217 protein-coding genes, 1 tRNA gene, 2 pseudogenes and 2 riboswitches (1 of these 222 only partly in view) are annotated in these 225456 nt (G+C 71.8%); of the genes and pseudogenes, 132 read left to right on the top strand and 88 right to left on the bottom strand.

All coding sequences use genetic code 11. The features are described from left to right. Positions 1-15 precede the first annotated feature (15 nt). The 4 genes from ACIBD9_RS01630 to ACIBD9_RS01615 are packed head-to-tail and all read left to right on the top strand — an operon-like array spanning position 16 to position 2791. Positions 16-501, top strand: a complete 486-nt coding sequence (locus ACIBD9_RS01630; protein WP_007073334.1) for a CarD family transcriptional regulator — start codon at positions 16-18, stop codon at positions 499-501. Positions 502-557: 56 nt separating this feature from the next. Further along, complete coding sequence (gene ispD, locus ACIBD9_RS01625; protein WP_396713561.1) at positions 558-1253, top strand: 2-C-methyl-D-erythritol 4-phosphate cytidylyltransferase; 696 nt, start codon at positions 558-560, stop codon at positions 1251-1253. A 13-nt stretch (positions 1254-1266) separates the two neighbouring features. Beyond that, positions 1267-1752: a 2-C-methyl-D-erythritol 2,4-cyclodiphosphate synthase gene (ispF, locus tag ACIBD9_RS01620; RefSeq protein ID WP_396713823.1), complete on the top strand. Its 486-nt coding sequence runs from the start codon at positions 1267-1269 to the stop codon at positions 1750-1752. Positions 1753-1762: 10 nt separating this feature from the next. Continuing rightward, a complete protein-coding gene (locus ACIBD9_RS01615; RefSeq protein WP_396713559.1) occupies positions 1763-2791 on the top strand; it encodes a tetratricopeptide repeat protein in 1029 nt (342 codons plus the stop codon). Here the strand turns inward: ACIBD9_RS01615 and ACIBD9_RS01610 are convergent. Continuing rightward, on the bottom strand, positions 2788-3984 hold the full coding sequence (locus ACIBD9_RS01610) for a homogentisate 1,2-dioxygenase (protein WP_396713557.1): 1197 nt from the start codon (positions 3982-3984) through the stop codon (positions 2788-2790). The two genes, ACIBD9_RS01615 and ACIBD9_RS01610, sit on opposite strands and share 4 nt — an antisense overlap. Before the next feature lie 94 nt (positions 3985-4078). On the opposite strand from ACIBD9_RS01610, the gene ACIBD9_RS01605 reads away from it, so the two are divergent. The 6 genes from ACIBD9_RS01605 (at position 4079) to ACIBD9_RS01580 (ending at position 8992) form a co-directional block, all read left to right on the top strand. Then, entirely contained in the window at positions 4079-4948 is an 870-nt protein-coding gene (locus ACIBD9_RS01605) for a hypothetical protein (protein WP_396713555.1), read from the top strand. Further along, positions 4945-6141 (top strand): fumarylacetoacetase, encoded by a 1197-nt coding sequence (fahA, locus tag ACIBD9_RS01600; RefSeq protein WP_396713553.1) that lies wholly within the window; start codon positions 4945-4947, stop codon positions 6139-6141. The genes ACIBD9_RS01605 and fahA overlap by 4 nt, the downstream gene beginning before the upstream one ends. Positions 6142-6317: 176 nt before the next feature. Continuing rightward, positions 6318-6527, top strand: coding sequence for a DUF397 domain-containing protein (locus ACIBD9_RS01595; RefSeq protein ID WP_030327888.1), 210 nt, complete (start codon positions 6318-6320; stop codon positions 6525-6527). A 144-nt stretch (positions 6528-6671) separates the two neighbouring features. Further along, positions 6672-7154, top strand: coding sequence for an SRPBCC family protein (locus ACIBD9_RS01590; protein WP_396713551.1), 483 nt, complete (start codon positions 6672-6674; stop codon positions 7152-7154). Between the two features lie 80 nt (positions 7155-7234). Beyond that, complete coding sequence (locus ACIBD9_RS01585; RefSeq protein ID WP_396713549.1) at positions 7235-8491, top strand: PQQ-binding-like beta-propeller repeat protein; 1257 nt, start codon at positions 7235-7237, stop codon at positions 8489-8491. A 99-nt stretch (positions 8492-8590) separates the two neighbouring features. After that, the gene (locus ACIBD9_RS01580) at positions 8591-8992 is read left to right on the top strand and encodes an LPXTG cell wall anchor domain-containing protein (RefSeq protein ID WP_396713548.1); all 402 of its coding nucleotides are present in this window, start codon (positions 8591-8593) and stop codon (positions 8990-8992) included. A 68-nt stretch (positions 8993-9060) separates the two neighbouring features. On the opposite strand, the gene ACIBD9_RS01575 is transcribed toward ACIBD9_RS01580, so the two are convergent. From ACIBD9_RS01575 to hppD, 5 genes are all read right to left on the bottom strand, one after another. After that, complete coding sequence (locus ACIBD9_RS01575; protein WP_396713546.1) at positions 9061-9942, bottom strand: hypothetical protein; 882 nt, start codon at positions 9940-9942, stop codon at positions 9061-9063. Between the two features lie 160 nt (positions 9943-10102). Beyond that, the gene (locus ACIBD9_RS01570) at positions 10103-10657 is read right to left on the bottom strand and encodes a hypothetical protein (protein ID WP_396713544.1); all 555 of its coding nucleotides are present in this window, start codon (positions 10655-10657) and stop codon (positions 10103-10105) included. A gap of 140 nt (positions 10658-10797) precedes the next feature. Next, the gene (gene hisC, locus ACIBD9_RS01565; protein ID WP_396713542.1) at positions 10798-11901 is read right to left on the bottom strand and encodes a histidinol-phosphate transaminase; all 1104 of its coding nucleotides are present in this window, start codon (positions 11899-11901) and stop codon (positions 10798-10800) included. Beyond that, a complete protein-coding gene (locus ACIBD9_RS01560; protein WP_396713540.1) occupies positions 11898-12896 on the bottom strand; it encodes an RDD family protein in 999 nt (332 codons plus the stop codon). The genes hisC and ACIBD9_RS01560 overlap by 4 nt, the downstream gene beginning before the upstream one ends. 159 nt (positions 12897-13055) lie before the next feature. Beyond that, a complete protein-coding gene (gene hppD / locus ACIBD9_RS01555; protein ID WP_396713539.1) occupies positions 13056-14261 on the bottom strand; it encodes a 4-hydroxyphenylpyruvate dioxygenase in 1206 nt (401 codons plus the stop codon). Between the two features lie 139 nt (positions 14262-14400). Between hppD and ACIBD9_RS01550 the strand changes: the two genes are divergently transcribed. The 5 genes from ACIBD9_RS01550 to ACIBD9_RS01530 all read left to right on the top strand — a co-directional run bounded on the left by ACIBD9_RS01550 (position 14401) and on the right by ACIBD9_RS01530 (position 22901). Next, entirely contained in the window at positions 14401-14904 is a 504-nt protein-coding gene (locus ACIBD9_RS01550) for an Lrp/AsnC family transcriptional regulator (protein ID WP_396713537.1), read from the top strand. A gap of 72 nt (positions 14905-14976) precedes the next feature. Further along, the gene (locus ACIBD9_RS01545) at positions 14977-16422 is read left to right on the top strand and encodes a PQQ-binding-like beta-propeller repeat protein (protein ID WP_396713535.1); all 1446 of its coding nucleotides are present in this window, start codon (positions 14977-14979) and stop codon (positions 16420-16422) included. Positions 16423-16547: 125 nt separating this feature from the next. Next, positions 16548-18215 carry a fumarate hydratase gene (locus ACIBD9_RS01540; RefSeq protein ID WP_396713533.1) on the top strand — a complete coding sequence of 556 codons (1668 nt, stop codon included), beginning with the start codon at positions 16548-16550 and terminating at the stop codon, positions 18213-18215. A 259-nt stretch (positions 18216-18474) separates the two neighbouring features. Continuing rightward, complete coding sequence (locus ACIBD9_RS01535; protein ID WP_396713531.1) at positions 18475-21456, top strand: BTAD domain-containing putative transcriptional regulator; 2982 nt, start codon at positions 18475-18477, stop codon at positions 21454-21456. Between the two features lie 35 nt (positions 21457-21491). Then, on the top strand, positions 21492-22901 hold the full coding sequence (locus ACIBD9_RS01530) for a class II fumarate hydratase (RefSeq protein ID WP_396713529.1): 1410 nt from the start codon (positions 21492-21494) through the stop codon (positions 22899-22901). A gap of 35 nt (positions 22902-22936) precedes the next feature. Here ACIBD9_RS01530 and ACIBD9_RS01525 read toward each other — a convergent pair whose 3' ends face one another. After that, entirely contained in the window at positions 22937-23266 is a 330-nt protein-coding gene (locus tag ACIBD9_RS01525) for a hypothetical protein (protein ID WP_396713527.1), read from the bottom strand. Positions 23267-23624: 358 nt separating this feature from the next. Here ACIBD9_RS01525 and ACIBD9_RS01520 point away from each other — a divergent pair, with 358 nt between their 5' ends. Then, positions 23625-24224: a GNAT family N-acetyltransferase gene (locus ACIBD9_RS01520; RefSeq protein WP_396713525.1), complete on the top strand. Its 600-nt coding sequence runs from the start codon at positions 23625-23627 to the stop codon at positions 24222-24224. Here the strand turns inward: ACIBD9_RS01520 and ACIBD9_RS01515 are convergent. After that, the gene (locus ACIBD9_RS01515) at positions 24191-24751 is read right to left on the bottom strand and encodes a CGNR zinc finger domain-containing protein (protein ID WP_387173513.1); all 561 of its coding nucleotides are present in this window, start codon (positions 24749-24751) and stop codon (positions 24191-24193) included. The genes ACIBD9_RS01520 and ACIBD9_RS01515 overlap by 34 nt on opposite strands. Before the next feature lie 71 nt (positions 24752-24822). Here ACIBD9_RS01515 and ACIBD9_RS01510 point away from each other — a divergent pair, with 71 nt between their 5' ends. From ACIBD9_RS01510 to ACIBD9_RS01500, 3 genes are all read left to right on the top strand, one after another. Next, the gene (locus ACIBD9_RS01510) at positions 24823-25794 is read left to right on the top strand and encodes an EamA family transporter (RefSeq protein ID WP_396713523.1); all 972 of its coding nucleotides are present in this window, start codon (positions 24823-24825) and stop codon (positions 25792-25794) included. A 113-nt stretch (positions 25795-25907) separates the two neighbouring features. After that, a complete protein-coding gene (locus ACIBD9_RS01505) occupies positions 25908-26609 on the top strand; it encodes an HAD family hydrolase (protein ID WP_396713521.1) in 702 nt (233 codons plus the stop codon). A 56-nt stretch (positions 26610-26665) separates the two neighbouring features. Next, positions 26666-28378 (top strand): S8 family serine peptidase, encoded by a 1713-nt coding sequence (locus tag ACIBD9_RS01500; protein WP_396713519.1) that lies wholly within the window; start codon positions 26666-26668, stop codon positions 28376-28378. A gap of 274 nt (positions 28379-28652) precedes the next feature. Here ACIBD9_RS01500 and ACIBD9_RS01495 read toward each other — a convergent pair whose 3' ends face one another. Further along, on the bottom strand, positions 28653-29261 hold the full coding sequence (locus ACIBD9_RS01495; RefSeq protein WP_396713517.1) for an endonuclease domain-containing protein: 609 nt from the start codon (positions 29259-29261) through the stop codon (positions 28653-28655). 354 nt (positions 29262-29615) lie between these two features. On the opposite strand from ACIBD9_RS01495, the gene ACIBD9_RS01490 reads away from it, so the two are divergent. Then, positions 29616-29756 (top strand): hypothetical protein, encoded by a 141-nt coding sequence (locus tag ACIBD9_RS01490; protein ID WP_396713515.1) that lies wholly within the window; start codon positions 29616-29618, stop codon positions 29754-29756. Between the two features lie 102 nt (positions 29757-29858). After that, positions 29859-30113 carry a hypothetical protein gene (locus ACIBD9_RS01485; RefSeq protein WP_396713513.1) on the top strand — a complete coding sequence of 85 codons (255 nt, stop codon included), beginning with the start codon at positions 29859-29861 and terminating at the stop codon, positions 30111-30113. Positions 30114-30251: 138 nt separating this feature from the next. On the opposite strand, the gene ACIBD9_RS01480 is transcribed toward ACIBD9_RS01485, so the two are convergent. Continuing rightward, a complete protein-coding gene (locus ACIBD9_RS01480) occupies positions 30252-30911 on the bottom strand; it encodes an IclR family transcriptional regulator (protein ID WP_396713821.1) in 660 nt (219 codons plus the stop codon). Between the two features lie 315 nt (positions 30912-31226). Here ACIBD9_RS01480 and cysS point away from each other — a divergent pair, with 315 nt between their 5' ends. Together cysS and rlmB are read left to right on the top strand one after the other, a co-directional pair. After that, entirely contained in the window at positions 31227-32642 is a 1416-nt protein-coding gene (cysS, locus tag ACIBD9_RS01475) for a cysteine--tRNA ligase (protein WP_396713511.1), read from the top strand. Beyond that, positions 32642-33772 (top strand): 23S rRNA (guanosine(2251)-2'-O)-methyltransferase RlmB, encoded by a 1131-nt coding sequence (rlmB, locus tag ACIBD9_RS01470; RefSeq protein ID WP_396713509.1) that lies wholly within the window; start codon positions 32642-32644, stop codon positions 33770-33772. The genes cysS and rlmB overlap by 1 nt, the downstream gene beginning before the upstream one ends. A gap of 52 nt (positions 33773-33824) precedes the next feature. Here rlmB and ACIBD9_RS01465 read toward each other — a convergent pair whose 3' ends face one another. Beyond that, entirely contained in the window at positions 33825-34424 is a 600-nt protein-coding gene (locus ACIBD9_RS01465) for a hypothetical protein (protein WP_396713507.1), read from the bottom strand. Between the two features lie 168 nt (positions 34425-34592). Continuing rightward, the gene (locus ACIBD9_RS01460) at positions 34593-35684 is read right to left on the bottom strand and encodes an ABC transporter ATP-binding protein (RefSeq protein ID WP_196920052.1); all 1092 of its coding nucleotides are present in this window, start codon (positions 35682-35684) and stop codon (positions 34593-34595) included. A 341-nt stretch (positions 35685-36025) separates the two neighbouring features. Here ACIBD9_RS01460 and ACIBD9_RS01455 point away from each other — a divergent pair. The 6 genes from ACIBD9_RS01455 (at position 36026) to ACIBD9_RS01430 (ending at position 39541) form a co-directional block, all read left to right on the top strand. Further along, a tRNA-Thr gene (locus ACIBD9_RS01455) sits at positions 36026-36102 on the top strand. A 586-nt stretch (positions 36103-36688) separates the two neighbouring features. After that, positions 36689-37168, top strand: a complete 480-nt coding sequence (locus tag ACIBD9_RS01450; protein WP_396713505.1) for an SRPBCC family protein — start codon at positions 36689-36691, stop codon at positions 37166-37168. A 129-nt stretch (positions 37169-37297) separates the two neighbouring features. Then, positions 37298-37699: a helix-turn-helix domain-containing protein gene (locus tag ACIBD9_RS01445; protein ID WP_396713503.1), complete on the top strand. Its 402-nt coding sequence runs from the start codon at positions 37298-37300 to the stop codon at positions 37697-37699. A gap of 35 nt (positions 37700-37734) precedes the next feature. Further along, the gene (locus ACIBD9_RS01440) at positions 37735-38154 is read left to right on the top strand and encodes a VOC family protein (protein ID WP_396713501.1); all 420 of its coding nucleotides are present in this window, start codon (positions 37735-37737) and stop codon (positions 38152-38154) included. Between the two features lie 10 nt (positions 38155-38164). Then, on the top strand, positions 38165-38830 hold the full coding sequence (locus tag ACIBD9_RS01435; RefSeq protein WP_396713499.1) for a DUF998 domain-containing protein: 666 nt from the start codon (positions 38165-38167) through the stop codon (positions 38828-38830). Between the two features lie 66 nt (positions 38831-38896). Then, on the top strand, positions 38897-39541 hold the full coding sequence (locus ACIBD9_RS01430) for a histidine phosphatase family protein (protein WP_396713497.1): 645 nt from the start codon (positions 38897-38899) through the stop codon (positions 39539-39541). On the opposite strand, the gene ACIBD9_RS01425 is transcribed toward ACIBD9_RS01430, so the two are convergent. After that, positions 39538-40080 (bottom strand): hypothetical protein, encoded by a 543-nt coding sequence (locus ACIBD9_RS01425; protein WP_396713495.1) that lies wholly within the window; start codon positions 40078-40080, stop codon positions 39538-39540. The genes ACIBD9_RS01430 and ACIBD9_RS01425 overlap by 4 nt on opposite strands. 233 nt (positions 40081-40313) lie before the next feature. On the opposite strand from ACIBD9_RS01425, the gene ACIBD9_RS01420 reads away from it, so the two are divergent. The 3 genes from ACIBD9_RS01420 (at position 40314) to ACIBD9_RS01410 (ending at position 43366) form a co-directional block, all read left to right on the top strand. After that, positions 40314-41081 (top strand): enoyl-CoA hydratase/isomerase family protein, encoded by a 768-nt coding sequence (locus ACIBD9_RS01420; protein WP_396713493.1) that lies wholly within the window; start codon positions 40314-40316, stop codon positions 41079-41081. A 62-nt stretch (positions 41082-41143) separates the two neighbouring features. Then, positions 41144-41731, top strand: coding sequence for a hypothetical protein (locus ACIBD9_RS01415; RefSeq protein ID WP_396713491.1), 588 nt, complete (start codon positions 41144-41146; stop codon positions 41729-41731). 78 nt (positions 41732-41809) lie between these two features. After that, a complete protein-coding gene (locus ACIBD9_RS01410; protein ID WP_396713489.1) occupies positions 41810-43366 on the top strand; it encodes a serine/threonine-protein kinase in 1557 nt (518 codons plus the stop codon). Between the two features lie 70 nt (positions 43367-43436). On the opposite strand, the gene ACIBD9_RS01405 is transcribed toward ACIBD9_RS01410, so the two are convergent. The 4 genes from ACIBD9_RS01405 to ACIBD9_RS01390 all read right to left on the bottom strand — a co-directional run bounded on the left by ACIBD9_RS01405 (position 43437) and on the right by ACIBD9_RS01390 (position 47551). After that, positions 43437-43880, bottom strand: coding sequence for an HNH endonuclease (locus ACIBD9_RS01405; protein ID WP_396713488.1), 444 nt, complete (start codon positions 43878-43880; stop codon positions 43437-43439). Between the two features lie 307 nt (positions 43881-44187). Continuing rightward, positions 44188-45396, bottom strand: coding sequence for a hypothetical protein (locus ACIBD9_RS01400; protein WP_396713486.1), 1209 nt, complete (start codon positions 45394-45396; stop codon positions 44188-44190). A gap of 67 nt (positions 45397-45463) precedes the next feature. Continuing rightward, positions 45464-47017, bottom strand: coding sequence for an FAD-dependent oxidoreductase (locus ACIBD9_RS01395; RefSeq protein WP_396713484.1), 1554 nt, complete (start codon positions 47015-47017; stop codon positions 45464-45466). 45 nt (positions 47018-47062) lie between these two features. Next, a complete protein-coding gene (locus tag ACIBD9_RS01390) occupies positions 47063-47551 on the bottom strand; it encodes an MSMEG_6728 family protein (protein WP_396713482.1) in 489 nt (162 codons plus the stop codon). A gap of 95 nt (positions 47552-47646) precedes the next feature. Here ACIBD9_RS01390 and ACIBD9_RS01385 point away from each other — a divergent pair, with 95 nt between their 5' ends. From ACIBD9_RS01385 to ACIBD9_RS01370, 4 genes are read left to right on the top strand one after another with little or no spacing between them, the layout of a single operon-like run. After that, positions 47647-49632, top strand: a complete 1986-nt coding sequence (locus ACIBD9_RS01385; RefSeq protein ID WP_396713480.1) for an NAD-binding protein — start codon at positions 47647-47649, stop codon at positions 49630-49632. Between the two features lie 50 nt (positions 49633-49682). Next, the gene (locus tag ACIBD9_RS01380; protein WP_396713478.1) at positions 49683-52535 is read left to right on the top strand and encodes a BTAD domain-containing putative transcriptional regulator; all 2853 of its coding nucleotides are present in this window, start codon (positions 49683-49685) and stop codon (positions 52533-52535) included. A gap of 30 nt (positions 52536-52565) precedes the next feature. Beyond that, on the top strand, positions 52566-53555 hold the full coding sequence (locus ACIBD9_RS01375; protein WP_396713476.1) for an ATP-binding cassette domain-containing protein: 990 nt from the start codon (positions 52566-52568) through the stop codon (positions 53553-53555). Beyond that, positions 53552-54337: an ABC transporter permease gene (locus ACIBD9_RS01370; protein WP_396713474.1), complete on the top strand. Its 786-nt coding sequence runs from the start codon at positions 53552-53554 to the stop codon at positions 54335-54337. The genes ACIBD9_RS01375 and ACIBD9_RS01370 overlap by 4 nt, the downstream gene beginning before the upstream one ends. A 29-nt stretch (positions 54338-54366) precedes the next feature. On the opposite strand, the gene ACIBD9_RS01365 is transcribed toward ACIBD9_RS01370, so the two are convergent. Together ACIBD9_RS01365 and ACIBD9_RS01360 are read right to left on the bottom strand one after the other, a co-directional pair. Then, on the bottom strand, positions 54367-55605 hold the full coding sequence (locus tag ACIBD9_RS01365) for an APC family permease (RefSeq protein WP_396713472.1): 1239 nt from the start codon (positions 55603-55605) through the stop codon (positions 54367-54369). Positions 55606-55615: 10 nt separating this feature from the next. Further along, positions 55616-56353, bottom strand: coding sequence for a phosphatase PAP2 family protein (locus ACIBD9_RS01360; RefSeq protein WP_396713819.1), 738 nt, complete (start codon positions 56351-56353; stop codon positions 55616-55618). Positions 56354-56473: 120 nt separating this feature from the next. On the opposite strand from ACIBD9_RS01360, the gene ACIBD9_RS01355 reads away from it, so the two are divergent. Next, positions 56474-57697, top strand: coding sequence for a DUF4032 domain-containing protein (locus ACIBD9_RS01355; protein ID WP_396713470.1), 1224 nt, complete (start codon positions 56474-56476; stop codon positions 57695-57697). 36 nt (positions 57698-57733) lie between these two features. Here ACIBD9_RS01355 and nagA read toward each other — a convergent pair whose 3' ends face one another. The 3 genes from nagA to ACIBD9_RS01340 are packed head-to-tail and all read right to left on the bottom strand — an operon-like array spanning position 57734 to position 60787. After that, positions 57734-58843 carry an N-acetylglucosamine-6-phosphate deacetylase gene (gene nagA, locus ACIBD9_RS01350; RefSeq protein WP_396713468.1) on the bottom strand — a complete coding sequence of 370 codons (1110 nt, stop codon included), beginning with the start codon at positions 58841-58843 and terminating at the stop codon, positions 57734-57736. Beyond that, positions 58840-59802, bottom strand: a complete 963-nt coding sequence (locus ACIBD9_RS01345) for an ROK family protein (protein WP_396713466.1) — start codon at positions 59800-59802, stop codon at positions 58840-58842. The genes nagA and ACIBD9_RS01345 overlap by 4 nt, the downstream gene beginning before the upstream one ends. Before the next feature lie 55 nt (positions 59803-59857). Further along, entirely contained in the window at positions 59858-60787 is a 930-nt protein-coding gene (locus ACIBD9_RS01340; protein ID WP_396713464.1) for an SIS domain-containing protein, read from the bottom strand. Between the two features lie 201 nt (positions 60788-60988). On the opposite strand from ACIBD9_RS01340, the gene ACIBD9_RS01335 reads away from it, so the two are divergent. From ACIBD9_RS01335 to ACIBD9_RS01245, 19 genes and pseudogenes are all read left to right on the top strand, one after another. Continuing rightward, entirely contained in the window at positions 60989-61774 is a 786-nt protein-coding gene (locus tag ACIBD9_RS01335; protein ID WP_357494885.1) for a DeoR/GlpR family DNA-binding transcription regulator, read from the top strand. 121 nt (positions 61775-61895) lie between these two features. After that, positions 61896-62906 (top strand): ATP-binding cassette domain-containing protein, encoded by a 1011-nt coding sequence (locus ACIBD9_RS01330; RefSeq protein WP_396713462.1) that lies wholly within the window; start codon positions 61896-61898, stop codon positions 62904-62906. Then, positions 62903-63919 (top strand): ABC transporter permease subunit, encoded by a 1017-nt coding sequence (locus tag ACIBD9_RS01325; RefSeq protein ID WP_396713460.1) that lies wholly within the window; start codon positions 62903-62905, stop codon positions 63917-63919. Before ACIBD9_RS01330 ends, ACIBD9_RS01325 begins: the two co-directional genes overlap by 4 nt. A gap of 110 nt (positions 63920-64029) precedes the next feature. Then, a complete protein-coding gene (locus ACIBD9_RS01320) occupies positions 64030-64428 on the top strand; it encodes a DUF3263 domain-containing protein (protein ID WP_396713458.1) in 399 nt (132 codons plus the stop codon). 181 nt (positions 64429-64609) lie between these two features. Beyond that, positions 64610-65248: a hypothetical protein gene (locus ACIBD9_RS01315; RefSeq protein ID WP_396713456.1), complete on the top strand. Its 639-nt coding sequence runs from the start codon at positions 64610-64612 to the stop codon at positions 65246-65248. Continuing rightward, on the top strand, positions 65245-65640 hold the full coding sequence (locus tag ACIBD9_RS01310) for a phage holin family protein (RefSeq protein WP_396713454.1): 396 nt from the start codon (positions 65245-65247) through the stop codon (positions 65638-65640). The genes ACIBD9_RS01315 and ACIBD9_RS01310 overlap by 4 nt, the downstream gene beginning before the upstream one ends. Before the next feature lie 22 nt (positions 65641-65662). Then, positions 65663-66262 (top strand): DUF3618 domain-containing protein, encoded by a 600-nt coding sequence (locus tag ACIBD9_RS01305; protein ID WP_396713452.1) that lies wholly within the window; start codon positions 65663-65665, stop codon positions 66260-66262. Beyond that, positions 66231-67127, top strand: a complete 897-nt coding sequence (locus ACIBD9_RS01300; protein ID WP_396713451.1) for a hypothetical protein — start codon at positions 66231-66233, stop codon at positions 67125-67127. Before ACIBD9_RS01305 ends, ACIBD9_RS01300 begins: the two co-directional genes overlap by 32 nt. Positions 67128-67267: 140 nt before the next feature. After that, positions 67268-67777, top strand: a complete 510-nt coding sequence (locus ACIBD9_RS01295; RefSeq protein WP_396713449.1) for a GNAT family N-acetyltransferase — start codon at positions 67268-67270, stop codon at positions 67775-67777. Positions 67778-68054: 277 nt separating this feature from the next. Further along, positions 68055-68501 (top strand): hypothetical protein, encoded by a 447-nt coding sequence (locus ACIBD9_RS01290; protein WP_396713447.1) that lies wholly within the window; start codon positions 68055-68057, stop codon positions 68499-68501. A gap of 2 nt (positions 68502-68503) precedes the next feature. After that, entirely contained in the window at positions 68504-69700 is a 1197-nt protein-coding gene (locus ACIBD9_RS01285) for an SRPBCC family protein (RefSeq protein ID WP_396713445.1), read from the top strand. A 35-nt stretch (positions 69701-69735) separates the two neighbouring features. After that, a pseudogene (gene gvpJ, locus ACIBD9_RS01280) lies at positions 69736-69912 on the top strand (gas vesicle protein GvpJ); the annotation flags it as partial. Between the two features lie 163 nt (positions 69913-70075). Next, entirely contained in the window at positions 70076-70831 is a 756-nt protein-coding gene (locus ACIBD9_RS01275) for a GvpL/GvpF family gas vesicle protein (protein WP_396713443.1), read from the top strand. Positions 70832-70834: 3 nt separating this feature from the next. Beyond that, on the top strand, positions 70835-71155 hold the full coding sequence (locus ACIBD9_RS01270; RefSeq protein ID WP_396713441.1) for a gas vesicle protein GvpG: 321 nt from the start codon (positions 70835-70837) through the stop codon (positions 71153-71155). Further along, positions 71124-71453, top strand: a complete 330-nt coding sequence (locus ACIBD9_RS01265; protein ID WP_387176963.1) for a gas vesicle protein — start codon at positions 71124-71126, stop codon at positions 71451-71453. The genes ACIBD9_RS01270 and ACIBD9_RS01265 overlap by 32 nt, the downstream gene beginning before the upstream one ends. 1 nt (position 71454) lies before the next feature. Further along, positions 71455-71655 (top strand): annotated as a pseudogene (gvpJ, locus tag ACIBD9_RS01260) (gas vesicle protein GvpJ); the annotation flags it as partial. Between the two features lie 154 nt (positions 71656-71809). Next, entirely contained in the window at positions 71810-72637 is an 828-nt protein-coding gene (locus ACIBD9_RS01255; RefSeq protein WP_396713438.1) for a GvpL/GvpF family gas vesicle protein, read from the top strand. Further along, on the top strand, positions 72634-72846 hold the full coding sequence (locus ACIBD9_RS01250) for a gas vesicle protein (protein WP_238658293.1): 213 nt from the start codon (positions 72634-72636) through the stop codon (positions 72844-72846). Before ACIBD9_RS01255 ends, ACIBD9_RS01250 begins: the two co-directional genes overlap by 4 nt. After that, on the top strand, positions 72843-73196 hold the full coding sequence (locus tag ACIBD9_RS01245) for a gas vesicle protein K (protein ID WP_396713436.1): 354 nt from the start codon (positions 72843-72845) through the stop codon (positions 73194-73196). Before ACIBD9_RS01250 ends, ACIBD9_RS01245 begins: the two co-directional genes overlap by 4 nt. A gap of 61 nt (positions 73197-73257) precedes the next feature. Here the strand turns inward: ACIBD9_RS01245 and ACIBD9_RS01240 are convergent, their stop codons facing one another. The 8 genes from ACIBD9_RS01240 to ACIBD9_RS01205 all read right to left on the bottom strand — a co-directional run bounded on the left by ACIBD9_RS01240 (position 73258) and on the right by ACIBD9_RS01205 (position 82541). Beyond that, positions 73258-74190, bottom strand: coding sequence for an SMP-30/gluconolactonase/LRE family protein (locus ACIBD9_RS01240; protein WP_396713434.1), 933 nt, complete (start codon positions 74188-74190; stop codon positions 73258-73260). Positions 74191-74283: 93 nt separating this feature from the next. After that, positions 74284-76497: an AAA family ATPase gene (locus ACIBD9_RS01235; protein ID WP_396713432.1), complete on the bottom strand. Its 2214-nt coding sequence runs from the start codon at positions 76495-76497 to the stop codon at positions 74284-74286. Positions 76498-76533: 36 nt separating this feature from the next. After that, the gene (locus ACIBD9_RS01230) at positions 76534-77034 is read right to left on the bottom strand and encodes a hypothetical protein (RefSeq protein ID WP_396713430.1); all 501 of its coding nucleotides are present in this window, start codon (positions 77032-77034) and stop codon (positions 76534-76536) included. A gap of 38 nt (positions 77035-77072) precedes the next feature. Continuing rightward, a complete protein-coding gene (locus ACIBD9_RS01225; protein WP_396713428.1) occupies positions 77073-77831 on the bottom strand; it encodes a GTP-binding protein in 759 nt (252 codons plus the stop codon). Then, positions 77809-78291 (bottom strand): DUF742 domain-containing protein, encoded by a 483-nt coding sequence (locus ACIBD9_RS01220; protein WP_396713426.1) that lies wholly within the window; start codon positions 78289-78291, stop codon positions 77809-77811. The genes ACIBD9_RS01225 and ACIBD9_RS01220 overlap by 23 nt, the downstream gene beginning before the upstream one ends. Beyond that, positions 78288-78761, bottom strand: coding sequence for a roadblock/LC7 domain-containing protein (locus ACIBD9_RS01215; RefSeq protein WP_091402960.1), 474 nt, complete (start codon positions 78759-78761; stop codon positions 78288-78290). Before ACIBD9_RS01215 ends, ACIBD9_RS01220 begins: the two co-directional genes overlap by 4 nt. Continuing rightward, positions 78758-81376 carry a nitrate- and nitrite sensing domain-containing protein gene (locus ACIBD9_RS01210; RefSeq protein WP_396713424.1) on the bottom strand — a complete coding sequence of 873 codons (2619 nt, stop codon included), beginning with the start codon at positions 81374-81376 and terminating at the stop codon, positions 78758-78760. Before ACIBD9_RS01210 ends, ACIBD9_RS01215 begins: the two co-directional genes overlap by 4 nt. Then, positions 81363-82541 (bottom strand): hypothetical protein, encoded by a 1179-nt coding sequence (locus ACIBD9_RS01205; protein WP_396713422.1) that lies wholly within the window; start codon positions 82539-82541, stop codon positions 81363-81365. Before ACIBD9_RS01205 ends, ACIBD9_RS01210 begins: the two co-directional genes overlap by 14 nt. 373 nt (positions 82542-82914) lie before the next feature. Between ACIBD9_RS01205 and ACIBD9_RS01200 the strand changes: the two genes are divergently transcribed. Both ACIBD9_RS01200 and ACIBD9_RS01195 read left to right on the top strand, forming a co-directional pair. Then, positions 82915-85779: an alpha/beta fold hydrolase gene (locus ACIBD9_RS01200; RefSeq protein ID WP_396713420.1), complete on the top strand. Its 2865-nt coding sequence runs from the start codon at positions 82915-82917 to the stop codon at positions 85777-85779. Next, entirely contained in the window at positions 85779-86645 is an 867-nt protein-coding gene (locus tag ACIBD9_RS01195; protein ID WP_396713418.1) for an ABC transporter permease, read from the top strand. Before ACIBD9_RS01200 ends, ACIBD9_RS01195 begins: the two co-directional genes overlap by 1 nt. A 9-nt stretch (positions 86646-86654) precedes the next feature. Here ACIBD9_RS01195 and ACIBD9_RS01190 read toward each other — a convergent pair whose 3' ends face one another. Both ACIBD9_RS01190 and ACIBD9_RS01185 read right to left on the bottom strand, forming a co-directional pair. Next, complete coding sequence (locus ACIBD9_RS01190; RefSeq protein WP_396713817.1) at positions 86655-87299, bottom strand: DUF4232 domain-containing protein; 645 nt, start codon at positions 87297-87299, stop codon at positions 86655-86657. A gap of 481 nt (positions 87300-87780) precedes the next feature. Beyond that, a complete protein-coding gene (locus ACIBD9_RS01185) occupies positions 87781-88086 on the bottom strand; it encodes a helix-turn-helix transcriptional regulator (RefSeq protein ID WP_238660352.1) in 306 nt (101 codons plus the stop codon). A 91-nt stretch (positions 88087-88177) separates the two neighbouring features. On the opposite strand from ACIBD9_RS01185, the gene ACIBD9_RS01180 reads away from it, so the two are divergent. From ACIBD9_RS01180 to ACIBD9_RS01145, 8 genes are all read left to right on the top strand, one after another. Further along, a complete protein-coding gene (locus ACIBD9_RS01180; RefSeq protein WP_396713416.1) occupies positions 88178-89146 on the top strand; it encodes a DMT family transporter in 969 nt (322 codons plus the stop codon). Between the two features lie 37 nt (positions 89147-89183). Next, positions 89184-89561, top strand: coding sequence for a hypothetical protein (locus ACIBD9_RS01175; protein WP_396713414.1), 378 nt, complete (start codon positions 89184-89186; stop codon positions 89559-89561). A gap of 11 nt (positions 89562-89572) precedes the next feature. After that, on the top strand, positions 89573-90295 hold the full coding sequence (locus ACIBD9_RS01170; protein ID WP_396713412.1) for a hypothetical protein: 723 nt from the start codon (positions 89573-89575) through the stop codon (positions 90293-90295). Further along, positions 90292-90723, top strand: a complete 432-nt coding sequence (locus ACIBD9_RS01165; protein WP_396713410.1) for a YbaB/EbfC family nucleoid-associated protein — start codon at positions 90292-90294, stop codon at positions 90721-90723. Before ACIBD9_RS01170 ends, ACIBD9_RS01165 begins: the two co-directional genes overlap by 4 nt. Then, on the top strand, positions 90720-91091 hold the full coding sequence (locus ACIBD9_RS01160) for a YbaB/EbfC family nucleoid-associated protein (RefSeq protein ID WP_396713408.1): 372 nt from the start codon (positions 90720-90722) through the stop codon (positions 91089-91091). The genes ACIBD9_RS01165 and ACIBD9_RS01160 overlap by 4 nt, the downstream gene beginning before the upstream one ends. Then, positions 91088-91288 carry a hypothetical protein gene (locus ACIBD9_RS01155; RefSeq protein WP_387176982.1) on the top strand — a complete coding sequence of 67 codons (201 nt, stop codon included), beginning with the start codon at positions 91088-91090 and terminating at the stop codon, positions 91286-91288. Before ACIBD9_RS01160 ends, ACIBD9_RS01155 begins: the two co-directional genes overlap by 4 nt. 107 nt (positions 91289-91395) lie before the next feature. Continuing rightward, positions 91396-91531, top strand: a riboswitch (SAM riboswitch). A 10-nt stretch (positions 91532-91541) separates the two neighbouring features. Continuing rightward, a complete protein-coding gene (gene thrC, locus ACIBD9_RS01150; RefSeq protein WP_396713406.1) occupies positions 91542-92828 on the top strand; it encodes a threonine synthase in 1287 nt (428 codons plus the stop codon). Between the two features lie 253 nt (positions 92829-93081). Further along, positions 93082-94101, top strand: coding sequence for a GNAT family N-acetyltransferase (locus ACIBD9_RS01145; RefSeq protein ID WP_396713404.1), 1020 nt, complete (start codon positions 93082-93084; stop codon positions 94099-94101). Between the two features lie 9 nt (positions 94102-94110). Here the strand turns inward: ACIBD9_RS01145 and ACIBD9_RS01140 are convergent, their stop codons facing one another. After that, complete coding sequence (locus ACIBD9_RS01140) at positions 94111-96303, bottom strand: hypothetical protein (protein WP_396713402.1); 2193 nt, start codon at positions 96301-96303, stop codon at positions 94111-94113. A gap of 223 nt (positions 96304-96526) precedes the next feature. Here ACIBD9_RS01140 and paaN point away from each other — a divergent pair, with 223 nt between their 5' ends. Then, positions 96527-98200 carry a phenylacetic acid degradation protein PaaN gene (paaN, locus tag ACIBD9_RS01135; protein ID WP_396713400.1) on the top strand — a complete coding sequence of 558 codons (1674 nt, stop codon included), beginning with the start codon at positions 96527-96529 and terminating at the stop codon, positions 98198-98200. 87 nt (positions 98201-98287) lie between these two features. On the opposite strand, the gene ACIBD9_RS01130 is transcribed toward paaN, so the two are convergent. Continuing rightward, a complete protein-coding gene (locus tag ACIBD9_RS01130; RefSeq protein ID WP_396713398.1) occupies positions 98288-98818 on the bottom strand; it encodes a GNAT family N-acetyltransferase in 531 nt (176 codons plus the stop codon). A gap of 327 nt (positions 98819-99145) precedes the next feature. Between ACIBD9_RS01130 and ACIBD9_RS01125 the strand changes: the two genes are divergently transcribed. The 3 genes from ACIBD9_RS01125 (at position 99146) to groL (ending at position 102571) form a co-directional block, all read left to right on the top strand. Then, on the top strand, positions 99146-99349 hold the full coding sequence (locus ACIBD9_RS01125; RefSeq protein ID WP_196920002.1) for a cold-shock protein: 204 nt from the start codon (positions 99146-99148) through the stop codon (positions 99347-99349). Positions 99350-99626: 277 nt separating this feature from the next. After that, positions 99627-100676, top strand: coding sequence for a hypothetical protein (locus ACIBD9_RS01120; RefSeq protein WP_396713395.1), 1050 nt, complete (start codon positions 99627-99629; stop codon positions 100674-100676). A 272-nt stretch (positions 100677-100948) separates the two neighbouring features. After that, positions 100949-102571 carry a chaperonin GroEL gene (gene groL / locus ACIBD9_RS01115; protein WP_030490078.1) on the top strand — a complete coding sequence of 541 codons (1623 nt, stop codon included), beginning with the start codon at positions 100949-100951 and terminating at the stop codon, positions 102569-102571. 56 nt (positions 102572-102627) lie between these two features. Here groL and ACIBD9_RS01110 read toward each other — a convergent pair whose 3' ends face one another. The 3 genes from ACIBD9_RS01110 to ACIBD9_RS01100 all read right to left on the bottom strand — a co-directional run bounded on the left by ACIBD9_RS01110 (position 102628) and on the right by ACIBD9_RS01100 (position 106497). Then, positions 102628-102876, bottom strand: coding sequence for a hypothetical protein (locus ACIBD9_RS01110; RefSeq protein WP_387176989.1), 249 nt, complete (start codon positions 102874-102876; stop codon positions 102628-102630). Positions 102877-102954: 78 nt separating this feature from the next. Further along, positions 102955-103890: a GNAT family N-acetyltransferase gene (locus tag ACIBD9_RS01105; RefSeq protein WP_396713393.1), complete on the bottom strand. Its 936-nt coding sequence runs from the start codon at positions 103888-103890 to the stop codon at positions 102955-102957. 69 nt (positions 103891-103959) lie between these two features. Continuing rightward, positions 103960-106497 carry a S8 family serine peptidase gene (locus ACIBD9_RS01100; protein ID WP_396713391.1) on the bottom strand — a complete coding sequence of 846 codons (2538 nt, stop codon included), beginning with the start codon at positions 106495-106497 and terminating at the stop codon, positions 103960-103962. Between the two features lie 28 nt (positions 106498-106525). Here ACIBD9_RS01100 and ACIBD9_RS01095 point away from each other — a divergent pair, with 28 nt between their 5' ends. Beyond that, positions 106526-108391 carry a glycerol-3-phosphate dehydrogenase/oxidase gene (locus ACIBD9_RS01095; RefSeq protein ID WP_396713815.1) on the top strand — a complete coding sequence of 622 codons (1866 nt, stop codon included), beginning with the start codon at positions 106526-106528 and terminating at the stop codon, positions 108389-108391. Between the two features lie 88 nt (positions 108392-108479). Beyond that, positions 108480-109016, top strand: coding sequence for a hypothetical protein (locus tag ACIBD9_RS01090; RefSeq protein ID WP_396713389.1), 537 nt, complete (start codon positions 108480-108482; stop codon positions 109014-109016). Between the two features lie 10 nt (positions 109017-109026). On the opposite strand, the gene ACIBD9_RS01085 is transcribed toward ACIBD9_RS01090, so the two are convergent. Further along, positions 109027-110427, bottom strand: coding sequence for an FAD-binding oxidoreductase (locus ACIBD9_RS01085; RefSeq protein ID WP_396713387.1), 1401 nt, complete (start codon positions 110425-110427; stop codon positions 109027-109029). Positions 110428-110495: 68 nt separating this feature from the next. Between ACIBD9_RS01085 and ACIBD9_RS01080 the strand changes: the two genes are divergently transcribed. Then, positions 110496-110780, top strand: a complete 285-nt coding sequence (locus tag ACIBD9_RS01080; RefSeq protein ID WP_366629570.1) for a DUF4031 domain-containing protein — start codon at positions 110496-110498, stop codon at positions 110778-110780. Here ACIBD9_RS01080 and ACIBD9_RS01075 read toward each other — a convergent pair. Then, the gene (locus ACIBD9_RS01075) at positions 110752-111408 is read right to left on the bottom strand and encodes a metal-dependent phosphohydrolase (RefSeq protein ID WP_396713385.1); all 657 of its coding nucleotides are present in this window, start codon (positions 111406-111408) and stop codon (positions 110752-110754) included. The two genes, ACIBD9_RS01080 and ACIBD9_RS01075, sit on opposite strands and share 29 nt — an antisense overlap. A gap of 106 nt (positions 111409-111514) precedes the next feature. Between ACIBD9_RS01075 and ACIBD9_RS01070 the strand changes: the two genes are divergently transcribed. Next, positions 111515-112750 (top strand): aromatic acid exporter family protein, encoded by a 1236-nt coding sequence (locus ACIBD9_RS01070; protein WP_396713383.1) that lies wholly within the window; start codon positions 111515-111517, stop codon positions 112748-112750. Positions 112751-112763: 13 nt separating this feature from the next. Here ACIBD9_RS01070 and ACIBD9_RS01065 read toward each other — a convergent pair whose 3' ends face one another. Further along, complete coding sequence (locus ACIBD9_RS01065; protein WP_396713813.1) at positions 112764-114008, bottom strand: aminotransferase class V-fold PLP-dependent enzyme; 1245 nt, start codon at positions 114006-114008, stop codon at positions 112764-112766. Between the two features lie 70 nt (positions 114009-114078). Further along, positions 114079-114199, bottom strand: a riboswitch (SAM riboswitch). Positions 114200-114222: 23 nt separating this feature from the next. Between ACIBD9_RS01065 and ACIBD9_RS01060 the strand changes: the two genes are divergently transcribed. Beyond that, positions 114223-115713, top strand: coding sequence for a PrsW family intramembrane metalloprotease (locus ACIBD9_RS01060; protein ID WP_396713381.1), 1491 nt, complete (start codon positions 114223-114225; stop codon positions 115711-115713). A 57-nt stretch (positions 115714-115770) separates the two neighbouring features. Here ACIBD9_RS01060 and ACIBD9_RS01055 read toward each other — a convergent pair whose 3' ends face one another. Both ACIBD9_RS01055 and ACIBD9_RS01050 read right to left on the bottom strand, forming a co-directional pair. Continuing rightward, entirely contained in the window at positions 115771-115938 is a 168-nt protein-coding gene (locus tag ACIBD9_RS01055) for a hypothetical protein (protein ID WP_167362445.1), read from the bottom strand. Between the two features lie 93 nt (positions 115939-116031). Next, positions 116032-116370, bottom strand: coding sequence for a co-chaperone GroES (locus ACIBD9_RS01050; RefSeq protein WP_030327790.1), 339 nt, complete (start codon positions 116368-116370; stop codon positions 116032-116034). Between the two features lie 105 nt (positions 116371-116475). Between ACIBD9_RS01050 and ACIBD9_RS01045 the strand changes: the two genes are divergently transcribed. Next, positions 116476-117840 carry an AI-2E family transporter gene (locus ACIBD9_RS01045; RefSeq protein ID WP_396713379.1) on the top strand — a complete coding sequence of 455 codons (1365 nt, stop codon included), beginning with the start codon at positions 116476-116478 and terminating at the stop codon, positions 117838-117840. Positions 117841-118016: 176 nt separating this feature from the next. Here the strand turns inward: ACIBD9_RS01045 and ACIBD9_RS01040 are convergent, their stop codons facing one another. Further along, positions 118017-120221 carry an ATP-dependent DNA helicase gene (locus ACIBD9_RS01040; protein WP_396713377.1) on the bottom strand — a complete coding sequence of 735 codons (2205 nt, stop codon included), beginning with the start codon at positions 120219-120221 and terminating at the stop codon, positions 118017-118019. A 102-nt stretch (positions 120222-120323) separates the two neighbouring features. Here ACIBD9_RS01040 and ACIBD9_RS01035 point away from each other — a divergent pair, with 102 nt between their 5' ends. Then, positions 120324-120830 carry a DUF402 domain-containing protein gene (locus ACIBD9_RS01035; protein WP_112674113.1) on the top strand — a complete coding sequence of 169 codons (507 nt, stop codon included), beginning with the start codon at positions 120324-120326 and terminating at the stop codon, positions 120828-120830. A 24-nt stretch (positions 120831-120854) separates the two neighbouring features. Here ACIBD9_RS01035 and sigJ read toward each other — a convergent pair whose 3' ends face one another. Beyond that, on the bottom strand, positions 120855-121820 hold the full coding sequence (sigJ, locus tag ACIBD9_RS01030) for an RNA polymerase sigma factor SigJ (RefSeq protein ID WP_396713375.1): 966 nt from the start codon (positions 121818-121820) through the stop codon (positions 120855-120857). Positions 121821-122011: 191 nt separating this feature from the next. On the opposite strand from sigJ, the gene ACIBD9_RS01025 reads away from it, so the two are divergent. From ACIBD9_RS01025 to ACIBD9_RS01015, 3 genes are all read left to right on the top strand, one after another. After that, a complete protein-coding gene (locus tag ACIBD9_RS01025) occupies positions 122012-122953 on the top strand; it encodes a PPK2 family polyphosphate kinase (protein ID WP_396713373.1) in 942 nt (313 codons plus the stop codon). A 127-nt stretch (positions 122954-123080) separates the two neighbouring features. After that, positions 123081-123707, top strand: coding sequence for a DUF47 domain-containing protein (locus ACIBD9_RS01020; RefSeq protein WP_053655020.1), 627 nt, complete (start codon positions 123081-123083; stop codon positions 123705-123707). A 4-nt stretch (positions 123708-123711) separates the two neighbouring features. After that, on the top strand, positions 123712-124719 hold the full coding sequence (locus tag ACIBD9_RS01015; RefSeq protein ID WP_091402868.1) for an inorganic phosphate transporter: 1008 nt from the start codon (positions 123712-123714) through the stop codon (positions 124717-124719). A 56-nt stretch (positions 124720-124775) separates the two neighbouring features. Here ACIBD9_RS01015 and ACIBD9_RS01010 read toward each other — a convergent pair whose 3' ends face one another. Beyond that, positions 124776-125744 carry a Gfo/Idh/MocA family protein gene (locus ACIBD9_RS01010; protein ID WP_396713370.1) on the bottom strand — a complete coding sequence of 323 codons (969 nt, stop codon included), beginning with the start codon at positions 125742-125744 and terminating at the stop codon, positions 124776-124778. Between the two features lie 170 nt (positions 125745-125914). Here ACIBD9_RS01010 and ACIBD9_RS01005 point away from each other — a divergent pair, with 170 nt between their 5' ends. Further along, on the top strand, positions 125915-126748 hold the full coding sequence (locus ACIBD9_RS01005; RefSeq protein WP_396713368.1) for an NUDIX hydrolase: 834 nt from the start codon (positions 125915-125917) through the stop codon (positions 126746-126748). Positions 126749-126978: 230 nt separating this feature from the next. Here ACIBD9_RS01005 and pstB read toward each other — a convergent pair whose 3' ends face one another. The 7 genes from pstB to ACIBD9_RS00970 form a co-directional block, all read right to left on the bottom strand. Further along, the gene (gene pstB, locus ACIBD9_RS01000; protein ID WP_112584183.1) at positions 126979-127755 is read right to left on the bottom strand and encodes a phosphate ABC transporter ATP-binding protein PstB; all 777 of its coding nucleotides are present in this window, start codon (positions 127753-127755) and stop codon (positions 126979-126981) included. 17 nt (positions 127756-127772) lie between these two features. Continuing rightward, the gene (gene pstA, locus ACIBD9_RS00995; protein ID WP_387174161.1) at positions 127773-128861 is read right to left on the bottom strand and encodes a phosphate ABC transporter permease PstA; all 1089 of its coding nucleotides are present in this window, start codon (positions 128859-128861) and stop codon (positions 127773-127775) included. Continuing rightward, positions 128858-129949, bottom strand: coding sequence for a phosphate ABC transporter permease subunit PstC (gene pstC / locus ACIBD9_RS00990; RefSeq protein ID WP_396713365.1), 1092 nt, complete (start codon positions 129947-129949; stop codon positions 128858-128860). Before pstC ends, pstA begins: the two co-directional genes overlap by 4 nt. Positions 129950-129987: 38 nt before the next feature. Then, a complete protein-coding gene (gene pstS / locus ACIBD9_RS00985; protein ID WP_396713363.1) occupies positions 129988-131094 on the bottom strand; it encodes a phosphate ABC transporter substrate-binding protein PstS in 1107 nt (368 codons plus the stop codon). A gap of 291 nt (positions 131095-131385) precedes the next feature. Next, entirely contained in the window at positions 131386-132312 is a 927-nt protein-coding gene (gene mshD, locus ACIBD9_RS00980) for a mycothiol synthase (protein ID WP_396713361.1), read from the bottom strand. A 58-nt stretch (positions 132313-132370) separates the two neighbouring features. Beyond that, positions 132371-133255: a polysaccharide deacetylase family protein gene (locus ACIBD9_RS00975; protein ID WP_396713359.1), complete on the bottom strand. Its 885-nt coding sequence runs from the start codon at positions 133253-133255 to the stop codon at positions 132371-132373. 155 nt (positions 133256-133410) lie between these two features. Next, entirely contained in the window at positions 133411-134130 is a 720-nt protein-coding gene (locus ACIBD9_RS00970) for a response regulator transcription factor (RefSeq protein WP_181518701.1), read from the bottom strand. A 241-nt stretch (positions 134131-134371) separates the two neighbouring features. On the opposite strand from ACIBD9_RS00970, the gene ACIBD9_RS00965 reads away from it, so the two are divergent. The 7 genes from ACIBD9_RS00965 to ACIBD9_RS00935 all read left to right on the top strand — a co-directional run bounded on the left by ACIBD9_RS00965 (position 134372) and on the right by ACIBD9_RS00935 (position 139467). Beyond that, entirely contained in the window at positions 134372-135430 is a 1059-nt protein-coding gene (locus ACIBD9_RS00965; protein ID WP_396713357.1) for a hypothetical protein, read from the top strand. Positions 135431-135534: 104 nt separating this feature from the next. Continuing rightward, the gene (locus ACIBD9_RS00960) at positions 135535-136323 is read left to right on the top strand and encodes a DUF2993 domain-containing protein (protein ID WP_396713355.1); all 789 of its coding nucleotides are present in this window, start codon (positions 135535-135537) and stop codon (positions 136321-136323) included. A gap of 105 nt (positions 136324-136428) precedes the next feature. Beyond that, positions 136429-136506: an Ms5788A family Cys-rich leader peptide gene (locus ACIBD9_RS00955; protein ID WP_310503780.1), complete on the top strand. Its 78-nt coding sequence runs from the start codon at positions 136429-136431 to the stop codon at positions 136504-136506. Positions 136507-136712: 206 nt separating this feature from the next. Beyond that, positions 136713-137561, top strand: a complete 849-nt coding sequence (locus ACIBD9_RS00950) for a sulfurtransferase (protein ID WP_238661998.1) — start codon at positions 136713-136715, stop codon at positions 137559-137561. Between the two features lie 2 nt (positions 137562-137563). Further along, a complete protein-coding gene (locus ACIBD9_RS00945; protein ID WP_396713353.1) occupies positions 137564-137884 on the top strand; it encodes a DUF1416 domain-containing protein in 321 nt (106 codons plus the stop codon). A 195-nt stretch (positions 137885-138079) separates the two neighbouring features. Beyond that, positions 138080-138532, top strand: a complete 453-nt coding sequence (locus tag ACIBD9_RS00940) for a winged helix-turn-helix domain-containing protein (RefSeq protein ID WP_396713810.1) — start codon at positions 138080-138082, stop codon at positions 138530-138532. A gap of 167 nt (positions 138533-138699) precedes the next feature. Next, positions 138700-139467, top strand: a complete 768-nt coding sequence (locus ACIBD9_RS00935; protein WP_396713808.1) for a hypothetical protein — start codon at positions 138700-138702, stop codon at positions 139465-139467. Positions 139468-139486: 19 nt separating this feature from the next. On the opposite strand, the gene ACIBD9_RS00930 is transcribed toward ACIBD9_RS00935, so the two are convergent. The 3 genes from ACIBD9_RS00930 to ACIBD9_RS00920 all read right to left on the bottom strand — a co-directional run bounded on the left by ACIBD9_RS00930 (position 139487) and on the right by ACIBD9_RS00920 (position 142359). Further along, positions 139487-141541, bottom strand: coding sequence for a glycogen debranching N-terminal domain-containing protein (locus ACIBD9_RS00930; protein ID WP_396713351.1), 2055 nt, complete (start codon positions 141539-141541; stop codon positions 139487-139489). Continuing rightward, complete coding sequence (locus ACIBD9_RS00925) at positions 141538-141918, bottom strand: SCP2 sterol-binding domain-containing protein (protein WP_396713349.1); 381 nt, start codon at positions 141916-141918, stop codon at positions 141538-141540. The genes ACIBD9_RS00930 and ACIBD9_RS00925 overlap by 4 nt, the downstream gene beginning before the upstream one ends. A 78-nt stretch (positions 141919-141996) precedes the next feature. Next, positions 141997-142359, bottom strand: coding sequence for a DsrE family protein (locus tag ACIBD9_RS00920; RefSeq protein ID WP_387174179.1), 363 nt, complete (start codon positions 142357-142359; stop codon positions 141997-141999). A 23-nt stretch (positions 142360-142382) separates the two neighbouring features. On the opposite strand from ACIBD9_RS00920, the gene mtfM reads away from it, so the two are divergent. Both mtfM and ACIBD9_RS00910 read left to right on the top strand, forming a co-directional pair. Next, on the top strand, positions 142383-142487 hold the full coding sequence (mtfM, locus tag ACIBD9_RS00915) for a small membrane protein MtfM (RefSeq protein ID WP_030327764.1): 105 nt from the start codon (positions 142383-142385) through the stop codon (positions 142485-142487). Positions 142488-142548: 61 nt separating this feature from the next. Continuing rightward, positions 142549-143139, top strand: coding sequence for an FABP family protein (locus tag ACIBD9_RS00910; RefSeq protein ID WP_387174440.1), 591 nt, complete (start codon positions 142549-142551; stop codon positions 143137-143139). A gap of 20 nt (positions 143140-143159) precedes the next feature. Here ACIBD9_RS00910 and ACIBD9_RS00905 read toward each other — a convergent pair whose 3' ends face one another. After that, positions 143160-144038: an aminotransferase class IV gene (locus ACIBD9_RS00905; RefSeq protein WP_396713347.1), complete on the bottom strand. Its 879-nt coding sequence runs from the start codon at positions 144036-144038 to the stop codon at positions 143160-143162. A 69-nt stretch (positions 144039-144107) separates the two neighbouring features. On the opposite strand from ACIBD9_RS00905, the gene ACIBD9_RS00900 reads away from it, so the two are divergent. The 4 genes from ACIBD9_RS00900 to ACIBD9_RS00885 all read left to right on the top strand — a co-directional run bounded on the left by ACIBD9_RS00900 (position 144108) and on the right by ACIBD9_RS00885 (position 147550). Next, complete coding sequence (locus ACIBD9_RS00900) at positions 144108-144536, top strand: Fur family transcriptional regulator (RefSeq protein ID WP_238660121.1); 429 nt, start codon at positions 144108-144110, stop codon at positions 144534-144536. Further along, positions 144533-145645 carry a YgfZ/GcvT domain-containing protein gene (locus ACIBD9_RS00895; RefSeq protein ID WP_396713345.1) on the top strand — a complete coding sequence of 371 codons (1113 nt, stop codon included), beginning with the start codon at positions 144533-144535 and terminating at the stop codon, positions 145643-145645. The genes ACIBD9_RS00900 and ACIBD9_RS00895 overlap by 4 nt, the downstream gene beginning before the upstream one ends. Positions 145646-145668: 23 nt before the next feature. After that, a complete protein-coding gene (locus tag ACIBD9_RS00890) occupies positions 145669-146496 on the top strand; it encodes a 3-keto-5-aminohexanoate cleavage protein (protein WP_396713343.1) in 828 nt (275 codons plus the stop codon). A gap of 94 nt (positions 146497-146590) precedes the next feature. Next, the gene (locus ACIBD9_RS00885) at positions 146591-147550 is read left to right on the top strand and encodes an asparaginase (protein WP_396713341.1); all 960 of its coding nucleotides are present in this window, start codon (positions 146591-146593) and stop codon (positions 147548-147550) included. Between the two features lie 170 nt (positions 147551-147720). Here ACIBD9_RS00885 and ACIBD9_RS00880 read toward each other — a convergent pair whose 3' ends face one another. Beyond that, on the bottom strand, positions 147721-148518 hold the full coding sequence (locus tag ACIBD9_RS00880; protein WP_396713339.1) for an alpha/beta fold hydrolase: 798 nt from the start codon (positions 148516-148518) through the stop codon (positions 147721-147723). A 113-nt stretch (positions 148519-148631) separates the two neighbouring features. Between ACIBD9_RS00880 and ACIBD9_RS00875 the strand changes: the two genes are divergently transcribed. From ACIBD9_RS00875 to ACIBD9_RS00850, 6 genes are all read left to right on the top strand, one after another. Next, entirely contained in the window at positions 148632-149243 is a 612-nt protein-coding gene (locus tag ACIBD9_RS00875) for a helix-turn-helix domain-containing protein (protein ID WP_396713337.1), read from the top strand. Continuing rightward, positions 149240-149878, top strand: a complete 639-nt coding sequence (locus ACIBD9_RS00870; protein WP_396713335.1) for a hypothetical protein — start codon at positions 149240-149242, stop codon at positions 149876-149878. The genes ACIBD9_RS00875 and ACIBD9_RS00870 overlap by 4 nt, the downstream gene beginning before the upstream one ends. 71 nt (positions 149879-149949) lie before the next feature. Next, positions 149950-150264: a DUF2516 family protein gene (locus ACIBD9_RS00865; RefSeq protein ID WP_030327754.1), complete on the top strand. Its 315-nt coding sequence runs from the start codon at positions 149950-149952 to the stop codon at positions 150262-150264. Next, complete coding sequence (locus tag ACIBD9_RS00860) at positions 150261-151148, top strand: alpha/beta fold hydrolase (protein ID WP_396713333.1); 888 nt, start codon at positions 150261-150263, stop codon at positions 151146-151148. Before ACIBD9_RS00865 ends, ACIBD9_RS00860 begins: the two co-directional genes overlap by 4 nt. 11 nt (positions 151149-151159) lie before the next feature. Continuing rightward, complete coding sequence (locus ACIBD9_RS00855) at positions 151160-151897, top strand: alanyl-tRNA editing protein (RefSeq protein ID WP_204942278.1); 738 nt, start codon at positions 151160-151162, stop codon at positions 151895-151897. 55 nt (positions 151898-151952) lie between these two features. Continuing rightward, positions 151953-152867, top strand: coding sequence for an SDR family oxidoreductase (locus ACIBD9_RS00850; protein ID WP_396713331.1), 915 nt, complete (start codon positions 151953-151955; stop codon positions 152865-152867). Between the two features lie 11 nt (positions 152868-152878). On the opposite strand, the gene ACIBD9_RS00845 is transcribed toward ACIBD9_RS00850, so the two are convergent. From ACIBD9_RS00845 to ACIBD9_RS00825, 5 genes are read right to left on the bottom strand one after another with little or no spacing between them, the layout of a single operon-like run. Then, on the bottom strand, positions 152879-153847 hold the full coding sequence (locus tag ACIBD9_RS00845) for a helix-turn-helix transcriptional regulator (RefSeq protein ID WP_396713329.1): 969 nt from the start codon (positions 153845-153847) through the stop codon (positions 152879-152881). A 23-nt stretch (positions 153848-153870) separates the two neighbouring features. Further along, positions 153871-154512 (bottom strand): response regulator transcription factor, encoded by a 642-nt coding sequence (locus tag ACIBD9_RS00840; RefSeq protein ID WP_196919960.1) that lies wholly within the window; start codon positions 154510-154512, stop codon positions 153871-153873. Next, entirely contained in the window at positions 154509-155777 is a 1269-nt protein-coding gene (locus ACIBD9_RS00835) for a sensor histidine kinase (RefSeq protein WP_396713326.1), read from the bottom strand. The genes ACIBD9_RS00840 and ACIBD9_RS00835 overlap by 4 nt, the downstream gene beginning before the upstream one ends. A gap of 11 nt (positions 155778-155788) precedes the next feature. Then, complete coding sequence (locus ACIBD9_RS00830; protein WP_396713324.1) at positions 155789-156523, bottom strand: ABC transporter permease; 735 nt, start codon at positions 156521-156523, stop codon at positions 155789-155791. Positions 156524-156535: 12 nt separating this feature from the next. After that, positions 156536-157444, bottom strand: a complete 909-nt coding sequence (locus tag ACIBD9_RS00825) for an ABC transporter ATP-binding protein (RefSeq protein WP_396713323.1) — start codon at positions 157442-157444, stop codon at positions 156536-156538. Positions 157445-157641: 197 nt separating this feature from the next. On the opposite strand from ACIBD9_RS00825, the gene ACIBD9_RS00820 reads away from it, so the two are divergent. Next, entirely contained in the window at positions 157642-158433 is a 792-nt protein-coding gene (locus ACIBD9_RS00820; protein WP_387174207.1) for an EI24 domain-containing protein, read from the top strand. Position 158434: 1 nt separating this feature from the next. Further along, a complete protein-coding gene (locus ACIBD9_RS00815) occupies positions 158435-158947 on the top strand; it encodes an O-acetyl-ADP-ribose deacetylase (protein WP_396713320.1) in 513 nt (170 codons plus the stop codon). A 293-nt stretch (positions 158948-159240) separates the two neighbouring features. Here the strand turns inward: ACIBD9_RS00815 and ACIBD9_RS00810 are convergent, their stop codons facing one another. From ACIBD9_RS00810 to ACIBD9_RS00780, 7 genes are all read right to left on the bottom strand, one after another. Next, positions 159241-160137, bottom strand: a complete 897-nt coding sequence (locus tag ACIBD9_RS00810; protein WP_396713318.1) for a GNAT family N-acetyltransferase — start codon at positions 160135-160137, stop codon at positions 159241-159243. A gap of 283 nt (positions 160138-160420) precedes the next feature. Beyond that, positions 160421-161428: a LacI family DNA-binding transcriptional regulator gene (locus tag ACIBD9_RS00805; protein ID WP_387174214.1), complete on the bottom strand. Its 1008-nt coding sequence runs from the start codon at positions 161426-161428 to the stop codon at positions 160421-160423. A 19-nt stretch (positions 161429-161447) separates the two neighbouring features. Further along, positions 161448-162827, bottom strand: a complete 1380-nt coding sequence (locus ACIBD9_RS00800) for a GH1 family beta-glucosidase (RefSeq protein ID WP_396713316.1) — start codon at positions 162825-162827, stop codon at positions 161448-161450. Continuing rightward, positions 162824-163657 (bottom strand): carbohydrate ABC transporter permease, encoded by an 834-nt coding sequence (locus ACIBD9_RS00795; RefSeq protein WP_238660100.1) that lies wholly within the window; start codon positions 163655-163657, stop codon positions 162824-162826. Before ACIBD9_RS00795 ends, ACIBD9_RS00800 begins: the two co-directional genes overlap by 4 nt. After that, positions 163654-164637, bottom strand: a complete 984-nt coding sequence (locus tag ACIBD9_RS00790; protein WP_396713313.1) for a carbohydrate ABC transporter permease — start codon at positions 164635-164637, stop codon at positions 163654-163656. The genes ACIBD9_RS00795 and ACIBD9_RS00790 overlap by 4 nt, the downstream gene beginning before the upstream one ends. 69 nt (positions 164638-164706) lie before the next feature. Beyond that, on the bottom strand, positions 164707-166011 hold the full coding sequence (locus ACIBD9_RS00785) for an ABC transporter substrate-binding protein (RefSeq protein ID WP_396713311.1): 1305 nt from the start codon (positions 166009-166011) through the stop codon (positions 164707-164709). A gap of 227 nt (positions 166012-166238) precedes the next feature. Next, entirely contained in the window at positions 166239-166997 is a 759-nt protein-coding gene (locus tag ACIBD9_RS00780; RefSeq protein ID WP_387174222.1) for a maleylpyruvate isomerase family mycothiol-dependent enzyme, read from the bottom strand. Positions 166998-167111: 114 nt separating this feature from the next. Here ACIBD9_RS00780 and ACIBD9_RS00775 point away from each other — a divergent pair, with 114 nt between their 5' ends. Continuing rightward, complete coding sequence (locus ACIBD9_RS00775; RefSeq protein WP_396713806.1) at positions 167112-168149, top strand: UDP-N-acetylmuramate dehydrogenase; 1038 nt, start codon at positions 167112-167114, stop codon at positions 168147-168149. A gap of 187 nt (positions 168150-168336) precedes the next feature. On the opposite strand, the gene ACIBD9_RS00770 is transcribed toward ACIBD9_RS00775, so the two are convergent. Continuing rightward, complete coding sequence (locus ACIBD9_RS00770) at positions 168337-169125, bottom strand: class I SAM-dependent methyltransferase (protein ID WP_396713309.1); 789 nt, start codon at positions 169123-169125, stop codon at positions 168337-168339. 62 nt (positions 169126-169187) lie between these two features. Further along, positions 169188-169949 carry an SDR family oxidoreductase gene (locus ACIBD9_RS00765; RefSeq protein ID WP_396713307.1) on the bottom strand — a complete coding sequence of 254 codons (762 nt, stop codon included), beginning with the start codon at positions 169947-169949 and terminating at the stop codon, positions 169188-169190. Positions 169950-170154: 205 nt separating this feature from the next. Between ACIBD9_RS00765 and mshA the strand changes: the two genes are divergently transcribed. Continuing rightward, positions 170155-171519: a D-inositol-3-phosphate glycosyltransferase gene (gene mshA / locus ACIBD9_RS00760; protein WP_396713305.1), complete on the top strand. Its 1365-nt coding sequence runs from the start codon at positions 170155-170157 to the stop codon at positions 171517-171519. A gap of 57 nt (positions 171520-171576) precedes the next feature. Further along, on the top strand, positions 171577-172092 hold the full coding sequence (locus ACIBD9_RS00755; RefSeq protein ID WP_387174230.1) for a YbjN domain-containing protein: 516 nt from the start codon (positions 171577-171579) through the stop codon (positions 172090-172092). Positions 172093-172357: 265 nt separating this feature from the next. On the opposite strand, the gene ACIBD9_RS00750 is transcribed toward ACIBD9_RS00755, so the two are convergent. Beyond that, entirely contained in the window at positions 172358-173059 is a 702-nt protein-coding gene (locus ACIBD9_RS00750; protein WP_396713303.1) for a hypothetical protein, read from the bottom strand. A gap of 142 nt (positions 173060-173201) precedes the next feature. On the opposite strand from ACIBD9_RS00750, the gene ACIBD9_RS00745 reads away from it, so the two are divergent. Continuing rightward, on the top strand, positions 173202-173525 hold the full coding sequence (locus ACIBD9_RS00745; protein WP_258400293.1) for a hypothetical protein: 324 nt from the start codon (positions 173202-173204) through the stop codon (positions 173523-173525). A 365-nt stretch (positions 173526-173890) separates the two neighbouring features. On the opposite strand, the gene ACIBD9_RS00740 is transcribed toward ACIBD9_RS00745, so the two are convergent. Next, complete coding sequence (locus ACIBD9_RS00740; protein ID WP_396713301.1) at positions 173891-175186, bottom strand: MFS transporter; 1296 nt, start codon at positions 175184-175186, stop codon at positions 173891-173893. Positions 175187-175261: 75 nt separating this feature from the next. Beyond that, positions 175262-176542 (bottom strand): MDR family MFS transporter, encoded by a 1281-nt coding sequence (locus tag ACIBD9_RS00735; RefSeq protein ID WP_396713299.1) that lies wholly within the window; start codon positions 176540-176542, stop codon positions 175262-175264. Between the two features lie 152 nt (positions 176543-176694). Here ACIBD9_RS00735 and ACIBD9_RS00730 point away from each other — a divergent pair, with 152 nt between their 5' ends. Beyond that, the gene (locus ACIBD9_RS00730; protein WP_196919940.1) at positions 176695-177462 is read left to right on the top strand and encodes a phosphoglyceromutase; all 768 of its coding nucleotides are present in this window, start codon (positions 176695-176697) and stop codon (positions 177460-177462) included. Between the two features lie 63 nt (positions 177463-177525). On the opposite strand, the gene phoU is transcribed toward ACIBD9_RS00730, so the two are convergent. Continuing rightward, the gene (gene phoU / locus ACIBD9_RS00725; RefSeq protein WP_238658334.1) at positions 177526-178179 is read right to left on the bottom strand and encodes a phosphate signaling complex protein PhoU; all 654 of its coding nucleotides are present in this window, start codon (positions 178177-178179) and stop codon (positions 177526-177528) included. Positions 178180-178383: 204 nt separating this feature from the next. Here phoU and ACIBD9_RS00720 point away from each other — a divergent pair, with 204 nt between their 5' ends. Next, positions 178384-179667: a sensor histidine kinase gene (locus tag ACIBD9_RS00720; protein ID WP_396713296.1), complete on the top strand. Its 1284-nt coding sequence runs from the start codon at positions 178384-178386 to the stop codon at positions 179665-179667. Between the two features lie 24 nt (positions 179668-179691). Next, positions 179692-180375, top strand: coding sequence for a response regulator transcription factor (locus ACIBD9_RS00715; RefSeq protein ID WP_030329696.1), 684 nt, complete (start codon positions 179692-179694; stop codon positions 180373-180375). Positions 180376-180469: 94 nt separating this feature from the next. Here the strand turns inward: ACIBD9_RS00715 and ACIBD9_RS00710 are convergent, their stop codons facing one another. After that, positions 180470-181267 carry a hypothetical protein gene (locus ACIBD9_RS00710; RefSeq protein ID WP_396713804.1) on the bottom strand — a complete coding sequence of 266 codons (798 nt, stop codon included), beginning with the start codon at positions 181265-181267 and terminating at the stop codon, positions 180470-180472. Positions 181268-181347: 80 nt separating this feature from the next. On the opposite strand from ACIBD9_RS00710, the gene ACIBD9_RS00705 reads away from it, so the two are divergent. Both ACIBD9_RS00705 and ACIBD9_RS00700 read left to right on the top strand, forming a co-directional pair. Beyond that, positions 181348-182292, top strand: coding sequence for a Ppx/GppA phosphatase family protein (locus ACIBD9_RS00705; protein ID WP_396713294.1), 945 nt, complete (start codon positions 181348-181350; stop codon positions 182290-182292). 75 nt (positions 182293-182367) lie between these two features. Next, a complete protein-coding gene (locus tag ACIBD9_RS00700; RefSeq protein WP_091402756.1) occupies positions 182368-183174 on the top strand; it encodes a sugar phosphate isomerase/epimerase in 807 nt (268 codons plus the stop codon). 31 nt (positions 183175-183205) lie between these two features. On the opposite strand, the gene ACIBD9_RS00695 is transcribed toward ACIBD9_RS00700, so the two are convergent. From ACIBD9_RS00695 to ACIBD9_RS00685, 3 genes are read right to left on the bottom strand one after another with little or no spacing between them, the layout of a single operon-like run. Continuing rightward, a complete protein-coding gene (locus tag ACIBD9_RS00695) occupies positions 183206-183793 on the bottom strand; it encodes a CGNR zinc finger domain-containing protein (protein ID WP_387174246.1) in 588 nt (195 codons plus the stop codon). Positions 183794-183812: 19 nt separating this feature from the next. Then, positions 183813-184979: a glutathionylspermidine synthase family protein gene (locus ACIBD9_RS00690; protein WP_396713291.1), complete on the bottom strand. Its 1167-nt coding sequence runs from the start codon at positions 184977-184979 to the stop codon at positions 183813-183815. 1 nt (position 184980) lies between these two features. Next, the gene (locus tag ACIBD9_RS00685) at positions 184981-185253 is read right to left on the bottom strand and encodes a hypothetical protein (RefSeq protein WP_387174250.1); all 273 of its coding nucleotides are present in this window, start codon (positions 185251-185253) and stop codon (positions 184981-184983) included. Between the two features lie 106 nt (positions 185254-185359). On the opposite strand from ACIBD9_RS00685, the gene ACIBD9_RS00680 reads away from it, so the two are divergent. The 4 genes from ACIBD9_RS00680 to ACIBD9_RS00665 all read left to right on the top strand — a co-directional run bounded on the left by ACIBD9_RS00680 (position 185360) and on the right by ACIBD9_RS00665 (position 189114). After that, positions 185360-186280: a proline dehydrogenase family protein gene (locus ACIBD9_RS00680; protein WP_091402747.1), complete on the top strand. Its 921-nt coding sequence runs from the start codon at positions 185360-185362 to the stop codon at positions 186278-186280. Positions 186281-186386: 106 nt separating this feature from the next. Then, positions 186387-187187 (top strand): alpha/beta fold hydrolase, encoded by an 801-nt coding sequence (locus ACIBD9_RS00675; RefSeq protein ID WP_387174252.1) that lies wholly within the window; start codon positions 186387-186389, stop codon positions 187185-187187. Then, a complete protein-coding gene (locus tag ACIBD9_RS00670) occupies positions 187180-187755 on the top strand; it encodes a TetR/AcrR family transcriptional regulator (RefSeq protein WP_387174254.1) in 576 nt (191 codons plus the stop codon). The genes ACIBD9_RS00675 and ACIBD9_RS00670 overlap by 8 nt, the downstream gene beginning before the upstream one ends. Positions 187756-187824: 69 nt before the next feature. Continuing rightward, the gene (locus ACIBD9_RS00665; RefSeq protein WP_396713289.1) at positions 187825-189114 is read left to right on the top strand and encodes a hypothetical protein; all 1290 of its coding nucleotides are present in this window, start codon (positions 187825-187827) and stop codon (positions 189112-189114) included. Between the two features lie 70 nt (positions 189115-189184). Here ACIBD9_RS00665 and ACIBD9_RS00660 read toward each other — a convergent pair whose 3' ends face one another. Further along, a complete protein-coding gene (locus ACIBD9_RS00660) occupies positions 189185-193471 on the bottom strand; it encodes a LamG-like jellyroll fold domain-containing protein (protein WP_396713288.1) in 4287 nt (1428 codons plus the stop codon). A 514-nt stretch (positions 193472-193985) separates the two neighbouring features. Between ACIBD9_RS00660 and ACIBD9_RS00655 the strand changes: the two genes are divergently transcribed. From ACIBD9_RS00655 to ACIBD9_RS00615, 9 genes are all read left to right on the top strand, one after another. Beyond that, on the top strand, positions 193986-200864 hold the full coding sequence (locus tag ACIBD9_RS00655) for an RHS repeat-associated core domain-containing protein (RefSeq protein WP_396713286.1): 6879 nt from the start codon (positions 193986-193988) through the stop codon (positions 200862-200864). A 40-nt stretch (positions 200865-200904) separates the two neighbouring features. Next, entirely contained in the window at positions 200905-201471 is a 567-nt protein-coding gene (locus tag ACIBD9_RS00650; RefSeq protein ID WP_396713284.1) for a hypothetical protein, read from the top strand. A 186-nt stretch (positions 201472-201657) separates the two neighbouring features. Beyond that, a complete protein-coding gene (locus tag ACIBD9_RS00645) occupies positions 201658-203040 on the top strand; it encodes an efflux RND transporter periplasmic adaptor subunit (protein WP_396713282.1) in 1383 nt (460 codons plus the stop codon). After that, positions 203037-204068, top strand: a complete 1032-nt coding sequence (locus tag ACIBD9_RS00640; RefSeq protein WP_396713280.1) for an ABC transporter ATP-binding protein — start codon at positions 203037-203039, stop codon at positions 204066-204068. Before ACIBD9_RS00645 ends, ACIBD9_RS00640 begins: the two co-directional genes overlap by 4 nt. Continuing rightward, positions 204065-205249: an ABC transporter permease gene (locus ACIBD9_RS00635; protein ID WP_210817587.1), complete on the top strand. Its 1185-nt coding sequence runs from the start codon at positions 204065-204067 to the stop codon at positions 205247-205249. Before ACIBD9_RS00640 ends, ACIBD9_RS00635 begins: the two co-directional genes overlap by 4 nt. Positions 205250-205462: 213 nt before the next feature. Next, positions 205463-205672, top strand: a complete 210-nt coding sequence (locus ACIBD9_RS00630) for a helix-turn-helix domain-containing protein (RefSeq protein ID WP_007465625.1) — start codon at positions 205463-205465, stop codon at positions 205670-205672. A gap of 270 nt (positions 205673-205942) precedes the next feature. After that, complete coding sequence (locus ACIBD9_RS00625; protein WP_007465623.1) at positions 205943-206044, top strand: 30S ribosomal protein bS22; 102 nt, start codon at positions 205943-205945, stop codon at positions 206042-206044. 122 nt (positions 206045-206166) lie between these two features. After that, positions 206167-207243, top strand: coding sequence for an NAD-dependent epimerase/dehydratase family protein (locus ACIBD9_RS00620; protein WP_387174262.1), 1077 nt, complete (start codon positions 206167-206169; stop codon positions 207241-207243). Positions 207244-207562: 319 nt separating this feature from the next. Continuing rightward, the gene (locus ACIBD9_RS00615) at positions 207563-208420 is read left to right on the top strand and encodes a lysophospholipid acyltransferase family protein (RefSeq protein WP_396713802.1); all 858 of its coding nucleotides are present in this window, start codon (positions 207563-207565) and stop codon (positions 208418-208420) included. 44 nt (positions 208421-208464) lie between these two features. Here ACIBD9_RS00615 and ACIBD9_RS00610 read toward each other — a convergent pair whose 3' ends face one another. The 3 genes from ACIBD9_RS00610 to ACIBD9_RS00600 all read right to left on the bottom strand — a co-directional run bounded on the left by ACIBD9_RS00610 (position 208465) and on the right by ACIBD9_RS00600 (position 211577). After that, a complete protein-coding gene (locus ACIBD9_RS00610) occupies positions 208465-209334 on the bottom strand; it encodes an HAD family hydrolase (protein ID WP_396713277.1) in 870 nt (289 codons plus the stop codon). A gap of 127 nt (positions 209335-209461) precedes the next feature. Next, positions 209462-210331, bottom strand: coding sequence for a DUF5667 domain-containing protein (locus ACIBD9_RS00605; RefSeq protein WP_387174266.1), 870 nt, complete (start codon positions 210329-210331; stop codon positions 209462-209464). 289 nt (positions 210332-210620) lie between these two features. Further along, positions 210621-211577, bottom strand: coding sequence for an ECF subfamily RNA polymerase sigma factor, BldN family (locus ACIBD9_RS00600; RefSeq protein ID WP_396713275.1), 957 nt, complete (start codon positions 211575-211577; stop codon positions 210621-210623). Positions 211578-212164: 587 nt separating this feature from the next. Between ACIBD9_RS00600 and ACIBD9_RS00595 the strand changes: the two genes are divergently transcribed. Genes ACIBD9_RS00595 through ACIBD9_RS00585 form a run of 3 tightly spaced genes read left to right on the top strand, consistent with a single transcriptional unit; the run spans position 212165 to position 214699 of the window. Next, a complete protein-coding gene (locus tag ACIBD9_RS00595; RefSeq protein ID WP_396713273.1) occupies positions 212165-213772 on the top strand; it encodes an AMP-binding protein in 1608 nt (535 codons plus the stop codon). After that, entirely contained in the window at positions 213762-214016 is a 255-nt protein-coding gene (locus ACIBD9_RS00590; protein WP_030329740.1) for a glutaredoxin family protein, read from the top strand. Before ACIBD9_RS00595 ends, ACIBD9_RS00590 begins: the two co-directional genes overlap by 11 nt. A 20-nt stretch (positions 214017-214036) precedes the next feature. Then, positions 214037-214699 carry an HAD family hydrolase gene (locus tag ACIBD9_RS00585; protein WP_396713271.1) on the top strand — a complete coding sequence of 221 codons (663 nt, stop codon included), beginning with the start codon at positions 214037-214039 and terminating at the stop codon, positions 214697-214699. On the opposite strand, the gene ACIBD9_RS00580 is transcribed toward ACIBD9_RS00585, so the two are convergent. Together ACIBD9_RS00580 and ACIBD9_RS00575 are read right to left on the bottom strand one after the other, a co-directional pair. After that, a complete protein-coding gene (locus tag ACIBD9_RS00580; protein ID WP_030329744.1) occupies positions 214680-215333 on the bottom strand; it encodes a response regulator transcription factor in 654 nt (217 codons plus the stop codon). The two genes, ACIBD9_RS00585 and ACIBD9_RS00580, sit on opposite strands and share 20 nt — an antisense overlap. Before the next feature lie 117 nt (positions 215334-215450). Beyond that, positions 215451-216755: a sensor histidine kinase gene (locus tag ACIBD9_RS00575; RefSeq protein ID WP_396713269.1), complete on the bottom strand. Its 1305-nt coding sequence runs from the start codon at positions 216753-216755 to the stop codon at positions 215451-215453. Positions 216756-217125: 370 nt separating this feature from the next. On the opposite strand from ACIBD9_RS00575, the gene ACIBD9_RS00570 reads away from it, so the two are divergent. The 5 genes from ACIBD9_RS00570 to hemB are packed head-to-tail and all read left to right on the top strand — an operon-like array spanning position 217126 to position 222836. Beyond that, positions 217126-217896: a redox-sensing transcriptional repressor Rex gene (locus ACIBD9_RS00570; RefSeq protein WP_030329747.1), complete on the top strand. Its 771-nt coding sequence runs from the start codon at positions 217126-217128 to the stop codon at positions 217894-217896. Beyond that, positions 217893-219290, top strand: a complete 1398-nt coding sequence (locus ACIBD9_RS00565; protein ID WP_396713267.1) for a glutamyl-tRNA reductase — start codon at positions 217893-217895, stop codon at positions 219288-219290. Before ACIBD9_RS00570 ends, ACIBD9_RS00565 begins: the two co-directional genes overlap by 4 nt. Continuing rightward, on the top strand, positions 219287-220255 hold the full coding sequence (hemC, locus tag ACIBD9_RS00560; protein WP_396713265.1) for a hydroxymethylbilane synthase: 969 nt from the start codon (positions 219287-219289) through the stop codon (positions 220253-220255). Before ACIBD9_RS00565 ends, hemC begins: the two co-directional genes overlap by 4 nt. Beyond that, positions 220252-221832 (top strand): uroporphyrinogen-III synthase, encoded by a 1581-nt coding sequence (locus ACIBD9_RS00555; RefSeq protein WP_387174286.1) that lies wholly within the window; start codon positions 220252-220254, stop codon positions 221830-221832. The genes hemC and ACIBD9_RS00555 overlap by 4 nt, the downstream gene beginning before the upstream one ends. Before the next feature lie 20 nt (positions 221833-221852). Further along, the gene (gene hemB, locus ACIBD9_RS00550) at positions 221853-222836 is read left to right on the top strand and encodes a porphobilinogen synthase (RefSeq protein WP_396713263.1); all 984 of its coding nucleotides are present in this window, start codon (positions 221853-221855) and stop codon (positions 222834-222836) included. Between the two features lie 122 nt (positions 222837-222958). Here the strand turns inward: hemB and ACIBD9_RS00545 are convergent, their stop codons facing one another. From ACIBD9_RS00545 to ACIBD9_RS00535, 3 genes are all read right to left on the bottom strand, one after another. Next, complete coding sequence (locus ACIBD9_RS00545; RefSeq protein ID WP_396713261.1) at positions 222959-223888, bottom strand: CU044_5270 family protein; 930 nt, start codon at positions 223886-223888, stop codon at positions 222959-222961. A 17-nt stretch (positions 223889-223905) separates the two neighbouring features. After that, positions 223906-224475: an RNA polymerase sigma factor gene (locus tag ACIBD9_RS00540; RefSeq protein WP_396713259.1), complete on the bottom strand. Its 570-nt coding sequence runs from the start codon at positions 224473-224475 to the stop codon at positions 223906-223908. Positions 224476-224643: 168 nt separating this feature from the next. Beyond that, positions 224644-225456: the 3' portion of a lamin tail domain-containing protein gene (locus ACIBD9_RS00535; protein ID WP_396713257.1), read on the bottom strand. Its footprint extends 2466 nt past the window's final position; 813 of the gene's 3279 nt are visible here — the last part of the coding sequence; its start codon lies beyond the right edge, outside the window; its stop codon occupies positions 224644-224646.

Raw genomic sequence — 225456 nt, 5'->3', positions numbered from 1 at the left:
AGGGGTTTCGAACCTATGGTTTTCAGTGTCGGCGAGACCGTTGTTTACCCCCACCACGGGGCCGCACTCATCGAGGCAATCGAGACTCGGGTCATCAAGGGCGAGCCTAAGCAATACCTCGTCCTGAGGGTCGCGCAGGGTGACCTGACGGTCCGGGTGCCGGCCGAGAACGCCGAGATCGTGGGCGTCCGTGAGGTGGTCGGCGAAGAAGGCCTCGGTAAGGTCTTCGACGTTCTGCGGGCTCCACACACCGAGGAGCCGACCAACTGGTCGCGGCGTTACAAGGCGAATCTGGAAAAGCTGGCTTCCGGCAACCCGCTGAAGGTCGCCGAGGTCGTGCGTGACCTGTGGCGCCGGGAGCGGGAGCGGGGCCTCTCTGCGGGCGAGAAGCGGATGCTCGCCAAGGCCCGCGACATTCTCGTCGGCGAGGTCGCGCTGGCCGAGAAGAGCACCAAGGATGAGGCGGAGACGCTGCTCGACAAGGTCCTCACCGAGGCCTAGTCCGCACAGCATCGTCGTACCCACTCCGTAGTGAAGAAACCACCGAGGACCGCGACGTGACCGCGCAGCTCAATCCGCGCGGTGACGTCGCGGTCCTCGTGCCTGCGGCGGGTGCCGGTGTACGGCTCGGCCCCGGCCGACCCAAGGCGCTGCGCCTGCTCGCCGGTGAGCCGCTGTTGGTGCACGCCGTGCGTCGACTGGCCGCCGCGCCCTCGGTGCACACCATCGTGGTGGCCGCGCCGGCCGCCGAGGTGCAGGCCGTCCGCGAGTTGTTGGCTCCGGTCGCACCGGTGATCGTGGTGCCCGGCGGCGCGGAACGGCAGGCGTCGGTGGCCGCCGCGCTGGCTGCGGTGCCCGCCGGCCCGACGATCGTCCTGGTGCACGATGCCGCCCGCGCGCTCACCCCGCCTGAGCTGGTCGAATCCGTCGCGGCGGCGGTCCGTGGCGGGCGTGACGCGGTGATCCCGGTCCTGCCGGTCGTCGACACGATCAAGGAAGTCGGTGCCGACGAGGTGGTGCTCGGCACCGTCGACCGGTCCGCCCTGCGCGCGGTGCAGACCCCGCAGGGTTTCCGTCGGGCCGTGCTGAATGCCGCACACGCCGCCGCCGGTGACTCCCTCACTGACGACGCCGGGCTGGTCGAGAAGCAGGGCGTCGCGGTGAGTTGCGTGCCCGGCTCGGAGTACGCCCTGAAGATCACCCGACCGTTCGACCTGGCCTTGGCCGAGCACCTGCTTGCCGCGGCCGGTTGACGCGTACCCTCTGATCATGATCGTTCCCCGGGTGGCCATCGGCACCGACGTGCACGCGTTCGAGCCGGGCCGGCCCTGCTGGGTGGCCGGGCTGCTCTGGCCCGACCAGGACGGTCTCGCCGGGCACTCGGACGCCGACGTGGCCGCGCACGCCGCCTGCAACGCGCTGCTCTCCGCCGCCGGGCTCGGTGATCTGGGCTCCGCTTTCGGGGTGGGCCAGCCGGAGTGGGCCGGCGCGTCCGGGGTGGCGCTGCTGACCGAGACGGCCCGCCGGGTGCGGGCCGTCGGCCTGGAGATCGGCAACGTGTCCGTGCAGGTCATCGGCAACCGCCCCAAGATCGGCCGGCGTCGTGCGGAGGCCCAGGAGGTCCTCTCCGCCGCGGTCGGTGCCCCGGTCACCGTCTCGGCGGCGACCACCGACGGGCTCGGCTTCGCCGGCCGCGAGGAAGGGTTGGCCGGGGTCGCGGTGGCTCTGGTGTACGACGCGCCGGCCGCCTAAGCTCGCCGCGATGTCCAGCGACCCCGCCCCCGACCAGTCCGCCGCCGACGGCTACGTCCAGCGGGCCCAACTCCTCGCCGAACTTGGCCGCTACGACGAGGCGGCCGGTGAGCTGGCCTACGGGTTGGCCCTCCAACCGGATGACGTGGACGCGCTCACCATGCTGGCCCGGGTGCACCTGGCCGCCGACCGCCCGGCCGCGGCGCTCAGCGCCGCCGACACGGCCGTGGCCGCCGCGCCGGAGGCGCTGCCGCCGCTGGTCGCCCGGGGCATGGCCCTGTCCGACCTGGAGCGCTACACCGAGTCGGCGGCCACCGCCGACCGGATCATCGCCCTCGGCCCGACCGACGCGTACGCCCAGCGGAGCGCGGCGGCGATCCTGGCCGGCGCCCGCAACGGCCAGCCGGCGCTGAACGCGGCCTGGCGCGGTGTCGAGTTGGCCCCGCAGGAGCCGCAGGCGCACCTCGTGCTCAGCCTGGTCGCCGCCCGGCTGGACCTGTTCGACCTGGCCGAGCGGGCCTACCGGGAGGCGCTGCGGCTCGACCCGCGCATCGCCGAGGCCGGCCACGACGTGGGGGTCATGCGGCTGGAGCAGCGCCGCTGGTCGGAGGCGTTGGAGCACATCGCCGAGGCGGTGACGGTCAGCCCGAGCCGGATCGACTCGCCACGGACCCTCGCGTACGGGCTGCACCGCCTGGTGCTCTACGGCGCGGGCTGGTCGCTGGTGGCGGCGGTGCTGGTGGCGTTCGCGGCGTCGGCGAGCGACGGGTTCTCCCGCATCCTGGCGGTGCTCGCCGCGCTCACCGGCGGGATCGTCGTCTGGCAGCTCGCGGCCCGGCTGCCGGGGCTGACCCGGACCGTCCTGCCCGCCCTGCTGCACGCGGACCGCGCGATGGCCCTGGCGATCTACGCCGTGGCCGCCGCGCCGCTACTGCTGGTGGTGTACGCCATGGTCGGCTCCCCGTGGCCCCTGGTGCTGGCCATCGCCGTCACGGCGGTAGCCGAGTTCGCCGTCTTCACCAGGACCGCCATCCGCTAGCCGCGACGCGCCCAGGTCCAGGCGTACCCCTCGTCTTCGCAGGCGCTGGCGGCCTCGCAGAGATCCAGTGGGCGGAAGGTGTCGACCATGACGGCCAGCTCGTCGAAGTAGTCCGCGCCGATGGAACGCTCGGCTGCACCCGGCTGGGGGCCGTGGGTGAAGCCGGACGGGTGCAGCGAGATCGAGCCCTGCTCGATGCCGGAGCCGCGCCGGGCCTCGTAGTTGCCCCCGGTGTAGAAGAGCATCTCGTCGGAGTCGACGTTGTGGTGGTTGTACGGCACCGGGATCGACTGCGGGTGGTAGTCGACCTTGCGGGGCACGAACGAGCAGATGACGAAGTTGGGCCCCTGGAAGGTCTGGTGCACCGGCGGGGGCTGGTGGATGCGGCCGGTGATCGGCTCGAAGTCGTGGATGGAGAACGCCCACGGGTAGAGGTGCCCGTCCCAGCCGACCACGTCGAACGGGTGGTGGGCATAAGTATGACGAGTCCACGCGGTGCCGCTGCCACCGGAGCCTGCGGCCCGGGACCGGTGCCGGACCAGCACCTCGACCTCCTCGCCGTCGACGAGCAGCGGGGCGTCGGGGCCGCGGACGTCCCGCTCGCAGTACGGCGAGTGCTCCAGGAACTGGCCGCGTACGGAGAGGTAGCGCTTGGGCGGGCCGATGTGCCCGGACGCCTCGACGGCGAGCAGCCGGACGGGTTGGTCGCCGGTGGGCACCAGCCGGTGGATGGTCGAGGTGGGGATGACGACGTAGTCGCCGGCGACCGCGTCCAGCACCCCGAACGGGGACTCGACCCGCAGGGTGCCCGACTCGACGTAGAGGCACTGGTCGCCGGTGGCGTCGCGGAACAGCGGTGAGGGCTGGTCGGCGAGGACGTACCCGATCCGTACGTCGTCGTTGGCGAGCAGGTACTGCCGGCCGAGGATGGGGTCGGAGCCGCCGGTGTCCAGTTTGTGGGTGCGCAGGTGGCGGGGCTTGAGCGGCAGGTTCGGCGCCCGGGTGAACGCGGGCGGGGTGAACTCGTCGGCGGCCAGGATCGCGGTGGGCGCGTACCGGTGGTAGAGCAGGGACGAGTCGGAGGAGAAGCCCTCCTGGCCCATCAGCTCCTCGGCGTAGAGGCTGCCGTCGGGCTGCCGGAACTGGGTGTGGCGCTTGCGTGGCACCTCGCCGACGCTGCGGTAATACGGCATCTCGCCTCCCGATATGTCCCGTTCACCGGCCGAAGGCGTCCGATAGTCGGACGCTGTTGTCCGTTCCTCGTAGCGTCCCGTACATTCTTGTTCCGTGTCAACGCAGGTGCCCGCACTCCTCCACGGCCTGGTGGACGACGCCGCCGTCTTCCCGCCGGGCAGCGCCGCGCTGCACGACGCCCTGGCCGCCCACCGCCAGCACCGCGCCGCCTGGTACTCCGATCTGGTCGGCCCGCTGCTGATCCCCGCCTCGGACGTGGCCGCCGGTGAGCTGAGCGGTCTCGTCGACCCGGGCGAGGGCCTGGTGGTCGGCGTGATCGGTGACACCGGGGTCGCTAACCTGCCGTTCGCGCTGTCGTTCCTCGCCCCGGACGGCGTCACCGCGCGCCAGGTCGAGGTGGCGGTCGCCAAGCGCGGTGAGGACCCGCTGCCCGGCATCGCCGAGTTGCTGCGGCTGACCGACGCGCTACCGGGCGTGGAGGCCGTCTACGCCGAACTGCCGCTGACCTTCGGGCTGATGGGTGCGCTGGACGCGCTCGTCGCCGCGCGGGCCGACGGGGTGCCGATCGCGGCCAAGTTCCGCACCGGCGGCCTGGCCGCCGAACTCTTCCCCACTCCGACCGAGCTGGCCACGGTGATCTGCGCCTGCCGGGACCGGGGCCTGCCGTTCAAGCTCACCGCCGGGCTGCACCAGGCGGTCCGACACCTGGACCCGGAGACCGGGTTCACCCACCACGGCTACGCGAACGTGCTGGCCGCGACCCTGGCCGCCGCCGACGGTGACGCTGTGCGCTCGGTCGCCGAGCTGCTGACCGTGGTCGACCCGCGCCCCCTGGTGGAGCGCGCGACGGCCCGGCTGGACGCGCCTCGCCCCCTGTGGGTGGGCTTCGGCTCGTGCAGCATCCTGGAACCACTTACCGATCTGATCCGGCTTGGGCTGGTGAACGGGGGCTACGACGCATGACCTGGGTGACCGGCGCCGACGGTTCGCCGTACGGGGTGACGAACCTGCCGTACGGGGTGTTCCGGCAGAACGGGGGTCCGTCGCGGATCGGCGTACGGATCGGGTCCTGGGTCTTCGACCTCGCCGGGGCGGAGGCGGCTGAGCTGGTGCTGGCTGCCGGCACGCTGTGCCGGCCCGTGCTCAACGACTTCATGGCGCTGGGTCGTCCGCAGTGGACGGCGGTGCGGCAGCGGATCACCGAGCTGCTGACCGACCCGGCGCACCGGGCCGCGGTCGAGCCGCTGCTGGTGCCCCTCGACGACGTGGAACTGCTGCTCCCCATCGAGGTGGCCGACTACGTCGACTTCTACTCATCCGTTCACCACGCGTCGAACGTCGGGCAGATCTTCCGCCCCGGCCAGCCACCACTGCTGCCCAACTGGAAGCACCTGCCGATCGGCTACCACGGGCGGGCCGGCACGGTGGTCGTCTCCGGCACGCCGGTGACCCGGCCGACCGGGCAGCGGGCCTCCGCCGAGGGCCCGGTCACCGGCCCATCGGTACGCCTCGACATCGAGGCCGAGGTCGGCTTCGTGGTGGGCGTACCCAGCGCGCTTGGCGACCGGGTCTCCGTGGACGACTTCGCCGAGCACGTCTTCGGTGTGGTGCTGGTCAACGACTGGTCGGCCCGGGACATCCAGGCCTGGGAGTACCAGCCGCTCGGCCCGTTCCTCGGCAAGTCGTTCGCCACCTCGGTCTCGGCCTGGGTGACGCCGCTGGACGCGCTCGGTGACGCCTTCGTGCCGGCCCCCGACCAGGACCCGCCGGTGGTCGACTACCTGCGGGACGTGCCGCACCTGGGCCTGGACCTCCGCCTGTCGGTCGAGTGGAACGGCGAGCAGGTCAGCGAGCCCCCGTTCGCCACCATGTACTGGACTCCCGCACAGCAGTTGGCGCACCTCACCGTCAACGGCGCCTCGCTGCGTACCGGCGACCTGTACGCCTCCGGCACCGTCTCCGGCCCCGACCGGGGGCAGGTCGGGTCCTTCCTGGAACTGACCTGGGGAGGGGCCGAGCCGGTCAAGGTGGGCGGTGAGAGCCGCACCTTCCTCGACGACGGCGACACGGTGACCATCACGGCCACCGCCCCCGGCCCGGATGGCACCACCATCGCCCTCGGTGAGGTATCCGGGACGGTTCGTCCGGCCCGCTGAGCGGGCATCCGTCGCCCGTCTCGTGCACGGGACCCGTGATCGCACCGGCTGTGCGATCACCGGCCCTGGTTGATCCGTTGAGCGTCCGGATTCCGTTGCCACACCGCGCAATCCGAGCCGGGCTCTGCCCGGCCGTCAGCGGTGGGGCAATCCCGACGCACACGGAGGTAACGACGATGCACGATCTTGCGGGCGCGGTCTGGCGTACCAGCAGCCGCTCAAACGACCAGGGTCTCTGCGTGGAAGTGGCGGACAACCTGGTCGATGTCCATGGTCTGGTCGGGGTCCGCGACTCCAAGGACCAGGCCGGCCCCACGCTCGCGGTCAGCCCGCCGGGGTGGACAGCGTTCATCGGCGCGATTCGGGCCGGTCGCTTCGAACGCTGACCGGCGCTTCGGCACCGGTCGACGACGACCGGTGCCGAAGCGACCGTCCAATCGGACAGCGTGGCCTCCGGGTGGTGGAAATTCCGTCCCGGGGGCCCCGTCCGGCCCTCACTCCGCGTACCGTCGGGGACACGGGAGGGTGGCATGTCGACGGTGGCGATTACCGGAATCATCGAGGCGCACGCTGTCGACGTCTGGCGTCTGCTGACCGACCTGCCCGGCCGTGCGGCCCGGCTGACCGCAGCCGGCCCGATCGAGGTGCTCACTCCGGGTTCGTTCGGGCCGGGCACCTCCTGGCGTGAGGAGCGCGTCCAGCCGGGCGGCGGCACGCTGACCGAGGAGTTCCTGGTGGTCGAGGCGCTCGCGCCGCAGCGACTGGTGCTCTGTTCCTCCGGGGCCGGGGCTGACTACCGCATCACCTGGAGCCTGCGGCCAGTCCGCCGTCGCCGCCGAGGGTGCACAGCGGTCACCGTCACCCAGGAGGCGGTGCCGACAGCTCCGTACGGTCGGGTCGTGGCGCTGCTTCTCGGCGGGCTGGCCGCGCGGGCGGTCGAGGCGGCCCTCTGGCGTGATCTCGCCGACCTGGCCGTCGCGGCCGGCGCCACCGGCTCCGTCGAAGCCGCCTGAACGCAGCCAATCACCCCTCGCCGTGACCTGAACGGGGTCCGGCCCTCTCCGCTGGGTAGGGTGCCGGGCGGAGGTGCGGCATGAGGTTCCCGAGAGGCCGGCGACGGCTCGTGATCGCGGTCGCGGCGCTGCTCGCGACGGCGGCCGTCGCGGTCATCGTCCACCGGGTCCTCGCGCCGGCCGAGGTGACCACGGTGGCGCGGGCCGACTATCCGGCCCCGGCCCGACCGGCTGCCGGAGTGATCGGTCGGTTGCCGGTCGCCCCGTTGATCGTCGACGGGAGGCTGCGGGTGTACGCCGCACACCGCCAGGTCTACGCCGACCGGCCTGTCGACGGGCGGTACCGGACCAGCCCGTACTGGTCGTACCGGCGGTGGCCGGCGGAGCTGACCGCGGTGGCGGCCAGCGGCAGCACGGTGGTCAGCCGCTGGTCCGACGGACAACTCGTCGCACTGGACGCCCGGACCGGCGGAGTGCTCTGGCGCACCGACGGCCCGGAGCCCGCCGAGAGCGCCACGCTGGTGCGGCGTACCGGCGCGGCGACCGTCTGGGATGCACCCGGGCTCCAGCTCACCGACCTCCCCGACGGGCGGGTCGTGCTGGTGGTGAGCGGGGAAGCCCAGGCGCGTGGGGTCGAGCTGAGCGGCGGTCGGGAGCTGTGGCGGGTCGAGCTGCCGGGCAGGTGCCGCAGTGATGTCGGCACCACCGCTGCCGGGCAACTGATCGGTCTGGACACCTGCGCCGGGGCGGCCACTGTCGAGTTCCGGGACGCGGCGACGGGCGCGGTACGCGAGCGTTGGCGACCGCCGGACGGCCCGGACGCGTTGGTGGTGACGCCGCTCGGCTGCCGTACCGGTCGGTCGGACTGTCTGGGGCTGCGGACCGCCGGGCCGGGCGACGAGGGCGGTCGGGGTTGGCTGTTGGGCGCCGGCCCGCCGGTCCCCGCCCCGGCGCTGGACCCGGCCGGCACCGTGCTGGTCGGTGAGCAGTCCGTCGCGGTGCTCGACGGGGTCGCGGTGGGGCGATCGGCGCGTACGGGCGCGGAGCTGTGGCGGTCCGTGGGTCTGGGCGCGGCCCGGGTGTTGGCCGGGCAGCCGGGCCGGGTGCACCTGCTGACCGAGGCGAACGATCTGGTGACGCTTGATCCGGTGACCGGTAGGCAGTTGTCCCGCTTCGCACTCAACGTCGGCTCGGACGGGACCGGCTGGGCACCCGGGGCGGTGACGGCTGAGGACGGGTTCGTCGCGGTCGAGCGGCTCCGTAAGCCGGTCGACCCCGCCGGCGACGACCGGCGCTACTACTACACCGGAGAGACGGTGATCCTGGCCGCCACCTGATCGGGGCGTCTTCGACTTGGAGCACCGAACCTTCCATTCCCTTTGTCTGAAAAGGGTATGTTTTTCACGGTTCAGGTTTCCGGTAGAAGGGGTCGGCGCATGGGCAGAACAGCAGCCAACTACGTCGCGGGCGGCGCACTCGCTGCCGCCGCGAGCCTCGCCCTGGCGGTTCCGCCGGTGCTGCACGGGGACCCCGCGTCGGCGCGCGGGTCCAGCGCGGTCCGGGCCGCGCCGTCGGCGGACACCGGCGTCACCTTCGAGATCCTGCCGGCGACACCGACACCCACCCCGACGCAACCGGGGCCACCCACGCCCACGCCGACGCAGCCGGGGCCACCCACGCCCACGCAACCCACGCCGGCACCACCTCAGCCCACGCCCAGCCACGGTGGCCAGCTGCCGGTCACCGATTCGGGTGGGTCGACGTTGCTGCTCACCGGGCTGGGCGTGACCCTGCTGATCGTCGGCTGGCTCGCCGTCCGACGTCGGCGCCAGGTCTGACGACGCTCGCCGCCGGCGGCTGGTGGAAGCCCGCCGCCGGCGGCCGATCGGAGGCCCGGGGCGTGGTGTCAATGCCCGGCCGGGACCCGCTCCCGTGGTCTGCCGGTGGGGGGTCCGGGGGTCCGACGGGATCGGCGGGCCAACACCGCGAGGCCGGTGATGATCAGCAGGCCGGCGACGGCCGCCCCCACGGTCCAGACGGATGCCATCCGGGAGATGACGTTGCCCCGCTTTCCGACCTGACCCGGGTCGGGGAACTGGATCTGCGCCGTGACACTGCGCTTCACCATTCCACTTTCCAAATTGACCTCGACCTTCCAGGGCCCGTTCGGCAACTCGGCCGGTAGTCGGGCGACGACCTGCCCGGAACCACCCGGCGCCAGCGTGACGCCCTGCCCGACCGCGAATGGGCCGGCCCGGCTGTCGGCTGGCCCCTCGGTCAGGGTGACCGTGCCGGTCAGGTCGATGGCGCGACCGCCGGTGTTGGTGACCTGAGCGGTCAGCGATGGTTCGCCCTCAGGGCTGCGGGCCGGGCGAAGCTCACTGATCGAGAAGTCCGAGACCGGCTCGCCGCCGGGTCCGATGTCGAGGTACATCCGGACGCCGACCCGGTGGATCTGGGTGACCTCCCCGCCGGCCCGGGGCGCGGAGGTGGCGGACGCCCAGATCAAGCCGTACCGCTCGCCGCGTGAGGCGGCCGACGGCACCGTGATGGTCGCGAGGACCCGTGCCTCGCCCCACGCGTCCACCTTCACGGCGGATTTGTCGAGGGTGATCCATGAGGTCAGCTCGTTGGTCGCACGGCCTTCGCCGAACTTGAACTCCGAACCCTCCACGGCCGCCGCCGCCGGATACACGTCGATGCGACGGGCCTGGTCGGTGCGATTGGCGATCAGGAGTTGCCGCTTGATCGTGGTGCCCGGCGGAAGGTGGTCGACGATGTACCGCAACGCCCGGGGATCGTCGCGGCGGTTGCTCGGTGCCTCCAGCAGCCGGATTCCGAGGCGGTCGTCGGCGTCCGGCTCGGCCGCGCCGGCCCGGGTCGACAGACCCGGACCGGCGAGGCAGAGCAGCGCCAGTGCGACCGCGACGGTCGACCGGCCCCGGCGGCTAGGCCACCGAATGCGTCACCGTCCCGGTGTAGACGCCCGCGATGCTGTCCAGCGGCACGTTGACGATCAGGGTCGGGTTCCAGGTCGCGGTGTTACCACCGGTGCCGCCGGTGTGGGTGAACGCCGTGACCGGCGTGACGCTGTCCAGCGGCTCCGCGGCTGCGGCAGTGGCCTGGCCCGGCGTGAAGGTGCCGGTGCCGGTGGTCGCGGTGGCGGGGCCCGACCAGTAGTCGATCTCTCCCGGCAGGACCGTCTCGGCGGGAGTGCCGCCGCCGGTCTGGAAGACGGTGGCCGTCACCGTGGCGACCCAGGAGGCGTCCGCCGCACCCCGGGAGTCGGTGACCGTGACCGGGCCGAGTTGGCCGGTGATGGTGCCACCGGGTGCGCCGCTGCCCAGGTCGGCGGTGGCCGGCGCGTCGATGTCGAGGGTGCCGACGAGCACCTCGAAGGTGACGGTGGTGGTGTCGGTGGGCGCGGCGGCGGCCGGCGCGGCGAGGAAGCCCACCATGGCGGCGGCGGCCGCTCCGGCGAGACAGATCTTGGCAGTACGCACTGTTCGTTACCCCGTTCTCGAAGTGAGCCGGCGTGAGTCCTCGGCACAACCGGCTACTTCGGAAGATAGGGGCATTTAGCAGTCAAATAGGGACAAACAGAACTTATGGCCCGGACCGGGTCACCGGCTCGGCGCGGTGGTCACACCAACGCCGACTCCGCAGCCGCCAGGAACGCGTCGTTCTCGGCCGGGGTGCCGATGGTGACCCGGACCCCGTCCCCGGCGAACGGCCGCACGATCACCCCGCGCGACTCGCACGCCTTGCCGAACGCCACGGCCCGCTCGGCCAGCGGCAGCCAGACGAAGTTGGCCTGGCTCGTCGGCACCTCGGGCACGAACTTGCGCATCGCCTCGGTGACCCGGTCCCGCTCGGCGACGACCAGGGCGCAGCGACGTTCCATCTCGGTGGCCTGGGTCAGCGCGGCGAGCGCCCCGGCCTGGGCTGCCGTGCTGCTGGAGAACGGGGTCGCCACCTTGCGGATGGCGGCGGCCACCACCGGCTGGGCAACCAGCCAGCCCATCCGCAGCCCGGCGAGCCCCCACGCCTTCGACAGTGTGCGCAACACCGCCACGTTGGGCCGGTCCAGGTAGTCGAGACCGTCCGGCACCTCCGCGTCGGTGACGAACTCCCGGTACGCCTCGTCGATCACCACCAGCACGTCGTCCGGCACCGCGTCGAGGAACCGGCCCAGCTCGGCCCGGCGGACCGCCGTACCCGTGGGGTTGTTCGGGTTGCAGACGAAGATCACCCGAGTCCGGTCGGTCACCGCCGCGGCCATCGCCGCGAGGTCGTGCCCGTGCCCGGCGTCGTTGGGCACCCGCACGCTTGTCGCGCCGCTGGTCGCCACGATGATCGGGTACGCCTCGAAGGACCGCCACGAGTAGAGCACCTCGTCGCCGGGCAGGCAGGTGGCCCGCACCAGGTGCTCGGCGAGCGCCACCGAACCGCAGCCGGTGGCGATCCGGTCAGCGTCCACTCCGTACCGCTGGGCCAGCGCGTCCCGCAGCGCGACCACGCCCATGTCGGGGTAGCGGTGCGAGGTGGTGATCGCCTCGGTGACCGCCTCCACCACGCCGGGCAGCGGCCCGTACGGCACCTCGTTGCTGGCCAGCTTGATGGCCTCCGGCAGGCCCAACTCGCGGGCCAGGTCGGCGGGGCTGCGCCCCGGCACGTAGCTGGGCAGCGCGTCCAGGTCGACGCGGGTCAGCCGCAGCGCCGGCTGGTGACGTCCGGAGTCGGTCATGGGGTGTCTCCCGGGGGCTGGTTGCGGTCGTTCGAGGGGGCGGTATCGGTGCGGTAGGGGACTTCGACGACCACCGTCTGCGCGCGCTTGTCGTGCAGCGCCTGACGCAGCGGGTGATCGAAGAGGGGAGAGAGAGCATCGACCAGTTGCAGGATCAGGCCGAGCCCGACGCAGTACCAGAGCAGAGTTGGCAGGCCCAGCGTGCTCCACCGGCTCAGCGCCCGGCGGACGCCCAGCGGCTGGTCGGCGGCCATCGGCACAGCCCGGATCCGCATCACCCGCTTGCCGATGGTCTGCCCGCCGGAGGCCATGGTCGGCACCTCGTACGCCAGCCACAGCGCGGTGGCGATCAGCAGGATCGCCACCAGCAGGGAACCGGCCTGCTCACCGGGCATCGGCAGGCCCTCGGCGGAGGAGTCCCCCCGTGCCGCGCGCCGGAAGACCTCCTGCCAGTACGGCGCCCACTCCTGCGCCCAGCGCCAGACGAACCAGCCGTTGACGACCACGTTCAGTGCGAAGACGAGGCCGAAGTCGATCAGCCGGGCGACGAACCTCCGACCGTAGCCGGCCAGCCTGAGGCCGTGCGGTCGCGGCTCGGGGGGTCGTCCGGCCCAGCCGGGGTGACCGACCTGGGGGCCCCAACCGGGTGGAGCGCCCTGCGGGCCCCAACCCGGTGGGCCGGCCTGTGGTCCCCAGCCCGGGCCGTGTCCCGGTTGCGGGCCGTACCCCGGGGGTGGGCCGTACCCCGGCTGTTGGTCGTGCTGCGGCGCCCAGCCCGGCGCGGGGGGCGCCGAGGCGGGGGTTGCCGAGCCGGGGATTGTCGACGCCGCTGGCGCGGCCGGGGTGACCGGCGCGGGCGGTGGCTCGGCCGGCGGCGGGCCGTCCGGCGGGGTCACGTCGACGGGAATGGGCGCGCCGAGCCAACCCTCGCCGTCCCAGTAACGCCGGGTCTCGGTGTCGGCGGGGTCGACGTACCAACCAGGTTGCACGCTCACGCCGTCGCTCCGCTTCGCTCACTCACGGGGACACCTTAACGACGACTGGTCCCGCGAACTCGGCATGGCGGTACTGCGGGGCGACGCCGCCGGTGGTGGGTTGGGGCCCACCGGCCGGCGGCGTCGGGTACGACGGAGGTTGCGTCACGCTCGCAAGTGTTACAGGTTGCCGCGGGCTTCCTGCTCCCGCTCGATGGCCTGGAAGAGCGCCTTGAAGTTGCCCTTGCCGAAGCCCAGCGATCCGTGCCGCTCGATCAGCTCGAAGAAGACCGTGGGACGGTCCTGCACCGGCTTGGTGAAGATCTGGAGCAGGTAGCCGTCCTCGTCCCGGTCGACCAGGATCTTGCGGGCCTTCAGCTCCTCGATCGGCACCCGCACGTTGCCGATCCGCTCGCGCAGCTCCGGGTCGTCGTAGTACGAGTCCGGGGTGTCCAGGAACTCCAGACCGGCCGCGCGCATCGCGTCGACGCTGGCCAGGATGTCGTTGGTGGCGACGGCGATGTGCTGCGCGCCCGGGCCCTGGTAGAACTCCAGGTACTCGTCGATCTGGGACTTCTTGCGGGCGATCGCCGGCTCGTTGAGTGGGAACTTCACCTTCCGGGTGCCGTTCGCCACGACCTTGCTCATCAGTGCCGAGTAGTCGGTGGCGATGTCGTCGCCGACGAACTCCGCCATGTTGGAGAAGCCCATCACCCGCTTGTAGAACTCGACCCACTCGTCCATCCGGCCCAGCTCCACGTTGCCGACCACGTGGTCGACGGCCTGGAAGAAGCGCTTCGGCTGGATGCCGGCGTCGATCATCGGCCGCCGGTCCACGATCGGGCCCCGGGCCACGAAGCCGGGCAGGAACGGGCCGGTGTAGCGGGACCGGTCGACAAGCGTGTGCCGGGTGTCGCCGTACGCGGCGATGGCGGCCATCCGGACGGTGCCGTGCTCGTCGGTCACCTCGTGCGGCTCGACGACGCTGGCGGCGCCCTGCGCGATGGCGTGCGCGTACGCGGCGTCCACGTCCGGGACCTCCAGCGCGATGTCGCTGATCCCGTCGCTGTGCCGGGCCACGTGCTCGGCGCCGTCGGCATCCGGGCGCACCGCGCCGGTGAGCACGAACCGGGCCGAGCCGCTGGTCAGCACGTACTGGGCGTGGTCCCGGTAGCCCTGCTCGGGGCCGCGGTACGCCACGCAGGTCATGCCGAAGGCGGTGGAGTAGTAATGGGCGGCCTGCTTGGCGTTGCCGACCAGGAAGTGCACGTGGTCGAGGCCCCGGACCGGGAACGGGTCGTGGCTGATGTCGTGGTCGACAGCGCCGACGAGCCGGTCGACGTCGACGTCCTCGGTCGACTGGGGTCGGTCGATCGCCTGGGTCATGGTGGGCTCCCTCGCGTACCGGCCGGCCTTGTGGGCCGCCGTGGTCGGTTCTTGTGGCGAGGATCGCTGCCCCGGCCAGGGGTGGGCAACTGTTGCCAGAAATGCTGGTCAGGTTGCGCATTCGGTATGGTCGTCACTCATGAATGGTGAGCAGAATGTACAGCTCGACACGCTCGACGTGCGCTTGATCGAACTGCTCGCCGAGGAGCCGCGGATCGGGGTGTTGGAGTGCTCCCGGCGGCTCGGGGTGGCCCGGGGGACGGTGCAGGCGAGGCTGGACAAGCTGGTGGAGCGGCGGGTCATCGAGGGCTTCGGCCCGGAGATCTCACCGGTCGCGATCGGGTTCGGGGTGACCAGCTTCGTCACCCTGGAGATCAGTCAGCGGCACGGCCACGACCCGGTCACCGCCCACCTCGCCGCCATCCCCGAGGTCCTGGAGGCGCACACCATCACCGGCTCCAGCGACCTGCTCTGCCGGATCGTGGCCCGCTCCAACACCGACCTGCAACGGGTCATCGACCAGATCGTGTCGTCCGCGGGCATCACCCGGGCCTCGACGATCATCGCGCTGGCCGAGCAGATCCCCTACCGCACGCTTCCGCTGGTGCGCAGCGCTGTTCGGGCCGAGGGAAGGGCGCTGTAACACCTCCGAGCCCAGAAAGCGCGACGACACGGCGGCGCGGGCGTACGGAAGATCCGTGATCGTGGCTACGGTGTGCGGGTGGCGAAGGGGAGCGTGCGCGGTGGGCTGCTGCTCGGCCTCGCCGTGGTCGTCGCGCTCGCCGCGACCGGCGTGTGGAACCCGTTCCCCGGTCTCTGGGAGTGGGTGGACCGCAGCGAACCCATCTCCGAGCCCGACGTGGTCTGGCAGCAACGGGTCGGCGGCACTCCGCGCAGCGTGACCATCGCCGGCGACGCGGTCGTGGTCGAGCAGCGCACCCGGGTCGAGGCTCGCAGCCTGGCCACCGGCGCGCAGCTCTGGGAGCGCAAGGCGGACTGGGCGGCGGTCGCCGGTGGCGACCGCGACCCGGTCGTGGCGGTGGGCAAGCTCCTGGTCAAGGGGTACGAGCTGCTCGACCCGACGACCGGGGCGACCCGGCGACGTGACGATGACGCGGTGGCCGTCTGGACGTACCGCAACCTGCTCCTCGACGCCCGGTGCACGGAGGCCACCGACTGCACCCTGAGCGCCTGGGACCCGCGTGGCACCGCGCCGCTCTGGACGGCCTTCCTGCCCGGGGTGCACAGCGGCCTGCTCGCCGACAACCCCGGTCTGCGCGGCACCCGCCGGCTCACCGCCACCCGGATCGACGACGGCGTGGCCGGTGCGGAGGCCGCGCCACCGCTGCTCGGCTTCCCGGTCGACGGTCGGGTGCACGTGGTCGACACCGCCACCGGCCGGGTGTTGCAGAACGTCGAGCCCAGCCGGGACGAGCGGCTCTCCGTGGTGGGCGGCCGGCTGCTGCGGATCGCCGCCCGCTCCCAGGACGGCACCTGCTACTTCGCCATCTCCGCCCGGGACTCGGCGACCGGGCAGGAGGCCTGGCAGCGGGCCGGCATCAACCTGCGCACCGCCGACTCCGCCGGCTGCGTGCAACGCGAGGACCCGCAGGGTGCGCGGAACGTGCTGATCGGCGTCGCTCCGGACGGCCGTGAGGCGGTCATCGACGGGTACGACGGACGGCTGCTCTGGGTCGGTGAGCCAGGCACCAAGTTGATCGCGGTGGACGATCGTTTCGCGGTGTTCCGGGCCGCCGACAAGCGCTCGGTCATCGCCCGTGAGCTGGGCACCGAGAAGGTGCTCTGGACGCGACAGGCCAGTGGCAAGGCTGGGGCCGCGCTCACCCCGTACGCGGCGGTGGTGGCCGACGAGAAGCCGTCCCGGCTGGCGGCACTGGACCCGCGCACCGGCCGGGAGTTGGCCGCGCTGCGCACCTCGGCGAACGCCCTCGCCGTCGGGTCGCAGGGCATGATCATTGGCGAGGGGCGGGAGATCGGGTACGTCCGCTTCGGCGGCAGGTCCGGAAGCTCGCCCACCCGGCCGCCCGGCGACGGTGGGAATCCCGGCCCAGGCGGCCCCGGCCCCGGCGGTCCGAACAACGGCGACTGCGGGCCGAAGGGGGAACTCTGCCCCGACCCGGACGGCGGCAAGGACGGCTGAGCGGGCGGTTCGCCTGATGATCCGAACGGCGGGCGGGCCCGGCACGCCTGATGGATGAGAGCGGCGTCCCAGGACCCGCCCGGCGGGTGGGAGTGATCGACCGGTCTGCCCTAGGCTTGCCGCTCATGAGCAGTGCCGCCGCATTCTCGTACGCCCCTCTGCTGCCGACCGGCCCGGACCAGACGGACTACCGCCTCGTCACCGACGAGGGCGTGGACGTCGTACACGGCCCGGGAGGCCGTCGGTTCCTCACCGTGGAGCCGGCCGCGCTCACCGCGCTGACCGCCGAGGCGATGCACGACATCGCGCACTTCCTGCGCCCCGCGCACCTGGCGCAGCTCCGGTCGATCATCGACGACCCGGCCGCGTCGCCGAACGACCGGTTCGTCGCCCTGGACCTGCTGCGCAACGCCAACATCGCCGCCGGCGGTGTCCTGCCCATGTGTCAGGACACCGGCACCGCCATCGTGATGGGCAAACGCGGTCGGCACGTGCTGACCGACGGTGCCGACGCGGAGGCCATCTCCCGGGGCGTCTACCAGGCGTACACCAAGCTCAACCTGCGCTACTCCCAGCTCGCCCCGCTGACCATGTGGGACGAACGGAACACCGGCAGCAACCTGCCCGCCCAGGTGGACCTGTACGCCGAGGACCCGGACGGGCACCCCGACGCGTACAAGTTCCTGTTCATGGCCAAGGGCGGTGGCTCGGCCAACAAGTCGTACCTCTACCAGGAGACGAAGGCGCTGCTCAACCCGGTGCGGATGATGCAGTTCCTGGAGGAGAAGCTGCGGCTGATCGGCACCGCTGCCTGCCCGCCGTACCACCTGGCCATCGTCATCGGCGGCACCTCCGCCGAGTACGCACTGAAGACCGCGAAGTACGCCAGCGCCAAGTATCTTGACGCACTGCCGACCTCGGGTTCGATGAGCGCGCACGGCTTCCGCGACCTGGAGCTGGAGGCGGAGGTGCTGGAGCTGACCCGCAACTTCGGCATCGGCGCGCAGTTCGGTGGGCGGTACTTCTGCCACGACGTACGGGTGGTCCGGTTGCCCCGGCACGGCGCGTCCTGCCCGGTGGCGATCGCCGTCTCCTGCTCGGCGGACCGCCAGGCCGTCGCCAAGATCACCCCGTCGGGCGTGTGGCTGGAGCGGCTCGAAACCGACCCGGCGCGGTTCCTGCCCGACGTCACCGACGATTCGCTCGACGCCGAGCTGGTCGTCCGGGTCGACCTCAACCGGCCGATGGACGAGATCCGCGCCGAGCTGTCGAAGTACCCGGTGAAGACGCGCCTCTCGCTCTCCGGGCCGCTCGTCGTCGCCCGGGACATCGCGCACGCCAAGATCGCCGAGCGGTTGGACGCCGGTGAGCCGATGCCGCAGTACCTACGTGACCACGCCGTCTACTACGCCGGCCCGGCGAAGACCCCCGAGGGGTACGCGTCCGGCTCGTTCGGCCCGACCACCGCCGGCCGGATGGACGCCTACGTGGAGAAGTTCCAGGCCGCCGGCGGCTCGCAGGTGATGCTGGCCAAGGGCAACCGGTCGGGTCAGGTGACCCGCTCCTGCCAGCAGCACGGCGGCTTCTACCTCGGCTCGATCGGCGGCCCCGCGGCCCGCCTCGCCCAGGACTGCATCAAGCACGTCGAAGTGCTCGAATACGCGGAGCTGGGCATGGAGGCGGTCTGGAAGATCGAGGTGGAGGACTTCCCCGCCTTCATCGTGGTCGACGACAAGGGCAACGACTTTTTCGCCGAGGTCACCAAGCCGGTGCTCACCGTCGGCCGCCGCTGACCCGACAGCAACGGAAAGAGGGTGCCGGGCGGTTTCGCCCGGCACCCTCTTCGTCGCCTGTGCTCACCGACATCGGTACGCCCGCCCCGCTGGGGTGGGACGGGCGCACCGCCCCCGTCGGATGCCGTCACCGACAACCCGGACTGAGTCTCCGGTGGACCACCCTCGATCCGCTCTCAGATCACTATCACCGGAGCGCGGCTATCCGTGACCGTAGGGCTACGCTCCTGGAAGTTGCACGATCACAGCGGGAGAGCAGATGCGGTTCGGGATCCTGGGGCCTCTGCGCGTCGGCGGTGGCGAATCCACCGTCACCGCCGGTCGGGACCGGATCGTGCTCGCCATTCTGCTGCTGCGCTCCGGCCGTGTGGTCCCGGTCGAGGAGCTGATCGACGCGGTCTGGGAGGACGGCCCGCCGGCCACCGCCCGCGCTCAGCTCCAGACGTGCGTGTCCCGGCTGCGGCGCCGGTTCGTCGAACTCGGGCTGTCTCCCGAGATCATCGTGACCGACCCGGTCGGGTACGGCGTACGAATACTGCCGGCCGACCTCGACGCCGAGGTCTTCGCCCGGGCAGTGGAGGAAGCCCGGGCTGCCGTCGCCGCCGGCAGACCGAGTGAGGCGCGCAAGCGGTTCCGCGCCGGCCTGGCGCTATGGCGAGGGACGGCCCTCAGTGGAATACCCAGTCGCAGCGTCCGCCGGCGCGCGCAGACGCTGGACGAGCAACGCCTCACCGTGCTGGAGGAGTGCGTCGACGTCGAGTTGCGCCTCGGGCAGGCCGCCGATCTGCTCGACGAGCTGACCGAAAGCGTCGACCGGCATCCGTTGCGCGAGCGGCTCCGTGGTCAGTTGATGCTCGCCCTGTCCGCGGTCGGCCGACAGGCTGACGCGCTCGCCGTCTACCGGGAGGGTCGGCGAATCCACGCCGACGAGCTGGGCATCGAGCCCGGTGCCGCGTTGCACGAGCTCCACCAGCGAATACTCGCCGGCGACCTGGCACTGACCGGCCCGGACGAGCGGTCCTTCACCCCGGTCCGGGCGCTGCCCCGGGCCATCAGCGATTTCACCGGACGGCAGGAGACGGTCGCGCGGCTGGTGAAGGAGATCGAGGAGGACGACGCCCGGGTCCAACTCGTCGACGGCATGGCAGGCAGCGGGAAGACCACGCTGGCCGTGCACCTCGCCAACGCGCTCGCGGACCGCTACCCGGACGCGCACCTCTTCATCGACCTGCACGGGCACAGCGAACGTGAACCGGTACCGCCCACCGCTGCCCTTGCCTCGCTGCTCCGCCAGCTCGGTGTCCGCGGGGACCACATCCCTGCCGACATCGACGAACGCGCGGCCCTCTGGCGAAGCGAGCTGTCCGGACGGCGGGCGATCGTCGTGCTCGACAACGCCGCCAGCGCAGCGCAGGTCGCCCCGCTGCTGCCCAACGGGCAGGACAGCCTCACGTTGATCACCAGCCGTCGACGGCTCGCGGGGTTGGATGGTGGCAAGCCGTCGTCACTGGCTGTGCTGGACCCCGACGAGGCCGTGGAGTTGCTCGGCCGGGTGGCGGGCGTCGACCGGGTCGCCGCCGAGCCGGAGGCGGCTGTTGAGGTGACCGCGCGTTGCGGCCACCTGCCGCTGGCGATCCGACTGGCCGGGGCCCGGCTCGCCCACCGACCCCGATGGCGGGTCCGCGACCTGGCGGACCGGCTCGCCACCGGACGGGACACCCTGACCGAGCTGTCGGCCGGCGAACGCTCCGTCGGGCAGGCCTTCGCCCTGTCGTACGCACAGCTCGACCCCGACCAGCAGCAGATGTTCCGGCTGCTGGCGCTGCATCCGGGAGGTTTCCTCGACGATCGGCTGGCGGCGGCGGTCGTCGACCTGCCGCTGCCGGACGCCCAGGATCTGCTGGACAGTCTCGTCGACGCGCACCTCGTCGACGAGCCGGAACCCGGCCGCTTCCGGTACCACGACCTGATGCGCGAGTACGCCAGACAGTTGCTGGAAACGGTCGAGACCGCTGCGCAACGGACCGCCGCCACGGTACGGCTACTTGATCATCACCTGCATGTGGCCCACGCCATCGCGAGCCGGATGGAGCCGGCGGCCAGCCGATCCGTCCTGGTGCTGCCGGAGCCTCCCCGAGCCGATCTCGTGCGAGCATCCGCCTTGGACGGCACCGGCTGGTTCGACGCCAACCGGGCCGCGCTTCCGGCGCTGGTGCGGCTGGCCGCCGCCGAGGGGCATCTCGAACGTTGCTGGCAGTTGGCCCGCACGTCCTGGTTCTACCTGTTCTCCCACGGCCACCTGGACGAGCTGGTGGACACGCACACCGTCGCACTGCGCGCCGCCGAGCAGCTCGGCGACGCGGGGGCCGTCGCCACCGTGCAGAACTATCTCGCCTCCGCCTACTTCCGGTTGGGACGGTCTCCGGAGGCCATCGAGTTGATGGAGCTCGCGCTCCGGTTGCGTCAGCGGCTCGGCGACCGACGTGGTGAGACGACGGTCCGGCGGAACCTGACCGTGGCGTACGGAGCGAGCTGGCAATTGGCTCCCGCGATGGCCCACGCCACCGCGGCCCTGGCGCTCGTCTCCGCCGGCGATCAGCCGGTGGAAGTCATCGCGATCCTCAACAACCAGGCGTTGTTGCTGTTGGCGTGGGGTCGCTACCCGGAGTCGCGGGAGGTTTCGCGGCGCCAGTTGCGCCTGGCCCGCGAGATCGGGGACATGAACAACGTGTTCAACGCCCTCGGTCACCTGGGCACGGTGCGGGCCCGACTCGGCGACTACCCGGGTGCGCGCCGGTTCCTCCGGCTGGCCTTGCAGTTCAAGCGCCGGGAGAGCAACCGCTTCGGCGAGGGCGAGGTCCTCAACGAACTGGGCAGCATCGAGCGGATTCTCGGCCGGCCCGAGGAGGCCGCGATGCTGCACCGCTCGGCGCTCGCTGCGATGACCCAGTCGGGAGACCGCGTCGCCGCCTGCCTGTCGCGCAACCTGCTGGCCCGCGCGCTCCTCGACCAGGGGGATGTGGCCAGCGCGGTGGACCTGCACCGGCGGGTGCTCGCCGATGCCATCCGGATGGACGCCCGGCACGAGCAGGCCCACGCGCTGGACGGTATCGCTCACTGTCTGCGGGACACCGACCCCGCCATGGCCCGGTCACACTGGCTCCGAGCACTGGCACTGTTCACGCAGATCGACTCGCCGGAGCGGCACGAGGTGAAACGGCTGCTGGCCGAGTTGGGCTGACGGATCATCTGCGAGTCGGCCACGGGCGCGGCAGGATGGTACGCGTGACGACTCCAGAGGCGACCGGTTACCGCATCGAACGCGACTCGATGGGCGAGGTGGAGGTGCCCGCCGAGGCGCTGTGGCGGGCGCAGACCCAGCGTGCAGTGCAGAACTTCCCGATCTCCGGCCGGGGCCTCGAACCGGCCCAGATCAAGGCCCTCGCCCAGATCAAGGGCGCGGCAGCCGAGGTCAACGGCGAGCTGGGCGTGATCGACGCCAACGTGGCCGCCGCCATCGCCGCCGCCGCCGCGCACGTGGCCGACGGCGGTTACGACGACCAGTTCCCGGTGGACGTGTTCCAGACCGGATCGGGCACGTCGTCGAACATGAACACCAACGAGGTGATCGCCACCCTGGCGAGCCGTGAGCTGGGCTCACCGGTGCACCCGAACGACCACGTCAACGCCTCCCAGTCGAGCAACGACGTCTTCCCGTCCTCGATCCACCTGGCGGCCACCCAGTTCATCGTGGAGGACCTGCTGCCGTCGCTGGCCCACCTGGCGGCTGGGCTGGAGGCCAAGGCCGCGGAGTTCGAGACGGTGGTCAAGGCCGGGCGTACGCACCTGATGGACGCCACGCCGGTCACCCTCGGCCAGGAGTTCGGCGGGTACGCCGCCCAGGTCCGCTACGGGATCGAACGCCTGGAGGGCGCGCTGCCCCGACTGGCCGAGCTGCCGCTGGGCGGCACCGCCGTCGGCACCGGGATCAACACCCCGCTCGGCTTCGCCGCCGCCGTGATCGAGAAGCTGCGTGAGTCGACCGGGTTGCCGCTGAGCGAGGCGCGTAACCACTTCGAGGCGCAGGGCGCGCGGGACGCGTTGGTGGAGACCTCGGGGCAGTTGCGGACGGTGGCCATCGGCCTCTACAAGATCGCCAACGACATCCGCTGGATGGGTTCCGGCCCCCGCGCAGGTCTGCGTGAGCTGCGCATCCCCGACCTCCAGCCCGGCTCGTCGATCATGCCGGGCAAGGTCAACCCGGTGGTCGCCGAGGCGATGCGGCAGGTCTGCGCCCAGGTGATCGGCAACGACGCGGCGGTCGGGTTCGCCGGATCGCAGGGCGACTTCGAGCTGAACGTCATGCTCCCCGTGATGGGTCGCAACCTGCTGGAGTCGATCCGGCTGCTCTCCGCGGTGAGCCGGCTCTTCGCCGACCGCCTGGTGGCCGGCCTGGTCGCGGACGCCGAGGTCTGTCTGGCGTACGCCGAGGGTTCACCGTCGATCGTCACCCCACTCAACCGCTACCTGGGGTACGACGAGGCCGCGTCGATCGCCAAGGAGGCGCTGGCCAAGCAGACCTCGATCCGCGAGGTGGTGATCTCCCGGGGCCACGTCGACTCCGGCAAGCTCACCGAGACCCAGCTCGACGAGACGTTGGACCTACTCCGGATGACCCACCCCTGATCCGGCCTGGCCGCCCAGCCCTGCCTCGTTCGTGCTCAGCGCAGGTGCCGTGGTCTCGCCCAGCCGAGGAAGCGGGTGAAGAGCGCTGCGGGGTCCGGGCCGTCGTGCGGGTTGAGCCCGTAAAGGTCGGCAGCCGCCTCGTGCAGGGCCGTGCACAGGTAGATGCTCAACCCGATCTGGTCGTGCGCGAACCCCTGGCGGAGGGCGAGCCGGGCGACCGGGCACGGCCAGGGCGCGGCGCAGACCCGGCAGAGCCAGAGCGGACGCAGCGGCAGGTGCGGTCGACCGGGGTGTGGTCGCGCGATCGTCCAGGGTGGTCCGGGACATGGTGTTGCGGTCCTTTCGAGCTGACTCGTTCGTGGCATCACCCCGCGCCCCGGCGGCGTCACAGCGCCAAGACCGTGCTCGATCCGGGAAGTAGTGGTCTCCGCGCGGTAGGACCCCCACTACTTCCACGATCGAGCACGATCTTGTGTGGCCGGTCGGCTTGGTCCGGGGGCGGGACCGCCCGGCACGGGGGAGCGGGCGGTCCCGCGCGGCGTCGGCAGATCCCGGGGGACGGGGAGCGGCACCGCACGCGTACTCCTGGCGGCTCTTCGTTGGCGCGCCTCCGCGCTGACCCGACCACCTCGCCCGCGACGGCGGTCCGGGTTTCCCGCGTGGATCTTGGTGGCTCGGGTAAACGGCTCGACGGGGTCCTGAGCAGGACGGATGATCCGGGCTATGGGTGACGATGGCGCGGGTGTGCCGGCGGGGACCGAGCGGCTGCGTTTGCGGCGGCTGACCATGGCCGACGTGGACGCGCTGGTCGAGCTGGACAGCGATCCCGAGGTGATGCGGTTTCTCACCGGTGGCGTCGCGACCCCGCTGGCCACCGTGCGCGACGAGCAGTTGCCGAGGCTGCTGGCCCAGTACGACAGGCATCCCGGGTTGGGTCGGTGGGCGGCGCACGATCGGGAGTCCGGCGAGTTCCTGGGTTGGTTCGCGCTCGACCCGTCGGAGGACGGCGCCGAGGCCGAGTTGGGCTACCGGCTGCGCCGCTCGACGTGGGGGCGGGGGCTGGCCACCGAGGGGTCGCGGGCGTTGGTCCGGTACGCCTTCGACACCGTCGGGCTGCGTCGGGTCTGGGCCGAGACGATGAGTGTCAACGAACGCTCCCGGCGGGTGATGGTGAAGGCCGGGCTGCACTACGTGCGGACCTTCCACCTGCAGTGGGACGACCCGATTCCGGGCACCGAGCACGGCGAGGTGGAGTACGAGGTGCGGGCCGAGGAGTGGGCGACCGTCGGTCAGGAGCGGCCGGCGGCCCGGCGGGCGCGGTAGGCGGTCACTGCGGCGCGGTTGCCGCAGCCGGCCTCGCAGAACCGCCGGGACCGGTTGCGGGACAGGTCGACGACCACGTTGTCGCAGTCCGGGTACTCGCAGATCCGCAGCCGGCTCAGCTCGCCGGCGCGGACCAGATCGGCCATCGCCATGGCGGCCTCTACCGCGATCCGGGTGGCCAGCGGCGCGTCGCGGGGCACGGCGTGCAGGTGGTACGGCTCGTCGTCGTGCTCGATGAGCTGGGGCAGTGCCTTGTGTTCCAGCAGTAGACCGTTGACCACCGCGACGATCTCGGGTGGTTCGGCGTACCAGATGCGGCGCAGCTGGGGCCGCAGCTCGCGGACGGCCTGCAGCTCGGCGTCGGTGTGCTCGTGCCGACCGCTGTAGGAGTAGCGGACGAAGAACGCGTCCAGCGCCGCGATGTCGGGCAGCAACTCACCGTCCCGACCTGCGGTGTTGACCAACGCCGCGGCGGCGATCAGCGAACACTCGGTGTCATGAGCGAATAGCAACTTGACTCCTGTCATGGCTTCCGCCTAGCGTCATCAGCACAAGGATAGTTTGCTCATGACATGATGCCCATCCCGAGGAGCGCGACATGGACTCACGACCTGCTGCCGGCGTCGGGTTGGCGCTGCTCTCCGCAGTCACCTTCGCCACCTCCGGTACCTTCGCGCGATCGCTCATCGAGGCCGGGTGGTCAGCCGAGTCCGCTGTGATCGCCCGCGTCGGCGTGGCCGCCCTGGTGCTGGCGATCCCCGCCCTGCTGTCGTTGCGAGGTAAATGGCACGTGCTGCGGAGCAACGCCACGGCCATCGGGCTGTTCGGGCTCCTCGGGGTCGCCCTGGCCCAGGTGTGCTTCTTCAACGCCGTACGCTACCTGCCGGTCGGTGTCGCGCTACTGCTGGAATACCTGGGCATCATCCTCGTCGTGGTCTGGATGTGGCTACGGCACGGGCAACCGCCCCGCCGGCTCACCGTCGCCGGGTCGGTGGCCGCGCTGGCCGGGCTGGCATTCGTGCTCGACCTCGCCGGCACCGCCGACTTCCACCCGGTGGGTGTGCTCTGGGGACTGGGCGCGGCGTTCGGCCTGGCCGGGTACTTCGTGCTCGCCGGCCGGGTCGACCCCCGGCTACCCTCGGTCGCCATGGCCAGCGGCGGAATGGCCGTCGGCGCCGCCGTGCTGCTTCTCATCGGGCTGACCGGCCTGCTGCCACTGCACGCGACCTTCGGCGAGGTCACCTTCGCCGGACAGACCACCACCTGGTTGCTGCCCATCGCCGGGCTCTCGCTGGTGGCCGCCGTCATCGCGTACCTCGCCGGTATCGCCGGCACCCGGATCCTCGGCCCCCGACTGTCGTCGTTCGTCGGGCTGACCGAGGTGCTCTTCGCGGTGCTGATCGCCTGGCTCTTCCTGAACGAGTTGCCCACCGGCTGGCAGTTGTTCGGCGGCACGCTGATCGTTGCCGGCGTCGCCCTGGTACGCCTCGACGAGCTGCGTGGGTCACCAACGACGCCCGCGACGGCGGCGGCCTCGCCCGAGCCTGAGCTGGCGCTTGACGGCAGGTGAGGTTCGGCGGTCGGTGTGCTGCTGATGGTCGGCGCTTGTCGTTGGGCGGTGAGTTCGGCGGGCGGCGAGTTCGACGGGCGGTGAGTTCGACGGGCGGTGGGAGAGTGGGCGTCGTGCTGACCACTGTGGTGTTCGATGCTGACGAGACGCTGCTGGACCTGCGTCCAGCGGTCACGGGCGGGCTGGTGGCCGTCCTCGACGAGATGCGGCGACGCACATCGGCGGCGGCCGGGGTGACGCTCGCCGATCTGGAGTCGGACTGGGGCGCGGTCTTCGGCGAACTGAGCGCCGCCCCGGTGGCGGAGATCCGGCGCGCCGCACTGGCCCGGTCGCTGGCCCGCGCTGCGCTGGTCCACCACCTGGACGAGATCGCCGACCTCTTCTTCGCCCAGCGCTTCGCTCTCACCCGACCGTTTCCGGACGTACCACCGGCGCTGGCCACGCTGCGCGACCGGTACACGCTGGGCTTCGCCACCAACGGCAACAGCCGCGCCGAACGGTGCGGGCTCGCCGGCGAGTTCGCCTTCGAGCTGTACGCGCACGAGAACGGCCTGCTCAAGAAACCGGCCCCAGAGTTCTACGCCGCGGTGGTCGCGGCGGCCGGGGTGCCGGCCGAGCAGATCGTGTACGTCGGCGACTCGTGGGAGCACGACGTGGTGGCGCCTCGGCGGGCCGGTCTGCGATCGGTGTGGCTGAACCGGCTCGGCCTGCCTCGCCCACCCGGCTGCACGCCCGACGCCGAAGTCTCCGGCATGGCCGATCTGCCAGCCGCGCTGGCGGGATTCACGGCCATAACGGGCGCTCAACTGGCGTAATCCGGAACGGTGTTGTGTGATGGCTGCCACGTCCCTCAACGAGAGGATCCGATGTGGTGAGCAAGCGCTTCACCGCCCGCACGGTCGCGACCGCGGCAGTGCTGGCACTTACGGCTACGGGGTTGGGTGTGCCGGCCAACGCCGCGCCGAGCGAATCCCGCACCTTCACGGTCGTCGCCGAGGATGGCGTCGCCGCCGACACGGCCGTCGCCGCGATCCGGGCAGCTGGCGGCACTGTGGTGTCCCGGTCCGACGAGGTCGGCATGTTCCAGGTCAGCAGCGACCGCGCCGACTTCGCGGCCAGGGCGACCGCCGCGCCGACGCTGATCGGCGCCGCCGAGCAGAAGGCCATCGGGCGCAAGCCGAAGCTGGACCGGGTCGAGCAGGAGCACCTGACGGCTGGTGCCGGCGCTCGTGCTGGTGCCGGTGCCAAGAAGGGCGCCAAGCTCGATCCGCTTGATGACAAGCTGTGGGGCCTGGAGATGATCCAGGCCGACAAGGCCCGCAAGATCGAGCCGGGCGACCGTCGGGTGACCGTCGGCGTACTGGACACCGGTGTCGACGCGAGCAACCCGGACATCGCGCCGAACTTCAACTGGTCGCTGTCGCGTAACTTCGCCCCCGACCTGACCGACGTGGACGGCCCCTGCGAGGTGGCGAGCTGCCTCGACCCGGTCGGCACCGACGACGGCGGGCACGGCACCCACGTGGCCGGCACCATCGGCGCCGCAGCCAACGGCTTCGGCCTCTCCGGCGTCGCCCCGAACGTCTCGCTTGTCGAACTCAAGGGCGGCCAGGACTCCGGCTACTTCTTCCTCGACCCGGTGGTCAACGCCCTGGTCTACGCCGGCCGGTCCGGGATCGACGTGGTCAACATGTCGTTCTACGTCGACCCGTGGCTCTACAACTGCACCGCCAACCCGGCCGACTCGCCGGAGGACCAGGCCGAGCAGCGGGCCATCATCAAGGCGATGAATCGGGCGCTGATCTTCGCGCACAACAAGGGCGTCACCCTCGTCGGTGCGCTCGGCAACAACAACGAGGACCTGGGCGCGCCGCGGACCGACACCACGAGCCCCGACTACGGCGCCGACCCGTACGACCGACCGATCGACAACGAGAGCTGCTGGGACCTGCCCACCGAGGGTCCGCACGTGATCGGTGTGTCGTCGGTCGGCCCGTCCGGCAAGAAGTCGGACTTCTCCAACTACGGCACCGAGCAGATCTCGGTCGCCGCGCCCGGTGGATTCGCGAGGGACGGCTTCGGGACCCCGACGTACAACACCCCCGGCAACCGGATCCTCTCCAGCTACCCGTTGAAGGTGCTCCAGGAGGAGCCCATCTCCGCCACCATCCCGGACCCCAAGGTGGACGCGGACGGCAACATCGATCCGCGCGTCGCCACGAGCGTGTTCAAGCAGTGCAAGACCAACGGTGAGTGCGGGTACTACACCTACCTCCAGGGCACCTCGATGGCGTCCCCGCACGCCGCCGGTGTCGCCGCGCTGATCGTCAGCCGGTACGGCAAGGCGCAGGGTCGGACTGGCTTCGGGATGTCGCCGGACCAGGTCGAGCAGCACCTCTACCGCACGGCCGCCGAGCACGCCTGCCCGGAGCCGCGCCTCCAGCAGTACCGCAACGAGGGCCGGGACGAGACCTACGACGCGTACTGCGCCGGTGGGGTCAACTTCAACGGCTTCTACGGCTACGGGATCGTCGACGCCTACGCGGCGGTGAAGACCCCGCTCAAGCCGAACGCCCGCCCGTAACGCACATCGCACTGCGGAGGTGGCCCAACTGCCACCGCCCCCGGGGCCCGGTCGACACTCGTCGACCGGGCCCTGGGCCGTCCAGGGCCGCTGCCCGTCGTCGTCCGGGCCCGGCGGTCGTGGTCCGGGTCCGGGTCCGGTGCCCGCCGTCTCACGGCTCCGCCTTCCGGTACCCGCCGTTCGGGGTTCGGTCATGATCGACTCGGTTTCCCTGAAGGCGCGGTGTTGGTGCCTGAGGGATGGCGCGGTTTCCAGGAACCCGAGTTGATCCTGGTCATGTGGACGATCCCAGTCGCCACCCACGGCTGACCAGCGCGTCGCGTACCTCTCGAAGCACAGCCGGGAACTCGCCGTGCAACCGTCGCCTGGTCACGTGCAGGACCAGCCAACCCGCGGCGACCAGCTGATTCAGCCGACGGCGGTCGCGGTGCAGCTGCTCCGCGTCGGAGTGCCACTTCCCGTCGTACTCCACCGCCACCCGATATCGCGGCCAGGCCAGATCGGGGTGCAGAACGATGCCGGTGGGCAGGCGTACCGGATGGTGAACCGCCGGGCGCGGCAGCCCGCCCAGCACCAACCGCACGCGTAGGTGTGACTCCGGCGGAGACTCGGCTCCTCCGTCGGCCAGGTCGAACACCCACCGCGCTCGTCGCCCACCCGGCCGGTCAGCATTGCGGGCAGCCATGACTGCCAGGGTGTCGCGATCGGCCAGCCCCTGCCCGAGCAGCGAGTCGACGATGGCCACCGCCCGGATCGGGTCGAGCCAGACAGCCGTCTCCCAGGCGGCCCGCCCGGGGTCGGACCGCGGGATCGGCAGGTCCCGCCCCCTGGACCTGGGCGGGCTGGCCGCCACCCACCCATCGCCACTACCGGCCGCCACCATGCCCCCTGCTCCGACGGGCACGGCCACCGGGCGGGAGAGCTGCCGTGCTGGGCGTGGTGACGCTCCGCCGGCAGGTGGGCGCCCTACTCCCGTAGGTCGCGCTGCATCACGTGGACGCCCAGCGCTCGGCGGTCGTCCCGCGCCCGGCACTCGGCCTGCACCTGGCGGTTGGCCCGCGTCCGGCACTCGGCCTGCATCTGGCGGTTGGATTGCGGCTGACTGATGTCCTGCACCTGGCGGCCGGCCCGCGTCCGGTGGCTGGCCTGATGGTCGTCTTGTGCCTGCCGATCGCCGTGTGGTTGGCACGGCCGGCTCAGGGATCTCGCTCGCCGCGAGTGGGGTGATGGCGTTGACGTGCACGCGGAGGCCGCGCTGTGGGCCGATCCGCAGCGGCCGGGGCACGAGGACGTGCACATCGTCGGTGAAGCTCGCGGCGTGTGGGACGCCGTGCAGGTAGGCGGCCGACGGGCCACCGACCACCACTCCGGGCGGTAGCCGGAGGAGGGCGGCGCGACAGGCGAGGGCGTGGTCCCGGTCCAGCCGCGAATCGGCGTAGATGTCGTGGCGCAACCGCACCCAGGCGGAGTTGCGCAGCTGATGTTCGGTGAGCAGGCCGTCCCGGACAGCGTCGGAGCCGCGGAAGACCTGCCAGGCCAGGGCGTCGGGGCGATGCGGACGTGGTGGCATGCCGAGCAGCCTGCCGACGACCGACTGGCCACCGAAACCCCTGTGGACAACCTGGCCCACGCGTGCCGCCGGACCTGTGGACAACCACGAATCCGCCCGCCGATCGTGCTATGGCACGGCCAGAAGGCCGACCAATCCGGCATTGGGGCCGTCGACGGGCGGTGATCCACTCGCCTTCCTTGAACCCGAGTGGATCAAGCCACGGGGACCGCCGGGCGCGCGGCGCTGAGGTGACTCGCGGCGCTGAGGTGGCCCGCGCGGCAGTGAGGTGACGCGTGGGGGTGAGCGGGGCGGCGGGCGGGGTCAGCTGAGGGCGGTGGTGATGGCTCGGGCGGCGGCCAGCACCTGGGGGCCGATGGTGTCGACGTCCAGCGGGGCGAGCGCGACCACGCCGACGCTGGCCTCCAGGCCGGGTACGCCGAGCACCGGTGCGGCCACCCCGTACGCCCCGGCCTGTAACTCTCCGCTGCTACTCACCGGCTCTGTCATCCCGGCTCGACCGGCCAGGATCGCCCGGCCGGCCGCTCCTCGGTCCAGTGGGTGCCGTGCCCCGGCCCGGTATGCGACGTGGAACGACGTCCAGCTCGGCTCGACCACGGCCAGGGCGACGCCCTCTCCACCCTCGACGACGGTCAGATGCGCGGTCGCGCCGGCCTGCTCGGCGAGACGGCGTAGCGCGGGCAGCGCACCCTCGGCGAGCAGCGGCTGGGCGCGTCGGGCCAGGTGCAGTAACCCGGCCCCGAGGCGCAGCCGACCGTCTCCGTCGCGGCGCAGCATGCCGTGCCCGGTCAGCGCACTGACCAGCCGGTAAACGGCGGCCCGGCCGATACCGAGCCGATTCGCGGCCTCGGTGACGGTCAGACCGCCAGAGGCGTCGGCGACCAGGTGCAGCAGCCGCAGACCCCGGTCCAGCGTCTGCGACGTCTCCCCGCCCCGCCCGGCAACCGCGTCGGCCCGCCCCACGCCGGCGTCGGCCGCGGCGGCGGACCCGGAGGCCCGTCCGAAGGCCGCGTCGGCCCGCCCCACGCCAGCATCGGCCGGCCCGAAGGCCGCGTCGGCCCGCCTCACGCCAGCGTCGGCCGCGTCGGCGGACCCGGAGGCCCGTCCGAAGACCGCGTCGGCAGGCCCAGTGGCCCGTGCGGAGGCCGGGTCGGTGGGGGCGGTGGGGTCGGCTGGCGTGTCACCGGAGCCACCGGAGCGTGCGGTCGCATCCACGCCTGGCAGCGTACGACCCGGCACCGGCGGACCCGGACAGGCACGGACAGCTACCCTTGTACGGTGACGCTACGCCTGTATGACACCGCCACCCGATCGGTGCGGGACTTCGTCCCGCGGGAAGCCGGCAAGGTGGGGGTCTACCTGTGTGGTCTCACCCTCCAGGCCCCGCCGCACATCGGTCATCTTCGCTCCGGCGTCAACTATGACGTCCTGCGCCGTTGGCTGTTGGCCGCCGGCTTCGAGGTCACCTTCATTCGCAACCTGACCGACATCGACGACAAGATCCTGGTCAAGGCCGGCGAGCAGGGTCGTCCGTTCTGGTCGATCGCGTACGCCAACGAGTTGCTGCTCGCCGAGTCGTACCGGTCGCTGAACGTGCTGGCGCCCACGTATGAGCCGCGTGCCACGGGGCACATCCCCGAGATGCATGAGCTGATCACGAAGTTGATCGCCGACGGGCACGCGTACCCGGCGAGTGACGGCTCCGGCGACGTCTACTTCGACGTGGCGTCCTGGCCGGCGTACGGGTCGCTGTCGGGTCAGTCTCCGGACGCCATGCAGTCCGCCGGGGACGCCCCGGATCGGGGCAAGCGGGACCCGCGCGACTTCGCGCTGTGGAAGGGTGCCAAACCGGACGAGCCGGCGGACGCCTACTGGCCCTCGCCGTGGGGGTTGGGCCGTCCGGGCTGGCACATCGAGTGCTCGGCGATGTGCTGGCGCTACCTCGGCCCGGAGTTCGACATCCACGGTGGTGGGCTGGATCTGACGTTCCCGCACCACGAGAACGAGATCGCCCAGTCCCAGGCGGCCGGGTTGCCGTTCGCCCGCTACTGGGTGCACCACGGGCTGTTGAGCATCGGCGGGGCCAAGATGGGCAAGTCCGCCGGCAACGCACTGGACCTGGCGTACGTGGACTCGCTCGGGGCGCGGCCGGTGGAGCTGCGCTACTACTACGCCGCCGCGCACTACCGCTCGGTGATCGACTACTCGGAGGATTCGCTGCGCGACGCGGCCACCGCGTACCGGCGGATCGAGGGTTTCGTGCAGCGGGCCGTCGAGCGGGTCGGTGCCGGGCAGCTCGGTGAGCTGCCCGCCGGCTTCGTCGCGGCGATGAACGACGACCTCAACACGTCCGCCGCGCTGGCCGTGCTGCAACAGCACATTCGGGACGGCAACACCGCGCTGAGCGTCGGCGACGATGTGACCGTCCGCACCACGCTGGCCGTGGTGCGGGCAATGCTGGATATTCTCGGGATCGACCCCCTCGACCCGGCCTGGACCGGTGGCGGCCGATCGGACGACCTTCGTGCCGTGGTGGACTCCCTGATCGCGCTGGCCCTGGAGCAGCGTGCGCAGGCGCGGGGCCGCAAGGACTGGACCGCCGCGGACGCCGTGCGTGACCAGCTCAAGCTGGCCGGCGTGGTGGTCGAGGACACCCCCCAGGGCCCCCGTTGGACTATTGGAGAGCAGGACTGATGGCCGGCAACTCGCAGCGCCGTGGCCGGCGACTGACGTCGAAGGCAGGCGCCCCCAAGGGCACCGGCGGCAAGAACAAGGACTCGTTGGCCGGGCGGGGTCGCACCCTGCCCGCGGACGAGCGTCCCTGGCACAAGGGCTACTCGGGCACCGAGAAGCTGCCCCAGCGCACCGCCTGGAAGCAGGACAAGGAGCGCCGCGCGGCGGCCGAGGAGGGGCGCGCCCCCAAGATCGGTCAGCCCGGTAGCAAGGACACCACCTGGGGTCGGGGCGGCGGTCGGGGCGTACCCGTCGGTCGCGGTGCCACCGGCGGACGGGGCGGCAAGCCCACCGGGCGGTCCGGTCCGCGGGTCACGCCGGGGCGCAAGTCCAACCCGTCCAAGGACACCCCGGAGCTGCTGGTCGGTCGTAACCCGGTGCTGGAGGCGCTGCGCGCCAACGTGCCGGCGACGGCGCTCTACACCGCCCAGGGCATCGACATGGACGACCGGGTCAACGAGATCATCCGGACCGCCGCCGACCGGGGCATCGCCAACCTGGAGATCAGCCGCGCCGAGTTGGACCGGATGACCGGCGGCGTGCTGCACCAGGGCGTCGGCTTGCAGGTGCCGCCCTTCGCGTACCAGCCGTTCGAGGACATGGTCGCCGCTGCCCTGGAGCAGCAGGCTCCGCTGTTGGTCGCGCTGGACGGTGTCACCGACCCGCGCAACCTGGGCGCCGTGATCCGGTCGGCTGCCGCGTTCGGCGCGCAGGGTGTCTTCGTACCCGAGCGTCGTGCCGCCGGGATCACCGCGACCGCCTGGCGGACCAGCGCCGGCGCGGCCGCGCGGGTGCCCGTGGCCCAGGTGACCAACCTGACCCGGTCGCTGAAGGCGTGCCGGGACGCCGGCTTCATGGTCGTCGGCCTGGACGCCGACGGCGACACCGACCTCTACAACCTGGAGGCCGCGGTCGGTCCGCTGGTGGTGGTGGTCGGCTCCGAGGGGCGCGGTCTGTCCCGCCTGGTCGGGGAGACCTGCGACCTGACCGTCAGCATCCCGATGATCTCCGAGGTCGAGTCGCTCAACGCCAGTGTGGCCGCGGCGGTCGCCCTGGCCGAGGTCGCCCGCCGGCGCTCCGTCGAGCTGTAACGCACGTCGACGAAGGCCCCCTTCCGCCGAGTGCGGGAGGGGGCCTTCGTGGTCAGATCTGACGGGTCCACGCGACGAAGAGCAGCGCACCGGCAACCGCCATCAGCAGCACTGTCGGGAGCAACCAGAGTGGGCCGCGCTCGCCGTCCAGGCGTCGGGTCAGCCGCTGGTGCACGGCGGCGATGCCGATCAGGGCGGCCAGCCCGGCGGCGGCCAACGGCAGGCCGACGAGGAAGTGCGCCAGCCACGCGCCGGCCCGGGTCGGACCACCCCAGGAATGGTCGTACGGCCCCGGGTCCACCACGCCGTACAGCACGCCGCGCAGCACCATCAGCAGCTCGACGCCGAGTGGCAGCAGGGCCACCGCGCCCACGAGCAGGCTGAGCAGCGCGTGGCCGAGCACCGCGACCGTGCCGGGCCGTCGGCCGGGCACGGCCGTCGGTGGCATCCCGAGCAATGTGGTACGCAGGGCGCGCCAGCGTGCGACGGCGGCGCCGGCCCCGCCCAACGGGGCGGTCACCAGCGTGAGTACGGCGACCGGGACCAGCGTCGCGCAGTAGGCGAGGCTGCGGCCGGCCAGGCGGACCACCCGGAACGACCGGGAGCGGGCGGTCGGGTGATGGGCAGCGGACTGGGCGAGATCGGTGGGCACGGCGCCTCCTCCGGTTCGGGTCGCCGTGACGCTACGAGAACGGCCAGCCGTGCCGAGTCACCCCACAGAGCCACCTCCGCGCTGGCTCCACAGGGTGAAGAACCGCTTCGGGTACGACGAAGGGGCGGCCCGCCGAAGCGGACCGCCCCCTGTCGGTACGGCGTTACGTCAGATCCGGCCACCGGTGGAGGCGTGGAAGACGTGGCTGCGACCGGCGACCGGCTTGACGAACACGGTGTCACCCATGTTCGGCATGTTGCGCCGGTCGGTGCGGACGACGAAGCGCTCCGAGTTGCCACCCAGCGCGGCGTGGCCGTAGACGTTGGCGTCCGAGCCGAGGTCCTCGACCAGCTCGACCACGACCGGCATTCCGCCCTCGGTCGGGCTGACCAGCTCGCAGTCCTCCGGGCGGAAGCCCACGGTGACCTTGCCGTCGCCACCCTCGGCGCGGGCCGCCTCGACCTGCTCGCGGGTCAGCGGGATCTGCAGCTCGGCGAACTCGGCACCCCGCTCGTTGAGCGGAACGGTCTTGATGTTCATGGCGGGAGAGCCCATGAAGCCGGCGACGAACACGTTGGCCGGGGTGTCGTAGAGCGCCCGCGGGGTGTCCACCTGCTGGAGGACACCGTCGAGCAGCACCGCGACCCGGTGACCCATGGTCATGGCCTCAACCTGGTCGTGCGTGACGTAGACCGTGGTGACGCCCAGCTTGGCCTGGAGCGACGCGATCTGGGTACGGGTCTGCACACGGAGCTTGGCGTCGAGGTTCGACAGCGGCTCGTCCATGAGGAAGACCTGCGGCTCGCGGACGATCGCCCGGCCCATCGCGACACGCTGACGCTGACCACCGGAGAGCGCCTTCGGCTTACGGCTGAGGTACTCCTCCAGCTGGAGCAGCCCGGCCGCCTCCTTGACCCGCCGGTCGATCTCCGACTTGGAGGTCTTGCGCAGCTTGAGGGCGAACGCCATGTTCTCGTACACCGTCATGTGCGGGTAGAGGGCGTAGTTCTGGAAGACCATCGCGATGTCGCGGGCCTTCGGGGGAAGGTGGGTGACGTCGCGCTGGTCGATGTAGATCGAACCGGCGTCCACGTCCTCCAGGCCGGCGAGCATCCGCAGGCTGGTGGACTTACCGCAACCGGAGGGGCCGACCAGGACGAGGAACTCCCCGTCGCCGATCTCGAGGTCCAGCTCGTTGACGGCGGGACGCTCTTGGCCCGGGTAGACCCGGGACGCCTTGGAATAGGTGACCGTAGCCATGGTGAAGCGCTTCCTTTCACCGGCAGGAACGTGCCGGACGATCCGAGTGAAGGAGCAACCGGCACGTATCCGTGCCGGTCAGCGGACGGCGGCCCGGTCGCGGGGGCGCCCGGGTTGTCGTCCGTGTCAGTGAACCGTAAACGCGTTTACCCGTGCTGCCAAGGCGGGGGGCCGCCGAGCCCACCAGGCGGGCTACACATTCCGGTCACTCGGGCACGGTCAGACATCAATCGACGCCGAGTCAAACGGCCGTGCGTCGGGTTGTTGACGATTCCCATGCTCGGGAGGCCTCGCGATCGGGATATCCGGACGTCAGTCGCTATGCTGACCTCGACGCACGCGCCCCTGTAGCTCAGCTGGCCAGAGCACTCGCCTTGTAAGCGAGATGTCGCCGGTTCGATCCCGGCCGGGGGCTCCAATTCCATCAGACCTTTCCCGACGGGCACTGCCACGAGTCGACCAGTTGACAACAACGGCACTTGCGAGAGGGTCCCGTCGAGCATGGCTTCCGGTGGGTAGCCCGCGACGAGCTGGTGCCGCTCGACATCCAACCATTGCAACGGATCACGGCCGCGTCGTTCGAGCGTGCCCCTGCCGTAGCAGCAAGCCGTACCCGGCGCCGGCCGGTCGTAGTTGGGGTGCGCGGGTGCCAGGACCACGTCGAGGGTGAAGGTCAGTGGGCGAGTTCCGCGCACTGTGTTCCCACAGGCGTGGGTGGCGGTAGTGGTTGCGAGCACCAGCCGCCAGCGCCGCCCGTAGCGGGGACAAAGGTCCGCACTCGACTGTCACCCAGTCCCGCCAGCGTCCCTTACCGAGCGGCGTCACGCCCTGTTTGGCCAGCCAGCGCAGGGCGTCCTCCGCCTCCGGTTTGGGCACGGAGGAATTGTCGGTGATCGGAGACCGCCGCCCGCCAGCGCTGACCCGAGGGGAAAGACGGGCGGCGGGAGAGTCGACGACGGGGAGCCGGGTACGCGCCCGTCAACGAGAGGGATGGGGAGGACGCCATGCAGGAGAGCCCGGTCGACGCATGCGTGACGATCAACCGAAGCGTGGAGGACACCTTCCGGTTCTACCGAGACTTCACAAACATGCCGCGTTTCCTGGGAGACGTGATGAGCGTGGAGACGATCGGACCGAAGACCACTCGGTGGACGATTCAGGGCCCTTGGGGAATTCACGTCAAATGGACGATGAGGCTGACCGAGGAGCGCGCGAACGAGTTGATTCGCTACGAGACGGTGTCGCCTTCCGGCTTGAGCACCTGCTGGGAAGTCTCCTTCCGGCCGGCGCCCGGGGCCGGGCAGACAGAGGTTCTCGAGGTGATGAAGGCGCCGTTGGGGAGGCTGGGCCGCGTCGGTCTCACGCTGATGGGGAAGCCCCCGGCCGCCGAAGTGCGGTCCAATCTGCGACGGCTGAAGGAACTGCTGGAAGAGGGAAGGGTGCGACACCTCGAGCACGCCGTGGCCGGGAAGTTCCCGGCATAGGTGGTCGGACGGCTGGTGCCGGCAACGGCACACCTGACACACGTCGAGTTGCGCGCTACCCGGCCGGACGGCGCGGTGCCTGGCGGTAGCCTGGGCTGCGGCGGCGAGCGAAGTGAGACCGGGGGGTCGATGAGTCGCGCAGTGGAGGAGTCGAACCGGGCGATGCTGCGCGCCCGGGACGCGATGGACCGGGCGTACGCCGAGCCTCTGGACATTCCCGCGTTGGCCCGGATCGCGTACGTCTCGCAGGCGCACTTCATCCGCACCTTCCGGGCCACCTTCGGGGAGACCCCGCACCGCTATCTGCAACGCCGCCGGGTGGAGCGGGCGATGTCGTTTCTGGTGGAGACCGACCGGGACGTGACGGACATCTGCTACGCCGTCGGCTTCGCCAGTCTGGGCACGTTCAGTCGGACGTTCCGGCAGATCGTCGGGGAGTCGCCCTCGGATTTCCGGCGTCAGCGCGTCGCGCCGGCCAACGTGCCGTCGTGCTTCACCAAAGCCTGGACCCGACCAAGCAGTTTTGGATAAGCCGCAGGTCACGGCCTACCTCTAGCGTCATGGGCATGACGATGAACGCGATCAGCCGCTCCCAGATCTACGTCCTCGACCAGGACGCCGCGCTTGACTTCTACGTCAACAAGCTCGGCATGGAGGTCAACACCGACCAGGACCTCGGCTTCATGCGGTGGCTGACGGTCAACCTGCCCGGCGACCCGGAGCGGGAGATCCTGTTGGAGAAGCCGGGCCCGCCCGCGCTGGACCCGGCCACCGCCGAGCAGGTCCGGGAGCTGCTCACCAAGGGTGCCCTCGGGGGGTACCTCTTCATAACCACGGACGACGCCCGCAAGACGCACGAGGATCTTGTGGCGAAGGGCGTCGAGATCACCGACGAGCCGACCGAGCGCCCGTACGGGATCGACTTCGGCATCCGGGACCCGTTCGGCAACCGGATCCGCATCGGCCAGATGTTCCCCCAGGCGTAGGGGAGCGGTGATGAGCCAGGCCGCGGCGTTTCCCGTGGTACGACCGGCCGCCGTCGGTCGGGACCGCCTGCTGCTGATCGGCGGGGTGCTCGCCGGCCCGATCTTCGCCGGCTCGGCGATCGTGCAGGCGGCGACCCGGGACGGCTTCGACTTCCGTCGCCATCCGGTCAGCGTGTTGAGCACCGGCGAGCTGGGCTGGATCCAGATCGTCACGTTCCTCGTCACCGGGGTGCTCTGCGCGCTGGCCGCCGAGGCGCTGCGCCGCCGTACCCCCACGGGGTCGGTCTGGCTGCCCCGGCTGCTCGCGCTGTACGGCCTGGGCCTGGTCGGGGCGGCGATCTTCAGCGCCGACCCGGCCGACGGGTTCCCGGCCGGTACGCCGCGGGGCGCCGGTGAGATCAGTTGGCACGGGGGCCTGCACTTCCTGGTGGCGGCGGTGGCCTTCGTGTCGCTGATCGTGGCGACGGTGGTGGCGGCCCGTCGGGCCGCCCGACAGGGAGCGCGCGGTCGCGCCGCGTACAGCCTGGTGACCGGGATGTTCTTCGCGGTGGCCTGGGTGACGCTGATCGTCCGGCCGGCACCGACCGTGATGGTGGCGTTCGGCCTGGCGGTGGCGGCCGGCTGGCTGTGGGTCTCGGTCACCTTCGCGCGGGCGGCGTCCGGACGGGCCGACTGAGCCGACGGCCGCAGGACCGGGAGGTGCGGGTCGACCCGTACCTCCCGGTGTGTTGAGCTGGGAGCCATGGTGACCCGGTTGCTGTACCTGAGCCGACACGCCGAGCAGGACCTGTCCGAGCTGAGTGCGTCCGATGCCGGCGAACCGGATACCGGCCTGTCGGAGCGCGGCCGGCGGCAGGCCACCCTGCTGGGTGAACGCCTGCGAGCCCGGCGGTTCGCCGCCGTCCATCACGGGCCGCTGCGCCGGGCCGCGCAGACCGCCGAGCTGATCGCCAAGTCGCTGCCCGAGGTTCCGGTGTACGAGACGGAGCTGGCCGGCGACCACCTCCCACACGACACGGATCCGGCTGGCCTGCCGCCCGCGTACGCCGAATTCCTGACGCAGTTCTCGGCGGCCGAGCGGGCCGACGGGCCGCGAGTGACGGCGGACGCCGTGCGGCGGTTCGCCGGCCCGGTCGGTGCGGGGCCCGCCGGCGGTGAGCCGGTCCGCGAGCTGGTGGTGACGCACAGCTTCCTGATCGCCTGGCTGGTGCGGCACGCCCTCGACGCGCCGGAGTGGCGGTGGCTGGGCTTGAACTCGCACAACGCGGGGCTGACCGTCATCCGGTACAGCGCGGCCGGCCCGCCGAGTCTGGTCGCCGTCAACGACGTGGCCCATCTTCCGCCGGAGCTGCGGGGCACCGGCCTGCCCCCGGACTACCTGACCTAGGTGCCGGTGGCCCGCAGCAGCAGCTTGACCACCGCCTGGGTTGCCGGCGGTGGGGGCCCCTCGGCCGGGCAGTCGGCGTACCCGGTTTCGGTGCTGCCCACGGTGAGGCGGTAGTGCATGACGTCCGCGCAACTGGTCGCGGTGGTCGGCTGCCGTGCCTCGCCGGCGAGCCGGGGGTCGGCGGCCAGTCCCGCGAGAGTGCCCTGGTCGGCAGGGGTGAGCCGGCCGTTGCGCCGACTGCCGGCCCGGTCCGTCACGGTCCACTGACCGTCCGGCTCGACGACGATGGAGTCACCGCGCCCGGCGAAGCCGCCGGAGCCCCGCAACGTCACTCGGGGGGCCACCCCGCTGGCCTCGGCGCTGACGGTGGGGGCGGTGGTCGGCAGCAAGGTGCCGGTGGCCGGGGCGGCCGGGCCGGTAGCGGTGGTGGCCGAGGGCCGGGTAGAGGTGGTGGTGGGGGCTCGGTCGACGCTTGTGCAACCGGTCAGGAGCGCGGCCAGAAGCGCGACCGTGACGGCGGTCGTCGATGCGGGTCTCATTCCCGTCGGACGCGCGACCCCGACCGTCGGTTCCCCCATCCGACCGGAAGCGGTCTGCGCCGTTCTGGCAATCTTGGACAGTCTCCGTTCCGTGCTAACGGAAACTGTCCAAGATTGCTTCAGCAGTGCGTGTGCAGGGCTGAGCGATCGTCTTCGCTATGGTCGCGGCACCGGCGTGCGACGCCGGTGGGCAGATTGGCGGCGTCGCTTCAGGTGGCGCGGGAGGAGCGGACGTGTCGGACGCGGGATTGACCGTCGAGGTGGCCGGGCCGGTCGCCACCGTGGTGATGCGCAACCCGGCCCGGCGTAACGCGATGACCGCGGCCATGTGGCGTCAGCTCCCCGAACTGCTCGACCGGCTGGAGCCCGACCCCGACGTACGGGCGTTGGTGCTCACCGGCGCGGGCGACACCTTCTGCGCGGGTGCCGACCTCGGTGACCTGGCCGAACTGCTGGACGCCGGTGACGCCAGCATCGCGGTCGCCGCCGAGGAACGACTGGCCCGCTTCGCCAAGCCGACGGTCGCGGCCATCCGGGGCGCCTGCGTCGGCGGTGGTACCCAGCTCGCGGTCGCCTGCGACCTGCGGATCGCCGCGGACGACGCCCGATTCGGCGTACCGCCGGCCCGGCTCGGGTTGGTCTATCCGGCACCGACGACGCGCCGGCTGGCCCGGCTGGTCGGCCCGTCCGCCGCCAAACATCTGCTGTTTACCGCCGAGCTGATCGACGCCGAGCGGGCCCTGCGGATCGGCCTGGTCGACGAGGTGCTGCCGGCCGACCGGCTCGCCGCACGGGTGGACGAGCTGACCGCGACCATCGCCCAACGGTCGCCGCTGAGCATCACCGCCGCAAAGGAGATCATCGACGGGCGGGCCGAGCCCGCCCGGATCGCCTGGTGGCACCGGAAGGTGACGACCACCGGCGAGGCTCGGGAGGGGGTCGCGGCGATCGCCGAACGGCGTACGCCCCGCTTCGCCTGGCAGCCCCCGACCGGCGACTGACCGGTCTGAACCGTCGTGGTCGATGGGTAGTGCCCGCTTCACGCGGTGATCGGGGGGCCACTATGGACGCGGCAGCGACGAATCCGGACCGGACCGGGCGGGGACAACGGCGACTTCGTCTGATTCTGCTCCTGGTGCTGCTGGCCGCCGTGGTCGGCGCGCTCGCGGTCGGTGTCGCGATGGGTGGTCAGAACACCGGCATTTTCGACGGTGACCCGCCGCGCTGGGCCAGCAACCTTGGACTCGTCCTGGTGATTCTCGGAGTCGTCATCGAGGTGGCCGCAGCCGTCTGGGTGGTCGGTACCGGCCGCTACCGGTCGGGACGACAGTCGCCCCTGATCGGGCTCAGTTGGTCGCACCGTCGACGGCTGGATCGGCAGGTTCGACGCGACACACCCGAGGCCGATGAAGACCCGGCTCTGCTCGTGGAGACCGCCAAACAGTTCGTCAGTCAGCGCTATCTTGCGGTGCTGTGCGCTGGGCTGGTGATGACGAGCGTCGGTCAGGTCTTCGTGGGGTTCGCGCCGTTCCACGCGTTGATCGGCGGGTTGCTGCTGGTGATCTGGGTGGTGCTGATCGTGTCGGTCCTCCGAAACGCCCGTCGGGGTGAGACGTTCCTGCGCGCGCATCCGGATCTGAGCGGACGGTAGCCGCAACCCGCTCCCACCCATCGCAACACCTCGATCCCGGGTGCCCGGTTCTCAGGCCGGTACGGCAGGCTGTCCGTCGTGCAGCGTGATCAGTTGCTTGCGGGCCGCTACCGGCTCCTGGAGCGCCTCGGCAGTGGCGGCATGTCGGCGGTGCACCGGGCGTACGACGAGGTGCTCGAACGGGACGTCGCGGTGAAGGTGCTGGTCGACACGGACACCAACGCCCGACAACGGATCCGGGGCGAGGCCAAGGCCGCGGCCCGGCTGTCGCATCCGCACGTCACAAGCGTCTACGACTACGGCGAGTCGACGCTGGACGGCGTCGAGGTCCCGTTCGTGGTGATGGAGTTGCTCGGCGGTCACACCCTCGAACACCGCTTGGTGGTCGGGTCGTTGCCGCCGCGCGCCGGTCTGCGGGTGTGCGCCGAGGTGGCCTCGGCGCTCGCCGCCGCGCACGATCAGGGGTTGGTGCACCGCGACATCAAGCCGGGCAACGTCATGCTCACACCGACCGGTGCGAAGGTGCTCGACTTCGGCATCGCGGCAGCCGCCGGTGCGCCTGAGATCGACTTCGAGGGGCGGCTGCTGGGCACCCCGGCGTACCTGGCGCCGGAGCGGTTGCAGGCCGGTGAGGTGCTGCCGGCCAGCGACGTGTACGCCCTCGGCCTGCTGCTGTACCGGGTGCTCACCGGCGGGTTGCCGTGGCCCGCCGAGGCGCAGACCGGGATGCTCCGCGCTCACACGCACGTCGAGCCGGACCCGCTGCCCTCGATCGACGGCGTACCGCCCGAAGTGCACCGGCTCTACCGCTGGTGCCTGGCCGGCGACCCCGCCGACCGGCCGTCGGCCGCCGACGCGGCCCGCATCCTGCTCGCCGCCGGCGGGGCCGCACCCGAGGTCGCTGCCGTCGCCGCCGAACCGGCGGCAGACGTCCCCGGGCCGACCGGCACGGCGACCAGCACCGGGCCGACCGGCGCCGAGTCGAGCGGCATCGGGCCGACCGGCAGAGGACCAATCGGCAAAGGGGCGGCTGGCACCGGGCCGGCCGGCGATTCGGCTACGCCGACCCGGCGCGGGCCGTGGCGTCGGGGGCGGGCCATTCTGACGGTCGGCGGTGCCGTGATCGCCGCGGTCGCGCTGGCCGGTTCGCTCGGCGACTTCAGCAATCGCCGACAGGGACAGAACGCTGCGCCGATCGGAAGCGGCCCGGGCACCACCACGGTGGGGATGCCCCGCACCGAGGAGCCGACCGACGCGGTCCGCACCGGACCGTCCGCCGTGCCGCCGACCGGGAACACCGCGTCCGCTACCCGGACCAGCCCCCCGACCGGTCCGGGCGGAACAGCGGCCCCGACGACCACCACCGCAGGGCCGACCCCGACCGCGCCGACTCCCACCCCTGCCGCCGGCGTACCCGTGGATGCGCGCGGCGGGACGGTCACCGTTCGCTGCGTGGGAAGCTCGGTCGAGGTGCTCGCGGTGGTGCTCGCGCCCGATTTCCGGGCCGAGGCGTACGACCCGGGCCCGGCGAAGCAGATCGTGGTCGAGTTGACCTCCGCGGAGCACCTCAGCGAGATCCGAGTGCAGTGCCCCAATGGCCAGCTGAAGCCGAAGGTCAAGGAACGCGCCGCCTGATCGGGGGCCGGCGGGTGCCGCGCCCGGGACGTACCCGGGACGCGGCCCCCCGTTCCCGCCGGCCGGTCCGTCACCGCCCGGCCACGGCACCCCAGCCCGGGTTCACCGGCTCCCGGCGCAGCGGCATGCCCGCCTCCGCCGGCGTCCGGTCCCCCTTGCGCTGGTTGCAGGCGTAGCAGGCGGCGGTGGTGTTCCGCCAGGTGTTCCGGCCGCCGCGCGAGCGGGGCAGGATGTGGTCGATGGTGGAGGCCGGGCCACCGCAGTACGCGCAACACCGGTCGTCACGGCGCAGCACACCGGCGCGGGACCAGGCCGGCCCGGAGTTGAACCTCCACCGGGTGACGACGAAGCGGAGCAGCCGCACCACCCGGGGCATCGGGAAGACCCCGATCACCCGGTCCGGCTCGGCCTCGTGAATCTCGGCCACCCGGCGGCAGAGCATGCGGACGGCGTGTTGGACGGTGACCCGGTGCAGCGGGCCGAGGTCGGCGTTGATGACGAGGACGGCGTCCACCGGGATCTCCCTCCGTGCTGATGGCGAACAAGACGACGGCGAACAAGGCGATGGCGAACAGAGCGACGACGAACAGAGCGACGACGAACAGAGCGACGACGAACAGAGCGATGAGGGACGGACAGCAAGAAGCCGCCCGGTCCGGCTGTCGGACGGGGCGGCTCGGCGCGTACGGGTACGCGTCAGTCGGGCCGGCCCGCCCGGGGACCTTCCGCTCGGTAACCGTCACCGGGCAGCGTCGACGGCACGGTGGTGACGTGCGACATCGTCATGAGCTGCTCCCGCGGTGGTGGTTGACCTTGCGCGCTCACGGTAGGTCGACGCGGGAGGCACGGGCAACGTATTTCGATCGGCCGGCCTCCTCGGGCCGCCGCTGGCGGCGGGTGCGGGGAGCGGCCTTCGCCGAGACCTGGGCGGTGGTCAGCGGCCGGTTCAGCCGCAGGGCCATCCGGGCGGTGAGTTCGCTGTCCAGCAGGGGCCGGTTGACCTCACCGGCGACGGCCAGCGCGGGTCCGGAGACCGACCGCCAGATCGCGGCCAGCCCTGCGCCGAGGCCCACCAGGGCGACGGTGGCCCGGGTGGTCGGTGAGCCGGCGGCCGCGGCGGCACTCACCCCGACGACCGCGAAGAGTACCAACAGCAGGGGTACGAGCACCGGCCAGAAGATGCCCCGGGCCGCCTGCGCCACCAGTCGCCGGTCCCGGATGATCAGATTCCTGGCGATCACCGCGTAGTCCTCCTCGTCGAGCAGGTCGCGCGGGTGCAGGCCGCCGGTGAGCACGTCGCGCCAGAGGTCACCCTGGCCGCGCAGCGCCCGGCTCAGGGTGGCGGGTGTCGGCTCGGTCGGGTCCCCGTGGCCGGCGCGGTCGACCGCGCTCGCCCAGGCGGCCAGCGACCGGCGCACCACTGCGGCCGAGTACGGCGGCAGCACGCTGGCCAGCTCGTCCAACCACCTGCTGATCTGGACCTGCCGACCGCCGAACTGCCGCAGCAACTGCGTGACGTCGCCGGCTCGGACGGTGTCGGCCACCGACCGGCCCAGCCGGTAGGCCAGCCCGACCCGGTGGTTGGCGGCCATCGCCCAGCGCAGCACCTCCACGTTGAGGTCGTCGAGGGCGAGCAGTAGCGGCACCGGGTCGGCGGGGTCGGGCTGATTCAGGTCGGGGAGCAGGGCTCGGGCAGCCGACGTGTCGGGCACCGGCCCGGTGTGCCGGGTGAGGTCGGCGATCTGGGCCAGGGCGACGTCCACCCCGTCGAGGTACATCCGCATCCGCCGGTGGGCGGACATCTCGGTGAGGTTGGAGAGTTTGGCCGGCGGTACGGCCGGGCGGGCCTCGACGAAGGCGGTGGGCTCCGCCTGCTGCCCGTGGTGGTAGGCGTCGGCCATCCACCAACCGAGCCGGAGCGCGGTGACGATGCAGGCGCGCTCGTCGCGGATCAGCGGGTACGCGTCGTCGCGGCCGATCTCGTCGATCGACGAACCGTTCTCCGCGCCGGCGCGGTGCAGTGGTGACATCTCCCGCTGCCCTCCCGCCCGGCCGATCGACGGTTGATCATTCGAGCGTACGGCAGCGTACGGTGGCTTATGTTGTGTTTTGTCGATTTGGCCTGGTGCGACCGGCCAGCAGCCCGCGCGGTCGGATCGAGCGCACCGGCTCGGCCGCGCCACCCACGGCGCGCAGGATGTGGTTCGCGGCGATGATCCCGGTCGCGGCCGAGCGTTCCATCAACGCGCTCGGGAAGTCCGTGGCGATGCCGTCGCCGGCCAGGTAGAGGCCGTTGGCGTCGGTGCGTACCCCCGGTCGCCAGGCGTGGCTGCCCGGCGTGAACGCCGGCGCCTGCGCCTCCACCCGGGCGCGCACCTCGCGGACCCGCAGGTCGCCGGCCTCCGGCCACAGCGCGACCAGCTCGCGGCGCATCCGCTCGGCCAGCTCCTCGGCCGGTACGCCGGGCTCGCAGGCGTACGCGTGCAGCTCGATGACCGACCCGCCGGTCCGCCGCGCCCAGCGCCGCGGCTCGTTCTCCAGCCGGTGGTAGAGCGTCACCGAGTCCAGAGTGGGCTGGCGGGACACCCCGCTGAACACGGCCCGCTCGGCGGCCACGTCCCCGTCACACCAGTACCGTGCCACCGCGTACGGCGGGCCGGGGGTGCCGAAGGCCGGCATCCGTGCCGCCAACTCGGGGGCCTGCTCGCTCAGGTCAGGGGAGGCGGCGACCAGCGCGGCGAGCGCCGGCGGATCGACGGCGAGCACGACGTGACCCGCCGGATGGCTGCCGCCGTCGGTGGTCGTCACCCGCCAGCCATCGGCGTCGCGGTGCACCCCGGTAGCGGCGCAGCTGGTGAGGACCCGACCGCCGTGCTTCTCCACATGCCGGGTCAGCGGCTCCCAGATCGCCGTGGCGTAGTCCTCGTCGGGGCAGTCGAAGGCCAACCCCTCCGGGTTGCCGAGCAGGTAGAAGTGGAACTGCGCGACCATCTCGGCGGCCGACATCTCCGCCTCGTGGTTGAAGAACGAGTGCGAGAAGACCTCGAACAGCATCGCCCGCGCCCGGTCCGGCAGTCGCAGCGACGCCAGCAACTCGTCGGCGGTGGTGTCGTCCAGGTCGGCGTAGGTGCGCACCGGGTCGTAGCTGAGCAGCGGAAGCGCCGCGTCCCGGTCCATCAGTCGCAGGTCGGCCAGGCGCAGGCTGGGGCTGCGCAGCAGCAGCGCGAGCAGGTTCGCCGGCGGCGCGGGCGGCAACCTGCCGAACTCCTCGGTCGGCCACTGCGCGCTGAGAATCGGGTAGCCCGAAATGGGCTTGAGGAAGCCCAGGTCACTGTCGACCCGACGGAGGATGGACCGCCAGTTGTAGTACTGCCGGAAGAACGCGTGGAAGCCGTGCTCGTTCCGCTGGCTGCCGTCGGCGAGCGCCTCCGGCCAGGCGCCCAGTCGACCGCCGAGCGTCGGTGCCGCCTCCAGCACGGTGACCGCCACACCCCGTTCGGCCAGCACCACCGCCGCCGACATACCGGCGATGCCGCCACCCACCACCAGCGCCGTGGTCGGTCGCGGCACGCGGTCGGCGCCACCGCCGCCCGGGTCCACCTGGTGCTGCCGTACGCCCATCAGCCGACCCACCACTTGCGACAGCGCCATTGGCCCAGTCTGCCCCACCCGCGGCTCAAAGGCCTGTTCACAGCCCTAGTCGGCGGGTAGGCAACGGCGGGGGCGGTCGGAGGCCGGCCAGACGTACTCCAGATCCTCCGGCACGTCGTCGCCGAACAGCGGGCGGTAGTGCGCCGGGTCCTTGCGCAGCAACGACGAGCGGTGACTCAGGTGCAGGTCGTCGCGACCCAGCCACGGCGGCAGTTCACCGGCTCGGGCCAGCTCGTCCTGGGTCCGTACGACGCCGGCCCCGCAGGCGGCGGCGAGGTCGACGGTCATCGTGGCGGCGCAGGTGTCGGCCCGCCCCGGCTCGGTCCAGACCGCGCACATGTCCAGCCCGTAGCGGACGAGCGCCTCCTCGTACCCGGCCCACATCTTCACGGCCGGGTGGTTGCGCCAGCCGTACCCGGGTCGGGTGAGCCCGCGCAGCACCTGGATGGCCTCCACCCGCTGCTTGCCCAGCCGCTTCTGGTCCAGCGTGCGGGCGCTGGCCAGAAAGCCCGGGTACGGGAGGAACGTCTGCATGGCGCTGCTCTACCCGTCGCCGGGACGGACATACCTGGACACGGGATGATCCGGGCGGGGTCGCCCACCGTGGCCGTGCTGATTACGATCCGGGCATGGCGGAGCCGTGGCGGGACCGGGCGCGACGGGCGGTCGAGTGGAACTGGCGGCTGCGGTCCGTCGGTGATCCGCGCCCGCACTACGTGATCTGCGGGAAGGACGCGCTCGCCTACTACGTGGCCCGGGCGATGCTCGAATCCGAGTTGCCGACGGGTGGGGCACGGGTGACCGTCGTGGTGCCGGAGCGTTACCGCAGCAACGGGCCGGACGTGGCCGGGCTGCGCGGAGTCCGGGTGGTCCGCTCGGACCGGCTGGACGTGGCCACCTTCGAGGCCGCCGGCCTGGCCGGCGCGACCGGGCTGGCCCTGCTGCACCAGGACGACGTGGGCAACCTGTACGCCGCGCTCTGCGCCCAGGCTGTCGACCAGCGGGTCCGCCAGGTGCTGAGGATGTTCAACGGCACGCTCGCCGACGGCGTACGCAAGCTGCTCAAGGCCCCGGTCGAGGTGCTCTCGGACGCCGAGATGGCCGCGCCGGCCTTCGTGGCCGCCGCGCTCAACGAGGTCGACCCCAGTTCCTTCCAACATCGGGACAAGACGCTGCGGGTGGCGCGGCGGGCCGACGTCCGACCGCAGGACGTGGTCTGCGCGTTGGCGCACCTCAGCGAGGCGCAGGGGGTGGAGCTGCTGCCTGCCGATCAGGCCGGGGCCGACCTGGTGCTCGCCGAGGCGACCGGCCAGCCGCCGGGCACCGAGGTCGCCGCCCGTCGGCTGGTCCGCGCGCGGCGGCGGCGTCGCCCGGTCACGGTGGTGATGGGAGCGGTACGCGGCTTCGCCACCCGCAAGATCGGCATCGCGGTGATGGTGGTGCTCGCGCTGATCGCGGTGCTGGGAGCGCTGATCTCCCGTGCCGAGGACGTCTCTCCGCTGGAGGCGCTGTACCTGACGCTGGTCACCACCCTCAGCGGTGCCGACCCGGACACCACCAAGACGGCGGACGCCCAGATCATGCAGGTGGTGCTCAACCTGGCCGGGTTGGCGCTGATCCCGCTGATCACCGCCGTCGTGGTCGACGGCATCGTCAACGCCCGGCTGGCCCTGCACACCGGCCGGTTGCAACCCGCGCGGGTCGGGCACGTGGTGGTGATCGGCCTGGGCAACGTCGGCACCCGGGTGATGGCGCAACTGCGCGAGTACGACGTCGAGGTGGTGGCGATCGACAAGGACCCGGAGCCGCGCGGCGCGGCCCTGGCCCGCCAACTGGAGGTGCCGCTGATCGTCGGCGACGCCGCGTTGCCGGAGACGCTGGCCGCCGCCTCGGTGGCCGACTGCCAGGCGCTGGTGGTGGCGTCCACCGACGACGTGGCCAACCTGGAGGCGGCGCTCGCCGCCCGCGATCTCCGTGCCGACCTGCGTGTGGTGCTTCGGCTCTTCGACGGTGACTTCGCCGAACGGGTGGAGGAGACGTTCGCGCTCGGGGTGTCCCGGTCGGTCTCCTACCTGGCCGCCCCGGCCTTCATCGGGGCGCTCACCGAACGCGCAGTGATCAGCACCATCCCGGTCGACCGGCACGCGCTGCCGGTCGCCGAGGTGCCGGTCGCCCCCGGCTCCGAACTGGACGGCCGACCGCTGGACATGGTCAACCGGGACGGGCAGGTTCGGCTGATCGCCCGTACCCCGGCCGGCGGTGCTAAGACGATCTGGTGGAAGGACCTCGACCCCCGGCAGGTGATCTTCGCCGGTGACCGGCTGACCGTGGTCGCCCGGCGGCGGGGGCTGGACTGGCTGACGCGACAGTGCGCCCCGCCGGCCCACTCGGGGCCGGTGCCTCGGCCGGGCGGGCCGATGCACGGCGGGTTGAAGATCCCAGCGGCGGCGTCTCCTCCGGTGCCCGGCCCGACGGACTCCGGGGTCGCCGCGTCCGCGGCCGGCGCGGTGCATCCTGTTCCTCCCGCCGGAGGAGATTCCTCGACAACCACTGGCGGCCCAGCCGACGAATTCGAGCTGACCCGTCGGCATGACGGGACCGGTGAGGCGAGCTGACGCCACCCAGCGCGGCCGGAACCGGGCGGCATTGCGCGACAATCCAAGACATGCGTTTCCGCATCCTGGGGCCGACCCAGGTGGTGCTGGCCGACGGGCGAGAGGTTCCCGTGGGCGGTCCGCGGCTGCGCGCTCTGCTGGCGCTCCTCCTGCTCGACGCGGGGCGGGTGGTCTCCGCCGAGCGGCTGATCGACGGCCTGTACGGCGAGCATCCGCCCCGGGGCGCGGCCAACGCGCTCCAGTCCCAGGTGTCGCGGCTGCGTCAGGCCCTGCCCGCCGAGCATGATCCGGTCGAGTTCCACCCGGCCGGTTATCGCCTCGCCGTGAATCCCGACGATGTCGACGCGCACCGGTTCGAACGGCTCGCTGAGACGGGGCGTCGCGCGCTCGCCGACAGCGACTGGCCCCGGGCGGCGACCCTGTTGCGCGAGGCGCTGGAGTTGTGGCGGGGTCCCGCCCTGGCCGATGCGATCGGCGCAGCCGGCGCGTCCGCGCAGGCGGCCCGGCTGGACGAGCTGCGGCTGGCCGCCATCGAGGATCGGGTCGAGGCGGAGCTGGCGTTGGGCGCGCACGGCGCGCTGGTCGCGGAGCTACGCGAGTTGGTCGTCGCGCATCCGTTGCGGGAGCGGTCACGCGGTCAGCTCATGCGTGCCCTGGCGGCACTGGGTCGACCGGCGGAGGCGCTGGCCGAGTTCGAGGACGCCCGGCGCACCCTGGCCGAGCAACTCGGCGTCGACCCGTCGGCGGAGCTGGCTGCCGTCCACCTGGCGGTGCTGCGCGGTGAGGAACGCGGGTCGCCCGAACCGGCACTGCCGAATCAGCTCACCACGTTCGTCGGGCGGGAGGAGGAGCTCAAGCGTCTCGGCGGGCTGCTCGGTGAGCGCCGGCTGGTCACCCTCACCGGTCCCGGAGGCGCGGGCAAGACGCGCCTGGCGATCGAGGCCGGGGGCCGCGTCGACGGGGAGGTCCGCTTCGTCGAGCTGGCCGGGCTGGCCGACGGTTCGGACGTACCGCAGGCGGTGCTGAGCGCGCTCGGCCTGCGCGACGCGGGGCTGCGTGCCCCGGCCGAGTCGGGCTGGCAGACCACCGATCGGCTGGTCGAGGCGCTCGCCGAGCGACGACTGTTGCTGGTGCTCGACAACTGCGAGCACGTCCTCGTCGACGCGGCCCGGCTCGCGGCGCGGCTGCTGAGCGCGTGCCCGGCGTTGCGCGTCCTGGCCACGAGTCGGGAGCCGCTCGGGCTGGCCGGTGAGGCGCTATGCCCGCTGTCCGGGCTCACCCTGCCCCCGCTCGGCGCGTCCGCGCTGGACGCCGACGAGTACGCGGCGGTCGGGCTCTTCGCCCAGCGGGCCGTCGACGTCGCGCCCGACTTCACCGTCACGCCGGCCAACGTCGAGATGGTGCTGCGGATCTGCCGCAGCCTGGACGGCCTGCCGTTGGCGATCGAGTTGGCCGCCGCGCGACTGCGGGCGCTGTCCGTCGCCGAGGTGGCCGCCCGTCTCGACAATCGGTTCGGACTGCTGTCGACGGGCAGCCGGGCCGTGTCGCCGCGACACCGCACCCTCCGGGCCGTGGTCGAGTGGAGTTGGGACCTGCTCGACGACGCCGAACGGGAAGTGGCCCGACGGCTGACCATCTTCGCCGGTGGGGCCACGCTGGAGGCGGCCGGGCGGGTCTGTGGCCTGCCCACCTCCGAGTTCGTCGATGCGCTCACCGGTCTGGTTGACAAGTCCTTCGTGGAGATGGCCGGCGGCCGGTACCGGATGCTGGAGACGGTGCGGGCCTTCTGCGCCGAGCGTCTCGCCGAGGCCGGCGAGGCCGACCAGCTCCGTCGCGCGCACACCGCGTACTTCCTGGAGTTCGCCTGGACCGCCAGCGACCAGCTACGGTGCGCGGAACAACTGCACTGGCTACGACGGCTCGACGCGGAGCGGGACAACCTGCATGCGGCGTTGCGGCGGGCCACGGCCGCCGGCGACGCGTCCGACGCGGCCGGGATGGTCGCGGCCCTGTCGTTCTACTGGTGGCTGCGCGGCATGCGCGGGGAAGGGGCGCGGCTCGCCGCCGACGTCCTCGAACTGCTCGGCACCGAAGCGCCGCCGGGGCTGAGCGAGGAGTTCGCCCTCTGCGTCTACAACGCCTCGCTCGCTGGCTCCAGCCCTCTGCCGTCCCTCGGGACGCAGCGGTCCGTGATCCGCAGCCTCGACCGGGCGCCCCGACAGCCCTTCCTGCTGTACCTGTCGGGGATCTCGACCGGACCGCCGTCCGGCGGAGCCGATCACGTCGACGAGCTGATGGGGGAGCTGCGACGGCTCGTCGGCCCGGACCCGTGGATCAACGCGCTCGGCGCGATGGGCAGCGGCTCGGCGCTGATGTGGAGCGACCAATGGGACCGGGCCAGGGCGGCGCTGGCCACCGCGCTCGACGGCTTCCGCGGCACCGGGGACCGGTGGGGCACCATGATCACGCTCGGTGCGCTCGGTGAACTGGCCGCCTGGCAGGGCGATCCGGAGACGGCGGGCGCCCACATGGACGAGGCCATGGGATTGGTCGAGGCGCTCGGGTCGGCCGTCGACCAGGCCGACATGCTGCGTACCCGGGGCGAGATAAGGCTGCGCGCCGGTGACCTCGCGGCGGCGCACGACGACTTCGCAGGCGCGCTGGTCCTCGCGCAGCGCAGCGGCGCGCCCGAGTTCGTGGCCAGCGCCCGGCTCGGCCTCGCCCAGGTGGCCCGGGTACGCGGGGACCTGGCCGCCGCGAGGCGGTTTTGCGAGGAGGCGCTGACCGGCGGTCTCACCGGCTGGTACGTCGGCGAGGCCGCCCGTGCGGAGATCATCCTCGTCCTGAAGGAGATCACCGAGGCGGAGAAGCCCGGTGCGCCGCCGTCAGCGGACGGTGCGTGACCGGTAAGCGCCCCACCGCACCGTGGGGGCATGACGACATTCGAGGTGGTCGCCGAGGGTCTGGGCAAGCGGTACGGTCCGACCCGCGCGCTCGACGCGTTCGACCTGACCGTGCCGGCTGGCACGGTCCACGGACTGTTGGGACCGAACGGCGCGGGCAAGACGACGGCCGTACGGATCCTCACCACGCTGCTGCGCTTCGACACGGGAAGAGCCACCGTGGCCGGGTACGACGTGCTGCGCCGGCCGGACGAGGTGCGCGCCCGGATCGGGCTGACCGGGCAGTACGCCGCGGTCGACGAGATCCTCAGCGGCCGGCAGAACCTGGAGCTGTTCGGCCGGCTGTTCCGGCTCGGCCGACGGGAGGCTCGCCGACGCGCCGCTGAACTGCTGGAACGGTTCGGGCTCGACGAGGCGGCGAGTCGGTCCGCCGGTGAGTACTCGGGCGGGATGCGTCGCCGACTGGACCTCGCCGCCAGCCTGATCCGCACGCCGCGGGTGCTCTTCCTGGATGAGCCGACGACCGGCCTGGACCCGCGCAGTCGCAACCAGGTGTGGGACCTGGTCCGGGGTCTCGTGGCGGACGGGACGACGGTGCTGCTCACCACGCAGTACCTGGAGGAGGCCGATCAGCTCGCCGACCGGATCTCGGTGATCGACGCCGGTCGGGTGGTGGCCGAGGGCGCGCCGGACCAGTTGAAGGCGATGACCGGTGGCGACCGGATCGAGGTGGTGGTCCGCGAGGCGGACGAGCTGAGCGACGCTGCCCGCCTCGTCGCGTCGATCTGCGGTGCGGAGCCTGAACTCGACCCGGAGGTCCGACGGCTCAGCGTGCCGGTGGTCGATCGCGTCGCTGGCCTGGTCGACGTGGTACGCGCGCTGGACGACGCCGGGATCGCGGTCGAGGACATCGGCCTGCGGCGCGCGACGTTGGACGAGGCGTTTCTGCACCTGACCGGGCACCGGCCGGACGAGGCCCGCGAACCGGTCGCCGCCGGACGAAAGGCGGACGTGGCATGACCACCGCTATCGCTGACGGCTGGACGATGACCAGGCGGAACATGACCCACGTGATCCGCGCGCCGGAGGAGCTGATCCTCTACTTCTCGCTGCCGATCATGTTTGTCCTGGTCTTCGGGTACGTGTTCGGCAGCGGCATGCAGGTGTCCGGCGGTGGCAACTACCGCGAGTTCCTGCTGCCGGGGGTCTTCGTGATGACGATGCTGTACGGGCTGGGGGCCACCGCGACCGGCGTCGCGTTGGACCTCAGCCGGGGCGTGGTCGACCGGTTCCGGTCGATGCCGATGGCGCGGTCCGCCCTGATGACCGGTCGCAGCGCCGCCGACCTGCTGCGCGCCCTGCTGGAGATGTCCACCTTGTTGATCTGTGGCCTGCTCGTCGGGTGGCAGTGGCGCCAGGGGGTCGGCAAGGCGTTGCTCGCCGTCGGCCTTCTCCTGCTGCTGCGGATCGCGATCACCTGGGTCGGGATCTACCTGGCGTTGCTGGTCCGCAACCCGGACACAGTCGGTGTGATCGTCTTTCCGGCGGCGTTCCCGTTCACCGCGATCTCCAACGTCTTCGTGTCGCCCGAGCTGATGCCTTCTGTCATCGGGACGATCTCGGAGTGGAATCCGTTGTCGGCCACCGTCGCGGCAATCCGCGAACTGTTCGGCAACCCGGGCCTGGGTGGCGACTCCTGGCCGGCGGAGCACGCGATGCTGTTGGCGGTGCTGTGGCCGGTGCTGCTGATCGCGACGTTCGCCCCGCTGGCCGTGCGCCGCTACCGGCGGCTGAGCCGCTGAACCCCTCTCGCGCCGGTGGCCTCTCCGGGTCACCGGCGCGCGAGGCGGAGCGCGTACCAGGCGGCACCGGCCGCGAGCACACCGAACCCCGCCAGCACGCTGGTCACGGGCAGGTTGACCGCGAGCAGCAGACACCCGGCCAGCCCCAGGCCGGCGAGCACCTGCACCGGCAGCCGACGAGCAGACTCCCGGCCCAGGGTGAGCGCCGCCGCGTTGGTGATCGCGTAGTAGACGAGCACCGTGCAGCTGGAGAAGCCGATCGCGTCGCGGACGTCGCCGAGCAGCACCACCACGATCACCACGGCGGCGACCGCCAGCTCGGCGCGGTGCGGCACCTGGTGCACCTGGTGCACGGCGGCCAGCGCGCCGGGCAGGTCACGACGGCGGGCCATGGCGAGGGTTGTCCGGCCGACCCCGGCGACCAGGGACAGCAGCACCCCGACGACCGCGATGGTGGCACCGGCGCGGACCACCCACGCCAGGGCGGGCAGCCCGGCGGCGGTCACCACGTCGGCCAGGGGCGCTGCGGAATCGGCCAGCCGGTCGGCGCCGAGCACGCCGAGCGTGACCACGGCCAGCACCAGATAGATCACGAGCACCACGCCGAGCGCGAGCGGCACCGCGCGCGGGATGGTCCGCTGCGGATCGCGGACCTCCTCACCGAGGGTGGCGATCCGGGCGTACCCGGCGAAGGCGAAGAACAGCAACCCGGCGGCGGTGAGCACGCCCCGCGCCGAACCGCCGGGCTCGCCGAGCCGGTCCAGGTGCACCGGCCCACCCACCAGGCCGACGACCGTGACGAGGGCCAGCACCGCGAGCACCAGCCCGACCAACACCCTGGTCACGGCGGCGGTCTTGCCGATGCCACGCAGGTTCACGGCGGTCACCGCGAGCACCGCGCCGACGGCGACCAGCCGGGCCTGACCCGGCCAGAGGTACGCCCCGACGGTCAACGCCATCGCCGCGCAGCTCGCCGTCTTGCCGACGACGAAGCCCCAACCGGCCAGAAACCCGGCGAACGGCCCGAGGCGCTCCCGGCCGTAGACGTAGGTGCCGCCGGACTCCGGGTACCGGGCCGCGAGCCGCGCCGAACTGGTCGCGTTGCAGAAGGCGACGAAGCCGGCCAACACCAACGCGGGCAGCAGGCCGGCGCCGCCGGCCGCCGCCACGGCCGGACCGAAGACCACGAAGACGCCCGCGCCGAGCATCGAGCCCAACCCGATGACAACCGCATCGGGTACGCCCAGCCGCCGCGCCAGTTGATCCACGAAACAAACCCTAGGGGTACGAGGTGAACGGCCGATCCCGCCCGCGTAGCCGGCCGGGGAGCGGCACGCCGTCCCAGGGCACCCGGTGCAGCAGCCGGTCCAGGATCAGGCCCAGCAGCAGCCCGGCCACCGAGTCGGTCAGCCAGTGCCAGCCGAGGTAGGTGGTGGTGGTGAGGACGACAAGCGGCGGCACGATGCGGATCATGGTGACGAACCGGGCTGGTAGGTGGCGGCCGAAGCTGCGGGCCAGCGGGGCGAGCAGCAGCGCGATGACGCCGTACCAGACGATGGCGTTGGCGACGTGCCCCGACGGGTAGGACTGGGCGAATCGGACCGGCAGGTCGTCGTGGAACAGCGGCAGGGTCTGCTCGGGCGTCAGGAACGGCTCCTTGACGCTGGCGCTCGGTGCCGCCCGCGCCGTCCAGATCTTGAGCGGACCGATCGTCAGGTTGGTCAGCACGAACGCGACCACCGGCGGCAGGATCGGTCGCACCGACCGCAGCCGGACGGCCAGCAGCACGCCCAACCCGGCGGCGATCAACGTGAGCGGGGTGCCCTGGCCGAGGAAGTTCAGCACCCGAGCCACCCAGTACGCGGCGGCCGGCCGGTGCCCGTCGGCCCAGTCGGCGACCGCCCGGTCCAACCCGAAGAGTTGGTCGGCGGCGAGCGCCACCGTCAACCCGACCAAACCGACCAGCAGGAGCGCGTCGAACCACCAGCCGGCCGGGCGGACGGGCCGTAGCCGCAGGTCACGTCGTACCGCTGTGGTTTTGAGCACGCGACCACGCTACCGGCCCGGCGCGAGGCCCGGGTGTACGGCGCTGTGGGCCCAACCACGATCAGGGGCGGATGCGGGGGACGACCAGTCATGCTTGTGCCCGTGCGGATCACGTCTGCCCTCGTGGACCCGGCGCTGCTCGACCTGCCCTGGTCGACACCGCTGGAGGAGTGGCCTGCCCAACACCTGGTGGCGCTGCCGCAGGGCATCTCCCGGCACATCGTCCGGTTCGTCCGGTTGGGCGAGTACGTGTACGCGTTCAAGGAGACCCGCGAGCGGATTGCCGAACGCGAGTACGACCTGCTCCGGGCCCTGGAACGGATCGACTTCCCCTCGGTCGAGGCGGTGGCGGTAGTCGCCGACCGGCAGACCGAGGACGGGGAGCCGCTCGAATCGGTGCTGATCACACGGCACCTGCAGTTCTCGCTGCCGTACCGGGCGCTCTTCTCGCACACCCTGCGGCCGGAGACGATGAGCCGGCTGCTCGACGCGCTCGCCGCCCTGATCGTGCGGATGCACCTGACCGGCTTCTTCTGGGGCGACTGCTCCCTGTCGAACACGCTGTTCCGGCGGGACGCGGGCGCCTTCGCCGCCTACCTGGTCGACGCCGAGACGGGTGCCCTGCACAACGCGCTCTCCAACGGTCAGCGTGGTGAGGACCTGGAGATCGCCCGGGTGAACATCTTCGGTGAGGCGCTGGACCTGCAGGCCGCCGGCCTGCTGCACGAGTCCATCGACCCGGAGGTGGTGTGCGAGGAGGTCGTGCAGCGCTACGAGCGGCTCTGGCACGAGATCACCTATGAGCAGGCGATCGAACGGGAGGCCCGGCACGACATCGAGGGCCGGATCCGCCGCCTCAACGAGCTGGGCTTCGACGTCGCCGAGGTGGCCATGTCGTCCATCGACGACGGGCGCTTCCTGGTCCGACCGAAGGTCGTCGACGCCGGCTACCACACCCGGCGGCTGCTGCGGCTGACCGGGCTGGACGCCGAGGAGAACCAGGCCCGCAAGCTGCTCAACGACCTCGACGCCTACCGCGCGGAGAGCGACCTGATCGACGAGCAGCAGGCAGCCCACCGCTGGCTCACCGAGGTCTTCGAGCCGGTGGTCCGGGCCGTTCCCGCGCACCTGCGCCGCAAGCTGGAGCCGCAGGAGCTGTTCGCCCAGATCATCGAGCACAAGTGGCTGCTCTCCGAGCAGGCCGGTCGGGACGTCGGGATGCGCCACGCGGTCCAGTCGTACCTGTCCGACGTGCTGGTGCACCGCCCCGACGAGCAGGCAGTCCTCGGCGTCGAGGTCCCCGCCATCGGCTGAGCTGGGCCTCCGCCTGCTCGGCCTGACGTCGGGGCGTCACTCCACCCAGGAGCCTCCGCGCAGCACCCGCACCACGTTGAGGTCGTCGTCGAGCACCACCAGATCGGCGCGGAGACCCACCTGGAGCGCGCCGACTCGGTCACCCAGGCCGATGGCCCGCGCCGGCGTGGTGGCCACCATCCGTGCGGCGTCGGCGATCGGGATTCCGGCGTTCACCGCGTGGCGCAGCGCGGCGTCCATGGTCAGGGTGCTGCCGGCGATCGCGCCGTCGCGGGCGAGCCGGGCCACCCCGTCGGCGACGGTGACGGCTTGCCCGCCCAGTTCGTACTCGCCGTCGGGCATTCCGGCGGCGGCCATCGCGTCGGTGATCAGCGCGGCGCGGTCCGGGCCGGCGGTCGCCGTGACGAAGGTCAGCATGCCGTCGTGCAGGTGCACCCCGTCGGCGACCAGCTCGCAGATTACGGTGGGCGCGTCGAGCAGGGCCACCACCGGCCCCGGCTCGCGGTGATGCACCGGCCGCATCCCGTTGAACAGGTGGGTGCCGACACTCGCGCCGGCGGCGATCGCGGCGCGGGTCTGCTCGTACGTGGCGTCGGTGTGGCCCACGGCCGCCACCACCCGCTGCGCGGTGAGCAGCTTGATCGCCTCCAGCGCGCCGTCGCGCTCCGGGGCGAGGGTCACCATCCGGACCGCGCCCCGGCCCAGCTCGATCAGCTCGGTCAGCTCGTCGGTCGACGGATCGCGCAGGTACTCCGGGTTCTGCGCGCCGCAGCGGACGGCCGACAGGTAGGGCCCCTCGAAGTGGACCCCCGCCAACACGCCCTCGTCGACCAACGGCGCGAACGCCTCGGTGGCCGTACGCATCAGTGGGAAGGGTGCGCTGACCAGGCTGGCCAGCAGCGTGGTGGTGCCGTGTGAGAGGTGGAAGCCGGCCGCCGCGCGGGCCTCGTCGGCGTCACCTGTGGTGAAGGTGTGCCCGCCTCCGCCGTGCGTGTGCATGTCGACGAAGCCGGGCAGGATCCAGTGCCCGTCGCGCACCGACGGATACTCGGCCACCGCTGTGATCCGATCGCCGTCCCACTCGACGCAGCCCTGTCGGACGACTCCGGTCGGGGTCACCACTCGGCCGTTCACCCGTACGGTCATCGCTTCTCCTGATGGTCACGGACACCCACGGCGTCCAGGGCGAGCAGGGCGGCACCGAGGCAACCGGCCTCGTCGCCGAGGGCTGCCGCGACCAGCTGCGGCTCCCGGTGGAAGGTCATTCGTTCGTGCAACGCCGCCCGCAGCGGGGCCAGCAGCCGGTCCCCGGCCTGGGCCAGGCCGCCGCCGAGCACGATCGTCGCCACGTCGAACAGCGCCTGCCCGCTGGCGAGGCCATCGGCGAGCGCCTCGATCGCCTCCTGCCAGACCTGGCTGGCGAGCGGTTCGCCGGCCGCGGCCCGTTCGGCCACCTCGGCCGCCGTCACCGGCGCGTCCGGTGTCCCGCCGGCGAGTTCGGCGTAGCGGCGGCCGATCGCGGCGGCTGACGCGACCGCCTCCAGGCAGCCGGGCCGGCCGCAGCCGCAGCGCGGACCGTCGGGCCGGACCATGATGTGGCCGATCTCCCCGGCGGCGCCGTGGGCTCCCACGGCGGCCGTGCCGTCGACGACGTGCGCGGAGGCGATGCCGGTGCCGATCGCCACGAACAGCACGTGCCCGGTCCCGCGTCCGGCGCCGAGCCGGGCCTCGGCGAGACCACCGACCCGCACGTCGTGGCCGAGCGCCGCCGGCAGGCCGAGCCGCCGCACCGTCAGGTCCCGCAGGGGTACGTCCCGGAAGCCCACGTTCGCCGACCAGACCGCGACTCCGCGTGCCTCGTCCACCACCCCGGGCACGGCGATACCGACCGCGATCGGGGTGAGGCCGTCGGCGCGAGCCTTGTCGGCCAGCCCACCGGCCACGTCCAGGATGGTGCCGACCACGGCGGCGGGACCGCGGGCGGCACCGGTGGGGTGCCGCTCGGTGCGCACCACGACGCCGTCCGGTCGGACCAGGGCGCACTTCATGCCGGTGCCGCCAACGTCCAGCGCAACGACCACGCGGTCGCTCACGCGGTCGCTCACGGTGTTACCTCGGTTCGCGACTGCGGGGCTCGCAACCCCGGCTCACTCCTCGCGCTCACGCCAACACCACGGATCGGGTCAGGTGTCGGGGCGCGTCCGGGTCGAGGCCCCGGCTGGTCGCCAGCGCGACCGCGAAGCGTTGGGCCAGGATCAGGTCGGCCATCGGGTCGACCGGGGTACGGCCGGCGGACCAGCTGCCCAGCACCGTGCGCCAACCGTGCGTGCGGCTGTGCACGAAGGCCGCGCCGGTGGCGGCCACGTCCTCGGGCAGCCCGTCGGGCAGCTCACCGAACGCCCAGACCAGCCGGCCCGGCGCGGCGACCGAGATGGGGCCGTGCCGGTAGTCCATCGCGGGGTACGCCTCGGCCCAGAAGGTGGCCGCCTCGCGGCACTTCAATGCCGCTTCCTGGGCCAGCCCGACCGTCCAACCCCGACCGAGGAAGGTGGCCTGCTCGATGGTGGCCGGGTCGATCGGCAGCGGGGACCGCACCGCCACCTCGGCGTCGGCGGCGAGCGCGCTAACCAGGTCGCCGAGCTGGGCCCGGAGCAGGGCCAACGCGGTGGTCGCGAAGCGGGTCTGCACCACCGACCGTTCGTCGGCGAAGGGCATGGCCACGGTGGCGCTGGCCAGCTCGACCGCCGGGGAAGCGGGGTCACCGACGATGACAGTGGTGGGTGTCTGTCCGCGCAGCGCGGCGAGAAGTTCCAGTACCTCGGTGGTGGTGCCGGAACGGGTGATCGCGATCAGCCGGTCGTAGCGGCGGCCGGCGGGGAACTCGGACGCCTGGAACGCGTCGGTCTCACCCTGGCCGGCCTGCTCGCGGCGGGCCGCGTACGCCATCGCCATGAACCACGACGTGCCGCAACCGACGACGGCGACCCGCTCCCCGGGACGCGGCAGGTCACCGCGTACCACCTCGGCCAGCCTGGCCGCCTCCCGCCAGCAGTCGGGCTGGCTCGCGATCTCCGCGTCCACGTACGCCATGGGAAACTCCTCGCAGGGGCGATCGGTGCGCAATACGGCTCGTTAGGCCCGCATTTCGCGCGTTATTCTGCGCGAACGCGGGTGACCATGGCAACCGACCGGTCGATCGCGCAGGTCAGCTTTTTGCGCCAGCCTAGTTTCGCGCACTAGTGTGCACGCAATCAATCACCGTCCGTGCAAGTTGCTGGGAGGACCCCCGCAGTGGACCGGTACGCCAGATGGAACGCCCTGCTCGAAATGCTGACCGACAACGGCCGGGTCAGCGTCGAGGCGGCAGCCGAGCGGCTGGACGTCTCTCAGGCCACCATCCGGCGTGACTTCGACCAGCTCGCGCAGCAGCAGATGATCACGAGAACCCGGGGCGGCGCCGTCGCCAACGGCGTGTCGTACGACCTGCCCCTGCGCTACAAGACGGCCAAGCACTCGGCCGAGAAGCAGCGGATCGGGGCGGCCGCCGCGGCGCTGGTCACGCCGGGCACCGTGGTCGGCCTGAACGGCGGCACCACCAGCACCGAGGTGGCGAGGGCGCTCGCCGTGCGACCGGATCTGAACACCAGCGCCGAGGGTGCCCAGCTCACCGTGGTGACCAACGCGCTGAACATCGCCAACGAGCTACTGGTCCGATCCCGGATGAAGGTCGTGGTGGCCGGTGGCGTGGTGCGCCCGAAGTCGTTCGAGCTGGTCGGCCCGCTGGGCGGGGCGCTGCTGCGCGAGGTCACCCTGGACGTCGCCCTGCTCGGCGTGGACGCCATCGACCCGCAGCTCGGCGCCGCCGCCCACCACGAGGGGGAGGCGGCGATGAACAACCTGATGGTGGCCCGCGCCAAGCGAGTGGTGATCATCGCGGACTCGTCCAAGCTGGGGGGTCACGCCTTCGCCCGGATCTGCCCGGTCGAGCGGGTGGAGACGCTGGTGACCGACTCCGGTGCCGCTCCGGAGTTGGTGGACGCGTTCCGCGCCGCCGGCGTACAGGTCGTTTGCGCCTGAGCGGTCACGCTCCGTCGATGAATTAGCCTGATCGGCGCGTCGATGCATACCGGGTATTGCGCGCTCCTGCATACCGCGTATGGTGTCGGCTGTCACGCCCACCCATCGGGGGAGGTGCAGCTTGCCAGCTGTCCTGGAGATCGAAGGTCTACGTAAGACGTACAAGAGTCGTCGACGCGGCACCCGCAACGCGCTCGACGGCTTCGACATGCGGGTCGACGCGGGGCAGGTGCACGGCTTCCTCGGCCCCAACGGGTCCGGCAAGACCACCACGCTGCGTACCCTTCTCGGCCTGATCCGGCCCGACGGCGGCCGGATGGCGCTGCTCGGGCACGAGGTCCCCGACGCGCTGCCCACGGTCGCCGGCAAGGTCGGCGCGATCGTGGAGAGCCCACAGTTCTTCCCGCACTTCACGGCCCGGGACACGCTGTCCCTGCTCGCGGGGGCGGGGGAGGTGCCGGCCGTCCGGGTCGACGAGGTGCTGGAACTCGTCGGGCTACGCGACCGGTCCGGCGAGCGGGTCAAGACGTACTCGTTGGGCATGAAGCAGCGGCTCGCCGTGGCCTCGGCCCTGCTGAAGAACCCGCAGTTGCTCATCCTCGACGAGCCGGCCAACGGCCTCGACCCGGGCGGCATCCGGGAGATGCGCACGCTGATGCGCACCCTCGCCGAGTCCGGTATGACAGTGGTGCTGTCCAGCCACATCCTCGGTGAGATCCAGCTGATCTGCGACTCGGTCACCATCATCTCGCTGGGTCGGCGGGTCGCGTTCGGCCCGGTCGACGAGGTGCTCGCGCAGCACTCGTCCGGTGCGGTCCGGATCCGGCTGGAAGCGGTCAGCGACCTGCCGGTGGCCACCGAGGCGCTCACCCAGGCGGGGATCCGGGTCACCGGTCACCCGGACCACCTGATGCTGGCCGGCGTCGACAAGCCGGCGTCGGTGACCCGGCTGCTCGCCGAGAAGAACCTCTACGTCAGTGAGTTGGCGCCGATCGCCGTCGATCTGGAGAGCGTCTTCCTCGAACTGACCGCCACCGCACCGGTACCCGGTCAGCACCGGCAGGTCGACGAGTCCATGAAGGTCGGCGGAACGGGTCAGCCCGGTCCCGCCGGGGGAGGGTGGGGCGCGTGAGCCTCTTTCGTACCGAGCTGCGCCGGCTCAGCAAGCGGCGCTTCACCCGCTACATGACGCTGCTCGGCCTGCTGGTGCTGGCCGCGGTGGTGGTCGGGGTGTTCTTCACCAACCAGAAGATCGACGCCGGTCAGCTCGCCCAGGCCGAGCGTCAGGCCGACCAGCAGTACCAGGAGCAGGTGCGCTGGAGCGAGCAGGAGCGCGCCGCGTGTGAGCAGGCCAAGGCGGCCGGCACGGCGACCGACGGCCGCTACCCGGACGACTGCTCGATGATCACGGCCCCGTCCCGGGACCAGATCGAGGCGAAGTGGTTCCTGCCCTCGACGTTCGACTTCAAGGAGACGTTCGACGAGACACTGATCCCGTTCGCGGCGATCCTCGCCCTGGTCGGGTTCGTCATCGGTGCGTCCTTCGTCGGCGCCGAGTGGAGCACCGGCGGCATGATGAACCTGCTGCTCTGGCGGCCGAAGCGGCTCACCGTACTGCTCACCAAGCTGGCCGCGCTGCTCACCGGCATCCTGGCGGTGACGCTTCCGGCGGCGGTGCTGTGGTTCGCCGGGTTCTGGGCGGTCGCCAACTTCCGGGGCAGCACCGAGAAGATGACCTCGGGGGTCTGGCAGTCGTTCATGCTGACCGGCGTACGCGGCGTGGTGCTGGTGTTGGTGCTCACCACCATCGGCTTCGCCCTCGCCTCACTGGGTCGGCACACCGCAATGGCCCTCGGTGGCGTGGTGGCGGTGATGGTGGTCGGCCAGTTCGGCCTGGGCATCCTGCTGTCCATGGCGAGCGTGCGGTTCGCCGAGGCCTGGCTGCTGCCCACGTACGCGCTGGCCTGGATGACGAAGACCGTCACCCTGCAGGACTGGAACTCCTGCAACGCGACCTACTACGGGGAGTGCAAGCCGGCCACGATGGACATCACCTGGCAGCAGTCCTCCGTCCTGCTCTCGGTCGGGGTGGTGGTGATCCTCGGGGCGGCGCTCTGGGCGATGCGTCGCCGCGACATCTCCTGACCTGACCGAAGTGACGCGGCGCGGCCGACCCGGCCGTCGGGGTTCCCGGCGGTGCGGACCGGCCGCGCCGCTTGCTGCGTCCCTGGTCGCCGCTGGCTAGGCTGAGCGACATGTCCGCCGACACCACCCCGGCCACCCCCGAGCCGTCCACCGACGCTCGTCCGGGTGAGGCCGCGGGTGCTGCCGGGCCGACCGTCCCGAATCCCCGACCGGCGCCGCCCATCGAGAGCGCCGACGAGCCGGCGGCGGACGAGTCGGCGCCGTCCGCTGATCCCGCGCCGGGGCTGACCCAACGGGAGCGGGCCATCCTCGCCTTCGAGCAGCAGTGGTGGCGGCACGCCGGCGCCAAGGAGCAGGCCGTCCGGGACACCTTCGGGATCTCGTCGACCCGGTACTACCAGTTGCTCAACGGCCTGCTCGACAATCCGGCCGCACTCGCTGCCGACCCCGTGCTGATCAGCCGACTCCGCCGGTTGCGCTCGTCGCGCGCCCGCAACCGCCGCCGCTGACCGCTCCGTATCTCTCCCGCACCTCTGCGGCCCGAATCCGCCTGTTCCACCCGCTCACGACCGCGCTGCCGGCCTTTCCCGCCCAGGCCCGCCGGCCCAGCCGCATGCCGGCTGACCAGGCGGGTAGGCGGGAGGCGTTCCGGGGTCGCACGCGACCTCGGGCTCAGGAAGGGAGCGGGGTATGACGGCAACGAACCAGAGCGGCACGGGACAGCAGGCCCGACAGGAGGCCTCCCGGGTCGGCCAGCAGGCCACGCAGGCCGGGGGTCAGGTCGCCCACGCCGCCGCTGAACAGGGCGGGCAGGTAGCCGCGGAGGCGCGGCGACAGGCCCAGCAGTTGACCGGTGAGGCCACCGGGCAGCTTCGGGACCAGGCGCAGACGCAGCAGCGGCGGGCCGCTTCGGGCCTGCGCGACCTGGGTCAGAACCTCAGTTCGATGGCCGAACGGGATGGCGATTCCGGGCTGGCCGGTCAGGTGGTACGCAAGGCGGCCGACGCCGCCCAGCAGGCCGCCGGCTGGCTCGACCAGCGCGAACCCGGCGAGGTGCTCGACGAGGTCCGCACGTACGCGCGGCAGCATCCGGCGACGTTCCTCGCGGGCGCGGCGGTGGCCGGGCTGCTGGTCGGGCGGCTCACCCGTGGCCTGACCGCGCCGGCCTCGGGCAACGGCCAGGGTGGCAGCGCCTCCGGTGCTCCGTCACCCGCGCAGGGCGCACCGGCGGACGCCGGTCAGCAGCCGTACGTGGGGACGGCACGGGCGCAGAACGTCCCGGCCGCTAGTCGGCAGCAGTCGGACCTGCCCGGCGGGGTGGCGCCGTGAGCGCCCCGGAGAAGGAACGGACCCAGGCCTCGGTCGGCGAACTGCTGAGCGAGGTGACCCGGGACGTCTCCACTCTGGTGCGCAAGGAGGTCGAGCTGGCCAAGGCCGAGCTGCGCGAGGAGGTCAGTCAGGCGGGCAAGGCCGGCGGCATGTTCGGCGGTGCGGGGCTGGCCGGGTTCCTCGCGGTGCTCTTCGTGTCGTACGCCCTCTGGTGGGGGCTGTCCAACACGATGGACCAGGGGTGGGCGGCGCTGATCGTCGCGGTCCTCTGGGCCGCCGTGGCCGGTGGTCTCTTCATCAACGCCCGGACCCAGCTGAAGCGGGCTCGTGCGGTTCTGCCCCGGACGCAGCAGACTGCCCGGGAGCTGCCGGACGCCCTGCGGGGTCGGTGAACGAGTCGGGAGGGAACAGGTCATGTCCAGTGATCCGGATCGGATCCGGCGGGAGATCGAAACCACCCGCAACGAGTTGAGCAGTGACGTCGACGCGTTGACCGACAGGGTCAACCCGCGTCGGATCGCCGGTGACCGCGTCGGGCAGGCCCGCGGGGCGTTCACCCGAGCGAAGGAGAAGATGATGGGCAGCTCGAGTCACATGGGGCAGGAGACTGGCCAGCGGATGTCGCACGTGGCCGGTTCGGTCCGCGACGAAACCCGTTCACTCGGGCAGCAGTCCCGCGAGCAGGCTCAGGGCAACCCGATGGCCGCCGGTCTGGTCGCCTTCGGAGTCGGCCTGCTGGCCGCCTCCCTGATCCCGCCGAGCGGACGTGAGCGGCAACTCGCCGGGCGAGCGCGGAACATGGTGAGTGAGCACTCCGGTGAGCTGCGCGAGCAGGCGAGCCAGGTTGGCCACCAGATGCAGGACAACCTGCGGGAGCCCGCGCAGCAGGCGGCGCAGTCGGTCCGGTCCAGCGCCCAGCAGGGCGTGTCCGCGGTACGCGACCAGGGCCGTTCGGCCGCCGGTCAGGTGCAGGGAGAGACGCATGCGGCCGTTGACGACCTTCGGCAGCGCTGATCAATTTGGTGTGCCGGGGCCGGCGCCGGTGATGCGGGTACGCTCCGCGTCCGCGCCGGCCCCGGACCGGCCGGTCAACGAGGATCTGGTCTTCCGGTTCGGGCCGTTGGTCGGTGTCCTGGACGGCGCGACCGTGCCGGACGGCTTCGACACCGGTTGCGTGCACGGGCCCGAGTGGTACGTCCGGCACCTGGCGGCCCGGATCGGCGTCGCCGAGGCGGTACGCCCGGCCGCCCGGCTGACCAGCAACCTGGCTGCGGCCATCCTCGCGGTGCGTGCCGATCACGGCGAGCAGTGCGACCTCGATCATCCGGGCACCCCGTCGAGCACGGTCTGCCTCCTGCGGGACTGCGGCGACCAGGTGGACTACCTGGTGCTCTGCGACAGCCCACTGGTCCTCGACGTCGGCGGGCAGGTCAGCGTGGTCACCGACAACCGGCTGGACGCGGCGATGGCGGAGCTGCGGGAAACCGTGGCCATGGTGCCGGGCGGCGCGGCTGACCCGGTCACCCGGTTCCGGCACGCCGTGAGCGTGCAGCGGGAGCGGATGAACCGCACCCACGGCTACTGGGTGGCGGCCTCCGACCCGGACGCGGCCTTCCACGCGGTGACCGGGACCGCGCCCCGGAACGGTCCGCGGGCGCTACGGCGGGCGGCGCTGCTCAGTGACGGCGCGTCCAGCGCGGTGGAGCAGTTCGAGCTGACCGACTGGGCTGGTCTGCTGGACCTGCTGAGCGCCGACGGCCCGGGCGCGCTGATCGACCGGGTGCGGGACGCCGAACGTGACCACCCCGATCGACTGCGCCGGCACAAGTCCACCGACGACGCGTCGGTGGTGTTCTGCGAGTTCGGGTCGGCGGTTTGAGCGTGCGACACCCGGTCGGGTGACGACAGAGCGTGATGTGGAACACCCGGGCCGCCCGACCGGCCGGTACGCCTGTCCGGACCGCCAGTGGATGGCCAATGGGGTGGACTTCGGCCGATGAGGGCGGCAGACTGCGGCACGTGGCGGGTGCGGTCCGGCTGGAGCCGGTGGACGAGCGGAACCTGGAGCCGTTGCTCTCCGTAGCGGCTGCGGAGGCGGAACCCGGTGATGTGATGCCTCCGGTCGAGGCCCCCGCCGGCTGGTCGCTCGCCCGCCGCGAGGCGTTCCGCGAATTCCACCGGGCGAGCTTCGGCGGGCTGGATGGCCCGACCCGTTCGCAGATGTACGCCATCATCGTCGGTGGTGAGGTGCTCGGCATGGTGCGGATGACGCGTTGTGACGAGCCCGGCACGGTGGAGACCGGGATGTGGCTCGGCCGCTCGGCGCGGGGGCAGGGGATCGGCGCGGCCGCCCTGCGGGAGCTGCTGAACGCCGCTGCTCGGGTCGGCATGCGAGCGGTGGTCGCCGAGACGACCACGGACAACATCGGCGCGGTGGCCGTGTTGCGGAAGTGCGGCGCGAAACTGCACGAGAACGGCGGGAAGGTCCGCGCCGAAATCTGTCTCGATTCGACGCCCCCCGCTCTCTGAAGCTATTTGGGCTTTTCGCCTTCCTTTTGCAATCTGCCTGCTCATGACCGATTGAATGTCTGGTCTGGGCCGTGCCGTGCCGCATTCCCGGATCTCATTCGTGCGGCGTGGACGGAAATTGTCGTAGCGGTTTCGACATAACGCCGCCGGGTACTGCCGCCCGGGTCCGCAGAGGTGGACGCCTGATCGAAGGCAAGGTTCGCGCTATTCCCCGGTACCCCTTCTTTGGTCACGACCGGGCAGGCGTCCGGACCCTCGGGGAGCGAATGGAGACCTGATGAAGAACGGAACACGAATCGGACTGGCGGTGGGCTTCGGCTATCTGCTGGGCCGACGCCGCAAACTGCGTACCGCGCTCACCCTGGCCGCGGCGGTTGCCGCGGGCCGCGCCAGCCGGGACCCCGGCGGGCTGCTGAAGCGGGGCGGCGCGGTACTTCAGTCGTCCCCCCAACTGAGCAACCTCGGCCGGCTCGGCGTGCCGTTGGTCAACGCCGGCCGGGCGGCCGCGACCGCGGCGGCCGGCAGCGGCGTCGACGCGCTCACCGGCCGCCTTCGCGGCTCCGCTGATGCCCTGCGCCGGCGCTCCGGCGACCGGACCGGCGACGACAAGGGCCGCGACGCGACGAGCGACCAAAACGCGACGAACGACCGGGACACGACGAACGATCGAGACGCGTCGAACGACCGGGACAGCGCGGCGGCCGGGCAGCGGCGGGGGAGGTGACCATGGCGGGGAACACCAACGCGGGCGGCCTCGGCGACAAACTCCGTGGCCAGTTGGCCGACGAGGTGCGCAACCTCGCCGGGGCGATCGGCGATCGTGCGATGAGCGTGGTGACCGAGCGGATCACCGGCGCGACCGGCCGCCTCAGCGAGTACGCGCGCCAGGGCGGCGGTCCCGGCCTGATCGCCGCCGCCACCGGCGCGCAGAAGCTTGCCGAGGGCGGGTCGCCGGTGAAAGCGATGCTGCACGCCGGGGTGGCCGGCGGTAAGGAGAAGGTGATGTCGGCTCTCGGCCGCACTGGCGGCGGTAAGGGCGGCGGCAAGAAGAAGAAGGTCACCAACATCGTCGAGACGATCGAGGTCGGTGTGCCGGTACGGGCCGCGTACAACCAGTGGACGCAGTTTGGCGACTTTCCGAGCTTCATGAAGAAGGTCGAGCAGGCCGAGAACGACTCGGACGAGAAGATGACCTGGAAGGCGCAGGTCTTCTGGTCGCACCGGACGTGGGAGTCGACAATCGTCCGCCAGGTGCCGGACAAGCTCATCCACTGGCGGTCGAAGGGCGAGAAGGGCTCGGTCGACGGCACCGTCAGCTTCCACGAGGTCACCCCGGACCTGACCCGCATCCTGGTGGTGCTGGAATACCACCCGCAGGGGCTCTTCGAGCACACCGGCAACCTGTGGCGCGCCCAGGGCCGGCGGGTGCGGCTGGAGTTGAAGCACTTCGTCCGGCACGTCATGACCGAGGTGGCGCTCGACCCGGACCAGGTCGAGGGTTGGCGCGGCGAGATCCGCGACTCGCAGGTGGTCAAGGACCACGAGACCGGCCTGCGCGAGGAGCGGGAGCAGCGCGAACGGGGGCAGGAGCAGCGCGGTGGGGCGCCGACCGGTCCGGAGGACGACGAGTTCGCCGAGGAAGAACCGCGCCGGCCCGGCGGCCGACTGCGTCAGCGTCCGCAACGGCGACCGGCCGAACCGGAGTACGACGAGGAGTACGAGGCGTACGAGGACGGCTACGACGAGGGGTACGCGGACGAACCCGACGAGGAGCCTCCGCCGCCGCCCCGACGTCGGGCACCGGAGCGGGCCCGCCGGCCCCAGCCCCGCGAGGAGCCGCAGCGACCCCGTCCGCCGGTCCGACGTGGATCCGAGCCGCCGCGCCGGCCCGTGGTGCGCCGCCGCCGCGAGGAGGACGAGTGACGCTCGCCGCCGGCGATGCCGCCGCCGGGGGAACCCTGGAACGCGTGGGCTCCGCCGGCGGGCTCGCCGACGTGGTGGAGACGGTGCTCGACAAGGGCGTGGTCATCGACGCGCAGGTGACGGTCGGGGTCGTCGGCATCCCCCTGGTGGAGATCAACGCCCGGGTGGTGGTGGCGAGCATCGAGACGTACCTGCGGTTCGCCGAGGCGGTCGACCGGCTGGATCTCGACCCGGGCGAAGGGCTGGGTGAAGGGCTTACCGGTCTCGTCGGTGGCGTCACCGGCGCAGTCCGGGACGTGACCGGGTCGGTCCGGGACGTCACCGGCGCGGTCGGTGACGCCGCCGGCAACGTGCGGGACCTCGGGAGGGGCTGAGATGGCGGACGAGACGGGACTCTTCGTCTACGGGCTGGTGCCGGCGGACGTGGAGGTGACGCCCGACGCCGCCGGGGTCGGCGAGCCGCCTGGCGAGGTGACTGTGGTCCGGCACGGCGACCTCGGGGCTCTGGTCAGCGAGGTGCCGTTGGATGCGCCGCTGGGGCGGTCGGCCGACCTTCGGGCGTACCAGGAACTGCTGGACGGGACAGCGGTCGTGGCGCCGGTCCTGCCGGTGCGGTTCGGCACCGTGGTCACCGGCCCGGACGCGGTGCTCGACCTGCTGCGACCGCACCACGACCGGTTCGCCGCCGCGCTCGCCGAGTTGGAGGGCAGGGTGCAGTACGTCGTGCAGGGCCGTTTCGAGGAATCGGCGTTGCTGCGCGCCATCCTCGACGAGAACCCGGCCGCCGCCCGGCTCGCCGAGCAGGTGCGTGGCCGGACCGAGGCGGCCAGCCGGGAGCCCCGGATCCGGCTCGGGGAGCTGATCAGCCAGGCGGTGGAGCTGCGCCGCGAGGCGGAGAACCGACGGCTGCTCGACACGACTGCCGAGTACGTCGTCTCCACGCGGATGCGCCCGCCCGGCCACGAGATGGACGGCGCCCACGTGGCCCTCTTGGTGGACACCGACCAGGAGGACGCCCTGGTCGACGTGCTGGAGGAGTACGCGCGGGACCGCCGGGGCCTGCTGCGGATGCGGTTGCTCGGGCCGCTCGCCCCGTACGACTTCGTCGACGCGCACCAGCTGGCGGGCTGACCGGTGGACCTGCTCTGGGCGCTGCTGACCCTGCCGTACGCGCCGGTGCGCGGCCTGACCGCGGTGGTCGGGGTGGTGGCCCGGGAAGCGGAGGCGCGACAGCGGAACCCGGTGAACATCCGGCGCGAGCTGGAGGCGTTGGACGCGGCGGCGGCGGCCGGTGAGCTCAGCGCCGAGGAACGCGACCGGGCCGAGCAGCGGGTGCTGGACCGGCTCACCGGGGGCATGGGCCAGGCCGGTGAGCGGCCACGTCCGCGCCGGCAGGGCCCGGCCCGCCAGGAGGGAGTACGCCATGACCGACGGCGACCGCGCCCGGCGACGTGATCCGACCGCCGACGGTTACTCCGACGAGGAGTACGTCGAGCCGGTGTCGGCGGCAGAGGCTGCCCGGGCGGGGCTGCGGCAGCTCGTCGAGTTGACCGGTCGCGAGCCGTCGGTGACCACGTCGCTGGAGGCCACCGAGGACGGTTGGCTGGTCGGGGTGGAGGTGGTGGAGGCACGGCGGATCCCCAACTCGATCGACCTGCTCGGCCTGTACGAGGTGGAGCTGGACGTCGAGGGGAACCTGCTCGGCTATCGGCGGGTGCGGCGCTACCAGCGTGGGAAGAGTGAGGTGGACTGAGATGACCGCTGCGCAGCCGCCGTCGGTGGTACAGAACTCCGGCCAGGTCCTGCCCCCCGGCCACGAGCCGGCGAACCTGGGCGACATCCTGGAGCGGGTGCTCGACCGGGGGATCGTGATCGCTGGGGACATCCGGGTCAGCCTGCTCGACATCGAGCTGCTGACGTTGAAGCTGCGACTGGTCATCGCCTCGGTCGACACCGCACGTCAGATCGGCATCGACTGGTGGGAGCACGACCCGTGGCTCAGCTCGCGGGCCCGTCCGCCGGTGGAGTTGGCACCGCGGGAACCGGCGCAGGTCGAGGTGGAGCGGCGGTCCCGGGCGCGACGTCGCGACGCCGAAGTGGAGGAGTGGGATGAGTTCGACGGCTGAGGTGACCACCGAGCGGCCGGCCCCGGCCGCCGGGGCCTGGCTGCACGGCGTGGTTCGGGGCGTCGAGCCGGCGACGTTGGCGGCGATCGTCGGAATGGACGGCGGCGCCGTCCGCGCGGTGTCTGCCGGTGGGCTGATCGCCGTGGTCAGCGCCGCGCCGCTGGACGAGTACGGCGAGGAGTCGCTGCGCCGCAACCTGGAGGACCTGGTCTGGTTGGAGCGGGCGGCTCGGGCGCACCACGCCGTGGTCGAGACGTTGGCCCGCCACGGGCCGGTGGTGCCGGCCCGGCTCGCCACCGTGCACAGCGGCGACGACGGGGTGGCCGCGTCCCTCGCCGCCCGGCGTGCCGAACTGGTCGCCACCCTGGACCGGCTGACCGGGCGCGGCGAGTGGGGCGTGAAGGGTTACCTGGTTCCGGGGGCCGCCAGCGTGAACGCCGAGACGGCGAGCGCCGGCGGGGTGGGGACGGCGTATCTGCGTCGCAGACGCGCGCAGTTGACCGCCCGGGAGGAACACCAGCAGGTGGCGAGCGCCGCCGCGGACGCGGTGCACGCCGCCCTATGCGAGGTTGCCGTGGCGGGCCGCCGGCACGCCCCGCAGGACCGGCGGCTCTCGGGTGCGCCCACGCCGATGGTGCTCAACGGGGCGTACCTGGTCGACGTCTCGGCGTTGTCCCGCTTCACCGACCTGCTCGGATCGTTGGGTGGCCGGCACCCGGGGGTCCGGCTGGAGTTGACCGGCCCGTGGCCGGCGTACTCCTTCGTGGCCGAACGGCCGGATCTCGACCGCGCCGTCGGGGAGTCGCGGTGACCGCCGCCCTCGCGCCGAACAGCGCGGACGATCCGCTGGCCTACCGGCCGGTTGCCCTCGTCGATCTGCTCGACCGGGTGCTCGCCACCGGGGTGGTGATCAGCGGTGACATCACGCTGTCCATCGCCGAGGTCGACCTGGTCCGGATCTCGCTGCGCGCGTTGGTCGCCTCGGTCGGCGCGTTGGCCTCGCCGGAGAACACCGGATGACCGGGCGGGACGAGGCTGGGGAGCTGGTCGCTGCGTTGGGCGGCCAGTCGTGGCGGCCGCCGCGAGTCACCCCGCTGGACCGTCGGATCGAGGTGGACCGGGACTCGGTCGAGCGAGGCCTGGCCAGCCTGGTGCTCACCGTCGTCGAGCTGCTGCGGCAACTGATGGAGCGGCAGGCCCTCCGCCGGGTCGATCTTGGTGACCTCTCCGAGGAGCAGGTCGAGCGCATCGGGGTGACGCTGATGGCACTGGAGGAGCAGATGACGGGGCTGCGCGAGCACTTCGGCCTGGCCCCGGAGGACCTGAACCTGGACCTCGGCCCACTTGGCCCGCTGCTCCCCACCGACTGACCCGTGCCCGCACCGGACAGCCGGCGGCGACCCCGGTGCGGGCCGCCGCCGACCGCCTTGGTCAGGCCGGCAGCCGGACGATGTCGTAGTCGGTGCTCGGCGTCGACTCCACGTCGAACCGACCGTTGACCACGTACAACGCCGAGCCGAGCAGGTCGCCGGTGGCCGGCGAACGCAGCTGCGGGCCGGTGATCTCGCGCTGCACCACGCCGGCGGTGTACCCGGCGTTCATCCGGACCACCGCGACGACGTTGGTCAGGTTCCGGATCACGTAGAGGGTGCGTCCGCGCAGCACCAGCCCGTCGGCCCGCTCCACCGAGTAGCCGCCGAGGTCGACGAGGCGGCTGCCGCCGGTACGCGGGTCGACGCGCACCAACTGGCCGGACAGCATCTGCGCGACCAGCAGATCGCCGTCCGGTAGTGCCACGATCCCGTTGTGGTAGACGTCCGGAGTGGCGGCCGGGCCGCTGAGCTGCAGCACCCGGAAGGCGGTGGGGGCCGGAAGGCGGCCACCCGGGCCCAGGGGCACCACGTACAGCACCTGCCGCGCGGAGTCGGTGAAGTAGACCGCTCGCTCGGTGATCACGAGGTCGTTGACGTAGCTGCCCGGCACATCGGTGAACTGGTAGTGGGCCAGCTTGGTGCCGGTGTCCGCGTCGTACACGCTCGCGCCGCCACCGGAGAAGTCGGCGGTCCAGAGCCGGCCCTGCGGGTCGAGCTTGAGGCCCGCCTTGTCGGTGCCGGGTGTGCCGGGAATCAGCACCGAGCCACGGCCGGTGCGTAAGTCACCCCGCCACACGGCACCGTCCAAAATGGACCCCACGAACACGGTGGTGCCCCGGCCGATCGTCAACCCTTCCGGGGTGAACCCGTTCGGCAGAGCGATCCGGGTGGGGAACGGTTTCGCCGGGTGAGCCGTCGCCGGCCCGCCGATCGAGACCAGGGTCGCCGCCGCCACCAGGGGGACGAGGAGGAGAGAGAGCCGCTTGCGCAAGGAACACCACCTGACGTCGCAGTGGACTATTCCACTGAGGAATGTGACGTCTTAGGAACGTCCTGGGCGCGACAAAAGGTTGTGCGCTTGTGATCACTGGCGGTTCGCGGCGTACGCCGCCAGGCCGGCGACCTGGGCCGGGTCCAGCGACGGGCGTACCCGGGCCCGTGCCGTCGACACGTGCTCGGCGGTGACCGTGGCGGCGGCGAGCGACTCCCGCATCGCGGCCAGGGCCGCCTCGCGGACCAGCGCCGCGCAGTCCGCGGCGGAGAAGCCGGTCAGCTCCTCGCCGAGGGCGGACAGGTCGACGTCCGGTGCCAGCGGCACCTGCCGGGACGCGGCCCGCAGGATCTCCGCGCGGGCGGGTCCGTCCGGCGGCGGCACGTAGACCAGCCGCTCCAGCCGGCCCGGCCGCAGCAGCGCCGGGTCGACCAGGTCCGGCCGGTTCGTCGCGCCGACCACCACCACGTTGCGCAGGGTCTCGATCCCGTCCAGTTCGGTGAGCAGGGCGGCGACCACCCGGTCCGTGGTGCCCCCGTCGGTGGCCTGGCCGCGGACCGGTGCCAGCGCGTCCACCTCGTCCAGGAAGATCAGGGTGGGGGCCGCCTCCCGGGCCCGACGGAACAACTCGCGGACCGCGCGTTCGCTCTCACCGACCCACTTGGAGAGCAGTTCGGCGCCCTTGACCGACAGCACGTTGGCCCGCCCCGACCCGGCCAGCGCGGTGACCAGGTAGGTCTTGCCGCAGCCCGGCGGCCCGTAGAGCAGCACGCCGCGCGGCGGCTGCACGCCGAGCCGGGCGAAGGTGTCCGGGTAGGTCAGCGGCCACAGCACCGACTCGGTCAGCGTCTGCTTGACCTCGTCCAGCCCGCCCACGTCGTCCAGGGTCACCGAGGCCAGGTCCAACGTGGACGCGGCCATCGTGGTCGGCCGGACCACCTCCCGGGCGGCAGTGAAGTCGGCCATCGACACCGTCGGCGTCTCGGCGGACTTCTGTCGCAGCGCGGCGCGTACCCCGGCCTCCCGGACCAGCGCGGCCAGGTCCGCCGCGACGAACCCGGGGGTACGCGCGGCCACGTCGTCCAGCCGGACGTCGTCGGCCAACGGCACCTGTCGGGTCAGCACGGTGAGCTGTTCGCGGCGCAGCGCCTGATCCGGGAGCGGGACGCTGATCCGCAGCGACAGCAGGTCGGGCGCGCGCAGGGCGGGGTCGACCGCCTCCGGTCGGCCGGTGGTGCAGACCACTGCGACGCCGGCGCGGATGCTCTCCGCCAGCACCTGACGGAACACCGTCGCGACCGGGCCGGGATCGTCCGCGGGTGCGAGCGCCTCGACGTCGGTGACCAGCAGTACCGCCGGCCCGCCGGCTCGGGCCGCCGCCGCCGCGCCGCGCAACCGCTCGGCGGCGGCCTGACTCGCCAGCGCGGCCACCTCGGGTGCCCAGAGCGGGTGAACGCGGGCACCGACCCGAGCGGCCACGGCCCGGACCAGCGCCGACTTCCCGGAGCCCGCCGGACCGACGAGCAGCACCCCCAACGAGATGGTGGTGCCGAGCCGGCCCAACACCTCCCGGTGGTGGAAGCCGAGGTCCAGCAGCTCGGTCAGCTCCTCGGCCTGGGCCCGCAGCCCGGGCAGCTCGTCCACGTCAGGTGCGTCCTCACCCGGAACCGCGTCGGCGCTCGTACCCGGCCGGGTCGGCGCGGTGGCGACCGGGACGGGCCCACCATGGGTGGTCGCGCCGTGCTCCCAGGCGACCGATGTGCCCATGGTGACCAGTGCGCCGGCCGACGGCTCGACCGTGACCACGCTGAGCAGAGAGCTGGTCCAGGCGAAGCCGACGGTGTTGGCGAGGCTGCGTCGCGCCGCCTCGACCAGGCTGCGGACCGAGGCGTCCGGCAGCACGTCCTGCGGCAGCAGCGACACGTCATCCCCGGCGGTGAGCACCTTGCCCAGCAGGGCGAGCCGGAGCATCTCCGGGCTGACCGCCGCGACGACCCCCACCGGCCCGGCCAGGACGACCCGGCTCGCCGGCACCAGCGGCACCGGGCTCACCCGCACCTGGCCGCCGTCGCGCAGACCCAGGTTGCCCAAGGTCAGGTCGTCGGCGTACAGCAGGGCGCTGCTCGCGCCCGGCCCGGCCGCCGCGGCGATCCCGGCCGTCTCCCGGCGGCCGGTAAGGCGGACCGGGTCACCGGGGCGCAGCCCCAGCGCGGTCAGCGCCTCCGGGTGCAGGCGCACGATGCCCCGTCGGGCGTCCAGCGCCGCCGGCCGCAGGCTCGCCGTCAGGGTCAGGTCGGGTTGCGCCACTGCCCGACCGTAGCCGCCAGCAGCCGGCCCCGCCGGTCAGCGCCGCGGATCCAGCTCGTCCAACAACGTCGGGTCGCGTCGGATCAGCTCGGCCAACCGGGCCGCCGGGTCCGGGGTCAACCCGTCCGGGCCGGGCGCCCAGGCCGGCACCGTCCGGCCGGAGAGCGGCCAGGTCGGCGGGGGTTCCACCGGGGTCGGCGGGGGCACCGGTCCGACCGTGACGGTCGGCCCGTCCCAGGAGACCCGCATCGGGTACGTCCGCCCGGCGTGCTCCACCCGTACGGTCACCGCCAGCCCGGGGTAGGCCCCGACCACTTGGCGGACCGCCTCGGCCACCTCCTCGACCGGCCCCCATCCGGCCACCTCGCTCGGGGATTCCACCCCCGCGTGCCGGCCCGACCGGGCGTTGCGGGTGTCGCCACCGGGGCCAGGCGGCCTCGACGGTGCGGTGGTGTCGTCACGGTCGGTGGCCCGACGGCGCGACGCCTCCTCACGTCGGGCCAGCCGGGCCAGCGTCTCGTCCAGGTCGCCCCTCATCAGGTCACCTCTTCCCGCCACGGCCCGAGCTGGTCCGCTCAGGCCCTCCTGTCCCGGGTAGCGCGGTCCAGCGCGCGGTCCAGGACGACCAGTAGGGCGTCCCGCACCGAGAGCCGGTCGCGGGCATCGAACTGCACCAGGGGTACATGATCGCCGATGGCCAACGCCCAGCGGATCTCGCCGAGTTCCAGGGCCAGTCGCCCGTCGAAGGCGTTGACCCCGACGACGAACGGCAGCCCGGCCCGCTCGAAGAAGTCGACGGCCGGGAAGCAGTCGTCCAGCCGTGCGCTGTCCACCACCACCAACGCGCCGAGCGCTCCCCGGGCCAGGTCGTCCCACATGAAGCCGAACCGGGTCTGCCCCGGCGTGCCGAACAGGTAGAGCTTCAGGCTGCGGTCGATCGTCACGCAGCCGAAATCCATCGCCACCGTGGTGGTGGTCTTGGTGGACCGGGCACCCGGGTCGTCCACGCCGATCCCCGCGGTGGTCATCTCGGCCTCGGTGGTCAGGGGCGCGATCTCGGAGATCGCACCCACTGTGGTGGTCTTGCCCACCCCGAACCCGCCGGCCACCAGGATCTTGACCGGGATCGGCGGTGCGGCCGGCTTACCGGCCGGAGGTGGCACCGAACCCGTCTCGGACGAGGGCCGGTACGGCGGCGGCGCGGACACCGGTGGGCCGGCCCGCCCGACTATCGGCCCGGTGCCCGGGGACATGCCGTAACGGGCGGCGGCGCTGTTCGCGGCGACCCCGCCGAGCGGGGCGACCGGCCATTCAGGAGATCGCACGGAGTCCATCAATCACTCGCAGGATGAGATCGGGGTCGACAGCGTCGTCGGTGTCGGTGACGTGCACGTCCAGGTGCCCGGCGGCGCGTAGGTCGCCGACCAGGACCCGGGTCACGCCGAAGTGCAGTCGGGCGCGGGCCGAGATCTCGGCCACCGAGATCGGCTCCGCGCAGAGCGCGATGATCGTCTGAAGTTCCGGTGCCAGCAGGGCACCGGGCGGGCCGGCCCACCAGCCGCTGTCCATGCGGGCGGTCACCTGGGTCTCCAGCCCGATCGCCGGGTCGACGCCCGCCACCCGCCCGGAGGTGAGTACGAACGGACGGGGACCGGCCGGCTGGCCCCCGTCCGGCTCCGGCAGGGCCGGTGTCGCCGCCGCGCCGTCCCCGGTCGGGGGTTGCGTACGCAGGTACGGGCGGATCCGGACCCTCGGTTCCGGATCCGGATCCTCGCCGGCGACGTCGGGGGTCACTGCTGAACGGCGTTCTTCAACTCGACGATCAGTCGCGGGGTCAGGGCGCCACCGGCCCGCCCGGCGAAGAGCGTCATCTCGTACGCGACGGTGCCCAGGTTCGCCGAACGGTCGGCGACCACTCCGAGCACGGAACCGCTGCTGATGGCGCTGATCAGCAGGTAGCCGTCGGCCATGTCGACGATCACCCGGTTCAGGCCGCCGAGGGCGTACCAACTGGCGGCCCCACCGGCGAGGCTGGTCATCCCGGACACGACGGCGGCCAACCGCTCCGCGTTGGACCGATCCTTGATCGCCGACATGGCCATCAGCAGACCGTCCGAGGAGACCGCGATCGCCTCCAGGACCCCGGCGGTGCTGGAGGTGAAGGAGTCCAACAGCCAGTTGAACGTACGGGCCTCCGGGCTGAGGTCCCCATTGGCGCTGGGCTGGCTCTGGTCGACATTGTCGTGCAGGAAGGGGCTGGTCACCGTGATGATCCTTCTTCGTTCCGGTGGGCGGGGCTGACTTCGCGGAGAGCGCGGGCGACGCCCTCTTCGAACTCGTTGATGAGGTCGCGGACCTCGGCCGGGTCACCGAGGTGGGTGCTGGGCGGTTGGCAGGCCGGGATGGCGGTGAGGTTCGCTCCCGGCACCCGTCGGCTCAACCGGGGCCGGTCCGCTGCGGCATCGGTCGAGTCGCCGCCACGCGGAACCGTGGGGCCGGCGCCGCCCGGGGTGCTGGGCAGGTCGACGGTCGCGTCCCGGTCCACCACGGCCGCACCGGCGCTGGCCGACGGGTGGCCGGCCGTCCGCGCCGACGCGGCGTCGAGACTCGGTGTCACGTGCAGCTCGGCGCGGCGTACCCCGGCCTGGAAGGCCTCGACCAGCGCGCGGGCGGCGGCGGGGTCCGCGCCGGTGGCGTCCACCGGCCGGGTCGTCGCGGCGGTGGCGTGCAGAGTGGCCCCGGGCACCCGCTGCCGCACCCGTGGCCCGGTCGGCTTGCCCGCCGGTTCCGGGCTCGGGGGTTCGGGAACGGTCTGCTCCGGCTGGCCCCGACCGAACGCGTTCCACGATGGGCCGGTGTCCAGGCTGCGGGTGGCCCGGCTCAGCAGGTCCGAGTCGAAGCGGGTCGGTACGGCGACGGCCACCGCGCTGGGCCGCGTGTCGTGCTCGGGGTCGAGCATCGCCGTCGTACGCCGGTCCCGGTCCGGCACCGTGGCGCGGGCCACGGCGGCCCCGGCCCGGTCGGCGCGGCGCAGCACCAGCGACGCCGACGGGATCTCCAGCTGTGCGGTCACCCCACCGCCGCCGGTGGCGGCCAGGGCAACCTGCCAGCCGTGCCGACGGGCCAGCCGGCCCACCACGAAGAGACCGAGCACCTCGGTCGGGGCCAGGTCGAGCCGTTCCCGGCGGGTGAACCGGGCGTTCTCCTCAGCCAGCCGTTGCTCGCTCATGCCGATGCCGTGGTCCACCACGGTGAGCCGCGCGCCCAGGCCGGACGTCTCGGCGGCCACCAGCACCCGGGTGTGCGGTGGGGAGAAGACGGTGGCGTTCTCCATCAGCTCGGCCAACGCCAGGACGAGATCACCGACCACCGCCGGCGCGGCCGAGACGCCCCCCGGCACCTGCACCTCCACCCGGGTGTAGTCCTCGATCTCACCGAGCGCCAACCGGACCACGTCGGCCAGCGGCACCGGCGCGGTGTGCGCGTCGGCCCCGGCCGAGCCGGAGAGCACCACGAGGCTGCCGGCGTTGCGTCGCAACCGGCTGGAGATGTGGTCGAGTCGGTACAGGTGCTCCAGGCGGCCGGGGTCGGCCTCCTGCTGCTCCAGCCGGTCGATCAGCGCGATCTGCCGACCCACCAGGTTCTGGGTACGCCGCCCGACGTGGCCGAACATCTGCGCCACGTTGCGTCGGCCGGCGACCTGCCGCTCGACCAGCTGCGCCGCGGTGTTCTGCACCCGGTCGAAGGCCCGCGCCAGGTCGCCGATCTCGTCCTTGGCGCGGATGTCCACCGGCTCCAGCCGGACCGCTTGAGGTCTTTCCGCCTCGTCGTCGGTGACCCGGACCAGCTCCGCCTCGGCGACCCGGGCGACCCGGTCGGCCGAGCGGGTGAGTCGGGTCAGGGGTCGGGCCACCGTCCGCGCCACCGCCACGCTGAGCAGCACCACCAGCGTCAGGATCAACGCCGTCACGGCACCGACCAGGTACGCGGCGGTCAGCGCTCGCCGCTGCTCGGCCGTCACCTCGGCGAGCACGTCGGCGACCAGCTTCTTCTCGACGAACTGACCGAGCCGGATCATCGTGCGGACGGCCGGGAAGAGCGCCTCGATCGTCACGTCGCGGACCGCGGCGGCCGGATCGCGGGCGCTTCTGATCAGGAAGTCGGGCTTGGTACGAGCGGCCACGGCGGCGTCGTTGAGCTGGGCCACCGTGAGTTGCTCGGGTGTGATCAGGCTGCGGAAGCGCGAGTTGTCGACCATGAGCGCGGCGATGCACCCCACGTACCCGGCGGTGGTGTCCGGGGTGCCGATCGCCTTGACCAGGAGGCTCAGGGTGGCGCAGGCGCCCAGGCCCTCGTCGGCGCGGAGCAGCCCGTCGAGGGCGAGCACCTGCCGGCCCGCCAACGTGTCGGTGTCCACCCCGACCACCAGCCGCAGCGACTCGATGATCCCCTTGTTGACCGGGCCGAACGCGTCCATCACCTGACCCGGGTTGGCGGCCCTGGCCAGGACGGCCGTGCGCAGGTCGATGAGGCTGGACACGCCGTCGAGGGCGTGGTCGACCTGGTCGGTCAGCGCGTCGCTCCGCGCCGCCCGGAGGTCGGCCACCCGATCGTCCACGTCGGCGGACTTGCGAACCAGTTCACTGCGTTCGACCTGGCCGAGCAGGAAGCCGACGGAGAGGACCCGTTCCTGCTGGAGGTCCTGGACCAGGCTGCCGACCCGGCTGGCGAGCCGGACCCGTTCGGCGGTGTCGCCGGCCCGCTGTGCCGCGGCGACCCGGTCGAGCAGCACCGGCACGGCCAGGCCGACCATGCTGAGCAGCGGGATCACCACGAGCAGCGCGAGCTTGCCGCGGATCCGGAGCCTACCGAGCAGCATCGAATGCCCCCCACTGCGCGATCTCGGGGTCACGGGCCGCACCGGCCGGTTGCAGCGCGCGCGGCTCGTCGGTCGGCGGTTGCCAGGGGTCGCGGTGCGGTGGGGTGTCGGGGCTGTCCGCGTGGGTCGCGGCGAGGGCGGCCCGACGTCGGGCCCGGCGACCGGCGGCGACCAGCAACGCGGCGAGCCAGCTCAGCAACAGAACGGCGGTGACCCCCGCTCCGGCGGTCAGCCAGCGGTCCCGGTTGAGCCGGTCGATGCGCTCGACCAGCAGCGCGTCCAACTCGGCGAGGATGACCGGCTGAAGTTGGCGGGCCGAGCGGTGCGAGTTGAGCGCGGCGGCACTCAACTGGCTCGGGTTGACCACGCCGGTGTCCTTGCCCGGCACCGAGAACGCGGCAAGCGCCTCCACCGACCGCTGGTAGGTGTCCAGTGGGGTCAGCACGTTGGCACCGAGGTCGGTGCTCTCCGAACCGTCCACGGCCGAGCGCAGGTTGTCGACGAGGTCGGCGGCGGGCGCCAGGGCGGTCACCCGCAGCCCGGTCAGCTCCATCAGGCCGCGCGGTTGCTCGGCGGCCGGCCGGCGGGAGACCAGCGTGCCCAGGTCGGCGAGCCGGCCGGCGGCCACCACCGCCTCGGGCAGTTCCTGGCCGGCGCTGTCCTGGAGGAAGAACGAGTCGGCCTCGGGGTCGCGGACCAGCCCGGAACTCTCCCGGACCTTCCGGTGCAGGGCCAACAGCAGGTCGGAGACCTCGCCGTACGCGGTGTAGGCGGCCTCCGGGTCGGCCGCCCCCCGGCCGCGCAGCGCCTCCAACTTGGCCCGAACGCCGGCCCAACGTTCCTGGCTGAGCAGCTCTCCGCCGATGCGGGCATCCACCGCGGCGGCCTGCTCGACCGCCCCGTTCAATGCCTCCCGTGCGACGGGGCGACCGTTGATCGCGTTGGACTGGGCCTCCACGAGGGCGTCGGTGACCGCCGCCAGAGCGGTGAGGTACTGCACGCCGAGCCGTTCCCGGACGGCAAGGTCCCGGTCGTCGGTGGTCTGCCGCCAACTCGACGTGACGAGCAGGCCCAACGGCGCCAGCAGTGCTCCGATGAGCAGCAGGGGCAGCAGTCGGCCCAGCGTGGACGGCCGTCGACGGGCCCGCGGCGCGGGGACTGTCATGTGTGTCTCCTCCGGCGTGGGGCGCTGATCGGCGCGGCGTCGGGCTAGCCGACAGGTCCCGTCCACCGGACCGGAAAACTAATCGAACCCCCGACTGGTCAGACCTCACTGAGCGAGTCAGGTTCGCGTCACTTCGAGCCATGTCACCATTTGTCCGCGTTACCGGCACGCTCTGTGTCAGCTGTGGGTGTGACATGGAGGGATCGAGGTGGATATCCGCGGAAGATCGGAATTCACGGGATCCGAACTCAACTCGCTGTGCCGCGTCGGACGTTGCGCGCTCGCACCCCCACCGCGCACCGATCGGGGCAACCGGACGGACGTACGGCGGATCTCAGCCAACGCTCAGGCTGCGGGCCGTACCGTGTGCCGCATGACATCGCCGTCGCCGGCCGCGTGGTTCCGGCGTGCCCTGCCCACCCGCCGCCGCGCGACCGCCGCAGCGGTGGTCGTCGTGCTGTTGGCCGCCGCCGTGACCTGGGCGGTGTGGCCACAGGGGCCGGGCGTACGCACCGAGAGCGCGATGCTCACCGTCCGCTCCGGACCGTCCGGCGACCAGCCGGTGAACCTGGACACCACTCTCTACCTGCCGGACGACGCCTCGTCCGGTCGGAAGGTGCCGGCGGTGCTGTTGGCGCACGGGTTCGGCGGCACGAAGGAGTCGGTGCGCTCCGACGCGGAGGAGTTCGCCGGTCGCGGCTACGCGGTGCTCACCTGGACCGCGCGGGGTTTCGGCCGCAGCGGCGGGGAGATCCACCTGGACAACCCGGACTACGAGGTACGCGACGCTGAGCGGCTGCTGGACTGGCTGGCCGCTCGGCCGGAGGTGCGCACCGACGCTGCCGGCGACCCGAAGGTCGGTGTGGTCGGGGGCTCGTACGGCGGTGGATTGGCGTTGCTGCTGGCCGCCCAGGACCGCCGGGTCGACGCGATCGTGCCCATGATCACTTGGAATGACCTGTCCCGCGCGTTCCTGCCGGAGAGCACCGGCGGAGCGCCGACCGAGGGCGTGTTCAAGAAGGGCTGGGCCGGCCTCTTCTTCGGCGGCGGCGGCAACGTGGGCTCCGGCCCGGCCGGGCTCTCCGGCGGGACCGCCGCACAGCCGCAGGGCGCACCGGCGTCGGCCGGACCGCCCAGCCCCGGGCCGGGCGCCGGCCCCGGCAGCGGTCCCGGTGGCGCCCCGGCCGGTGCCGCCGACCCGTCCTGCGGTCGGTTCGCCGCCGACGTGTGCGCCGCGTACCTGCGGATCGCCACCACCGGCCGCGCCGACCAGGCCGCCGTGGACCTGCTGCGCCGCTCCAGCCCGGCGGGTGCGCTGGACCGGATCAAGGCCCCCACCCTGCTGGTGCAGGGCGAGGCGGACACGCTCTTCCCGCTCGGTGAGGCGGACGCGAACGCGCGCGGCATCGCCGCCACCGGCACCCCGGTACGGGTCGCCTGGTTCACCGGCGGGCACGACGGTGGCAGTGGACCCCGCTCCGACGAGGACCGGGTGAAGTTCCTGACCGTCCAGTGGCTCGACCACTACGTCAAGGGCGAGGGCGACGCGCCCGGCGACGACTTCACCTGGTCCCGGATCGCCGGCTTCGACGCGCTCGACCGGGGTCTCGTCGCCACCGGTTTCCGCCGCGCCGACTACCCAGGTCTGGCCGGCAACGCCCGCCGGGAGGTGACGGTCACCGGTCCGGCGCAGCCGATCGCGAACCCGCCGAACGGCAACCCGGCCGCCATCTCCTCGATCCCGTTCGCGGGCGGGCTCACCTCACTGCTGGACGGGGTGGCCGGCGACGTACCCGGCCAGCACGCCCGGTTCGAGTCGACCCCGCTGACCGAGGCGGTCGACGTGGCCGGTGCGCCCACCGTCACCCTGCGGGCCGCCTCGCCGACCGGCGAGGCGGTGCTCTTCGTCAAGCTCTACGACGTCGACCCGGACGGCGCGGCCACCCTGCCGAACGGCCTGGTCGCCCCGATCCGGCTCACCGGCCTACCGCAGCAGGTGCAGGACGCCCGCCCGGTCACCGTGACGCTGCCCGGGATCGTCCGCCGGGTGGAGGCCGGGCACCGGCTGCGACTGGTGGTGGCCACCTCCGACCAGGCGTACACCACGCCCGCCGAGCCGACCGTCTACACGGTGGCCGCGGACGGCGCGGTCAGCCTGCCCACGGTCAGCGGTGAGCCGATCCCCACCGCGGCGACGATCTGGCGCTGGGTGCTCGCCGGCCTGCTCGCCGCCATCGTGATCGGGCTCGTCGTGGTCGTCGCCCTGGTCCGCCGCCGGCACCGCCGCCAGGACCGGTCGGTGCATCCGGAGTACGCGGACACCCCGCTGGCCGTGCGCGCACTGCGCAAGGAGTACGCGGACGGCTTCGTCGCGGTGTCGAACGTGGACTTCGAGGTGCACCCCGGTCAGGTCGTGGGTCTGCTCGGGCCGAACGGCGCCGGCAAGACCACCACCCTGCGGGTGCTGATGGGGTTGACCCAGCCGACCGCCGGGGAGATCTACGTCTTCGGTCGTCGGCTGGTGCCCGGCTCGCCGGTGCTGTCCCGGATCGGGGCGCTGGTGGAGGGGCCGGGCTTCCTGCCGCACCTGTCGGGTCTGGACAACCTGAAGGCGTACTGGCGGGCCACCGGGCGGCCGTGGGAGGACGCCCAGTTCGACGCGGCGCTGGAGATCGCCGGGCTGGGTGACTCCGTGCACCGGAGGATCAAGAACTACAGCCACGGAATGCGCCAGCGTCTCGCCATCGCCCAGGCCATGCTCGGCCTTCCCGAACTGCTGGTGTTGGACGAGCCGACCGACGGGCTCGACCCGCCGCAGATCGCCGAGATGCGCCGGGTGCTCCAGCGGTACGCCACGGACGGCCGGGCGGTGCTGGTCTCCAGTCACCTGCTGGCCGAGGTGGAGCAGACGTGCACGCACGCGGTGGTGGTGAACAAGGGCCGGATCGTGGCGTCCGGGCCGGTGGAGGAGATCGTGGGGGAGTCGCCGAGCGTGCTCTTCGACGTCACCGATCCGGTGGCGGCGCGGGCGGTGCTGGATCGGCTGCACGGGGTCCGCGTGTTGCCGGAGAGCGACGGCCAACTGGTGGTCGACACCAACGGCACGGCCCGCAGCGAGGTGGTGGCGGAGTTGGTGCGCGCCGGCATCGGGGTTGACCGGGTGGTGCCTCGGCGGCGTCTGGAGGACGCGTTCCTCGCCCTGGTGGGCGAGAACTCTCGGGGAAGCGGTGACCGGTGATGGTTGTTTCTGACGCGGGTGAGGCCCGTGGCTACCGGCCGTCGGCCACCATGCCCTTCGTGGCGGAGTTCCGTCGGCAGGCGTCCCGCCGGCGGACCCAGTTGGCGCTCGGGTTCATGGTGCTGCTGCCGCTGATCATCCTGATCGCGTTCCAGTTCAACTCCGGTGGCGACGACGACAACGGCAACAACGAGTTCGCCAGCCTGGTCGACCTGGCCACCTCCGGCGGGCTCAACTTCACCCTGTTCTCGATCTTCGTGTCGGCGTCGTTCCTGCTGGTGGTGGTCGTCGCGCTGTTCTGCGGCGACACGGTGGCCAGCGAGGCGAGCTGGGGCAGCCTGCGCTATCTGCTGGCGATCCCGGTACCCCGGGCGCGGCTGCTGACGGTGAAGCTGGTGGTCGCGCTCGCGTACTCGGGACTGGCCCTGCTGCTGTTGGCCGGCACCGCGTTGCTGGCCGGGACCCTGCGCTACGGCTGGTCGCCGCTGCGCAGCACGGTCGCCGCCGAGCTGGAACCCACCGAAGGGCTGCTCCGGTTGCTGGCCGTGCTGGGCTACCTGGCTGTCGTACTGCTGGTGGTGGCCGGCCTGGCGTTCCTGCTGTCGGTGACCACGGACGCCGCGCTGGGCGCGGTGGGTGGCGCTGTGCTGCTCTGGATCCTGTCCAGCATCCTGGACCAGATCACCGCGCTGGGCGCGCTGCGCGACTTCCTGCCCACCCACTTCAGCACCGCCTGGCTGGGGTTGCTGTCGACTCCGGTGCAGACCGACGACGTGGTGCGCGGCTGCATCTCGGCGATCAGCTACGCGACGCTGTTCTGGGGGTTGGCGTTCTGGCGCTTCACCCGCAAGGACATCACGTCGTAGCGGGTCGGCTCACAGCCGGCTGTCGGGTGGGCTCACCGACGACGGCACCGCGCTCGGCGCCGGCGGCGGGGCCGGCTGGCTCGGCACCGGCGTGGACGGGTCGGCCTTCTTCCAGGCGCTGACGCCGATCCGGCCGGTGTTGCCGAGGTCGATCGGCCCGTCCGGGTCCACCTCTTCGGCCGGCTGCCCGGCGGCGGGCGCCACCGTCAGGAACTCGCCGTTGGTGGCCACCACGGTCGAGTCGGTGACCAGGTTGCGCCAGAGCACCACGGCGGTGGCCCGCTCCCCGGCGGCGAGGGTGACCTGCCGGGGTGGCTGGTCGAAACCCGAGGTGATCTCCTTGGCGCCGTTGACCACCCGCAGCATGATCGGCTCGCGCGCTTCGTCGAACACGTGCAGCACCGGGTACCCGTTGAGCTGGTAGGGGTGCTGGCCGCAGTTGACCAACTCCAGGCCGAGGGCGCGCAGGCCCATTGCGGCGTCCCCGCCGGTCGACCGGATCCGGACGCCGGTCGCCGGGCACTCGGCCAGCGGGTCGACGCTTCCCGACGGACTTGCGGCGGTGGTGGGCGCGGTGAGTGGTCGCGGGCCGTCAGGGCCGCCCTGGCCGCGATGGTCGCCAGGTATACACGCGCCGAGAGTGAGAGCCGCCATGAACGCCGTGACCGTCGCGGACGCCGTGCTGACCCGTCGCCGCGCTGCCGTCCCGCGAGAGATCATCAGTAGATCCTCGCCCACGAAGAACCCACACCGTCACCCCGCCCCCGCCGATCTTGCAGGTTCAGTCGCCGATTCGCGCGGAATGCCCGCTGTCTCACGACGACAAGTGCAAGATCGCCAAGAAGGGGCAGCCCACCTCGTCGATCATGGAGTTGTGGTGCCTGGCCTGGTCCCGGGTGGGCGTTTTGTCACCCACCACAACTCCTTGATCGACGGAGTGGTGTGTGGGCTGGTGGTGGGGGCCGTTCGGGTCGGGCGTTGCTGGGGACTCGACGGGGCGGCTTCGGCGGCGTGCCGGCCGAGGTGCCCATTGGGCGGCGGCTCTTTGCTGATGTCGTAGACGATTCAGCTCCAAAGCGAGCGCCTGGAGCAGGTCGCACCCGCCGCCGTGTGGGCCGTGGCCGGGCGGGCGGGGTCAGGCCGGCGGGCGCTGGGTGAGAACGGCGTCCAGTAGGCCGGGGTAGAGCTTGTCCAGTTCGTCCCGGCGGAGCCGGACCAGTCGGCTGGTGCCGGCGGCCCGGGTGCGGGTCAGGCCCGCCTCGCGCAGCACCCTGAGGTGGTGGCTCCGGGTTGCCTTGGAAACGCCGAAGTCGAAGCTGCCGCAGGCGGCCTCGCCGCCCTCGGCGAGCGCCCGGACGATCTGTAGCCGCACGTCGTCGGCGAGTGCGGCCAACACGTTGGTGACCGGTACGGCGGTCAGGTCGGGTTCGTGCGGCTCCATGTGACCAGTGTAACCCTTGTTCGACAATCATCGAACAACACCCTATGGTCGGTGTCGTTGGTTCGACGATACTCGAACATTGGAGTTGCCGATGCGATCCCGCGCCACCGCGTACCCACTGGTCGCCGTGCTCGGCTGGGGAGTGATGTTCCCGATCCTGGCCAGCGCGCTCGACCGGGTCGACCCGCTCAACCTGACCACCGCGCGCTACCTGCTGGCCGCCGTCGTCCTGGTCGCCATCCTGCTGCTCCGCGAGGGTGCCGGCGCGTTGCGGCACGGTGGGCGGGCGCTGGAGGTGGTGGTGCTCGGAGTGGTCGGCTTCGCGGGCTTCAACCTGCTCACCAACCTGGCGCTCGAACACGCCGCCCCGCAGCAGATCTCACTCTTCGTGGCCACCACTCCGGTGATCACCCAGCTCGTCCGCTGGGCTCGCGACGGCGTACGCCCGAAGCCGCTCCTGCTGGCCCTCTCCCTGGTGGCGCTCCTCGGCGTCGGCCTGGTGATCACGCGCGGGAGCCTGGCCGGGCTCGGCCAGTTCGGCCTCGGCGGGCTGATGATGATCGGCGCGGTGCTGGGCTGGGGCATCTACACCCACGGCGCCAGCCGGTTCGGCGAGTGGTCGCCGCTGCGCTTCACCACCCTGACCGCGCTCGCCGGCACGGCCGCCATGCTCGCCCTGAGCATCGGCGCCGACGCCGTCGGCTGGCAGCACGCGCCGGCCGCCGCCGACCTCGTGGCGGTCGCCCCGCAGTTGGCGTACGCCGTGTTCGTGGGCGCCGTGATCGCGGTGCTGGCCTGGAACACCGGGGTGCAGCGACTCGGTGCCGCCAACGCCGCGCTGTTCATGAACCTGGTCCCGGTGACCACCTTCGCGGTGCAGATCGCCCGCGGCTACCGCCCGGAGCCCGTCGAGTTGGTCGGGGCCGCCATCACGATCGCCGCCCTGATCGCCGCGAACCTCGCCGCCCGCCCCCGACCCCGGGCCACCTCGCTGCCCCGGCCGACCGCGGTCACGGATCCGATCGCGGTGACCGACCCGGTGGCCGTGAGCGCGCGCTGACCCGTCGACCCGAACGACGGCGGCAGGGACAGCCCAGGTGGTGCATCCGTGGCAGGATGAACCGCCAGGACCAGCCGTTTCCATCGATCGCTGGGTGTCTGGTGAGGGGGCCGTCGTGACGTCGCTCGAAACCGAGGCCATGCGCAAGGCCGGCCAGGCGATCAGCGCCGACGCGAAATCGTTCGCCGACACGGTGCTGCCCAGGATCGCCTCGCTGACACTGCCCCGGGATGCCTTTCCGATGTTCGCCTGGAACCTGCCTGACGACTACGAGCGTGTCCGGCAGGGCGTGGACGACGTCGCCGCGGCGCTGCAGAAGACGATGGACTCGATCGGCACCGCACTGACCACCATCGCCACCCACTACGAGGAGCAGGAGCGGGTGCGGGGCGAGAACTTCACATACCAGGATTGAACGGAGCCGCGATGTCCGACTCCTCGCTCTACTCCGACCGACTCGACGGCGACACCACCGAAAACCTGTGGGTGCTGGTCGGCATCCTCGGCACCGCGCTCGCCGCGGCCGTCTGGCCCACCGGCGGCGGCCCGGCGGTGGTGGCCAGCCTCACCGCACTCGTCGAGATCAACATCCGCACGCCGGACCCGTGGGACAAGGGTTCCGAGGCGTGGAACGACATGAGCGACGTGTTCGAGCAGTGCAAGGCGGGGCTGACCCGGGCGCGAGGTGACGTCGACACCTACTGGGCCGATCAGGGCGCCGAGGCGTTCAAGGCGTTCCTGGAAACGCGCATCGAGCCCGCACTCGACGCGATCGCGCAGGCGGCGAGCAACGTACGGAACATGTGCGACGACATGTGGTGGGGGCTGACGACGAACCTGGTCAGCTACGTCAGCGTCACGGGCGCGGCGCTGGTGGCGGCCGGTGTGGCCTACGCTTCCGGCCCCTACACGCCGGCCGTGCAGTGGGCGATCGTCGGAGCGTGGGCGGCGTTCGCCATCACGACGCTCACCGCGGTGCTGACCTTCGTGCAGCAGGTGTGGACGGCCGGGCGTGACGTCGGCGACGCCTTCAGCGTTCTGGAGAACATGTTCACAAGCGACAGTGACCGGATCGACACCACGAGCCTGCAACTGCCCGAGCAGGTCCGGGTTCGCATTGCCGAGCCGAAGGGGTGGGTGAAGGAGTGAGCGACGTACCAGGGTTCGAGCACGCGGCGCGCGAGGCGGAACGCGCGGCCCTGACCGGCGGGTCCCTGCGAGCGATGACCGATCAGCTCAACGGGGTCCTCGCCCGGGTCACCGAGGCGCAGGAGGCCGTCTACGAGGGCACGGACGACTCGGGCACCGTGGTGGTCAGGGCCACCGGGGCCGGCCGGGTCGAAGACGTCTACCTCAGCCCGCAGGCGGTCCGCGACCTCGACGCGCAGGCCCTCGGGGCAGCGTGCGTGACCGCCGTGGGTGACGCGAGGATGCGCGCCGCCCAGGCCCTGACCGCGACGATCGCCGAGGTCTCCGGGCAGCCCGCTCCGGTCGACGTTCCCGCGCCAACGCCACGGCCGTACGACCCGGCGTCGGCCGCCGAGGCACTGCGTACCGCCGCCCGGAGGGCTGGATGAACCCCGATGCCCTGTCGGCGATCCGTCGTGACATCGCCGCCGCGATGGAGTCGGCGGCGGATTTCGTCGAGCGGCCGACGGGCGACCACTATCAGGGTGCGGCCGGCGACGGCGCGGTGATCGCAACCGTCGGGATCGGCGGTCAGCTGCTCGACGTACGGATCACGTCGCAGGCTCGGCGTTCCGTCGACAACCTCACCCTCGGCGAGCACGTACGCGATGCGATTCGAGCCGCCGAGGCCGAAGCCGAGCAGGCCCGCAACGCCCTGCTCGGGTCGCTGACCATCGGCGGCCGCTCGGTCGCCGAGATCCTGGCCGACCCGGGCGCCGCGATGCCCGGCACCGTTCGACCGAGGCGGCAGCTATGACCCCCGCGCAGCGCGCCGTGGTCGTCATGGTGTCCGTGGTGGTCGCGCTTCTCGTCGTGTCGGGTGCGGTCTGGCTGCTCGCCGGCGGTGACCGGCCCACGGGTGGCGCCATCGCGACCGCGGGCTGGGTTCTCGTGGCCCTGCTGGCCGTCTTCGGGGCCGTCGCGGTCTACCTCGGGCGTCGACGCCGGCGCTGACCAGCAGCGCACGCCACCCGCCGGGATACCGGCGGTTCGCTCACACCGTGGGATCTGCGGTAGCAGCGGCCGACAGCGTTGTCCTAGACTCGACGGCACAACTGAATACCTCATCCAGAGGGGCTGAGGGATACGGCCCGACGACGCCCCGGCAACCACCCCGCGCGCTCACCGCTGAGCGACCCGCGGGGCAGGTGCCAATTCCGTCCCCGCCGCACCGTGCGATGCGGGGAAAGATGAGAGGACTCTCGACATGACGTCGACGCTCGTCACCTCCGGCATTGACACCTCTGCCAGCCCCGCCCGCGCCCTGGTCTGCCGTGCCTGTTCGGCCCGCTACCCGCTCGCCGCCCAGCACGCCTGTTACGAGTGTTTCGGCCCGCTGGAAGTCGACTACGACACCGCCGCACTGGCCACCGTCACCCGCGAGCAGATCGAGGCCGGCCCGAACAACATCTGGCGGTACGCCGCACTGCTCCCCGCCGGTCAGGATCCGGCCACCCGGGTCACGCTCGACCCGGGGCTGACCCCACTGGTGGCGGCCCCGCTCCTCGCCGCCGAGTTGGGCATCACCGCGCCGCTCTGGGTCAAGGACGACAGCGCCAACCCCACCCACTCGTTCAAGGACCGGGTCGTCTCGGTGGCGCTCACCGCCGCCAAGGCGCTCGGCTTCACCCGGTTCGCCTGCGCGTCGACCGGCAACCTGGCCAACTCGGTGGCCGCCCACGCCGCTCGCGCCGGGGTGCCCTCGGTGGTCTTCATCCCCAGCGACCTGGAGCAGGGCAAGGTCATCACCACCGCCGTGTACGGCGGCGAGCTGGTCGCCATCGACGGCTCGTACGACGATGTCAACCGGCTCTGCGGCGAACTGGTGGAGACCGACGAATTCGAGGACACCGCGTTCGTCAACGTGAACGTCCGGCCGTACTACGCGGAGGGCTCCAAGACCCTCGGCTACGAGGTGGCCGAGCAGCTCGGCTGGCGGATCCCCGCGCAGGTGGTCATCCCGATGGCCAGCGGCGAGCTGCTCACCAAGATTGACAAGGCGTTCTCCGAGCTGGTGGAGATCGGCCTGGTCGAGGCACCGGCCGGCGGCTGGAAGGTCTTCGGCGCGCAGTCCGCCGGCTGCAACCCGATCGCCGTCGCCCTGCACGCCGAGACCGACACGATCATCCCGGTCAAGCCCACCGGCATCGCCAAGTCACTCAACATCGGCGACCCGGCGGCCGGCCTCTACGCCCTGGAGGCGGTCCGCCGCACCGGCGGCTGGATGGAGTACGTCGACGACGACGAGATCCGTGCGGGCATCCGCGACCTGGCCCGGACCACCGGGGTCTTCGCGGAGACCGCGGGTGGGGTGACCGTGGCCGTGCTGCGCAAGCTGGCCGAGTCCGGTCGGCTCGACCCGACGGTCGAGACCGTCGTTTTCAACACCGGCGAGGGTCTGAAGACGATCGACGCGGTGGCCGGTCAGGTCGGGCCGACCCACCACATCAAGCCTTCGCTGCGCGCCGCCCGCGACGCCGGCCTCCTCGGCTGACCCCGAGGGCCGAGTGGATCAGTCGGTAACTGGGTTTTCGCTGTGAGTGTGGAAAACCCGCCGCTACGGACTTGACGGCAGGAACCGGACGGCGCAAGATGCTCCGTGCGGGAGGGCATTTCGCCGAAGACTTTTGAAGTTCTTGCGACCCAACGCCGGAGGCGTTGTGCGAGTGCCCCTCCCGACCACGTTCGATCGGGCCAGCGATTAATTCGCTGGCCCGATCGCTTTTCCGAGGTGCACGCTCACCGGCATGAGCATCACCATCGCGTCGTTCGACGGCGCCGACCGTACTTCCGTCGACGAGGCGTACCGGATCGGGGTGGCGGTCAACGACGCGGATCTGCCGGACCTACCGCCCTTCTGCCGGCGCCGCTTCGACGCGCTGTTCCACACGCCGTTGCCCGGCACCCGGACGCTCTGGGCGCTGGCCCGACTGGACGGCGTCCCGGCCGGCTTCCTGCAACTGGACCTGCCGCAGCTCGACAACACCGACAACGCCACCGTCGAGCTGAAGGTGCGCCCGGAGCTGCGGCGCCGGGGCGTCGGTCGGGCACTGCACGAGTACGGCGTACGGCTGCTGCGCGAGCACGGACGCAAGCGGGTCGTCGGGCTGACCGTCTCCGCGTTGCCCGACGGGCCGCCCCGGAGCGTGGCGGGCGACGCGTTCGCCGCGTCGACCGGCGCCCAGGCCGTGTTGGTCGAGGTGCGTCGCCGGCTGGAGATCGCCGAGATCGACCGGGTCGCGCTCCGCGCGGCACTCGCCGAGGCCCAGCCCCGGGCCGCGGGGTACCGATCGGTGTGCTGGCAGGGCGCCACCCCGCAGGAGTATCTGACGGACATCGCCTACCTCGACGGCCGGCTGATGATGGACGCGCCCCTTGGTGACATGCAGTGGGAGCCGGAGCAGGTGGACGCCGAGCGCATCCGCGGCACCGATCGGGCCCTGGAGGCCAAGGGCCGCCGGCGGTACCACCTCGGGATGCGGCACGAGGCGTCCGGCCGGCTGGTCGCCTGGACACTGCTGGAGGTGGGCGCCTCCGCCGACTGGCACGCGTTCCAGCAGATCACCATCGTCGACCCCGCACACCGTGGGCACCGGCTCGGCCTCATCGCCAAGGCGGAGAACCTGCACCACCTGCTCACCCACGAGCCGGCGGTGGGGAGCATCGACACCATCAACGCCGCCAGCAACAGCTACATGGTGGCGATCAACGAACAGCTGGGCTTCCGCCCGGTGGACTCCTGGACCGACTGGCAGCTCACCCTCTGAGGCAGCCGTTCACTCGTTCGTTTGTTCCAGGCGCCCGACCAGCTCGCGGATCGCGGCGTGGAAGTCGTCGTCCGGTGTGAACCGGTGGCCCTGCACCGGTGGGGGCACGGTGTCGGTCGGTGGGATGAGCAGTCCCTTCGGATCCCGTACCCGACGGTCGACCCGGGCGGCCGGGTCGTCGGATCCCTGAACGAACGGGACGAACACCGGTCCGCCCACCGCGTCGGTGTACCGCCACAGGTTGATCCACCGCCAGGCCAACCGGCTGCCGACCTCGCGCACCATCTCGTCGCTGACGTACGCCGGGAAGATCCGCCGGTACCGGTTGCCGAGCGGAGAGCCGTAGGTGAGCAGGACCACCCGCCGGCGGCAGTGGTCGGGGAGTTGGAGGACCGTCACGGCCGCGAGCACGCTGCCGTGACTCTGCCCGGACAGCACCACCCCGTTCCCGTCGGCGGTGAGCTGGCCGATCCGGCGGGTCAGCTCCGGTACCGCCCGCTCGACGTAGCAGGGCGGGGCGAGCGGATGCGCGGCACGCGGCCAGAAGGTGGCCAGCTCCCAGAGCACCCCGACCAGCCGGATCGCGCCGGACCGGTAGGCGACAAGTCCCATCACCGCGAGGACCGTGGCGAACAGCCCGATCAGCAGGGCGCCCAGATCGGTCACGAAGATCACCGGACGGGCCAGCGACTCGCCGCCGAGTCGCCGAGCGAGCGCACCCGGGCCGGGACCGATCACCGAGAGCCCGGCCGCCGCCAACGTGAGCAGTGCCAACACCACGTACGCGGTGGCCAGCAGCGGCCCGAGCCGATCCGTCAGCCGGGCTCGCACGATCGCGTCGCGGACGGCCCGGACCCGTTCCGGGGTCGCCCGGGAGGCCTCCGGATAGTCCCGCCGGACTAGTTCCTCGGCTTCCCGGCGGCGGCGATTCCGGCGAATCCGGGGTACGAGCAGGGCCGTCACGACCACCAAGAGCACGGCCACCGTGAAGCCGAGGGTGACCCAGCGGTAGGCGATCGGCGGCGACAGCGGCGGCGCCCCGGGCGGCAGCGGCCGGGCGGGCGTCGGGCTGGAACCACGGTCCAGATACTCGGCCAGGCCGTAGGTCAGCCCGGAGGAGTAGGCGACGCCCAGCCCGATCGCGACGGTTGTCAGCACCGGCGCGCCCAGGCCGGCCAGCAGGAAGAAGGGGCGAGGCAGGGCGCGGCGCTGCACCAACACCACAAGGCCGAGCATCGCGAGCAGCGCCACCTGCCCGGCGAACAACCCGGCGACCGCCATCCCGTACCCCGGCAACATCCCCTCGGCCGTCCACGGCGGCCGCGGCGCCGACGCGTACCCCAGGGTCAGTGCGGTGAGCGCGATGGCCGCCCAGCGGATCGTCCGCGAGCTGCGCTGGTCGGTTTCTCCGCGCCGCTCGATCGCCGGCCGGCAGAGCAGCACCACCGCGCCGGCGAGCAGCGCCACGTCCGCGCCCAGCAGCAGCCAGCCGGGCAGTGTGGCGTCGTGCGGTGCCAACGCCAGCAGCAGTGTGATGTCGAGCGTGCCCAACGCCACCGCGACGTGGACCGAGCGCAGTCGGCGCAGCAGCGAGCGGGTGTCCCAGAAGGCGGGCGCGTCGAGCCGGTCCGCACCCACCCCGGGCGGGTGGTCGCTGTCCTCGGGGAGTTGCCAGGTCCGGGCACCGAGCCGCCAGATCAGGACGATCGCGATGATCGGCGGTACGGCCAGCAGCGCGAGCCGCTGCCCGGGCGGCACGCCACCCAGCCAGGAGAGCTCCCGCCGCCCCTCCAGACACCTCGGGTAGGCCGCGCACTGCCAGGCGATCAGATCGAGGGACACCCCGACGGTGGAGAGCACGTACATCGCGGTCATCGTCGCGGCCAGCAGTCGGCACAGCGCCCGCGCGGCACGGCCGCCGCGACCGGTGACCGGCAGCATCCAGACCGCGATGTTGCTGAGCATGAACGGCAGGAGCAGGACCAGGGAGAACGTCCGGGTCGCCGTACCGCCGGTCAACCGACTCCAGCGGTACGCCTCAAGCGTCACCCCGTCGCGGTCGGCGGGGGCACCGTAGCCGGGCCGCGGCCGGTAGAAGGCGGCGTTGTCGTCTCCGGCGACCCGCGCGACGATCGGCCGGTCGAGGATCGCCTCGGGCCCCTTGTCGGCGACCCCGTGCACCCGGATCTCGGTGATCCTCACCCGCCGCCCTCCCCTGGCCGGCTTCTCCTGGCCGAAGGCCCGCGGTTACCCGCTGCCGTCACGAGCAACCCCGCGGCCCTTGGCGCTTCTGCTGCGGAACTCGACTGCGGCATGAGCCGCTGTCGGGCATTCGCGCTACTGCTCGCGGACCGGACTCAGGCATGAGCCGCTGTCGGGCATTCGCGCTACTGCTCGCGGACCGGACTCAGGCATGATGGCGGGCATGACGGAGACCCCGCATCCCCTGTACGACAGGCACGCCGACACCCTCAACCGTGCGCTGACCGCGATCACGGAGCGGGGGTACTGGTCCGCCTACCCCGAATCCCCCAGCCCCCGGGTGTACGGCGAGACCGCCGCCGCCGACGGCAAGGCCGCCTTCGAGGCGTACCTCGGTGGTGACTTTCCGCTCGACCAGCCCGGCGCGGGCGCCCGGGTCGCCACCGAGACGAGCCCGTTCGGGGTGGAGTTGGCGGTGCGGTACCCGCACGCCGGCCCCGGTGAACTGGTCAACGCCGCCTCCGCCGCGCTGCCGGCCTGGCGCGACGCCGGCCCGCAGGCCCGGGTGGGCGTCTGCCTGGAGATCCTCGACCGGCTGCACAAGCACATCTTCGAGCTGGCAAACGCGGTGCAGTTCACCAGCGGGCAGGCGTTCGTGATGGCCTTCCAGGCCGGCGGCGCACACGCGCTGGACCGGGCGCTGGAAGCGCTGGCGTACGCGTACGCCGAGATGACCCGGCACCCGGGCACGGCGGGCTGGGAGAAGGCCGCCGGCAAGGGTGACCCGCTGCGGATGACCAAGACGTTCCACGTGGTGCCGCGTGGGGTGGCGCTGGTGATCGGCTGCAACACCTTCCCGACCTGGAACTCGTACCCCGGGCTGTTCGCCTCGCTGGTCACCGGCAACCCGGTGATCGTCAAGCCGCACCCGCGCGCGGTGCTGCCGCTGGCCATCACCGTGAAGTACGCCCGGGAGGTGCTCGCCGAGGCCGGGTTCGACCCGAACCTGATCATGCTGGCGGCCGAGGCGCCCGGTGAGAAGCTCGCCAGCGACCTGGCCCTGCACCGCTCCGTCAAGATCGTCGACTTCACCGGCTCCACCGAGTACGGCGACTGGCTGGAGACGCACGCCCGGCAGGCATCGGTCTACACCGAGAAGGCCGGCCTCAACACCGTCGTCATCGACTCCACCGACGACTTCACCGGCATGTGCCGCAACCTCGGCTTTACGCTGACCCTCTACAGCGGTCAGATGTGCACCACCTCGCAGAACATCCTCATCCCGGCCGGGGGCATCGAGACCGACCAGGGGCACAAGAGCTTCGACGAGGTGGCCGGCGGGATCGCCGCCGCGGTCGGCAAGCTCACCGCCGACCCGGCCCGAGGCGTGGAACTGACCGGCGCCATCGTCAACGACGGGGTGCTGGAGCGACTGGCCGAAGTGACCAAGGTCGGCGAGCCGGTGCTGGAGTCGCGCGCCGTAACCCACCCGTCGTACGCCGACGCCGTGGTGCGCACCCCGACGATCGTGAAGCTGACCGCGGACGACGCGGAGACGTACGGCCGGGAATGGTTCGGGCCGATCTCGTTCGCCATCGCCACCGACTCCACCGCGCACAGCCTGGAACTGCTGCGCCGGACGGTCGGCGAGAAGGGCGCGCTCACCGCCGGGGTCTACTCGACCGACGAGGCGGTGCTGGACGCGACCGAGGCGGTAGCGGTCGAGGTCGGGGTGCACCTGTCCTGCAACCTCACCGGCGGCGTCTTCGTCAACCAGTCGGCGGCGTTCTCCGACTTCCACGGCAGTGGGGCCAACGCGGCGGCCAACTCGGCGCTGACGGACGGGGCGTACGTGGCCAACCGATTCCGGATCGTGCAGTCTCGGCGGCACGCCTGAGTTTCGGTAGCTACTCTCGGTGATCAAGAGGTTTGCGTCAGCGCCAACTCCGTTTCTGACGCAAACCTCTTGATCACCGGACCTGGGTCAGGCTGGGCGGCGCATTTGTAGTTCGGTGAGGGCTGGGATGGTGGGGTGGGGGACCCGTACCCCGGTGTCCTTGAAGCCCAGGCGCTGGTAGGCGCGGTAGGCGCGGTCATTGCCGACCACCACTTCCAGCAGCAGCTCCGGTCGGCCACAGGCTCGCGACCAGGCGGCCACCCCGTCGATCAGCTCGCCGAGCAGTCCGCTGCCGCGCCAGGTCGGCGTGACGTACACGGCGTAGATCACGGTCAGCCCGGGTTCGTTCGGGGCGGTCGTGCCACCGGCGTGCCCGACCAGCCGGCCGCCCGGGTCGGCGATGAACTGGGCGTTGCTGAGACCGGCCGAGGTGTACGCCACCCGGGCGGCGAACTCGTTGTGCGGTCGGGCCGCCGCGTCCGCCAGGGTCTCCAGGAAGGCCAACGGCGCGTCGGCCAGCATCTCCAGGCGCAGCGCCCGCATCCGGGCGGCGTCCTCCGGCCGGACCCGGCGGATCTCCGCGAGCCGCGGGGCCGGCGAGCCCATGTCGGTGGTCATGTCCGCATGCCTACCACAGCGGATGGACGCCGTTTCCGTGAGCTGTGCCCGGTTGCCGTCACCGTGAGGGCGGGCGGCAGCCCCTTTGGTCCACTCGTAATGACGCACGCGAATCTTGGTGGATCGGGAACCCGGCCGATCATTGCGTTTGGGAAGCCCCGAAGTGTGTCCGATTTGTGGCCGTGCGCGGCCGTCACTGCTCGTGTAACGTGCGATTTCGGTCACCTGGCTCAATGGCGGTCATCGATTGCTGAGTCGGTGGTCGGGGCGCCCGGCCGCGCCGTGCGCCGGGTCAGGCAAGACCGCGCAAAGTGAGGGAAGTGCACCGTGGCACAGGGCACCGTGAAGTGGTTCAACGCCGAAAAGGGCTACGGCTTCATCGCCGTCGACGGCGGTCAGGACGTGTTCGTCCACTTCTCCGCGATCGAGATGGACGGTTACAAGGCGCTGGACGACGGTCAGCGGGTCGAGTTCGAGGTCGCCCAGGGCCAGAAGGGTCCGCAGGCAGAGCACGTACGCGTCATCGGCTGAGCTTCCTGGCCGATCGGCCCGTGATTCGGGGCTGCGGCAGGGGCGCGTAGCCGGGAAGATCGTGAACCGTTCCAGCCGATGCCGAGGAGCGTTCATGACCGACCAGCCACCCCCGCCCACTCCGTCCCCCGGGTCGGGGGAGCCGGACCCGTCCGACCCGTCCTCACCCGCCGGCGACCCTGGCAGCGCCGGTCCGCCGCCTGGCTGGGGGCCGGGCGCCCATCCGGCTGGTCCGCCCGCCGGCGAGGCTGGCCCGCCGCCTGGTTGGGGGCCGGGCATGCCTCCGGCTGGTCCGCCCGCCGGTCAGGCCGGTCCGCCGCCCGGCTGGGATCCCGCGCAGGGCGCCTGGGGTGCGGCTCCGCCGCCGCAGGGCTGGGCGTTCCCGCCCACCGGGGGTTACCCGCCCGGGTCGGGCCCCTATGGCGGGCAGTCGTGGTACCCGGGGCCGCCGGTTGGCTGGTACCCGCCGGGTTACGGGTTCGACCCGAACGATGCCCTGGTCACCCCGCCCGGCGCAGGCATCGGCGGCTGGTTCGGCCGGTGCGGGGGAGCGCTGCGTCGGGGCTGGCGACAGTTGGTGCCGATCATGCTGCTCACCCAGGTGTTGCCGGCGGCGGTGCTCTCGGTGATCGCCCTCGGGGTGGACCCGTCGGCGAAGTGGGCCGCCCAGGCCGAGTCGAATCCGAGCCCCGTGCTGCCGGACAACTTCGCCGCCGAGCTGGGGAGCCTCCTTCTCGTGCTGGTCGGCGGCAGTCTGTTGGTGGGCGTGGTGCAGGCCGTCGGGTGGGCCTCGGGCAGCTGGGTGATCACCCGGCAGGCCGCCGGCCAGCCGGCCGGCCTGGAGTCGGCGCTGCGTTACGGCCTTCGTCGGGCGCTCGGGCTGTGGGGCTGGACCCTGTTGATCAGCCTGCTCATCGGCGTCGGTGTCTGTTTCTGCGTGCTGCCGGGCATCTATCTGGCGTTCGCGCTGAGCATGGCCGGCCCGGTCTACCTCTTCGAACGCCACAACCCGATCGGTCGCTCGTTCCGGATGTTCCACGACCGGCTGGGCCTGCTGCTCGGTCGGGTGGCCCTGGTGGCGCTGGCGGTGATCGTCGTCAGTGTGGTCTCCAGCTCGCTGGAGGGGGTGGGCACCTCGGCGTTCGGTACGGATCCGTTCGCGTCGCCGGGTACCGCGGCCGGGGCGGTGGTGGTGATCGGGATCACCGCCGTGTTGGCCCTGCCGGCCCACCTCGCCCAGTTGGTCGGTCTGTTGGTGACATACGCCGAGCAGCGCGCCCATGAGGCGCCGGTGAACGCTCCCGGACTGGCCGCGGAACTCGGCTGAGCGGCCCCATCGTGCTTGCACTCGGCAGGGGAGAGTGCTAAACAAGTCATTGGCACTCGCATACCGTGAGTGCCAACGGTCGGGACGGTGGGGCCAGGTTGCACCGGTGTGGAGACACCGGGGCAGCACATGGCCGGTCGTCGCGGGCTATCCGGCCCGGCCGAAGGACGTCGTCGTCGCCAGGTGGCGACGTCCCTAGGTGCGCACACCAGGCGGCCCATCCGGGGCACACATCTCGGGTGGCCCGTGAGTGTCCAGGAGGACAACGCCGTATGGCCAAGATGATCGCTTTCGACGAAGAGGCTCGCCGCGGCCTCGAGCGGGGCATGAACCAGCTCGCCGACGCCGTAAAGGTGACCCTCGGCCCCAAGGGCCGCAACGTCGTGCTCGAGAAGAAGTGGGGTGCCCCCACCATCACCAACGATGGTGTGAGCATCGCCAAGGAGATCGAGCTCGAGGACCCGTACGAGAAGATCGGCGCTGAGCTGGTCAAGGAGGTCGCCAAGAAGACCGACGACGTTGCCGGTGACGGCACGACGACGGCGACCGTCCTGGCCCAGGCCCTGGTTCGCGAGGGCCTGCGCAACGTGGCCGCTGGCGCCAACCCGATGGCCCTGAAGCGGGGCATCGAGGCTGCGGTCGCGAGCGTCTCGGAGGAGCTGTCCAAGCTCGCCAAGGACGTCGAGACCAAGGAGCAGATCGCCTCCACCGCCTCCATCTCCGCTGGCGACAGCACCGTCGGCGAGATCATCGCCGAGGCGATGGACAAGGTCGGCAAGGAAGGCGTCATCACCGTCGAGGAGAGCAACACCTTCGGGCTGGAGCTGGAGCTCACCGAGGGTATGCGCTTCGACAAGGGCTACATCTCGGCCTACTTCATGACCGACCCGGAGCGTATGGAGGCCGTCTTCGACGACCCGTACATCCTGATCGCCAACAGCAAGATCTCGTCGGTGAAGGACCTGCTCCCGATCCTGGAGAAGGTCATGCAGTCGGGCAAGCCGCTGCTGATCATCGCCGAGGACCTGGAGGGCGAGGCCCTCGCCACCCTGGTGGTCAACAAGGTCCGTGGCACCTTCAAGTCGGTCGCCGTCAAGGCGCCGGGCTTCGGTGACCGCCGCAAGGCCATGCTGACCGACATCGCCATCCTCGCCGGTGGTCAGGTCATCAGCGAGGAGGTCGGCCTCAAGCTCGACGCCGCCAGCCTCGACATGCTGGGCCGCGCCCGCAAGGTCGTGGTGACCAAGGACGAGACCACCATCGTCGACGGTGCCGGTGACGCCGAGCAGATCCAGGGCCGGGTCAACCAGATCCGGGCCGAGATCGACAAGAGCGACTCAGACTACGACCGGGAGAAGCTGCAGGAGCGGCTGGCCAAGCTGGCCGGCGGCGTTGCGGTGATCAAGGTCGGCGCGGCCACCGAGGTCGAGCTCAAGGAGCGCAAGCACCGCATCGAGGACGCCGTTCGCAACGCGAAGGCCGCCGTCGAGGAGGGCATCGTCCCGGGTGGTGGCGTCGCGCTGGTGCAGGCCGGCAAGACCGCCTTCGACAAGCTCGACCTGGTCGGCGACGAGGCGACCGGTGCGAACATCGTCAAGGTCGCGCTGGACGCCCCGCTGCGGCAGATCGCCGTCAACGCCGGCCTTGAGGGCGGCGTCGTGGTGGAGAAGGTCCGTAACCTCGAAGCGGGTCACGGTCTGAACGCCGCCAACGGCGAGTACGTCGACCTGCTGGCCGCGGGCATCATCGACCCGGCCAAGGTGACGCGCTCGGCGCTGCAGAACGCCGCTTCCATCGCGGCGCTCTTCCTCACCACCGAGGCCGTTGTCGCGGACAAGCCGGAGAAGACCCCGGCTGCCCCGGCTGGCCCGGGTGGCGGGGACATGGACTTCTGAGTCCAGTTCCGACACCGAACGGGGCGGGCCGCTGACGCGGTCCGCCCCGTTCGTCGTCAGGTCGGTAGTGGGCGCTGGTTGCGCCGTTTCTGTGCCCGGTTGTACGGCGGAAGCAGTTGGATCGGCGCGTCCACCATCTCCTGCGGCTCCTCGGCCACCGACGGCTCACCGTTGGTGGTCATCTCGGCCAGTTGCTCCGCGTCGCCGTAGTCCAGCCGGTCGAACGGCAGTTGGCCGGGGAGTTCACCCACCGGTTTCCAGGTGATCGGCGGGCCGTCCTCGGTCTGGTTGTCATCCGTGGTCATGGCTGCCTCCTCTACCGAAACGGTAGGGGGCGTCGATGGCCGATGCGGGCGAATGGATCTATGTCCTGTTTGCCCCGGTTACGCCATCGGTAGGGTTCGCCGGTACAAAAAGAACACCCGCTCGATCCGCGCACCCGCGCTGCCCGAGTAGAACGGCACCGGTCCCACCCAGCCGATCTGTGCCCGGTCCAGCCCCGCCGCCCGCTGGTCGCGCAGGCAGCGCCGCAACAGCACCCCGCCGATGCCCGACCCCTCCGCGGCCGGTGCGGTGCCCATCGGCCCGAACCAACTCGGCCGGGACGACCCGTACGCGGCGAAGCCCAGCACCTCGCCGTCTCGCTCCGCCAGGTGGCAACCGGCGTCGGCGCGCCCCACCGACCCGGCCAGCTCGCCATCCCACGCGCCCCCGAAGGTGGACCGGGCGAACGCCGTCAGCGCCGGCAGGTCCGCCGGCTCCGCCCGGCGTACGGTTACGCCCTGGTCGGCCAGCCGGCGCTCGGCCGCCTCGGTGGACCGCAGTGCCGGCGACCCGTCGTACGACAGGTCCGCGGTCATGTTCCAGCCGGTCCGGTCCTGCTGGTAGCCGAGCGCGAGGGCGGCGCAGACCGCCGGCGTGTAGCGGACGTCGATGCCCGGCCACGCGTAGTAGGGCGGGTTTCCGGCCAGCAGCACCTCGGTCGCCCCACGTTCGGCGAGCACTCGCTCGGCCCGCTGGAGCAGCGCCCGGCCGACGCCCCGACGCCGCTGATCCGGGAGGACCGCGACCAGGTCCACGTGCCCGATTCCCGGCTCGGTCGACGACACCGAGCAGATCAGCACCCCGATCAGGTCCGCACCCCGGTACGCGCCCAGCCCGACCACGGGCCGGTCGGCGGTGGCCCGGGGCCAGAGCACGTCCACGATGGCGGCCGCCTCGGCGGCGTCCTCGGGCAGGTCGAGGGCCTGCTGGCAGAGCTGTACGACGCTGGGGACCAGGTCGGCGGTCAGCTCGGTGACGGTGATCTCGGCGTCCATGGTCGCCGACCCTAGATCACCAGCTCAAGGGCCGCACACCCGGCTCAACGCCTCAGGAAGGAAACCTTCCTACTGCTGGGCGGCGCGAACGGCGGCGTAGGCGTCGACCTGGCCGGCGCCGGTGACGTTCGACGGAGCGCCGCAGGCGTCGGAGGGGCTGTCGGAGCGGTAGGTGGGCGTCGCCGCCGTCGCGGTTTCCCGGAGGATCTGCCGGGTGCGGGTCACGTCGCCGACCAGCGCCGGGTTCGCCGACCACATCAGCGCGACCACCCCGGCCACCTGCGGGGTCGCCATCGACGTGCCGTCCAGCGCGGCGTACGTGCCGCCCGGCATGGCCGACACCACGCCCACCCCCGGTGCCAGTACGTCCGGCTTACCCGAGCCGCCCGGCACCGGCCCGCGCGAGGAGAACTCGGCGACCCGTCGCTGGGCGTCCACCGCGCCCACGGTCAGCACGTCCGCGTACGGGGCTGGCGGATCGTCGATCGACGCGCACCACGGGCCGGTGTTGCCGGCCGCGGCGACCACGAAGATCCCGGCGGCGTCCAGGGCGGCGGTGGCCGGTCGCAGGACGCGCTGGTCACAACCCTCGATGGGCGGGCAGCCCCACGAGTTGGTCAGTACCTGCGGGGCGCGCTCCGGGCGGCCGTCGGTGAACGGGTCGCCGCCGGCCGGGAAGGGCGCCAACATGAACTGGAGACAGTCCAGGTAGTGCCCGGGGCTGCCGAGGTTGCGATCCAGGTTGACGCAGCCCACCCACTGCGCGTCCGGTGCCACCCCGATGCCGTCCCGCCCGACCGCGCTGCCCACCGTGTGGGTGCCGTGCCCGCCCTGGTCGGTCGGGCTCCGGGTGTCGTCCCACGGGTCGTACCAGGAGTCGTCCCCACCACGGAACCCGGCTCGTAGCGCCGGATGGGTGCCGTCCACCCCCGAGTCGGAGCTGCCGACCACGATGCCCGTGCCGGTGACCCGGAGTTGGGACCACACCCGGTCGGCGCCGATCTGGCGGATGTTCCACTCCGGGCCGGTGGGCTTGGGCGCGCTGCCCCGGCTCTGCCCGGCCGGGGCCGGCAGCGGGCGCAGGCGCTGGCTGACCAGCACCCGGGCCACCTCCGGTCGGCGGGCGAGCCAGGCCCGCACCGCCGGGCCGCCGTCCACCTCGACCGCGTTGACCAGGTAGTACGACACCGGGTCGAGGCGCAGCCGGTTCAACCCCCGCAGCAGGTCATCCTGACTCTGCTCGGCGGTCGTCACCAGCCGCCGGTAGACCTCCGCCGCGCGGGCGTCCCGCCCGGCCTGACCCGGCGCGCCGGCCGGGAGATCACTGAGGTCGGCCTGCGCGCGCAGCACCACGAACAGCCGCTCGCCGTACAGGCCCGGCTGACCGGGGCCGAGGTCGACCACGCCGAACGCCACCAGCAGCACCACGGCCGCCGCCGCGGCGACCCGCCTGTTCGGGGTACGTGCCGTCGGCCGGGCGAGCAGCACCGCGTACCCGATGGCGACCAGGACCGCGACGACGAGCCCGACACCGGCGGCGGCCGCCACCCAGAACGGAACGTCCCGGGTGCCGACCAGTAGCAGGGTGATCTCTTCCGGGTCGGTGAAGGCCAGCGGGCCGAGCGCGGCCAGGCCCACGAGCCAGCCGGTCGCCGTTCGGCCGGCACGCGCGGCCTCGGCCGGGTCGGCGGTGGGCCGCCAGGCCGCCGCCCAGAGCGAGGCCAGCGCGAAACCCACCGGCGGCAGGGTCAGCAGCGCGGGCAACTGCGCGCCGGACTGGCCGGTCCCGGCCGCGAGCAGCAGCAGTGCCACCCCGGCGACCAGGCCGCCGACCAGCACCAGCCGCGCCGGCCGGGGCGGTCGCCCTACCGCGAACGGTGACCAGAAGGGGGCGTCCAGCAGAGTCGCGGCCAGCACCCCGAGCGCGGCGGCCGCCAGCAGCGCGAGCGCGGTCTCCAGGAGGCCGCCGAGCGCACCCAGCCAGGCCCACGGCAGCAGCAGCGCCAACCCGGCGGCGACCGCGAGCAGCGGCACCGGGCCGAGCCGGCGCGGGCGTCGCTGGGGTTCGACCGGCTTCGGGCTCCCGGCAGCCTCGGGCCGTGTGGTGTCGCCGTCTCCGGCGGGTGCCGGGCCGCCGACCGAGCCAACCAGCCCGGGGTACGCCCACCGGCGCGCCGACCAGCGCACGGCGAGCGCGCTGAGCAACGCGGCGCCGGCCAGCGCGGCGAGGTACGCCTCGTGGTGCACCGGCGGGACGACCCGCAGCAGTGTGAGCACGCCGAGCGCGAGTGCCCCGATCAGCCAGGCCCGCCCAGTGGCCCGGACCGCGGTCGACCGGGGCAGCAGGGCCAGCAATAGGGCGGGCGTGCCGGCCAGCACGGCGCCGGCCAGGCCCAGCACCGGCCAGAGCCAGCCGAGCCGGTCGCGTCCGAAGCCCAGCAGCACCTGGTCGGTGAGCCAACCACCGGTCTGGGTGCCCACGGTGACCGCTACCGTCCAGCAGCCGACCAGCACGGCCGCGACCACCGGCCACGGGCTGGCCCTGCCTGCCGGCGGCGTTGGGGGAGGCGGCATGTGACCCGCGGGTGGCGGAGGCCCGACCTGCATGACTCGCACAGTACGGGGCGGGCGGCGAATGTCGACCCGGTGGCACGGCGGTTACGGTGGACGGGTGCGCGACCCCAATGTCTCCCGATCCGTCGCCGGTCAACTCTCACCGGTCCGCCGTGTGTCCGACCTGCGTCGACTGCGTGCCGAGCGCTTCGACGTGCTGGTCATCGGGGGCGGGGTGACCGGTGCCGGTGCCGCCCTGGACGCGGCGTCCCGGGGCCTGAAGGTGGCGCTGGTCGAGGCGCGTGACCTTGCCGCGGGCACCTCCAGTCGGTCCAGCAAACTCATCCACGGCGGCCTGCGCTACCTGGAGCAGTTGGAGTTCCACCTGGTCCACGAGGCGCTCACCGAGCGCGGCCTGCTCGCCACCCGGCTCGCGCCGCACCTGGTACGCCCGGTGCCGATCATGGTGCCGCTGCCGGCCGGGCGGGGCCTGCGGGACCTGCCGGCCCGGATCTTCCGCCGCTCGTACTACGGCGCCGGGGTGGCCGCGTACGACGTCTTCGCCGGGGTCTTCGGCGGTGGCCGGGGCATGCCCCTGCACCGGCACCTGACCCGGGAGGGTGCTCGGCGGATCTTCCCGAGTCTGCGGGCCGACGCGCTGGCCGGGGCGATCCGCTACTACGACGGTCAGGTCGACGACGCCCGGCTGGTGGTCACCCTGGCCCGCACCGCGGCCAGCCTCGGCGCCACGGTGGTGAGCAGTGCCCGCGCCGTCGGGCTGATCCGGCAGGCGCGCGAGGTGACCGGCGTCCGCGTCCGGGACCTGGAGGCCCCGCCGGGCTCGCCGGACGCGGAGTTCGAGGTGCAGGCCCGTACCGTCATCGCCGCCACCGGCGTGTGGAGCGACGACATGTCCCGGATGCTGAACGACGTGGGGCTGCGGCCCGGCGTCCGGGTGCGCGCCTCCAAGGGGGTGCACCTGGTGGTGCCCCGCTCGGCGATCACCGGCGAGACGGGCCTCATCCTGCGTACGGCGAGTTCGGTGCTCTTCGTCATTCCGTGGGGCGGACACTGGATCATCGGCACCACGGACACCGACTGGCGGCTGGACCGCTCCCACCCGGCCGCCTCGGCCCGCGACATCGACTACCTCCTCCAGCAGGTCAACACCGTGCTGGACCGGCCGCTGACCACCGCCGACATCGAGGGGGTGTACGCCGGGCTGCGGCCGCTGCTGGCCGGCGAGGCCGACTCGACCTCGAAGCTCTCCCGGGAGCACGCGGTCTTCGAGCCGATGCTCGGGCTGCTGCTGGTCGCCGGCGGCAAGTACACGACGTACCGGGTGATGGCGTCCGACGTGGTCGACCGGGCCGCTCGCCGGCTCGGTGGCGCCCGCTCGTCGCGCACCGCCGACCTGCCGCTGCTCGGCGCCGACGGCTACCCGGCGATGTGGCGGGACCGGGCCGACCTGGCTCGCCGGCACGGCGTGCCGGTGGGCGTGGTGGAGCACCTGCTGGAGCGGTACGGCACCCTCACCCTGGACCTGCTGGCGCTTGTCGACGCCGATCCTCTGCTCGCGTCCCCGCTGGCCGGTGCACCGGAGTACCTGGCGGCGGAGGTCGCCTACGCGGCGCGGGCCGAGGGCGCGCTGCACCTGGAGGACGTGCTGACCCGGCGGACCCGGATCTCGTTCGAGACCAGCCACCGGGGGCTGGAGTCGGCGGAGCACACCGCCGAGTTGATGGGCGCGGTGCTCGGTTGGGACGCGGCCACCCGGGCACGGGAGGTCGAGCACTACCGCGCCCGGGTGGAGGCGGAGCGGCAGTCCCAGTTGATGCCGGACGACGCGGCGGCGGACGCGGCCCGGCTCGGCGCCCCGGACGTCCGGGGTTACGCGGCCGACCGGGGTGGCGACGATCAGGCGGAGCTGCGCTCGTCCGCTCGGTGACGAATTGCGACGTTACCGATGGGTAACCATCGATACCGGCCCGGATGGTGGTTTCGAACGCTACCTACGGTGGGGTAGGTTTCCGCGCGTGCTACCCCGCGCGCGCCCTCGTCTGCTCGTATCCCTCGTCGCCGTCGCGCTCGTCGGTGCCCTGACCGGGTGCTCGCTCTTCGACCGGGACAAGCCGGACGGGCCGGTGGCGCAACCGACCGCAGGCACCGCGGGTGGCGGATCGCAACTGGAGATCCCCACCACGGTCGCCGCCGGTCAGGTCAGCCTGCTCCAGCGGCTCGGCGAGGACGGGCCGATGCGCACCCTGAGCGTCGAGCGGAACGGCGCGTGGCAGTGCATCGACTGCGCCGGCGACGGCGTGACCTCCCGGGGCACCCTCGCCCCGGAATTGACCGAACGGCTCCAGGTGCTGCTCGCCAACCCGAGGCTTGCCGACGAGACCGACCAGGCCCGGCGGTACCGGACCACCTGCATCGACGCGCTGACGTCGAGCCTCATCACCTCGACCGGCCTGATCACCTCGCAGGACTGCCCGGGTGAGGAGCTCACGCCGGTCGCCGGGGAGATCCTGCTGCTGCTCACCCAGGCGACCCCGGCCGAGGTCAAGGGCTGACCGCAGCCGGTCAAAGCACCTTGCCCGGGTTGAGCAGGCCGGCCGGGTCGAGCGCCGACTTGATCGCCTGATGCACCCGGACCCCGACCGGCCCGATCTCCCGGGCCAGCCAGTCCCGCTTGAGCAGCCCCACCCCGTGCTCGCCGGTGCACGTGCCGCCCAGGTCCAGGCCGAGCCGCATGATCTGGTCGAACGCCCGCCGGCCCCGCTCCACGCTCGCCGGGTCGGCCCGGTCGACCACGATGTTCGGGTGCATGTTGCCGTCCCCGGCGTGCCCCACCACGCCGATCGGCACCTCGCACTCGGCCGCGATCCGGGCCACCCCGTCCAGGAGCGCGGCGAGGGCGCCGCGCGGCACCGCCACATCGTCGATCACCAGACCGCCGTTGCCGCCGGGATAGGCGTCCGCCGCGAACTTCTCCATGGCCGGGTGGGCCAGCCGGCGAGCCTGGAGCAGCGCCGCCGCCTCCACCGCGTCGGTGGCCGCGTAGACCTCGTCGGCGCCGACGGCCTCGCACACCTCGGCCAGCATGGCCAGGTCGTCCGCCGCCCGGGTGCCGGTGTCGGCGGCGGCCAGCAACAGGGCCTGCGCGTCGGTCCGCAACCCCATCGGCTGGTACGCCTCGATCGCCCGCAGGTGGGTCTGGTCCAGCAGTTCCAACAGGCTCGGGGTGAGCCCACGGGCCGCGATCTCGGCCACCGCCGCGCCGGCCGCCGCGGTCGATCCGAAGACCGCCACCAGGGTCAGCGACTCGGCCGGGGCGGGCCGCAGCGCCACGGTCACCTCGGTGATCACGCCGAGAGTGCCCTCCGAACCGACGAACAGTCGGGTCAGGTCGTAGCCGGCCACCCCCTTGGCCGTACGCCGCCCGGTGCGCAGCACCTCGCCGGATGCGAGCACCACCTCCAGGCCGAGCACGTACTCGGTGGTCACGCCGTACTTCACGCAGCACATGCCGCCGGCGTTGGTGGCCACGTTGCCGCCGATGGTGGACGACTCCCACGAGCCGGGGTCCGGCGGGTACCAGAGGCCCTGTTTGGCCACCGCCCCGGCCAGCGCCGCGTTGACCACCCCCGGCTGGACCACCGCGATGCGGCTCACCGGGTCGATCTCCCGGATCTCGGTCATCGCGACGGTGCTGAGCACCACCGCGCCGTCCACCGCGTTCGCCGCGCCGGCCAGCCCGGTCCGCGCGCCCTGCGGCACCACCGGTACGCCGTGCCGCGCCGCGGCCCGGACCACGGCGACCACCTGCTCGGTGGTGCGCGGACGGGTCACCACCAGCGGGATGCCCGCGGCGCACAGGTCGGCCTCGTCCCGCTGGTGCATACGCAGCAGGTCCGGGTCGGTGAGCACGGCGTCGTCACCGAGCGCGGCGCGCAGGTCGTCGAGGAGCGCGGTGGGGGCCATGCAGCCGAGGCTAGGTCGCCGACCGGCGATCATCAACATGATCGACTGGGCGGGATAACTTGGACACCATGCTCTACCTGGACCGGCCGGCCTGGCCGTGGCGCGGTCGGCTCTGGTCGCACCTGATCAGTGATGTCTCGTACGCCGAGCTGCACGCCTTCGCCGAGGCACTCGGCGCGCCCCGGCGCGGCTTCGACCGGGACCACTACGACATTCCGGCCGACCGGTTCGCGGCGGCGGTGTGGCTCGGTGCCCAGGTGGTGCCGAGCCGGGAGCTGGTCCGGTTGCTCCGCGCCGCCGGTCTGCGGCGGCCGAAGCACCTGGTCAGCCCGCGTTCTCCGGCTCCCCGGTGAGGGTGGCCAGCTCGCGGCGCACGTTGTCCCGGGCGGGCTCCTCCCAACGGCTCGCCAGCGGTGGCAGTCGGAACAGCGCCGGCAGCGCCAGCAGACCGGTCAACACGGCGGCCCGCCCGGCCCGGAAGGCCGGCTCCGGCACGTGGGCGTACTCCCGGCGGATCGCCGCCGCGTACCGCTCGTAGCGGGCCGGCGGCGCGGCCAGCACGGCCAGGTCCGCGTCGCAGAGCAGCGCGCCGTCCCGGTCACCCGGCGTCACCGTGTGCCCGGCGGTGAGCAGCACCAACCGACGCACCTCGGCCACCGTGGGCGTCGGCACCCCGAGCCCGGCGAGCACGCTCTCGGCCAGTGCGGCGCTGTCCCGTTCGTTGGCGTCGCCAGCGGCCCGGGGGTCGTAGACCGCGTCGTGGAACCAGGCCGCCAGCCGGACCACGTCGGCCCGAGCGGCCAGGTCGGCGTGCTGGTCCACCACATCGAGCACCGCCGTCAGGTGGGCCAGCGTGTGATAGTGCCGGTGCGGCTCCCGCCACCGGTCGAGCAGCTTCTCACCGGCCCGGGTGGTATCCGGATCAGACTTCGCGCCGACGGCCCGGGCCGCCGCCCGCCACCGGTCCAGCAGTTCACCCACCGCCCGAGTCTGCCGCATCCGTCCGCGACGCGCCGGAAGGGAGGATTCAGCGGGCCCACCACGGGTAGTCGCGCCCATGGCCGTGGCCCGGGACAAGCGAGCTCCGATGGTGCGACGTACCGCGCTGCGCGACGGGCTGGTGGACATCGACGGCGCGCGGATCGCCGAGGCCACCGAACAGCTGCGCCATCGTGGCCGGGCCACCCTGCACGACCGGCTGCACCGGGTACGGATGGCCGGCGGACTCGCCGTGCAGGCCGGGTTGGCCGCCGGGCTCGCGTACCTGATCTCGCACAAGGTGCTCGGCAACCCGCAACCGGTCTTCGCGCCGATCTCCGCGGTCGGCACCCTGGCCGCGTCGGTCGGCCAGCGGTTCCGCCGGACCATCGAGTTGATCGTCGGGGTGGGGGTCGGGGTGTTCGTCGGCGACCTCCTGATCTACCTGCTCGGCACCGGGGCGTGGCAGCTCGGCCTGGTGGTCACGGTGGCGATCCTGCTCACCATCTTCGCCGGGGCGAGCGTGGCCATCGTCATCCAGGCGGCGGCGACGGCGGTGCTGATCGTGACGCTGAGCCCGTCGACCCAGAACCTGGAGATCCCCCGCTTCGTCGACGCGTTCCTCGGCGGTGGGATCGCGCTGCTGGTCACGGCCGTGCTGCTGCCGCTGAACCCACTCCGAGTGATCAACCGGGCGGCCCGACCCGCCCTGGACCTGCTCGCCGACCAACTCGACGCCACCGCCGACGGGCTACGCAACCGGGACCGCGCCGCCATCCAGCGCGCACTGGAGAGGCTGCGCAACAACAAGGATGAACTGGCCACGTTGGGCGAGGCGATCGAGGGAGCCAAGGAAACCGCGACCCTCTCCCCGGCCCGCTGGCACCGCCGCGACGAACTCACCCACTACGCGGAGGCGGCCGAACCGATCGACCGGGCGATGCGCAACAGCGGCACGCTGATCCGCCGGTCCGTCACGCTGGTCGAGGACGAGGAACCGGTGCCCGATCCGATGCCGGACGCGATCGGCCACCTCGCCGAGTCGGTCCGGCTGCTCAAGCACGAGTTCGCCGCCGGCGAGGAGCCACAGAAGGCCCGGGAACGGTCGCTGCGGGCGGTCAGCGAGGCCGGCCGGGCGTACGGCGCTGGGGTCGGCTTCTCCGGCAGCGTGGTGGTCGCCCAGATCCGCACCACCGCGAGCGACCTGCTGGTGGCCTCCGGGATCGAGCAGGAGGAGGCAAACCGGTGGATCCGCACCGCCTTCGGGGAGCAGGAGCGCCCGGTCGGTGAACCCGCCGAGGCCGGCGAGGCGCCCAAGCCACCCACCGCCCCGCCGGTCGGCTGAGCGCCGGCCGGGGTCAGCCCAGCTCGGCCAGCGCCGTGAGCAGCCGGTCCACCTCGGCTGCCGTACTGCCCAGCCCGATGCTGGCGCGGAGCGCGGTGGGCGGCAGGTCCCGCCGGCCGGTACGCCCCGCCGCCTCGCTGAGCAGACGCCGGGCCAGCGGGTGGGCGCAGAACAACCCGTCCCGTACGCCGATGTGGTGCTCGGCGGCCAGCCGGGCGGCCACCTCGGTGGAGTCCCAACCGGCGACCACGAACGAGATGATGCCGACGCGGGGCGCGTTCGGGCCGAAGGTGCGCAGCTCGACGACGTGCGGCAGGGAGGCGAGCCCGGTCCGCAGCCGGGCCAGCAGGGTCTGCTCGTGGGCGGCCAGCGCGGCCTGGTCCGCGTCGTCGAGCGCCGCGCACACCGCCGCCAGGGCAACCGCGCCGAGCAGGTTCGGGGTGCCGCCCTCGTGTCGGGCCGGGCCGGTCGCCCAGGTCACGTCGTGGGTGGCCGGCCCGACGTGGCTGGTGGCCCCACCACCGGCCAGGTACGGCGGGGCGGCGTCCAGCCAGTCCGCCCGGCCGATCAGCACGCCCGCGCCGAACGGCGCGTACAGCTTGTGGCCGGACACGGCCAGGTAGTCCACGTCGAGCGTGAGCAGGTCGATCGGGGCGTGCGGGGCGAGTTGCGCGGCGTCGAGCACGATCCGGGCACCGTGCCGGTGGGCCACCCGCGCCAGTTCGGCGACCGGCCACCGCTCACCTGTCACGTTGCTCGCACCGGTCACCGCGACCAGCACCGGCAGGGCCGGGCTGCTGCCCCGGCGCAGCTCGGTGAGGGCGGCGGCGAGGTCGCGTACCGCCCCGTCGGGGTCGGCGGGCACCGGCAGCCGTACCGACCCGCGCGGCCAGGGCAGCAGGTTGGCGTGGTGCTCGCCGGCGAACGTGACCACCGTGGTGCCGGCCGGCACGGCCCGCGCCAGCAGGTTGAGCGCGTCCGTCGTGTTGCGGGTGAAGATCACATGATCGTCGGCGCGAGCGCCGAAGAAGTCACCGATCGTCTGCCGCGCCTGCTCGTACGCGAGGGTGCAGCGGCGCGACAGCGCTCCCGCTCCGCGATGCACGCTGGCGTACCAGGGCAGCAGCTCGGCCACGGCGTCGGCGGCGGCCCGCGCGCACGGCGCACTGGCCGCGTAGTCCAGGTTGATCTCGCCGGGCACGCCGAGGACGTCGAGCGGCGCGGGCGGCGCCGACGGCACGGTGGGCAGGCTGGGCAGCGAGGGAACGAGAGTGACGGACACGCCGGAACCTCCGGGGTCAGGGACCCCGGGTGCGACATCGGGACGGGGTCCGCGCTTGCCCAGCACACCGATCGGGCTGGGCCCGGTCATCACCCGGGGCACCCCACCGCGAACTCGACGAGGGTTGCCGGCCAGCAAGCCGGGGCTTGACGCTGGCGCTCGTGACCTGTCGGCAGCATAGCGGCTACCGATGCGACCGAACCAGCCGGCGGGGGATGGCTACGCTGACCGCATGGCCGACACCCCGCCCGGTTCACCGCTGCCGCCGTCGCCCGCCGCCCCGCCCGCGCCCGCCGCCCCACCTGTGGGCGAGACGCCCCGGATGCCGCTGCGCCGACTGGGCTGGCGGCGGTTCCTGGTGCTGGCCGGGGTGGTGCTGTTCATCGCGGCGTGCGCGGTGTTCATGGTCTTCACCCTCGGCCAGTCGCTCGGTGCGCAGGCTCTGCTGATCGGGGTGGTCGCCGCCATCCTGCCGGTGCCGGTGCTGGTCGCCTGCTTCCTCTGGCTGGACCGGTACGAACCCGAGCCGCTGAAGTACCTGATCTTCTGCTTCGCCTGGGGAGCGTTCGTCTCCACCGCCGCCTCGCTCACCGTGAACGACTTCGCCGCCAACCGTTTCGCCGACTGGGGCCTGCCGTCCGCGCTCACCGGGGTGCTGGTGGCGCCGTTCATCGAGGAGCTGACCAAGGCGCTGGGCCCGATCCTGCTGCTGGTGTTCCGCCGCCGCGAGTGGTCCGGGATCACCGACGGCCTGGTCTACTGCGGGCTCGCCGCGGTCGGCTTCGCCATGGTGGAGAACATCCTCTACCTGGGCGGGTTGGGCTACGCGTCCGGCGCCGACCGCTACGGCCCGGCCACCGGCATCCAGCAGGTCATCGCGATCTTCATCCTGCGGATCCTGCTGTTCGGGTTCGCCCATCCCCTTTTCACCTCGATGACCGGTGTGGGGCTGGGCATCGCCTCCCGGACGGCCGACCGGCGCATCCGGGTGCTCGCCCCGATCGGCGGCCTGCTGCTGGCGATGATGCTGCACGGCACGTGGAACCTGCTGCCCACGCTGACCCAGGCCACCGGCGAGGCCATGATCATGCTGTACGGCTTCCTGGGCCTCATGGTGCCGGTCTTCTTCGGCACCGTGGGGCTGGCGCTGTGGCTGCGCGCCTGGGAGGGGCGGCTCACCGAGCGGGCCCTGCCGGACTACGTACGCGCCGGCTGGCTCAGCCCGCCCGAGGTGGCCGCCCTGAGCAGTCTCGGCCGGCGGCACGCCGCCCGCAGTTGGGCGCGGCGGGTGGCCGGCGACGCCGGGGTGCGGGCGATGAGGGGCTACCAGTCCGCCGCCACCCGGCTGGCCCTACTGCGCGACGGGACGCTGCGCGGCCTGGACCGCAAGCCCGCCGACCAGGAGCGGACCGCGCGCGAGGAGCGGGAGTTGCTGGACGCGATCACCGCGTACCGGTCGTTCTTCGTCGGTCGGGACCCGCAGGCCCCGGCGGGCGTCTGGGACGGCAGCCGCTACCACCTGCGCTTCCCGGACGGCACCGAGCGCCCGGTGGACGCGCCGGACGAGCCGGTGGTGCCGATCCCGGTGGTGCTGACTCCCGCCCCGGCTCCGGTGGGGTACGCCCCGCCCGGCTGGCCCGGCCTGCGCCCGGCGTCGCCCTGGCCGCCGACGCACCACTGACGGCTGCCGCCTGCCGGCCGGTGGTCGCCGGCCGGCGGCACAGGTCAGCAGAGCGGTTCAGGCCAGCAGCGAGGTGAGGAAATCACCGAGGCCCTGGAACATCGCGATGAGCGCCGCCCCGATCCCTCGGAACATCTGCGCGGCGCCGTCCGGCCGAAAGGCCATGAAGTAGATCAGGAACGCGACACTGCCCCAGGTCAACAGCTTCTTCACGAATACCGGCATCGTCCCTCCCCAGGGCCACGGTCGCCGGATGGCTTCCCGTCGTGCGGCTGGGCAAACGGCGCGCGGTGGGGCCTGGTGGCCGGGGGAGCTGCGTCAGAGGTAGAGGCCGGTCGAGTCGTTCTCGATCCGCTCGGCGGCCACGGCGTGCACGTCCCGCTCCCGCAGCAGCACGTAACCGCGGCCGTGCAGCTCGACCTCGGAGCGGTCGTCCGGGTCGAAGAGCACCCGGTCGCCGGAGACGATGGCGCGGACGTTCGGGCCCACCCCGACCGCGGTGGCCCAGGCGAGGCGCTTGCCGACCGCGGCGGTCGCCGGAATGACGATGCCGGCGGTGGAGCGGCGTTCGCCCTCGCTGCCCTCCATCCGCACCAGCACACGGTCGTGCAGCAGGCGGATCGGCAGGCCGGCGTCGAGATCGTTGTCGGCGGTCACGCCGCAGACGCTACCGTGTCGCCGACGGTGGCCTGCCGGTGGTTACGCCGGAGGTGGTCGGGGCATTGTGTGGCGGAACCGCCCTACGGTGTCGGGAACGGACGTATGCTGTCCGACCTGTCGCCGTTGGCGGGCCGGGTTTTCTGCCAGGAGGTGCGCTTGAGCCGCTTCGAGCGGGTACGCGGGCGGCTTCGCCGCGCCTACCAGTCACGACAGGAGTCGGCGCGCGCCGACGAGGGCGCGTCGAGTGAAGCCCTGAACGACGGGTCGGACTCGGCCCGGGTGGCGTCGCCGGCCGTGCCGGGGCCGACCGCGCCGCCGAGCGCCACGGTCTACGGCGCGGAAGCTCCGGTGGACCTGCACAGCTCCACCACCAGCCGGGACGACGCCGACGTTCCGCACGGGCTGCGGATCGCCGCCGCGTGGTGTTGGCGGCTGATCGTGATCGGCGTGGTGGCCTGGGCGCTGCTGCGGATCGTCGGCACGATCAAGATCGTGATCATTCCGCTGGCCATCGCGCTGCTGCTCTCCGCGCTGCTCGCACCGGCGGTGGGCTGGCTGCTGCGGGTCCGGTTCCCCCGGTCGCTGGCGACGGCGGTGGTGCTGGTCGGCGGCCTGGCCGCGGTGATCGGCACGCTGACGCTGGTGGTCAACGAGTTCATTCGTGGCGTACCGGAGCTGAGCGAGAAGTCGTCGGAGGGCGTCCGGCAGATCCAGAACTGGCTGAAGACCGGGCCGCTGCACCTCTCCGACACCCAACTCGACCGCTACATCGACGAGGCGCAGGCCTGGATCAACGACAACACCTCGAAGTTCACCAGCGGCGCGCTGAGCACCGCCGCGACACTGGCCGAGGTGCTGACCGGCACGCTGCTGGTGCTTTTCGCGACGTTCTTCTTCCTGCGCGACGGCAACCGGATCTGGCGCTTCCTGGTCCGGCTGCTGCCGGTGGCCGCCCGGTGGAAGGTCGACGACGCCGGCCGCGCCTCCTGGCACACGCTCGGCGCCTACGTCCGGGCGACCGTGCTGGTCGCCTTCATCGACGCGGTCGGCATCGGCATCTTCCTCGTCGTCTTCGACATCCCGTTCGCCTTCCCGCTGGCCGCGCTGGTCTTCCTCGGCGCGTTCATCCCGATCGTCGGTGCGGCGCTCTCCGGTGGCGTGGCGGTGCTGGTGGCCCTCGTCGACAGCGGCCCGGTCACCGCGTTGATCATCCTCGGAGCGGTGATCGGCGTGCAGCAGATCGAGGGGCACGTGCTCCAACCGCTGATCATGGGTCGGGCGGTCGCCCTCCACCCGCTCGCGGTGATCATCGGCATCGCCGCCGGTGTCGTACTCGCCGGCATCACCGGCGCCCTGGTCTCCGTGCCGCTGATCGCGGTGCTGAACACCGCCGTCCGCCGGCTCGCCGCCCGAAGGGTCCCGGACACCCCACCCGACGCCGTCGTCGTCGCCTCCCAGGCCCCCTAGACCAGCCCGGCCCGCGGCACCCCGGCCCGGGGCTCTCGCCCCCCGCGCGTCCCGCCGCCTTCAAGATCACGCACGATCCTGGAAAGAGTGGCCTCCCGCCAGCGGGAGACCACTCTTTCCATGTTGTAGCGCGATCTTGGGCTTGCCCATTCGGCGGCTCGCCTGCGGCGCGGGGGTCAGGACTTGGCCAGGCGTTCCAGGGCGCCCCGGGCCACCTCGGGGCGGGTCGTATACCAGAACGGGGGCAGCGAACGGCGCAGGAACGGCCCGTAGCCGCGGGCCGTCTCCAACCGGGAGTCGAGCACCGCGACCACGCCCCGGTCGCCGGTCGCCCGGATCAGCCGGCCCACGCCCTGAGCCAGCCGGACCGCCGCGATCGGCACGCTGACCGCCGCGAAGCCGGAGCCGCCGCCCGCGTCCACGGCCGCCGCGCGGGCAGCCGCCAACGGTTCGTCCGGCCGGGGGAAGGGCAGCCGGTCGATGACGACGAGCTGGCAGGCGTCACCCGGCACATCCACCCCCTGCCAGAGCGACATCACCCCGAACAGGCAACTGGCGCGCTCCTCGCGGAAGCGACGCACCAGCAGCGGCAGCGCCTCCTCGCCCTGGAGCAACACCGGCAGGTCGGTCCGCGCGCGCAACAGCTCCGCCGCCTGCTGCGCGGCCCGCCGGGAGGAGAACAGCCCGAGAGTACGACCACCGAGTGCCTCGACCAGCCCGAGCAGCTCCTCTCCGGCAGCCTCGGGCAGCCCGGAGACGCTGGGGCGGGGAAGGTGCGCGGCGACGTACAGGATGCCCTGCCGGGCGTAGTCGAACGGCGAACCGACGTCGAGTGACCGCCACCCGGGGCCCTCGGTGGCCGGTACGACGGCGTTCGGGGTGACCTCGCCGGCGAGGCGACGGCCCGGCGTCTCGGCGGCCGGCCGACCGGGGCCGGTGCGGGCAGCCAGCGCGGCCGCGGCGGGGGTCGGCGGGGCGGGCGGTGGCGCGTCCAGCCCGAGGGCGCGGGCGACCGTGTCGAACCGGCCGCCCAGCGCCAGGGTCGCCGAGGTGGCGACGACGGTGCGTTCGTCGTACAGGTGGGTGGCGAGGGTGCCGGCCACCGACAGCGGGGCGACGACCAGTGCCCGGCGGCTGCCGCTGTCGTTCTTCTCCACCCAGGCCACGTCGTGGTCGGCCTCTTCCAGCAGCCGCTGCGCGGTGGTGGAGAGCTCGTCCAGGGCGGCCTTGGCCTGCTGCTTGCGGACCGGGTCGGGGTCGTCGGCCTTGATGTCGCCGATCGCGTCCAGGGCGGAGCGGGTCGCCGCGTCGAGCAGCGTGCATGCCTCCCGCAGCGGCGTCGGCAACCCCGCGGTTATCCGCCCGGCCGGCGCCTCGGCCAGCCCGACCGCGAGGGCGTCGCCGGCGGCGGTGAGCGCCTCGGCGGTCTCCGGGCGCAGCAGCGTACGGGCGCGCCGGGTGGTCCGGTCGATCAGCTCCGGCACCAGCTCCGCCTGGGCCGCGGAGGAGACCCGATCGGCCAACTCGTGCGCCTCGTCGACGATGAGCAGCTTGTGTGGCGGCACGATGTGCCGGTCGGCGAGCATGTCGACCGCGAGCAGACTGTGGTTGGTCACCACGATGTCGGCCTCCCGGGCGCGGGCCCGCGACGCCTCGGCGAAGCACTCCTGCCCGAACGGGCAACGGGTCGCGCCGACGCACTCGCGGGCCGGCATCGACACCAGCCGCCAGGCCTGGTCGTCGACGCCCGGATCCAGTTCGTCGCGGTCGCCGGTGGCGGTCTTCTCGGCCCAGTCCCGCAGCCGCTCGACCTGCTTACCCAACCGGCCCGCCTCACCGAGCCACTTCGTCCCGCCGCCGGGACGCGCCGCGGGAGCGTCGAAGAGGGTGTCCTCCGGCTCCTCCTCGGTGGAGTTGTCCAGTCGGGCGAGGCAGAGGTAGTGGTGGCGGCCCTTGAGCACGGCGAAGGTGGGCCGACGGCCGAGCACCGGCTCGACCGCGTCGGCGAGCCGGGGCAGGTCGTGGTCGACAAGCTGGGACTGCAACGCCAGGGTGGCGGTGGAGACCACCACCGGGCCGTCCACGGTGAGCGCCGGCGCCAGGTAGGCAAGCGACTTGCCGGTGCCGGTGCCCGCCTGCACGAGCAGATGCTCGCCGCCGGCCACGCACTCCTCGATCGCCGTGGTCATCTGCAACTGGCCGGGGCGTTCCGCGCCGCCGGGCACCGCGCCCACCGCCGCCGCCAGCAGCTCCGTGCCACTGGGCCGGGCACCCCGCCGCCGGCCCTTGGCACGGGCCGACGGGGTGGCGGAACCGGTGGCGGTGCGGGGCGGAGTCACCGTGCGACGGTACCCGGCGCCGCCGACACCGACCGCGCCCATCCGCCGCGTGGCGCGATGCCGACCAAGCCGGGGTCGCGGCCGACCCCGTCCGGTTACGGCCGCGCTACGACGCGTTGGGCTGTATCGGTTAGGGTGCGAATCATGCCGAGCGACATGGTCCGCGTGATCTACCGCAAGTACGACGGCAGCGCCCACCGCGACTACCCGGCCCGCCGGCTCACCGAGGACGATCTCGGCATCTGGCTCGGCGTGCCCGAGGGCACCGAGTCGGTCTACCACGGCCGGCCCTCGGTGGAGAAAATCCCGTTCGTGCTGCTGGTGCCACATCGTGCCTGGTGGACGGCCATGTTCAACCCCCCGCCCCGCACCAGCGAGGTCTACTGCGACATCACCACCCCGGCCCGCTGGGAGTCCGACGACACGGTCCACCTGATCGACCTGGACCTGGACGTCGTCCGGCGTCGGGCCACCGGCCTGGTAGAGCTGCTCGACGAGGACGAGTTCGCCGAGCACCGGGCCCGGTTCGGCTACCCGGACGACGTGGTGGCCGAAGCCGAGGCCGCGGCACAACGGCTGTTCGGGGCCCTGGGCGACGGCACCGAGCCGTTCGCCACCGCGTACCGCAAGTGGTTGGCCCTGGTGGTCTGACGCCGCCCGCCCGGTCGGGCCGGCTCACCAGCGCGGTGGCCAGCCGTCGTCGGCGTCGAGCGGCGGCAGGTCGGTCAGTTTCTCCGGGTTGAGTTGGTTGTAGATGGCGGTGATCCGGCCCCGGTCCACCGCGAACGCGGTGACCAGGCGGACCGGCCGCCCGTCGCTGTGCGCCGTCTCCAACTGGAGACCGAGCGCGCCGTCGACGAGCACGAGCCGCGCCAGGACCCGGTCGGCGTACCGGCCGGTCCGGCCGAACAGGCCGAGCGTGAGGCGACCCACGGCGTCCGCGCCGAGCACCGGCCGACGGGCCGCGGGGAAGTGCCCGCCCGAGTCGCCGACGAAGACCACGTCCGGAGCGAGCACCTGGAGGAGCTGGTCCAGGTCGCCGGACTCGGTGGCGGCGACGAACGCCTTGAGCACCCGGCGCTGCTCGGCCGGGCCGGCGGTGTGTCGGGGTACGTCCGGCGCGGTGACCGCCCGTCGCGCCCGGGAGGCGAGCTGCCGGGCGGCCACCTCGGTGGTGCCGAGCACCCCCGCGACCCGGGCGAACGGCAGCGCGAACACGTCGTGCAGCACGAGTGCGACCCGTTGCTCGGGCGCGAGCCGCTCCAGCACCACCAGCAGTGCCATGCCGACCTCATCGGTGCGGACCGCCCGTTCCGCCGGGTCGGGCGCGTAGCCGTCGGCCGGCGGCCGACCCCCCAACGGGCTCACCACCGGCTCCGGCAGCCACTGCCCGGGGTACGCCTCCCGGCGGACCCGAGCCGAGCGGAGCACGTCCAGGCAGATCCGGGCGCAGGCCGTGGTGAGCCACGCGGACAGGTCACGGATCTCGGCGCGGGCCGCCGGGTCGGCCAGCGCCCCGGCGTAGCGCAGCCAGGTCTCCTGCACCGCGTCCTCCGCCTCACTGCGGCTGCCCAGCATCCGGAGGGCCACCGCGAGCAGTCGGCCCCGCTCGGCCTCGAACTCCGTCGCCAGTTCCCGCACGACCCACCACCCCTTCCGGTCGGCGTCCCGGCCTACATCCTCCCGCCGAGCGGGGGCGCCGGCTGCCCCGCAACGGCCCGACGGGCCGACGCTTTCGGCGGGCGGAGGTCGGCGGGCGCCGGTCGGCGGGCCCTGGCCCCGGCGGCGGCTCTCGGCGGGCGGAAAGGCGGTGGGTGGGCGATGATCCGTGCATGAGCGCACCCCAGCAAGGGCGGATCGTGGCACCGGACGGCGGCTCCGTGCGGGACCTGCTGCGGGTCACCGCGCCGGTGGATCTCGGCGCGATCGACCCGAGGTCCATGCCCGGCCTGCCGGAGGCGGCGGGCCGCAGCGAGCACCGTAAGACCTGGGCGCGGGAGCAGGTGGAGCTGGTCGGCGAGGAGCTGGGCCGGCAGCAGGAGATGCTCTTCGCGATGGCCAAAACCGGGTCGGAGCGGCCGGCGCACCGGGTGCTGCTGGTGCTCCAGGCCATGGACTGCGGCGGCAAGGACGGCACGATCAAGCGGGTGGCCGGCGCCATGAACCCGCTGGGCCTGCACATCCGCTCGTTCGGGCCGCCGACCAGCGAGGAACTGCGACACGACTTCCTCTGGCGGATCCGCCGTGAGCTGCCGCCGCCGGGGTACGTGGGGATGTTCAACCGTTCGCACTACGAGGACGTGTTGATCGCCCGGGTCGGCTCCCTGGTGCCGGAGACGACCTGGCGAGCCCGCTACGACGAGATCAACTCGTTCGAGCGGGAGCTGACCGAGGACGGCGTCACCCTGATCAAGGTCATGCTGCACATCTCGTACGCCGAGCAGGGCGAGCGCCTGCTGGACCGGCTCACCGACCCCCGCAAGCACTGGAAGTACAACCCCTCGGACATCGACTCGCGCGGGCACTGGGACGACTACCAGGCCGCGTACGCCGAGGCTCTGAGCCGGTGCGGCACGGACGCCGCGCCCTGGTTCGTGGTGCCGGCGGACCGCAAGTGGTACCGCGACTGGACGGTGGCCCACCTGTTGCGTGAGACGTTCGACACGCTCGATCTGGGGTATCCGGCTGCCGATTTCGACGTGGAGCGGGAGCGGAAGCGCCTGTTGGCTGGGGGCGCGGGTGCGGGTGGGGCAGCCGAGATGAACGGCAGGTGAACGAGCGGTGAATGGTGCTTGGCCAGGGGTGGGCCGGCGAATTCCCCGTTCAGCCGTTTCCTAGCATTCACCGAGCGGGCGCTCTCGGGCGCCGCCACCCTTCCACCGACGCGACGAGGTCTGTGCTGTGAAGTTTTCCTTCCGCCCCACCGAGGGCGCCTTCTACGAGCTCTTCACCAGGGCCGCGCAGAACCTGGTCCGGGGCACCGCGCTGCTCAACGAGCTGGCCCTGCCCGGCGTGGACGTGCAGTCCGTCAGCGAGCGGCTGACCGAGGTCGAGCACGACAGCGACCAGATCACCCACGACCTGTACAAGAAGATCAACTCGACCTTCATCACCCCGTTCGACCGGGAGGACATCTACCGGCTCGGCTCGCTGCTGGACGACGTGATGGACCACCTGGAAGCGGTCGGCGACCTGCTGTACCTCTACGGGCTGACCGAGCTTCCGGCGCTTCCCCGCGAGCTGCACGAGATGGTCAACGTGCTCGACCAGCAGGCCAAGCTGACCGCCGACGCGATGCCCCGGCTCAAGTCGATGAAGGATCTCGAGGACTACTGGATCGAGTGCAACCGGCTGGAGAACGAGGGCGACCGGATCAACCGGCAGCTGCTCGTCCGGCTCTTCTCCGGTGAGTACGACGCGTTGACGGTGCTGAAGATGAAGGAGGTCGCCGACGAGTTGGAGGCCGCCTGCGACGCCTTCGAGCACGTGGCCAACACCGTCGAGACCATCGCCGTCAAGGAGTCCTGAGCCGGTGTCCCCTGAACTCATCGCCGTGCTGGCGGTGATCGCGGTGGCCTTGGCGTTCGACTACACCAACGGCTTCCACGACGCCGCCAACGCGATCGCCACAAGCGTCTCCACCCGGGCGCTGACACCCCGGATCGCCCTCGGGCTCGCCGCGGTCGGCAACTTCGTCGGCGCCCACTTCGGCGCGGGCGTGGCCAAGACCGTCGGCGACGGTCTGGTCACCCTCCCGACCGGGGTGAACAGCCTCGGGGTGGTCTTCGCCGGGGTGCTCGGGGCGATCGCCTGGAACCTGATCACCTGGTACTTCGGTCTGCCCTCGTCGTCCTCGCACGCGCTCTTCGGCGGCCTGGTCGGCGCGACCCTGCTCTCCACCGGCGGCATCGTGCAGTGGGGCAACATCGGCGAGAAGGTGCTGCTGCCGATGGTGCTGTCGCCGATCGTCGGCCTCACCCTCGGTTACCTGCTGATGTTGGCCATCCTGTGGCTGTTCCGGAAGGGGCAGCCGGGCAAGCTCAACCGGGGCTTCCGCTGGGCGCAGACCGCCTCGGCCGCCGCCATGTCGGTCGGCCACGGCATGCAGGACGCCGCCAAGACCATGGGCATCGTGGTGCTGGCGCTCTACACCGGTGGTTTCCAGGAGAGCAAGACGCACATCCCGGGGTGGGTGTTCTGGACCTCGGCGACGATGCTGGCCCTCGGCACGTACGCCGGCGGTTGGCGGATCATCCGGACCCTCGGTCGCAAGATCATTGACCTGGGGCCGCCGGAGGGCTTCGCCGCCGAGACCGTCGCCAGCGCGGTGCTCTACTTCAACGCCCTGGTGCTGAAGGCACCGATCTCCACCACCCACACCATCACCTCGGCGATCATGGGTGTGGGCGCGACCAAGCGACTCTCCGCGGTTCGCTGGAACGTGGCCGGCAACATCGTGCTCGCCTGGATCATCACGTTCCCGGCCGCCGCGCTGATCGCCTGCGTCACGTACCTGCTGGTCCGGCCGCTCTTCGGCTGAGTTTCTGGAAGGGCCCCCGGTCACGGTCTCGCCGTGGCAGGGGGCCCTTCCCGTGTTCAGACGTACCGCACGCCGATCTGCTCGCGGACCGTGTCCAGCAGGGTCATCACCTCGAGGGTCGTGGCGTGCGGCACCGCCGGGCTCTCGGTCAGGCCAGCGGCCAGGCAGCGCTGCACCTCGATCGCCTCGTACTGGTAGCCGTTGCCGGCCCCGTCGGCGACGATCGTCTCCGGCTCCGCGCCGGCCCGGTGCAGGGTCACCGAACCCGGCCGGAAGAACGGCTCCGGCAGGTCGATCCGGCCGGTGGTGCCCGTTATCGAGGCGGTCTGCCCGCTCAACCCGACCATGCCGCAGCTCAGCGTCGCCAGCGCGCCGCTGTCGTAGCCGAACAGCATGCCGGTGTTCTCGTCCGTACCCTCGGGGCCGAGCTGTGCCCAGGACCGGACGTGCTGCGGCACCCCGAGCAGCAAATGGGCCAGACTGATCGGGTAGATCCCCAGGTCGAGCAGGGCACCCCCGCCCAGCGCCGCGTTGCGCATCCGATGCTCCGGCGGGAACGGCCCGGCCACCCCGAAGTCGGCCCGGACGCCGGTCACCGTGCCGATCGCCCCGTCCGCGATCAGCTCGACCACCCGCAGGATCAGCGGATTCAGCCGCATCCACATGGCCTCCATCAGGAAGACTCCGGCGGCGCGGGCAGTCTCCACCAACTCGGTGCTGGTGGCCAGGTCGAGGGTGAACGGCTTCTCCAACAGCACCGCCCGCCCGGCGGTGAGGCAGGTCATCGCCGCCTCGTAGTGCGCGGAATGCGGGGTCGCCACGTAGATCGCGTCCACCTCCGGGTCGGCGGCCAACTCCACCCAGGAGCCGTAGGCGCGCTTCGCGCCGTACGTGTCGGCGAAGCGCTGCGCGCTCTCCGCGGCGCGGGAACCGACCGCGACCAACTCGGCGTCCGGCACCAGCCGGAGGTCTTCGGCGAAACGGCTGGCGATGTGGCCGGTGGCCAGGATGCCCCAACGAGTCATGCCGGAACGCTAGCCGAGCCAGGTGAACCGCCCGCTGCTGCCCGCCGTGCGTTGCCCGGCTCGCGCGTTGCCCGGCCATGTTTTCCGCCCCGACGCCACCCGACCGAGTCGACCGCTTCGTGGCTTGGCGCGCGGATGGCGAGCGCGCCGCCGGGAACTAGGCTCGCGGCATGACGATCGACAGTGACGGCTTCGCCGCCCCGGCCGCCCTGGTCGAGCACGCCCGCCGGTTCCAGGCCGAGGGTGGCACCCCGGCGACGCCGCGGGTCGCGGCCACCGTGTTGCTGCTGCGTCCGACCGACACCGACTTCGAGGTGTACGTCATCCGCCGGGTCGCCGCGATGACCTTCGGCGGGATGTACGCCTTCCCCGGAGGTGGGGTGGACCGCTCCGACTCCGAGGCGCACCTGGACTGGGCCGGCCCGACGCCTGGCGAGTGGGCGGACCGGCTCGGCGTGGCCCCGCAGGCCGCGCAGGCGGTGGTCTGCGCCGCCGCGCGGGAGGTCTTCGAGGAGGCCGGCGTGCTGCTGGCCGGCCCGAACCGGGAGACCGTGGTGGGCGACGTCAGCGGTGACGACTGGGAGGCGGCCCGGCAGGACCTGGAGGGGCGCCGGCTGGGCTTCGCGGCGCTGCTCGCCGACCGTCAGCTCACCCTTCGATCGGACCTGCTGCTGCCGTGGAGCCGGTGGATCACGCCCGAGTTCGAGCCGCGCCGCTTCGACACGTACTTCTTCATCGCTCTTCTGCCGGCGGGCCAGCGGACCCGCGACGTCTCCGGCGAGGCCGACCACACCCTGTGGATCCGGCCGGCGGACGCGCTGGCCCGCGCGCGGGCCGGCGAGCTGACCATGCTGCCACCGACCCTGGTCACGCTGGCCCAGGTGGCGGCGGCCGGCGACCTGGCCGGGGTGGCTCGGGCGGCGACCGACCGGGACGCCGCCACCCCGGTCACCCCGCGCCTGGACCTGCCCCCGGACGGCGAACCCCGCTTCGTCCTGGGCTGACCGCTGCCCGCGCCAACGCCCGAACCCGCCGAGGTCGCGCCGCCACTGGCCGCCCTCGCCGCAAGATCGTGCTCGATCCAGGAAATAGTGGTGTGGTCGCGCGGAGGAGGCCACTACTTCCATGTTTCAGCGCGATCTTGGGGATGGGCCGGGCCGCGAATCGCTCCGGGTACGCAGAAGGGGCGCCGGTCAGGTTGACCGACGCCCCTCGCGGACCGGGAGCCAGCGGCTCAGCCGAAGCGGCCGGTGATGTAGTCCTCGGTCTTCTTCACGCTCGGGTTGCTGAAGATCTTCTGGGTGTTGTCGTACTCGATCAGCCGGCCCGGGTCGCCGGTCTTCTCGATCGAGAAGAAGGCGGTCCGGTCCGACACCCGCGCGGCCTGCTGCATGTTGTGCGTCACGATGATGATCGTGAACTTGTCCTTGAGCTGGAACATCAGGTCCTCGATCGCCAGGGTGGAGATCGGGTCCAGGGCCGAGCACGGCTCGTCCATCAGGACGACCTGCGGCTCGACCGCGATGGTCCGGGCGATACAGAGCCGCTGCTGCTGACCGCCGGAGAGGCCCGCGCCGGGCTTGCCCAGCCGGTCCTTGACCTCGCCCCACAGGTTCGCGGCGCGCAGGGCCTTCTCGGCCGCGTCCTCCAGGATCGACTTCTTGCGGACCCCGTTGAGCTTCAGCCCGGCCACCACGTTCTCGAAGATGCTCATGGTGGGGAACGGGTTCGGCCGCTGGAAGACCATGCCGATGGTGCGCCGGACCGCGGTGACGTCCACGTCCCGGTCGTAGATGTCCTGGTCGTCGATGGTCAGGCTGCCCTCGACCCGGGCACCCGGCAGCACCTCGTGCATCCGGTTGATCGACCGCAGGAATGTCGACTTGCCGCAGCCCGACGGCCCGATGAGGGCGGTGACCGTCTTCGGCTCGACCGTCAGGTTGATGTTCTCGATCGCCTTGAAGCCGCCGTAGTACGCGGTGACGTTCGAGGCGGAGACGCGCTTGGCCATGGTGGTACCTCCGGGGTTCATCGGCTGAGCCTGTTGCGACGGGCCAGCAGCTTCGCCGCGATCGTCAGGATGAGCACGAGGGCGACCAGGGTGAGTGCCGCGGTCCACGCCCGTGCCGGGGCGTACTTCGACGCGTCACCGGCCTGCTGGTAGACGAAGAGGGACAGCGACGACTGGTTGTTCTCGAACGGGTTGGTGTTGATCGCGGCGCCACCGCCGGCGACCAGCAGCACCGGCGCGGTCTCGCCGGCCGCGCGGGCGATGGCGAGCATGACGCCGGTGACGATGCCGGGCAGCGCCGTCGGCAGCACGACCCGCAGGATGGTCTTCCACTTGGGTACGCCGAGCGCGTACGCGCCCTCGCGCAGTGGCGCCGGTACGAGGCGGAGCATCTCCTCGGTGGACCGGACGATGGTGGGCAGCATGAGCACGCTCAGCGCGAGCGCGGCGGCGAAGCCGGAGAAGCTGGGCCGACCGTCGTTGAACCACGGCGACACGATCAGCACCCAGAACGCCAGCACGAAGAGGCCGGAGACGATCGACGGGATGCCGGTCATCACGTCCACGAAGAACCGGATCGCGAAGGCGAACTTGCCCCGCCCGTACTCGACGATGTAGATCGCGCAGAGGACGCCGAGCGGGACGGTGATCAGGGTGGCGATGCCGACCTGCTCCAGCGTGCCGACGATCGCGTGGTACGCGCCGCCGTTGGCGTCCCGGGCCCCGATGTTGTTCATCGAGGTCTGGAAGAAGTTGACGTCCAGCCGGTCGGTGCCCTTGCTGACAAGCGTCCAGACCACCGACACGAGCGGCAGAACCGCCAGCACGAAGGCGGAGTGGATCAGTGCGCTCCAGGTGCGGTTGCGGGCCGATCGGCGCCCCTCGACCGCGTTGGCGGCGGCGAAGAGCCCGACCAGGTAGAGGATCGCGCCGAGGACGACCACGAGGACCGGGCCGCCGATGCCGGTGCCGTAGACGACCACGGCGGAGAGCGCCAGGGCCGCCACGGCGATGGCCGGGGCGGCGTACCAGGGCAGCCGCTTGGCCCGCAGTGAGTCGGGCTGGGCCGGCGGCCGGGTGCGGTGGGAGGTGACGGTTGTGGTCATGCGGCCGACTCCGTGAACTCCCGGCGGCGGTAGATGATCGCCCGCGCCGTGATGTTGACGATCAGCGTGATGGTGAACAGCACCAGACCGGAGGCGATGAGCGCGCCCCGGCCGGTCTCGTTCGCCTCGCCGAACGCGTTGGCGATGTTGGCGGCGATGGTGTTGCCGCCGTTCTGGATCAGGTTGAACGAGATGCCGAAGGTGATGCCGAGGGTCAGCGCCAGGGCGATGGTCTCGCCGAGCGCCCGGCCGAGGCCGAGCATCATCGCGGCGATGATGCCGGGACGGCCGTAGGGGAGTACCGCGGTGCGGAGCATCTCCCAGCGGGTGGCGCCCAGGGCGAGGGCGGCCTCCTCGTTCGCGGTGGGAGTCTGGAGGAACACCTCGCGGGAGAGCGAGGTGATGATCGGCAGCACCATGATCGCGAGCACCAGGGCGCCCAGCATGACGGAGGCGCCGAAGGGGCCGTCGCCGCCGAAGAGCGGGATCCAGCCGAAGTGCTGGTTCAGCCAGACGGAGAAGTCCCGCACCGGGCTGCTGAAGACGTCCCGCCCCCAGAGGCCGAAGACCACGCTCGGTACGGCGGCCAGCAGGTCGACCAGGAAGCCGAGCGCGGTGCCCAGCCGGCGCGGCGCGTAGTGCGACAGGTAGAGCGCGATGCCGAGCGCCACCGGCACCGCGATGAGCAGCGCGAGCGCCGAGCTGAGCACGGTGCCGAAGGCGAGCGCGCCGATGCCGAACTTCGGCTGGGTGTCGTTGGGGGACCAGCCCTCGTAGGACCAGAAGTTCTCGGTGTTGGCGCGTAGGGCCGGCACCGCCTTGGCGACCAGGAAGATCGCGATGGCGGCGATGATGACCAGAACGGCGGTGCCGGCGGCCAGTGTGAGACCGCGGAAGGCCCGCTCGGCGCCGAACCTACGGCTGCGCGGCAGCGCGCCGCCGCCGCCCAGCCCGGTGCCGCCCGGGGAACGGGTGCTGACTGGTGCCTCGGCCACACGCGCCGAGGCACCGGCGGGCCACTCGTGACTCTGGGTCACGCGCGTCCCGCCGGTGCCGGCGTCGGCCGAGCGGTGAGGGGTTTCACCCATCTGCTCGCTCGATTCGGTTGCGGAGGTGTGGAATCGGGTCAGGAGAGGTTCTTGACCGCGGTCTCGACCTTGGTGCGGACCGTCTCCGGCAGCGGGGCGTAGCCCAGCTCGGTGAGAGAGGCCTGGCCCTCGGCGCTGGCGGCGTGGCCCAGCAGGCCCTTGACCAGCTTCAGCTTGTCGGCGGCGAGGCCCTTGCTGCAGACGATCTCGTACGTCGCCAGGACGATCGGGTAGGCCCCGGCCTCCTTGGTGTTGTAGTCGATCTTCAGCTTGAGGTCGTCGCCCTGACCCTCGACGGCAGCACCGGCGATGGTCTTGCCGGCCGCCTCGGCGGTCAGCGCGGCGAACTCGCCGTTACCGTTGCCGATCTTCGACATCTTCAGACCGGCGTTCTCGGCGAACGACCACTCCATGTAGCCGATGGAGCCGTCCGCGCCCTTGACCCGGCTGGCCACGCCGTCCGAGCCCTTGGCACCGGTGCCGCCCGGGGCCTTCCAGGCCTTGGCGTTGCCCAGGGTCCAGTCGGTCTCGGCGGTCTTCGAGAGGTACTTGGTGAAGTTGTCGGTGGTGCCCGACTCGTCCGAACGGTGGACGGTCTGGATCGTGGTCGCCGGGAGCTTGGCGTCCGGGTTGTCGGCCTTGATCGTGGCGTCGTCCCACTTGGTGACCTTGCCGGCGAAGATCTTCGCCAGGGTGGCCGGCTTGAGCTGGAGGTTGTCCACGCCGCTGACGTTGTAGGCGACGGCCACCGGGCCGATCACCATCGGCAGGTGGATGGCCTTGCCGCCGACGCACTTGGCGTCCGCCTGCGGCTGCTCCTCCGGCTTGAGCGCGGAGTCGGAACCGGCGAAGTCGGCGGTCCCGGCGATGAACGCCTGGATGCCGGCGCCCGAGCCGGAAGCCTCGTAGTTGATCGTGGTGCCCTGGCACTGCTGCTGGTACGCCTTGATCCACTCGGCCATGGCGTTCTTCTGTGCCGACGAGCCCTGGGCGTTCAGCGTGCCGGTAGCGCAGTCGACCGCGGCGGCCGAGCCCGAAGCACTCGCGCCGGAGGCGGGCTCGTTGTTGTCCGAGCCGCATGCACTGAGGCCGAGCGTCGCGGCAAGAGCGAGGCAGGCAATAGTGCCGTACCGCTGGAGCTTCACCTGAGGGGTTTCCCTTCGCGTCTGACTTGGCGCCCCGATCCCGGGGCCCGAGGACCGGCACTGACCGGCTGACACGAAAGTTAGAAGTGCCAGGTAGCCGGTTCGCCGGTCGCAAGTGAACGCAAGGTGAACACGTACGGCCCCCGAGGTGACCGCTTGCTGAGGGTGAGTTGTCCGTTAAGTGAACCCGGGTACACCTGTCGGAAGTATGCGTATATTTCCGGTTCGTCGTTATCCCGCCGACGCCCGGCCGTTACCCACCGGTGACCCGGCCGGGGCGACGGCCGACGGTCAGCCCAGGTGGTAGTTGATGTGCGCGGACCAGCGGGCGAAGCCCAACCGCTCGTAGAGCGCGACAGCCCCCGTGTTCGAGTCGTCCACGTAGAGCATCACCCGGTCCAGGCCGCGCTTGTCTCGCAGGTGGGCCAGCCCGGCGGTGGTCAGGGCCCGGCCGAGCCCGCCGCCGTGCGCGGTCGGCTCCACCCCCAGGACGTACACCTCGCCGATCCGGGCCGACCCCGGCCGCTCGTGCACCTTTGTCCAGTGGAAACCGAGCAGCCGACCGGTCGCGGTCTCCTCGGCGAGCAGGAAGCCCTCGGGGTCGAACCACGGCTCGGCGAGGCGGACCCGCAGGTCGTCCGACGTCCACCGGCCCTGCTCGGGGTGCTCGGCAAAGGCCCGCGCGTTGAGGGCCAGCCAGGCCGTGTCGTCCGCCCCGGGGCGGAACGCGCGCAGCGCCACCCCGTCGGGCAGGCGCGGCTCGCCCAGCGGCGCGGCCAACGGCCGGCGCAACTGCCAGAGCACCCGGGCGCGGGTGAAGCCGAGGTCGACGGCGAGCGCGGCGGCCGACGGGTGGTCGCCGTGCGCCCAGGCCCGCAGTGGCCCGGTGGCCGAGGCGAGTACGCCCCGGGCGAGCGCCCGCCCGGTGCCCCGTCGCCGGTAGACGGGGTGCACCACCAGTTCGACCCCGATCCCGCCGACCGGGTCGGTGGTGTCCAGGTGCGCGTACCCGGTGAGGGTGCCGTCGTCGGCGCGGGCGATCAGGTGCACGGCGGGGGCGTCGGGGTCGCGCAGCCGAAGCAGGACGTGTTCGTCGAGCGGGTCCGCTCCGTCCGTGTCACCCGCGGTGCTGGCGAGGGCCAGCACCTCGGCGATCTCCGCCGGCGCCAGTCGGTCGCTCCGGGTCACCTGGTCGCTGGTCGGCTCCGCGCTGCTCATTCCGCCACCGTATCCGTTGCGTGTCGTGACGCCCGGACCGTCGCCGTAAAGCCGAGGCTCACGTCGGTTCGGCGGGGAGTGCCTCCAGCTCGAACCGGGCGGTCAGGTCGGGCAGGATCCGGCGCAGCGCCTCCACCGTGCCCTCTCGGTCCCCACCGGCGTCGTGCAGCAGCACCACCGAGCCCGGTTGGGCCTGGCTCAGCACCGTCGCGGTGATCTTGCTGGCACCGGGCAGCTCCCAGTCCGACGGATCCACCGACCAGTGCAGCGGGGTCATGCCGAGTTGCCGCGCCACCGACACCACCGGGTACGTCCAGGCCCCGCCGGGCTGTCGGTACCAGACGATCGGGGCGTTCGGCACCGCCGCCCGGATCGCCGCGTTGGTGCGCAGGAGGTCGGCGCGGATGGCGTCGGCCGACCGGGCGCCCAGGCCGACGTCGTGGTGCCAGGAGTGGTTGCACAGGGTGTGCCCGGCGTCCACGATCGACTGGACCAGTTCGGGATGGTTCTGCGCGTTCTCGCCGACCACGCAGAACGTGGCGCGTACGTCGTATTCGTGCAGGAGGGCGAGGACCTGCGGGGTGTAGCGCGGGTCCGGCCCGTCGTCGAAGGTCAACGCAAGCCGCGGGGTGCCGGTGGTGGAGTGCGCGCCGAACAGGTTGTCGCCGCCGGCGTCCTGACCGGACCCGTCCTGGCCGGCTTCGGCCGGGCCGGTCCCGGTCGGGCTGGCGCTGGCGCTGGCGTTCGGGGCTCCGCCCGGCTCACCAACGCTGGGTTGGTCGGCGTAGTGCGGCCCGTCGGCGCTCGTGGTGACACCTGTGGAGTGCCGAGGCGTCTGGTCGGGGACGAGGCTGCGGCCCAGCACGTACGCGGAGCCGAGCAGCCCCGCCACCACCAGCGTCACGATCCCCGCGGCCCGCGCGGTGGAGCTGCCCCGCGTCACGACTTCCGCCCGGCTCGCCGGTCACGCCGGCCCGTCGCCCCCGTGGTCAGTGCACGCACCGTCGCCCCTTTCTCCGACAAACCCGGCAGTCAGAATAGAACCGCCAAGCTGCGCAAAAAGGGCATATGGGAAATCGTCCGGACCGGGTCCGTAGGTCAGACCGGCAGGGGCGCGTGCTCCGCCTCGGGAAGCGACCGCGACGGCGGGACGACGAACTTGTAGCCGACCTGGCGGACGGTGCCGATCATCGACTCGTACTCCGAGCCGAGCTTGGCGCGCAGTCGCCGGACGTGCACGTCCACGGTGCGGGTGCCGCCGAAGTAGTCGTAGCCCCAGACCTCGCGCAGGAGCTGGTCCCGGGTGAACACCCGGCCCGGGTGTTGGGCCAGGAACTTCAACAGCTCGAACTCCTTGTAGGTGAGGTCGAGCGGGCGGCCCTTGAGCTTGGCCGCGTAAGTGTCCGGGTCGATGGTCAGCTCGCCGGCCCGGATCGAGCCACCCGCGCCAGCGGTCGCGTTGCTGAGCCGGCCGACCGCAAGCCGTAGCCGTGCCTCGACCTCGGCGGGGCCGGCCGAGGCGAGGATGACGTCGTCGACGCCCCAGTCGGCGTTGAGCGCGATCAGGCCGGCCTCGGTCACCACCGCGACCAGCGGCACGCCGAGCCCGGTGGCGTGCAACATTCGACAGGTCGCCCGGGCCTCGCTCAACTCCGATCGGGCGTCCACCATGACGGCGTCCGGGCTGGGGCCCGCGACCAGGGTGCGAACGTCACGCGGCGCGGTGCGGACCGAGTGCGGCAGCAGGTCGAGTGCCGGCAGCACAGCCGACGGTTCCCCTGCGCGTGCGGTCACCAGCAGCAGGATCTCCACGATCACCTCCGTCCCGGCGGCGCGAGGCCGCACGCGACCAGTCGCACCCATCAAGGAGTGCGCTGAGAAATTGCGTGGTCCCGGCGTCGCTGACGGGCGGGTAACGCGTTGAGCGTAACCGATCGCCTCGGCCGCGCCGTCAGGCCATTTCCCGTTTGTCTATCTTGCCCCTGATCGTGGCACGGATTTTAACGTCGCTGAAACCCGTGACCACCGCGTCGGCCGGTCGGTCTGGCACGATCGGGTCGTGTTTCCCTCCACCTCGCCCGAGGCCGGCCGCGAATCGTGGCCCGCTGGGCCCCAACCGGGCCCGGCCGCCGCACCGACGCGCGGCCAGCCGCCCGCACCGCGTACCGGTCCGGCCACCACCGATGGCGATCACCGCGAACGGGGTGGGCCGCGCCGTGCCCGCCGCGCCGGCGAGCCGGCCCGCCGATCCGAGGACGAGATCGACGAGCCGGAAGAGGAGGTCATACCCCCGGTCGAGGTGCACCGCCAGCTGGCGCTGACCATCGCCGGCTTCGCCGCGCTGCTCGGTGTCGGCCTGGTGCTCGGCGCGCAGACGTCGGGCCCCGGTCACCGGCTGCCGTTCGCCTTCATCATCTTCGGCGTCCAACTGCTGTTCGTGCTCGCCTGGACGATGGCCATGCGCCCGCCCGCGCTGCTGGTGGTCGCCGGGATCAGCGCCGTGGTCGCGGCGCTTGCCGACATCGCCGCGGTGCAGACCGACGTCGCCGGCCTGGCGCCGCTGGGCTACCTGGCCGCTGGCGGTCTCCTCGCCGCGGTGCTCGGCCAGCTGGTTCGTCGGGTCGACCGGGTCCGGGTCACCGACTCCCTCGGGGCCACGCTGCTCATCGTGGTCGGGGTGGTGGCCTTCGCCACCCTGATCGTGCTCAGCCGGATCCCGGCCGGCACGCAGGCGATCACCGTCTGCCTGACCGCGAGCGGTGTGGCGCTCACCGTCGCCCGGCTCACCGACGCCGTGCTGCCCTGGCCCCGGCTCGCCCCGCAGGTGCCCCGGGGTGCCGCTGGCGTGGTGGCCGGCGCGATGGTCGGCACGTTGACCAGCGCCCTCCTCGGCAGCTACCTGGTGGCTCCCTTCACGCCGACCCGGGCCGCCGTGATCGGTCTGGTCGCGGCGGTCACCGCCGTCCTCTCCGACCTCGCCGTGGGGTACGCGGAGGCGGGCCGGCTGATGGCCGGTGAACCGCCCACGATGTGGGTGGCCCGGCACATGCAGGGTCCGCTCGGCGGCTTCGCCCTGGCTGCGCCAGCCGCGTACGCCATGTGCATGCTCTTCCTCTGAGTCACGGTTGAGCGCGGAGCCGGTCGGGTACCTACGGGTGCGCCGCCCTGCGGCGTTGGTACGAACGACCCGTCGCGGCGCGACGGGCGGAGACAGGAGGCGGCGTGGCGCAGGACTATCCGGTGGACGAGGCGCGACCCCGACGCCGTGGCCGCAAGCTGCTCATCGGGCTGTTCGTGCTGCTCCTGCTGCTGGCCGGGTTGCTGGTGGTCGCCGACCGGGTGGCGGTCGGGGTCGCCGAGCGGATGATCGCCGACCGCGTGCGTCAGGAGATCACCAAGCAGGGCGCCCAGTCCGCCGCGCCTGAGGTGGAGGTGGGCGGAACTCCGTTCCTCACCCAGGTGCTGGACGGCCGTTACCAGCGCATCACCATCAACCTGCGGGACGTGCAGGCCCCGGTCGAGGGCGACACCGTGCGGTTGCCGGTGCTCGACGTGGACGCCCGCAACGTGCGGGCCTCGCTGGACACCCTGCGCACCGGCCAGGGTGACGTCGTGGCGGACACCGTCAACGGCGCCGGCACGATCAGCTACGAGAGTCTGGCCGCGCTGCTGAACCGCCCGGGCCTCACCCTCGGTGAGCAGAACGGCAAGCTCACCGTCAAGGCTCCGGCCGACATCCTCGGTCAGAAGCTCACCATCAGCGGCACCGCCGACGTCACCGTCGCCGACAACGGCGCGGTCGCCCTGCGCTTCAACGACCTGGACGCCGCGGGTCTGCCGAACCTGCCGCTGGCCCGTGCCTTCCTGAGCAACTACGCCAAGAGCATCTCCATCGATGTGCCCCTTCCGGACCTGCCGTTCCAGTTGGCGGTCCGAGAGGTCCGTCCACTGCCGGAAGGGCTGGCGGTCACCGCCGACGCCAAGAACGTGCCGATCAACTCCGCTGGCTGACGCCGGAGGCGCGGTGGGACGCCGAAATCCTCGGCGGCCCCGGCGATTCCCGGATGGTGGTCGGCTGAGTGGCAGCACGGTCACTGGCTGGTATGGTTCCTGGCCATGGGGACCCACCTCACCAAACGGCGCGCGGTCGACCTGTGCCGCGTGGCCACCTGCCTGTGTCGCCCCGTCATCTGACGGCGGGGCTGTCTCCGGCCGCCTGACGGCGGCCACCGGCACAGGGTTCTCGCACCCTCCGGTTATCCCACCGAACGCCCGGCAGCGGCGCCGTCGCACGAACCCGTGATCCCGTCCTTCCGCTGGGTCCCGCGCGTGGTGCGACTGATACAACCATCGATTCGCGCGCGTTGGCTCACCATCCATCCTCACCAGGGAGTGATTCGATGAGTCGCGACACCGCACTCGTTTCGGCCGAGTGGGCCGAGAAGAACCTCGACGCCCCGGGCGTCGTCTTCGTCGAGGTCGACGAGGACACCTCGGCCTACGACACCGGCCACATCGCCGGCGCCATCAAGATTGACTGGAAGACCGACCTCCAGGACCAGGTCCGCCGGGACTTCGTCAACAAGACGCAGTTCGAGGCGTTGCTCTCCGAGCGGGGCATCAGCAACGACGACACCGTCATCCTGTACGGCGGCAACAACAACTGGTTCGCCGCCTACGCCTACTGGTACTTCAAGCTCTACGGCCACCGTGACGTGAAGTTGCTCGACGGCGGCCGCAAGAAGTGGGAGCTGGACGCCCGCCCGCTCGTCACCGACGCGGTGTCCCGCCCGGCGACCCAGTACGTCGCGCAGGAGCCGGACACCTCCATCCGGGCCTTCCGCGACGAGGTCGTCGCCGCGATCGGCACGAAGAACCTGGTCGACGTGCGCAGCCCCGACGAGTTCGCCGGTCGCCTGCTCGCCCCCGCCCACCTGCCGCAGGAGCAGGCGCAGCGGGCCGGGCACATCCCCACCGCGATCAGCGTGCCGTGGTCCAAGGCGGCCAACGAGGACGGCACCTTCCGGTCCGACGACGAGCTGCGCAAGATCTACGGTGACGCGGGGCTCGACGACGGCAAGGAGACCATCGCGTACTGCCGGATCGGTGAGCGCTCGTCGCACACCTGGTTCGTGCTCCAGGAGCTGCTGGGTCACCGCAACGTCAAGAACTACGACGGCTCCTGGACCGAGTACGGCTCGCTGGTCGGTGTGCCGGTCGCGCTCGGCGACGAACCCGGGGAGGCCTGATCATGACTCTCCCCACCGCCGCAAGTTGCGCCGCACCGGACCAGGCCGCGCCGCTGCCGGCCAGCCTGGACCTGGAGAAGGAAACCGTCATCACCGGCATCGTCCGTTCCTCCGAGGCCGAGCCGGTGCCGGGCGCGTACGTCCGGCTGCTCGACTCGACTGGTGAGTTCACCGCCGAGGTGGTCACCTCGGCCGCCGGGCAGTTCCGGTTCTTCGCCGCGCCGGGTTCCTGGACGCTGCGGGCGTTGTCCCGGCACGGCAACGGCGACACCGCGGTCACTGCCGGCCGAGGTGTCAACGAGGTTGCCGTCACCGTCGCCTGACCCACTGCTCTGATCGACCGGGGCCGGTCACCCTCCCGGGGTGGCTGGCCCCGGTCGTTCCCCCGCAGCCGCACGCCGGGGCGGGTGCCGAAATCCATCGGCATACGTCAGTATCTACGGGTGGAATTCAGGGATGAAGGTGGCGGGTCCGACGAAGCGGTTCCCATCGTCCTTTGTGTGGGCACCGACGTGTCGATGCGGGAGCGGGTGCTGGGCCAACTCGGCGGGCTCGCCCCGGTGCTCAGCTGCGCCGACCTGACCGAGCTGCGTGAGCTGCTGTCGTCGCCGACGGCCCCGGCGTCGGTCAATCCCACAGCCCTTCCGCCCACCGAGGCGCAGGGCCTGGTGGAGTGGGGTGAGCTGGCCGTCGACCGGGCCGGCCACCGGATCACCTGGCGCGGCGACCCGCTCCCGCTGACCCCCACCGAACGGGAACTGCTCGCCCTGCTCATGGGCCCGCCGCTGGTGGTGTGGAGCTACGAACAGCTCTGCGCCTCCGCGCTGGATGGCGCGGACACCCCCGCTCTGCAGTCCACGATCAAACGGCTGCGCCGCAGGTTGCGGGGGCTGCCGGGCGGACCGCAGCTGCACACCGTGCGAGGGGTCGGCTACCGACTCGACCCGCCGGCCCGGCTGAACGACCACTGACCCGCCGTCGTCCCGTCCCGCCGACCGCCTCCGCCGCCGGACCTGCGGCGGGCGCGTGACACCATGGCCGGGTGAGCGGTGCTGTGCAGACGGGTTGGGGCTCCTCGGCCGGCCCCGCCGCGCCGGCACCGGCCCGGCCGCGGCGACGTTGGCTGCTGGCCGTGACCGTGGCGTGGGCCGTGTTGCTGGCCGGGCTCACCTGGATGTCGGTGCGGGACGACCCGCCGACGGTGCGGGAACAACGTTCCCTCGATCAGGCCGGCCCGGTGGTCGACCGGGCGATCGGCGAGTTGGCCCACGCGGCCGGTGTGGCCGGTCTGCTGGAGCTGGGTCCGGCGCGGATCGCGTCCGGCTGCCGGGTCACCCCGTTCGAGGACGGGGCGAGGCTGCGGCGCGAGGTCGGGGTGCTCGCGGCCACCGGTGACGAGCGGGCCGTGCTGGCCGGCATCGCCGAGCGGCTGCCGGCGACCTGGCGGGCCGGGGTCGGGCCCGGGGTGGACGGCCCCGAGCTGCGCGCCGACGCCGGAGAGTTCGTGGCCGTCGAGGGACGGCCGACCGTCGACGGCCGGGTGCGACTGGTCGTCGACACCGGTTGCCGGCCGATCGGCGCCGGCTACACGCCGGCCCCGGCCACCGCTGCCGGCCCGGAGACCGCCGCGCTGAGCGCCGCGCTGCGGGCGCTCGACCGGCCGGGTGACGCCACGCCGGAGCTGGTCACCGCGCCCTGCCCGGGCGGCGCGCTCGCCCGCACCGCCTGGTCCGCGAACGGTCCCGGCCCGGCGGCCTCGACGGCCGCACTCGCCCCGCTGGCCGGCAACGCCCCACTGCTGGACCAACCCCCTGTGTACGCGTACCGCAGCGGTGCCGTCACGGTGCTGGCCGAGATCAGCCCGGACGCCACCCGACTGGCCGCCACCGTCGGCTGCCCGGGCTGAGCCGGGCCATTCGCTCGGGTCAGCCGTCGCCCGGCTCATCGTCCGGGCCACGGCTGCGGCCCAACGCGTCGACCATGCCCCACCGGCCGGGGATGTCCAGCAGCTCGACCCGGCCCATCCCGGGTGGCACGGCCGGGTCGATGATCAGGTGCTCGCCCTGCGGCTCCAACCCGAGCATCACCCGCAGCAGCAGCAGTGGGGTGCCGGTCGACCAGGCCTGCGGGCTGCACGCGGTCGGGTACTCCACCGGGTAGTCGGTGAGGTCCCGGGCGTAGCCGGCGAACGCCTCCGGCAGCCGCCCCTGGAAGTACCGGGACGCCGCCAGCATCGTGTCGCAGAGCAACCCGGCCTCCTTCCGGAAGCCGTACCGCCACAACCCCCAGGCGATGATCGAGTTGTCGAATGGCCAGACCGTGCCCACGTGGTAGCCGATCGGGTTGTACCGTCCCTCGTCCACGGCGAGCGTCCGCACCCCCCAGCCGGAGAACAGGCGTGGACCGAGCAGGTGCTCGACCACCTTGCCGGCGCGTGACTCGTCCACGATGCCGCTCCACAGGAGGTGCCCGATGTTCGAGGTCAGCGCGTCCACCTGCCGGCCGTCGGCGTCCAGCGCGAGCGCGTAGTACTCGCGGTCGGGGATCCAGAAGTCGCGGTCGAACCGCCGTTTGAGGTCGGCGGCCTGTCGCTCCAGTTCGTCGGCGAAATCCGGGTCGTTCCAGAACGTCCGGGCCATTCGGGCGGCTCGGAGCTTCGCGTCGTACGCGTAGCCCTGCAACTCGCAGGTGGCCCGGGGGAAGCCGGGCAGTTTGCCGTCGGCGTACGAGATGGCGTCCCAGGAGTCCTTCCAACACTGGTTCTGCAGACCGGTCTCCGGATTGCGGGTCTGGTACCAGAGGTAACCGGTGCCGAGCAGGTCACCGTAGGTGTCGATCCACTCCAACGCCGCGCGGACCTGCGGCTCCAGCCGGCGGACGAGTGCGGCGTCACCGGTCCACCGCTCGTACTCGTCGATCAGGATGATGAACAGGGGCGTCGAGTCGGCCGACCCGTAGTACGGCGAGTGCGGCTGCTCCTCGAAGCCGGCGGTCTCGCCGTACCGCAGCTCGTGAAGGATCTTGCCCGGTTCCTCGTCCCGGAAGTCGTCCACCCGCTGCCCCTGTAGTCCGGCCAGCATCAGGATCGTCGGCGGGACCAGCTCCGGCAGGAACGGCAACACCTGCAACGAGGTGATGATGCTGTCCCGGCCGAACAGGGTCATGAACCAGGGAAGCCCCGCGGCGATCAGCCGCACGCCCAGGGCGATCGACTCGTAGCGCAGTGCGGCCAGGTCGTTGAGGCTGCGCCGGTACGCCCCGGCCAGCGGCTCGCAGTCGCAGCCGAGCTTCGGCGCCCGGTCGATCAGCTCCTGCTGCTCGGCGCGGATGGCGTCCGCGCTGCGGCTGCCGCCGTACGGCAGGGTGGCCCTGATGTCCTCGCCACGGGCTCCGTAGACGACGCTGGACACGTGCAGCCGGGTAGCCCACCAGCCGTTGCTGGCTATCCGGACCTGGAAGGTCATCCCGGTGTCGTCGACCTGCGCCGGCGCGGTGGTGCTGACCACCATCTCCCGGTGGAACGCCTCCCGCCGGTAGGTCAGCCGCAGCTCGTTCTCGGCGACCGTGACGGTGGTCCGCCCCCGCTTCTGCCGAGAATTCTTGATCTCGAACAGATCGGCGAAGTCGGCCCCGATCTCGATCCGAACGGTGCACTCGACCTCCGCGCCGAGGTGGTTCAGCACGGTCAGCTCCTCCTCGAAGCTGCCCACGATCGCCCGGCTGCGGATCACCGACGCCTTGGCGTCCAGGTAGTGCGTGGGTTCGCCGGGGGCGAGGAAGAACTTGGTGCGGTACGACTCGGCGTCGTCGACGGAGAGGGCGTGCAGCCGTTTCCCGTCCAGGGTGAGCACCCAGGTGGACAGGAAGCGGGTGTCGAAGGAGAAGAGCCCGGTGGGGAAGTCGTAGGACGGTTCGATGTCCCCACGCCGGTCGCTGACCAGGAAGGTGTTGCCGTCCAGAATGCTGACGAGGTCCTTCACCTGAGTCGCCCGGCTGCTCGACGGGCCGTTTCCCGGGGGTCGCGGGTGCCGGGCGGGTTCGGGAAGAACCGGCGGAAGGCCAGGAAGAGCACCACGTTCCCGCTGAACGTGCTCTCGTTGCGCAGCACCGCCGCGACCCCCTGGGCCTCGCCGGTGATCAGTCGGTCGAAGAGGGCGGCGCTGCTGTACCAGATGGCGTCGGCCGGGCCCCGCCCACGACTGACCTCAACGCACCCGGGTCGCATCCGGACCAGCCAGTGTTCGGTCCGGTGGTCCTCGCCGAGGTCGATCTGGAGGGTGCCGTCGGCCAGGCCGCCCAGGACGTCGGGGGCGCGCGACGGCAGTGCTTCGAAGAACCTCTCCGCCGCCTCGGTCACATCCGAATCGTAGGCAGCCGTCCGAGATGTCGGGTCGGTATCGGCACTCCGCCCGGATCGACCCACCGCCTCGTGCGGTCAGTAGACGAGTGCCTGCGCGCCCTCGGCCAACGCCTCCTCGACGAAGACCGCGGCACCGGCGATCCGGACGCCGGGGAGTACGTCGTCCGGGCCGATCTCCCGTCGAGCCGCGCACTGCGTGCAGGCGGTCACCCGGCCGCTGGTGAGGATGACGTGCAACAACTCGGCGAGGGGTGCGGAGTGCGGCAGGTCGAACTGCTGGGCGCGACCGGGCAGCGCGAACCAGGTCGACTCACCGGTCAGCCAGAGCGAGACGTCCACCCCGGCCGCGACCGCCGTCGCGGCGACGGTGAATGCCTGCGCGCACCGCTCCGGGGCGTCCGCCCCCGCGGTGACCTTGACGACGAGAGAGCGGGCCATGGGCCCAGCATAGGATGGCCGGGATGGTTACCGAGATCGGGTTTGTCAGCCTGCTGGTCGCTGGCCTGGGCGGGCTCGCCGGTGGCCTGGTCTACCTTGCCGTACGCATTTCGAGAGGACGCTGGTGAGCGCGAGGAGTGAGCCGGGCCTGCGAGCCCCGCAGTCGCGAACGAAAGAGGCGGGGTGACGCTGGTGAGCGAGAACCCGCTGCAGCCGCCGTGGCTGAACGCGCCGCCGGTCGAGGAGTACCCGTTCGAGGAGAGTCACGACCTGCGGGTCGGGCCGAAGCTGCACCCCGCGTTGGACGCCCTGCTGCCGTACATCGGTCTGTGGCGTGGTCGGGGCAAGGGCGGCTTCCCCACCATCGAGGATTTCGACTACGCGCAGGAAATCCGGATCAGCCACGACGGCCGACCGTTCCTGCACTACGAGTCGCGTGCCTGGATCCTCGACGAGCAGAGCAAGCCGGTCCGTCCGGCCGGTCGCGAGGTCGGCTGGTGGCGGCCGGTGCTGGTGGACGGGCGGGCGACCGACGAGTTGGAGGCGCTGCTGACAACCCCGACCGGGGTGATGGAGCTGCACCTGGGCAAGCGCACCGGCACGCAGATCGAGTTCGCCACCGACGCGGTGATCCGGACTCCGACCGCCAAGGAGGTCACCGGCGGGCACCGGCTCTTCGGCATCGTCGAGGGTGCGCTGCTCTACGCCCAGGAGATGGCCGCCATGGGGCACGGGCTCAGCCCGCACCTGTCGGCCCGACTCGTCCGGGTCGGCGGCTGACCTCGACCGTCGGCGGCCGGCTAGACGGGGAAACCCAGCAGGGCCTGTAGGGCGGGGGTACGCGGGCAGCTAGCCCGACGTACCCCGTCCAGGGTGTGGACCTCGGCGGCTCCGCGTAGCGACGACGTGAACCACACGCCGTCCGCCGCGTGCAGCTCGGCGGTGGTGACCATCCGCTCGGCGGCGCTCAGGCCCAGCTCGGTCGCGTGGGCGAGCAGCCAGGCCGCGGTGGTGCCGGCGAGGATGCCGGTGGTGGCGGCCGGCACCGTGCAGAGCGTGTCGTCGGTGAGCCACACCACATTTGCGGTGGGGCCCTCCAGCGCGTACCCGTCGGAGGAGATCCAGAGCACGTCGTCCACGCCGGCCCGGCGGGCCCAGCGGCGGGCGGCGCTGTTGACCGCGTACGACGTGGACTTGATGCCGGCCGGCAACCAGCTCAGCCCGCTCCGGGCGGCGGCGGGCAGCCCCAGCGGCAGGGTCGCCACCGTGATTCCGTCCCGTCGGGCGGCCCGGGCCGGCGCCGGCACCTCGGCCAGCGTGGCGTAGACCGTGGGCGGGCCGCCGACCTCCGGGCCTCGGGTGCAGACCAACCGAAGAGCGCCTTCCACCGGCGCTGGCCAGCCTCTACGCACCTCGTCCAGCAGGTCGATCAGCGCGGCGGAGGGGGGCAGGGCCAGCTCGACGGCGGCGGCCGCCGTGGTCAGGCGGGCCAGGTGTTCGTCGCGCAGCCACGGCTGGCCGTCGCGCAGGTGCATGGTCTCGAAGAGGCCGTCACCTTGCAGCACCCCGAGGTCGTCACCGCGGAGCACCGGGGCGCCGGGCGGCACCCGGCCGCGGCCCAGGACGGCGATCCGCGCGGTCGGGTCGGCCGCGACCTTCCCGACGGACGACTCCACCATGACCGTCGAGCGTAGTGGTGATCGATCGCGGTGCGGAGAACAGCCTGGTGGCCGAACTATGATCGGACGGTGTCCGAATCCTCCCTCGCGGAAATGCTGCGGGCCCGTGGGCTCCGGCTGACGCCCCAGCGGCAGCTCGTCCTCCAGGCGGTGCTCGATCTGGGCCACGCCACCCCGGAGCAGGTGCACACCGCGGTCCGGGAGGTAGCCGCCGGCGTCAACATCACCACCATCTACCGCACGCTTGAGCTGCTGGAACGGCTCGGCCTGGTCACCCACACGCACCTGTCGCACGGCTCACCGACCTATCACGCCGCCGGTGAACACCAACACGTCCATCTGGTCTGCCGGGAATGCGGCGCGATCGACGAGATCGATCCGGAGCTGCTCCGCCCCCTCGCCGACCAGTTGGCCGCGCAGCGCGGGTTCCGGGTGGACATCGGGCACGTGTCACTCTTCGGCGTCTGCGTACGATGCGAGAACGGGGACGAAAAATGATCGACATCGCGGGTGCGGTGGCCGTCGAGAGCATCGACGAGGCCAGCCGTGACCAGCCCGATCCGGCGCACGTCGCCGCCGGCGTGCGGGGGGTGGCCGCGCACTACGGCGACCCGCTGCGCGAGCAGCGCACCCTCGACACCGCTGTCGGTCTGGTCGACCGGTCGCATCGAGGGGTCATCGCGGTGTCCGGCGAGGAACGGGCCGGCTGGCTGCACACTGTCACCTCGCAGCACCTGACCACGCTCTCCGCGGGCGAGGGCACCGAGTTGCTGGTGCTGTCGCCGCACGGCCACATCGAGCAGCACGCCATGGTCGCCGAGGACGGCGAGACCGCCTGGCTGGACACCGAGCCCGGCGCCACCCAGGGCCTGCTGACCTACCTGGAGAAGATGCGGTTCTTCAGCAAGGTCGAACCACGCGACGCGACGGCCGAGCGCGCACTGTTGTCGCTGGTCGGGCCGGCAGCCATGGAGGCGCTCGGCACGCTCGGCGTGACCGGGCTCGCCGCACCGGACGTGGTCGCGGTGCCGGGTCCGAAGTTCCCGCACGGTGCCGTGCCACTCCGGGCGAGCGCGCGGTACGACGTACGACCGCTGCCGATCGGCGGCTGGGCCCGACGTGGTCCGCTCGGGGTGGACCTGCTGGTGCCCCGGTCGGCGATGGACCAGGTGGTGGCCGAGTTGCGCGGCGCCGGCGTGCCGGTCGCGGGGCTGTGGGCGTACGAGGCGATCCGGGTGGCCGCCCGGCAGCCCCGGGTCGGCGTGGACACCGACCACCGGACCATTCCGGCCGAGGTCGACCTGATCGCCCCGGCGGTGCATCTGGACAAGGGTTGCTACCGGGGGCAGGAGACGGTGGCGCGGGTGCACAACATGGGCCGGCCGCCGCGTCGCCTCGTACTGCTGCACCTGGACGGGGTGACCACCGATCAGCCGCCGGTGGCCGGTACGCCGGTGACCCTCGACGGCCGGGCGGTCGGCTTCGTCGGCACCGCCGTGCTGCACCACGAGCTGGGCCAGGTCGCTCTCGCGGTGCTGAAGCGGAACGTCCCGGACGACGCCACGTTGCTGATCGGCGAGACCGCGGCGGCGATCGACCCGTCCTGAGCGGGCCGTCTAGGATCGCCGGCATGACGACAGGGACGTTGATCACGGTGGCCCCGACCGGCGCTGAGTCGGCCAAGGCGGAGGTGCCGGCACTGCCGGTGACCCTCGACGAGTTGCTGCTCACCGCCAAGGAGTGCGAGGCGCTCGGCGCCGCCGTGATCCACGTCCACATCCGCGACGACGAGGCCCGGCCGACGCTCGACCCGGTGCGTCTGGCCGACACGGTGGCGGCGCTGCGGGACAGCACCGACCTGATCGTGCAGCTCTCCTCCGGCGGCGCGGTGACCGACCCGGAGGCCGCCCGACTCGCCGTGCTCGACGCCCGTCCCGACATGGCCTCCTGCACCATGGGCAGTGTCAACTTCGGCGACGACGTCTTCCTCAACCGCTGGGAGTTCATCGTCGACCTGCACACCCGGATGCAGGAACGCGGGATCGTGCCGGAGTACGAGATCTTCGACCTCGGCCACCTGTCCGCGTTGCAGCGGTTGCTCGGCAAGTACGGGCTGCCGGCCGGCGGGCACGTGCACGTCGACTTCGTGATGGGCGTGCCGGGCGGCATGCCGGGCACCACCGAGACCCTGGTCGCGGCCCACCGGATGCTGCGGGACCTGCCCGAGGGCACCACCTTCTCGGCCACCGGCGTCGGCCGGAGCACCATCGCGGTGCTGCTGGCCTCGCTGTCGGCCGGCGGGCACCTGCGGGTCGGCATGGAGGACACCGTGACGTACGCGAAGGGCCGCCCGGTGGAGTCCAACATGCAGTTGGTCGCCCGCGCGGTGGGTTTCGCCCAGCTCGCCCAGCGCCCGCCGCTGACCACCACCGAGGCCCGCGAACTGCTCGGGCTGTAAGGCCGGGTCTGTCCCGCGCTCCTGTCACCCGGGCGGTGGACCTCCTGGTCACCCCGCCGCCGGGCACCCCCGGACCGTCGGTACCGTCCAGCGCGTGACGAAGACGTACGAGGGCGGCGCGCCGCTCGCCGAGGTGGTCCGGTCCGGGTTCGTGGAGGGTGCGCACCGCGGCTCGGTGGTGGTGCTGGACGCCGCCGGTGTCGCGGTGGCGTCCGCCGGTGACGTGACCTCGCCGATCTTCCCCCGCTCGGCCAGCAAGCCGATGCAGGCGATCGGCATGCTCCGGGCCGGCCTGGCCCTGACCGACCCGGCCGACGTGGCGCTGGTCTCGGCGAGTCACGCGGGCGAGGAATTCCACCTGGCCCGGGTCGGTGCGCTGCTGGAGCGTGCCGGGCTGGACAAGTCGGCGCTGCACTGCCCGCCCGACCTGCCGGTGGGTGCCGCGGCCCGGGAGGCGGTGCTCCGCGCCGGTGGTGGCCCGAGCCGGGTGCAGATGAACTGCTCCGGCAAGCACAGCGGGATGCTGCTGACCTGCGAGGCCGCCGGTTGGTCGCGGGAGGGCTACTGGCGGCCGGAGCACCCGCTGCAGCAGCGGTTGCGGGCCGCCATCGAGGAGTTCACCGGCGAGCAGGCGGCGGCGGTGGGGGTCGACGGCTGCGGTGCCCCGGTGCTCGCGGTGTCGCTGACCGGCCTGGCCGGGGCGTACCTGCGGCTGGTCGACGCCGAACCCGGCTCGGTGCCGCGCACGGTGGCCGACGCGATGCGGGCGTACCCGGAGATCGTCGGCGGCACCCAGGCCGACGACACCCGGCTGATGCGTGGTGTGCCGGGGCTGCTGGCCAAGGTCGGCGCCGAGGGTGTGATCGCCGTGGCGCTGCCGGGCGTCGGCGCCGTGGCCCTGAAGATCGACGACGGCGCGGACCGGGCCCGGATGCCGGTACTGGTCTCCGCGCTGCGCCGGCTCGGCGTGGACGCCCCGGTGCTGACCGAGTACGCCGAGGTGCCGCTCTTCGGCGGCGGGGTCCCGGTCGGGGCGGTCCGCCCGCTCTGGTGACACCGCCGGCCCGCCGGCCTGCTGCTCGACGCGGCCCGGCTGCTTGGCTTGGCGCGGCCCGGCTGCTCGTCGCGACGGCCAACTCCGGATCGAGCGCTATACCTCACGGGTATGAACATGACCCTGAGGTATAGCGCTCGTCGCGGCAGGTCCGCCGGCGGCGGTGGTGGCTAGCTCAGGAAGTCGAGCAGCGCGGCGTTGACCGGCTCCGGTCGCTCCAGCGGCAGCAGGTGCGCGGCGTCCGGCACGTCGGGCAGTCGTACCGCGTTGGGAACATCGGCGGCGATCCGGTCCGCGAGCCGACTGATGTCCGGCACGTCCGCGGCACCGGCGGTGACCAGGACGGGGATCTTCAGCTCGCCGAGACGGCCGATCGCCGGTGGCGTCAGCTCTCCCACCTCGACGGCGCCGAGCGCCAGCTCGGCGGCGAGGGCGCGCTGGTCCATCTCCTGCGCGAACGCGAGCAGCTCCGGGTCGACGTCCTCCGGCTGGCGTCCCGGGCCGACCACCCAGAACCGCACCTCACCGGCCGCGCCAGCGACGAAGTCGTCCGGGTCTACCTCACCGACCAGGTCGTCCCAGAGGTCGTTCGCCTCGTCGGACCACTCGTTGCCGGAGACCGCCGTGTCGAACAGCGCGAGCGCGCTCACCCGATCGGGGTGGGCCAGCGCGGTGTCGATGGCGACCGCCCCTCCGAAGGAGCAGCCGACCAGGGCGGCCCGGGGCAGGTCGAGCGCGTCCAGCAGTCCGGCCACGTCGTCGTGGTGCGTGAACGGGGCCGGGGGGAGTTCCGAGTCGCCGTAGCCGCGCAGGTCCGGAACGATCACCCGATGCCGGGAGGCGAGCGCGGACACCTGTCCCCGCCACATCCGCCGGTCGGCGATTCCGGCGTGCAGCAGGACGACGGGCGAACCGGTGCCGGCCTCGTCGTACGCGATGCTTGCTCCATTGACTGTGATCTTGTGCACGGAGGGACCGTACGTATCGACCGGGGCGGCGCGCAAACGGGATGCTGAGACCTTGCTAACTATGGTTAGCGTTTTGCTTGCAAGAGCTAGCGCGGGCGGTTAGCGTCGCTGCCATGGCCACACCCAAGGACCTTCCCGACGTCGGCGGGTTCATCCGCGATCTGCGGCGCAACGCCAAGATCTCGCTACGGCAGCTCGCCGAGCAGGCGGGGGTCAGCAACCCGTACCTCAGCCAGATCGAGCGCGGCCTGCGCAAACCCAGCGCCGAGGTGCTCCAGCAACTGGCGAGCGCGCTGCGGGTCTCCACTCCGGCGATGTACCTGCGCGCCGGTCTGCTCGACGACAAGGAAGGCCACGGGGTGCTCGCCGCCATCGCTGTGGACGCCGACCTGACGATGGCGCAGAAGCAGTCGCTCAGTCAGATCTACGAGACGTTCCGCCGGGAGAACACCCGGCTGGCCGAGGCCCAGGCCGAAGCCGAGGCGGCTCAGGCCGACCAGCCCGCCGGTCCGGCCGCTGGCCCGGCCGTCAGCCAGCCGGCCAGCCAGGCCGCCGACCTGGCCAATGTGGCCGCCACCGGCCCCACCACCGTGGGCGGCACTCCGACCGAGGCCGTGCTCGAGTCGGTCGCCGTCACCGAGGCGGGCACCGCCCCCGCCCCGGGCAGCACCAACATCCCCCAGAAGAAGAAGGCCGCCCAGGCGGCCGAAGAGGAGACGTCATGAGCGAGCCGAAGACCAACCGCATCCCCGCCCCGATCTACGCCGCAGCCGGCGCCGGTGAGCTGGCCATCGAGCAGCTGCGCAAGCTGCCGGCCGTGGTCGGCGTCCTCAGCACCCGGGTCGTCGCCGACCTGGGTGGTCGGGCCGTGCTGACCGGCTTCGAACTGAAGCAGAAGGCCACCGAGACGCTGCGCACCGCCAACGAAACCGCCGACCTGGCGAAGCTGCGCGAGGTGGCCGACATCGACAAGCTGCGCGCCGCCGCGACCCGCAACGCCGCCCTGGTGGTCGCTAGCGCCCAGGTCGCCCAGGAACGCGCGTTCGCCGCGTACGGCGCGCTGGTTGCCCGGGGCGAGCGGGTCGTCGGTGCCGGCGTGCTGGAGGCCGCCGAGACGGTCAACGCCGACATCGAGGCCACCGAGGCCGTGACGCCGGCCACCACCGCGACTGCCACCACCACTCCGGCCGCCCCGGCCCCCGTCGACGTGCCGACCCCGGCCGACGTGGCCGAGATCGCCGAGGCCAAGCCGGCTGCGGTCAAGAAGGTCGCCCGCGCGCCGAAGGCTGCCAAGCAGCCCGAGACGCCGTCGGCGAAGCTTCCCCGGGCCACCAAGCGGACCCGCCCGGCCGCCGAATAGCCTGTCCTGTCCACGACCCCGGCGGCGTCCTTGTCGGACGTAGCCGGGGTCGTGGACATAAACTTGCCGGCATGGCCAACGCCGCGCCGATCTTCGCGTTCGAAGTCCGCTACGTGATCGAGCTGATTCTGCTCGTCTTCGCGCTGATCATCCAGGGTGTCGCGCTGGTGCACGCCGTCACGCAGCGCTCCGACGCCTTCCCCGCCATCGGGACGCTGCCCAAGGGCGGCTGGATCGCCATCCTGGCGGTCTGCCTCGTGCTCACCCTGCTCGGCTTCGGTCCGATCAGCCTCTTCGGGCTGATCGGCATCGCCGCCGCGCTCATCTACCTGCTCGACGTCCGGGTCGGCCTGCGCGACCTGAGCGACGGCAAAGGGTTCTGGTGAGAGGTTTTCGCTGGCCGCCCCCACCCGACAGCGGGCCCCGCACCTGGGGGCCCGGGCCGGGCGGGCCGCGTACCGGCCGGCCGGCGCTGCCGGAACCGGAGACCGAGCTGGTCACCACCCCACACGGCGTACGGCTGGAGCGGCTGGTCACCGGCATCGGTGATCCGGTCACCGTGTTCGCGCACGGGCTGGGCCACGGGATCGCCACCACCCGCCCGTTCGGCAGTGGGGTGAACGGCCGCAAGGTGTTCTTCCAGTTTCGCGGGCACGGCCGTTCCGATGCTCCGGACGGGCCGTGGGACTACCTGGACCTGGCCCGGGATCTGCGGGCGATCGCCGACCTCGGGGGCGCCAGCCGGGCGTTCGGCGCGAGCCTCGGCGCGGGTGCGCTCTGCCGACTCCTCGCGGAGAGCCCGGAGCGTTTCGACAGGCTGGTCTTCTTCCTGCCGGCGGTCCTCGACGAGCCACGCGGGCCGAACGCCCGGGAGCGCGTCACCGACCTGCTGGAGGCGGTGGAGAGCGGGGACGCCTCGGCGGTCGCCGACATCGTCACGCTGGAGTTGCCACCGGCGGTGCGCAACACCCCGGCCGGTTGGGCGTACCTGCGGCAACGGCTCGACCAACTGCTCCGCGACGGTCTGGCCGACGGTCTGGCCACGCTCACCGAGCAGACACCGCTGCGCGAGATCGGTGACCTGACGGCGGTCACCGCCCCGGCGCTGGTGATCGGTTGCGCGGGCGACGACCTGCACCCGGTCGAGGTCGCCGAGCGGCTCGCCGTCGCGCTGCCCCAGGCCACCCTGCACGTGTACGAGCGGCCCGGCGTGCTGTGGTCGGAACGCGCCGACCTGCGGGACCGCATCTCGGGCTTCCTGAACGAGTAACCTGCCCTGTCATGGGCGTCACACAGCATGGCCGGACGCACCGGCTGGACCTTGCCGACCCGACCCTGCGCGAGTGGACGTGCACGGTCCTGCACGCCGACGCGGAGCAGGGCATCGTGCTGGACCGTTCGGCGTTCTACCCGGGCGGTGGTGGTCAGCCACCCGACCACGGGGTGCTGCTCTGGCAGGGCGTGCAGACCCGGATCGTCGGCACCCGCAAGGGCGACGACCCCTACCTGATCCCCGCCGAGGGTGACCCGCTGCCGCCGGTCGGCACCGAGGTCGTCGGCGCGGTGGAGGACGAGCGCCGCACCCGACTGATGCGTACCCACTCCGGGCTGCACGTGCTCTGCGGTGTGGTGTTCCGCGACTTCGGCGCGCTCGTCACCGGCGGAAACATGGAGCCGGGCGAGGCCCGGATGGACTTCAACCTTCCCGAGGTGCCCCCGGACTTCAAGAGCCGCATCGAGGAGCTGGTCAACGCCGAGGTGGCCGCCGACCGATCGGTCGCCACGCGGGTGCTGCCGCGCACCGAGGCGTTGGCCCTGCCCGACATCATCCGCACCCAGTCCAACCTCATCCCGCCGGACGAGCAGGAGGTCCGGATCGTCGACATCGTGGGGTTGGACGTGCAGGCCGACGGCGGCACCCACGTCGCCTCCACCGCCCAGATCGGCAAGGTGCAGGTGGTCAAGGTGGAGAGCAAGGGCCGGGCCAACCGCCGGGTCCGGGTCCGGCTGGTCGACTAGGTCGAGTACCGAATTCGGACGTCGGTTGTCAGGTATTCCTGACACCGTCGCAGGCATGACACAAGCGCTCACTGGAAAGATCGCGCTAGTCGCCGGTGCCACCCGTGGTGCCGGGCGCCAGATCGCCGTTCAGCTCGGCGCGGCCGGTGCCACGGTCTACGCCACCGGTCGCAGCACCCGGGCCGGCCGCTCCGAGATGGGCCGACCGGAGACCATCGAGGAGACCGCCGAGCTGGTCACCGCGGCCGGCGGCACCGGCATCGCCGTCCAGGTCGACCACCTGGTGCCCGAGCAGGTCCGCGACCTGGTCGCCCGGATCGACGCCGAGCAGGGCCAACTCGACGTGCTGGTGAACGACATCTGGGGCGGCGATCCGCTGGTCACCTGGGACAAGCCGGTCTGGGAGCAGCCGCTCGACGCCGGCTTCCGCACCCTGCGACTGGCCGTCGACACGCACATCATCACCAGCCACTTCGCCCTGCCGCTGTTGATCCGCAAGCCCGGCGGGCTGCTGGTGGAGATGGGCGACGGCACCAAGGCGTACAACGACGAGAACTACCGGCTGTCGGTCTTCTACGACCTGGCCAAGGTCTCGGTCAACCGGCTCGCCTTCAGTCAGGCGCACGAGCTGAAGCCGCACGGCTGCACGGCCGTGGCGCTCACCCCCGGGTGGATCCGTTCCGAGGCGATGCTGGAGCACTTCGGCGTGACCGAGGAGAACTGGCGCGACGGCGCCGCCACCGACCCGAACTTCCTCATCTCGGAGACCCCGGCCTTCGTCGGCCGGGCGGTGGCCGCGCTCGCCGCCGACGAGGAGAAGGACCGCTGGAGCGGCAAGTCCGTCGATGCCGGCACCCTGTCCAAGGTGTACGGATTCACCGACCTGGACGGCAGCCAACCCGAGGGCTTCCGCTACATCACCGAGGTGGTCGACGCGGGCAGACCGGCGGACGTGACCGGCTACCGGTAGAGCAGAACGGGCTAGCGGTAGAGCGCAGCGAGCCGGTCGGCGCTCTCCGTGAACAACCGCCGCAGCTCGGGTGGACCGAGGACCTCCACCTCAGGGCCGAGCCCCAGCAGTTGGTGGTACGCCACCTGGACCGACTCGACGGGCAGCCGGGCCACCACCCAGCCCTGCCCGTCGGGCGGGCTGGCGGCGGCGAGCATCTCGTCGTACACGAAGGGGGCATCGACAAGGTGCCGGAGCTGGCGCAGGCCGGCGGGGCTCAGCCGGACGGCGACCTCGGCCCGCAGCATGGTCCGCAGGAACGACCCGGCCTGCTCGCGCCAGTGCCCGGCCAGGTCGAAGCCCTCGTCGCGGTCGAAGTGCTCGTCGCCCACCTCGACCCCGGTGACCCGGTCCACCCGGTAGGTACGCACATCGCCGCCGACCCGGCCGACCAGATACCAGACCCCGCTCTTGAGCACCAGGCCGTACGGCTCGACCCGGCGGCTCACCTCCCGGTCGCCGCGCCGGTAGCTCAGTTCCACCACCCGGTCTGCCCAGACCGCCCGCGCCAGCTCCGGCAACCGGAGCGGTGGCCCGGTCTCCCGGAACCAGCCCGGCACGTCCAGGTGGAACCGCTGCCCGGCACGGGCCGGCGCGTCGCGCAGGGCGGGTGGCAGCGCGGCGAGCACCTTCAGCTCGGCGGACGCGACCGCGTCGGCGAGCCCCATCTCGCCGGCCGGCCCGGGCAGCCCGGCGAGGAAGAGCGCCTCCGCCTCGTCCCGGGTCAGCCCGGTCAGCCGGGTGCGGTACCCGCCGAGCAGGCGGTAACCGCCGGCCCGCCCCCGGTCGGCGTAGACCGGCACGCCCGCCGCGGAGAGCGCCAGGACGTCCCGGTAGACGGTCCGCTCGGAGACCTCCAGCTCCCGTGCCAGCTCGCTCGCGGTCATCGACCCGCGCGCCTGCAACAACAACAGCAACGAGATCAGTCGGGACGCACGCACCCGCCCATCCTGCCCGGTGCCGCTCACCGTCCGCCGGGCGTGAGCAACCCCCGGTCGTACGCGGTGGCCACCGCGGCAGCCCGGTCGTTGACCCCGAGCTTGGCGTACACGTGCAGCAGGTGCGTCTTGACGGTGGCCTCGCTGATGAACAGGCGGGTCGCCGCCTCCCGGTTGGAGGCGCCACGGGCCACCAGGGTGAGCACCTCCAGCTCCCGTTGACTGAGTGGCTCCTCGGCGGGAGCGCGCAGCCGACCCATCAGCCGGCCGGCGACGCTCGGCGCGAGCACCGACTCACCCCGCGCCGCCGCCCGGACCGCGCGAACCAGATCTTCCCGGGGAGTGTCCTTGAGCAGGTAACCGGTCGCACCGGCCTCGATCGCCGGCAGCACGTCCGCGTCCGTGTCGTAGGTGGTGAGCACCAGCACCCGGGCGGCGCTGCCGGCGCGGGCCAGCCTGCCGATGGCGGTCACCCCGTCCATCCCGGGCATCCGCAGGTCCATCAGCACCACGTCCGGTCGTAGCGTCGCGACCAGGACCAACGCCTCCGAGCCGTCCGCCGCCTCGCCCACCACCTCGAAATCGGGGTCGCCGGTGAACATGCCCCGCAGGCCGTCCCGCACGACCGGGTGGTCGTCGACGATCAGGAGTCGTACCGGGGCGGTCAACCGGCACCTCCGGGTAGCGCGGGGACGGACGCCGAGATGGCGGTGCCGCTGCCCGGCTCGGACTCGACGGCCAACTCGCCTCCGACCCGCGCCACCCGCTGCCGCATGGCGGTCAGCCCGTACCCGCCGCCCGGCTCACGGGGCACCGGCTGGTCGGTGAGGTCGAAGCCCGTCCCGTCGTCACGAACGTCGAGGGTGACCACGTCCGCCATGTACGACAGGGTCAGCCCGACCCGCGACGCGGCGGCGTGCCGGGCCACGTTGGACAGCGCCTCCTGGGCGGCCCGGAGTAGGGTCACCTCGACCTCCGGGTGCAGCGGGCGGGGTGTGCCGGTGGTGGCCACGTCGGCCCGTACGCCGTTCAGCGCCGACCAGCGGCCGCCCAGCTCGACGAGGGCGTCCGGTAGCCGGGCCGTCTCCAACGGTTCCGGACGGACCGCCTGGACCGAGCGGCGGGCCTCGGTGAGACTCTCCCGGGCCAGTGCGAGCGCGTTGTCGACGTGCCGGCGCCAGTCGGCGGACCGGTCGCGGGTCTGCTCGGCCGCCTCCAGTTGGGTGATGATGCCGGTCAACCCCTGCGCCAGGGTGTCGTGGATCTCCCGCGCCATTCGCTGCCGTTCGTCCAGCACGCCGGCCTCCCGGGCCTGGGTGAGCAGTTGGGCGTGCAGCCCGGCGTTCTCACTGACCGTCTCGGTGAGTTGGCGGTTGGTCTCGCCGAGTTCCGCCACCAACCGCTTGCGTTTGGCGTCCTCCTGTTCGGCGACCATCGCGAACCAGCTCACCGAGCCGGCCACCACCAGGTTGAACAGCACCAGCACCAGCCAGAGCGGCCAGTGCGACACCACCACCGACAGGCCACCGCCCTGAGAGGTGGCGACGAGGGCGGCCGTGGTGACCACGCCGGCGACCCGCCAGCGCCCGGGCAGCACCGGAAAGGCGTGGATGTAGCCGATCCAGGCGAAGAAGCCGTACCACGGGCTGGCGGCCACCAGGGCGGCGGCGAACGTGAGCAGCCCGGCGTAGTAGACCGCCATCAGCGTGCGCCGGTTCTGCCAGCCGGGGTGCACTGTGACGAACCAGGCGACCCAGCATCCGGCCGCCACGGCGACCGCGAGGGTGGGCAGCGCCGCCAGATGGTGGGGGGCCGGTGCGACGAGGGCCAGCAGGGTGCCCAGGGCCAGCCCGCCGAAGGGGAAGACGCGATAGAGGGTCGCCTCGCGCTCTCGCCAACTGGTCAGACGGTCGTGCCCACCGTTGCAGGTCATCGCCTCTCCGCTCACTCCCAGCGGAACAGTTTCGCCGCGCCGGCACCGGCCACCACGGCGATCACCGCCATTATCCCCAGGTGCAGCGGCCGCGGCGGGGTGCCGGTCCAGGCGTCGAGGAGCGCCTGCACCCCGGGCGGCGTGTAGTCGCCGATCCGCGCCACGACGTCCGGAAGCAGGAAGCGGGGGAGGTAGACCCCGCCGAAGAACATGGTGACCAGGAACAAGGGCACAGCCAGGGCCTGGGCCGCCTTCGTCGTCCGGGCCACGGCGGCGACCAGTAGGCCGAGCGCCAGCAGGGCGGCCGTGCCGAGGATGAACGCCAGCGTGAAGCCGAGCGGGTGCCGAGGGAACGGCACCCCGAACGCGAGCCGGGCGACCAGGATGAGCAGCAGCGCGCTGGCCAGGATCCCGGCCAGGGCCAACACCAGTTGGGCGGCGAGCAGAGCCGCCGGGTGCGCCGGGGTGGTCGCCAGCCGGCGCAGCACGCCGCGTTCCCGGTAGGTGGCCAGCACGGCGGGCAGGGTGTTCACCCCGACCATGGCGAGGGTGACCACCAGCAGCGACGGGGCGAAGTAGCTGACGAAGGTCTGCCCGTCGAAGGTCGGGTCCGGCTTGCGCAGCGAGGGGACCATCCCCAGCACCACCAGGATCAGGGTGGGCAGCCCGACGGTGACGAGCAGCGTCGGCAGGTCCCGCAGATAGAGCCGCGCCTCGATTCTCAGGATGTTGCGGAAGGCGTGCACGGTGGCTCCCTCTCAGTTGGCGGGCCGGTGCCCGGTCAGCTCGACGAAGGCGTCGTCGAGGGTGGACTGCTCCAGCCGCAGGTCCGCGGCGACGATCTGGTGGCGGGCGAGCACCGAGGTGACGGCGTGCAGCAACTCGCCGGTGCCGGTCACCACCACCTGGCTGCCGCTCCGCTGTACGGCGGACACCTCGGGCAGGTCGGTGAGGAGCTGGTCGTCGACCGGGGCCGACGGCCGGAACCGGATCCGCTGCTGCGGAGCTACCGTCGACACCAGGCCCGCCGGGCTGTCCAGGGCGACCACCCGGCCCCGGTCGATCACCGCGACCCGGTCGCAGAGCCGCTCGGCCTCCTCCATGAAGTGCGTGACCAGCACGATCGTCACCCCGCTGTCGCGGACCTGTTCGATGAGGCCCCAGGTGTCCCGGCGGGCCTGCGGGTCCAGCCCGGTGGTCAACTCGTCGAGGATCGCGATCTCCGGGTTGCCGACCAGGGCCAGCGCGATGGAGAGCCGCTGCTTCTGACCGCCGGAAAGCTTCTTGTACGCGGTGTCCCGCTTGTCGCCGAGGCCCAGCTTGTCGATCAGCTCGGCCGGGTCGGCCGGGTTGCGGTAGAACGAGGCGTACAACTCCAGTGCCTCCGCCACCCGCAGCCGGTCCGGCAGTTGACTCTCCTGGAGTTGCACGCCGACCCGCTGGCGCAGTTGGGCAGAGTCCCGGCGGGGGTCGAGCCCGAGGACCGACACCCCGCCCCCGTCAGGGACACGCAGCCCGGCGACACACTCCACGGTGGTGGTCTTGCCGGCGCCGTTCGGACCGAGGACGCCAAATATTTCCCCGGCCTCCACGGCGAGCGACACGTCGTCCACCGCCACCAGATCGCCGTACAACTTCTTCAGGTGGGTCACCTCGATGACCGGCATCGTGCCGCCTTCCGCCGTCGACTTCGTACCCCTCAAGGGTCGTCGGGGTGACCCGGCGGCGAATCGACCGGTCGGCGACGGGTCCCGGCGTCCCCGGTGGATCGCCGCCGTCCGCCAACCGGTTGATGTGTACGCGACAAGTCGCTGCTAGCGCTCCGCCCGGCGGATTCGATCACCGGTCGTTAGGCTGCTCGATCGTGGATGCCAGCAGAATCGCCAGCCCGGTGACCGGGGCCGTCGGACGTTTCCTCGCCGGGGCGGGGCTGCTCCTTCGCGGGTTGGGCCTCTACGTCCGCAGCCCCGGGCTGGTGCTGCTCGGCATCGTGCCGGCGCTGATCTCCGGCGTTCTCTTCCTGGCCGCGCTCGCCACGTTGGTGTACTTCGTGGACGACCTCGCCGCGCTGGTCACCCCGTTCGCCGACGACTGGTCGAGCACCGGCCGCAGCCTGGTCCGGGTGATCGCCGGGCTGGCCTTCCTGGGGCTCGGCGGCCTGCTCGGCGTGCTCACCTTCACCGCGGTCACCCTGGTCATCGGCGACCCGTTCTACGAGAAGATCTCCGAGCAGGTCGAGCAGCGGTACGGCGGCACACCGGGGGCGGTGGACGTGCCCTTCTGGTCGTCGCTGCGCCGCAGCCTCGCCGACTCGGTACGCCTGGTGGCGCTCACGGCGCTGGTCGGCATCCCGCTCTTCCTCGCCGGCTTCATCCCGGTGGTCGGCCAGACGGTCGTCCCGGTCATCGGGGCGGCCGTGGGCGGCTGGTTCCTCGCCGTGGAGCTGGTCGGCGCACCGTTCTACCGACGCGGGATGCGGCTGCCGCAGCGCCGGACGATCCTGAAGGCCGACCGGCCCACGGCGCTCGGCTTCGGCGTGGCCGTCTTCCTCTGCTTCCTGATCCCGCTCGGCGCCGTCCTGATCATGCCGGCCGCGGTCGCCGGCGCCACACTCCTGGCCCGCCGCTCGATGGGCCAGTCGATCGAGGAGAGCTGACATGGAGGTCACCCTGGTCGAGGGGGACATCACCACCCAGCGGGTGGACGCCATCGTGAACGCCGCGAACTCGTCCCTGCTCGGTGGCGGCGGGGTCGACGGCGCCATCCACCGGCGCGGTGGGCCGGCCATCCTGGCCGAGTGCCGGGCGCTGCGGGCGTCCCGCTACGGCAAGGGCCTGCCCACCGGCCAGGCGGTGGCGACCACGGCCGGGGAGCTACCGGCCCGCTGGGTGATCCACACCGTCGGGCCGGTCTGGTCGGCCAGTGAGGACCGGTCGGGGCTGCTGCGCGACTGCTACGCCAACAGCCTCGCGGTGGCCGACGAACTGGGCGCTGGCACGGTGGCCTTCCCGCTGATCTCCGCCGGCATCTACGGCTGGCCGGTCGACGACGCGGTCGGTCAGGCGCTGGCGGTGCTGCGCGCGGCCACCCCGGCCACCGTCACCGAGGCCTGCCTGGTGCTCTTCGGCGCCGACACCCACGCCGTCGCCCGCCAGGTGTTCGGGAGGTAACCCTCCCCGTGATCACTTGATGCTGAGTAGGGTCAACCCCCGCGCTGCCTCGTTGATCATGGAGTTCTGGTGGGTGACAAAGTGCCTGTATGACGCCAAACCAGGCGCCACAACTCCATGATCGACGAGGTCGAGCCGCACCTTTCCGCGATCTTGCGCTTTCTGTCGTGGCATAGGGGACATTCCGGGCATCTCAGCGACCGCAATCGCAAGATCGGCGCGGGCGGGGGAGATCGCTACTGCGGGCCGATTGAGGACCGAATCCCCGGCGGAGGTCTGCGGGCGGCTGCTGATCAGGTCAGGTCGGCCAGGCAACTCCACTCGGCTGCCACCGGGCGGTAGCCCAGCCGGGTGTTGATCGCGAGCATCGGCCCGTTCGCCTCGTCGTTCGAGGTGTACGCGACGCGCACACCGTTCGCGGCAGCCCGGTGCAGCGCGGCCGTCTTGGTGAGCCGGGCGAGGCCCCGCCCCCGGTACGCCGGGAGGCTGCCGGTGAAGTCCGACCACATCCGGTCCCCGTCCCGCTTCACCAGGCTGAAGGCGGCGACCTCACCATCGACTTCGGCGGCCATGCTGGCCGTCTTGTCCAGACCGAGGTTGTCCCAGACGTCGTACTGCCAACTCTCGTAGCTGATCGAGTCGACCGGCACGTCGCCCGGCTCGTCGGCGGATGCCGCCACATCGGCCGCGTAGAGCCGGTGCGGGTCGAGGTCGGAGATCGAGAGCAGCCGTACGCCCGGCGGCGGGTCGGGCAGCGCGGGTGCCGGAGTCAAATCGAGCGCCGAGAAGCGCAGCTCGCGACTGGGCTCGTAGCCGTGCCGACGGGCGAACGGCAGCGCGTCCGGCTGGGCGAAGGCGCGGAGCCGGCGGACCCCCAGCGGGGCGAGGTGACCTGTCGCGGTCGCCAGCAGCGCGGTGCCGATGCCGCGCCGCCGGTGCTCCGGGTGGACGTGCAGGAGGCTGATGTCACCGAAGTTCGCCGTCGAGGTCGACTCGTTGCGTTGGGCCGTCACCCAACCGACGACCTGGGCATCGACCTCGACCACGAAGGCGGCCCAGTCCCTGCCCGGTATCGGTTCGGCGATCATCTTCCGGGTCGACTCGACGCCGCGCACCTGGTACGGGTAGACGATCGTCCGCAGCGCCACCACGCCCGCAGCGTCGTCCGGCTGCGCCACACGAATGCGCATGTCAGGCCCCCATCCGTACGGCCGCGACGGCCTCGACCTCTCTGGCATGTCGGCGAGGCTAACCATGATCCCCCGTCCGAGCGACGCATTAACCACCCGCCGCCGCAGGCCGCGACCGGGCACCAGGCAGCAACTTCAGGGGAATAGTGGCCTCCGAGCGCCGTGAGGCCACTATTTCCCCGAAACTGTGCGGATCTTGCGGGGCGGGCCGGCGCGGGGCGGATCTTGCGGGGCGGGCCCTGCGGGGCGGGCCCGGCGCGGGCCGCTTGGCGCGGGCTGCGGGTCAGGCGGAGGCGCGGCGGATCAGCTCGGTGGGGAGCATGACCGCCTGCTCGATGGCCTCCCCGGCGGCCAGCCGGAGCAGTTGTCGGGTCATGCGGCGGCCGAGTTCCACGATCGGCTGCCGGACGGTGGTCAGCGGCGGCTCGGTGTAGGCGGCGGTCTCGATGTCGTCGAAGCCGACCACCGCCACGTCGTCGGGCACCCGCCGACCAGCCTCGCGTAGCGTCCGCAGCGCGGCGTGCGCCATCAGGTCGCTGGCGGCGAAGACGCCGTCGAGGTCGGGATGTTCGGTGAGTAGGCGGCGCATCGCGGCCGACCCGGATTCCCGGGTGAAGTCACCGATCGCGATCAGCTCGGGCAGCCCCGCGTCGGCGACCGTGCTGCGGTAGCCGCTGAGCCGTTCGATTCCGGCGACCATGTCCTGGGGCCCGGCGATGGTGGCGATCCGCCGACGACCGCTGTCGATCATGTGTCGGACGGCCGCGGTCACCCCGCCCACGTGGTCGACGTCGACGTACGGGACGGGCACATCGCCGAGTGGCCGGCCGCTGACCACCACCGGGATGCCGAGTCGGGCCAGCGTGCCGGGCAGCGGGTCGGCACCGTGCAGCGACGCGAAGAGCACGCCGTCGACGTGCCGGCCGGTGGTGTACCGCTCGACGCGAGCGTGCCCGGCCGGCGAGCCGGCGAGCATCAGCACCAGTTGCTTGTCGGCCGCCTCCAACTCCTGGCTGACGCCCCGGATGATGCCGGGGAAGACCTGGTCGTCGGAGAAGACCCGGGTGGCCGCCTCCGGCATGACCAGGGCGATCGAGTCGGTGCGCTGGGTGACCAGGCTGCGGGCGGCGAGGTTGGGGACGTATCCCAACTCGGCGACCGCCCGGGTGACCGCCTCGCGGATCGGTTCGGCGACGGTGGTGGAGCCGTTGACCACCCGGGACACGGTGGCGCGGGACACCCCGGCCCGCGCTGCCACCGCTTCGAGCGTCGGCCGCTGCGCCGTCGTCATCGCGCCTCCCCCCCGCTCGTCACAGCCCGTTCCGGGAGATCACCTCCTGGTACCACCGGGCGCTGGCCTTCGGTGTGCGCCGCTGGGTCAGGTAGTCGACGTGCACGATCCCGAACCGCTTGCGGTAACCCTCCGCCCACTCGAAGTTGTCCAGGAATGACCATACGAGATAACCGCGCAGGTCCACGCCCCGGGAGATCGCCTCGTGCGCCGCACGGAGGTGCCCGTCGAGGTAGGCGATGCGATCGGCGTCGATCACCTGTGCCGGGCCGTCGGGCGCGTCGGCGCCGGGTTTGTCGGGGAACGCCGCACCGTTCTCGGTGATCAGCAGCGGCACCCCGGGGTAGTCGGCGGCGATCCGCTCCAGCAGCCGGGTGAGCCCGGCCGGCTCGATCATCCAACCCATGTCGGTGAGCGGCCCGGCCGGCGGCAGGAAGTGCACCGCGCCCTCGGTGCCCGGGTACGCGCCGTTGCCGGCGCCGTCGGGCCGGCCGGCCACGTAACTCGGGGCGTAGTAGTTGATGCCGAGCAGGTCGATCGGGGCGGCGATCAGCTTCTCGTCACCGTCGCGGATGAACGTCGGTTCGACGATCCGGGCCACGTGCTCCCGGACGTCGTCCGGGTAGCCGCCGGCCAGCAGCGGGTCGAGGAAGATCCGGTTGTGCAGGCCGTCGACCAGGCGGACCGCGGCGGCGTCGGCCGCGCTCTCCGGGTCGGCCGGGCGTACGTCGGCCGGGTTGACGGTGACGCCCACGCTGCGCGCGCCGGCCGCCCGCAACGCCCGCGCCGCCAGGCCGTGCCCCAACAGCAGATGGTGTACGGCGGTGAAGGCCGCCGCCGGGTCCTGCTCGCCCGGAGCGTGCAGCCCGTTGGCGTAACCGAGGTAGGCCGAGCACCACGGCTCGTTGAGTGTGGTCCACACGTCGATCCGGTCGCCGAGGCGGGCGTACACCGCCGTGGCATAGGTGGCGAAGTGCTCGGCGGTGTCCCGGTTGGTCCAGCCGCCCCGGTCGCCCAGGGTCTGGGGCAGGTCCCAGTGGTAGAGGGTGACGATCGGGTCGATTCCCCGGGCGAGCAGTGTGTCCGTGAGTCGGTCGTAGAAGTCCAGCCCACGGGGGTTGGCCGGGCCGGTGCCGTCCGGTTGGATCCGCGGCCAGGCGACCGAGAACCGGTACGCCCCCAGGCCCAGCTCGGCCATCAGCGCCACGTCGTCGGCGTACCGGTGGTAGTGGTCGCAGGCGACGTCGCCGGTGTGGCCCTGGTACACCTTGCCCGGCGTACGGCTGAAGGTGTCCCAGATGGACGGACCGCGACCGTCGTCGCGGGCCGCACCCTCGATCTGGTACGCGGCGGTGGCCGCTCCCCAGAGGAAATTGTCGGGAAAACGGAGTTCCTTCACGCCTTGACCGCACCTTCCATGATTCCGCCGATGATCTGCCGGCCGAACAACACGAAGACCAGTAGCAGGGGCAGCGTCGCGATGGCCGTTCCGGTGAACACCTGCGACATGTCCTGGTAGTACCCGTCCGACAGTGCCCGTAGGGACAGCTGCACCGTCGGATTCGCCGGATCGTTCAGTACAGCGTACGGCCAGAGGAAGTCGTTCCAGGTGGTCATGAAGGTGAGCAGACCGAGGACGGCGGCGGCCGGACGCAGCGCGGGCAGCACGACGTGCCACCAGATCCGGGCGGTGCCACAGCCGTCCATCCGGGCGGCCTCGATCAGCTCGTCACTGACCGCCTGGCCGGCGTACTGCCGCATCATGAACACCCCGAACCCGGTGACCAGGGCCGGCACGATGACCGCAGGCAGCCGGTCGTTCCACTGCAAGCGGGTCATCATCAGGTAGAGCGGGATCACGCCGAGCTGGGTCGGCACCATCATGGTCGCGATGATGACGAGCAGCAGCGCGTTGCGGCCGCGGAACCGCAGCTTGGCGAAGGCGAAGCCGGCCAGGCTGGAGAAGAACACCACGGACACGGTGACCGTGGTGGCAACGATCGTCGAGTTGATCAGACCGGTGAGGAAGTACGCGTCGGTGTTGTCGAACAGCCGGGCGATGTTGGCGCCCAGGTTGCCGCCCGGCGTCATCGGTGGCGGCAGTTGCCCCATGGCGTCGCTGGATCGGCTGGCCACCACGAACATCCACCAGATCGGAAAGACCGACAGGCCGGCGGCGACGACCAGGGCGAGGTAGGTGAGCGGGCTGGCCCGCCAGAGTCGGCTCATCGCGCCGCTCCCTTCTGTGGGCGGTCCCCGCCGCCGAGGCGGCGCAGGAGCAGCACGTTGACCGCCGCGACGATCGCGATGAGCGCGAAGAGCAGCCAGGCCACGGCCGAGCCGTACCCGAAGTTGTAGTGCGGCGCGAAGGCGCTCTCGAACATGTACATGGTGAGTGTCTGCGACTCGCGCATCGGGCCGCCCCGGATCGGGTTGGTGCCGGAGTGGAACAGCCGGGGCTCGGTGAAGAGCTGCAGTCCGCCGATGGTGGCGATGATGGCGCAGAAGATGATCGTCGGCTTGAGCAGCGGCACGGTGATCGACCAGAACTGTCGGGCCCGGTTGGCGCCGTCGATGGACGCCGACTCGTACAGGTCGCGGGGGATGGCCTGCATCGCGGCCAGCAGGATCAGCGCGTTGTAGCCGGTCCACCGCCAGTCGACCATGGCGGAGATCGCCACCCAGGAGGCGAACCGGTTGGACTTCCAGCCGATGGCGTCCAGCCCGACCAGATCGAGCAGCCAGTTGATCATGCCGAACTCGCGGCCGAAGATCACCCCGAACACGATCGCCACCGCGGCGGTGGACGTGACGTTGGGGACGAGCACCGCCATCCGCCAGCCGGTGCGGGCCCGCAGGCCGCGGTTGAGCAGGTTGGCCAGCCAGAGCGCGGCGAGCAACTGCGGCACGGTCGAGATGACGAAGATCCCCAGCGTGTTGACCAGCGCGTGCCAGAAGTCGGCGTCGGCCAGCAGCCGGGTGTAGTTCTCCGCCCCGACGAAGGGGTGGTCGGCGCCGAGCAGATCCCAGTCGTGCAGCGAGACCCAGAGGGTGTACGCCAGCGGGTAGGCCCCGAAGACCGCGAAGAGCAGGAAGAACGGGGCGATGTACAGGTACGGCGAGAGCCGGGTGTCGAGCCGGCTGAGCCGACCTGACGAGCGCTGGGGCGCCGGTACGACCGGCGGACGGGCGTCGAGCTGGACGGTCATGCCCGGGAACTCCTTTCCGCCGTGCGGGCGGGACTCCGGTCGTCGGAGCCCGCCCGCACGCTGGTTGGGCTACTTGGCGGCGGCCTTCTTCGCGTTGGTCACCGCGTCGGTCCAGCCCTGCGTGGGGTTGCGCTGACCCAGCTCCACGGTCCGTACGGCGTTCTCCACCTCGGTCCGTACGGCCTGGTTCTTCGGGCCCATGTAGACCGGCTTCAGGCTCTTCGCGCCGGTGCCGAAGATCGCGCCGACCGGCGCCCCCGAGAAGTACGCGTTGGTCGCGCCGGTGATCGCCGGGTCGTCGAGCGCCTGCGGCGACGAGGGCAGCGGACCCTTGGCCTTGAACGCCCCGATCTGCCCCTTGGCGCTGGTGAGGAACTTGACCAGCTCGATCGCCTCGGCCTGGTGCTTGCTCTGCTTGGGCACGGCGAGGTGCGACCCACCCCAGTTGCCGCCGTTACCGGGCACCCGGGCGATGTCCCATTTGCCCTGGGCGTCCGTGCCGGCGTTGGCCTCGATGACGCCGGTCATCCAGGCGGGGCAGGCGATGGTGGCGAACTTCGACTGCTTGAAGGCGGAGACCCACTCCTCCGACCAGGAGCCGTACTTTCCGGAGAGGCCCGAGTCGATGATGTCCACGGTGGTGTCCCACGCCTGCCGTACCGATGGGTTGCTGTCGACGACGAGGTTGCCGCTGGTGTCGTAGTAGCTGTAGCCGGTCGTGTTGCCGGCGGTCTGCAGCAGGATGGTGTTGAAGGTGTTGGTCGCCCCGTCGAGGAAGGACGCCCCGGTCTTCGCCGCGGTGAACCGCTCGCCGGTGGCGATGTAGTCCGGCCAGGTGGGCCAGAGCTTGGAGACCGCGTCCCGCTCGGTGGGCAGTCCGGCCTTCTGGAAGAGGTCCTTGCGGTAGCAGATGGCGATGCCGCCGACGTCGGTGCCGAGGCCGATGAGCTGCTTGCCGTCGGCGGTCAGGCCGGCGTTCCACTTCCACTCGAGGAAGTTGCCCTTGAGGTCGGCGGCGCCGTGGTCCAGCAGGTTGACGAAGTTCGCCGGATTGGCCTTGTACTCGACCAGCAGACCCTCCTCGATGGCCACCACGTCGCCGGCGCCCCGGCCGGCGGCGAGCCACTGTGTCAGCTTCGGCGAGTACTCGTCGAGGTTGGTGCCGGTGCCACGCTCGACGATCTTCACGTCGGGGTTCGCGGCCATGTACTCCTGGTAGAGCTGCTCGTAGCCGAACTGGCCGAAGACGTCGACGGTGAGGGTGATCTTTCCGTCGCCCGGCTCATCGCCGCCGCCGCAGCCAGCGGTGACGAGCAGGGCGGTGGCGGCGGCGAGGGCCACCGCGGCGAGGCGGCGGCGCGGGAAGGCAGCCATGGTTATCGACCTCTCTCAAGGCGGGTGGGTGATGGCAGATGGCTAAGAGAGCGCTCTCACGACAGGGTGGTGGGTCGCCCACCCGCTGTCAAGAGAGCGCTCTCTCAGCGTTGCGTTCCCGTGATGGACGGCCCCCGGGCTGCGGCGCCCGGTGAGCCGTGGATCCCCGGACGGCGACGAGGGCGCCACCCCGGATGGGGTGACGCCCTCGTTCGTGGTGGGTCGGGTCAGCCGGTGCGCAGACCGTCCAACAGGGTGCGGTCGCCCGCGACGTCCAGGGTCTCGAAGCTCACCCGCCCCCAGAGCGCCAACAGCAGGTCGCTCGCGGTGCCACTGACCTGGGCGCGGGCGTGGTGATCGTCGTGATCGAAGATGGTCGCGGTGTCGAGCAGCGCCACCCCCTCGCCGCGCAGCCGCAGATACCACTCCTGGGCCGCATCGGTCGCGCCGAGCTGCACCACCCCGTGCCAGTCACCCGGCACCTGCCGCCGGCCCGCGGGCAGCCAGGTGTCCAACACCTCGCTCACCCCGTCGGCCGCGAGCTTCGCCTCCACCGGGTCACCAGCCCCGATGGCGAGCTGGGCGTCCCAGCGGTGCACAGCCGTCTCGTGCGCCATCCGACGCGGCCAGAAACCAGCCTTCTTCGGCTGCGGGGCCCAGTTCCACGCCGGCGCCTCCGGGTCGAGCCCGTCGAATAGGGTCATCACCCGGTCGTACCCCTGCTGCCACAACTGCAGCGCGTTCACGCCCGGGTCGGCCTCGAGCTTCTCCCGCCGCGGCGGTTGGCTGGTCTGGCCAGAACCGGCGAACGACGAAACCCAGTGGTAGATCCCGGCCATGTGCAGTGTGAGGTCGTTGACCGTCCAGCCCGGACAGGACAGCACCGGTGTCTCCGGCGGCGCCTCGGCCACCGCTGCCGCGAAAGCCGGACCCTCCGTCCGGAGCGCCCCGATCCAGAAATCCTTGCTGCCCTGCAGTCTGCTCATCGCCATCCTCCCGGGGGTGCCGGGCGACCAGTGGGTGCCACGGCTAGTTGTCAGCCTAAGGTGAAGGGCGTGCCAGACGCCTCCGCCCAGCCGACAACCGACGCCGATCGTGCCATCCCCGGTCCACTCGCCGGCTACACCACCCTACGCACGGGTGGGCCGGCCGAGCGGATCGTGGCCGCCGGCAGTGCCGACGAGCTCGTCCAGGCGGTGCGGACCGCGACAGAACCGGTCCTGATCCTGGCCGGGGGCAGCAACGTGGTGATCGGCGACGCCGGCTTCCCCGGCACGGTCGTGCTGGTGCGCTCCCGTGGCGTGCGGGTCATCGCCGAGGACGCCGACTCGGTCACCGTACGGGTCGACGCCGGCGAGCCGTGGGACGACCTGGTCGCCGCCACGGTCGCCAACGGCTGGGCCGGGCTGGAGTGCCTGTCCGGCATCCCCGGCTCGACCGGTGCCACCCCGATCCAGAACGTCGGCGCCTACGGCCAGGAGGTCGCCGAGACCATCACCGGCGTCGAGGTGTACGACCGGGTTCAGGGCACCCGCCAGGTCATCCCCGCCGCCGACTGCGGCTTCGCCTACCGGGGCAGCATCTTCAAGTACATGGACCGCTGGGTCGTGCTCTCGGTCGACTTCCGGCTCACCCGGTCCCCGCTCTCCGGGCCGGTGCGCTACGCGGAGCTGGCCAGAGCGCTCGGAGTCGAGGTGGGTGACCAGGTGCCGCTGGCGGACGCCCGAGCGGTGGTGCTGCGCCTGCGTGCGGGCAAGGGGATGGTGCTCGACGCCAACGACCCGGACACTCGCTCGGTCGGCTCCTTCTTCACCAACCCGGTGCTCGACCGCGCGACGTACGAGCAGCTCCTGGAACGCTCCGCCGAGCTGGGCGACCCGCCCGCCTGGCCCGGGGCGGACGGCCTGGTCAAGGTCAGCGCCGCCTGGCTGATCGACAAGGCCGGCTTCGCCAAGGGCCACCCCGGCGAGGGTGGGGTGGCCATCTCCAGCAAGCACACCCTGGCCCTGACCAACCGCAGCGGCACCGCCCACACCGGCGACCTGCTGACCCTGGCCCGCACCATCCGCGACCAGGTGCACGCCCGCTTCGGCGTGACCCTGCACCCCGAACCAGTCCTCATCAACTGCACCCTCTGACCCAGCCCCCTCGCGCCTGACGCCTGACGCCTGACGCCCCACCGGCCCCGCCCCTCCCGCCCAGTCGTGTCGATCAAGGAGTTGTGGCGGGAGACATTCGCCTCCCCCGGGCTTAAAACGCCCACCAGAACTCCATGATCGCCGGGGCGGGGCGGGGCGGGGCGGGGTCTGTCCCAGCGGGGGCGGGTCAGGGGAGGGGCCAGGGGAGGGTCAGTTCGCCCTGGCGCCAGCGGGTGGCGTTGTCGAGGACGGGCCAGCCCGTTTCGCGGAGACGGGTCACCGCGCGCAGCCAGCGTTGGCGGGGGCCGAAGGTGGCGTACGGGGCGGCGGCCTGCCAGGCGTCGTCCAGGGCGCGGATCAGCGCGTGCACCGGCTCACCGGGAACGTTGCGGTGGATCAACGCCTTGGGCAGCCGCTCGGCGAGCTCGGCGGGGCTGCCCAGCGTGGTGAGCTTCGCGGCCAGGGTCAGCGTCCGGGGGCCCTCGGCGTCGATCAGCAGCCAACTGGCGAGCCGCCCCAACTCGTCACACGTGCCCTCGACGAGCACTCCACCGGGGGCGAGCGCGGCAGTCATCGTCTGCCAGGCTTCGGCCACGTCGCTCTCGTCGTACTGTCGCAGCACGTTGAACGCGCGGACCAGCACCGGCCGGAGCCCGGCCAACTCGAACCCACCCCGGGCGAACGTCAGCCCGGGTGGGTCGGCGGCCGGCGCCGCGGCCGCCACCCGGGCCGCGTCGATCTCCAACCCGACCAGCCGTACGTCCGGACGGACCCCGGCCGCCAGTCGAGCGCGCAACTCCACAGCGGTCACCGGGGTGGCGCCGTAGCCGAGGTCCACCACCAGGGGGTCGTCCGCCGTCAACAGCAGGTCGGCGCAGGTGGCGACGATCCAGTTGTCCACCCGACGGAGCCGGTTCGGGTTCGTCGTGCCGCGCGTGACCACGCCGAACGGCCGACGCCGCGCCGCAGGGCTCATGTCGACCTCAGGGCCAATCTCCGTTCGCGACCGCGGGGCTCGAAATCCCGGCTCATTCCACGCTAGACCCGGTGAACCTTGTGCTGGGCGGCCTGTGCCCGTGGCCGAACCACCAGCCGGTCGACGTTGACGTGCTCCGGGCGGGTGGCGCACCAGGCGATGCAGTCGGCGATGTCCTCGGCGACCAGCGGGCCCGGCACCCCGGCGTAGACGGCGGCCGCCCGTTCCGCGTCGCCCTCGAAGCGGACCAGCCCGAACTCGTCGGTCTTCACCATTCCCGGGTCGATCTCGATGACCCGCAGCGGCCGGCCGCACAACTCCAGGCGGAGCGTGCCGGCGATGGCGGTCTGCGCGTGCTTCGCGGCGGTGTAGCCGCCCCCGCCCTCGTAGACGGTCAGGCCGGCGGTGGAGGAGACCACCACGATGGTGCCGGATCCGGAGGCCTCCAGCGCCGGCAGCAGCGCCTGGGTGACCCGTAGGGTGCCGAGCACGTTCACGTCGTACATCCACTGCCAGTCGGCGACCGAGCCGGACTCCACCGGGTCCAGCCCCCGGGCTCCGCCGGCGTTGTTGACCAGCAGGGTGACCGGCCCGGGCGCCTGGGCGGCGGCCTCGGCCAGCCCGGCCACCGACTCGTCCGAGGTGATGTCGCAGGTCACCGCGGTGGCCTGCCCGCCGGCGGCGGTGATCTCGGCGACCAGCTCGGTGAGCCGTTCGGCGCGGCGGGCGGCGGCGAGCACGTGGAAGCCCTCGGCGGCGAGCCGGCGGGCGGTGGCCGCGCCGATCCCGCTGGACGCTCCGGTGACGATGGCGACTGAGGTCATTCCGACATTGTCACCCCGGGCGTACGGCCCACCCCGACCGGGCGCGGGGCAGCCAGCGGCGGGCGTTCGGTGATGAGGTCCGTCACCCCGAGGGGCCGCGCCGGGGAATTTCCGAAGCCCGATGGGGAAGATGACATCCGGCGTACAGGTTGACCGAGAAGCGCCGGTCGTGCGAGACGGCATCAACCGTGACGAAGGAGCGGATGTGGCGGAAATGCACACCGGTGTCGGACGTCAGCGAGGTGCCCAACCGTGGCCCCGGCCTCGCCGTATCGCCACCCTGTCGGTACACACCTCCCCCCTGCACCAGCCCGGCACCGGTGATGCCGGCGGAATGAACGTCTACATCCTCGAAGTCGCCCGGCGTCTCGCCGAGGCCAACGTGGAGGTGGAGATCTTCACCCGGGCCACGTCCGGTGACCTCCCCCCGGTGGTCGAGATGGCGCCCGGCGTGCAGGTCCGACACATCACCTCCGGCCCCCTGGAGGGTCTCACCAAGGAGGAGCTGCCCGGCCAGCTCTGCGCCTTCACGGCGGGGGTGCTGCGCGCCGAGGCGTCCCGTCCGCCCGGCCACTACGACCTGATCCACTCCCACTACTGGCTCTCCGGCCAGGTCGGCTGGCTGGCCAAGGAGCGCTGGGGCGTGCCGCTGGTGCACACCGCGCACACCCTTGCCAAGGTCAAGAACGCCCAGCTCGCGGCCGGTGACCGCCCGGAGCCCAAGGCCCGGGTCATCGGCGAGGAGCAGGTCGTCGCCGAGGCGGACCGGCTGGTCGCCAACACCCGGTTCGAGGCCAGAGACCTGATCGACCGGTACGACGCCGACCCGACCCGGGTGTCCGTCGTGCAGCCGGGCGTCGACCTGGCCCGGTTCCGGCCCGCGCCGGGCGACCGGTCCGCGGCCGCCCGCCAGGCCCGCCGCCGGCTGGGGCTTCCAGTCGACGGGTACGTGGTTGCCTTCGTCGGTCGGATCCAGCCGCTCAAGGCCCCCGACGTGCTGATCCGCGCGATCGCCGCGTTGCGGGAGCGCGACCCGGCGCTGGCCGACCAGGTGACCCTGGTGATCTGTGGTGGGCCCAGCGGCAGTGGGCTGGACCGGCCGACCGCCCTGATCGAGCTGGCCGCCAAGCTCGGGGTCACCGACGGGGTGCGGTTCCTGCCGCCGCTCACCGGGGACGACCTTCCGGCCCTGTACCGGGCGGCGGATCTGGTCGCGGTGCCGTCGCACAACGAATCGTTCGGCCTGGTCGCCCTGGAGGCGCAGGCCTGCGGTACGCCGGTGCTGGCCGCCGCCGTCGGAGGGCTGGTCACCGCCGTACGGGACCAGGTCAGCGGCGTACTGATCGACGGGCACGACCCGGTCGACTGGGCCCGTGCGCTGGGCAACCTGCTGCCGAACCGGGCCCTCCGGTCGGTGCTGGCCCGAGGTGCCGAGCAGCACGCACGGCGCTTCTCCTGGGACCGTACGGTCGAGGGTCTGCTCGGTGTCTACGGCGAGGCCATCGCCGCGCACCGCACGCGGCTCGCGGCCGACCTGGTGGGCGACGCGGCGCTCTCCTGCTCCTGGTGACCCGGGGCGCCGGTCGTCACCCGGTGCGTGGGCCGGGTCGGTCGTAGAGTGGGTCCGGTGAGCCCGAAGAGCGATCTTGCGTCCCTGATCGAGTCGGTCTGCGCCGAGCGGGACCTGGCCTGGGAGTCGACCGGCCCCGGCTCGTACGCGGTGACGCTGCCGGGCACCCACAAGCTCAAGACGATCTGCAACCTGATCGTCGGCGAGCACGCGCTGCGGATCGAGGCGTTCGTGATGCGCCAGCCGGATGAGCGCCGCGAGGAGCTGTGGGCCTGGCTGTTGCAGCGCAACGCCCGGATGTACGGCGTCTCCTTCTCCACCGACGCGGTCGGCGACGTGTACCTGACCGGTCGGGTCAACCCGGCCGGCGTGGACGCCGACGAGTTGGACCGACTGTTCGGCGCCGTGCTCACGTACGCCGACGAGTCGTTCGACACGATGCTGGAGATCGGCTTCGGCAGTTCGATCCGGCGCGAGTACGAGTGGCGGGTCAAGCGGGGCGAGTCGACCGCCAACCTGGCCGCCTTCGCCCACCTCTTCGAGCCCTCCACCGCCGGCCCCGACCCAACCTGACGCAACACCCGGCGCCCCGCGCCCGCGCCCCGCGCCCGCGCCCCGCGCCCGCGCCCCGCGCCCGCGCCCCATCCCAAGATCGTGCTCGAACCAGGAAGTAGTGGTGTCGCCGACGCGGCGATGCCACTCGATCCTGGATCGAGCACGATCATGGCGAGCTGACGGTGGTTCGGACTGCTCCTGACGGGTATGCCGCACCGCGCGGTGCGGCAAGGGACCCCCGCGCGCCGATGACAGAGTGCCAAGGAGCGGAGCGTCCCATGGCTCAGCGGAACAGCTCAGGTCGCGGCGCGACTGCGACCAGGACGAAGCGACAGGCCGGCAACCAGACGCCGGGTACGCCTGGAGTCTCCGAGTCGGAGATCTCCCGGATGCGGGTGGACGACATCCGCGGGCAGCTGCGCAAACGCGGGGTCTCCGGGATCTCCGCACTGCGCAAGCCCGACCTGGTGAAACAACTGGTGCGCTCGATGCGCGCCGGTGCGGGTCGGAGCAGCACCGGCCCTTCGGGCCGGGCCACCGGCACCCGGGCGTCGGCGGGTCGTGCCGCCGCCACCAAGAAGTCGGCGGCCAGGCCGGCACCGAGCCGCGCGAAGGCCGCGCCGGCGAACAAGAGCGCGCCCGCGAAGCGGGCCGCCGCAACGAAGGCGACCGCCGGGCGGAAGTCGACGGCGGCGGCGAAGAGGGCGCCGGCGAAGAAGGCGACCACCGCGAAGAAGACGACAGCGGCCGCGCGCAAGACCACGGCCGCGAGCAGGACGACCGCTGCCCGTAAGACCGCTGCCGCACGGAAGACCACGGCGGCGCGGAAGAGCACGGCGGCCCGTAAGACAGCGACGGCGCGTACCGCGCCCGCTCGGAAGGCGCCGGCGAAGAAGGCGCCGGCGCGGCCGGCGGCGAAGCGCACGACGGCGGCCAAGAGCGCGCCAGCGAAGCGTACGACGGCGGCCAAGAGCACGGCGGCCAAGCGCACGGCACCTGCCAAGGGCACGGCGGCGGCCAAGAGGGCTCCGGCCAAGCGCACGTTTACGCCGTCGAGCGGTGGCGGGACGACGGCCGGCGGGATCCGGACCGGACGGGGTACGGGTCGGTCGGTCCGCAGTTCGCAGGTGATCTCGTCGATCACGGACCGACCGGAGCGCCCGGGGCGGAGTCTGATCACGGCGAACCATGAGGTGATCCAGCGCTGGGCCCGGGAACGCGGCGCGAAGCCGGCGACCATCGCCGGTACCGAGCGGGATGGCCGGGCGGGTGTGTTGACGTTCAACATTCCCGGATATCGGGAAAGCAGCCGGATCCGCGAGATCACCTGGGATGAGTGGTTTTACACGTTTGACCTGCGCCGGCTGAACCTGATTTATCAGGAACAGTTGCGGGACGGCCGGCAGAGCAACTTCTTCCGGACCGAGTCACCCGATCGGGAAGACGGTTGAGGTGTTTGCGGGAATGGCCGACGGGTACCCGGCTGTTGCCAACGGACGAGGCCGGAGCAGCGGATACTCGCCAGTTGTGACGGGCGAGACAGCCGTTCTGGGTTGAATCCAGAATCCGGGCGAACTAGCTTTATTGCACCGCGCCACGTTTGGAAACGTTCGGGGGAGCGGCGGATCGATCAGATCCGCGCACCAGACGAGGCGCGAGGGGACGGGTGGATTAACCGTTGGGGGACGGTGCCCACCTGTTAGGACCGGCGGCGCGAGCGGGCGATGCTTACGGGGGTGAGTGTTGCCCGCCGCCGCCGGCCCCACCGGCGGGCGCCCACCACGACCTCAGGGACGTGGTGGGCGCTTTGCGTTGGTTACCCGGTCGGTACGCGGTCTGTGGGGGCTTTCGGCTCCAGGTCGGCGACCCGGCGCAGCGCGGCGACGTGCCGCTCCCGGGGTGGCCCGGCGAGCAGGTGCCCGAGCGCGGCCAGCAGACCCAGCCCGCCCACGATCAGCCAGTGCCGGTCGCCGAGGTGCTGGAGGCTCACCCCGCCGAGGGTGGGCGCGACGAACGCCGCGGCCGGGAACGTCAGGTAGAAGACCGACTGGTAGCGCGCTCGTAGCTGCGGTGGTGCCAGGTCCGCGTTGATCTGCGCGTTCGGCGGGGCGGCCAGCATCGAGCCGACCGTCCAGACCACGGCGGCACCCAGGTAGATGGCCAGTTCGTCGGCGATGGCGAGCGCCCCGAAGCCGAGCGCGAGCAGCGCGGTGGAGGCGGCCAGCACGACGTCCTTGCGGTGCCGGTCGATCAGCCGGGGCACGAACAGTTGCCCGACCACGATCAGCGCGCCGCCGAGCGCCACCACCAGTCCGTACGCCGAGGGGCCGAGGCCGTCCGCGCGCATGGCCAGCGGCATGATCGTCGAGGTTTGCATGGTGAGTACGGCCAGCACGAAGGTGAGCCCGACGAAGGTCAGGAAGGTGCGGTCGGTGAGCGCGGTGTGCAGTCCCGGCCGGCGGGTCCGGACGGACCTTGGCGCCGCAGGGGTGACGGGTGGTAGGTCGGCTGCCGGCCGGGCCAGCCGCAGGGTTTCCGGGACCTTCCAGCCGATCACGGCGGCGGCGGTCAGGGTGGCGCCCGCGTCGACCAGGAACAGCGCCGTGAAGCTCGCCTCGGCCAGGACCCCGGCGAGCAGCGAGGCGACCGCCATGCCGAGGTTGAACGCCCAGAACTGGAGGTTGAACGCGCGCGAGCGGCGTTCGGCGGGCACTACGTCGACGATCGCCGCGACGAATGCCGGGCTGGGCATCGAGTGGACCACGCCGATCAGCGCGGAGAGCACCGCGATCAGCAGCAGGGGTCGAGTGAAGGCGAGCGCCACCATCAGGCCGACCGTGGCCAGGTGCGCGGCGAGGAGGGTCGCCCGGCGGCCCCAGCGGTCGGCGAGCACTCCACCGAGCAGTACGCCGGCCGCCCCGCCGGCCCCGTACGCGCCGACCACGGTGCCGGCCAGCCCTTCGCTCGCGCCGCGTACGTCGGTGAGGTAGAGCGAGAGGAACAGCATGGCGAACGCGCCGGCCCGGTTGATCAGCAGGCCGGCCCACAGGTACCAGAAGGTGGCCGGGAGGCCGCCTGCGGTGTCGTGCCACCAGCGCCGCAGGGCGTGCACCCGACCTCCCGACAGTTCAGATTGTTAACTGTTTCCACCGCACAGTAGGAAACTGCGGCACCGCCGCGCCAGTCGTTACGCCTCGGCCGGCTGCGGCGTTCGGGACGCGGTGGTCGGTGCCAACGCCTCGCCGGATCGGCGTAGCGCGGCCGCTCGCCGCTCGCGGGCCGGCCCCGACACGAGGTGGGCCACCGCGGTCAGCAGGCCGAGCGCGGCGCAGCCGTACCAGAGCGTGTCGTTGCCGGCATGCTCGCGCACCAGGCCACCGAGGATCGGCGCGCTGGCCCCGGCGATCTGCCACGAGAGGGAGAACACGCCCTGGTAGCGGCCGCGCAACTCGGCCGGGGACAGCTCGGCGATCAGCGTGGAGTTGGAGGGCGAGTTGAGCATTTCGCCGACCGTCCAGATCAGCACGGTCAGCCCGTAGAACCAGGCGGTCCCGGCGAACGCGGTCAACCCGAACCCCACGCCCATCACCACGGATGCCAGCGCGAGCACGTGCGAGCGGCTCCGACCCCGGATCAGTCGGGGTACGAAGAGCTGGCCGACCACGATGAGGACGCCGTTGAGCGCGATCACCGAGCCGTAGGTGGCCGGGCTCAGGCCGTCGTCGCCCATCGCGATCGGCAGCATCGAGATGTGCTGGAGGAACACCAGCGCGGCGAACAGGTTCAGTGCCACGAAGCCGAGGTAGACCCGGTCGGTGAGGATCGTGCGCAGGGCGCCACGCGGTGCCGCGTGCGCCGCGGACGTGGTGGTGGGGCCGGCCTGTCGGGTCTCCGGCACCTTGCTGAAGATGATCAGCGCGGTGATCAGCATGGTGGCCGCGTCGACCACGAACAGCAGCAGGTAGTCGGCCTGTGCGGCGAGGCCGGCGAGGACGGCGGCGCAGGCGAAGCCCAGGTTGATCGCCCAGTAGTTGAGCGAGAAGGCGCGCAGCCGGTCCTTCGCCGGCACCACATCGATCATCATCGCCCCGAACGCGGGTCGGGCCGCCTCGGCGAACATGCCGAGCAGCAGCGCGCCCAGCGCCACCGCCCAGAGGTCCCGGGCCAGCCCGAGGCCGAGCATCATCGCCGCCGCGCCCACGTGGGCGGTGAGCAGCGTGGGTCGGCGACCCCAGCGGTCCGCGAGAGTGCCACCGGCGGTCGTGCCGAACGCGCCACCGACGCCCCAGAGGCCGATAACCAGGCCGGCCTGCGAGGCCGAGAAACCACGTTCCTGGGTCAGGTAGATGGCGAGGAAGACGAGGACGAACGAGCCGAGCCGGTTGATCAGGGTGCCGGACCACAGGTACCAGAAGGTGGTCGGTAGGCCGCCGGTGGTGTCCCGGAACCAACTCCGCATCGTCCGCATATGGCGCCCCGCTTGCAAGTAATGACCGATGTGACTGGCGTGCCTTACAACCCTAGTGGCGGGCGGATCCGCTGGTCATCCGCTTTTTCACGTGGTGGTCGTCACGACGGCTGCCCGCGTGTCCGCCGGGCGGTTGAGGCAGGATGATCCGCATGACTGCGAGCGAAGGGCCCACCGTCGGGACGCTGGTCCTGCTGCGACACGGTGAGAGCGACTGGAATGCCAAGAACCTCTTCACCGGCTGGGTGGACGTCGACCTGACCGAGAAGGGCGAGGGCGAGGCGCGGCGCGGCGGCGAGTTGATGCGCGAGCACAGCCTGCTGCCGGACGTCGTGCACACCAGCGTGATGCGCCGTGCCATCCGCACCGCCGAGCTGGCGCTCAACGCCGCCGACCGGCACTGGATCGCCGTACGCCGGTCGTGGCGGCTCAACGAGCGGCACTACGGCGCCCTGCAGGGCAAGAACAAGAAGCAGACCCTCGACGAGTACGGCGAGGAGCAGTTCATGCTCTGGCGCCGCTCGTACGACACCCCACCGCCGCCGATCGACGACAACGACGAGTGGTCGCAGGTGGGTGACCCGCGCTACGCGCTGCTGCCCACCGAGCTGATGCCGCGCACCGAGTGCCTCAAGGACGTCGTCGAGCGGATGCTGCCCTACTGGTACGACTCGATCGTGCCGGACATCCTGGCCGGCCGGACGGTGCTGGTGGCGGCGCACGGCAACTCGCTGCGCGCCCTCGTCAAGCACCTCGACCAGATCTCCGACGAGGCGATCGCCAAGCTGAACATCCCGACGGGCATCCCGCTGCGCTACGACCTCGACCCGCAGCTGCGCCCGCTCACGCTGGGCGGCACCTACCTCGACCCGACCGCTGCGAAGGCAGCCGCCGCGGCGGTGGCCAACCAGGGGCGCTGAGCCACGGAAAAGGGGCCCCTCGTCATCGCGGAGAGCGACGACGAGGGGCCCCTGCCGTGGGCGTCAGGTGCTGCTGGGCGCGCTCTGCCCGGTGATCAGGTAGATCACGTGCTCGCCGGCGTTGACCGCGTGGTCGGCGAAGCGCTCGTAGAAGCGGCCCAGCAGGGTGGCGTCGATCGCCGTCTCCACCCCGTACGGCCAGTCGTCGCCGAGCAGCACCGCGAACAGGTTCTTGTGCAGCTCGTCCATGGCGTCGTCGTCGCGGTCCAGCTCGCCGGCGAGGTCGGCGTCGGGCTTCGCCAGCACCGAGCCGATCTTCACGGCCATCCGGTCGGCGATCTCGGACATCTCGGTGAAGACCGTCCGCAGCTCGGCCGGGACGGCGGGGGAGGGGTGCCGGCGCAGCGCGGTCTTCGCCACGTGCTCGGCGAGGTCGCCCATCCGCTCCAGATCGGCGGCCACGTGCAGTGCGGTGATCATGGCCCGGAGGTCGGAGGCGACCGGCGCCTGTCGGGCGAGCAGGTCACAGACCCGCTCCTCGACGTGCCGGTAGAGGTCGTCGATCTCGGCGTCCCGCTCGATGACCGTCTCGGCGGCCTGCCGGTCGGCGGTGAGCAGGGCCCGGGTGGCCTGGCGCATGGCGGCGCGGACGCCCTCCGCCATGTCCACCAGCAGTTGGCTGACGATCTGGAGGTCGGCCCGGAACTCGTCGCGCATCATCACGTCCTGTGGTCGGTCGCCGCCGACGGGTGCCGGCGCAGGGGGTTGAGCAGGTGCGACGCCAACGGTAGGGCGCGCGGACGGATCCCGGATGAACCACGGTGAACGACGCCAGACGTGGGGGTGAACACTTCCGTAAGTGAGGGTAGTTCGTCCCGGTCTGTGTGGTAGCCAGGTTAACAATGACCCTACGATCGCCGGGTGGAGTGGGCGGTGGCGGTCGTGGTGGCCGTGGCGTTGGTGGCCGGGATGGCCGCCGGTCTGCTGCTGCCCCGGTTCCTGCCGAGGCGGGACGGTCGCTCCACGTCGACGGGGAGCGTCAGCTTCCGCTGGAGCAGGGGGAGGCCCGCGATAGCCGACGAGCAGCAGGCCGGGCTCGGCCGCCGGACGATCGACTCACTCCGGGCCGGTGTCGTGGTACTGGACAACGACGACGTCCCCGTGTTGATCAATCCGGCCGCCCGCGCGATGGGACTGCTGCGTACCGGCAGCACCCCCGGCTCCATCGCCGCGCACCCCTTGATCCGTACCCTTGCCGGCCAGGTGCGACGCACCGGCGTGCGGCGCGAGATCGAACTGGACCTGCCCCGGGGTCGCGACAGCGCGGGGGAGAACCCGCTCGGCGTGCACCTGCGGGCGATGGGTCTCGGCAACGGCTTCATCGCGGTCGAGGCGGTCGACGTGACCGAGTCGCACCGGCTGACCCGGGTACGACGCGACTTCGTGGCCAACGTCAGCCACGAGCTCAAGACCCCGATCGGGGCCCTGCAACTGCTCGCCGAGGCGTTGCTGGACGCCACCGAGCCGGCCGACGCCGCGGCGCCCGACCTCTCCGAGGACCTGGTGGCCGCCCGCCGGTTCGCCGAACGGATCCAGCACGAGTCGACCCGGTTGGGCCGGCTGGTGCAGGAGTTGCTGGAGCTGACCCGGTTGCAGGGGGCTGAGCCGCAGCCACCACCGGAGCCGGTCGCGCTGGACTGGGTGATCGCCGAGGTGGTCGACCGGACCCGCACCACCGCCTCCGCCCGGGGTGTCGCGGTGACCGTGGACGGGCAGCGTGGCCTCACCGCGTACGGCAGCGACTCCCAACTCGCCACTGCGGTGGCGAACCTGGTGGAGAACGCCATCAACTACTCGGGCGAGGACACCACGGTCCGGGTGACCCTGCGCGGCGACGACGAGCACGTGGAGGTCGCCGTCGCCGACCAGGGCATCGGTATCGCCCCGACCGACGTCGATCGGATCTTCGAGCGCTTCTACCGGGCCGACCAGGCCCGCTCGCGTGCCACCGGCGGCACCGGGCTCGGCCTGGCGATCGTGAAACACATTGCGAGCAACCATGGCGGACGGGTCGAGGTGTCGAGCACTCTTGGTGGTGGATCGACGTTCACCCTCCGGCTGCCCGCCAGTCCACCGGACGACCTCCTGGCGACACTGCCGCCGGTTGGGATCGAGTCCGGTCCGACTGGGCTACGGCAGGTCTGACAGCAAATGGAAAGGAAATCCCCGTTGAGCCGCGTTCTCGTGGTCGAGGACGAGGAGTCGTTCTCCGACGCCTTGTCGTACATGCTCCGTAAGGAGGGCTTTGAGGTTTCGGTCGCCGCGACCGGCACCGACGCCCTCACCGAGTTCGACCGGACCGGCGCCGACATCGTGCTGCTCGACCTGATGTTGCCCGAGATGTCGGGGACCGAGGTCTGCCGGCAGTTGCGGCAGCGCTCCGCTGTGCCGATCATCATGGTCACCGCCCGGGACAGCGAGATCGACAAGGTGGTCGGGCTGGAGATCGGTGCCGACGACTACGTCACGAAGCCGTACTCGCCGCGGGAACTGGTCGCCCGGATCCGGGCCGTGCTGCGCCGGCAGAGCCCGGAGGTGGCCGAGGCGGGTGCGCCGACGCTGGCCGCCGGGCCGGTGCGGATGGACATCGAGCGGCACGTGGTGACCGTCGACGGCGGGGCCGTGCAGCTGCCGCTGAAGGAATTCGAACTGCTGGAGCTGCTGCTGCGCAACGCGGGCCGGGTGCTCACCCGCGGCCAGCTCATCGACCGGGTCTGGGGTGCCGACTACGTCGGCGACACCAAGACGCTGGACGTGCACGTCAAGCGGCTGCGTTCCAAGATCGAGCCGGAGCCGTCCGCGCCGCGCTTCATCGTGACCGTGCGGGGTCTGGGCTACAAGTTCGAGCCGTGATCGGCGTACCCGATGGGGGTCTGCGCTCGACGCAGGCCCCCTTTTGGGCTGTCGGCCCCCTGCGCCACGGGCCAGCTCCGAGAGCTGAGCGACGCTAGACCTCGTCGGCGGGGTGCGGGGCGATCATGCCCTGCTGCGTCCTGGTCGCGCACAGCTCGGCAAGCCGTTCGTACGCGGGCGCGCCGATCAGGGCGGTCAGCTCCGGCCCGTACGACAGGTACATCGGCTCGGTGCCGACGTGCGCGTCGGTCGAGGAGGTGCACCACCAGTCCAGGTCGTGCCCGCCGGCTCCCCAACCCCGCCGGTCGAACTCGGACAGCGTGGAGACCAGCACCTTGCTGTTGTCCGGCCGCTTCACCCAGTCCTGGTCGCGGCGGATCGGCAGCTGCCAACACACGTCCGGCTTGTATTCCAACGGGTGCACCCCGTCGCGCAGCGCCTGGGCGTGCAGCGCGCAACCGCCCCCGCCGGCGAAGTCGGCGTCGTTGAGAAACACACACGGACCGTCGGCGCCCTGGGTGGCGGTGCGGCGGGCCGGGTTCTTGCCGTCGATGGTGTCCTCGTCGGTCCAGTTCTTGAACCCGCGCCGGAAATGCTGCCAGGTCGACGGGGTGAGCCGCCGGACCGCGTTGCGAACCCGCTTCTCGTCGTCCGAGTCGGTGAAGAACGCCCCGTGCGAGCAGCAACCGTCGGCGGCCCGACCGGCGATGATGCCGTGGCAGCCCTTGCCGAAGATGCAGGTCCAGCGGGAGAGCAGCCAGGTCAGGTCGGCCCGGATCAGGTGCGTCTCGTCGGCCGGGTCGGCGAACTCGATCCACTCGCGAGGGAAGTCCAGGGGCACCTCGCGGCTGCGCGGGTCACCCGGGTCGTCCACCAGCACACGGAGCTCCATCGTCACTCGGCCCAGCCTACGCGCGGTCACGTCCGCAGGCCGGTGAGCCGCGCAAACGTGTTGCGCCTAGGGTCTTCACCATGCGACTGGGTGTCCTCGACGTCGGATCCAACACGGTGCATCTCCTTGTGGTGGACGCGCACCACGGCGCGCACCCGTGGCCGGCGCACTCCGAGAAGGTGGTGCTCCGGCTGGCCGAGCAGATCGGCCCCGACGGCGCGTTGACCGAGGCGGGTGCGGACGGCCTGGTCAAGGCGGTGGGCATGGCCAAGGCGGCGGCCACCGGGTTGGCGGCCGACGACCTGATCGCGTTCGCCACCTCCGCGGTGCGCGACGCCACAAACGCGGCCGAGGTGCTGGCCCGGGTCCGGGACGAGACCGGCGTACGGCTGGCGGTGCTCTCCGGGGCGGACGAGGCGCGGATGACGTTCCTGGCCGTACGGCGGTGGTTCGGCTGGTCGGCGGGCCGGCTGCTGGTGCTGGACATCGGTGGCGGCTCGTTGGAGATCGCCGCGGGGATCGACGAGGACCCGGACGTCGCGGTCTCCCTGCCGCTCGGGGCCGGTCGGCTGACCCGCGAGCGGCTGCGGGTCGAGCCGGCCAGTGCGGCCCCGCCGTCGGCCGAGGCCGTCGACAAGCTCCGGGAGTACGTGGACGGCCGGCTGGACAAGGTCGTCGACCAGATGACCGAGGTGGGCTGGGGTCGGGCGGTGGCCACCTCGAAGACGTTCCGCACGCTGGCCCGACTGGCCGGGGCGGCCCCGTCCGGTGCCGGGCTGTGGGTGCGACGCAGCCTGACCCGGGAGGGCTTGCGGCAGGTCATCGGCTTCATCCGGCACATCCCGCCGGCGCAGTTGATGGAGCTGGAGGGGGTCAGCACGGGTCGGGCGCACCAGTTGCTGGCCGGTGCCGTGGTCGCCGAGGCGGTGATGCGCCGCCTGGATCTGGACTCGCTGGACATCTGCCCGTGGGCGCTGCGGGAGGGGGTCATCCTCCGCCGGCTCGATCAACTCGAGCCGATCTGATCCGGCGGCCGTTTTCGGTCGATTTGCCGGTGCTCGTCACGATGCCCCCGGCGCTGCCGGGCTACGCTGGCTGATGTGACTTCCCGCGTTCCCGTGCTCCTGTCCAGCTCGTCGGTCTTTCCCGAGCCGACCGCGGCGGCGTTCCAACTGGCTGCGGCGCTCGGTTACGACGGTGTCGAGGTGATGGTCTGGACCGACGTGGTCAGCCAGGACGCGGGCGCGCTGCGCGGCCTCTCCACGCACTACGACGTGCCGGTGCTCTCGGTGCACGCGCCCTGCCTGCTGGTCACCCAGCGGGTGTGGAGCCCGGACCCGTGGGAGCGCCTGCGCAAGGCCGCCGAGTTGGCCGAGACGCTGGGCGCTCCGACCGTCGTGGTGCACCCACCGTTCACCTGGCAGCGCGACTACGCGCGTAACTTCGCCGAGGGTCTGGCCACCGTCGCGGACCGGTTCACCGGGCTGCGTTTCGCCGTGGAGAACATGTACCCGGTGCGGATGGCGGGTCGGCAGTTCGTCCCGTACGTGCCCGGTTGGGATCCGACCGACGCCGGCTACCCGTCGTACACCCTGGATCTGTCGCACTGCGCGGCCTCGCACAGCGACCCCCTCGAGATGGCCGACCGGATGGGCGCCGGGCTGGCGCACGTGCACCTCGGTGACGGCACCGGCGAGGGCCGCGACGAGCACCTGGTGCCCGGGCGCGGCACCCAGCCCTGCGGGGAGCTGCTCTCCTCGCTGGCCGGCCGGGGTTTCACCGGGGCGGTGGCGGTGGAGGTGGCCACCCGGGGCGCGAAGAGCCGCGCGGTGCGCGAGGCTGACCTACGCGCCGCGCTGGAGTTCGCCCGCCAGCACCTGACCGCCTCGTCACCTGTCGACGCCTGACCCGTCCGCCCCCGATCGGGCGGTGGCGGTGTCAGCTGACCGGTGCGAGGGAGTCGACGGCGGAGGTCGGCTGCGGGGCGACCGGCACCTGCTCGCCGACCGCCGCCCGCTTGCGGGCCCGGTGCGCGGCGACGTGCGAGCGGGTGGCGCAGCGCTCCGAGCAGAACCGCCGGCAGCAGTTGGACGACGTGTCCAGGTAGACGTTGCCGCACCGCTCGTCGGCGCAGACCCCGAACCGGGCGCTGCCGTACTCGCAGAGCCAGACCGACAGCCCCCAGACCGCGCCGGCCAGGTATTCGGCACTGACCGACGCACCCCGACTGGTCACGTGCATATGCCAGTCGCTGGAGTCGTGCCCGGAGATGCGCGGCTGCACCGGGAACGCCTCAAGCAGGGCGTTCAGCTCGGTGACCGCCTGGGCGTCCCGCCCCGAGGTGCCGTACTCGAAGACGTCGCGCAACCGTTTCTGCGCCCGGCGGAAGATCGCCACGTCCCGGTCCGCGACCTCGTCGCGCATCCAGGCGTTGTCGTCGGGGAAAAGGGCTCGCAGGTCGTCGAGGTCGTCCAGGCGGGCGTTGACCAGGTCAACGCCGGTCCGGGCGTACGCGTCGAAGTTCACGCCCCCAACGGTAGACGACTCAGCGGGTGCGCGGCGCGTCGATGTAGTGCGGCAGGAACCGCGCGTAGCCATCGGTGATCAGACTCGCGCTCTCCCGCACACCCACGCCGGCCGACTCGCCGTCGACGATCCAGCTGCCCAGCACCATCCGGTTGCCGGCGAACTGCGGCAACGCCCGGAACTCCTGGTAGCACCAGCCCTCGTCGCCGTAGATCCCCGGGTTGGTGATCTCCTCGTCGGCGGTGACGATGCGTACCGACCCGCCCTCGCGGCCGAGCAGTGGCTTGGCGACGTACTCCGGCATTCCGCGCGGCGAGTCCAGGTACGCCGGGAGCAGGTACTCGTGGCCGGGGTACAGCTCCCAGAGGACCGCGAGCAGCGCCTTGTTGGAGAGCAGCAGTTTCCAGGCCGGCTCGATCCAGGTGGTCGGGGTGCCCGGGGCCAGGGCCGCCGGCCCGTACGGCTCGGCCAGCATCCACTCCCACGGGTAGAGCTTGAAGCAGGTGGTCACCGGGTTGTCGTCGGCGTCGACGAAGCGGCGGCCGTCCCAGCCGATCTCCTGGATGGGCTGGAGTTCGACGGTCAGGCCGGCCTGCCGGGCGGTCTCGGCGAGGTAGCCCGCGGTCATGTGGTCCTCGCCGGACTCCTCCTCGTTCGACCAGAGCACGTGCACCCGGGGGTCGTGCAGCCCGGCCCCGATCTTGGCCCAGGCGCCGACCAGTCGCTCGTGCAGGCTGTTCCACTGGTCCAGCTCCGGTCGGGTCTGCTCCAGCCAGTACCACTGGATGATGCTCGCCTCGACCAGCGCGGTGGGGGTGTCCGCGTTGTACTCCAACATCTTCGGGGGCCAGTTGCCGTCGTAGGCCAGGTCGAAGCGCCCGTACAGCGTCGGTGGCGCCTCGCGCAACGACCGGGCCACCGCCTCGGCCGCCCACTCCGGGATGCCGAACTCGGCGTACCGGCGCTGCGCCACCACGTGCTCGGCGGCGGCCACCGACATCCGGTGCAGCTCCTCGGTGGCCTCCTCCAGCCGCAGCACCTCGTCCAGCTCGAAGGCGTACGCGGCGGTCTCGTCCCAGTACGACATGATCCCGCCGTCGGGCAGCTCGGTGTCGACGTAGACCAGCCCCTGCGACCGGATGGTGGCGTCCCAGTCGGGGCGCGGCGTGACCGTCTCGCGGCGCACGTCAGCCGCCGCAGGCGGCGAGGTGGGTGCCGAATCCGCCGCGCTCGGGCAGGGCCGCGGTGGTCGGCTCCGGGGCGGTGCGACCGGCGGCCGGGTCGGTGACCCGCATCGCCAGTGCGACGGTTCCGCCACCGCCGACCGGCCCGAGGGCGCAGTCGTCGTCATCGTCGTCGTCCGAGGTCATGTTGCAGCCGGAGAGGGCGAGCGCGAGAGCGGTGAGCGCGCCGAGTTGCACGGAGGCCGAGCGGAGTCGGCGGCGGGGGCGTTGGTCCACGGCATCGTTGTAGCCGATCGACGCCACCGCCGCCGCCCCGCCCCCGTGCCGAGGTGGCCCGGCCGCCCCTCGGCGGGGCCCCTGGCAGGGGCGTTACGCTCGGCTCATGCTCCGTTCCGTCATCCTCGCCGCCTCCCGGTCATCCCAGGTCGAGCGGCTCGTCGCGACCGCCCCGTACACCCGGGACGTCGTCCGCCGGTTCGTCGCCGGCGCCGCCACCGACGACGCGTTGCGCGCGACCCGCGGGCTCGTCGACGACGGCCTCGCGGTCACCCTCGACCACCTCGGTGAGGACACCGTCCGCCCCGAGCAGGCCACCGCCACCCGGGACGAATACCTGAAACTGCTGAAGATGCTCGGCGCCGCGGGGCTCACCCCGGCCGCCGAGGTGAGCGTGAAGCTCTCCGCCCTCGGCCAGATGTTCGACGAGCAGTTGGCGTACGACAACGCGCGGGCGATCTGCGCGGCGGCCGACGCGGCGGGCACCACTGTCACCCTGGACATGGAGGACCACACCACCACCGACTCGACCCTGGAGGTGCTGAGCCGGCTGCGCAAGGACTTCCCGTCGACCGGCGCGGTGCTTCAGGCGTACCTGCGCCGGACCGAGTCGGACTGCCGGGAACTCTCCTCGGCCGGGTCCCGGGTGCGGCTGTGCAAGGGCGCCTACAAGGAGCCGGAGTCGGTGGCGTACCAGTCGGCCCGCGAGGTGGACAAGTCGTACGTCCGCTGCATGAACATCCTGATGTCCGGCGACGGGTACCCGATGCTGGCCACCCACGACCCGCGGATGATCGCGATCGGTGAGGACCGGGCGCGGTGGTTCGACCGGGGGCCGGAGCGCTTCGAGTTCCAGATGCTCTACGGCATCCGCCCCGAGGAGCAGGCCCGGCTGGCCGGTGAGGGCTACACCGTGCGTACCTACGTCCCGTACGGCGACGAGTGGTACGGCTACCTGATGCGCCGGCTCGCCGAGCGCCCCGCCAACCTGGTCTTCTTCGGCCGCGCACTGATCTCCAAGAAGTAACCCCTCCGGTTCGGCCGACGGGCCGGCGGCGACTGCTCAGGTCACCGCCGGCCCGTTTCGCACTCCTGACTTGCCAATGGTGGCTAAGTATCTTAGCTTTAAGGCTATGACAACTAGCCAGGTGCGGCGGGACGGCGGACACATCGCGTACGAGGCGCGGGGCGAGGGGCCGTTGGTCGTCCTCGCGCACGGCATGGGCGAGAACAGGGCGAGCTTCCGGCACCTCGCGCCCCTGCTGGTGGCCGCCGGTCACCGGGTCGCCTCGGTCGACGTCCGAGGGCACGGGGAGTCCAGCGCCGGCTGGCCCACGTACGCCCCGGCAGAGGTCGGCGCGGACCTGCTGGCCGTGGTCCGTGACCTCGACGCCGGTCCGGCCGTGCTGGTCGGCAGCTCGTCCGCCGCGGCGGCGGTGGTCTTCGCCGCCACCGACGCGCCCGAGCTGGTCACCGGCATCGTGCAGATCGGCGCGTTCGTCGGTCAGCCGAAGCTCAACCCGCTGCTGCGAATGGCGATGTGGTCCGTGCTGCACAGCCCTCGACTGTTCGGGATGTTCCACAACACCCTGTTCCCGGTGCACCGACCCGCCGACGACGCGGCCTACCGCCGCTCGATGGTGGCCAACCTGCGCGAGCCCGGTCGGATGGCCGCAACGCGCGGCGTCATCGCACCGGCCGAGCCACACTGGACCGCCCGCGCCCCGCAGGTGCGGCAACCGGTGTTGGTGCTGATGGGGTCGAAGGACCCGGACTTCCCCGACCCGGGAGCCGAGGCGCGAGCCGCCCGGCGGCTCTTCGGCACCGCCGAGGCCCGGATGATCGAGGGGTCCGGCCACTACCCGCACGCCGACCAGCCGCAGCGCACCGCCGAGGAACTACTCGGCTTCCTGGCGGTGTGCGCCGGTGCCTAGGGTCGGCCTCAACCAGCAGACCGTCGTACGGGAGGCGGCCCGGCTGGCCGACGAGGTCGGCTTCCAGCAGCTCACCCTCGCCGCGCTCGCCAGCCGGCTCGGGGTCGCGCTACCCAGCCTCTACAAGCACGTGAAGGGCGCGGACGCACTGGTCCAGAAGCTGGCCGCGCTGGCCACCGCCGAGCTGGCCACCGAGATGACCACCGCCGCCGTCGGCCGCTCCGGTGGCGACGCGCTCCGGGCCATGGCGGACGCCTACCGTGACTACGCCCTCCGCCACCCCGGCCGCTACCCGGCGACGCAGCGGGTGCCCGACCCGGCCGACCCGGAACACGTCGAGGCGGGCGAACGCGCAGTAGGTGCCATCTTCGCGGTGCTGCGCGGGTACGGACTCACCGGCGACGACGCGGTGGACGCGACCCGGGCGCTGCGCAGCGCCCTGCACGGCTTCGTGACCCTGGAAGCCGGGGGCGGCTTCGGCCTGCCCCGCGACGTCGACCGCTCGTACCACCAGTTGGTCGCCGGCTTGGACATCTCGTTCCGCTCCTGGCCGCGTACCGGCGGGTGAGCGAGCGGCCGGGCCGATCGGTCCGGGGCGGCCTCGCCGCGTCCAGGTATTGGTCGTACCCTTCGGCGGGTGACTGACGAGGTGCAGCAGCCAGCACCACGGCGGCTCTGGCCGCTGTGGACGGTGCTCGTGGTGGTCGTTCTCCTGCTGGGCTGCGGCCTGCCGGCGGCGCTCGTCGTCGGAGTCATCCGGGAGACAGGCTCGCGCCCCACGGTCAGCCGGGTCGGGGCCTCGGCGGCCGACGACCCGGCCACCGCCGTGGCCCGCGGGTTGAACGATCGGATCACCGCCCAGCTCCACCGGCAGTCCGCGGCACTCCTCGGCGGTGACCGCGCCGGGTTCCTCGCCGTCGCCGATCCCGCCGCCCACAACGACCTGCGCCGACGCTTCGCCGCACTCCGCGAGCTCAAGGTGACCGGCTGGCGGGCCGAGCCGAGTGGCCTGCCCGTGCCGATCATCGGCAAGCCCGGCGAGTGGCGGCTGCTGGTGCGCTTCCAGTACTGCTTCGTGACGCCGAACTGCCGGCCCAGCCCCGTGCTGATCGGCACCCGGTGGCGGGAGAACGGCGACCAACCCCGGATGGTCGCCATGGAGGAGTCCAAGTCGATCGAGACCGGCACCCGACCGTGGGAGATCAGCGACCTGGCGGTCGCCATCGGCGCGCGGACAATCGTCGCCACCACGCCGGCACTGCGCGGCAAACTGCCCGGCCTGCTCGCACAGGCCGAGGCGGCGGCCAAGGTCGCCGACGGGTACGCGGTGACCGGATCACCGCCGGACCGGTACCGGATCTTCTACGCCGGGCGCACCGAGTGGCAGCGCTGGTACGGCGGGGAACGCCCAGAATGGACCGGCGGCTACGCGGTGACCGTGGGCGGCGGCCACCACGAGGTGGTGCTCAACGCCGAAGGGCTCTCCAACAGCGGCACCGACGATCTGCTCCGGCACGAGCTGACCCACGCGGCGTCGCTGCCGGAGCGCGGCTACCCGGGCAAGCTCACCTGGTGGTTGGTGGAGGGCCTGGCCGAGTTCGCCGGTGCCGGCGGCCAGGCGGTCGACCGGTACGAGGGGATCGCCGACGTACGCAAGATGGTCCGGGGCGGCTGGGACGGCAAGTTGGAGGGCATCAACCCCGCTGACGATGCCTCCGCCGAACGGGTCGCCGCCAGCTACGGCATCGGCTACCTGGCCGTTCGACACCTCGTCGACCGGTACGGGCCGCTGCGGCTGCTCACCTTCTTCAAGACCGTGGTGCACGACGGCCGAACCATCGACGCGGCCTCCGAGAAGGCGTTCGGTGAGCAGTGGTCGACGCTGCACGACGAGTGCGTGGCGTACATCCGCGCCACCGCCGCCTGACCGACTCGGACAACCGTCGTTCGACTGCTGGGGCGGTGGGCCGGGCGGACACCCGACCCACCGCCGTTGTTCACCAGCCGGTGGCGATCGACACTCGGGTGCCGAGGGTGCCGTTGGCGGCTCCCGGATACATCCAGAGGATGCCGGTCACGTTCTCCCGGGCGAGGATGTCGGGCTTGCCATCCCCGTTGAAGTCGGTCATCCCGAAGGAGGTGTAGTTCGTCCACTGGATGCCGACCTGGGTGATGGTCCGCGCCTGCAGGTCGTACACCCGCAGCAGGCCGGTGTCGCTCTCCCGCCCGTACAACTCCGGCGTGGTGTCACCAACCACATTGGCCACGCCGAATCCGCTGTACTGGTCGCTCCAGCCGTCGCCGACGTCGATCCGGGTCAACTTGCCACCCGCCAGATCACCCGGGTAGACCCACAGGTCGTGGGTCGTGCCGGCGGTGAAGACGTCCTGGTAGCCGTCCCGGTTGTAGTCGCCCACCCCGAACGGCCGGTAGCTGCACCACTGAGAGCCGAAGAACGTGGGCGTGGGGCTCAGATCGTCGGCGGTGCCCAGGAACACCTGCAGGTTGCAGGTGGCGTTGTCCCGGACGACCACATCCTGGTAGCCGTCGTGGTCCATGTCCGCGATGCCGAACGCGGTGAACTGGTCCCAACCCGAGGAGACCAGCCGCGGTGCGGTGAGCTGGTTGTTGACCTTGCGATAGCGCCACAGGCTGCCGATGGTGTCCGTCGCGTAGACGTCGGTCTGCTTCGTGCCGGTGCCCGGCGGGGTCCAGGTGGTGGCACCGACCGAGGTCAGCGAGCCGCTCTTCGTGACGTTTGTCGCGCCGACCTGGGTGGGGGTGAGCGCCCGCTTCCACACCTGCAGATTGCTGAGCATCCCGGAGTAGTGCGCCGTCGGTGCGCCCTGGTACTTGTAGCGGCCCACCACGAACTTGCCGGTGCTCGGCCACGAGGGCGTGGCGGTGTACTGCGCGCTTCCCTTGATCACCCCATTGACGTAGAGCACGATCGTCCGAGTCTCGGCGTTGTAGGTACCGACCAGGTGCGTCCAGACCCCCAGCGCCGTACCGGCGGGCGCCACCACCTGGGTGTACGACCAACCGCTGTCGGCGTTGCCGAGACCGAACCGCCAGGTGTTGTCACTCTGGTTGTTCCAGAGCAGGAAGCGCGACGCGTCCGCGCCGTCCTCGCTGGCGATGACTCCACCGGAGGCCGTGGGCTTGGCCCAGACCGAGATGCTGAACGACTTGCTCGTGTCGATCAACCGCTCATTGATCGACAGTGCGCCCTGCTTGGAGGTGTCGACGACGGTTCCGGTCTTGTCGACGTTGAGGAACAGGGCCGGGCTGAAGAGTTCGCCACCTCGCCAGAAGGCGTTGCCGCCCTCCACGGCGAGGGACTTGCCACCGGAGACGTCCTTCGCGCTGGTGACCGCAGTGTCCGACAGGTCGTCGAACTGCCAGGTGTGGTCCGAGGTGACAAGCGTCTGCTTCGGCTGGGCGGTGATGGTGGCGCTGCTGGTCTGGACGTTGGTGACCAGCCAGGCGGTCGTGACCGCACCGGCGCCGACGGTCCACAGGTCGGGGGTGCCGTCGGCGTTGATGTCCCCGGCGCGCAGGTTGAGCACAGTATTCGTGTTCCAGCCGCTGGCGGCCAGGGTGCGGGCGGTGTAGCTGAGCTGTCCGGTGTCCTGGTTGTAGGCCAGGTTCGACCAGAGGTGTAGCGCGCCGGTGGTCCGGTTCCACAGGAACATCGCAGCGCCCGTGCTCGTCTGCGTGGTGGTGATCGTCCAGTTGTTCCAGTCGGCGCCACCGGTCGGGGTCAGTGCCCCGGTCGAGGTCGCCCCGAAGAACAGGCTGGTCCCCGGGAAGCTGGGGTAGTAGGTGAGCTGGTAGCCGTTGGTGGCGTCCCCGCTGGTGCCGATCAGGTCCGGAAAGCCCGAGCCGGGCCCCCGCGCCTCACCGGCGTTCGCCAGCTGGATCGGCGATCGCCCGTACTCGTCGAGGAGGTAGTCGGCCATGAGGCTGGTCTGGACGCCGCCGCGCTCCGGCATCAAGGTCGAGCCATCGCCGTTGCCGGCAAGGATCCCGCCACCGCCGGCGTTGTTACCCGTCGGGTAGTAGATCAGCACGTCCTGAAGGTTGCCGCCGGTGAATCGACCCGTGATGACCTGAGCGCCGTTGAAGTCGGCCGGAGAGTTCTCGCCGGTGACCCCGTTCCCTCGCGCGCCCATGTTGCTGATGCTCGGGTTGACCCCGGCTGAGCCATTGTTCTTTGCCAGCCACAGGCCGGCCTTGAGGTTGTTCACCGAGCCGCCGGTGAGAAGGTCGGTTCGGCCGTCGCCGGTCAGGTCGCCGTCCGGTGCCACCACGGACGAGGGATCGGCGTTGAACGCCAGGATCGCGGTGTCGCCGAAGTTCTTGCCCGCAGCAGTGACGCTGGTCACGGAGATCGTGTTGGTGAAACGGGTGGGGATGATCTGCAAGTTCGCGTTGCCGTTCGCGTCGGGGGTGACGCTCAGCGGTGGTGCCGCATTCAACTGGTAGACGTAGTTGGTGGGCACGGTGCCGCTGGACGGCGGCTTGACCGAGATGGTGACTGGCTGCCCGATCGTCGGCTGTACGGCGAGTTCCGAGATGTTGGGCGGTCCGGCCCTTGTGGCGTCGAAGGTGAACCGACAGGTGGTCGACCAGCTGCTGGAAGTACGGAAGTCGGTCGTCTGCACCTTCCAGGCGAAGGTGGTCGGAGTTCCCGCACTGCTGCCGGTCACGCCGGCGGCGGCCGCCAACGTGGCTCGCGGTACGACAAATACCGCTGTGGTGCCGGAGGAGTACGTCAGCAGGTTGGGATTGGTGCTGGCGATGGCAGTCTGGGTGGCATCGCTGTTCTTCCACACCTTGAAGGTGACCCCGAGCGCTCCTCTGTCAGCGTCGGAAACCGGCGCATACAGGGAGACGGCGGTATCGCCGACTACCGTCGGGCTGGCCGCGATGCAGTCTGTTGCGGGGGAGGTGGTCAATCCCGTCGGTGCGGCGGGTGCGTGGTTGTAGCGGATGGTCAGCGTGGGACTGGTCTCCAGGAATTCCTTCCAACTCTCGGCGTCGCTGGCCTCGTTGGCGGCGACCATCCACAGCGTGCGGGTCGACCTCTTGTCGGTGACGTCGGTCTTGATCTGCCCGGTGATGTCGAAGGAGACGCCCTGTTGATCGCAGCCGCTGTAGCCGTACGCGAAGCTCTTGCTGGCGATGGCGCTGCCCTTGCTCACCCCCTCCCAGTAGTTCCAGGTGGCATTGCTGGAGCTCAAGGTGGTGCCCGGGCCGTAGATGTTGACCGTCTTGTCGGTGCAGTTCCAGGATCTGGTGTTTGTGATCTTGAAGATTGCGTCCGCGATCTCAGCGCCAGCCAGGGTGGCGTACGGGACGGGGAAATTGATCAGGGTGTTCGACCGCTGACTTCCCGAGTTACCGACCTGCATCCGGCCGATGGGGTCCGGAGTGTTCTTCCAGTAGTTGGTCGACTGGTGCTGGTAGGAGATCGAGGCCCAACCGCCCATCTTGGGGCCGACCGGCGTCCAGTTGAAGGTGGGGTCGATGTAGAGGGGGAACACCGCTGCCGGGTCGTTCAGCAGCGCCCGGTCGGGGGTGAGCCGCAGCTTCCCGGCACCGATCTGGACCGCGATCGGGGCCGTTCGCGCCCCGCGACCGGGCCCGCCGGGGGTGGAAGCGACTCCTCGCTCGTTCGTGCCGGCTTGTGTGCTTGCGCCGCTGGCGGAATCCCACATCGCGGGGGCGGGCGCGGTGATTACCGTCCGGCCGCCACGATCGCGGCCGGTGATGTTGCCGGCCGGGTCGGCTGTTAGCTCGACGCCCTTCGTGGTGGTGGCGAGGTCGAGGGCCGCGAGACGCGGGTTGGCGGCAGCCTGTCGGTTTTTGACCACGAAGACGTGCGAGAAGGAACCCTCGGTGTCGACCCGGACGGTCAGGTCGACGCCGGGCAGCACCTCGGCGTAGGTGGCGGTTGGCCCCGACAGGGTCGGCGCCGGCAGGGTCAACGGGGCGGTTACCGACAGTGCGCGGTCCCCGCTCGTCATCTCGGCGAGCGGTCCACCGCCACCGGCGGAAACGCGGATCGGGTTGGTGGTGACGGCCGCCGTGATGCTGCCGTCGGCGTTTCGGACCAGGGTTGGGTCCAGGTCCTTCCAGGTGCCGTTCACCCTGGTACGAGTGGGAACGGCTGACTCGGTCAGCTCCATCATCCCGTCCGGGCGGGCGGTGTAGGTCGTGGTCGACGTCTGGGCGCCGGTCGCCTCGACCGGCTTGCCAGTCCGCTTGGCCTCGCCCATCGCCCGTTCGACGCTGAGTGGTCCGTCCGCCGGCTTCGGTGAGGGTTTGCTGGGCGCGGCGGTAGCCGGTATGCCGGGCAGGAACGTGGCCGAGGTGGCCAGGAAAAGGCTTGCGACGACACCTGTGGTGAGCGTTCGTCTGGCCGTCCATGTCCTCGGTTGAGGACCGTTTTTGGGCATGAAGAGGTATCTCCCCCGTGAGTCAAGCCGGCAGACGCGGAGCACGTCCGTTGGGCGGCAACAGTGAACCAGCACCTGCGGCACCCGTGGAACGGAGGACGTCACACGGAGTCGTCCCTTTCGGACTCACTGCAGTGCATTTGCCGCTGTGACAGTGGTCATTTGTTACCGCACCGTTACCTTCGGGGGAAGCCGACATGAAACATTGTTCGCGCCACGGGGGTGCGCGACGAAACACCCTGCGTGGTTTTTTTGACGATCTCGCAGAGGTGAGGGTGAAATGGTCGGGCACGGGGGATTGCGCCTATTTACACGTCGCAAACGATTGGCGGCGTTGACCGCAGCGACGTCGTTGGTGGCGAGCTTGCTGGTAGGTACACCGGCGGTTGCGAAGCCGGAAGACGGCGGACTGTCCAAACTGCCGCCCATGTCGCCCGGGCGATCGGTGACAGGCGTCAAGCCGCTGCCCACGAACTTCGTGACCCCACCCGACCAGGCGAAGTCGACCTATCGACCGTCGCGAACGGCATGGCCGAAGGCCGCCTCGACGACGGTGCACCTGACCGGATCGGCGTCCGCGACCCGAGCCGCGGCGAAGACCCGCGCGGCGGGCACCCCGGTCTGGGTGGAACCGGTCGCCAAGCGTGGTCGGTACGCCGGCCCACAGCAGATGCGGGTGTCGGTCGCCGACCGCAAAGCCACCGAGGCGGCAGGCGTTGGTGGTGTGCTGCTCTCGGTGACCCCGTCGTCGAGCGAGTCAGCCAACGGATCGGTGCGGGTCGGCGTCGATTACGCCGACTTCGCTGAGGCGTACGGAGGTAACTACGGCTCCCGACTGCGGCTCGTGCGGATGCCCGCGTGCGCCCTCACCACGCCGGCGCTCGCCGAATGCCGAACGTCGACCCCGTTGGCCTCCACCAACGACCCGGCGAGCAACTCGGTCTCGGCGGAAGTGCCGCTGACCGCCACCGCCGACAGCCGCTCGGCCGGCTCGGCAATGGTTTTCGCCGCCGTGGCGGGTGCTGGCGACGAGGGCGGTAAGGGCGGCACCTATGCGGCGACCGACCTGAAGCCGTCCGGTTCGTGGACGGCAGGTGGCAGCACCGGCTCCTTTAGCTACTCGTACCCGATGACCGTGCCGCCGACCCGGTCGAAGCTCGTGCCACAACTGGCACTCTCCTACGATTCCGGTGCTGTCGACGGTCAGACCGCCGCGACCAACGCGCAGGCCTCCTGGGTGGGCGATGGCTGGACCACCCCGAAGTCGTACGTCGAGCAGACCTTCGTCTCCTGCGCCGACGACCCGGGCGGCAGCCCGTCCCCGGTCGAGACGAACGACCGTTGCTACGCCGGCCCGGTCCTCACCATCGCCCTCAACGGATCGTCCAGCTCACTGATCTGGGACTCCGCCAAGAGCGTCTGGAAGATGCAGAACGACACGGGCGCGGTGGTCACCCGGGTCATGAACTCGGGCAACGGCAGCGGAACCAAGGACACCGACTACTGGCGGGTCACCGAGCGGGACGGCACCGTCTACGAGTTCGGCCGTAACCGCCTGCCGGGTTGGACGACCAACAAGCCGGAGACCAAGTCGGTCGACCACGTCCCGGTCTACTCGGCGCACTCGGGAGACCCCTGCTACAACACGGCCGGCTTCAGCTCGTCGGTCTGCACCATGGCGTACCGGTGGAACCTCGACTACGCCAAGGACGTCCACGGCAACGCGATGGCCTACTACTACAACCAGGCCACCAACTACTACGGACGCAACGAGGGCGCCACCGACGTGTCCTACATCCGGGACAGCAACCTCGCCCGGATCGACTACGGCTTCCGCGACAACGGCGCGTACGGCACCATCCCCAACCAGGTGGTCTTCAACACCGACGACCGCTGCCTCTCTGGCACCTGCAAGCCGCTGAACGAGGCGAACAAGGCCAATTGGCCGGACGTGCCGTTCGACCTGGTCTGCAACTCGGGCACGGACTGCAAGGCGTGGAGTCCTTCGTTCTTCTCCACGGTGCGGCTGACGTCCATCGAGACCCAGCAGTACGACGCGAGCCTCACCCCGCCGTACCGGAAGGTCGACACCTACGCGCTCTCCCATACGATGCCGGCGACCGGGGACGGCACCGCGCCGACGCTGTGGCTGTCGTCGGTCACGCGTACCGGGCACGACACCACCTCCGGCGGCTCGGCCAGCGCCATCACCCTGCCGTCGGTCTCATTCAGTGGCATCAAGCTGCCCAACCGGGTGGACATCCGAGGCGGCTACCCGTCGTTCTACCGGCAGCGCATCGCGACGATCACCACCGAGACGGGCTCGGTCATCTCGCCCACCTACGAGCTGCCGCAGCCCTGCAGCGCGCCGGTGACGGTCAGCCCGGCGTCCAACACCTTGTCGTGCTACCCCGTCTACTGGACGCCAGAGGGTTTGTCGGACCAGATCCGCGACTGGTTCCACAAGTACGCGGTCACCCGGGTCACCGCGACCGACCCGACCGGCGGCGCGCCGGCCACCTCCACCAGTTACGCGTACGTCGGTGGTGCGGCATGGCACTTCGACGACAACGAGGTGGTCAAGGCCAAGTACCGCACCTACGGGCAGTTCCGTGGTTACGGCAAGGTCCAGGTGCGCAACGGTGACGGTGTGAACGACCCCCGCACGCTGGCGGAGACCACCTACTACCGCGGCATGAGCAAGAACAACAACACCACGGTCGTGAACGTCACCGACAGCGCCAACGGAATCCACGAGGATGTCGACCAGCTCGCCGGGCGTGCCTTGGAGACCACCTCGTACCTGGGTGACGGTGGCCCGATCGACAACTCGACGGTCACCTCGTACTGGGTGTCGGACGCGACCGCGACCCGGAGCCGGACGGGACTCCCGGCGCTGACGGCGACGTTCACCGCGCCGGTGCAGACCTGGCGACGGCAGGCGGTAACCTCCGGATCCACTACCACCTGGCGATACAGCCAGACTGACATGTCGTACGACGAGTCGACCAGCTCGGCGACCTTCGGCCTGCTGCAGCACTCGTACGACCACACCGTGCCGGCGAACTCCGCCTACGACCGGTGCACGAGTACGACGTACGCGCCGGCCAACACCGGTCTCAATCTGGTCGGCCTGACCAGCCAGGTCGAGACCGTGTCGGTGGCCTGCGCCGGCTTCCGCGCGGGCTCGCCGACGTCGGTGCCGGGCAGCACCAACACGCTCACCGCTCCGACCACTGTCAACCGGCCGGCGCAGGTTGTCTCGCACGTCCGGACCTACTACGACGACCCGCAGTTCGCGACCGCGTTCCCGCAGGCCGCCCCGAGCCGGGGCAACGTCACGATGGTCCGCAAGGCGTCCGACTGGGTCTCCGGCGGGTACGCCTACCAGACCACCGACCAGGCCGAGTTCGACGCCTACGGTCGCGCCACCGGCACCTGGGACGGCAACGGCAACAAGTCCACCACCAGCTACACCGACAACGCCGCCGGCCTGACCACCGGCATGACCCTGCAGAACGCCGAGGGTCACGCCACCTCCACGACCATGACAACGTTGCGCAACCTCCCCACGAGCAGCACCGATGCCAACGGGGTGGTCACCCGAACGCAGTACGACGCGGTCGGTCGGCTCAAGGCGGTCTGGTTGGCTTCCAGGCCCACCAGTGCTCTGCCGAACGTGAAGCACACCTACACGGTTTCCAATAGCGGACCGACCGCGACGACAACCGAGACGCTGAACCTCAACAACGTGTACGCGACCACGACCACCATCTACGACGCCCAGTACCGGGTGCGGCAGACCCAGTCGGACACCAACCCAGGCGGTCGGATGGTCACCGACTCGTTCTACGACAGCCGAGGATGGGTGCGTGCGACCTACAACGGCTGGTGGGACGCCGCCAGCCTGCCGGACACGACTCCGGTCTACGCCGACTCGCTGCTCAAGAAGGCCCTGAACCAGACCTTCAACACCTACGACGGGCTCGGTCGGGTCATCTTCGCCGAGAGCGCCCGCGACGGGGTGGTCAAGTCCTCGACCAGGACGGTCTACAACGGTGACCGTACGACGGTCATCCCGCCGACCGGCGGCACTGTCACCGCTACGGTCAACGACCCGATGGGCCGGTTGGAGAAGCAACTCCAGTACACCGCAGCGCCGACGCTCGTCTCCCCGTCCAACCCGTTCACCGGCGTCTACCGCCTGACCGGTGGCACCACTGTGGACAGCAGCTACGGCTACGACGGGCATGGCAACCAGTCGACAGTGACCGACACCGCCGGTAACCCCTGGATCAGCACGTTCAACCTGCTGGGCCAAGTGGTCAGCAAGGACGACCCGGATGCCGGCACCACCGCCATCCGCTACGACGGCGCGGGCAATGTCATCGAGTCGACCGACGGCCGCAGCAAAACCGTCTCGTACACCTTCGACAAGATCAACCGTCGCACGGCCAGCTTCGCCGCGCTGGCCTCCGCACAATCGACCAGCAACAGGCTGGCCGCCTGGGTGTACGACAACGACAACAGCGCCGCGTCGATCACGAACGCGATTGGCAAGCTGACCACTGCCACCGCCTACCGCAATGGTGCCGAATACAGCACCCAGTGGGTCAACTTCGACTCCTTCGGCAACTCGAAGGGCGAGACGATCACCATCCCCGCCGTCGAGGGGGCGCTCGGCAACACGTACGCGTTCGGGCACACCTATTCAACGACGAACGGGCTTCCGTTCACCGACACCTATCCGGCCAGGGGAAACCTGCCAAGCGAGACAGTGCTTCGCAGCTATTCCGGAAGATTGGACCTGCCGACGACAGTCGGTGGGCTTGCCGGCTACAGCGCGTCAGTCGACTACGACGCATGGGGGCGGGTCACCCGTAACCTTGTGGGTCTTCCGGACAGCGGGGCCTCGATCGTCAACATCTACGACGACCACAACGGGCGCCCCAAGCAGCAAGTGGTAACCAAGACGACTACCACCACCAAGGACGTCGGCAAGCGGGACTACGAGTACGACCTGTACGGCAACATCACCAAGACCATCGACACCCGCGTCGACCCGACTGCGGCGTCCGAGACGCAGTGCTACCGGTACGACTCGCTGCGGCGGCTCACCAAGGCATGGACGGCGACCGACGCATGCGCTGTCGCCCCCACCCTCGGTAACCGCGCCATGGTCGGCAGTGGCATCGGTGCCACCAGCGCCTACTGGACCGAGTGGAACGTCGACTCGCTCGGCAACCGGAAGAGTCAGACCCAGTACTCGACGTCCGGTGGGACCGACACCACCACCAACTACGTGTACGACGGCAACGCCAAGGGTCAGCCGCACACGTTGACGAGCACCGCCACCACCGGTGGCCTCACCGGCAGCACCTCGTACGCCTACGACGACGCGGGCAACATGACCACCCGCAAGGCCGGGCAGGGCACCCAGACTCTGAACTGGGACGACGCCGGCGAGTTGGCATCGGTGACCGGCAGCACGGGCGGAAACAGCTCGTTCCTGTACGACGCCGACGGCAACCTGCTGATCCAGAAGGACCCGGGAGTCACCACCCTCTACCTGCCCGGTCAGCAGATCACCCTCAACACCAGCACCCAGGCGTTGAGCGGCACCCGCTACTACGCGCTGCCCAGCGGCGCGATGGCCTATCGCACGGGCAGTGGCACCGCCTACGGGTTCACCATCCCGGACCACCAGGGAACGCCGTACCTCTACCTGAACAACACGGCCCAGGTGCCGACCTGGCGGCAGTACACCCCGTACGGCGCGCCCCGCGGCTCCACCGTCACGGCGCCGGACAACCGCGGCTTCCTCAACCAGCCACTGAACACGAGCACCGGCCTGACTCAGGTCAGCGCTCGAAATTACGACCCGACAATCGGTCGGTTCGTCTCGGTTGACCCCTTGCAGGACTTGGCCGACCCGCAGCAGTGGAACGGCTACTCCTACGCCAACAACTCCCCGGTCACGATGAGCGACCCGGACGGTCTGATCCCGGCAGACTGCCTTGAGTTCGACTGCTATGGGTACGACCCGCGCCCCTTGAAGGACGGCGACGGGCGGGGTGCAGGCGGATGCCCGGGTGGCTGTGGGACCGACGCGAACACCAGTTGGGGCGAAAGTCAAGGCCTTGGGAGCACCAAGGCGCAAGAGTCTAAGGACCGACGGAACCTCGGCTGGGGCATCATGCTCCCTCCGAACGTTCCGAACGAGGAGTTCCTGCGCCGTTGGAATGATCAGCGGGCGAGGTACTTCTCGGAAAGAAGTCAAGGCAACAACAAGGCCTGGATGATGTACGACACCCGCAATCTTGCAATGTCCATCTGCGCCGAGATGGGTGGATCCGGGTGTAACGAATTTATTGAACAGCTCTTCGATAGCCACTTCGAGTGGGGTGTCGAGAACCTTCCCGACGGCGATCGGATCATCGCTGGGGTCGGCGGCAAGGGTGCGGGCGGTAAGAAGAAGCGCGGGCTGGACACTGACTGCAACTGCGGTTGCCGTAGTTTTAGTGGTAGCACCGAGGTGCTCATGGCCGATGGTGGCACTAAGCAAATAGACGAAATCGAGGTTGGCGACGAGATCCTGGTTTCTGACCCCGAGACTGGTGAGTATGGTCCGCGCCAGGTAACCCACGTCTGGGTGCACTGGGATCAGTTGATTGACCTTGAGATCGGTGGAGAATTTGTTACTACCACCGAGGACCATCCATTTTGGAATCATACCGATCGCGCTTGGCAGCGAGCCGACGAACTCGATCGCGGTGACCTGGTAAGTGGTTCGGACGGATACTTTTTCCGAGTCGGAGTCCTTCGTCCAGCCAAAGTCAAGACCGCGCTAGCCTACAATCTCACTGTCGACGGCATTCACACCTACTATGTGAAGGCTGGACACGCCTCTGCCCTTGTGCATAATGACAACGGGCAGCCCTCGCCGAATATCATTCAACGAGGCGTCCAGCAGATCAAGGATGGGACACTCCAGCAGCGGACTAATCCGGATGGTTCTTTGGATGTTTATCGAGGCGGAGACAACCGAAAGACCAAGTGGTGGACCGGTGCGAAGATCTACGCTCCGGATCCAAGAAACAACGCCTATAGGATTCTGGAGAAGGATGGCCAGTTTGCCTACCTGGCCCCCGATGGCAAGAATCCCAACGGGCACAATTACAACAAGCTACTCCCCTTTATTCCCAAGTGTTGAGGTTCGGTTGACAGTGACGAAACGGCCGTCAGGTTTACTCGTGGACAAGATGGCGGATTTTGGATTCCGATTCCTGGGTCTACGGACGGGGACAGGAGTACCCAACTTCGCCGCTTGGATGGTCACTTCAAGGCAGCCCAATGAGGGCCGGTGTGACCGCACGGTGAGCCTCGACGACCCGGACCGTGTGGCTAAGGCCAACGCCGACTGGTATGAGTTGTCGAGTGAGCACGGGCTCTTCTCGAAGGAGAGGCGATTCCTGGTCTCGCTGGAGCTCCCGCTTTCGGACGCCGTGGACGAGGTGGGGGAGTTGATTTGGGGTGAGGTCGAGTTGGCTGACGAATGGGACGTCATGGGCTTAGGAGCCGCCTCGGGAGTTCTTGGTTGGGCGAGGGGGTGTCCTGGTTTTGCCATGTCGTCTCTTGATGGCTCGGTCTTTCTTCAAGGGACTGTCTGGCAGGACAGCATCGGTACCGCCGTTCTGCCAGACACGTACAGCGTGGCCTCGCTTCGCGATGCTGTGCGCAGGAATGTCGGAAAGCCCTATCGCACTGCCGCGGATAACGCCGATGCTTTGACATGGCTCAACCGTGCAGATGGGCTGTAGGCGCTGGGGCAATCCACTCACTGAATAGGCCGAAGGGGCAGCGCCGCCGCACGTCGGTGGCGCTGCCCACTTGTCGGACCGATATTGCGGTGGTCGCCGCGACGCGGGACCCCCGGAAGCTGGAATGGGCCGGCAGCTGCTTCTCGGCTCCTGAGGGCGCCGAAGCCAGCCACATAGGATGGGTGCGTGCGCCGCACCCACTCGCCGCGGCCGCTCAGCACCACGCGGCCCCGCCTGCTCATCGCCCTGACCGCCGTCGTCGTCCTCACCGCAACTACCGCCGCGTCCTGCGGCGACGAAGGCCCCGACCTCGCGCTGGCGTCGGCCGCCCGCAACCCGGTCACCGAGGTGATCGACGCCCCGGCCACGGTGACCGCGCGCGCCGCCGCCACCCTCACCGCTCCCGCCGACGGCACCCTGGCCAGCCTGCGTGTCCAGCCTGGACAGCGGGTCAAGCGCGGTCAGGTGCTGGCCGTGGTCGACTCACCGAATGCGCAACAGCGTCTCCGCCAGGCCAAGGAGGCGCTGACCGCCGCGAAGCGCGCCGGCCGCGGCGTGGGAGCGGGCAGCCTGACCAGCAGCCGGCGCGGCACCGACAAGGCGGCCGACGAGGCGTTCGACGCGGCCCGGAAGGCCGCCGAGAAGATCGCCGACCCGCAGTTGCGGGGCGCGCTGCTGACCCAGGTGACCTCCGCCCAACGCCAGTACGCGGCCGCCGCGCGCAGCGCCGACCAGGCGGTACGCGCGGTGCAGCGGGGGATCAACGGGTTGAGCTCCGCCGTCGGCGCACTGTCCGCAGCGCAGCGGCTTCAGGCCCAGCAGGCGTACGACCTGGCGAAGGCGACAGTCGACGCGCTGACCCTGCGGGCCCCGATCGCGGGGGTGGTGCAGCCCGGCGGCACCCGGGCCAGCGGTGGCGCCAACGCTGGTCTGGCCGGTCTGTTGGAGCAGGCCAGTGGCGCCGGTCTCGACCCGTCCGTGCTGGCCCCCAGCCAGGGCGGTCCGCCGGCCGGCGTGGACGACGCGGTCGCGGTCGGCGGGCTGGTCACCGCAGGCGCGCCGGTGCTGACGGTTGTGGACACCGGACAGCTGGGACTACTCGCCGAGGTGGACGAGACCGACGTGCTGTTGGTCAAGGCTGGCGTGACCGCCACCGTCGAGTTGGACGCCGTCACCGGCGCCAGCTACGACGCCACCGTCCGGTCGGTGGACGTGCTGCCCACCAACTCCGCGCAGGGCGGGGTCACCTATCGGGTACGCCTCGCGCTGGGTGCCGGGAAGCTGGCCGAGGACGAGCCGGCCCCGACGCCCCGCCCCGGCATGAACGCGATCGTGCACCTGCGGGTGCGCGAGGCGGCTGACGCGGTGACCGTCCCCGCCTCGGCGGTGTTCTCCGCCGACGGCCGGGACGCGGTCTGGGTGGTCCGTGATGGCAAGGCCGGCCGGGCGTCGGTGACCGTGGGCGTCCAGGGGTCCGACCTGGTGCAGATCCTCAACGGCGTGCAGCCCGGCGACCGGATCGTGGTGCGCGGCGCCGACCAGGTGCGCGACGGCCAGGAAGTCCGGTGACCGAACCCGCCGGCGCAGACTCACGCGGCGACCGGCCGACAGCGGCGCGCGTTCCGGCCATCGAGGCGGTGGACGTGTCCCGGACGTACCAGCTCGACGGAGTGTCGGTCGAGGCGCTGCGCGGGGTGTCGCTCACCGTGCAGGCCGGGGACTACGTGGCCCTGGTCGGCCCGTCCGGCTCGGGCAAGTCCACCCTCATGCACCTCCTCGGTGGGTTGGACCGGCCCACCGGTGGTCGCCTAGTGATCGGCGGGCGGGACGTCAACGCCCTCGCCCCACCGGAGATGGCGACCCTGCGCAACGAGACCATCGGCTTCGTCTTCCAGGCGTTCCATTTGCTGCCGCGTACCTCCGCGGTGGAGAACGTGGCGTTGCCCCTGGTCTACCGGGGGGTGTCCGCGCGGCAGCGCCGGGAGCGGGCGGCGGCGATGCTCGGCCGGGTCGGCCTCGGGCACCGGCTCGACCACCGGCCCAACCAGATGTCCGGCGGTGAGCAGCAACGGGTGGCGATCGCCCGCGCGCTGGTCACCGAGCCGACGGTGCTGCTAGCCGACGAACCCACGGGCAACCTGGACAGCGTCACCGGCGCCGCCGTGCTGGAGCTGTTGGAGCAGTTGAACGCGGAGTCCGGGGTGGCGCTGGTGATGGTCACCCACGACCAGGAGGTGGCGGCCCGCGCCCACCGCCGGATCACCATGCGCGACGGCGTGGTCGTGGCGGACAGCGCCGCGACCGCACACCCACCGAGCGCGGACAACGCCGACCCGCCCGCTCATGATCGACCGCCGTCCGTTGATCACGGTCGACCTGCGACACTGGTCCCCGCTCCCAGCGCGGAGCCCCGGTCCGCGTCCGGAAGCGGTCCGGGGCACCCGTCCGGTGGCTCCGGTGGCGCCGCCGGAGCCACCGGGCGCCTTCCGCACGACGCCGAGCGGCCCGACACCAACCCGCGCGACGCCGACCCGGGCGAGGCGCGCGAGGGCGCCGCGGGTGGGCGAGAGGCCGAGCAACCCGGGGGTACGGCGTGAGGGTCGCCGAGGCGTGGCGGGTGGCGCTGGACGCCCTACGGGCCAACCGGCTACGCAGCGCGCTGACCATGCTCGGGGTGATCATCGGTGTGGCCTCGGTGGTCCTGCTGGTGGCCATCGGCACCGGCACCAAGCAGAAGGTCGAGCAACAGGTCGAGGGCCTCGGCTCCAACCTGCTGCTGGTCGTGCCCGGCCGGATCGAGGTGGGCAACGCGCCGGTCGTCTCGCCGCTGACCCTGAAGGACGTGGACGCGGTCAGCCGGGTGGTCGGCGACCCGGACAGGGTGGCGGTCACCGTCGCCTCCGGGGCGACCGCGCGGGCCGGCGCCCGTTCCGACTTCACCACCGTGCAGGGCGTCCTGGAGACGACCCCGGCGGTGTTCACCCGGTCGCTGGCGCGGGGACGCTACCTCACCGGCACGGACGTGGACACCAGCCGACGGGTGGCGGTGCTCGGCGACTCGGTCGCCCGTGCGCTCTTCCCCGACCGGGACCCGCTCGGGCAGCAGGTGGCGCTGGCCGGGGTGCGGTTCCGGGTGATCGGTGTCTTCGCTCCCCTCGGGCAGAGCCTCGGCGTCGACCGGGACGACGAGGTGCACGTGCCGGTGACCGCCGCGCAACGGCTCTGGGGCACCCAACGGGTCGACGGCATCGCGGTGAAGGCGCCGGACCGGGAGCGCATCGACGAGCTGGGCGAACGGATCGTCGCCGAGCTGAACCGCCGTCACCCGGACACCGAGTTCAGCGCGGTCACCCAGCAGCAGATCCTCGGCGTGCTCGGCGACATCCTCGGTGTCCTCACCGGCGTACTGGCGGCCATCGCCGGCATCTCGCTGCTCGTCGGCGGCGTCGGCGTCTCCAACATCATGCTGGTCAGTGTCCGGGAGCGGACCCGGGAGATCGGGCTGCGCAAGGCCGTCGGCGCACGTCCCCGCGACATCGGCGTGCAGTTCCTGCTGGAGGCGGTGCTGCTCACCACAATCGGCGGGCTCACCGGAATGGCGCTGGGCGTGGGTACCGCCCTGCTTGTCGACGCGCTGTCGCCGATCCCGGCCGCGATCACCTGGTGGTCGTTGGCGCTCGCCTTCGGCGTGTCGGCGGTGGTGGGGATCGTCTTCGGGGTGGTTCCCGCGCAGCGCGCCGGCCGTCTCGACCCGGTGGTCGCGCTGCGCACCGAGTGAGCGGCGACCGGAGCAACCGGACGGCGGACGCGCAGGGGCGGATACCGGGAGCACGGATCGGGTGAACCGGCCACCGAAGCATGATCAGTTGCAGGAAGGGATCGCGCCGGTCACAACCGCCCCGCTACCGTACTGGTAACACGCGCGTCGCCGGCCCGGCCCGGAGCATCCGTCGGGTTGGCACGCGCCGGGCATGGGATGGGTCGGTGAGCCATGGCCGGGTCACAGTCCGACGGACGGCTGTCGGAGGTCAAGTTCCTGACCGTCGCGGAGGTGGCGACGGTCATGCGGGTGTCAAAGATGACGGTCTATCGCCTGGTGCACAGCGGTGAGCTCACCGCCGTCCGGGTCGGCCGGTCATTCCGGGTGCCCGAGCATGCGGTGCACGAATATCTCCGGGGTGCCTTTCAGGAGACCGCCTGAGCCACCGCCCCGCCCTCCGATCGCCAGCTGACCGGCATCGGTGAGCGTAAGGAGTGAGCCTGCGCGCCCCGCGGTCGCGAACCGGAGGCGGCCGCGACGGGGGCGCGTTGGTCCGGCTGACGCCCTGCGGCTACCCTGGAGCCCGACCGAGACCCCACCGGTGCGCCCCGCCGCCCAGACTGGTCCGGTCCGTTGTCCGCAAGCGGTCGCCGTCGCCACCTGCGTGGTGTCATCCGGTCCGCCCCGCACGTTGTATCGAAAGGCTGTCGTATGGGCTCGGTGGTCAAGAAGCGCCGTAAGCGCATGGCTAAGAAGAAGCACCGCAAGCTGCTGCGCAAGACCCGCGTCCAGCGTCGCCGTCTCGGCAAGTGATCGGCGCCGGGCTCACAGCCCGGCGTGCGGCGTCACTTGCCAAACTGTCGATCTCCGGAGGCTCAGGTGATCAGGCCGTGGTCGTCCCGGCTCGGTCCATCCTGCCGGGGTAGGTGCGTCAGATGACCCCCGGTGGCACCTCAGGTGCTCCGGGGGTCGTCGTCGTCACCGGAGTGGGCCGTTACCTGGGTGCCCACGTGGCGGCCCGACTGGCCGCCGACCCGCGTATCGAACGGGTCATCGGGGTGGACGCACCGGACTCCGGCACCGAGTTCACCGACCTGCTGGACCGGGTCGAACGGATCCGCGTCGACAACGGGGCGCTCGGTGGCCTCCTCGCCGACCTGGACGTCGACGCGGTGGTGCACCTCGCGCTGGTCACCTCACCCGACCCGCAGCATGGTGGCCGGTCCGCGATGAAGGACCAGAACGTCATCGGCAGCATGCAGATGCTCGCCGCCTGCCAGCGGGCACCCCGGCTGCGCAAGCTCGTGGTCCGTTCGTCGACCGCCGCGTACGGCGTGTCGTTCCGGGATCCGGCGGTCTTCACCGAGGAGACCGAGCCCCGCGAGGTGCCGCGCGGCGGTTTCGGCCGCGACATCCTCGACCTTGAGGGGTACGTGCGTGGCTTCCGGCGTCGCCGGCCCGACGTCACCGCCACGGTGCTGCGCTTCGCCCCGTTCATCGGCTCGACCGCCGACACCACGTTGACCCGCTACTTCTCCCAGCCGTTCGTGCCGACAGTCTTCGGCCGTGACCCCCGCCTGCAGTTCCTGCACTTCGACGACGCGTTGGAGGTGCTGCACCGGTCGATCGTGGAGGACCATCCCGGCACGTACAACGTCGCCGGCCCCGGGGTGCTGTCGCTGACCCAGGCGATCCGGCGTGCCGGCCGGGTGGCCGTGCCGGTGCTGGAGCCGGGTCTGTCCGGGGCCGCCGCGCTGGCCCGCACCATGGGCTTCGGCCGCTACGGCCTGGACCAGGTCGACCTCTTCGTGCACGGCCGGGTGGTCGACACCAGCCGGCTTGAGCAGGAGTACGGCTTTACACCCCGGTCGACCGCCGAAGCGTTCGAGGACTTCATCCGCGCCCATCACGGTGGGGTGGTGGTCACGCGGAACCAGCTGGCCGCCGCCGAGCAACTCGTCCTGGACGGCATCCGGCAGGTCCGTTCAGCGGTGCGGGAGCGGTCATCATGAGCGCGAGGAGTGAGCCGGTCTTGCGAGCCCCGCAGTCGCGAACCGAGGCGGCATCATGAGCGGGCCGGAGGAGGGGCGCGACCCGCAGTCGGTCGGGCGTTTCGACGTACCCGAGCGGGTGCCCGCGCCGGACGCGGAGCCGGCGCGGCGCAACGGACACCGACCGGCCGCGCCGGCCCCGACCGCAACGCCGACGCCGACCGCAACGCCGCATGCGGCGCCGGCCCCGAATGCGACGCCGGCCCCGACTGCGACGCCGGCCGCGACGCCCTCGGCCGACGAGGGCGCCGACGGGTCGCGCGGGGGCACCGAGCCGGCGGTGTCGGACCGGCCCGGGGACCACTGGGACCGCAAGGTCGCGAACGGGTTGGCGTTCCTGCGCCGGCGGCTCTCCGGTGACTACGAGGTCGACGAGTTCGGCTTCGACTCGGAGCTGACCGACGCGGTCTTCCACCCGCTGCTGCGGCTGCTCTACCGGGACTGGTTCCGCACCGAGGTCAGTGGGGTGGAGCACGTTCCCGTGGACGGGCCCGCCCTGGTGGTCGGCAACCACTCCGGGACGGTGGCACTGGACGCCCTGATCCTCTCGGCGGCGCTGCACGACAAGCATCCCGCCCACCGCTACCTGCGGCTGCTCGGCGCCGACCTGGTCTTCCGGATGCCGGTGGTCTCCGAGCTGGCCCGCAAGACCGGCGGCACGGTGGCCTGCAACCCGGACGCCGAGCGGCTGCTCGGCGGCGGCGATCTGGTCGGTGTGTTCCCGGAGGGCTTCAAGGGCATCGGCAAGCTCTACGCCGACCGGTACAAGCTGCAACGCTTCGGGCGGGGCGGGTTCGTCTCGGCGGCGCTGCGCACCGGCACCCCGATCGTGCCCGTCGCCATCGTCGGCGGCGAGGAGATCTACCCGATGCTCGCCGACATCAAGCCCCTGGCGCGGCTGCTGAAGCTGCCCTACTTCCCGGTCACGCCGACGTTCCCGTTGCTCGGCCCACTGGGCATGGTGCCGCTGCCCAGCAAGTGGCTGATCGAGTTCTGCCCGCCGATCCCCACCGCCCACCTGACCGACTCGGCGGACGACCCGCTGGTGGTCTTCAACCTCGCTGACCAGGTGCGGGAGACCATCCAGCAGACCCTGCACACGCTGCTGGAGCGACGGCCCGACCCGTTCGGCCCCTAGGGCGCGGTCCGCGCCGAGGCTTCCACACCACCCGAGCGGGGGTCTCAGCCGGCGCGGCGGCGGCGCTGAAGGGCCAGGCCGGCGGTGACCGCGCCGGCGACCAGCCCGGCCGCCGCGGTCGACGGTACGGCGATCTTGACCGCTCGGCGGCCGGTGCGGAAGTCCCGAACCTCCCAGCCGTGCTGGCGGGCCTGCCGCAGCAGGGCGCCGTCCGGGTTGACGGCCACCGCCCGGCCCACCGAGCAGAGCAGCGGCAGGTCGTTCGCCGAGTCGCTGTAGGCCGCGCAGCGGGCCAGCTCGAGCCCTTCCACGGCGGCGAGCTGGGTGACCGCCTCGGCCTTGGCCGGCCCGTGCATCAGGTCACCCACCAACCGGCCGGTGTACGCCCCGTCGAGCACCTCGGCCACCGTGCCGATGGCGCCGGTCAGACCGAGCCGGGCGGCGATCACCCGGCCGATCTCGACGGGGGCGGCGCTGACCAGCCAGACCCGCTGACCGGCCTCCAGGTGACGCTGAGCGAGCTGGTGGGTGCCGGCCCAGATTCGAGGGGCCATCATCTCGTCGAAGATCTCCTCGGCGAGGTGTTCGACCTCGTTGACCCGCCAACCCTGGACGAAGGCCAGCGCCGCCTCCCTGGCCAGAGACATGTCACCGGCGTGCTCCCGGGCCAGCATCCGGAAGCGGAGCTGCTGCCAGGCGAATCGGGCCAGGTCGGCGGTGGTCACGTAGTTTCGGGAGGCGAGCCCGCGGGCGAACCAGTAGATCGAGGCGCCCTGCATCATCGTGTTGTCCACGTCGAAGAACGCCGCGGCGGTCGGGTCGGGTGCGCTGACCGGGGCCAGGTCGGTCTCCGCCCAGCCCGCGGTGTGCCCCTCGGTGTCGGTGCTGACCGTCACCTTACGGCTACGCGCCACGCGATTCCCTTCCTGACCGGTACGACGGATGCCTCCTCGCGAAGGGTATCCGCCGTAGACGGGCGACCGGCCGGGCACACAGCGAACTGTGGCGCGGCCGGTCGGACGTGCGGTATAGGGGCGCGGGTCAGCGGGCCCCGGGGCAGGCGCTCGGGTTTGGGCCGAGGGCGTCGCTGGCGGTCGGTGCCGGCAGGCCGCAGGTGATCGCCGCGCGCAGGTCGTCCGAGCGTTCCCGGATGCTGTCCAGCAGCAGCAGCGACCGCTGGGTCCGGTCCCGGTCAACCCGGGTGCTCCCGTCGAGCAGGCCGCGTACCGCCCGGCGCTGGCTCGACACGAAGGTGTTGAGGGTGTCCAGGCTGCCCGGCTCGGCCCGCTGCACAGCGGCCGAGGTCAGCAGGCGAACTCCCTGCCGGCTGTCGGCGTCCATGTCGTCGAGGACGGCGCTGTAGCCGATCCGGTCACCGCGCAGCTTGGCGGCCTCGCCGACCCTGGTGCGGGCGAAGTCCAGGAAGAGCTGGCCACGGCTGATGTCGGAGCTGGCCAGGGCGAGCTGTGCCCGTTCGGTCGAGCGCTTCATGCCGTACAGCGCGTCACCGGGCACCGCGTTCTCGCTGGCGGCGGAGATCCCGGAGACGGCGATGGCCCCGGCGGCGATGCCGACCAGGATCGCTCCCCGTGCTCGGGCCCGCCGTGCGGTGACCGCCGGCAGTAGCCGCCCGCGGGTGGTCGTGGCGGTCGGTTCGCTGACCGCCGCTGGTGTGCTGCCCAGCCCTTCCCGCTCGGCGGTGGCGAGCAGCATCGCCCGCAGGCCGGTACGGAAGTCCTGGTCCACCTCGACAGCCGGGGGGTCGACGCTGAGCCGCTGACCCACTGCGACGAGCGGCGCCAGTTGGCCGTCCACACGGGATCGCACGTGGTGTCGTCGAGCGCCGTTGGCCTCGTCGAGAAGCTGCGCGAAGCGCTCCGCGCGCCGGCGGGAGAAGAGGGTGTTGTCCACCGCAGGCACCTCCTCTCGCTGGTCACGGCCGGTCGGCCGCCGTCGTTGCCAGCGACCGGGCGGCAGTGTGACACCACGGAGGTGAGGTGCCGCCGGCGTGCCGGTCGGACCTCGGTGACCCGGGCCTGCCGGGACTTCCACCGGTCGCACCCGGAGAAACGCGGCGGACCGGGCACGGGTTACGGGCCTGGCGGAGCGGAAATTACAGAAAGTGATGGTCATCACCGGGCGGGACCGACTCTGAGCTGCGCGGACGTTGATCGACGCCCGTCGGTCCCGCCGTCACAAACTACGGCTGGAAGCCGTCGGGCAGGAGGCGGGCCAGGGCGCGGACGGCACGGTACTGGAGGGCCTTGATGGCTCCCTCGTTCTTGCCCATCGCGCGGGCCGTCTCGGCGACCGAGAAGCCCTGGAGGAAGCGGAGCACGATGCACTCCTGCTGCTCCGGATTGAGCTGCTTCACGGCGGTGAGGAGCGCGACGTTGGTGATGTGCTCCACCACCGCGGCCTCGGGGCTGCCCTCCGGGCCCCGGTCCTCCCGGTCGGCGTCGAGCACGTCGCCGGTGGTGACCTCCAGCCGGTACCGGCCCGACTTGAAGTGGTCCGCGACGAGGTTGCGGGCGATCGTCACCAACCAGGCGCCGAGGTCGCGGCCCTGCCAGGTGAAGCTGCCGATCCGCTTGAGCGCGCGCAGGAAGGTGTCCGAGGTGAGATCCTCGGCGAGTTGCCGGTTGCCGACCCGGAAGTAGACGAACCGGAAGACGGTGTCCACGTACCGGTCGTAGATCAGACCGAACGCCTCGGACTCGCCGGCCTGGGCCCGCTCGATCAGCGTCCAGACCTCGGTTGCCGGGTCGGACGGGTCCGGGCGGCTCGGGAAACCGGTCGGGGTGGTGGCGGTGGTGGCCGGCACCGCCGGGATCACCGCTGTCTCACCCGCCGCCGGGTCGGTGGTGACCGCCGGTGTGTCATTTACCCGACGACCCTGCACGGGCATGGTGGGTCGGGGCGGTACGACGACCCGGCCGCCCGCGGGTTTCGCGTTTCCACCGGGCACCGCGGGCCGCGGTGGTGGCTCGTTGTGGTGTGGCCGGCTGCGGATCCGTTGCGCCGCGCCGTCACCCCGCACGACGCCGCCGTGCTGCTCGTCCAGTGGGGCACGGGCCGCTGGGCGTTCGTTGGTGTGGGAGCGGGCCGGTTGACCGGTCAGGCCGATCGGGCGTTCCGCGTAACCGAAGGTGGTCACCGTGTTGCCCCCGTCCCGTCAGTCGCCGGGCGGGCCGGTCTGGGTCTGGTCGGGGCGGACCGACCGGGGGACCGGTCGGGCAGGACGGTCGCGGGGGTTGCCGACGGGCGGCAATTCCCCTGGAGGTGCTGGTCCAATGCGCTCACAGGCACGGGGGCCTCCTCGGGCTGAGGGGTGTCGACTCACGGCAAATGGGGTGACCCGACCCGAGTGATGATAGGGCCAACGTCACCCGCGCGTGGCAAGTCCGTTACACAAGGCGGAAGTATTTCCCGCTCTCTCGCACCGGCGGCGGACCGGTTGTCCGTCGTGTGCGATTGACTTTCCGTCGGCCCGGTGTTCCACGATGGATGCCCTGGTAGGGGGCGTGCCGCCTGTTCGGCTGACCCGGCGGGCCGGCCGGTCGGCCGGGGGTGGCCGAGCTGCCCGTGGCCGGCGTCGCACGTCCCATCGACAGGACCTGATCGGATCGTCGGCGGCACACCGGACAGTCCCGTGCACGGGACTGTCCGGTGTGCCGTCCTCCGGACGTGGCCCCGACCGTTGGGCATGGCCCGTCACCGCCCGCTGTGCCAGACTCGATCACCGTGCAGGACGCCTCGGAAAGCCTCGCGCCGAACCTCGCCGACCGGGTCCGCCGGGCGGCTCTCGACCGCGCCGACCGGCCCGCGCTGCACTGGCGTGCGCACACCCTCAGCTGGTCCGAGCTGGACGCCGCGGTGGACGCCGCCGCCCGCGGCCTGTCCGTCGCCGCGCCACCCACCGACCCCGGCGGTACGCCACCACGCGTCGCCATCGCGCTGCCCAACACGCCGGACTTCGTGATCGCCTGGCTCGGCGCCCTCCGCGCCGGGCTGGTCGCCGTGTCGGTCAACCCCGGCTTCACCGCCCCGGAGCTACGGCACGTGCTGGCCGACTCCGGCGCGTCGGTGCTCATCGCCACCGACCGCGTACGGGAGCTGGTCGCCGGCGTGGCCGCCGAGCTGCCCGCGCTGGCCCGCGTGTACGGCACCCCACCGACCGCCGAGGCGCCCGGACCGACCCCCCGCCCTCGACGAGGCGGCGCCGACCTGGCTGTACTGCTCTACACCTCCGGCACCGAGGGGCGGCCCAAGGGCGCGATGCTCTCGCACCAGGCGCTGCTCGCCAACCACGAACAGGTCGCGGAGATCGAACCGCCGGTGGTCGGGCCGACGGACACAGTTCTCCTCGCGTTGCCGCTGTTCCACGCGTACGGGCTCAACTCGGGGCTCGGCGCGGTCGTGCACCACGGCGCGACCGGCGTGCTGCTCGACGAGCCCGGCCCGACGGCGGGGCTGGACGAGGTCGCGCGGCACCGGGTCAGCGTGCTGGTCGGCGTACCGTCGATGTTCCTGACCTGGGCCGAAGCGGCCACGGCCCGCGCGGCGACCGCGTCGGTGCGGGTGGCGGTCTGCGGCGCGGCGCCGCTCGAACCCGCGGTCGCGGCGCGCTTCACCGAGGTCACCGGGCACCAGGTGCACATCGGGTACGGCCTCACCGAGACCGCGCCGGTGCTCACCTCCACCCTGGTCGGCGGTGTGGCCAAGCCGGGTTCGATCGGTCGGCCGCTGCCCGGGGTGCGGCTGCGCCTGGTCGGCGCCGACGGGGTGGACCTGTGGCGTGACGGGCTGGCCGTTCCGGACCACGACCCGGATGAGCTGGACATCTCCGACGTGGCGCCGGGCACCGACCTGGGGCAGATCGTGGTGTCCGGCCCCAACCTCTTCACCGGCTACTGGCCCGACGGTCGGGGTGGCCCGGACGCCGAGGGTTGGTGGGGCACCGGTGACGTCGCGTACGCCGACGAGGACGGCGACCTCTTCCTGGTCGACCGGCTCGGCGAGTTGATCCTGGTCAACGGGTTCAACGTCTATCCGCACGAGGTCGAGCTGGTGCTCGCCGGGCACCCCGGGGTGGTCGAGTCGGCGGTACTGGGTGTGCCGCACCCGCGGACCGGCGAGACTGTGCGGGCGTACGTGGTGCCTGTGCAGGGCCGACCGGTGACCAGCGAGGAGTTGCTCGCCCACTGCGCACGGAACCTGGCCCGGTTCAAGTGCCCGACCGCCGTCGAGTTCGTCGACGCCCTGCCACACTCGGCGATCGGCAAGGTACGCAAGACCCAGCTCCGGTCGGCGCCGCCGACCGACCGCACGGAGGTAACCGATGGCCACTGACGCCCGACTCGCCCTGATCACCCGACCCGGCTGCCACCTGTGCGACGACGCCAAGGCGGCGCTCGACCGGGTGGTGGCGGTCACCGGCGACAAGTGGGTCGAGTGGGACGTCACCGGCGACGAGGGGCTGGAGCGGGAGTACGGGGACCGGCTGCCGGTGGTGATGCTCGACGGCAAGGAGCACGGGTACTGGCGGGTCGAGGAGGACCGGCTGCTGCGGGACCTGACCACGCCGCAGCTCTGAGGAGTGCCTATGGTGCTCTGATGACCCCCGCACCCCCGCACCTCGTCTGGGACTGGAACGGCACCCTGCTCAACGACCTCAGCCTGGTGGTGTCCGCCACCAACGTCGTGTTCGCGAGCCTGGGCGGGCCGACGGTCACGCCGGAGGAGCACCGGGTGCGGTTCCGCAGGCCGATCGCCGAGTACTACGCCGAGGTGCTCGGGCAGGCCGTGGACGACGACGAGTTCGGCCGACTGGACAAGATCTTCCACGACGCGTACCGCACCGGGTTGACCACCTGTGAGTTGGCCGCCGACGCGCGCGCCGCGATGGCCGCCTGGCCGGGCAGCCAGAGCCTGCTGTCCATGTGGTTCCACGAGGAGCTGGTCCCGACCGTGCACACGTACGGGTTGACCAGCCACTTCGCCCGGGTCGACGGGCTGCGGGCCACGGTCGGCGGCGGACGCAAGGCCGAGTCGCTCCAGCTGCACCTGGCCGAACTGGGCGTGGACGGCCCCTCGGTGGTGCTGATCGGCGACTCCATCGACGACGCGGACGCGGCGCTCGCGGTGGGCGGCCGTGCCGTGCTCTACACCGGCGGGTTCACCGACCCGGCCCGGCTGCGCGCCTCCGGTCACCCGGTGGCCGACACCCTCACCGACGCGGTGACCCTGGCCCGGGAGATCAGTTCCGCAGATAGGTGAGGACGGCCAGCACCCGCCGGTGCTGTTCGGTGTCCGGCGGCAGGGTGAGCTTGGTGAAGATGTTGCGCACGTGCTTCTCCACCGCGCCGTCGCTGACCACCAGGGCGCGCGCGATGGCGGTGTTCGAGCGCCCCTCGGCCATCAGGGCGAGCACCTCGCGCTCACGGGGGGTCAGCTCGCGCAGCGGGTCGTCCCGGCGACGCCGGGCGAAGAGCTGACCGACCACCTCCGGGTCGAGCACCGTGCCGCCCCCCGCCACCCGGCGCAGCGCGTCCAGGAACTCGTCGATCGCGGCCACCCGGTCCTTGAGCAGGTAGCCGATCCCGCCGCCGGCGCCACCGGTGGTGGCGAGCAGATCATCGGCGTACGAAACCTCGACGTACTGGGAGAGCACCAGGATCGGCGTACGCGGCACCAGCCGGCGTGCCTCCACCGCAGCCCGCAGCCCCTCGTCGGTGTGCGACGGCGGCATCCGGACGTCGACGATCGACACGTCGGGGCGGTGTTCGACCACCGCCTCGACCAGGGCGTCACCGTCCCCGACGGCGGCCACCACCTGGTGCCCGCTCTCGGTCAGCAGCCGGACCAGCCCCTCCCGGAGCAGGACGGCGTCGTCGGCGATCACGATGCGCATGGCTGTGTTGTCTACCACGTCCGGCCCGTCGTACGGGTTCGACGCGGTCCCTGAGCGCTCACGGCATCTCCTTTGTTCGCGACTGCGGGGCTCGCAAACCCGGCTCACTCCTCGCGCTCACAGGGGAAGCTCGGCGTGGATCTCGGTGGGGCCGCCGGTCGGGCTGACCACCATTAGTTCGCCACCGGCGGCCCGGACCCGGTCGGCGATGCCGGCCAGCCCGTGCCCCTTCGCCAGGTGTGCACCGCCCTGCCCATCGTCGCCCACCCGTACCTGCAGGTGGGTGCCCTTCCGGGCCACGGCCACCGTGGCCTCGGTGGCCCGGCTGTGCTTCGCGACGTTGGTCAGCGCCTCGGACACCACGAAGTACGCGGTGTTCTCCACCGCCGGGTCGAGCCGTCCGGCCGGGGTGCCGAGCTGTGGGTCCACCTGGAGCTCGATCGGGATCAGCCCGCGGCCGGCGATCGCCGCCAGGGCGCTGGGCAGGCCCCGGTCGACCAGGATCGGCGGGGCGATTCCCCGGGACAGCGCACGCAGCTCGGCAAGCGTGTCCCGGGTCTGGGTGACCGCCTCGTCGATGGTGCGGCCGGCCGCCTCCGGGTCCGAGGCGAGCTGCATCCGGGCCCGGCTGAGGTCCATGGCCAGCCGGACCAGCCGCTGCTGGGGGCCGTCGTGGATGTCACGTTCCAACCGGCGTAGCGCGGAGGCCTCGGCGGACACGGCGGCCCGCTTCTGCTCCTCCAGCACCGTGATCCGGTCACGCATCTCGGCCACCCCGGTCAGCATGGCCTTGGCGAAGCTGGCCTGGAGCAGCGCGCAGCCCCGCACCACGATCGGCAGGGTGATCAGGAAGAACACCCCGAGCGCGGTGTACAGGCCGATCCGGGCGGTTGTCGAGTCGCCCAGGCCGAGCAGCTGCGCGAGGTCCTGGTCACCCTCGCCGTCGGCCCGGGGCAGGGCCCAGTCGTAGGCCCAGTAGAGCGAGCCGGCGATCGCCGCGGCCCACCAGGACAGCGTCACCACGCAGGTGCCCGCCGCCGCGATCAGCCGCAGGATGCCGTGCGCCAGGTCGAGCCAGGACTGGGCGTCCCGCATCGGCACGAAGATCCGCCGCCAGGCGTTCGCGCCCGCCTCGGGCAGCCGGTAGTGCGGCCGGATCCGGGGTTGGTGGAGCACCGCGGGCAGCCGCAGCCGCTCGACGTCGGCCAGCCCACGGGCGGCGTACAGGGTGCCGCTGAGGATCGGCAGGCCGATCACCGTGACCACCAGACCGATGCCGACCGCGAGGCCGACGATGAGGACGACGAAGCTGGCCACCGCCAGGGGCAGGCCGAGCACCACGTACCCGGAGTCGACGAAGAGCTGGCGGGGGATGCTCGGTGCCAGCGTCGGTCGGTCGCTGGTGGCGGCAACGGCGGTCATGCTCAAAGGCTAGGCAGCTGGGCTCGGTGTCCCCATCCCGAAACCCCGCCTCTCCTCCGTAGTGCTGCCCCTACCACCGCCGGGACGTCCCGGAGAAGGGCCGGCGCGGGATTGGTCAGAGAAGTCGGGATTGAGTAATAATCGCCCGGGCGGTGAGCGGACCAGGCCGTTCAATCGATCTTGTGGAATGGAGGTGCTGGTGGGGTCGCGGCACGCAGCGGCAAGATCGCGATTTGTGCACGTCTTCACAAGCGCCTACGCTGTGACTCCGACGCGCCCTGCTAGCACAGCCGGCAACCTCGGTCGCCAGCGGGAGTCCATAAACGGCCGACCAGCGGAGTTGGCCGAGGATCGCACCGCACGGAGTCTCATGAGTCAGCACCGTCACCCAGGCGCGCCCGGCCGCGCCGGTGCCGTACCAGCGCTCCCGGATCTGCCCGAGGCGACCGTCGCTCGGCTCCCGGAGTACCTGCGCGCGCTGCACAACCTCGCCGACACCGGGCACGAGACGGTCTCCAGCGAGGGCCTGTCCGCCGCCGCCGGGGTCAACTCCGCCAAGCTCCGCAAGGACCTCTCACACCTCGGCTCGTACGGCACCCGGGGCGTCGGCTACGACGTCGCGCTGCTGATCGAGCAGATCGAGTATGTGCTCGGGCTCACCCAACGCCGGGCGGTCGCCCTGGTCGGCGTGGGTAATCTCGGTCACGCCCTGGCCGGCTACGACGGCTTCGCCAGCCGGGGCTTCCGGATCGCCGCACTGCTCGACGCCGATCCCTCCCGGGTCGGTGAGGAGATCAACGGCCTGGTGGTCCGGCATGTCGACGACCTGCCGACGGTCGCCGCGGAGGAATCCCTCGCGATCGGCGTGATCGCCACCCCGGCCGCCGCCGCCCAGCAGGTCGCCGACCAACTGGTCGCCGTCGGCGTGACGAGCATCCTCAACTTCGCGCCGTGCGTACTCTCGGTTCCGGAGGGGGTCGACGTGCGCAAGGTCGACCTCGCCATCGAGCTGCAGATTCTGTCCTTCCACGAACACCGCAAGGCGTCGCTGACCGCGCTGCCCGCCACCGGCGGGTCCGCTCTCACCGCTCTGCCCGGCGGGTTCGCGGCCACCGACACCCAGGAGGCGATCGGCACGTGAAACTGCTCGTCGTCGGCGCGTCCTATCGGACCGCCCCGGTCGCCACGCTGGAGCAGCTGGCCGTGCCTCCCGCCGACCTGACCCGCACACTTGACCGCCTGGTCGCCCAGCCGTACGTGGCCGAGGCGGTGATCGTCTCCACCTGCAACCGGGTGGAGGTATACGCCGCCGTGTCCGGTTTCCACGGTGGGCTCGGCGACGTCTGCGCAGTGCTGGCCGAGCAGGCCGGCAGCTCGCCGACCGCGCTCGCCAGCCACCTGTACGTGCACTACGACAACGCCGCGGTGGACCACGTCTTCCGGGTCGCCACCGGTCTGGACTCGATGGTGGTGGGCGAGGCGCAGATCCTCGGCCAGCTGCGCGACGCGTACCACTGGGCCACCGGCGCCGACTCGGCCGGCCGGCTGCTGCACGAACTGATGCAGCAGGCGTTGCGGGTCGGCAAGCGGGCTCACGCCGAGACCGGCATCGACCGGGCCGGCCAGAGCGTCGTCACCGCCGCGCTGGAGCTGGCCGCCGGGCACCTCGACGGCGACCTCGTCGGCCACCCGGCCCTGGTGGTCGGTGCCGGCGCGATGGGTTCGCTCGGGGTGGCCACGCTGTCCCGCCTGGGCGCCGGGCCGCTCACCGTCAGCAATCGGGGCGCCGACCGGGCCGTCCGGCTCGCCGAGTCGTACGGGGCGAGCGCCGCGCCGATGACCGAGCTGGCCGACACCCTCTCCACAGTGGACATCGTAGTGGCCGCCACCGCGTCCACCGAACCGGTCCTCACCCGGGCGGTGGTCACCGCGGCGCTGGCCGAACGCGACCCGGCCCGGGGCCCACTGGTCCTGCTCGACCTGGCCGTCCCGCGCGACGTCGAGGAGGGCGTCGCCGAGCTGCCCGGCGTCGAGGTGATCGACATCGACCGGATGGCGGGGCTGCTCGCCGACGGTCCGGCGGCTGCCGACGCCGCAGCCGTCGAACGCATCGTGCTCGCCGAGGTGGAGGGCTTCCTCACCTGGCTGCGCGGCGCCGATGTGGCACCCACCGTGGCCGCGCTGCGTGGCCGGGCCGACGACGTGGTCACCGCCGAGCTGCGCCGGCTGGCCCAGCGTCGCCCCGACCTCGGCGACGACCTGCGGGCCGAGGTGGCCCGCACGGTGCACCGGGTCGTGCAGCGGCTGCTGCACCAGCCCACCGTGAAGGTCCGCCAGTTGGCCGCGGAGCCCGGCGGCGACCAGTACGCGGCACTGCTGCGCGAGCTGTTCGACCTCGAGGTGCCGCAGACCTCGCCGGTGGACACCGTCCCGGACGTGCTGACCCCCGACCTCGGCCTGGCGCTCCCCGGCACCGACCCGGTGTCCGGAGCCGACGCCGTCGAGCCGACCCCACCCACCGGAGGTGCGCGTTGACCGCCCCCCTGCGCCTCGGCACCCGGGGCAGCGCCCTGGCGATGGCCCAGTCCGGCCAGATCGCCGAGGCGGTGACCGCCGCCACCGGCCGCCCCGTCGAGCTGGTCGAGGTGGTCACCGCGGGCGACCGCTCCAGCGCGCCGGTGCACCGGCTGGGCGTCGGGGTGTTCGTCTCCGCCCTGCGTGACGCGCTGACCGCCAAGACGATCGACTTCGCGGTGCACTCGTACAAGGATCTGCCCACGGCTGCCGCCAGCGGGCTGCACATCGCCGCGGTGCCGGCCCGGCAGGACCCGCGCGACGCGTTGGTGGCCCGCCACGGCCGGACGCTCGCCGAGCTGCCGCCCGGGGCCACCGTGGGCACCGGCGCGCTGCGCCGGATCGCCCAGTTGCACGCCCTCGGCCTGCAACTGGAGGTCACCCCGATCCGCGGCAACGTCGACACCCGCCTGGCGCGGGTGCTCGGCCCCGAGGCCGACCTCGACGCCGTCGTCCTGGCCCGGGCCGGTCTGGCCCGACTCGGCCGGCTCGACGTGATCACCGAGTCGCTGGACCCGATGCTGATGCTGCCCGCGCCCGCTCAGGGTGCGCTGGCCGTGGAGTGCCGGGTCGACGATCAGGACCTGGTTGAGCTGCTCGCGGTGCTCGACCACGCACCGTCGCGTGCCGCGGTCACCGCGGAACGCGCGTTTCTGGCAACCCTGGAGGCCGGGTGCAGCGCACCCGTCGCCGCCTATGCCGAACTCGCCGAAGGCGAGACCGGCGATGAGATCTACCTGCGCGGGGCGGTGATCAGCCCGGACGGCACTCGTGACCTCCGGCTGTCCCGCACCGGAACGCCCGCCGACGCGGCGGAGATCGGTAAGGCACTCGCCGCCGAACTCCTCGACCTCGGCGCCGACTCGATCCTCGGCCACGAAGGACACACCGGCCCGGGGACCCAGCAATTTGGGAGCACAGAATGACCCGCACCCGTAAGCCCGTCGGCCGTATCGCGTTCGTCGGGGCTGGCCCCGGTGACCCGGGCCTGCTGACCCGTCGGGCCCACGACGCCCTGGTCGACGCCGACCAGGTGATCTACGACCGGGGAGTCCCAGAGTCGTTGCTCACCGTCGTTCGCGCCGAGGCCAGGAACGATGCCGAGTTCACCCCGGCCGAGGGCGCGCCGGGGGACGTGGCGAAGGTGCTGATCTCCGCGGCCCGCTCCGGGCTGAACGCGGTGCACCTCGTCGCCGGCGACCCGTTCGGGCACGACTCGGTGGTCAAGGAGGTGCAGGCGGTGGCCCGCACCGCCGCCCACTTCGAGGTGGTGCCCGGCGTCGGCCAGGCCGAGGGTGTGGCCACCTACGCCGGGGTCCCGCTGCCGGGTGTGCGTACGGCCGCCGACGTCGAGGACGTCAGCGCGCTGGACTTCGAGGCCCTGGCCACGGCCGTCGGCCGGGGTTCGCTCGCGCTCGCCGTGGACGCCGGTGACCTCGCCGCCGTCCGGGACGGGCTGCTCGCCGCCGGAGTCGACGGCACCACCGGCGTCGGGGTGACCGGCGACGGCACCGGCGAGACGCAGTACACGACCACGTCGACCGTGGACAGCTTCGTGGCCGCCGCGCTCGGCTTCACCGGCCGGGTGGTGCTCACCGTCGGTGTCGGCGTGGGGCAGCGCGACAAGCTGAGCTGGTGGGAGAACCGCCCGCTGTACGGCTGGAAGGTGCTCGTACCCCGCACCAAGGAGCAGGCCGGCGCGATGAGCGCCCGGCTGCGGGCCTACGGGGCGATCCCGTGCGAGGTGCCGACCATCGCGGTCGAGCCGCCGCGCACCCCGGCGCAGATGGAGCGGGCGGTCAAGGGCCTGGTCGACGGCCGGTACGCCTGGGTGATCTTCACGTCGGTGAACGCGGTCCGCGCGGTCTGGGAGAAGTTCGCCGAGCACGGCCTCGACGCCCGGCACTTCGGCGGCGTCAAGATCGCCTGTATCGGTGAGGCCACCGCGGACGCGGTCCGCGCGTTCGGCATCCAGCCGGAGCTGATCCCCGCCGGGGAGCAGTCCTCCGAGGGCCTGCTGGCCGAGTTCTCGCCGCACGACGAGATCCTCGACCCGGTGGGCCGGGTGCTGCTGCCGCGCGCCGACATCGCCACCGAGACGCTCGCCGCCGGGCTCACCGAGCGCGGCTGGGAGGTCGACGACGTGACCGCGTACCGGACGGTGCGGGCCGCTCCGCCGCCCGCCGAGATCCGCGACGCGATCAAGTCGGGCGGCTTCGACGCGGTGCTCTTCACCTCGTCTTCGACCGTGCGCAATCTGGTCGGTATCGCCGGGAAGCCGCACGCCCGGACCGTTGTTGCCGTGATTGGGCCCAAGACGGCGGAGACCGCGACGGAGTTCGGCCTGCGGGTCGACGTCCAGCCACCGCACGCCTCGGTGCCCGACCTGGTGGAGGCGCTCGCCGCCTACGCCGTCGAGCTACGGGAGAAGCTGGCCGCCATGCCGGCCAAGCAGCGCCGTGGCTCGAAGGTGCAGGGCCCGACCGCCCTGCGCTTCCGGTAGCCGTTCGAGGAGGCCCTTCCATGTCGTACCCCGAGATCCGGCCCCGCCGACTGCGCCGCAACCCGGCGGTCCGCCGGCTGGTGTCCGAGACCCGGGTCGACCCGGCCGAACTGGTCGTGCCGATGTTCGTCAAGGAGGGGCTGACCGAGCCTCGCGCCATCGGGTCGCTCCCGGGGGTGCTCCAGCACTCCCGGGACTCGCTGCGCAAGGCGGCAGCCGAGGCGGTCCAGGCCGGTGTCGGCGGGATCATGCTCTTCGGCGTTCCGGAACAGCGGGACCCGACCGGCTCCGGTGGTATCGACCCGAACGGCATCCTCAACGTCGCCATCCGCGACGTGGTCGCCGAGGTGGGTGACGCCACGGTGGTGATGAGCGACCTGTGCCTGGACGAGTTCACCTCGCACGGGCACTGTGGGCTGCTCACCCCCGACGGCGAGGTCGACAACGACTCCACCCTGGCCGCGTACGCCGAGATGGCGGTGGCCCAGGCCGCCGCCGGGGTCGGCATGGTCGGGCCGTCCGGGATGATGGACGGCCAGGTCGGCGTGGTACGCTGGGCGCTCGACGCCGCCGGGTACCAGGACGTCTCCGTGCTGGCGTACGCCGTGAAGTACGCCTCCGCCTTCTACGGCCCGTTCCGCGAGGCGGTGGAGTCGGCGCTGGAGGGCGACCGGCGCACCTACCAGCAGGACCCGGCCAATCTGCGGGAGTCGCTGCGCGAGGTGGCGCTCGACGTCGCCGAGGGCGCCGACCTGGTGATGGTCAAGCCGGCGTTGCCCTACCTCGACGTGGTGTCGGCGGTGCGGGCCGCGGTGGACGTCCCGGTCGCCGCCTACCAGGTCTCCGGTGAGTACGCGATGGTCGAGGCGGCCGCCGCGAACGGCTGGATCGACCGGGAGCGGGTGATGCTGGAGACGCTCACCTCGATCAAGCGGGCCGGCGCACAGGTCATCCTCACCTACTGGGCCGTCGAGGCCGCCGGGCTGCTCCGCCAGCGTTACTGAGCCGTCCCCTGCGCTCGGGCCCCGGCAACCCCGATCGCGCTGAAACAAGGAAATAGTGGCCTCCTCCGTGGGAGAGGCCACTATTTCCAGGATCGAGCGCGATCATCGGGGCGCCCTGACGATCAGGGCAGCTGCCCCGGGCGGTCGACGATGGCCAGTTGGGTGACGGCGGTGCTCGTGTAGGGCGACTCCTTGCCATCCCGCACGATGAGACGGCGGGTGCCGAGGTAGGCGTGGGTCTCCCGGTCGAAGATCAGGTCGATGTGGGCGCCGATCACGCCCGGCGTCCGCAGTGCCACGCCCCGTCGGCCGGCCGCGTCCCGAATCTCACCGGGCAACACGGTGGCCCCGGGCACCTGGGCCATCGCCTGGAACAGCGCGCCGAGCGACTGCGGCGGCACGTACCCCTCAAGCATCCACATTCCGTCGCCGAAGATCGTCGTAGGGTCGTTCCGGATGGCCTCCAGGTCCGCGCCGGCGGGCAGATCCAGGGGGATCGGGTGATCCCGCAGGTACTGCGCCATCTTCTCCGGCTCGGTGGGCAGGCCCTGGAAGTAGCCGGGCGGCGGCGCCAGGTGCGAGACGTTGTCGGTCCGCCACTCGTCGGGGCGGCTCTCCAGCCTCCGACGCTGCTGCCAGGTGGGGTCGTCGCCGACCGGTACCCAGCGCTGGAGCCGCTCCTCCGTATACGGGCCGGCATCCGGCCGATCCCGCCAGGTGAGCCGCAGTTCGACGAAGAGGAACTGACCGGGGCGCGCCACCAGGTCGGGCTGCTGCCGGGCGGTCTCCGCGGCGTCGGTCAGGATCTCGGCCGCGCTCGCCGTCGGTGGCTCGTCGTCCACCGTCTGCACCACCAACCCGCCGATGGTCAGCAGGGCGACCAGCCCACCGACCCCGGCGAGGCGCCAGCCCTGCGTACGCCAACGCGGGCCCGGGCGTGCTGCGCGGACGGGAGGCGTGGTCGGCGCCGAGTCGGAGGTTCGGTTGGAAACACGGTCCCGCAGCTCGCCGAGGAGTCGTTCCTCGAAGTTGCCCAGTGGAGTGTGGGTCATGGCGATCATCCCTCCGATCAGACGAGTGCGGATTCGGACTGCGCGAGCGCGAGGCGTACCGCACGGCGGGCCCGATGCACACGGACCCGGGCGGCGACCGGGGAGATGCCGAGTGCTTCGGCGGCGTCCGCCACGGACAGGCCGTCGACGGCGACAAGTTCCAACAGCGCGCGGGTGCGCTCCGGTAGGCCGCTCAGCGCCTGGTAGGTGCGGCGGGCCAGCGACTCGGCGTCGATGCGTTCCTCGATCCGGGCGATGTCGTCGGCGTCGAGCAGCCGTCGTCCCGCTATGCGACCGCTGGCCCGCAGGAGTCGGGTCGCCCGGCGGTGTTCGGCCGCGATGACGTTGCGGGCCACGCCGAAGAGCCAGCCCAACTCGCTGCCCCGCTCCGGCCGGTAACCGGCCGCGGAGTCGATCACCGCGAGGAACACCTCGGCCGTGAGGTCGGCGGCGGTGTGGGGGTCGTCGACGCGACGAGCGACGAAGCGGCCGATCGTCTCGACGTGCCGCCGGTAGAACCGCTCGAACGCCTCGGGGTCGGCGCCGAGGATCGCTAGGTCACCCCCGCCTGGGCTCGGGATAGTCACAGGCCGTCCTCTCGTTGGCCGTCCTTACACCCCTTCATTGGCTCGGCGGCGGCGCGGTGTTACGCCCCGGGCAAGATCATGCTGAAAAAACGGATGTAGTGGCCTCCTGGTCGGAGGAGGCCACTACATCCTGGATCGAGCGCGATCACGCGCGGTGGAGCGGAAACCTCAGTCGTCGTTGGTGATCGTTCCGGTCGCGAGGGGGTCGGCCAGCCGCAGGCCGGGCACGCCGGCCACCAGCAGCGTCAACTTCTCGTCCGACTCTCGCTTGCGGTCACCGCGCACCGTCACCGGGAACGCCACCGACGTCTGCCCGGCGGCCAACACCTTGCAGCCGGCGTACGGGTCGAAGTCCGAACCCGCCTGCGCCGTGAGGCCGACGGTGGCGGCGCAGAGCAGCACCGACTGGGACAGCGGCCGGGACACGGTGGCGCTGAAGGTGAGCTGACGGGTGCCCTGGTCGCCCTCGGTCACCGCCGTGTCGGCCACTGTCAGCGACGCACGGGACCGGAACCGGGCCACCTGCGGGTCGTGGTCACTGGAACCCCGTGAGCCGTCACCGGCGAACTCCGCCGGCCAGTCGGCGTTGATGTGCGCCGCCCGCACCTGCACCAGGTCGGCGTAGAACGCGTCGTTGACGAACAGGTGGTCGAGCGTCTGCGCCTGCCCCTCGAAACTGTACGAGTAGGCCGAGGCCGGCACGTCCGCGACGAGGTTGTCCCACAGGTTGTGCAGGCCCGCCTCGTACAGCGGGGCGAGCTGGTCCGACGGCGTGGGCTGGCTGCCCGTCGCGATGGGATCGTCCGGGCGGGGGAAGACGTTCAGGTCCCCGCCGTAGACCACCCGGGCGGTCTGGTCGGCCGCCTCGATCGCGGTCACGATCGCCGCGCCGTAACGCGCCTGCTCCCGCCGCTGCCCGACCCGGCCGTCCGGGCCCGAGGAGTAGTGGTTGCTGAGCGCGTACAGGGTGAACCGCTCGGT

Origin of the sequence: Micromonospora sp. NPDC050784 (assembly GCF_044456765.1) — a bacterium.
GTDB classification, from domain to species: domain Bacteria; phylum Actinomycetota; class Actinomycetes; order Mycobacteriales; family Micromonosporaceae; genus Micromonospora; species Micromonospora foliorum.
Note: the sequence above shows the minus strand (reverse complement) of the source record. Positions and strands in the feature narration are given on the sequence as shown.

What these genes read in the sequence shown, in the direction of transcription:
- ACIBD9_RS01630 (WP_007073334.1), top strand. Translation starts at nt 16, where the DNA reads ATGGTTTTCAGTGTCGGCGAGACCGTTGTTTACCCCCACCACGGGGCC.
- ACIBD9_RS01615 (WP_396713559.1), top strand. Translation starts at nt 1,763, where the DNA reads ATGTCCAGCGACCCCGCCCCCGACCAGTCCGCCGCCGACGGCTACGTC.
- ACIBD9_RS01610 (WP_396713557.1), bottom strand. Translation starts at nt 3,984, where the DNA reads ATGCCGTATTACCGCAGCGTCGGCGAGGTGCCACGCAAGCGCCACACC.
- fahA (WP_396713553.1), top strand. Translation starts at nt 4,945, where the DNA reads ATGACCTGGGTGACCGGCGCCGACGGTTCGCCGTACGGGGTGACGAAC.
- ACIBD9_RS01595 (WP_030327888.1), top strand. Translation starts at nt 6,318, where the DNA reads ATGCACGATCTTGCGGGCGCGGTCTGGCGTACCAGCAGCCGCTCAAAC.
- ACIBD9_RS01590 (WP_396713551.1), top strand. Translation starts at nt 6,672, where the DNA reads ATGTCGACGGTGGCGATTACCGGAATCATCGAGGCGCACGCTGTCGAC.
- ACIBD9_RS01585 (WP_396713549.1), top strand. Translation starts at nt 7,235, where the DNA reads ATGAGGTTCCCGAGAGGCCGGCGACGGCTCGTGATCGCGGTCGCGGCG.
- ACIBD9_RS01580 (WP_396713548.1), top strand. Translation starts at nt 8,591, where the DNA reads ATGGGCAGAACAGCAGCCAACTACGTCGCGGGCGGCGCACTCGCTGCC.
- hisC (WP_396713542.1), bottom strand. Translation starts at nt 11,901, where the DNA reads ATGACCGACTCCGGACGTCACCAGCCGGCGCTGCGGCTGACCCGCGTC.
- hppD (WP_396713539.1), bottom strand. Translation starts at nt 14,261, where the DNA reads ATGACCCAGGCGATCGACCGACCCCAGTCGACCGAGGACGTCGACGTC.
- ACIBD9_RS01550 (WP_396713537.1), top strand. Translation starts at nt 14,401, where the DNA reads ATGAATGGTGAGCAGAATGTACAGCTCGACACGCTCGACGTGCGCTTG.
- ACIBD9_RS01540 (WP_396713533.1), top strand. Translation starts at nt 16,548, where the DNA reads ATGAGCAGTGCCGCCGCATTCTCGTACGCCCCTCTGCTGCCGACCGGC.
- ACIBD9_RS01535 (WP_396713531.1), top strand. Translation starts at nt 18,475, where the DNA reads ATGCGGTTCGGGATCCTGGGGCCTCTGCGCGTCGGCGGTGGCGAATCC.
- ACIBD9_RS01530 (WP_396713529.1), top strand. Translation starts at nt 21,492, where the DNA reads ATGGTACGCGTGACGACTCCAGAGGCGACCGGTTACCGCATCGAACGC.
- ACIBD9_RS01525 (WP_396713527.1), bottom strand. Translation starts at nt 23,266, where the DNA reads ATGCCACGAACGAGTCAGCTCGAAAGGACCGCAACACCATGTCCCGGA.
- ACIBD9_RS01520 (WP_396713525.1), top strand. Translation starts at nt 23,625, where the DNA reads ATGGGTGACGATGGCGCGGGTGTGCCGGCGGGGACCGAGCGGCTGCGT.
- ACIBD9_RS01515 (WP_387173513.1), bottom strand. Translation starts at nt 24,751, where the DNA reads ATGACAGGAGTCAAGTTGCTATTCGCTCATGACACCGAGTGTTCGCTG.
- ACIBD9_RS01510 (WP_396713523.1), top strand. Translation starts at nt 24,823, where the DNA reads ATGGACTCACGACCTGCTGCCGGCGTCGGGTTGGCGCTGCTCTCCGCA.
- ACIBD9_RS01495 (WP_396713517.1), bottom strand. Translation starts at nt 29,261, where the DNA reads ATGGTGGCGGCCGGTAGTGGCGATGGGTGGGTGGCGGCCAGCCCGCCC.
- ACIBD9_RS01485 (WP_396713513.1), top strand. Translation starts at nt 29,859, where the DNA reads ATGTTCGGTGAGCAGGCCGTCCCGGACAGCGTCGGAGCCGCGGAAGAC.
- rlmB (WP_396713509.1), top strand. Translation starts at nt 32,642, where the DNA reads ATGGCCGGCAACTCGCAGCGCCGTGGCCGGCGACTGACGTCGAAGGCA.
- ACIBD9_RS01460 (WP_196920052.1), bottom strand. Translation starts at nt 35,684, where the DNA reads ATGGCTACGGTCACCTATTCCAAGGCGTCCCGGGTCTACCCGGGCCAA.
- ACIBD9_RS01450 (WP_396713505.1), top strand. Translation starts at nt 36,689, where the DNA reads ATGCAGGAGAGCCCGGTCGACGCATGCGTGACGATCAACCGAAGCGTG.
- ACIBD9_RS01445 (WP_396713503.1), top strand. Translation starts at nt 37,298, where the DNA reads ATGAGTCGCGCAGTGGAGGAGTCGAACCGGGCGATGCTGCGCGCCCGG.
- ACIBD9_RS01440 (WP_396713501.1), top strand. Translation starts at nt 37,735, where the DNA reads ATGACGATGAACGCGATCAGCCGCTCCCAGATCTACGTCCTCGACCAG.
- ACIBD9_RS01435 (WP_396713499.1), top strand. Translation starts at nt 38,165, where the DNA reads ATGAGCCAGGCCGCGGCGTTTCCCGTGGTACGACCGGCCGCCGTCGGT.
- ACIBD9_RS01430 (WP_396713497.1), top strand. Translation starts at nt 38,897, where the DNA reads ATGGTGACCCGGTTGCTGTACCTGAGCCGACACGCCGAGCAGGACCTG.
- ACIBD9_RS01425 (WP_396713495.1), bottom strand. Translation starts at nt 40,080, where the DNA reads ATGAGACCCGCATCGACGACCGCCGTCACGGTCGCGCTTCTGGCCGCG.
- ACIBD9_RS01415 (WP_396713491.1), top strand. Translation starts at nt 41,144, where the DNA reads ATGGACGCGGCAGCGACGAATCCGGACCGGACCGGGCGGGGACAACGG.
- ACIBD9_RS01400 (WP_396713486.1), bottom strand. Translation starts at nt 45,396, where the DNA reads ATGTCACCACTGCACCGCGCCGGCGCGGAGAACGGTTCGTCGATCGAC.
- ACIBD9_RS01395 (WP_396713484.1), bottom strand. Translation starts at nt 47,017, where the DNA reads ATGGCGCTGTCGCAAGTGGTGGGTCGGCTGATGGGCGTACGGCAGCAC.
- ACIBD9_RS01390 (WP_396713482.1), bottom strand. Translation starts at nt 47,551, where the DNA reads ATGCAGACGTTCCTCCCGTACCCGGGCTTTCTGGCCAGCGCCCGCACG.
- ACIBD9_RS01385 (WP_396713480.1), top strand. Translation starts at nt 47,647, where the DNA reads ATGGCGGAGCCGTGGCGGGACCGGGCGCGACGGGCGGTCGAGTGGAAC.
- ACIBD9_RS01380 (WP_396713478.1), top strand. Translation starts at nt 49,683, where the DNA reads ATGCGTTTCCGCATCCTGGGGCCGACCCAGGTGGTGCTGGCCGACGGG.
- ACIBD9_RS01375 (WP_396713476.1), top strand. Translation starts at nt 52,566, where the DNA reads ATGACGACATTCGAGGTGGTCGCCGAGGGTCTGGGCAAGCGGTACGGT.
- ACIBD9_RS01370 (WP_396713474.1), top strand. Translation starts at nt 53,552, where the DNA reads ATGACCACCGCTATCGCTGACGGCTGGACGATGACCAGGCGGAACATG.
- ACIBD9_RS01355 (WP_396713470.1), top strand. Translation starts at nt 56,474, where the DNA reads ATGCTTGTGCCCGTGCGGATCACGTCTGCCCTCGTGGACCCGGCGCTG.
- nagA (WP_396713468.1), bottom strand. Translation starts at nt 58,843, where the DNA reads ATGACCGTACGGGTGAACGGCCGAGTGGTGACCCCGACCGGAGTCGTC.
- ACIBD9_RS01340 (WP_396713464.1), bottom strand. Translation starts at nt 60,787, where the DNA reads ATGGCGTACGTGGACGCGGAGATCGCGAGCCAGCCCGACTGCTGGCGG.
- ACIBD9_RS01320 (WP_396713458.1), top strand. Translation starts at nt 64,030, where the DNA reads ATGTCCGCCGACACCACCCCGGCCACCCCCGAGCCGTCCACCGACGCT.
- ACIBD9_RS01315 (WP_396713456.1), top strand. Translation starts at nt 64,610, where the DNA reads ATGACGGCAACGAACCAGAGCGGCACGGGACAGCAGGCCCGACAGGAG.
- ACIBD9_RS01305 (WP_396713452.1), top strand. Translation starts at nt 65,663, where the DNA reads ATGTCCAGTGATCCGGATCGGATCCGGCGGGAGATCGAAACCACCCGC.
- ACIBD9_RS01300 (WP_396713451.1), top strand. Translation starts at nt 66,231, where the DNA reads ATGCGGCCGTTGACGACCTTCGGCAGCGCTGATCAATTTGGTGTGCCG.
- ACIBD9_RS01290 (WP_396713447.1), top strand. Translation starts at nt 68,055, where the DNA reads ATGAAGAACGGAACACGAATCGGACTGGCGGTGGGCTTCGGCTATCTG.
- ACIBD9_RS01285 (WP_396713445.1), top strand. Translation starts at nt 68,504, where the DNA reads ATGGCGGGGAACACCAACGCGGGCGGCCTCGGCGACAAACTCCGTGGC.
- ACIBD9_RS01275 (WP_396713443.1), top strand. Translation starts at nt 70,076, where the DNA reads ATGGCGGACGAGACGGGACTCTTCGTCTACGGGCTGGTGCCGGCGGAC.
- ACIBD9_RS01265 (WP_387176963.1), top strand. Translation starts at nt 71,124, where the DNA reads ATGACCGACGGCGACCGCGCCCGGCGACGTGATCCGACCGCCGACGGT.
- ACIBD9_RS01255 (WP_396713438.1), top strand. Translation starts at nt 71,810, where the DNA reads ATGAGTTCGACGGCTGAGGTGACCACCGAGCGGCCGGCCCCGGCCGCC.
- ACIBD9_RS01245 (WP_396713436.1), top strand. Translation starts at nt 72,843, where the DNA reads ATGACCGGGCGGGACGAGGCTGGGGAGCTGGTCGCTGCGTTGGGCGGC.
- ACIBD9_RS01230 (WP_396713430.1), bottom strand. Translation starts at nt 77,034, where the DNA reads ATGAGGGGCGACCTGGACGAGACGCTGGCCCGGCTGGCCCGACGTGAG.
- ACIBD9_RS01225 (WP_396713428.1), bottom strand. Translation starts at nt 77,831, where the DNA reads ATGGACTCCGTGCGATCTCCTGAATGGCCGGTCGCCCCGCTCGGCGGG.
- ACIBD9_RS01210 (WP_396713424.1), bottom strand. Translation starts at nt 81,376, where the DNA reads ATGCTGCTCGGTAGGCTCCGGATCCGCGGCAAGCTCGCGCTGCTCGTG.
- ACIBD9_RS01205 (WP_396713422.1), bottom strand. Translation starts at nt 82,541, where the DNA reads ATGACAGTCCCCGCGCCGCGGGCCCGTCGACGGCCGTCCACGCTGGGC.
- ACIBD9_RS01200 (WP_396713420.1), top strand. Translation starts at nt 82,915, where the DNA reads ATGACATCGCCGTCGCCGGCCGCGTGGTTCCGGCGTGCCCTGCCCACC.
- ACIBD9_RS01195 (WP_396713418.1), top strand. Translation starts at nt 85,779, where the DNA reads ATGGTTGTTTCTGACGCGGGTGAGGCCCGTGGCTACCGGCCGTCGGCC.
- ACIBD9_RS01190 (WP_396713817.1), bottom strand. Translation starts at nt 87,299, where the DNA reads ATGGCGGCTCTCACTCTCGGCGCGTGTATACCTGGCGACCATCGCGGC.
- ACIBD9_RS01185 (WP_238660352.1), bottom strand. Translation starts at nt 88,086, where the DNA reads ATGGAGCCGCACGAACCCGACCTGACCGCCGTACCGGTCACCAACGTG.
- ACIBD9_RS01180 (WP_396713416.1), top strand. Translation starts at nt 88,178, where the DNA reads ATGCGATCCCGCGCCACCGCGTACCCACTGGTCGCCGTGCTCGGCTGG.
- ACIBD9_RS01170 (WP_396713412.1), top strand. Translation starts at nt 89,573, where the DNA reads ATGTCCGACTCCTCGCTCTACTCCGACCGACTCGACGGCGACACCACC.
- ACIBD9_RS01160 (WP_396713408.1), top strand. Translation starts at nt 90,720, where the DNA reads ATGAACCCCGATGCCCTGTCGGCGATCCGTCGTGACATCGCCGCCGCG.
- ACIBD9_RS01155 (WP_387176982.1), top strand. Translation starts at nt 91,088, where the DNA reads ATGACCCCCGCGCAGCGCGCCGTGGTCGTCATGGTGTCCGTGGTGGTC.
- thrC (WP_396713406.1), top strand. Translation starts at nt 91,542, where the DNA reads ATGACGTCGACGCTCGTCACCTCCGGCATTGACACCTCTGCCAGCCCC.
- ACIBD9_RS01145 (WP_396713404.1), top strand. Translation starts at nt 93,082, where the DNA reads ATGAGCATCACCATCGCGTCGTTCGACGGCGCCGACCGTACTTCCGTC.
- paaN (WP_396713400.1), top strand. Translation starts at nt 96,527, where the DNA reads ATGACGGAGACCCCGCATCCCCTGTACGACAGGCACGCCGACACCCTC.
- ACIBD9_RS01130 (WP_396713398.1), bottom strand. Translation starts at nt 98,818, where the DNA reads ATGACCACCGACATGGGCTCGCCGGCCCCGCGGCTCGCGGAGATCCGC.
- ACIBD9_RS01120 (WP_396713395.1), top strand. Translation starts at nt 99,627, where the DNA reads ATGCCTCCGGCTGGTCCGCCCGCCGGTCAGGCCGGTCCGCCGCCCGGC.
- groL (WP_030490078.1), top strand. Translation starts at nt 100,949, where the DNA reads ATGGCCAAGATGATCGCTTTCGACGAAGAGGCTCGCCGCGGCCTCGAG.
- ACIBD9_RS01110 (WP_387176989.1), bottom strand. Translation starts at nt 102,876, where the DNA reads ATGACCACGGATGACAACCAGACCGAGGACGGCCCGCCGATCACCTGG.
- ACIBD9_RS01105 (WP_396713393.1), bottom strand. Translation starts at nt 103,890, where the DNA reads ATGGACGCCGAGATCACCGTCACCGAGCTGACCGCCGACCTGGTCCCC.
- ACIBD9_RS01100 (WP_396713391.1), bottom strand. Translation starts at nt 106,497, where the DNA reads ATGCAGGTCGGGCCTCCGCCACCCGCGGGTCACATGCCGCCTCCCCCA.
- ACIBD9_RS01095 (WP_396713815.1), top strand. Translation starts at nt 106,526, where the DNA reads ATGTCGACCCGGTGGCACGGCGGTTACGGTGGACGGGTGCGCGACCCC.
- ACIBD9_RS01085 (WP_396713387.1), bottom strand. Translation starts at nt 110,427, where the DNA reads ATGGCCCCCACCGCGCTCCTCGACGACCTGCGCGCCGCGCTCGGTGAC.
- ACIBD9_RS01080 (WP_366629570.1), top strand. Translation starts at nt 110,496, where the DNA reads ATGCTCTACCTGGACCGGCCGGCCTGGCCGTGGCGCGGTCGGCTCTGG.
- ACIBD9_RS01070 (WP_396713383.1), top strand. Translation starts at nt 111,515, where the DNA reads ATGGTGCGACGTACCGCGCTGCGCGACGGGCTGGTGGACATCGACGGC.
- ACIBD9_RS01060 (WP_396713381.1), top strand. Translation starts at nt 114,223, where the DNA reads ATGCGACCGAACCAGCCGGCGGGGGATGGCTACGCTGACCGCATGGCC.
- ACIBD9_RS01055 (WP_167362445.1), bottom strand. Translation starts at nt 115,938, where the DNA reads ATGCCGGTATTCGTGAAGAAGCTGTTGACCTGGGGCAGTGTCGCGTTC.
- ACIBD9_RS01045 (WP_396713379.1), top strand. Translation starts at nt 116,476, where the DNA reads ATGCTGTCCGACCTGTCGCCGTTGGCGGGCCGGGTTTTCTGCCAGGAG.
- ACIBD9_RS01040 (WP_396713377.1), bottom strand. Translation starts at nt 120,221, where the DNA reads ATGGGCGCGGTCGGTGTCGGCGGCGCCGGGTACCGTCGCACGGTGACT.
- ACIBD9_RS01035 (WP_112674113.1), top strand. Translation starts at nt 120,324, where the DNA reads ATGCCGAGCGACATGGTCCGCGTGATCTACCGCAAGTACGACGGCAGC.
- ACIBD9_RS01025 (WP_396713373.1), top strand. Translation starts at nt 122,012, where the DNA reads ATGAGCGCACCCCAGCAAGGGCGGATCGTGGCACCGGACGGCGGCTCC.
- ACIBD9_RS01010 (WP_396713370.1), bottom strand. Translation starts at nt 125,744, where the DNA reads ATGACTCGTTGGGGCATCCTGGCCACCGGCCACATCGCCAGCCGTTTC.
- ACIBD9_RS01005 (WP_396713368.1), top strand. Translation starts at nt 125,915, where the DNA reads ATGACGATCGACAGTGACGGCTTCGCCGCCCCGGCCGCCCTGGTCGAG.
- pstB (WP_112584183.1), bottom strand. Translation starts at nt 127,755, where the DNA reads ATGGCCAAGCGCGTCTCCGCCTCGAACGTCACCGCGTACTACGGCGGC.
- pstA (WP_387174161.1), bottom strand. Translation starts at nt 128,861, where the DNA reads ATGACCACAACCGTCACCTCCCACCGCACCCGGCCGCCGGCCCAGCCC.
- pstC (WP_396713365.1), bottom strand. Translation starts at nt 129,949, where the DNA reads ATGGGTGAAACCCCTCACCGCTCGGCCGACGCCGGCACCGGCGGGACG.
- mshD (WP_396713361.1), bottom strand. Translation starts at nt 132,312, where the DNA reads ATGAGCAGCGCGGAGCCGACCAGCGACCAGGTGACCCGGAGCGACCGA.
- ACIBD9_RS00955 (WP_310503780.1), top strand. Translation starts at nt 136,429, where the DNA reads ATGGGGACCCACCTCACCAAACGGCGCGCGGTCGACCTGTGCCGCGTG.
- ACIBD9_RS00950 (WP_238661998.1), top strand. Translation starts at nt 136,713, where the DNA reads ATGAGTCGCGACACCGCACTCGTTTCGGCCGAGTGGGCCGAGAAGAAC.
- ACIBD9_RS00945 (WP_396713353.1), top strand. Translation starts at nt 137,564, where the DNA reads ATGACTCTCCCCACCGCCGCAAGTTGCGCCGCACCGGACCAGGCCGCG.
- ACIBD9_RS00940 (WP_396713810.1), top strand. Translation starts at nt 138,080, where the DNA reads ATGCGGGAGCGGGTGCTGGGCCAACTCGGCGGGCTCGCCCCGGTGCTC.
- ACIBD9_RS00920 (WP_387174179.1), bottom strand. Translation starts at nt 142,359, where the DNA reads ATGGCCCGCTCTCTCGTCGTCAAGGTCACCGCGGGGGCGGACGCCCCG.
- mtfM (WP_030327764.1), top strand. Translation starts at nt 142,383, where the DNA reads ATGGTTACCGAGATCGGGTTTGTCAGCCTGCTGGTCGCTGGCCTGGGC.
- ACIBD9_RS00905 (WP_396713347.1), bottom strand. Translation starts at nt 144,038, where the DNA reads ATGGTGGAGTCGTCCGTCGGGAAGGTCGCGGCCGACCCGACCGCGCGG.
- ACIBD9_RS00895 (WP_396713345.1), top strand. Translation starts at nt 144,533, where the DNA reads ATGATCGACATCGCGGGTGCGGTGGCCGTCGAGAGCATCGACGAGGCC.
- ACIBD9_RS00890 (WP_396713343.1), top strand. Translation starts at nt 145,669, where the DNA reads ATGACGACAGGGACGTTGATCACGGTGGCCCCGACCGGCGCTGAGTCG.
- ACIBD9_RS00875 (WP_396713337.1), top strand. Translation starts at nt 148,632, where the DNA reads ATGGCCACACCCAAGGACCTTCCCGACGTCGGCGGGTTCATCCGCGAT.
- ACIBD9_RS00870 (WP_396713335.1), top strand. Translation starts at nt 149,240, where the DNA reads ATGAGCGAGCCGAAGACCAACCGCATCCCCGCCCCGATCTACGCCGCA.
- ACIBD9_RS00865 (WP_030327754.1), top strand. Translation starts at nt 149,950, where the DNA reads ATGGCCAACGCCGCGCCGATCTTCGCGTTCGAAGTCCGCTACGTGATC.
- ACIBD9_RS00855 (WP_204942278.1), top strand. Translation starts at nt 151,160, where the DNA reads ATGGGCGTCACACAGCATGGCCGGACGCACCGGCTGGACCTTGCCGAC.
- ACIBD9_RS00850 (WP_396713331.1), top strand. Translation starts at nt 151,953, where the DNA reads ATGACACAAGCGCTCACTGGAAAGATCGCGCTAGTCGCCGGTGCCACC.
- ACIBD9_RS00835 (WP_396713326.1), bottom strand. Translation starts at nt 155,777, where the DNA reads ATGACCTGCAACGGTGGGCACGACCGTCTGACCAGTTGGCGAGAGCGC.
- ACIBD9_RS00825 (WP_396713323.1), bottom strand. Translation starts at nt 157,444, where the DNA reads ATGCCGGTCATCGAGGTGACCCACCTGAAGAAGTTGTACGGCGATCTG.
- ACIBD9_RS00815 (WP_396713320.1), top strand. Translation starts at nt 158,435, where the DNA reads ATGGAGGTCACCCTGGTCGAGGGGGACATCACCACCCAGCGGGTGGAC.
- ACIBD9_RS00810 (WP_396713318.1), bottom strand. Translation starts at nt 160,137, where the DNA reads ATGCGCATTCGTGTGGCGCAGCCGGACGACGCTGCGGGCGTGGTGGCG.
- ACIBD9_RS00805 (WP_387174214.1), bottom strand. Translation starts at nt 161,428, where the DNA reads ATGACGACGGCGCAGCGGCCGACGCTCGAAGCGGTGGCAGCGCGGGCC.
- ACIBD9_RS00795 (WP_238660100.1), bottom strand. Translation starts at nt 163,657, where the DNA reads ATGAGCCGACTCTGGCGGGCCAGCCCGCTCACCTACCTCGCCCTGGTC.
- ACIBD9_RS00790 (WP_396713313.1), bottom strand. Translation starts at nt 164,637, where the DNA reads ATGACCGTCCAGCTCGACGCCCGTCCGCCGGTCGTACCGGCGCCCCAG.
- ACIBD9_RS00785 (WP_396713311.1), bottom strand. Translation starts at nt 166,011, where the DNA reads ATGGCTGCCTTCCCGCGCCGCCGCCTCGCCGCGGTGGCCCTCGCCGCC.
- ACIBD9_RS00780 (WP_387174222.1), bottom strand. Translation starts at nt 166,997, where the DNA reads ATGAGCAGACTGCAGGGCAGCAAGGATTTCTGGATCGGGGCGCTCCGG.
- ACIBD9_RS00770 (WP_396713309.1), bottom strand. Translation starts at nt 169,125, where the DNA reads ATGAGCCCTGCGGCGCGGCGTCGGCCGTTCGGCGTGGTCACGCGCGGC.
- ACIBD9_RS00765 (WP_396713307.1), bottom strand. Translation starts at nt 169,949, where the DNA reads ATGACCTCAGTCGCCATCGTCACCGGAGCGTCCAGCGGGATCGGCGCG.
- ACIBD9_RS00735 (WP_396713299.1), bottom strand. Translation starts at nt 176,542, where the DNA reads ATGCGGACGATGCGGAGTTGGTTCCGGGACACCACCGGCGGCCTACCG.
- ACIBD9_RS00730 (WP_196919940.1), top strand. Translation starts at nt 176,695, where the DNA reads ATGACTGCGAGCGAAGGGCCCACCGTCGGGACGCTGGTCCTGCTGCGA.
- phoU (WP_238658334.1), bottom strand. Translation starts at nt 178,179, where the DNA reads ATGCGCGACGAGTTCCGGGCCGACCTCCAGATCGTCAGCCAACTGCTG.
- ACIBD9_RS00710 (WP_396713804.1), bottom strand. Translation starts at nt 181,267, where the DNA reads ATGGAGCTCCGTGTGCTGGTGGACGACCCGGGTGACCCGCGCAGCCGC.
- ACIBD9_RS00705 (WP_396713294.1), top strand. Translation starts at nt 181,348, where the DNA reads ATGCGACTGGGTGTCCTCGACGTCGGATCCAACACGGTGCATCTCCTT.
- ACIBD9_RS00680 (WP_091402747.1), top strand. Translation starts at nt 185,360, where the DNA reads ATGCTCCGTTCCGTCATCCTCGCCGCCTCCCGGTCATCCCAGGTCGAG.
- ACIBD9_RS00675 (WP_387174252.1), top strand. Translation starts at nt 186,387, where the DNA reads ATGACAACTAGCCAGGTGCGGCGGGACGGCGGACACATCGCGTACGAG.
- ACIBD9_RS00660 (WP_396713288.1), bottom strand. Translation starts at nt 193,471, where the DNA reads ATGGGCGAGGCCAAGCGGACTGGCAAGCCGGTCGAGGCGACCGGCGCC.
- ACIBD9_RS00630 (WP_007465625.1), top strand. Translation starts at nt 205,463, where the DNA reads ATGGCCGGGTCACAGTCCGACGGACGGCTGTCGGAGGTCAAGTTCCTG.
- ACIBD9_RS00625 (WP_007465623.1), top strand. Translation starts at nt 205,943, where the DNA reads ATGGGCTCGGTGGTCAAGAAGCGCCGTAAGCGCATGGCTAAGAAGAAG.
- ACIBD9_RS00620 (WP_387174262.1), top strand. Translation starts at nt 206,167, where the DNA reads ATGACCCCCGGTGGCACCTCAGGTGCTCCGGGGGTCGTCGTCGTCACC.
- ACIBD9_RS00590 (WP_030329740.1), top strand. Translation starts at nt 213,762, where the DNA reads ATGGCCACTGACGCCCGACTCGCCCTGATCACCCGACCCGGCTGCCAC.
- ACIBD9_RS00585 (WP_396713271.1), top strand. Translation starts at nt 214,037, where the DNA reads ATGACCCCCGCACCCCCGCACCTCGTCTGGGACTGGAACGGCACCCTG.
- ACIBD9_RS00580 (WP_030329744.1), bottom strand. Translation starts at nt 215,333, where the DNA reads ATGCGCATCGTGATCGCCGACGACGCCGTCCTGCTCCGGGAGGGGCTG.
- ACIBD9_RS00575 (WP_396713269.1), bottom strand. Translation starts at nt 216,755, where the DNA reads ATGACCGCCGTTGCCGCCACCAGCGACCGACCGACGCTGGCACCGAGC.
- ACIBD9_RS00570 (WP_030329747.1), top strand. Translation starts at nt 217,126, where the DNA reads ATGAGTCAGCACCGTCACCCAGGCGCGCCCGGCCGCGCCGGTGCCGTA.
- ACIBD9_RS00555 (WP_387174286.1), top strand. Translation starts at nt 220,252, where the DNA reads ATGACCCGCACCCGTAAGCCCGTCGGCCGTATCGCGTTCGTCGGGGCT.
- hemB (WP_396713263.1), top strand. Translation starts at nt 221,853, where the DNA reads ATGTCGTACCCCGAGATCCGGCCCCGCCGACTGCGCCGCAACCCGGCG.
- ACIBD9_RS00545 (WP_396713261.1), bottom strand. Translation starts at nt 223,888, where the DNA reads ATGACCCACACTCCACTGGGCAACTTCGAGGAACGACTCCTCGGCGAG.